Source organism: Rubrobacter tropicus, from assembly GCF_011492945.1.
Taxonomy (GTDB): Bacteria; Actinomycetota; Rubrobacteria; order Rubrobacterales; family Rubrobacteraceae; genus Rubrobacter_D; species Rubrobacter_D tropicus.
Genome location: NZ_CP045119.1, coordinates 1,138,409 through 1,367,103 on the forward strand (window position 1 = coordinate 1,138,409; position 228,695 = coordinate 1,367,103).

226 protein-coding genes, 2 tRNA genes, 1 other RNA gene, 1 pseudogene and 3 riboswitches are annotated in these 228,695 nt (G+C 67.5%); of the genes and pseudogenes, 174 read left to right on the plus strand and 56 right to left on the minus strand.

Annotated elements, in window-relative coordinates; translation table 11 throughout:
* Positions 1-32 precede the first annotated feature (32 nt).
* The 3 genes from GBA63_RS05495 (at position 33) to GBA63_RS05505 (ending at position 3,475) form a co-directional block, all read left to right on the plus strand.
* Positions 33-245: a hypothetical protein gene (locus GBA63_RS05495; protein ID WP_166174198.1), complete on the plus strand. Its 213-nt coding sequence runs from the start codon at positions 33-35 to the stop codon at positions 243-245.
* A gap of 239 nt (positions 246-484) precedes the next feature.
* Positions 485-2,593: a DNA topoisomerase III gene (locus GBA63_RS05500; protein WP_166174200.1), complete on the plus strand. Its 2,109-nt coding sequence runs from the start codon at positions 485-487 to the stop codon at positions 2,591-2,593.
* A 684-nt stretch (positions 2,594-3,277) separates the two neighbouring features.
* Complete coding sequence (locus tag GBA63_RS05505) at positions 3,278-3,475, plus strand: hypothetical protein (protein ID WP_166174202.1); 198 nt, start codon at positions 3,278-3,280, stop codon at positions 3,473-3,475.
* On the opposite strand, the gene GBA63_RS05510 is transcribed toward GBA63_RS05505, so the two are convergent.
* Complete coding sequence (locus tag GBA63_RS05510; protein WP_166174204.1) at positions 3,472-3,942, minus strand: hypothetical protein; 471 nt, start codon at positions 3,940-3,942, stop codon at positions 3,472-3,474. The two genes, GBA63_RS05505 and GBA63_RS05510, sit on opposite strands and share 4 nt — an antisense overlap.
* Before the next feature lie 118 nt (positions 3,943-4,060).
* Between GBA63_RS05510 and GBA63_RS05515 the strand changes: the two genes are divergently transcribed.
* From GBA63_RS05515 to GBA63_RS05525, 3 genes are read left to right on the plus strand one after another with little or no spacing between them, the layout of a single operon-like run.
* Positions 4,061-5,302: an NAD(P)/FAD-dependent oxidoreductase gene (locus GBA63_RS05515; RefSeq protein ID WP_228282324.1), complete on the plus strand. Its 1,242-nt coding sequence runs from the start codon at positions 4,061-4,063 to the stop codon at positions 5,300-5,302.
* The gene (locus GBA63_RS05520) at positions 5,299-6,054 is read left to right on the plus strand and encodes an ABC transporter ATP-binding protein (protein WP_166174208.1); all 756 of its coding nucleotides are present in this window, start codon (positions 5,299-5,301) and stop codon (positions 6,052-6,054) included. Before GBA63_RS05515 ends, GBA63_RS05520 begins: the two co-directional genes overlap by 4 nt.
* The gene (locus GBA63_RS05525) at positions 6,041-6,808 is read left to right on the plus strand and encodes an ABC transporter permease (protein WP_166174210.1); all 768 of its coding nucleotides are present in this window, start codon (positions 6,041-6,043) and stop codon (positions 6,806-6,808) included. The genes GBA63_RS05520 and GBA63_RS05525 overlap by 14 nt, the downstream gene beginning before the upstream one ends.
* A 3-nt stretch (positions 6,809-6,811) precedes the next feature.
* On the opposite strand, the gene GBA63_RS05530 is transcribed toward GBA63_RS05525, so the two are convergent.
* Both GBA63_RS05530 and GBA63_RS05535 read right to left on the minus strand, forming a co-directional pair.
* Entirely contained in the window at positions 6,812-7,087 is a 276-nt protein-coding gene (locus GBA63_RS05530; protein WP_166174212.1) for an anti-sigma factor, read from the minus strand.
* A 66-nt stretch (positions 7,088-7,153) separates the two neighbouring features.
* A complete protein-coding gene (locus GBA63_RS05535) occupies positions 7,154-7,759 on the minus strand; it encodes an RNA polymerase sigma factor (RefSeq protein ID WP_166174214.1) in 606 nt (201 codons plus the stop codon).
* Positions 7,760-7,982: 223 nt separating this feature from the next.
* On the opposite strand from GBA63_RS05535, the gene GBA63_RS05540 reads away from it, so the two are divergent.
* The 8 genes from GBA63_RS05540 (at position 7,983) to GBA63_RS05575 (ending at position 17,924) form a co-directional block, all read left to right on the plus strand.
* Positions 7,983-8,279 (plus strand): hypothetical protein, encoded by a 297-nt coding sequence (locus GBA63_RS05540; RefSeq protein WP_166174216.1) that lies wholly within the window; start codon positions 7,983-7,985, stop codon positions 8,277-8,279.
* Positions 8,280-8,350: 71 nt separating this feature from the next.
* Positions 8,351-9,385 carry a hypothetical protein gene (locus tag GBA63_RS05545; RefSeq protein ID WP_166174218.1) on the plus strand — a complete coding sequence of 345 codons (1,035 nt, stop codon included), beginning with the start codon at positions 8,351-8,353 and terminating at the stop codon, positions 9,383-9,385.
* A gap of 69 nt (positions 9,386-9,454) precedes the next feature.
* Entirely contained in the window at positions 9,455-11,344 is a 1,890-nt protein-coding gene (locus GBA63_RS05550; RefSeq protein WP_166174220.1) for a glycoside hydrolase family 15 protein, read from the plus strand.
* A gap of 188 nt (positions 11,345-11,532) precedes the next feature.
* Positions 11,533-12,492: a phosphogluconate dehydrogenase (NAD(+)-dependent, decarboxylating) gene (gene gnd, locus GBA63_RS05555; RefSeq protein ID WP_166174222.1), complete on the plus strand. Its 960-nt coding sequence runs from the start codon at positions 11,533-11,535 to the stop codon at positions 12,490-12,492.
* A 63-nt stretch (positions 12,493-12,555) separates the two neighbouring features.
* Positions 12,556-13,962, plus strand: coding sequence for a mercuric reductase (locus tag GBA63_RS05560; RefSeq protein WP_166174224.1), 1,407 nt, complete (start codon positions 12,556-12,558; stop codon positions 13,960-13,962).
* Positions 13,963-14,005: 43 nt separating this feature from the next.
* Positions 14,006-15,112 carry a glucose 1-dehydrogenase gene (locus GBA63_RS05565; protein ID WP_166174226.1) on the plus strand — a complete coding sequence of 369 codons (1,107 nt, stop codon included), beginning with the start codon at positions 14,006-14,008 and terminating at the stop codon, positions 15,110-15,112.
* A gap of 109 nt (positions 15,113-15,221) precedes the next feature.
* Positions 15,222-16,469: a cation:proton antiporter gene (locus GBA63_RS05570; protein ID WP_207957088.1), complete on the plus strand. Its 1,248-nt coding sequence runs from the start codon at positions 15,222-15,224 to the stop codon at positions 16,467-16,469.
* 261 nt (positions 16,470-16,730) lie between these two features.
* Positions 16,731-17,924, plus strand: coding sequence for a glycosyltransferase family 39 protein (locus GBA63_RS05575; RefSeq protein WP_166174228.1), 1,194 nt, complete (start codon positions 16,731-16,733; stop codon positions 17,922-17,924).
* A 35-nt stretch (positions 17,925-17,959) separates the two neighbouring features.
* Here the strand turns inward: GBA63_RS05575 and GBA63_RS05580 are convergent, their stop codons facing one another.
* From GBA63_RS05580 to folB, 4 genes are all read right to left on the minus strand, one after another.
* Entirely contained in the window at positions 17,960-18,304 is a 345-nt protein-coding gene (locus GBA63_RS05580; protein WP_166174230.1) for a hypothetical protein, read from the minus strand.
* Positions 18,305-18,323: 19 nt separating this feature from the next.
* Complete coding sequence (locus GBA63_RS05585) at positions 18,324-19,553, minus strand: MFS transporter (protein WP_166174232.1); 1,230 nt, start codon at positions 19,551-19,553, stop codon at positions 18,324-18,326.
* Positions 19,554-19,555: 2 nt separating this feature from the next.
* The gene (locus GBA63_RS05590; RefSeq protein ID WP_166174234.1) at positions 19,556-20,485 is read right to left on the minus strand and encodes a 1-acyl-sn-glycerol-3-phosphate acyltransferase; all 930 of its coding nucleotides are present in this window, start codon (positions 20,483-20,485) and stop codon (positions 19,556-19,558) included.
* A 141-nt stretch (positions 20,486-20,626) separates the two neighbouring features.
* Positions 20,627-21,007: a dihydroneopterin aldolase gene (gene folB, locus GBA63_RS05595; protein ID WP_166174236.1), complete on the minus strand. Its 381-nt coding sequence runs from the start codon at positions 21,005-21,007 to the stop codon at positions 20,627-20,629.
* Between the two features lie 109 nt (positions 21,008-21,116).
* On the opposite strand from folB, the gene GBA63_RS05600 reads away from it, so the two are divergent.
* From GBA63_RS05600 to GBA63_RS05620, 5 genes are read left to right on the plus strand one after another with little or no spacing between them, the layout of a single operon-like run.
* Positions 21,117-21,794 (plus strand): RibD family protein, encoded by a 678-nt coding sequence (locus GBA63_RS05600; RefSeq protein ID WP_228282484.1) that lies wholly within the window; start codon positions 21,117-21,119, stop codon positions 21,792-21,794.
* Entirely contained in the window at positions 21,772-22,812 is a 1,041-nt protein-coding gene (locus tag GBA63_RS05605; protein ID WP_166174238.1) for a zinc-binding dehydrogenase, read from the plus strand. The genes GBA63_RS05600 and GBA63_RS05605 overlap by 23 nt, the downstream gene beginning before the upstream one ends.
* The gene (locus tag GBA63_RS05610; RefSeq protein WP_166174240.1) at positions 22,812-23,192 is read left to right on the plus strand and encodes a 6-pyruvoyl trahydropterin synthase family protein; all 381 of its coding nucleotides are present in this window, start codon (positions 22,812-22,814) and stop codon (positions 23,190-23,192) included. The genes GBA63_RS05605 and GBA63_RS05610 overlap by 1 nt, the downstream gene beginning before the upstream one ends.
* A gap of 2 nt (positions 23,193-23,194) precedes the next feature.
* Positions 23,195-24,238 carry a glycosyltransferase family 4 protein gene (locus GBA63_RS05615; protein ID WP_207957089.1) on the plus strand — a complete coding sequence of 348 codons (1,044 nt, stop codon included), beginning with the start codon at positions 23,195-23,197 and terminating at the stop codon, positions 24,236-24,238.
* On the plus strand, positions 24,235-25,137 hold the full coding sequence (locus GBA63_RS05620; RefSeq protein WP_166174242.1) for a class I SAM-dependent methyltransferase: 903 nt from the start codon (positions 24,235-24,237) through the stop codon (positions 25,135-25,137). Before GBA63_RS05615 ends, GBA63_RS05620 begins: the two co-directional genes overlap by 4 nt.
* A 49-nt stretch (positions 25,138-25,186) precedes the next feature.
* Here GBA63_RS05620 and cax read toward each other — a convergent pair whose 3' ends face one another.
* Positions 25,187-26,221 (minus strand): calcium/proton exchanger, encoded by a 1,035-nt coding sequence (gene cax, locus GBA63_RS05625; RefSeq protein WP_207957090.1) that lies wholly within the window; start codon positions 26,219-26,221, stop codon positions 25,187-25,189.
* Positions 26,222-26,317: 96 nt separating this feature from the next.
* On the opposite strand from cax, the gene GBA63_RS05630 reads away from it, so the two are divergent.
* From GBA63_RS05630 to GBA63_RS05645, 4 genes are all read left to right on the plus strand, one after another.
* Positions 26,318-27,076, plus strand: coding sequence for a histidinol-phosphatase HisJ family protein (locus GBA63_RS05630; protein ID WP_166174244.1), 759 nt, complete (start codon positions 26,318-26,320; stop codon positions 27,074-27,076).
* A gap of 150 nt (positions 27,077-27,226) precedes the next feature.
* Entirely contained in the window at positions 27,227-27,937 is a 711-nt protein-coding gene (locus GBA63_RS05635; RefSeq protein WP_166174246.1) for an alanyl-tRNA editing protein, read from the plus strand.
* Positions 27,934-28,449 carry a DUF192 domain-containing protein gene (locus tag GBA63_RS05640; protein ID WP_166174248.1) on the plus strand — a complete coding sequence of 172 codons (516 nt, stop codon included), beginning with the start codon at positions 27,934-27,936 and terminating at the stop codon, positions 28,447-28,449. The genes GBA63_RS05635 and GBA63_RS05640 overlap by 4 nt, the downstream gene beginning before the upstream one ends.
* Before the next feature lie 174 nt (positions 28,450-28,623).
* The gene (locus tag GBA63_RS05645; protein WP_166174250.1) at positions 28,624-29,589 is read left to right on the plus strand and encodes a UDP-glucuronic acid decarboxylase family protein; all 966 of its coding nucleotides are present in this window, start codon (positions 28,624-28,626) and stop codon (positions 29,587-29,589) included.
* Positions 29,590-29,718: 129 nt separating this feature from the next.
* On the opposite strand, the gene GBA63_RS05650 is transcribed toward GBA63_RS05645, so the two are convergent.
* The 3 genes from GBA63_RS05650 to GBA63_RS05660 form a co-directional block, all read right to left on the minus strand.
* Positions 29,719-30,219 (minus strand): cupin domain-containing protein, encoded by a 501-nt coding sequence (locus GBA63_RS05650; protein WP_207957091.1) that lies wholly within the window; start codon positions 30,217-30,219, stop codon positions 29,719-29,721.
* Between the two features lie 34 nt (positions 30,220-30,253).
* Positions 30,254-30,733, minus strand: a complete 480-nt coding sequence (locus GBA63_RS05655) for a quercetin 2,3-dioxygenase (protein WP_166174252.1) — start codon at positions 30,731-30,733, stop codon at positions 30,254-30,256.
* Positions 30,734-30,814: 81 nt separating this feature from the next.
* Entirely contained in the window at positions 30,815-31,900 is a 1,086-nt protein-coding gene (locus tag GBA63_RS05660; RefSeq protein WP_166174254.1) for a hypothetical protein, read from the minus strand.
* A 407-nt stretch (positions 31,901-32,307) separates the two neighbouring features.
* Here GBA63_RS05660 and GBA63_RS05665 point away from each other — a divergent pair, with 407 nt between their 5' ends.
* Together GBA63_RS05665 and GBA63_RS05670 are read left to right on the plus strand one after the other, a co-directional pair.
* Entirely contained in the window at positions 32,308-32,673 is a 366-nt protein-coding gene (locus GBA63_RS05665) for a hypothetical protein (RefSeq protein WP_166174256.1), read from the plus strand.
* Between the two features lie 50 nt (positions 32,674-32,723).
* Positions 32,724-33,797 (plus strand): class I SAM-dependent methyltransferase, encoded by a 1,074-nt coding sequence (locus tag GBA63_RS05670; protein WP_166174258.1) that lies wholly within the window; start codon positions 32,724-32,726, stop codon positions 33,795-33,797.
* 395 nt (positions 33,798-34,192) lie between these two features.
* Here GBA63_RS05670 and GBA63_RS05675 read toward each other — a convergent pair whose 3' ends face one another.
* Both GBA63_RS05675 and GBA63_RS05680 read right to left on the minus strand, forming a co-directional pair.
* Positions 34,193-36,658 carry a PfkB family carbohydrate kinase gene (locus GBA63_RS05675; protein ID WP_166174260.1) on the minus strand — a complete coding sequence of 822 codons (2,466 nt, stop codon included), beginning with the start codon at positions 36,656-36,658 and terminating at the stop codon, positions 34,193-34,195.
* A gap of 24 nt (positions 36,659-36,682) precedes the next feature.
* Positions 36,683-37,654, minus strand: coding sequence for a carbohydrate kinase family protein (locus GBA63_RS05680; protein ID WP_166174262.1), 972 nt, complete (start codon positions 37,652-37,654; stop codon positions 36,683-36,685).
* Positions 37,655-37,804: 150 nt separating this feature from the next.
* On the opposite strand from GBA63_RS05680, the gene GBA63_RS05685 reads away from it, so the two are divergent.
* Positions 37,805-38,470 carry a glycoside hydrolase family 16 protein gene (locus GBA63_RS05685; RefSeq protein WP_166174264.1) on the plus strand — a complete coding sequence of 222 codons (666 nt, stop codon included), beginning with the start codon at positions 37,805-37,807 and terminating at the stop codon, positions 38,468-38,470.
* Positions 38,471-38,546: 76 nt separating this feature from the next.
* Positions 38,547-38,626: riboswitch (cyclic di-GMP riboswitch) on the plus strand.
* Positions 38,627-38,636: 10 nt separating this feature from the next.
* Positions 38,637-39,320 (plus strand): family 16 glycosylhydrolase, encoded by a 684-nt coding sequence (locus tag GBA63_RS05690; protein WP_166174266.1) that lies wholly within the window; start codon positions 38,637-38,639, stop codon positions 39,318-39,320.
* A gap of 225 nt (positions 39,321-39,545) precedes the next feature.
* Here the strand turns inward: GBA63_RS05690 and GBA63_RS05695 are convergent, their stop codons facing one another.
* Entirely contained in the window at positions 39,546-40,013 is a 468-nt protein-coding gene (locus tag GBA63_RS05695; protein ID WP_166174282.1) for a MarR family winged helix-turn-helix transcriptional regulator, read from the minus strand.
* A 143-nt stretch (positions 40,014-40,156) separates the two neighbouring features.
* Between GBA63_RS05695 and GBA63_RS05700 the strand changes: the two genes are divergently transcribed.
* From GBA63_RS05700 to GBA63_RS05740, 9 genes are all read left to right on the plus strand, one after another.
* Entirely contained in the window at positions 40,157-40,597 is a 441-nt protein-coding gene (locus tag GBA63_RS05700) for a DUF6069 family protein (RefSeq protein ID WP_166174284.1), read from the plus strand.
* A gap of 162 nt (positions 40,598-40,759) precedes the next feature.
* Positions 40,760-41,620, plus strand: a complete 861-nt coding sequence (locus GBA63_RS05705) for an SDR family oxidoreductase (RefSeq protein ID WP_207957092.1) — start codon at positions 40,760-40,762, stop codon at positions 41,618-41,620.
* Entirely contained in the window at positions 41,620-42,606 is a 987-nt protein-coding gene (locus GBA63_RS05710) for an ATP-binding cassette domain-containing protein (RefSeq protein WP_207957093.1), read from the plus strand. Before GBA63_RS05705 ends, GBA63_RS05710 begins: the two co-directional genes overlap by 1 nt.
* Entirely contained in the window at positions 42,603-43,379 is a 777-nt protein-coding gene (locus GBA63_RS05715) for an ABC transporter permease (protein ID WP_166174286.1), read from the plus strand. The genes GBA63_RS05710 and GBA63_RS05715 overlap by 4 nt, the downstream gene beginning before the upstream one ends.
* Before the next feature lies 1 nt (position 43,380).
* The gene (locus GBA63_RS05720) at positions 43,381-44,145 is read left to right on the plus strand and encodes an ABC transporter permease (RefSeq protein WP_166174288.1); all 765 of its coding nucleotides are present in this window, start codon (positions 43,381-43,383) and stop codon (positions 44,143-44,145) included.
* Position 44,146: 1 nt separating this feature from the next.
* Positions 44,147-44,629, plus strand: coding sequence for a nitroreductase family deazaflavin-dependent oxidoreductase (locus GBA63_RS05725; protein ID WP_166174290.1), 483 nt, complete (start codon positions 44,147-44,149; stop codon positions 44,627-44,629).
* Positions 44,626-44,826 carry a rhodanese-like domain-containing protein gene (locus tag GBA63_RS05730; protein ID WP_166174292.1) on the plus strand — a complete coding sequence of 67 codons (201 nt, stop codon included), beginning with the start codon at positions 44,626-44,628 and terminating at the stop codon, positions 44,824-44,826. The genes GBA63_RS05725 and GBA63_RS05730 overlap by 4 nt, the downstream gene beginning before the upstream one ends.
* 153 nt (positions 44,827-44,979) lie before the next feature.
* The gene (locus tag GBA63_RS05735) at positions 44,980-45,681 is read left to right on the plus strand and encodes an ABC transporter ATP-binding protein (protein ID WP_166174294.1); all 702 of its coding nucleotides are present in this window, start codon (positions 44,980-44,982) and stop codon (positions 45,679-45,681) included.
* The gene (locus tag GBA63_RS05740) at positions 45,678-47,021 is read left to right on the plus strand and encodes an ABC transporter permease (protein WP_166174296.1); all 1,344 of its coding nucleotides are present in this window, start codon (positions 45,678-45,680) and stop codon (positions 47,019-47,021) included. Before GBA63_RS05735 ends, GBA63_RS05740 begins: the two co-directional genes overlap by 4 nt.
* Before the next feature lie 129 nt (positions 47,022-47,150).
* On the opposite strand, the gene GBA63_RS05745 is transcribed toward GBA63_RS05740, so the two are convergent.
* Entirely contained in the window at positions 47,151-47,333 is a 183-nt protein-coding gene (locus GBA63_RS05745) for a hypothetical protein (protein WP_166174298.1), read from the minus strand.
* Between the two features lie 140 nt (positions 47,334-47,473).
* Between GBA63_RS05745 and GBA63_RS05750 the strand changes: the two genes are divergently transcribed.
* The 4 genes from GBA63_RS05750 (at position 47,474) to GBA63_RS05765 (ending at position 49,970) form a co-directional block, all read left to right on the plus strand.
* Entirely contained in the window at positions 47,474-48,034 is a 561-nt protein-coding gene (locus GBA63_RS05750; RefSeq protein ID WP_166174300.1) for a metal-dependent hydrolase, read from the plus strand.
* A gap of 47 nt (positions 48,035-48,081) precedes the next feature.
* Positions 48,082-48,172 (plus strand) — tRNA-Ser (locus GBA63_RS05755).
* A 246-nt stretch (positions 48,173-48,418) separates the two neighbouring features.
* Complete coding sequence (locus GBA63_RS05760; RefSeq protein WP_166174302.1) at positions 48,419-48,970, plus strand: hypothetical protein; 552 nt, start codon at positions 48,419-48,421, stop codon at positions 48,968-48,970.
* Between the two features lie 46 nt (positions 48,971-49,016).
* Positions 49,017-49,970, plus strand: a complete 954-nt coding sequence (locus GBA63_RS05765) for an NAD(P)H-binding protein (protein ID WP_166174304.1) — start codon at positions 49,017-49,019, stop codon at positions 49,968-49,970.
* Positions 49,971-50,220: 250 nt separating this feature from the next.
* Here GBA63_RS05765 and GBA63_RS05770 read toward each other — a convergent pair whose 3' ends face one another.
* Entirely contained in the window at positions 50,221-51,237 is a 1,017-nt protein-coding gene (locus tag GBA63_RS05770) for a 1-aminocyclopropane-1-carboxylate deaminase (RefSeq protein WP_166174306.1), read from the minus strand.
* A gap of 154 nt (positions 51,238-51,391) precedes the next feature.
* Between GBA63_RS05770 and GBA63_RS05775 the strand changes: the two genes are divergently transcribed.
* The 20 genes from GBA63_RS05775 (at position 51,392) to GBA63_RS05865 (ending at position 72,181) form a co-directional block, all read left to right on the plus strand.
* Positions 51,392-52,057: a FadR/GntR family transcriptional regulator gene (locus GBA63_RS05775; RefSeq protein WP_166174308.1), complete on the plus strand. Its 666-nt coding sequence runs from the start codon at positions 51,392-51,394 to the stop codon at positions 52,055-52,057.
* 543 nt (positions 52,058-52,600) lie between these two features.
* On the plus strand, positions 52,601-54,013 hold the full coding sequence (locus GBA63_RS05780; RefSeq protein WP_166174310.1) for a sugar porter family MFS transporter: 1,413 nt from the start codon (positions 52,601-52,603) through the stop codon (positions 54,011-54,013).
* Between the two features lie 16 nt (positions 54,014-54,029).
* Positions 54,030-54,812 (plus strand): HAD family hydrolase, encoded by a 783-nt coding sequence (locus GBA63_RS05785; protein WP_166174312.1) that lies wholly within the window; start codon positions 54,030-54,032, stop codon positions 54,810-54,812.
* A 19-nt stretch (positions 54,813-54,831) separates the two neighbouring features.
* The gene (locus tag GBA63_RS05790) at positions 54,832-55,800 is read left to right on the plus strand and encodes an ROK family protein (protein ID WP_166174314.1); all 969 of its coding nucleotides are present in this window, start codon (positions 54,832-54,834) and stop codon (positions 55,798-55,800) included.
* Between the two features lie 141 nt (positions 55,801-55,941).
* On the plus strand, positions 55,942-56,160 hold the full coding sequence (locus GBA63_RS05795) for a hypothetical protein (RefSeq protein WP_166174316.1): 219 nt from the start codon (positions 55,942-55,944) through the stop codon (positions 56,158-56,160).
* A 43-nt stretch (positions 56,161-56,203) separates the two neighbouring features.
* Positions 56,204-58,600 (plus strand): glycoside hydrolase family 65 protein, encoded by a 2,397-nt coding sequence (locus GBA63_RS05800; RefSeq protein ID WP_166174318.1) that lies wholly within the window; start codon positions 56,204-56,206, stop codon positions 58,598-58,600.
* 25 nt (positions 58,601-58,625) lie between these two features.
* Positions 58,626-60,026, plus strand: coding sequence for a glucose-6-phosphate dehydrogenase (locus tag GBA63_RS05805; RefSeq protein ID WP_166174320.1), 1,401 nt, complete (start codon positions 58,626-58,628; stop codon positions 60,024-60,026).
* Between the two features lie 8 nt (positions 60,027-60,034).
* Positions 60,035-60,427: an ROK family protein gene (locus tag GBA63_RS23515; protein ID WP_228282325.1), complete on the plus strand. Its 393-nt coding sequence runs from the start codon at positions 60,035-60,037 to the stop codon at positions 60,425-60,427.
* Positions 60,379-60,747 (plus strand): hypothetical protein, encoded by a 369-nt coding sequence (locus GBA63_RS23520; protein WP_228282327.1) that lies wholly within the window; start codon positions 60,379-60,381, stop codon positions 60,745-60,747. The genes GBA63_RS23515 and GBA63_RS23520 overlap by 49 nt, the downstream gene beginning before the upstream one ends.
* A 92-nt stretch (positions 60,748-60,839) precedes the next feature.
* Positions 60,840-61,799, plus strand: coding sequence for a sugar kinase (locus tag GBA63_RS05815; RefSeq protein WP_166174322.1), 960 nt, complete (start codon positions 60,840-60,842; stop codon positions 61,797-61,799).
* Between the two features lie 17 nt (positions 61,800-61,816).
* On the plus strand, positions 61,817-62,461 hold the full coding sequence (locus tag GBA63_RS05820; protein ID WP_166174324.1) for a bifunctional 4-hydroxy-2-oxoglutarate aldolase/2-dehydro-3-deoxy-phosphogluconate aldolase: 645 nt from the start codon (positions 61,817-61,819) through the stop codon (positions 62,459-62,461).
* A 572-nt stretch (positions 62,462-63,033) separates the two neighbouring features.
* On the plus strand, positions 63,034-64,185 hold the full coding sequence (locus tag GBA63_RS05825; protein WP_166174326.1) for an FUSC family protein: 1,152 nt from the start codon (positions 63,034-63,036) through the stop codon (positions 64,183-64,185).
* A gap of 176 nt (positions 64,186-64,361) precedes the next feature.
* Complete coding sequence (locus tag GBA63_RS05830; RefSeq protein ID WP_166174328.1) at positions 64,362-64,958, plus strand: glucosaminidase domain-containing protein; 597 nt, start codon at positions 64,362-64,364, stop codon at positions 64,956-64,958.
* Between the two features lie 275 nt (positions 64,959-65,233).
* An RNA gene (gene ffs / locus GBA63_RS05835) (signal recognition particle sRNA large type) lies at positions 65,234-65,500 on the plus strand.
* Positions 65,501-65,723: 223 nt separating this feature from the next.
* Positions 65,724-67,589: a DNA polymerase III subunit gamma/tau gene (gene dnaX / locus GBA63_RS05840; RefSeq protein ID WP_166174330.1), complete on the plus strand. Its 1,866-nt coding sequence runs from the start codon at positions 65,724-65,726 to the stop codon at positions 67,587-67,589.
* Positions 67,590-67,675: 86 nt separating this feature from the next.
* Positions 67,676-68,008: a YbaB/EbfC family nucleoid-associated protein gene (locus GBA63_RS05845; RefSeq protein WP_166174332.1), complete on the plus strand. Its 333-nt coding sequence runs from the start codon at positions 67,676-67,678 to the stop codon at positions 68,006-68,008.
* A gap of 7 nt (positions 68,009-68,015) precedes the next feature.
* Positions 68,016-68,615 carry a recombination mediator RecR gene (recR, locus tag GBA63_RS05850; RefSeq protein WP_166174334.1) on the plus strand — a complete coding sequence of 200 codons (600 nt, stop codon included), beginning with the start codon at positions 68,016-68,018 and terminating at the stop codon, positions 68,613-68,615.
* Between the two features lie 83 nt (positions 68,616-68,698).
* Entirely contained in the window at positions 68,699-70,981 is a 2,283-nt protein-coding gene (locus tag GBA63_RS05855) for a DEAD/DEAH box helicase (RefSeq protein ID WP_166174336.1), read from the plus strand.
* 33 nt (positions 70,982-71,014) lie between these two features.
* On the plus strand, positions 71,015-71,449 hold the full coding sequence (locus GBA63_RS05860) for a TIGR00725 family protein (RefSeq protein WP_228282329.1): 435 nt from the start codon (positions 71,015-71,017) through the stop codon (positions 71,447-71,449).
* Between the two features lie 33 nt (positions 71,450-71,482).
* Entirely contained in the window at positions 71,483-72,181 is a 699-nt protein-coding gene (locus tag GBA63_RS05865) for an SDR family oxidoreductase (protein ID WP_166174338.1), read from the plus strand.
* A gap of 203 nt (positions 72,182-72,384) precedes the next feature.
* Here GBA63_RS05865 and GBA63_RS05870 read toward each other — a convergent pair whose 3' ends face one another.
* The 3 genes from GBA63_RS05870 to GBA63_RS05880 all read right to left on the minus strand — a co-directional run bounded on the left by GBA63_RS05870 (position 72,385) and on the right by GBA63_RS05880 (position 74,518).
* Positions 72,385-73,656: a glycosyltransferase gene (locus tag GBA63_RS05870; RefSeq protein ID WP_166174340.1), complete on the minus strand. Its 1,272-nt coding sequence runs from the start codon at positions 73,654-73,656 to the stop codon at positions 72,385-72,387.
* Positions 73,653-73,913: a hypothetical protein gene (locus GBA63_RS05875; RefSeq protein ID WP_166174342.1), complete on the minus strand. Its 261-nt coding sequence runs from the start codon at positions 73,911-73,913 to the stop codon at positions 73,653-73,655. The genes GBA63_RS05870 and GBA63_RS05875 overlap by 4 nt, the downstream gene beginning before the upstream one ends.
* A gap of 173 nt (positions 73,914-74,086) precedes the next feature.
* Positions 74,087-74,518, minus strand: coding sequence for a hypothetical protein (locus GBA63_RS05880; RefSeq protein ID WP_166174344.1), 432 nt, complete (start codon positions 74,516-74,518; stop codon positions 74,087-74,089).
* 258 nt (positions 74,519-74,776) lie between these two features.
* Here GBA63_RS05880 and GBA63_RS05885 point away from each other — a divergent pair, with 258 nt between their 5' ends.
* The 4 genes from GBA63_RS05885 (at position 74,777) to GBA63_RS05900 (ending at position 78,305) form a co-directional block, all read left to right on the plus strand.
* Positions 74,777-75,682: a S1C family serine protease gene (locus GBA63_RS05885; RefSeq protein ID WP_166174346.1), complete on the plus strand. Its 906-nt coding sequence runs from the start codon at positions 74,777-74,779 to the stop codon at positions 75,680-75,682.
* Between the two features lie 10 nt (positions 75,683-75,692).
* A complete protein-coding gene (locus tag GBA63_RS05890) occupies positions 75,693-76,637 on the plus strand; it encodes a S1C family serine protease (RefSeq protein ID WP_166174348.1) in 945 nt (314 codons plus the stop codon).
* Positions 76,634-77,263 carry a response regulator transcription factor gene (locus GBA63_RS05895; protein WP_207957094.1) on the plus strand — a complete coding sequence of 210 codons (630 nt, stop codon included), beginning with the start codon at positions 76,634-76,636 and terminating at the stop codon, positions 77,261-77,263. The genes GBA63_RS05890 and GBA63_RS05895 overlap by 4 nt, the downstream gene beginning before the upstream one ends.
* A gap of 418 nt (positions 77,264-77,681) precedes the next feature.
* Positions 77,682-78,305, plus strand: coding sequence for a hypothetical protein (locus GBA63_RS05900; RefSeq protein WP_166174350.1), 624 nt, complete (start codon positions 77,682-77,684; stop codon positions 78,303-78,305).
* A 137-nt stretch (positions 78,306-78,442) separates the two neighbouring features.
* Here GBA63_RS05900 and GBA63_RS05905 read toward each other — a convergent pair whose 3' ends face one another.
* The 7 genes from GBA63_RS05905 to GBA63_RS05935 form a co-directional block, all read right to left on the minus strand.
* A complete protein-coding gene (locus GBA63_RS05905) occupies positions 78,443-79,522 on the minus strand; it encodes an S-adenosylmethionine:tRNA ribosyltransferase-isomerase (RefSeq protein WP_166174352.1) in 1,080 nt (359 codons plus the stop codon).
* Positions 79,523-79,649: 127 nt separating this feature from the next.
* Entirely contained in the window at positions 79,650-80,018 is a 369-nt protein-coding gene (locus GBA63_RS05910) for a VOC family protein (RefSeq protein WP_166174354.1), read from the minus strand.
* Between the two features lie 53 nt (positions 80,019-80,071).
* Positions 80,072-81,193: an SDR family NAD(P)-dependent oxidoreductase gene (locus GBA63_RS05915; RefSeq protein WP_166174356.1), complete on the minus strand. Its 1,122-nt coding sequence runs from the start codon at positions 81,191-81,193 to the stop codon at positions 80,072-80,074.
* A gap of 335 nt (positions 81,194-81,528) precedes the next feature.
* Complete coding sequence (locus tag GBA63_RS05920; protein WP_166174358.1) at positions 81,529-82,170, minus strand: response regulator; 642 nt, start codon at positions 82,168-82,170, stop codon at positions 81,529-81,531.
* Positions 82,163-83,353, minus strand: a complete 1,191-nt coding sequence (locus tag GBA63_RS05925) for a GAF domain-containing sensor histidine kinase (protein WP_166174360.1) — start codon at positions 83,351-83,353, stop codon at positions 82,163-82,165. The genes GBA63_RS05920 and GBA63_RS05925 overlap by 8 nt, the downstream gene beginning before the upstream one ends.
* Before the next feature lie 289 nt (positions 83,354-83,642).
* Positions 83,643-84,161 carry a hypothetical protein gene (locus GBA63_RS05930; RefSeq protein WP_166174362.1) on the minus strand — a complete coding sequence of 173 codons (519 nt, stop codon included), beginning with the start codon at positions 84,159-84,161 and terminating at the stop codon, positions 83,643-83,645.
* Between the two features lie 11 nt (positions 84,162-84,172).
* Positions 84,173-85,783 (minus strand): multicopper oxidase family protein, encoded by a 1,611-nt coding sequence (locus GBA63_RS05935; RefSeq protein ID WP_207957095.1) that lies wholly within the window; start codon positions 85,781-85,783, stop codon positions 84,173-84,175.
* Positions 85,784-86,266: 483 nt separating this feature from the next.
* On the opposite strand from GBA63_RS05935, the gene GBA63_RS05940 reads away from it, so the two are divergent.
* Positions 86,267-87,226 (plus strand): MBL fold metallo-hydrolase, encoded by a 960-nt coding sequence (locus GBA63_RS05940; RefSeq protein WP_166174366.1) that lies wholly within the window; start codon positions 86,267-86,269, stop codon positions 87,224-87,226.
* 289 nt (positions 87,227-87,515) lie between these two features.
* Here the strand turns inward: GBA63_RS05940 and GBA63_RS05945 are convergent, their stop codons facing one another.
* Positions 87,516-88,247: a hypothetical protein gene (locus tag GBA63_RS05945; RefSeq protein WP_166174368.1), complete on the minus strand. Its 732-nt coding sequence runs from the start codon at positions 88,245-88,247 to the stop codon at positions 87,516-87,518.
* Positions 88,248-88,484: 237 nt separating this feature from the next.
* Here GBA63_RS05945 and GBA63_RS05950 point away from each other — a divergent pair, with 237 nt between their 5' ends.
* Positions 88,485-89,291, plus strand: a complete 807-nt coding sequence (locus tag GBA63_RS05950; RefSeq protein WP_166174370.1) for a DUF817 domain-containing protein — start codon at positions 88,485-88,487, stop codon at positions 89,289-89,291.
* Between the two features lie 126 nt (positions 89,292-89,417).
* Here GBA63_RS05950 and GBA63_RS05955 read toward each other — a convergent pair whose 3' ends face one another.
* Entirely contained in the window at positions 89,418-90,077 is a 660-nt protein-coding gene (locus GBA63_RS05955; protein WP_166174372.1) for a DedA family protein, read from the minus strand.
* 72 nt (positions 90,078-90,149) lie between these two features.
* Positions 90,150-90,328, plus strand: a riboswitch (cobalamin riboswitch).
* Between the two features lie 34 nt (positions 90,329-90,362).
* Here GBA63_RS05955 and GBA63_RS05960 point away from each other — a divergent pair.
* From GBA63_RS05960 to GBA63_RS06045, 18 genes are read left to right on the plus strand one after another with little or no spacing between them, the layout of a single operon-like run.
* On the plus strand, positions 90,363-90,578 hold the full coding sequence (locus GBA63_RS05960) for a CbtB-domain containing protein (RefSeq protein WP_166174374.1): 216 nt from the start codon (positions 90,363-90,365) through the stop codon (positions 90,576-90,578).
* A 14-nt stretch (positions 90,579-90,592) separates the two neighbouring features.
* Positions 90,593-91,312: a CbtA family protein gene (locus tag GBA63_RS05965; RefSeq protein ID WP_166174376.1), complete on the plus strand. Its 720-nt coding sequence runs from the start codon at positions 90,593-90,595 to the stop codon at positions 91,310-91,312.
* On the plus strand, positions 91,309-92,955 hold the full coding sequence (locus GBA63_RS05970; RefSeq protein WP_166174378.1) for a cobyric acid synthase: 1,647 nt from the start codon (positions 91,309-91,311) through the stop codon (positions 92,953-92,955). Before GBA63_RS05965 ends, GBA63_RS05970 begins: the two co-directional genes overlap by 4 nt.
* Positions 92,955-96,725, plus strand: coding sequence for a cobaltochelatase subunit CobN (gene cobN / locus GBA63_RS05975; RefSeq protein WP_166174380.1), 3,771 nt, complete (start codon positions 92,955-92,957; stop codon positions 96,723-96,725). Before GBA63_RS05970 ends, cobN begins: the two co-directional genes overlap by 1 nt.
* Positions 96,722-96,901, plus strand: coding sequence for a hypothetical protein (locus GBA63_RS05980; RefSeq protein ID WP_166174382.1), 180 nt, complete (start codon positions 96,722-96,724; stop codon positions 96,899-96,901). Before cobN ends, GBA63_RS05980 begins: the two co-directional genes overlap by 4 nt.
* A complete protein-coding gene (locus GBA63_RS05985) occupies positions 96,898-98,835 on the plus strand; it encodes a putative cobaltochelatase (RefSeq protein WP_166174384.1) in 1,938 nt (645 codons plus the stop codon). Before GBA63_RS05980 ends, GBA63_RS05985 begins: the two co-directional genes overlap by 4 nt.
* Positions 98,832-99,413, plus strand: coding sequence for a cob(I)yrinic acid a,c-diamide adenosyltransferase (gene cobO, locus GBA63_RS05990; RefSeq protein WP_166174386.1), 582 nt, complete (start codon positions 98,832-98,834; stop codon positions 99,411-99,413). Before GBA63_RS05985 ends, cobO begins: the two co-directional genes overlap by 4 nt.
* Positions 99,407-100,765 carry a cobyrinate a,c-diamide synthase gene (locus GBA63_RS05995; RefSeq protein WP_166174388.1) on the plus strand — a complete coding sequence of 453 codons (1,359 nt, stop codon included), beginning with the start codon at positions 99,407-99,409 and terminating at the stop codon, positions 100,763-100,765. The genes cobO and GBA63_RS05995 overlap by 7 nt, the downstream gene beginning before the upstream one ends.
* On the plus strand, positions 100,762-101,475 hold the full coding sequence (cobI, locus tag GBA63_RS06000) for a precorrin-2 C(20)-methyltransferase (RefSeq protein ID WP_166174390.1): 714 nt from the start codon (positions 100,762-100,764) through the stop codon (positions 101,473-101,475). Before GBA63_RS05995 ends, cobI begins: the two co-directional genes overlap by 4 nt.
* Positions 101,468-102,235 (plus strand): precorrin-4 C(11)-methyltransferase, encoded by a 768-nt coding sequence (gene cobM / locus GBA63_RS06005; protein WP_166174392.1) that lies wholly within the window; start codon positions 101,468-101,470, stop codon positions 102,233-102,235. Before cobI ends, cobM begins: the two co-directional genes overlap by 8 nt.
* Before the next feature lie 8 nt (positions 102,236-102,243).
* On the plus strand, positions 102,244-103,416 hold the full coding sequence (locus tag GBA63_RS06010; protein WP_166174394.1) for a cobalt-precorrin-5B (C(1))-methyltransferase: 1,173 nt from the start codon (positions 102,244-102,246) through the stop codon (positions 103,414-103,416).
* Positions 103,413-104,615, plus strand: coding sequence for a precorrin-6y C5,15-methyltransferase (decarboxylating) subunit CbiE (cbiE, locus tag GBA63_RS06015; RefSeq protein ID WP_207957096.1), 1,203 nt, complete (start codon positions 103,413-103,415; stop codon positions 104,613-104,615). Before GBA63_RS06010 ends, cbiE begins: the two co-directional genes overlap by 4 nt.
* Positions 104,612-106,297: a precorrin-3B C(17)-methyltransferase gene (cobJ, locus tag GBA63_RS06020; protein WP_166174396.1), complete on the plus strand. Its 1,686-nt coding sequence runs from the start codon at positions 104,612-104,614 to the stop codon at positions 106,295-106,297. The genes cbiE and cobJ overlap by 4 nt, the downstream gene beginning before the upstream one ends.
* Positions 106,294-106,497, plus strand: coding sequence for a 4Fe-4S dicluster domain-containing protein (locus GBA63_RS06025; protein ID WP_166174398.1), 204 nt, complete (start codon positions 106,294-106,296; stop codon positions 106,495-106,497). The genes cobJ and GBA63_RS06025 overlap by 4 nt, the downstream gene beginning before the upstream one ends.
* Entirely contained in the window at positions 106,494-107,078 is a 585-nt protein-coding gene (locus tag GBA63_RS06030) for a precorrin-8X methylmutase (protein WP_166174400.1), read from the plus strand. Before GBA63_RS06025 ends, GBA63_RS06030 begins: the two co-directional genes overlap by 4 nt.
* Position 107,079: 1 nt before the next feature.
* Positions 107,080-108,021 carry a sirohydrochlorin chelatase gene (locus GBA63_RS06035; protein WP_166174402.1) on the plus strand — a complete coding sequence of 314 codons (942 nt, stop codon included), beginning with the start codon at positions 107,080-107,082 and terminating at the stop codon, positions 108,019-108,021.
* Between the two features lie 9 nt (positions 108,022-108,030).
* The gene (gene cobT, locus GBA63_RS06040; protein ID WP_166174404.1) at positions 108,031-109,092 is read left to right on the plus strand and encodes a nicotinate-nucleotide--dimethylbenzimidazole phosphoribosyltransferase; all 1,062 of its coding nucleotides are present in this window, start codon (positions 108,031-108,033) and stop codon (positions 109,090-109,092) included.
* Positions 109,089-109,904 (plus strand): biotin--[acetyl-CoA-carboxylase] ligase, encoded by an 816-nt coding sequence (locus tag GBA63_RS06045; protein WP_166174406.1) that lies wholly within the window; start codon positions 109,089-109,091, stop codon positions 109,902-109,904. The genes cobT and GBA63_RS06045 overlap by 4 nt, the downstream gene beginning before the upstream one ends.
* A gap of 36 nt (positions 109,905-109,940) precedes the next feature.
* On the opposite strand, the gene GBA63_RS06050 is transcribed toward GBA63_RS06045, so the two are convergent.
* Positions 109,941-110,579 (minus strand): TMEM175 family protein, encoded by a 639-nt coding sequence (locus GBA63_RS06050; RefSeq protein ID WP_166174408.1) that lies wholly within the window; start codon positions 110,577-110,579, stop codon positions 109,941-109,943.
* 312 nt (positions 110,580-110,891) lie between these two features.
* Between GBA63_RS06050 and GBA63_RS06055 the strand changes: the two genes are divergently transcribed.
* On the plus strand, positions 110,892-111,062 hold the full coding sequence (locus tag GBA63_RS06055; protein ID WP_166174410.1) for a hypothetical protein: 171 nt from the start codon (positions 110,892-110,894) through the stop codon (positions 111,060-111,062).
* Complete coding sequence (locus GBA63_RS06060) at positions 111,059-111,241, plus strand: hypothetical protein (protein ID WP_166174412.1); 183 nt, start codon at positions 111,059-111,061, stop codon at positions 111,239-111,241. Before GBA63_RS06055 ends, GBA63_RS06060 begins: the two co-directional genes overlap by 4 nt.
* A gap of 120 nt (positions 111,242-111,361) precedes the next feature.
* On the opposite strand, the gene GBA63_RS06065 is transcribed toward GBA63_RS06060, so the two are convergent.
* Positions 111,362-112,243: an LLM class F420-dependent oxidoreductase gene (locus GBA63_RS06065; protein ID WP_166174414.1), complete on the minus strand. Its 882-nt coding sequence runs from the start codon at positions 112,241-112,243 to the stop codon at positions 111,362-111,364.
* A gap of 396 nt (positions 112,244-112,639) precedes the next feature.
* Between GBA63_RS06065 and GBA63_RS06070 the strand changes: the two genes are divergently transcribed.
* A complete protein-coding gene (locus tag GBA63_RS06070; RefSeq protein WP_166172254.1) occupies positions 112,640-112,849 on the plus strand; it encodes a YegP family protein in 210 nt (69 codons plus the stop codon).
* Between the two features lie 491 nt (positions 112,850-113,340).
* Here GBA63_RS06070 and GBA63_RS06075 read toward each other — a convergent pair.
* Positions 113,341-113,413 (minus strand) — tRNA-Arg (locus tag GBA63_RS06075).
* 367 nt (positions 113,414-113,780) lie between these two features.
* Between GBA63_RS06075 and GBA63_RS06080 the strand changes: the two genes are divergently transcribed.
* The 7 genes from GBA63_RS06080 to GBA63_RS06110 all read left to right on the plus strand — a co-directional run bounded on the left by GBA63_RS06080 (position 113,781) and on the right by GBA63_RS06110 (position 120,625).
* Positions 113,781-114,698 carry a glycine betaine ABC transporter substrate-binding protein gene (locus GBA63_RS06080; protein ID WP_166174417.1) on the plus strand — a complete coding sequence of 306 codons (918 nt, stop codon included), beginning with the start codon at positions 113,781-113,783 and terminating at the stop codon, positions 114,696-114,698.
* A 7-nt stretch (positions 114,699-114,705) separates the two neighbouring features.
* Entirely contained in the window at positions 114,706-115,473 is a 768-nt protein-coding gene (locus GBA63_RS06085; RefSeq protein ID WP_166174419.1) for a hypothetical protein, read from the plus strand.
* Complete coding sequence (locus GBA63_RS06090; RefSeq protein WP_166174421.1) at positions 115,470-116,444, plus strand: metallophosphoesterase family protein; 975 nt, start codon at positions 115,470-115,472, stop codon at positions 116,442-116,444. The genes GBA63_RS06085 and GBA63_RS06090 overlap by 4 nt, the downstream gene beginning before the upstream one ends.
* Positions 116,445-116,456: 12 nt before the next feature.
* A complete protein-coding gene (locus tag GBA63_RS06095) occupies positions 116,457-118,067 on the plus strand; it encodes an APC family permease (protein ID WP_166174423.1) in 1,611 nt (536 codons plus the stop codon).
* A gap of 403 nt (positions 118,068-118,470) precedes the next feature.
* On the plus strand, positions 118,471-118,917 hold the full coding sequence (locus GBA63_RS23915; RefSeq protein WP_166179866.1) for a sulfatase-like hydrolase/transferase: 447 nt from the start codon (positions 118,471-118,473) through the stop codon (positions 118,915-118,917).
* The gene (locus GBA63_RS06105) at positions 118,902-119,906 is read left to right on the plus strand and encodes a sulfatase family protein (RefSeq protein WP_166172256.1); all 1,005 of its coding nucleotides are present in this window, start codon (positions 118,902-118,904) and stop codon (positions 119,904-119,906) included. The genes GBA63_RS23915 and GBA63_RS06105 overlap by 16 nt, the downstream gene beginning before the upstream one ends.
* A gap of 128 nt (positions 119,907-120,034) precedes the next feature.
* On the plus strand, positions 120,035-120,625 hold the full coding sequence (locus GBA63_RS06110; protein WP_166174425.1) for a hypothetical protein: 591 nt from the start codon (positions 120,035-120,037) through the stop codon (positions 120,623-120,625).
* Between the two features lie 82 nt (positions 120,626-120,707).
* Here the strand turns inward: GBA63_RS06110 and GBA63_RS06115 are convergent, their stop codons facing one another.
* Entirely contained in the window at positions 120,708-123,098 is a 2,391-nt protein-coding gene (locus GBA63_RS06115; RefSeq protein ID WP_166174427.1) for an ATP-binding protein, read from the minus strand.
* Between the two features lie 195 nt (positions 123,099-123,293).
* Between GBA63_RS06115 and GBA63_RS06120 the strand changes: the two genes are divergently transcribed.
* From GBA63_RS06120 to GBA63_RS06135, 4 genes are all read left to right on the plus strand, one after another.
* Positions 123,294-123,941, plus strand: coding sequence for a GNAT family N-acetyltransferase (locus tag GBA63_RS06120; protein ID WP_166174429.1), 648 nt, complete (start codon positions 123,294-123,296; stop codon positions 123,939-123,941).
* 53 nt (positions 123,942-123,994) lie between these two features.
* Positions 123,995-124,201, plus strand: a complete 207-nt coding sequence (locus GBA63_RS06125; protein WP_166174431.1) for a hypothetical protein — start codon at positions 123,995-123,997, stop codon at positions 124,199-124,201.
* A gap of 44 nt (positions 124,202-124,245) precedes the next feature.
* A complete protein-coding gene (locus GBA63_RS06130) occupies positions 124,246-124,668 on the plus strand; it encodes a nuclear transport factor 2-like protein (protein WP_166174433.1) in 423 nt (140 codons plus the stop codon).
* A 73-nt stretch (positions 124,669-124,741) separates the two neighbouring features.
* The gene (locus GBA63_RS06135; protein ID WP_166174435.1) at positions 124,742-125,227 is read left to right on the plus strand and encodes a hypothetical protein; all 486 of its coding nucleotides are present in this window, start codon (positions 124,742-124,744) and stop codon (positions 125,225-125,227) included.
* A 469-nt stretch (positions 125,228-125,696) separates the two neighbouring features.
* Here the strand turns inward: GBA63_RS06135 and GBA63_RS06140 are convergent, their stop codons facing one another.
* From GBA63_RS06140 to GBA63_RS06150, 3 genes are all read right to left on the minus strand, one after another.
* Positions 125,697-127,079: a glycine--tRNA ligase gene (locus GBA63_RS06140; protein ID WP_166174437.1), complete on the minus strand. Its 1,383-nt coding sequence runs from the start codon at positions 127,077-127,079 to the stop codon at positions 125,697-125,699.
* Positions 127,080-127,367: 288 nt separating this feature from the next.
* Positions 127,368-129,539 carry a heavy metal translocating P-type ATPase gene (locus GBA63_RS06145; RefSeq protein ID WP_166174439.1) on the minus strand — a complete coding sequence of 724 codons (2,172 nt, stop codon included), beginning with the start codon at positions 129,537-129,539 and terminating at the stop codon, positions 127,368-127,370.
* Positions 129,536-129,895: an ArsR/SmtB family transcription factor gene (locus GBA63_RS06150; RefSeq protein WP_166174441.1), complete on the minus strand. Its 360-nt coding sequence runs from the start codon at positions 129,893-129,895 to the stop codon at positions 129,536-129,538. The genes GBA63_RS06145 and GBA63_RS06150 overlap by 4 nt, the downstream gene beginning before the upstream one ends.
* A gap of 110 nt (positions 129,896-130,005) precedes the next feature.
* Here GBA63_RS06150 and GBA63_RS06155 point away from each other — a divergent pair, with 110 nt between their 5' ends.
* Genes GBA63_RS06155 through GBA63_RS06170 form a run of 4 tightly spaced genes read left to right on the plus strand, consistent with a single transcriptional unit; the run spans position 130,006 to position 132,690 of the window.
* Positions 130,006-130,608, plus strand: a complete 603-nt coding sequence (locus tag GBA63_RS06155) for a DUF4126 domain-containing protein (protein WP_166174443.1) — start codon at positions 130,006-130,008, stop codon at positions 130,606-130,608.
* 28 nt (positions 130,609-130,636) lie between these two features.
* A complete protein-coding gene (locus GBA63_RS06160) occupies positions 130,637-131,620 on the plus strand; it encodes a 2-phosphoglycerate kinase (RefSeq protein WP_166174445.1) in 984 nt (327 codons plus the stop codon).
* Positions 131,621-131,650: 30 nt separating this feature from the next.
* Positions 131,651-132,079 carry a YtxH domain-containing protein gene (locus GBA63_RS06165; protein WP_166174447.1) on the plus strand — a complete coding sequence of 143 codons (429 nt, stop codon included), beginning with the start codon at positions 131,651-131,653 and terminating at the stop codon, positions 132,077-132,079.
* Positions 132,076-132,690 carry a hypothetical protein gene (locus tag GBA63_RS06170; RefSeq protein ID WP_166174449.1) on the plus strand — a complete coding sequence of 205 codons (615 nt, stop codon included), beginning with the start codon at positions 132,076-132,078 and terminating at the stop codon, positions 132,688-132,690. The genes GBA63_RS06165 and GBA63_RS06170 overlap by 4 nt, the downstream gene beginning before the upstream one ends.
* A gap of 245 nt (positions 132,691-132,935) precedes the next feature.
* Here the strand turns inward: GBA63_RS06170 and GBA63_RS06175 are convergent, their stop codons facing one another.
* From GBA63_RS06175 to GBA63_RS06185, 3 genes are all read right to left on the minus strand, one after another.
* Positions 132,936-134,405 (minus strand): hypothetical protein, encoded by a 1,470-nt coding sequence (locus GBA63_RS06175; protein WP_166174451.1) that lies wholly within the window; start codon positions 134,403-134,405, stop codon positions 132,936-132,938.
* 232 nt (positions 134,406-134,637) lie between these two features.
* Positions 134,638-136,449 (minus strand): HAMP domain-containing sensor histidine kinase, encoded by a 1,812-nt coding sequence (locus tag GBA63_RS06180; RefSeq protein WP_166174453.1) that lies wholly within the window; start codon positions 136,447-136,449, stop codon positions 134,638-134,640.
* A gap of 73 nt (positions 136,450-136,522) precedes the next feature.
* A complete protein-coding gene (locus GBA63_RS06185) occupies positions 136,523-137,212 on the minus strand; it encodes a response regulator transcription factor (protein WP_166174455.1) in 690 nt (229 codons plus the stop codon).
* 165 nt (positions 137,213-137,377) lie between these two features.
* Between GBA63_RS06185 and dnaK the strand changes: the two genes are divergently transcribed.
* The 8 genes and pseudogenes from dnaK to GBA63_RS06220 all read left to right on the plus strand — a co-directional run bounded on the left by dnaK (position 137,378) and on the right by GBA63_RS06220 (position 143,438).
* Positions 137,378-139,288 carry a molecular chaperone DnaK gene (gene dnaK / locus GBA63_RS06190; RefSeq protein WP_166174457.1) on the plus strand — a complete coding sequence of 637 codons (1,911 nt, stop codon included), beginning with the start codon at positions 137,378-137,380 and terminating at the stop codon, positions 139,286-139,288.
* A gap of 1 nt (position 139,289) precedes the next feature.
* A complete protein-coding gene (locus tag GBA63_RS06195; RefSeq protein WP_166174459.1) occupies positions 139,290-139,925 on the plus strand; it encodes a nucleotide exchange factor GrpE in 636 nt (211 codons plus the stop codon).
* 3 nt (positions 139,926-139,928) lie between these two features.
* Positions 139,929-140,806, plus strand: a pseudogene (locus GBA63_RS06200) (DnaJ domain-containing protein).
* A gap of 25 nt (positions 140,807-140,831) precedes the next feature.
* On the plus strand, positions 140,832-141,062 hold the full coding sequence (locus tag GBA63_RS24280; RefSeq protein WP_407690826.1) for a DnaJ C-terminal domain-containing protein: 231 nt from the start codon (positions 140,832-140,834) through the stop codon (positions 141,060-141,062).
* Positions 141,059-141,466 carry a MerR family transcriptional regulator gene (locus tag GBA63_RS06205; RefSeq protein WP_166174461.1) on the plus strand — a complete coding sequence of 136 codons (408 nt, stop codon included), beginning with the start codon at positions 141,059-141,061 and terminating at the stop codon, positions 141,464-141,466. The genes GBA63_RS24280 and GBA63_RS06205 overlap by 4 nt, the downstream gene beginning before the upstream one ends.
* An 88-nt stretch (positions 141,467-141,554) precedes the next feature.
* Entirely contained in the window at positions 141,555-141,962 is a 408-nt protein-coding gene (locus tag GBA63_RS06210) for a hypothetical protein (protein ID WP_166174463.1), read from the plus strand.
* Positions 141,963-141,998: 36 nt separating this feature from the next.
* Complete coding sequence (locus tag GBA63_RS06215) at positions 141,999-142,472, plus strand: GNAT family N-acetyltransferase (protein ID WP_166174465.1); 474 nt, start codon at positions 141,999-142,001, stop codon at positions 142,470-142,472.
* Positions 142,473-142,910: 438 nt separating this feature from the next.
* On the plus strand, positions 142,911-143,438 hold the full coding sequence (locus tag GBA63_RS06220; protein ID WP_166174466.1) for a hypothetical protein: 528 nt from the start codon (positions 142,911-142,913) through the stop codon (positions 143,436-143,438).
* Positions 143,439-144,093: 655 nt separating this feature from the next.
* On the opposite strand, the gene GBA63_RS06225 is transcribed toward GBA63_RS06220, so the two are convergent.
* From GBA63_RS06225 to GBA63_RS06235, 3 genes are read right to left on the minus strand one after another with little or no spacing between them, the layout of a single operon-like run.
* Positions 144,094-144,831 carry a hypothetical protein gene (locus GBA63_RS06225; RefSeq protein ID WP_166174468.1) on the minus strand — a complete coding sequence of 246 codons (738 nt, stop codon included), beginning with the start codon at positions 144,829-144,831 and terminating at the stop codon, positions 144,094-144,096.
* The gene (locus tag GBA63_RS06230) at positions 144,824-145,642 is read right to left on the minus strand and encodes an SAM hydrolase/SAM-dependent halogenase family protein (RefSeq protein WP_166174469.1); all 819 of its coding nucleotides are present in this window, start codon (positions 145,640-145,642) and stop codon (positions 144,824-144,826) included. Before GBA63_RS06230 ends, GBA63_RS06225 begins: the two co-directional genes overlap by 8 nt.
* Before the next feature lie 60 nt (positions 145,643-145,702).
* Positions 145,703-145,855 (minus strand): HAD hydrolase-like protein, encoded by a 153-nt coding sequence (locus GBA63_RS06235; RefSeq protein WP_228282485.1) that lies wholly within the window; start codon positions 145,853-145,855, stop codon positions 145,703-145,705.
* Between the two features lie 82 nt (positions 145,856-145,937).
* On the opposite strand from GBA63_RS06235, the gene GBA63_RS06240 reads away from it, so the two are divergent.
* The gene (locus tag GBA63_RS06240; RefSeq protein ID WP_166174472.1) at positions 145,938-146,516 is read left to right on the plus strand and encodes a GNAT family N-acetyltransferase; all 579 of its coding nucleotides are present in this window, start codon (positions 145,938-145,940) and stop codon (positions 146,514-146,516) included.
* Between the two features lie 124 nt (positions 146,517-146,640).
* Positions 146,641-147,519, plus strand: coding sequence for a GNAT family N-acetyltransferase (locus GBA63_RS06245; protein WP_166174474.1), 879 nt, complete (start codon positions 146,641-146,643; stop codon positions 147,517-147,519).
* A 624-nt stretch (positions 147,520-148,143) separates the two neighbouring features.
* Here the strand turns inward: GBA63_RS06245 and GBA63_RS06250 are convergent.
* Positions 148,144-149,700: a glycosyltransferase gene (locus GBA63_RS06250; RefSeq protein ID WP_166174475.1), complete on the minus strand. Its 1,557-nt coding sequence runs from the start codon at positions 149,698-149,700 to the stop codon at positions 148,144-148,146.
* A gap of 89 nt (positions 149,701-149,789) precedes the next feature.
* Between GBA63_RS06250 and GBA63_RS06255 the strand changes: the two genes are divergently transcribed.
* The 4 genes from GBA63_RS06255 (at position 149,790) to GBA63_RS06270 (ending at position 152,480) form a co-directional block, all read left to right on the plus strand.
* Positions 149,790-150,071 carry an acylphosphatase gene (locus GBA63_RS06255; protein ID WP_166174477.1) on the plus strand — a complete coding sequence of 94 codons (282 nt, stop codon included), beginning with the start codon at positions 149,790-149,792 and terminating at the stop codon, positions 150,069-150,071.
* Positions 150,068-150,997, plus strand: coding sequence for a ribonuclease H family protein (locus tag GBA63_RS06260; protein ID WP_166174478.1), 930 nt, complete (start codon positions 150,068-150,070; stop codon positions 150,995-150,997). The genes GBA63_RS06255 and GBA63_RS06260 overlap by 4 nt, the downstream gene beginning before the upstream one ends.
* Positions 150,994-152,010: a low-specificity L-threonine aldolase gene (gene ltaE / locus GBA63_RS06265; protein WP_166174480.1), complete on the plus strand. Its 1,017-nt coding sequence runs from the start codon at positions 150,994-150,996 to the stop codon at positions 152,008-152,010. The genes GBA63_RS06260 and ltaE overlap by 4 nt, the downstream gene beginning before the upstream one ends.
* Positions 152,011-152,078: 68 nt before the next feature.
* Positions 152,079-152,480 carry a GNAT family N-acetyltransferase gene (locus tag GBA63_RS06270; protein WP_166174481.1) on the plus strand — a complete coding sequence of 134 codons (402 nt, stop codon included), beginning with the start codon at positions 152,079-152,081 and terminating at the stop codon, positions 152,478-152,480.
* A gap of 19 nt (positions 152,481-152,499) precedes the next feature.
* Here GBA63_RS06270 and GBA63_RS06275 read toward each other — a convergent pair whose 3' ends face one another.
* A complete protein-coding gene (locus GBA63_RS06275; protein WP_166174483.1) occupies positions 152,500-152,982 on the minus strand; it encodes a GNAT family N-acetyltransferase in 483 nt (160 codons plus the stop codon).
* A gap of 44 nt (positions 152,983-153,026) precedes the next feature.
* Here GBA63_RS06275 and GBA63_RS06280 point away from each other — a divergent pair, with 44 nt between their 5' ends.
* The 3 genes from GBA63_RS06280 to GBA63_RS06290 all read left to right on the plus strand — a co-directional run bounded on the left by GBA63_RS06280 (position 153,027) and on the right by GBA63_RS06290 (position 156,862).
* Positions 153,027-153,800, plus strand: a complete 774-nt coding sequence (locus GBA63_RS06280) for a heparan-alpha-glucosaminide N-acetyltransferase (RefSeq protein WP_207957099.1) — start codon at positions 153,027-153,029, stop codon at positions 153,798-153,800.
* Positions 153,801-154,184: 384 nt separating this feature from the next.
* The gene (gene glmS / locus GBA63_RS06285) at positions 154,185-156,026 is read left to right on the plus strand and encodes a glutamine--fructose-6-phosphate transaminase (isomerizing) (RefSeq protein WP_166174484.1); all 1,842 of its coding nucleotides are present in this window, start codon (positions 154,185-154,187) and stop codon (positions 156,024-156,026) included.
* Positions 156,027-156,103: 77 nt separating this feature from the next.
* Positions 156,104-156,862, plus strand: a complete 759-nt coding sequence (locus tag GBA63_RS06290; protein WP_166174486.1) for an SDR family NAD(P)-dependent oxidoreductase — start codon at positions 156,104-156,106, stop codon at positions 156,860-156,862.
* 240 nt (positions 156,863-157,102) lie between these two features.
* On the opposite strand, the gene GBA63_RS06295 is transcribed toward GBA63_RS06290, so the two are convergent.
* Positions 157,103-157,981 carry a diacylglycerol/lipid kinase family protein gene (locus GBA63_RS06295; protein ID WP_166174488.1) on the minus strand — a complete coding sequence of 293 codons (879 nt, stop codon included), beginning with the start codon at positions 157,979-157,981 and terminating at the stop codon, positions 157,103-157,105.
* 53 nt (positions 157,982-158,034) lie between these two features.
* Between GBA63_RS06295 and acpS the strand changes: the two genes are divergently transcribed.
* The 12 genes from acpS (at position 158,035) to rimI (ending at position 166,132) form a co-directional block, all read left to right on the plus strand.
* On the plus strand, positions 158,035-158,427 hold the full coding sequence (acpS, locus tag GBA63_RS06300; RefSeq protein ID WP_166174490.1) for a holo-ACP synthase: 393 nt from the start codon (positions 158,035-158,037) through the stop codon (positions 158,425-158,427).
* Positions 158,424-159,929: an NAD(P)H-hydrate dehydratase gene (locus GBA63_RS06305; protein WP_166174492.1), complete on the plus strand. Its 1,506-nt coding sequence runs from the start codon at positions 158,424-158,426 to the stop codon at positions 159,927-159,929. The genes acpS and GBA63_RS06305 overlap by 4 nt, the downstream gene beginning before the upstream one ends.
* Positions 159,926-160,735 carry a TIGR00282 family metallophosphoesterase gene (locus GBA63_RS06310; RefSeq protein WP_166174493.1) on the plus strand — a complete coding sequence of 270 codons (810 nt, stop codon included), beginning with the start codon at positions 159,926-159,928 and terminating at the stop codon, positions 160,733-160,735. Before GBA63_RS06305 ends, GBA63_RS06310 begins: the two co-directional genes overlap by 4 nt.
* A 44-nt stretch (positions 160,736-160,779) precedes the next feature.
* Entirely contained in the window at positions 160,780-161,262 is a 483-nt protein-coding gene (locus GBA63_RS06315) for a CBS domain-containing protein (protein WP_166174495.1), read from the plus strand.
* A 10-nt stretch (positions 161,263-161,272) separates the two neighbouring features.
* Positions 161,273-162,382 (plus strand): alanine racemase, encoded by a 1,110-nt coding sequence (gene alr, locus GBA63_RS06320; RefSeq protein WP_166174497.1) that lies wholly within the window; start codon positions 161,273-161,275, stop codon positions 162,380-162,382.
* A complete protein-coding gene (locus GBA63_RS06325) occupies positions 162,366-162,710 on the plus strand; it encodes a hypothetical protein (protein WP_166174499.1) in 345 nt (114 codons plus the stop codon). Before alr ends, GBA63_RS06325 begins: the two co-directional genes overlap by 17 nt.
* Positions 162,711-162,714: 4 nt before the next feature.
* Positions 162,715-163,479 carry an HD domain-containing protein gene (locus tag GBA63_RS06330; protein WP_166174500.1) on the plus strand — a complete coding sequence of 255 codons (765 nt, stop codon included), beginning with the start codon at positions 162,715-162,717 and terminating at the stop codon, positions 163,477-163,479.
* A gap of 205 nt (positions 163,480-163,684) precedes the next feature.
* Positions 163,685-163,885, plus strand: coding sequence for a PspC domain-containing protein (locus GBA63_RS06335; protein WP_228282333.1), 201 nt, complete (start codon positions 163,685-163,687; stop codon positions 163,883-163,885).
* A gap of 3 nt (positions 163,886-163,888) precedes the next feature.
* Positions 163,889-164,515, plus strand: coding sequence for a uracil-DNA glycosylase (locus tag GBA63_RS06340; RefSeq protein WP_166174504.1), 627 nt, complete (start codon positions 163,889-163,891; stop codon positions 164,513-164,515).
* Between the two features lie 17 nt (positions 164,516-164,532).
* Complete coding sequence (gene tsaE / locus GBA63_RS06345; RefSeq protein ID WP_228282486.1) at positions 164,533-164,976, plus strand: tRNA (adenosine(37)-N6)-threonylcarbamoyltransferase complex ATPase subunit type 1 TsaE; 444 nt, start codon at positions 164,533-164,535, stop codon at positions 164,974-164,976.
* Positions 164,970-165,671, plus strand: coding sequence for a tRNA (adenosine(37)-N6)-threonylcarbamoyltransferase complex dimerization subunit type 1 TsaB (gene tsaB, locus GBA63_RS06350; protein ID WP_166174506.1), 702 nt, complete (start codon positions 164,970-164,972; stop codon positions 165,669-165,671). The genes tsaE and tsaB overlap by 7 nt, the downstream gene beginning before the upstream one ends.
* Positions 165,668-166,132: a ribosomal protein S18-alanine N-acetyltransferase gene (gene rimI, locus GBA63_RS06355; protein ID WP_207957101.1), complete on the plus strand. Its 465-nt coding sequence runs from the start codon at positions 165,668-165,670 to the stop codon at positions 166,130-166,132. The genes tsaB and rimI overlap by 4 nt, the downstream gene beginning before the upstream one ends.
* Here rimI and GBA63_RS06360 read toward each other — a convergent pair.
* Positions 166,092-166,358 (minus strand): hypothetical protein, encoded by a 267-nt coding sequence (locus GBA63_RS06360; RefSeq protein ID WP_166174510.1) that lies wholly within the window; start codon positions 166,356-166,358, stop codon positions 166,092-166,094. The two genes, rimI and GBA63_RS06360, sit on opposite strands and share 41 nt — an antisense overlap.
* 254 nt (positions 166,359-166,612) lie before the next feature.
* On the opposite strand from GBA63_RS06360, the gene tsaD reads away from it, so the two are divergent.
* Together tsaD and GBA63_RS06370 are read left to right on the plus strand one after the other, a co-directional pair.
* Positions 166,613-167,599, plus strand: a complete 987-nt coding sequence (gene tsaD / locus GBA63_RS06365) for a tRNA (adenosine(37)-N6)-threonylcarbamoyltransferase complex transferase subunit TsaD (RefSeq protein WP_166174512.1) — start codon at positions 166,613-166,615, stop codon at positions 167,597-167,599.
* A 95-nt stretch (positions 167,600-167,694) separates the two neighbouring features.
* On the plus strand, positions 167,695-168,996 hold the full coding sequence (locus GBA63_RS06370) for a M23 family metallopeptidase (RefSeq protein WP_166174514.1): 1,302 nt from the start codon (positions 167,695-167,697) through the stop codon (positions 168,994-168,996).
* Positions 168,997-169,075: 79 nt separating this feature from the next.
* Here the strand turns inward: GBA63_RS06370 and GBA63_RS06375 are convergent, their stop codons facing one another.
* Positions 169,076-169,321: a hypothetical protein gene (locus GBA63_RS06375; RefSeq protein WP_166174515.1), complete on the minus strand. Its 246-nt coding sequence runs from the start codon at positions 169,319-169,321 to the stop codon at positions 169,076-169,078.
* Positions 169,322-169,435: 114 nt separating this feature from the next.
* On the opposite strand from GBA63_RS06375, the gene groL reads away from it, so the two are divergent.
* The 20 genes from groL to GBA63_RS06470 all read left to right on the plus strand — a co-directional run bounded on the left by groL (position 169,436) and on the right by GBA63_RS06470 (position 193,351).
* Positions 169,436-171,058 (plus strand): chaperonin GroEL, encoded by a 1,623-nt coding sequence (groL, locus tag GBA63_RS06380; protein ID WP_166174517.1) that lies wholly within the window; start codon positions 169,436-169,438, stop codon positions 171,056-171,058.
* A gap of 166 nt (positions 171,059-171,224) precedes the next feature.
* Positions 171,225-171,719 (plus strand): DUF2752 domain-containing protein, encoded by a 495-nt coding sequence (locus GBA63_RS24285; protein WP_166179872.1) that lies wholly within the window; start codon positions 171,225-171,227, stop codon positions 171,717-171,719.
* A 397-nt stretch (positions 171,720-172,116) separates the two neighbouring features.
* Complete coding sequence (locus GBA63_RS06390; protein WP_166174519.1) at positions 172,117-173,277, plus strand: GuaB3 family IMP dehydrogenase-related protein; 1,161 nt, start codon at positions 172,117-172,119, stop codon at positions 173,275-173,277.
* A gap of 3 nt (positions 173,278-173,280) precedes the next feature.
* Entirely contained in the window at positions 173,281-174,801 is a 1,521-nt protein-coding gene (gene guaA / locus GBA63_RS06395) for a glutamine-hydrolyzing GMP synthase (protein ID WP_166174521.1), read from the plus strand.
* Between the two features lie 332 nt (positions 174,802-175,133).
* Positions 175,134-176,183: a PstS family phosphate ABC transporter substrate-binding protein gene (locus GBA63_RS06400; protein ID WP_207957102.1), complete on the plus strand. Its 1,050-nt coding sequence runs from the start codon at positions 175,134-175,136 to the stop codon at positions 176,181-176,183.
* Between the two features lie 127 nt (positions 176,184-176,310).
* Positions 176,311-177,258 carry a phosphate ABC transporter permease subunit PstC gene (gene pstC / locus GBA63_RS06405; RefSeq protein WP_207957103.1) on the plus strand — a complete coding sequence of 316 codons (948 nt, stop codon included), beginning with the start codon at positions 176,311-176,313 and terminating at the stop codon, positions 177,256-177,258.
* Entirely contained in the window at positions 177,258-178,181 is a 924-nt protein-coding gene (gene pstA, locus GBA63_RS06410) for a phosphate ABC transporter permease PstA (RefSeq protein WP_166174522.1), read from the plus strand. The genes pstC and pstA overlap by 1 nt, the downstream gene beginning before the upstream one ends.
* Before the next feature lie 150 nt (positions 178,182-178,331).
* Positions 178,332-179,087, plus strand: a complete 756-nt coding sequence (gene pstB, locus GBA63_RS06415) for a phosphate ABC transporter ATP-binding protein PstB (protein WP_166179878.1) — start codon at positions 178,332-178,334, stop codon at positions 179,085-179,087.
* Between the two features lie 3 nt (positions 179,088-179,090).
* On the plus strand, positions 179,091-179,783 hold the full coding sequence (locus tag GBA63_RS06420) for a phosphate signaling complex PhoU family protein (protein WP_166174524.1): 693 nt from the start codon (positions 179,091-179,093) through the stop codon (positions 179,781-179,783).
* A 115-nt stretch (positions 179,784-179,898) separates the two neighbouring features.
* On the plus strand, positions 179,899-180,348 hold the full coding sequence (locus GBA63_RS06425) for an RrF2 family transcriptional regulator (RefSeq protein WP_166174526.1): 450 nt from the start codon (positions 179,899-179,901) through the stop codon (positions 180,346-180,348).
* Between the two features lie 154 nt (positions 180,349-180,502).
* Complete coding sequence (locus GBA63_RS06430; protein ID WP_228282487.1) at positions 180,503-181,009, plus strand: class I SAM-dependent methyltransferase; 507 nt, start codon at positions 180,503-180,505, stop codon at positions 181,007-181,009.
* 46 nt (positions 181,010-181,055) lie between these two features.
* Entirely contained in the window at positions 181,056-182,579 is a 1,524-nt protein-coding gene (locus GBA63_RS23525) for an ATP-dependent helicase (RefSeq protein WP_228282334.1), read from the plus strand.
* On the plus strand, positions 182,579-183,205 hold the full coding sequence (locus GBA63_RS23530; protein WP_266096306.1) for a 3'-5' exonuclease: 627 nt from the start codon (positions 182,579-182,581) through the stop codon (positions 183,203-183,205). Before GBA63_RS23525 ends, GBA63_RS23530 begins: the two co-directional genes overlap by 1 nt.
* A 39-nt stretch (positions 183,206-183,244) precedes the next feature.
* Positions 183,245-183,742: a CBS domain-containing protein gene (locus GBA63_RS06440; RefSeq protein WP_166174528.1), complete on the plus strand. Its 498-nt coding sequence runs from the start codon at positions 183,245-183,247 to the stop codon at positions 183,740-183,742.
* Positions 183,673-184,866: a putative manganese-dependent inorganic diphosphatase gene (locus tag GBA63_RS06445; RefSeq protein ID WP_166174530.1), complete on the plus strand. Its 1,194-nt coding sequence runs from the start codon at positions 183,673-183,675 to the stop codon at positions 184,864-184,866. The genes GBA63_RS06440 and GBA63_RS06445 overlap by 70 nt, the downstream gene beginning before the upstream one ends.
* A gap of 184 nt (positions 184,867-185,050) precedes the next feature.
* A complete protein-coding gene (gene gatC, locus GBA63_RS06450) occupies positions 185,051-185,332 on the plus strand; it encodes an Asp-tRNA(Asn)/Glu-tRNA(Gln) amidotransferase subunit GatC (RefSeq protein WP_207957104.1) in 282 nt (93 codons plus the stop codon).
* Positions 185,332-186,780, plus strand: a complete 1,449-nt coding sequence (gene gatA, locus GBA63_RS06455) for an Asp-tRNA(Asn)/Glu-tRNA(Gln) amidotransferase subunit GatA (RefSeq protein ID WP_166174534.1) — start codon at positions 185,332-185,334, stop codon at positions 186,778-186,780. The genes gatC and gatA overlap by 1 nt, the downstream gene beginning before the upstream one ends.
* 180 nt (positions 186,781-186,960) lie before the next feature.
* On the plus strand, positions 186,961-188,418 hold the full coding sequence (gene gatB, locus GBA63_RS06460) for an Asp-tRNA(Asn)/Glu-tRNA(Gln) amidotransferase subunit GatB (protein WP_166174535.1): 1,458 nt from the start codon (positions 186,961-186,963) through the stop codon (positions 188,416-188,418).
* Positions 188,419-188,425: 7 nt separating this feature from the next.
* Entirely contained in the window at positions 188,426-189,646 is a 1,221-nt protein-coding gene (locus tag GBA63_RS06465; protein ID WP_166174537.1) for an IlvD/Edd family dehydratase, read from the plus strand.
* 183 nt (positions 189,647-189,829) lie between these two features.
* Positions 189,830-193,351, plus strand: coding sequence for a PAS domain S-box protein (locus GBA63_RS06470; protein ID WP_166174539.1), 3,522 nt, complete (start codon positions 189,830-189,832; stop codon positions 193,349-193,351).
* Positions 193,352-193,373: 22 nt separating this feature from the next.
* On the opposite strand, the gene GBA63_RS06475 is transcribed toward GBA63_RS06470, so the two are convergent.
* On the minus strand, positions 193,374-194,162 hold the full coding sequence (locus GBA63_RS06475) for a class I SAM-dependent methyltransferase (RefSeq protein WP_166179882.1): 789 nt from the start codon (positions 194,160-194,162) through the stop codon (positions 193,374-193,376).
* Between the two features lie 106 nt (positions 194,163-194,268).
* The gene (locus GBA63_RS06480) at positions 194,269-195,495 is read right to left on the minus strand and encodes a cytochrome P450 (RefSeq protein ID WP_166174541.1); all 1,227 of its coding nucleotides are present in this window, start codon (positions 195,493-195,495) and stop codon (positions 194,269-194,271) included.
* A 131-nt stretch (positions 195,496-195,626) separates the two neighbouring features.
* On the opposite strand from GBA63_RS06480, the gene GBA63_RS06485 reads away from it, so the two are divergent.
* The 21 genes from GBA63_RS06485 to GBA63_RS06585 all read left to right on the plus strand — a co-directional run bounded on the left by GBA63_RS06485 (position 195,627) and on the right by GBA63_RS06585 (position 214,205).
* Positions 195,627-196,838 carry a pyridoxal-phosphate-dependent aminotransferase family protein gene (locus GBA63_RS06485; RefSeq protein WP_207957105.1) on the plus strand — a complete coding sequence of 404 codons (1,212 nt, stop codon included), beginning with the start codon at positions 195,627-195,629 and terminating at the stop codon, positions 196,836-196,838.
* Complete coding sequence (gene serA / locus GBA63_RS06490) at positions 196,835-198,415, plus strand: phosphoglycerate dehydrogenase (RefSeq protein ID WP_207957106.1); 1,581 nt, start codon at positions 196,835-196,837, stop codon at positions 198,413-198,415. The genes GBA63_RS06485 and serA overlap by 4 nt, the downstream gene beginning before the upstream one ends.
* The gene (locus tag GBA63_RS06495) at positions 198,415-198,627 is read left to right on the plus strand and encodes a YjzC family protein (RefSeq protein ID WP_166174543.1); all 213 of its coding nucleotides are present in this window, start codon (positions 198,415-198,417) and stop codon (positions 198,625-198,627) included. Before serA ends, GBA63_RS06495 begins: the two co-directional genes overlap by 1 nt.
* 162 nt (positions 198,628-198,789) lie before the next feature.
* Positions 198,790-199,740 carry an LLM class F420-dependent oxidoreductase gene (locus tag GBA63_RS06500; protein ID WP_166174545.1) on the plus strand — a complete coding sequence of 317 codons (951 nt, stop codon included), beginning with the start codon at positions 198,790-198,792 and terminating at the stop codon, positions 199,738-199,740.
* Positions 199,741-199,819: 79 nt separating this feature from the next.
* Positions 199,820-200,455, plus strand: coding sequence for a DUF4230 domain-containing protein (locus tag GBA63_RS06505; protein ID WP_166174547.1), 636 nt, complete (start codon positions 199,820-199,822; stop codon positions 200,453-200,455).
* A gap of 87 nt (positions 200,456-200,542) precedes the next feature.
* A complete protein-coding gene (locus GBA63_RS06510; protein WP_166174549.1) occupies positions 200,543-203,005 on the plus strand; it encodes a tetratricopeptide repeat protein in 2,463 nt (820 codons plus the stop codon).
* Between the two features lie 264 nt (positions 203,006-203,269).
* A complete protein-coding gene (locus GBA63_RS06515; RefSeq protein WP_166174551.1) occupies positions 203,270-203,722 on the plus strand; it encodes an ester cyclase in 453 nt (150 codons plus the stop codon).
* Positions 203,722-204,372 (plus strand): cysteine dioxygenase, encoded by a 651-nt coding sequence (locus GBA63_RS06520; RefSeq protein ID WP_166174553.1) that lies wholly within the window; start codon positions 203,722-203,724, stop codon positions 204,370-204,372. The genes GBA63_RS06515 and GBA63_RS06520 overlap by 1 nt, the downstream gene beginning before the upstream one ends.
* A 234-nt stretch (positions 204,373-204,606) precedes the next feature.
* Entirely contained in the window at positions 204,607-204,972 is a 366-nt protein-coding gene (locus GBA63_RS06525) for a DoxX family protein (protein WP_166174554.1), read from the plus strand.
* A 33-nt stretch (positions 204,973-205,005) separates the two neighbouring features.
* Positions 205,006-205,641 (plus strand): cupin domain-containing protein, encoded by a 636-nt coding sequence (locus tag GBA63_RS06530; RefSeq protein WP_166174556.1) that lies wholly within the window; start codon positions 205,006-205,008, stop codon positions 205,639-205,641.
* A gap of 451 nt (positions 205,642-206,092) precedes the next feature.
* Complete coding sequence (locus tag GBA63_RS06535; RefSeq protein ID WP_166174558.1) at positions 206,093-208,546, plus strand: tetratricopeptide repeat protein; 2,454 nt, start codon at positions 206,093-206,095, stop codon at positions 208,544-208,546.
* A gap of 219 nt (positions 208,547-208,765) precedes the next feature.
* Positions 208,766-208,969: a hypothetical protein gene (locus tag GBA63_RS06540; RefSeq protein WP_166174560.1), complete on the plus strand. Its 204-nt coding sequence runs from the start codon at positions 208,766-208,768 to the stop codon at positions 208,967-208,969.
* A gap of 73 nt (positions 208,970-209,042) precedes the next feature.
* Complete coding sequence (locus tag GBA63_RS06545; protein WP_166174562.1) at positions 209,043-209,531, plus strand: calcium-binding protein; 489 nt, start codon at positions 209,043-209,045, stop codon at positions 209,529-209,531.
* A gap of 23 nt (positions 209,532-209,554) precedes the next feature.
* Positions 209,555-209,830, plus strand: coding sequence for a hypothetical protein (locus GBA63_RS06550; protein ID WP_166174564.1), 276 nt, complete (start codon positions 209,555-209,557; stop codon positions 209,828-209,830).
* Between the two features lie 255 nt (positions 209,831-210,085).
* Positions 210,086-210,490, plus strand: coding sequence for a cupin domain-containing protein (locus GBA63_RS06555; RefSeq protein ID WP_166174566.1), 405 nt, complete (start codon positions 210,086-210,088; stop codon positions 210,488-210,490).
* 35 nt (positions 210,491-210,525) lie between these two features.
* Entirely contained in the window at positions 210,526-210,885 is a 360-nt protein-coding gene (locus GBA63_RS06560; protein WP_166174568.1) for a hypothetical protein, read from the plus strand.
* A complete protein-coding gene (locus GBA63_RS06565) occupies positions 210,882-211,781 on the plus strand; it encodes an SDR family NAD(P)-dependent oxidoreductase (protein ID WP_166174570.1) in 900 nt (299 codons plus the stop codon). The genes GBA63_RS06560 and GBA63_RS06565 overlap by 4 nt, the downstream gene beginning before the upstream one ends.
* Entirely contained in the window at positions 211,778-212,227 is a 450-nt protein-coding gene (locus GBA63_RS06570) for a nuclear transport factor 2-like protein (RefSeq protein WP_166174572.1), read from the plus strand. Before GBA63_RS06565 ends, GBA63_RS06570 begins: the two co-directional genes overlap by 4 nt.
* Before the next feature lie 242 nt (positions 212,228-212,469).
* Positions 212,470-212,922, plus strand: a complete 453-nt coding sequence (locus GBA63_RS06575) for a hypothetical protein (RefSeq protein ID WP_166174574.1) — start codon at positions 212,470-212,472, stop codon at positions 212,920-212,922.
* 74 nt (positions 212,923-212,996) lie between these two features.
* Positions 212,997-213,614 carry a hypothetical protein gene (locus GBA63_RS06580; protein WP_166174576.1) on the plus strand — a complete coding sequence of 206 codons (618 nt, stop codon included), beginning with the start codon at positions 212,997-212,999 and terminating at the stop codon, positions 213,612-213,614.
* Between the two features lie 36 nt (positions 213,615-213,650).
* On the plus strand, positions 213,651-214,205 hold the full coding sequence (locus tag GBA63_RS06585; RefSeq protein WP_166174578.1) for a GNAT family N-acetyltransferase: 555 nt from the start codon (positions 213,651-213,653) through the stop codon (positions 214,203-214,205).
* Positions 214,206-214,325: 120 nt separating this feature from the next.
* Here the strand turns inward: GBA63_RS06585 and metH are convergent, their stop codons facing one another.
* The 8 genes from metH to GBA63_RS06625 all read right to left on the minus strand — a co-directional run bounded on the left by metH (position 214,326) and on the right by GBA63_RS06625 (position 228,413).
* Positions 214,326-218,105, minus strand: coding sequence for a methionine synthase (metH, locus tag GBA63_RS06590; RefSeq protein WP_166174580.1), 3,780 nt, complete (start codon positions 218,103-218,105; stop codon positions 214,326-214,328).
* A 46-nt stretch (positions 218,106-218,151) separates the two neighbouring features.
* Positions 218,152-220,014: a bifunctional homocysteine S-methyltransferase/methylenetetrahydrofolate reductase gene (locus GBA63_RS06595; protein WP_166174582.1), complete on the minus strand. Its 1,863-nt coding sequence runs from the start codon at positions 220,012-220,014 to the stop codon at positions 218,152-218,154.
* A gap of 66 nt (positions 220,015-220,080) precedes the next feature.
* Positions 220,081-220,191: riboswitch (SAM riboswitch) on the minus strand.
* Positions 220,192-220,274: 83 nt separating this feature from the next.
* Positions 220,275-221,204, minus strand: a complete 930-nt coding sequence (locus tag GBA63_RS06600; protein WP_166174584.1) for a phytoene/squalene synthase family protein — start codon at positions 221,202-221,204, stop codon at positions 220,275-220,277.
* Entirely contained in the window at positions 221,201-222,676 is a 1,476-nt protein-coding gene (locus tag GBA63_RS06605) for a phytoene desaturase family protein (RefSeq protein WP_166174586.1), read from the minus strand. The genes GBA63_RS06600 and GBA63_RS06605 overlap by 4 nt, the downstream gene beginning before the upstream one ends.
* Before the next feature lie 157 nt (positions 222,677-222,833).
* Positions 222,834-224,282 (minus strand): sulfatase family protein, encoded by a 1,449-nt coding sequence (locus tag GBA63_RS06610; protein ID WP_166174588.1) that lies wholly within the window; start codon positions 224,280-224,282, stop codon positions 222,834-222,836.
* 69 nt (positions 224,283-224,351) lie between these two features.
* Positions 224,352-225,011 carry a response regulator gene (locus GBA63_RS06615; RefSeq protein ID WP_166174590.1) on the minus strand — a complete coding sequence of 220 codons (660 nt, stop codon included), beginning with the start codon at positions 225,009-225,011 and terminating at the stop codon, positions 224,352-224,354.
* Positions 225,012-225,020: 9 nt separating this feature from the next.
* Positions 225,021-227,867, minus strand: a complete 2,847-nt coding sequence (locus GBA63_RS06620; RefSeq protein WP_166174592.1) for a histidine kinase — start codon at positions 227,865-227,867, stop codon at positions 225,021-225,023.
* Between the two features lie 54 nt (positions 227,868-227,921).
* A complete protein-coding gene (locus tag GBA63_RS06625) occupies positions 227,922-228,413 on the minus strand; it encodes a calcium-binding protein (protein ID WP_207957107.1) in 492 nt (163 codons plus the stop codon).
* Between the last annotated feature and the right edge of the window lie 282 nt (positions 228,414-228,695).

The following is a 228,695-nucleotide window of genomic DNA, read 5'->3' on the forward strand; positions in this document are numbered from 1 at the left end:
TCTGAGGGTCGATTTGGAGGTAGACGGTCGTGGTGAAGGTTTCTTTCGAAGTGTGCAGCGAGGGCGGTGCCTTCGAGGTGCTGGTAAGGGCTAGCAGCATCAGGCGCGCGGAAGAACTGGCGGCCGCCCGGTTCCCCAACAGCGTGTTGTGCGTGAACTTCCCGATAGACGGCGGGGAGTTCTTCTCGGACGCCGGTAGCGCCGAAGGGATCGACGTAGTCTTGCCTGAGGCCGCGGCGGGTTGAGCGCGCGCCGGACGTCTGGCGGGAGGCCAGGTCCGGGCGCGACCCCGAGCCGGGGCGCAGGCCGGGAGACGATAGGTTGGAGGGGCGTCGTCTCCGGCTTCGCGGTCGCCGGGTGGCCCCCGCCTGGATGGTTCGGCGGGTCCGGGCGGCGTAAAGAGGAGGGGCGGGGTTCCTAGAGACGACCCCGCCCCTCTTGCTTCCCCCTGGCGACGCCCCGTCCGCCACGTATACTCCCATTTATGAGGCTCATAGTCGCGGAGAAGCCGTCCGTCGGGCGGGACATAGCCGGCGCTTTAGGCGGGGGACGCAAGGGCAAGGGCTCGGTTACGGGAAACGGGTGGACGGTCACGTGGGCGCTCGGGCACCTGGCCGAGCTCGCGCCGCCCGACGCCTACGGCGAGGTGTACAAGAGGTGGCGGCTCGAGACGTTGCCGATCCTGCCGGAGAAGTTCAAGGTAAGGGTCACGCCCAAGACGCGGGATCAGTTCGGCGTCGTCAAGGGGCTCATGCAGGACCCTGTCGTCACCGAGGTCGTCAACGCCTGCGACGCCGGGCGGGAGGGCGAGCTCATCTTCGCGTACCTGTACGGGCTCTCCGGGTGCAAAAAGCCCGTCCTCAGGCTCTGGATCTCCTCGCTCACCCACGAGGCGATCCGCTCTGGCTTCGACTCGCTTAGAGACGGGGCCCGCATGAAACCGTTGGAGGACGCGGCCCGCAGCCGCGGCGAGGCCGACTGGGTGGTCGGCATGAACGCCACCCGCGCCTACTCCGTCCGCTTCGGCCGCCCGGGCAACGTCCTCTCCGTAGGCCGCGTCCAGACCCCCACCCTGAAGCTCCTCGTCGACCGCGAGGGGGAGATAGAGGCCTTCAAGCCCGAGAAGTTCTGGACCGTACACGCCCGCTTCGGCCGCGAGGGCGACACCTACGACGGCGCCTGGTTCAAGGGCAAGCAGAACCGCCTCGACAACCGCGAGGCCGCCGAAAAGATCTCCGAGAAGGTCCGCGGCGGCACGGGCGTCGTAAAGAAGGCCGAGAAAAAGACCGCAACCGAGAAGCCGCCGCTCCTCTACGACCTGACCGAGCTCCAGCGCCACGCCAACTCCCGCTTCGGCTTCACCGCCGAGCGGACCTTGAAGGCCGCCCAGTCGCTCTACGAGGGGAAGAAGCTGATAACGTACCCGCGGACCTCCAGCCGCTACCTCTCGGGGGACATGATCGGGGGCCTCAAAAAACGCGTCGAGGCCGCCGGCGGCCTACCCGAGCTCTCGCCCTTCGCTGAGAGGCTGCTCGATAAGCCGAAACTCCCCATCACCCCGCGCATCGTGAACGACTCGAAGGTTACCGACCACCACGCCATCGTCCCTACCAACAAGAAGTCCTCTGGGAACCTCCCATCCGACGAGGCGAAGGTCTACGACCTCGTCGCGCGGCGCTTTCTCGCGGTCTTCCTACCGGCTGCCCGCTTCGAGAACACCACAGTAGTGACGGAGGTTCGGGAAGAGACGTTCCTGAGCAAGGGGCGGGTCGTGCTGGAGGCCGGTTGGCGGGCCCTCTACCCCGGCGGCGTCGGCGGGAAGAAGGAGCAGGAGCCGCCCGTCCTGCCCCCCATAGAGGCCGGGCAGGAGTGGGACGTCAAGAAGACCGGCGTCAAGGAGGGGGAGACGAAGCCCCCGCCCCGCTACTCCGAATCGGCCTTGCTCGGGGCCATGGAGACGGCGGGCAAGCTCGTCGAGGACGAAGAGCTCCGCCAGCAGATGAAGGACTCGGGGCTCGGGACGCCGGCCACGCGGGCCGCCACCATCGAGCGGCTCATAAGGGTGGGCTACGTCGAGCGGGAGAAGAAGTCCCTGGTGCCCACTCAGAAGGGAAGGTCCCTAATCTCCCTTCTCGGAGACAGCCCGCTCGGCTCGCCCGAGCTCACCGCCCGCTGGGAGGAGCGGCTGGCGAGGATGGAGAAGGGGGCCGAGGGGCGACCGGACTTCATGGCCGACATAACCCGTTTCGCAACCTCCCTCGTCGACGAGGTCCGCGGGATGCAGGGCGAGCGTGTGGCGGCGCCAACTCGTGCCACCCGGGAGCCGCTCGGGACCTGCCCGAAGTGCGGCTCGCCCGTGATCGAGACGAAAAAATCCTACGGTTGCTCGGCCTGGAAAAAGAACCGCTGCGATTTCGCCATCTGGAAGCAGGTCTCGGGCAAACGCCTCAGCCAATCCCAGGCAAAGCAACTCCTGACCAACCGCCGCACCCCGCAGCTAAAGGGCTTCAGGAGCAAGGCCGGAAAGCCCTACTCCGCGGCGCTCAAGCTCGACGAGGACAACAAGGTAAGGCTCGACTTCGAGAGGCGCTGATCGCATCAAGACCTCAACGGGACTCCGGGATCCGCGCGGTCGGCTATCGGCCCGCTCCGGCTTCGCCTCCGCTCTCAGCGGTCGGCTTTTTTGTTCTTGCTGAAAGCCGACCGCTGATGGCTGAAAGCTTTGCGGAGAGGTTCTACCTCTCTGCAAACCGCTTTAGTGCATACTCACCATTCCGTTAGCGGGGCGAGTCGGTCCGTCGTGGCCTGCGACTTCTCTGCCTTGCGCGGGCGAGTGGTCTGCAACTGTCGCACGTCTTCGGCCCATGCGGTCAACGCCTCGCTAGCGGTGGCGTGTTCTTCGAGATAAAGAACGCCGGCGATTCCGTGTCGATTGGTCAAGGGGTTCTTCCGACGCTTCAAGGCGTTCCGGCGCACGCCCTTAGATTTCCCGCACCCGACGTTGCCTCTTCCTTCCAACTCATAGTTCACATCGGCATCCAGCACGGGTACCCCGACGTGGCGCGGCGATGGAGGAACTTGGTGCCCGCCTTTAGGGGTGAAAAGTGGGGAAAGGGAAAGGAGGAGTGGACACCAAGTGACTTACATTCGTACCGCACATAGTCCGGATGTTCAATCTTAGAAGTCGCTGATCGGGCGAGATTGGCCCGAAGTATGCATCACAACGGCGCGGCTGGTTGCTACGATGGTTATATTGGCACTTGGGCTGGGAGAGCGCTTGACAGTGACGATAACTGCGGACGATCGTATTGCCACGCTGACGTGGTTGGCCGAGGCGTTGGAGGGCGCCCGCGCGCAGGGTGAGACGGGCGTCTTCAGGTATCTGGAAGCGGTCTTTGAGGATGTGGTGTTCGAGATGGAGTCTGCTTCACGCAGCGCTCGACGTATTGCCGCCAACGCGAGGCAAGCGGTCTAGCGATAACAGTAGCCGTTGCGCTTGACGGGGTACTCCGGCAAGCAACTACCGTCCGGCATGGCGAGTACCGGTCCGTGTGCCGGACCGCCCGACTGTAACAGATCGCTGTTGCGGCGCGGTGTGCGTTGCGCGTTGCCGTCTTCGGTGTCGTCCCTTCCGGTTCCGATGGCTGCGGCGACGGGTGTTTCGTCTCTTGCGCGGTTGTCGTAGTCCGTGCTTTCGCACGCCACGCCGTCGTCCGGCCCTTCGTCCTCGTCTAGTACGTCGGGGTCTGACGGGTTCTGCCTCAACGCGGCCTGTGCTTCTGCCTGTGAGCGGAAGTCGCCGCAGTCTCGACCGATGGTGGGGTCTTCGTCCTGCGCGTATGCGGGCGTGGCGGTGTTGAGCGTACGCTCGTAGGTGATGCGACCCACGACGCCGACCACGAGCACCAACACGGCGGCGACGATGAATAGCCTGCTTCCCATCCCGACGGCATTGTACGTCAGAAGTGCATCAGCGATGCTGGGGCATCCCGCCGACGGTCCGTCGGCGTGAGAAAGACTTAACGGTCGTTCCGGATCGGTGCGTTACACTCTTGCCTCTATGAAGGTTATCGTCGTCGGGGCCGGGCTTGCCGGCCTTACTTGCGCAAAGGTGTTGAGAGAGAGTGGCGCCGAGGTCGTCGTCTTCGAGGCTTCGGACGGCGTCGGCGGTCGCGTGCGCACGGACGAGAAGGACGGGTTCCTGCTCGACCGGGGCTTTCAGGTGTACTTCACGTCTTATCCGGTCTCGAAGAGGCACCTGGACTATGCGGCGCTCGACTTCCGCGTCTTCGACCCGGGGGCCATCGTTCACCGGGGCGAAGAGCGGAGCGTGCTCTCGGACCCCGTCCGCGACCCGAAGGCGTTCTTGCCGACGCTGCTCTCGGGTGACGCCACCTTCGGGGACAAGCTCCGCACCGTCGGGGTGGCGGCGAAGACGTTGCCCGGGACGGCCACGAGCGCGGGGCGCGAGAACGGGGGGGCCGACGTCTCGACGCTCGAGTATCTGAGATCGTCCGGGTTGTCCGAGCGGTACATAGACTCGTTTTTCAGGCCGTTTTATGGTGGGATCACGCTCAACCGGACCCTGACGACGAGCTCCCGCGTCCTGCGCTTCACCTTCAGGATGCTCGCCACCGGCCGGACCGTCGTTCCGGCGCTGGGGATGGGTGAGATCCCCAAACATCTGGCTTCCCACTTGCCGGAGGAGGACGTTCATCTGGGCAGCCCGGTCGGCTCGCTCCTGCGCGAGAACGGGCGGGTACGTGGTGTTGCGGTAAACGGTCGGGAGCACGAGGCCGACGCCGTCGTCGTCGCCACCGACGCGCCGACCGCCGGCGACCTCACCGGAGAGAGGACCCCCGAGGGTTCGGTCGGGGAGGTCTGCCTGTACTACGAGACGAGCGGGCTCGACGACGGGAGGAAGATCCTGCTGAACGCCGACGAGGTCCCCTTCGTCAACAACGCCTCCGAGATGAGCAACGTCTCCGAAAAGTACGCCCCGCCGGGGCGACACCTCCTCTACGCCGTCGCCCTGACCGGGCTCGACAGGCCCGACGACGAGCTCCTGCGGCGGGGTGTGGAGGACGTGAGCCGGTGGTACCCGGACGCCGAGTTCCGGCCGCTGGGCCTGAGGCGCATCCCCTACGGCCAGTTCGCCCAGCCGCCTGGCGTCCACGAGGGGTTGCCGGGCAACCGGACGCGGACGCCGGGGCTCTTCCTGGCGGGCGAGTACACGGAAGATTCCTCCATCAACGGGTCCATGTTGTCCGGGGAGAAGGCCGCTGCGGAGGCGCTGCGATGAGCGTCTCCAAGAAAGGCGTTCCCGCCCTCAAGGTCGAAAAGCTCAAGAAGACCTACAAGAACGGGTTCCGGGCGCTCGACGGTGTCTCTCTCGAGGTCGATGGCGGGAGGTTTTTCGGGCTGCTCGGGCCGAACGGGGCCGGGAAGACCACGCTCATAAACAGCATAGTGAGCCTTGCGCGGCCGGACTCGGGGACCGTCGAGGTCTACGGGAAGGACGCGTTCAAGGAGTTTCGGGAGGCGCGGCGCATGATCGGGGTCTCGCCGCAGGAGATCAACCTCGACAAGTTCCTCACCGTCCAGGAGGTCCTCACTTTCCACGCCGGCTATTACGGCGTTCCGAAGAAGAAGGCGAAGGACAAGGCCGAGGAGCTGCTCGAACGCTTCGGCCTCGTCGAGAAGCGCGACCAGAGGACGAACACGCTCTCTGGCGGGATGAAGCGGCGGGTGATGTTCGCCCGCGCCCTCATGCACGACCCGAAGGTGCTCTTCCTGGACGAGCCGACCGCGGGCGTCGACGTGGAGCTGCGTTACAGCCTCTGGGGCTACGTTCGCGAGCTCAACCGCGGCGGCATGACGATACTGCTTACGACGCACTACCTCGAGGAGGCGGAGGCGCTTTGCGAGGAGATAGCGCTCATAGACGGCGGCAGGATCTCCGCCCAGGGCACGAGCGCGGAGCTGAAGGAGCGCTACGACGCGGCGAACGTCGAAGAGGTCTACATGAAGGTGATAGGCGATGCTTCTAACTGACCGGACCTTCAGGACACTACTCTCGCGCGAGGTCCTGCGCTTCACGCGCGTCTGGATGCAGACGATACTGCCCCAGATCCTGACCTCCCTGCTCTACCTCGTCGTCTTCGGCATAGCCCTCGGCACCCGCATCAAAGAGATAGAGGGCGTCCCTTACCTGGAGTACATCCTCCCCGGCATAGCCCTGATGAGCCTCGTCACGAACTCGCAGATGAACTCGTCTTGGTCGGTCTTCGACGCCAAGCGCGAGCGCTACATAGACGAGGTGCTCATAAGCCCGATGAGCAATTTGCAGATAGCGCTCGCGTACTCTTTGGGCGGGACCCTGCGGGGCGTGGTGATGGGTGCCTGCACGTTTCTCGTCGGCATCCCGTTCGTGGGTGTCGGCGTCCAGCACCCGGTGCTGCTCGTCGTCATCGGGCTCTTCGCCGCCTTCGCCTTCTCCTCCTTGGGGACGATGGTGGGCGCCCTGGCTACGAAGATAGAGCACATCTCGTTCTTGACCAGCATCGTGATCCAGCCGCTCACTTTCCTCGGCGGGGTCTTCTACTCCGTCGGGATGTTGCCGGACACGCTCAGGGTGGCCACGTTCTTCAACCCCATCTTCTACACCGTCGACGCGGCCCGCTTCGCCACCCTTGGCATCTCCGATTTGAACCCGTACCCCACGCTCGGGATGGTCTTCCTGATCTCCGTTCTGGCCTTCTGCGGCGCCTGGTGGGCCATAAGCCGCGGCCCGAACCTTCGCTACTGAGGTTTACCGGGCGTAGCTGGGGGTGACGCGGCGCCAGAGCCTGTCCAGGACTTCCGGGACGGGGCTCGAGGGGTCTTCGACCGCCCGAAGGGCCTCCAGAAGTGCCCCGAACTCGTCGCGGCACTCGCCGCAGATGTAGAGGTGTTCGTGGACAAGCGGCATGGCCTCCGAGGCGTTGAGGCCGGAGAGTTCCGCCTCTATAAAGCCGTCCACCCGCTCGAAGCAGTCGTCGCAGCCGAGCTTCTCCACCTCGCGGGTGTCGTCTATCTCTCCGACCACTGCTTTGAATATCTCTCTGTCGAACATATCTCTCTTTGACATTAGATGCGCTTTGCCGGCATGGTCTTACCTACCGGCGAACGCCGCGAGCACGTCTTGCGGCGAGAGCATATCCTCCGCCATCCTCCGTTTCAGCCTCTTGCGGGCGTCGTGCAGCAGCTTGTAGACGGCGTTCCGGTTGCTGCCCATGCGGATGGCCACGATCTCCATCGGCATCCCGCCCATCGCGGCCAGCAGGGCCGTTCGTTGTCTCTCGGTCAACTCTTCGTCGATATACCGCCGCATCTGCGACATCAGCATCCCGCAGGTAGCCTCCCTCTCGGGGTCGGCCAGGGCGTCGGCGGGCTCGGCCTGAACGTGGCGCTCGACCGCGTCTTCGAGCGACACGTCGCGCCACCTCAGACGGCGCATCTCCGCGAAGGCGACCCTTACGGCGATCTTCTGCGACCAGACGGTGAAGCGCGAATCGCCCCTGAAAGAATCCAGGTTATCGAGGATCTTGATGAGCGCCTCCTGGGCGAAGTCTTCGACGGAAGGGTCCGCGTATCCCAACCTCCCGCGCAGGCCGGCCCTCAGGCCGCGTACCAGAACGCGACGGAGGTCAGCGATTGCCTCGTCTCTTCGGGAGCCTCGTAGCTCGGCGAGCCACTGATCGTTGCTGCGCTCGTTCACAGGAAACCGTCCCTGCCGCCCACGCCGGCCATCACCACGCCCATTGTACAAGAGCTGGCGCCCGGGCTCGCCCCCCGAACGGTCTTCCTCGCCGCGCCCCCCACCGGCCTTGCTTGGGGAGCAAGAAAAAAGCCAGGACCGGAAGGTAAGAGCCCGGTCTCCAACGCGCTCAATAAAAGTGATGGGTGTTACTTGATGGTGTAGGGCGAAGAAAGGATTGGAGATGGAACGGAGGGAGTCCGGAGCCCGGGTTTGCCCGTTCTGCGAGGCGCGCGGGTTGCGGCCACGCGGTTTGCTGGCGCGTTGCGATTCCTGCGGTCGCGTCGTGGAAGCGGACGTTCTCGAGACCATGGACGAGATAGCCGCGCTGCCGGACGCCATCGGCGGTCACGCCTGCGAGTGCGGCCACCCCGAGATGCGGCGCCTCCCGGATGGGGTGTATCACTGCCCGGCCTGCGGCTCGGAGGTCACGCCCGCCGCGACCGTATCCGGTCTCGAGAGAGGCGCAAGAAACGATTGATCGTGGCGTAAGGGTGGCGGTCCAACTTTTGCGTCACGCGGGTTGGCGGCCGAGAGAGAGGAGCAAGTCGTATGAAACGCGCAGCAACTATTTTGTCGGGGGCGATCTTCGCCCTGTTGCTGGTCGCCGGGGGTAGCGCCGCTACCGCGAAGGCCGCCGCCGGGGTGCTGCCTGGCGCCATCGAGATAGACCGGGCGGGGAAGACGGCGACGTTCCCGCTGTTCGAGGGGAAGACCGCGACCGGGCAGGCGACGTGGTACGTGGTCACGGAGTCTTCCAACCGCGCCGACGCGGCCAGGCGCGGGGTCAACCACGCGCCGAAGCTCGCCAACGCCCTCGGCACGAAGGCCGTCCAGCGGGTGACGGTGGCAGGTGGCCTCGTCAAGTTCCCAGGCACCGTGGACTTCCGGCCCGTTCACAGGGTGGTCGCCGGCCCCACCGGGTTCCCGCCGAGCGTGGCGACGCCTGGATCGGCCGGGGACGCGAGATACAGTCCCCTGATCTCGACGAACGGGCGCACCGTCCTCAACGCCGAGCAGATCGCCAACAACACGGGCCGCCACGACAAGGTCGTGCGCATAAACTTCAGGGCGAAGCAGGTCACCCTGGAGCTCACGGAGGGTCGACAGGGCGGGAAGAAGGTCCTCTACCTGAGCACCGATGCCTCCGACACGGGCGCGGCGGCGCTCGAAGCCTCGACCTTTGCCCCGAACCTAGACGCGGCCCCCGGCGTCGCCTCCGACGAGGCGGACACCTCGGCCCGAACCGGGCTCGTCGCCGTGGTCAACGGCGCCACGGGCGCCAACAACCCGCAGCGCCAGGGACTCTCCTCGGCGCTCCTCGACGGGCAAGACCCGCTGAACATCCTGCAATGGCCGGCCACGCATCCCCGCTACAGCCCGCTCTGGGACGTGCATCCCGCGGTGTGGACCGCCGCGGCCACAAGCGCCGGAGAGCGCGCGCGGTTGGCCAGTTTCTCCGAGGTCGCCGGCGCCGTCGGGGACGGGCAGGTGGTCAGCGGCGGGGACGGACCGGCCAACGAGAGGCTGAACGGCCTCAAGGCCGGCGGCTTCGTCGTCAACTGCCCCATCATCGCGGAGTTCTAACCGCGCGGTATGCCCGGGGAGGTGGTCACCTCCCCGGCCCGCAACACGCAAAGAAGCAAGGAGAGAGGCATGAAGATCGAAGAGACGCACCAGAGGCCGGAGCAGACCAGCCCCGAGGGCAGGACGGGAGACGGCGCCGCGGGCTACCAGCCGATAGAGGATTATGGGATCATCGGCGATTTGCACGCGACGGCGCTGGTCGGGATAGACGGCTCGATAGACTGGCTGTGCCTGCCGCGCCACGACTCCCCGAGCGTCTTCGCCGCCATCCTCGACAGTGAGAAGGGCGGGCGATTCAAGATCTCACCCGCCACGGGAGGCGCGAGCCACAAGCAGCTCTACTGGCCCGACACAAACGTGCTCGTCACGCGCTTCTTCACCCCGGACGGCGTGGGAGAGGTGACGGACTACATGCCGATAGGTCTCTCGGGCGAAGGCCAGGGGCGGCACCAGATCGTGCGCCGCGTCGAGGTGGTGCGCGGCACCATGGACTTCCGGATGGAATGCACCCCGGCCTTCGACTACGCCCGGGCGGAGCACCGGACGGAGATCGTGCCAGGCGGCGCCACCTTCCGCTCCCCCGACCTCGGCCTCGGCCTGGCGTCTTTGTTCCCCCTGAAGCAACGGGGAGACGGGGCCGTCGCCGAGTTCACGCTGCGGGAGGAGCAGTCCGCCGTCTTCGTGCTGCGCCAGATAGAGGCCTCCGATGACTGCGGGGTCTGCTTCTCAAAGGCGGAAGAAGAGGCGCTATTCGTGCAGACCGTCGAGTACTGGCGCCGCTGGCTCTCCAAGTGCACCTACAAAGGGCGCTGGCGCGAGATGGTCCGCCGGTCCGCGCTGACGCTCAAGCTGCTCACCTACGAGCCCACGGGCGCGATAGTGGCGGCCCCGACCAGCAGCCTGCCGGAGGGGATCGGGGGCGAGAGGAACTGGGACTACCGCTACACCTGGATCCGGGACGCCGCCTTCACCCTCTACGGCCTGCTCCGCATCGGCTTCACCGAGGAGGCCGCGGGGTTTATGGGCTGGCTCGGGTCGCGCTGCCAGCATTCGAACGCCGACGGCTCCCTGCAGCTCATGTACGGCATAGACGGCCGGAGCGACCTGACCGAGGAGACCCTAGATCACCTCGAAGGCTACAAGGGGTCCAGCCCGGTCAGGATCGGCAACGGCGCCTACGACCAGCTTCAGCTCGACATCTACGGCGAGCTGATGGACGCCGTCTACCTCTACAACAAGCACGGCGACCCCATCTCGCACGAGCTGTGGACCCACCTGCGGGGTCTGATCAACTGGGTCTGCGACAACTGGCAGAACGAGGACGAGGGGATCTGGGAGACCCGCGGCGGGCGCAGGAACTTCGTGTACTCGCGCCTGATGTGCTGGGTCGCCGTGGACCGGGGCCTCAGGCTCGCGGACAAGCGATCCTTCCCGGCCGACCGCGAGCGGTGGCTGAAGGTGCGCGACGAGATCTACGAGGAGATCATGGACAAGGGCTGGAACCCGAAGCGCAACGCTTTCGTTCAGTCCTACGGCGACGACACCCTCGACGCCTCCAACCTGATGATGCCCCTCGTCTTCTTCCTCTCCCCCAAAGACCCGAGGATGCTAAAAACCCTCGACGCCATCAACCGCCCACCCAAAGACGATGGCCTCGTCTCGAACAGCCTCGTCTACCGCTACGACGTCGAGAAGTCGTCCGACGGGCTAACCGGAGAAGAAGGAACCTTCAGCCTCTGTACTTTCTGGCTGGTCGAGGCGTTGACGCGGGCAGGCCGGCTCGAAGAGGCCAGGCTCATTTTCGAGCAGATGCTCGGATACTCCAACCACTTGGGTCTCTACGCCGAGGAGATCGGGGCCAGCGGCGAGGCCCTGGGCAACTTCCCCCAGGCCTTCACCCACCTGACCCTCATAAGCGCCGCCTACAACCTCGACCGGGCGCTCGGGACCGGGGGATAGCAGGATGCGTACGGAACGAAAACGGCTGACCGGGGGTTGGATCGACCATCGAGGGCCTGGATCTCTCGGAGATAGCGCCGGGAGAGTACGAGCTCGCGTGCCTGCCGATCGAGGTGGAGCATAGCGACGGCGCCCCGGCTCGGGCGATCCTGAAAAGGCTGTGGTAGAGAGACGAAAGGAGCGAGGCGATGACGGAAGCGAAGAGGGAGTACGGTGTAGTTGGTCTGGGCCGGATGGGCGGCAACCTCGCCAGGCAGGCCATGGACAAGGGGATGCGCGTGGTCGGTTTTACGCGCCACAGCGCGCCGGAGGACATGGTCGAGGCCGGGCTCGTCGAGATCCACACCCTGGCAGAGTTCAAGGAGCAGCTCGCCCCCCCGCGGGTGGTCTTTCTCTACATCCCGGCCGGCCCTGTGGTCGACACGCTACTCGACGACCTGGCCGCCGAGCTCGAAGGCGGGGATATCCTCGTGGATGGCGGCAACTCATACTGGGGGGACTCGATCCGGCGCCACCGGCGCCTGTCGGAGCGGGGCATTCAATTCGTCGACCTCGGGACGAGCGGTGGCGTGGACGGCGCCCGCAACGGCGCCTGCTTTATGGCGGGCGGCGAGCCCGAGGCCATGGCGCGGGTCGAGCCCATGCTGCTCGACCTCGCCATAGATGACGGCTACGTCCACGCCGGGCCTCCGGGAGCCGGGCACTTCACCAAGCTCGTCCACAACGGCATAGAGTTCGGGATGCTCCAGGCCATCGGCGAGGGGGTCGACCTGCTCACGCACTACCGCGACGACCTCGACATCGCCGAAGTCCTGCGTTGCTGGCGGCACGGTTCGGTCGTCAGGTCGTGGCTTATAGACCTTCTGGAAGAAGCCTACCGCTCGAACGGCGTCAAGGACATCCCCTCCTACGTCGACGACACGGGCGAGGTGAACTGGCTCGTCGACGACGCGCTCCACATGGAGGTGCCGGTTCCCGTCATCTCGCAGGCCGTGATGCAACTCTTCGCCTCGCGCGACGACGAGAAGAACTGGGCAAGGGCCATCGCCATGATGCGCCACGGCTTCGGCGGCCACGCCTACGGCCACAGCGACGCCGTGGTCCAGGAGCGCAGGACGGGACGCATCGGCGGCTTCCCGGCAAGCTAGGCCCATACAGGATGACCTCAGCCCGCGCTTTTCGGGCTGAGGTTCGAGAGGAAGGACCCCTTCATGGCAGCACAGCACTACGACGCCGTGGTGATCGGCTCGGGCCAGGGCGGGACCCCGCTGGCCCGGGAGCTCGCCGGGTCGGGGCGCAAGACGGCCCTGATCGAACGCGAGCACGTCGGCGGCACCTGCATAAACGAGGGCTGCACCCCCACCAAGACGATGGTAGCCAGCGCGAAGACCGCCTACGTGGACCGGCGCTCGGGCGAGTTCGGCGTCCGAAACGGCCTCGTGGGCGTGGACCTGGCCGCCGTGCGCCGGCGCAAGCAGAGCATCGTCGACAGCTTTCGCGACGGCAACCAGAACCGGCTCGAAGAGACGAGAAACCTGGATCTGATATTCGGCGAAGCCAGCTTCACCGGCCCGAAGACGCTGATGGTGCGGACAGACGGCGGATCGCTTGAGTTGGACGCCGATACCATCTTCATCAACGCCGGAGCCCGGCCCGCCAACCCGCCGATAGACGGGTTGGACGCCGTGCCAGCCCTGAACTCCACCTCGATCATGGAGCTCGACGAGCTCCCGGAGCACCTGCTGGTCCTCGGCGGCAGCTACGTCGGGATCGAGTTCGCCCAGATGTTCCGCCGCTTCGGAAGCGGGGTAACCGTCGTGCAGCGCAGCGGCCAGTTGATGGGCCGCGAGGATGCCGACGTGGCCGAGAAGGTAGCGGAGATCCTGCGCGAGGACGGAATCGAGGTCCTCCTCAACACCCAAACCCGGCTCGTAGAGCAGGATAGCGGGGGCAGGGTCCACCTGAGAGTAGACACGCCCGAGGGGGAGCGCGCGCTGGAAGGCACGCACCTCCTCGTAGCCGCCGGCCGCCCGCCGAACACCGAGAAGCTCAGCCTCGACGCCGCCGGCATCGAGACGGACCGGCGCGGGTTTATCAAGGTGAACGGGCGCCTGGAGACGAACGTGGAGGGCGTCTACGCCCTGGGGGACATAAAGGGAGGTCCGGCCTTTACCCACATCTCCTACGACGACTTCCGCGTCATTAGAGCGAACCTGCTCGATGGGGGAGATGCCACTATCGCGGATCGCCTGGTTCCCTACACCATGTTCATCGATCCGCAGCTCGGCCGGATCGGGTTGAGCGAGCGGGAGGCCAGGGACAGGGACCTCGAGTTCTACGTGGCGAAGATACCGATGACCTACGTGGCCCGCGCCATAGAGATGGGCGAGACGCGGGGCTTCATGAAGGCCATCGTAGATGCGGAGAATGGTCAGATACTCGGCTGCGCGGTCCTCGGGGTCGAGGGGGGCGAGATCATGGCGATGATCCAGATAGCCATGATGGGCAAAATCCCTTACACGACCCTGCGGGACGGCGTCTTCTCCCATCCGACCCTCGCCGAGTCGCTCAACACCCTTTTCTCCAACGTCGGGCAGCGGCAGGGAGCCGCGGTGTAGAGGCTATTCGAAGACGTTGGAACAGATCGCAAAGGAGCTACCCATGAAAGCAGTGGCGGTCTTCCCCGGAAAGAAGGACACCATCCACCTCGCCGACCTGCCGGAGCCGAACGTCGAGGACGTTCCCGGTGGTCGGGGCGTGCTCGTCGAGGTCTTGCGCGTCGGCGTGGACGGTACGGACAAGGAGATCAACGCCGCAGAGTACGGCGCGGCCCCCGAGGGCTACGACGTGCTGGTAACCGGACACGAGTCCTTCGGACGCGTGCTGGAGGTGGGTCCTAACGTGCGCGACATCGCGCCCGGCGACTACGTGGTGGCGACCGTCAGGCGGCCCGGCGGCAGCATCTACGACCGTATAGGCACCTACGACATGACGACAGACGACACGTACTACGAGCGCGGCATCAACCTGCGCCACGGCTACCTGACCGAACGCTACGTCGACGACCCGGAGTACATAGTCAAGGTCCCCGACGCCCTCGAGGACGTGGGCGTTTTGCTTGAGCCGACCAGCGTCGTCGAGAAGGGGATAGAGCAGGCCTACGAGATACAGCGCCGCCTCAAGGTCTGGAGGCCGGCCAGGGCGGCGGTCGTCGGCGCCGGAACCCTCGGGCTGCTCGCGACCCTGGCGTTGAGGTTGCGGGGCCTGGAGGTGACGACGCTCGCCCGGACCGCGCCGCCCACGCTCAACAGCGACCTGGTGGAGGCCGTCGGCGCGCGCTACCTCAGCACCCGCGAGACGCCGCTCCTAGAGGCCGCAGGGGAGCACGGGCCATTCGACATAATCTTCGAGGCGACGGGCGTGAGCGGCGTCGTGTTCGAGAGCATGGAGGCTCTCGGCAAGAACGGCGTGCTGGTGCTGACCGGCATCAGCGGCGGGGATCGCACCGTCGAGGTGCCGGGCGACAGGATCATGCTCGGCTTCGTGCTCGGCAACAAGGTCGCGGTGGGTTCCGTAAACGCCAACCGCGCGTACTTCGAGCGCGGCGTCTCGGACATGGCTCTTGCGGAGGCGCAGTACCCGGGCTGGCTGGGCCGACTGCTCACCCATCGCGTGCGGGGTCTCGGCAACTACGAGGAGATGATCCGCCTGCTCACCGAAGAGAAGAGCGCTATCAAGGTGTTTGTCGAAGTGAACGGCCAACACTGAACGCGGGGAGGGAGGCCGAGTCCCGGCCTTCCCGACGCTTCACGAACGGGAACTGCGGCGCCGTCGCCGGCACGGAGACCCGTGACACGTTCCAGACTGCGAGTTGATCATGATGCCAGAGATAACCCTTACAGGAGTTTTCATAGTCGCGGCCATCGCCTTCGCGGTGCCGCTCGGCCTCGGGCTCTTGCCCGCCGTGCGCGTTCCCTCGGTCGTGCTCGAGATCGGGGCCGGCATCCTGGTCGGCCCCGCGGTCTTCGGGCTGGTAGAGGTGGACCTGCCGCTGCGGGTTCTGGCCCTTCTCGGGCTCGCGTTCTTGCTGCTGTTGGCGGGGCTTGAGATCGATATAGACCATCTGCGGGGCCCGAGGCTTCGCAGCGCCGCCGCCGGCTTCGTGATCTCCCTGGCCGTCGCGCTCGGTATCGGTTTCGGGCTCTACGCCGCGGGCCTCGTTGAGGCTCCGCTGCTCGTGGCGATTATCCTGTCCGCGACCTCTCTGGGCATCGTGATCCCGGTGCTGACCGACGCCGGTCGGGCCGGGACCACGCTCGGCCAGCTCGTCATAGCCGCGTCGTCCATAGCCGATTTCGGCGCGATCATACTTCTCAGCCTTTTCTTCTCGGGCGATTCCAGCGGCGTCGGGTCCACCCTGTTCCTGATCGGGGCTTTCGTCGCGCTGGTCGTCGTCACGGGTGTCGCGCTTGGCGGGGTCGAACACTCGCGGCGTCTGAGCTCCGCCCTGCGGAGGCTACAGGATACGAGCGCCCAGATCCGGGTCCGGGGAGCCTTCTTGTTGCTCGTCGGCCTCGTCGTGGTCGCGCAGCTCTTCGGGCTGGAGGTGATCCTGGGCGCCTTCTTCGCCGGGGCGATGCTCAGGTTGCTCGACCGCGACGAGATGATGACCCACGCAGGCTTCCACACCAAGCTCCAGGCGGTCGGCTTCGGCATCTTTATCCCGTTCTTCTTCGTCACCAGTGGCATACAACTCGACGTGCGCGCCCTGTTTTCCGGCGGTTCGGCGCTCGCGCTGGTGCCCGTGTTCCTCATCGCCCTGTTGCTGGCCCGCGGGGTTCCGGCGATCCTCTACAGGCCGATGGTCGGCAACAGGGACTCCCTGGCGGCCGGGCTGCTGCAGGCGACCTCGCTACCGTTCATCGTGGCAGCCACGGGGATTGGGATGGGTCTCGGAATCATGAGCCCCGCGGTCGGGGCGGCCATGGTTGTGGCCGGGCTCCTGTCCGTGGTCCTGTTCCCGCTCGGCGCCCTCATGCTCCTGCGGGCCGGTCCGAAACCGGCGGCGACGCGGGACACGGACCAGGGACGGCCCGCCCCGATTATCCGCCAGGAGCGTCCGTGAGATCGTACCCTCAGGGGGCCTCGTCTGCGTGAGGTCTGACGGCCCTGCCCCGAATGGCCCTGTCAGGCGCATTCGGCAGGGCCGTGGTCTTACGTCCCCGCGGAAAGAGAAGATCCCGGTGAGAAGCTACAATCGGACGTATGCGGGCCGTCTTGCGTCAGGATTTGGTTCGGTGCGGTATCGGGCCACGCAACCACGCGCCTGGCTTCTGCGGCGCGCTCCCCGGGCGGGCGCTTTTCTCTGTCCCCGGATGCCGGTTTTATGGCCCGAACTTCCGACGCTAAACGCCCCCGGGGCCGGGACGCGTGGGTTTTCGTCTTCGCGGCGTTTGTCTTGTCGAGGCTTTTGTTCATGGGCGTCGGCGCCTTCGCCGCGGCAACTCTTCCCCAGGCCGACCCGGCCGGAGACCCCCTGGGACCATCCGGATTCTGGGACTACTGGGCGCTTTGGGACGGGGCCTGGTACTCGGAGATAGCCACGGAAGGCTACGGGGGGCGCGAACCGGCCTCCACGGCGTTCTTTCCGCTCTACCCGATGCTGGTCAAAGTCGGGACCGTTATCGGGGGTGGGCCCGCGTTGTGGGGGGTCCTGATCTCCCTCGTATCGGCCCTCCTCGCGCTGTTCTTCGTTTACCGGATCTCGGAGCACCTGTTCGACGCGCGGGCCGCCCGCGCCGCCACGCTCTGCCTGGCCTTCTTCCCGACCGCGTTCTTCCTGAACGCGGTCTATACGGAGTCGCTCTTTCTGGCGCTGACCACGGGCACCCTGTGGGCCGCCCTCGTGCGGCGGGACTTTCTTGTTGCCGGGCTTCTGGGGGCGCTCGCCGCGGCGACGCGCAACCTCGGCGTCTTGTTGCTGGTGCCGCTCTTTTTCGAGTGGGTGCGGCACCGGCGGGAGCTGGGCGCGCGCGGCGTGCTTGGCATGACCATCGTTCCGTCGGGCCTGGCGGCGTACGCGGCCTACCTGTGGGCGAGGTTCGGGGAGCCGTTCGTCTTCGTCCGGCAACAGGGCGATTACTGGAACAGGGAGGCCTCCGGGCCCCTCGCGACGCTCCGTGACGCCTGGACGGCGGCCGGGGTCGGGATGGAGTACGTGCTGGACCCGGCGGCGCTCTTTCTCGGCGCCGATGCCACGCCGGCGCTCGAAGCCTCTAACGTGCTCAACCTGGGGTTCCTGGTCTTCTTTCTGGTAGTGGCGCTCCTGGGGCTCTTCGTGCTGCCGCCGGGGCTCTCGGTGTACGCCGCCATTCTCGTGCTGTTGCCCGTGCTTACGCCCTCGGACCGGTTCCCGCTTATGAGCCTGCCGCGCTTCGTGCTAGGGGCTTTCCCCGTCTTTCTCGTGCTCGGATATTTTCTGTCGCGGTCCAGGTGGACGCTCACGGCCTGGCTGGTGTTCTCGGGCGGCCTGGGCGTGGCGTTGACGGCGCTCTTCGTCACCTGGCGGTGGGTGGCGTAAGGGCTCTGCGGGCTTCGGTCGCCCTGGATAGTGTCTTACCTGTCGGCCCGGGCTTCCGTTACGAGCAGGGCGATCAGGAGCAGTTCGACCACCTTGTCGATGTAGCCCGTGACGGTGCTGGCCCCGCCCGTTATGACGAGCCACAGGACGATCGTGAGGGCCGTGTAGCCGACGAGGACCCATCTTATGGTCTTCCGGTACGGTGCGAGGGGTGGGATGGGCAGGTAGAGAGCGGCCAGAAGCGCGAGGTAGCCTATGCCGTTCAGGACGAAGAGCGGGAGGCCCTGGAAGCCCAGGTACAGGTGGACTATCGCGGTCACCAGCGTCAGCACGATTATGCCGATCCTGAGCGTCAAGGTCGAAGAGGCCGCCGTGGTCATGGTGCAGCTCCTTTCTGGATCATGTTCTCCCGGAGACACGCCCGGTCTCGGGCACGCCTACGTCCGTATCGAGGGCGGGTGCCGTGCGCCCTTTCGGCAGGGACAACGCCACGGCCGGCAGGGCGAGGGCAGCCAGAACGGCGCCGATGAAGTACGGCGCCGGGACGCCGAGGTCGTCGAAGGCGGCCCCGGCCATTAGCGGGCCTGAGATGAGGGCGAGGCTCAGGACCGCCTGGACGCCCCCCATGAGCCGGCCCTGCTCTTCCGCCGGCGCCCGCCGCGAGAGGAGCGCCGTGAGGGCCGGTATGGCGAGCCCCGCGCCCACGGCCAGGGCGCCGACGACCGGGTAGAGCAACCACCCGGTTGGCGAGGCGCCGACGAGCGCGAGGGAGAGCGCCGTGAGAGCGAGCCCGCCGAAGGCGAGCCTCGTCTCGCCGAAAAGTTTCTGCAACCGCCCGACGAGCCCGCCCTGCGTCAGCACGGCGCACGCGCCGACGAAGGCGAAGAAGAACGCGTTCTCCGCAGCCCCCCACCCGAAGCGCGCGCCGGAGAAGAGCGGGAAGTTGGTGAGGAGGCCGGCGAAGGAGAGGTTCAGGAGGAAGACGGCGAGGAGGAGCGGGCCCGTGCCGCCCATCCTTACCGTCCTGACGAGCCCGGAGAACGGGTCGAGGCGGAGGAGCGCCGTGCGGGTGCGGCGGCCTTCGGGCAAGGACTCCGGCAGGACGAAGAGGCCGAAGGCCGCGTTCAGGAGCGCGAGGGCGGAGGCGGCGAAGGCCGGGGCCTGGAGGGACTGGAGGCTCAGGAGGCCGCCGAGCAGGGGGCCCGCCATCAGGCCGAGCCCGAAGGCCGCCCCGAGGAGGCCGAGGCCCTTTGCCCGATCCTCTGGTGCGGTGCTGTCCGCCATGAAAGCCTGGGCCGTCGCCTGCGTCCCGGCCGCGGCCCCGGCGAGCGCCACGGCGACCACGACCATGGCGAAGGTCCCGGCCAGCCCGAGCAGCGCGTACGCGAGGGAGGCGCCGAGGAGGCAGGTCACCAGGACGGGCCGGCGTCCGACGCGGTCGGAGAGGCCGGCGAGGAAGGGCCCGCCGAAGAACTGCATCGCCGCGTAGAGAGACCCGAGTATCCCGACCAGGAACGCGCCGTTCGCGAGCCCGCCCGCGTAGAAAGGCAGGAGCGGGACCACGAGGCCGTAGCCCAGCATGTCCACGAAGACCGTCACGAACAGGAAGGTCGTCGCGGGGCGGCGCATCGCTAGCTTGCCCCCAGCCGTTCTATGATGCGTCGGGCCTCCTCGATCGTCCTGCGGCTCACGGGGCCGCCTTCACCGGCGCGCAGCGGTGGGCCGAACTCGACGCGGGTGGTTACGTTCCTGAGGGCCGGCACGAGCATCTGGAGCGTGGCCGAAAGCCAAGCGCGGTCGCTCGGGGCGCGGCGGAGAAGGGCGATGGGGTTGCGGAGCGCGGAGGCCGAGATCACGCCGCTCACGACGGCCGGGACGACCGTGAGGCCCGGGACGAGCCGGGCGAACACGTCCACGCTCCCCGACCAGGCTTCGAGCGCCTCGGACGCCCCCGGCAACACCGCCGGGTCGGGCTCTATCCTGCCGCCGGGGAACGTGATGACGGAGCCGCCGCTTCGCAGGTGGCGGGCCGCCGTTCTGGCTGCGCCCGGACGGCCGTTCGGGGTGTCGGGGACCGGGATCAGGGCCCGCGTGGTGTTCGGGAGGGCTGAGAGGAAGGGCCGTTCGGCGGCGATCACCCTCAGGTCGTTCCTCGGCATCGCGGCGAAGAGGGCCACGGCGTCGGCGAGGCCCGGATGGTTCGACACGACGAGCAGCGGTCCTTCGCGCGGAATGCGGTCCGCGCCCTCGACCACGACGCCGCGGGACATCTGATCCAGGGCCCAGGCACCGCCCGCCGGAAGGCCCGATTCCCCGACGATGTCGTCGTAGGTCGAGATCTGGCCCGCCAGCCGCCGCGCCGGGACGGAAGAGAGGAACTCGAGAAACGACCGGACGGCGCCCGGTCCAAGATTCCCCAGCCCGAAAGCGGAGATCAGGTCCTCCACGCAGACCTCCGCCAGCGCCCGGATGCGCTCTTCGCGGGCCGGTGTCCGCGCCGGGGCCGCGATGGGCAGCGTGTGCGTGTTTTCCAGAGCGTTTCTCCCTGTTGTGTGATCCACCGGCAGCCCAAGTATGGAACCGAACGGGCGAAGGCTCATCCCGCAAATGGGCCATCTTTGCGCCGCGCGGGCCTCTTCTCCTCTCTCAGGGGTAGATACGCAACGGTGTCGCGGTCGGTTGTGAGGCCGGGGCCCGAGGGGTCAGGGCCTGCGGCGCAGGATCTCGACGGCCGAGCCGTCTAGCACGGTGTCGCCGAGCCTCACGTTCGGTTTTTTTACCTTTACCCGCACGGCTTCGACGAGCGGGTGCTCTTCCAGGGTCGCGTTCGCTATGCGCTCCGCGACGGTCTCGGTGAGGCCGACGGGCTCGCCTTCGACCACTTGCTTCGCGAGGCCGTGGACCTCGCCGTAATCCACGGTCTTGGTCAGGTCGTCCGAGAGGCCCGCGGGCCTGAGGTCCAGGCTGAGCTCGACGTCGACGACGAAGGGTTGTCCGAGCTCGCGCTCGGCCGCCAGGGTGCCGTGACGGCCGTGGAAGATCATGCCTTCCAGGAGAATGCGGTCGTGGGTCTCACCGTTCATCCGGCGCAGTATAGGGCCCGGTGGCACCCCCGCGCCAGCGGGTCTCAGGTCGCCCGTGCTAACCTTCCGTGTGGTGGAGTGAGAGGAGAAGCCCATCGAACGCCCGGCCATCACCGTTAGCTACGCCCAGACCCTCGACGGCCGCCTGGCGACCCTGGACGGGAGCTCGCAGTGGATCAGCGCCCCCGACTCGCTCTGCTTCTCCCACGAGCTGCGCGCCTCGCACGACGCCGTCATGGTCGGCGTGGGAACGGTGATACGGGACGACCCGCGCCTGACCGTCCGCCTGGCCCGGGGCGAGAACCCCCTCCGGATCGTCGTGGACAGCTCCCTGCGGACCCCGACGAGCGCGGCGGTTCTGGCCGGAGGCGCGGCCAAGGGAACCGTTCTGGCCGTAACCGGCCGCGCCGCAGTAGCACGCTGCGGGGAGGCGGAGTCGCTGGGAGCCACGGTCCTGCGGCTTCCCCCCGGCCCCGGTGGCGGGGTGGATCTCGGGGCGCTACTGCGCCGTCTGGACGGCCTCGGGGTACGCTCCGTGATGGTCGAGGGAGGCGCGACCCTGATAACAGCCCTCCTGCGCGAAGAGCTCGTGGATCGCCTGGCGGTCTGCGTGGCGCCGAAGATTCTCGGCGCCGGGATAGAGGCCGTCGGCGACCTCGGCATCAGGGACCTCGCGAGGTCCATCTCCCTGACGGACGTAACCTTCACGCCGCGCGGCGGGGACCTGCTCCTCGACGGGCGCGTCGAGTACCCGGCGGATCGGGATGAGGTCAGCCGCGCGGGATAGCCTGAAAGCGACGGCCCTCTGGTTCCCCGCCAGGCGCGTCGCACAGCTGCGCCCGGAGACCGTCCCGGTCCCCGGACAGGGCGAGGTGCGCGTCAGGGCGGTCCTCTCGGCGGTGAGCCACGGCACCGAGATGCTCGTCTACCGGGGCGAGGTTCCGGAAGACCTGTCGCTCGACCTGCCCACCTTCGCCGGGGGCTTTTCGTTCCCGATAAAGCACGGCTACGCCTCGGCCGGCCGCGTCCTGGACACGGGGCCGGGCGTCGAGAACCTCGCGCCCGGCGACCCCGTCTTCGTCCACCACCCGCACCAGGACGTCTTCACCGTTCCGGCGGACCTCCCGGTGCGCCTGCCCGGGGACCTGGATCTCTCGCGGGCCGTCTTCTTCGCGAACATGGAGACCGCCCTCAACGTGGTCCACGATTCCCCGGCGCGCCTCGGGGAGACTGCCCTGGTCTTCGGTCAGGGCGTGGTCGGGTTGCTCGTAACCCGGCTCCTCAAGATGTCCGGCACCTCTGTCCTAGCCGTCGAGCCCGTACCCGAACGCCGAGAGCTCGCCCTGAAGATGGGCGCGGACGCGGTTTTCGGGCCGGACGAGGACCCGAAGGGGCGCGTATTCGCGGCGACGGGCGGGCGCGGGGCCGACGTCGCGGTCGAGGCCAGCGGGTCGGGCGCCGCGCTGGCGGCGGCCGTGGAGTGCGTGGCGGTCGAGGGGACGGTTGTGGCGGCGTCCTGGTACGGGAAGAAGGAGGTCGGGCTCCCGTTGGGCGGACGGTTTCACCGGGGAAGGGTGAAGATAAAGTCGTCGCAGGTCGGACGGATGACCCCGGAGCTTGGGGCGCGTTGGGACCGCGGGCGGAGGGCCGAGGCCGTGATCTCGTTGCTCCAAGACCCGCTGCTCCCGCTCGATTCGTTCGTCTCCCACCGGGTACCGTTCGGGGAGGCGCCCGGCGTCTACGGGATGCTCGACCGGGGCGACGTCGGGGCCGTGCAGGTGGTCTTTGATTACGGGGAGGCTTGATGTACGAGGTATACGTCGCGGCGTCTTTCGAGGCGGCCCATCGCCTCAGAGGCGAGCATTTCGGGCCCGCGGCCCGCACCCACGGCCACACGTACAGGCTGGAAGCGGTGGTGCGCGGGGAAAATCTGGCTGAAGACGGCACCCTGTTCGACATAGGTGTGCTCCGCGAGACGGTCGACGGCGTCGCCGCCTCCCTGCACTACCGGGATCTCGACGAGGTTCCGGGGCTCGCCGGCAAGAACACCACGGCCGAGGTCGTGGCGGGTTTCTGTTGGGATGGGATTTCGCCCTCCCTCCGAGGCCGCGGCCTCGCCTCGCTTGCGGTCCGCGTCTGGGAGTCGCCGCAGGTCTACGCCGCCCGCGAAGGGGCCCTCGACTGACCGTGCGCCTCGCGTTCGTCACGGTCGGGGACGCGGCCCGTCTCACGGGGGGCTACCTGTACAACAGGCGCCTTCTCGAAGGGCTAAAGGAGAACGGTGCGAAGGTAGAGGTCTTCGTCCCCTGCGGTGCGGACCCGCGGGCCCAGGCCGCGGCAGCACCTGCTTTCGGAAACGTGTTCGACCCCGCCCCCTTCGACGCGGTCGTGGTCGACGCCCTGGCCCGCGTCGTCGTCGCCCCACACCTCGATCGCTGGCGGTCGGGCCGCCCGGTCGTCGCGCTGGTACACGAACTGCCAGGTGTCGCGGACCCTGCCGCGTCCGACCGGGAGCGCCCGTTCGAGGCGCCCATCCTCCGGTCCGACCGGATCGTCGCCGTGAGCGACCACGGAAAAGAGGTTCTGCTAAAGAGGGGCGCCCCCGCCGCCCGCGTCCGCGTGGTACCGCCCGGTTTCGACGGGTTGGGGCGCGGTCTCGAAAGGGGGCTTCTTCGTGAAGGGCCCCCGCGCGTCCTGTGCGTGGCGCAGTGGATCCCACGCAAAGGCGTCCTCGACCTGGTCCGGGCCTGGGGTACGAAAGATACGCCCGGGGCCATGCTCGACCTCGTGGGCGAGACGGACGCCGACGCCCCTTACGCGACAAAGGTGCGCGAGGCCGCGTCCTACGACCCTTCCATCCTCGTACACGGCCCCGTAGACGATGACACCCTGGCCGGTCTCTATGCCTCGGCCTACATCTTCGCGCTGCCATCCCGTTACGAGGGCTACGGCATCGTCTACGCAGAGGCGCTCTCCTTTGGGCTTCCCGTCGTCGCCTGCACCGTCGGGCCCGTCCCCGAGGTCGTCGGCGATGGGACAGGCCTGCTCGTCCCGGCCGGCGATCCGGAAGCCCTCTCCGACGCGCTGGACCGGCTCCTCTCCGACGCCGGCCTCAGGGAGAAGATGTCCGCCGCCGCGCTCCAGAGGGCCGCCGGCCTTCCGCGCTGGAGGGACACGGTGGACGGGTTCCTCGCCGCGTTGGGGGAAATCGTAGAGGAGCGGGGGAGGTGAGCGTCCCGCATCCGGACGGGAGGCTCGACCAGAACCGCCGTTCGTGGAACGCGGTAGTCGGGGCGCACGACAGCCACCGCGGGGACCTCGCGGGCTTCCTGAAGAACGGTGGTTCCACACTCTTTCCCGAAGAACTCGGGCTTCTGGGGGAACTGTCGGGACGGGCCGTGGCGCACCTGCAATGCAACTCAGGCGGCGACTCCTTGAGCCTCGCCCTACTCGGAGCAGACGTGACCGGCGTAGACCTCAGCGACGGGGCGGTACGCTCCGCCCGGCGCCTCTCCGAAGAGAGCGGCGTGCCGGCCCGGTTCGTCCGGGCCGACGTGTACGAGTGGCTGGCGGAGAACGCGAAGGGCGAAGAACGATTTGACGCCGTCTTCGCCTCCTACGGCGTCGTCTGCTGGCTTCCCGACCTGAAAACCTGGGCCTGCGGAATAGCCGGCGTCCTGGCGCCCGGCGGACGCCTGGTGCTCGTGGACTTCCACCCCGCCGCCGACGTTTTCGACGAGGACTGGAACCCGTCGCGCGGTTATCCCGGCGGAGGGGAAAAGACAATTCTCGAAGAAGGCGTGGGCGACTACGTGGCCGAATCCGGAGGCGGGCTCACGCCCGCCGGCTTCTCCGACGGTGTCGGCGGGTTCCGGAACCCGGAGCCGGCGCACCTGTTCCGGTGGGGGCTCGGCGAGGTCGTCAGCGCGCTCGCCGGGGCGGGGCTAAAGATCACGTCCTTCGAAGAGTACCCGTACTCAAACGGCGAGCGCCACTTCGCCCGAATGCGCGAGGGGTCCGGGCGCCGCATGTTCCCGCCCGAGGATGTTCCCGCCGTCCCCCTGATGTACGGGTTGAGGGCACACAAAAACAAAGCCCCGCCCGCGCGACGTCCCCCCACGAACCCGTAGGGGCGGGTTTCGAACCCGCCCGCTGCGCCAACCACCGAACCGTTAGACGCTACGGCGTAAAAAAGAACGCCAGGGCCGAGATCACGTACACGCCCAGGAGCATGGCGCCTTCGAGCCAGTTGGACCTGCCGTCCAGGGCCACGAAGCCCGTGATGATGACGGAGGCCGCCAGGGCGCCGAGCTCCAGGGGGGTGAAGACGAGCCGGAGGGGATGGCCGAGGAGGGGGCCCAGGAAGACCAGGATCGGGGTGACGAGCAGGGCCACCTGGATCGAGGAGCCGAGCGAGATGCCCATAGAAAAGTCCATCTGGTTCTTGTAGGCGATCTGGACGCCGACTATGTGCTCGGCGATGTTGCCGACCACGGGCACGATTATGATGCCGACGAACAGCTCCGAGAGCCCGACATCTTCCGTCAGAGGCCCGAGGGCTCCAACGAACGCCTCGGAGACGTAGGCGACCGCCGCGGTAGCGCCGAGCAGCACCACGAACGAGGCGATCCTGCCGAACTGGGGCTCGTGCTCGGGCCCGGCCGGCTGGCCTTCCGGGGAGCGGAAGATGAAGACCAGGTACAGCAGGTAGATGACGAACATCACAACGGCCACCTCGATGCTCAAGGAGGTCGGGGGGGTCCCGGGGGTCGTGGCGGCGAAGATCGTGGGCAGGGCGAGGGCGACGGCGACGATGGCCAGCATGGAGGCGTTGACGCCGGCGATGGTGGCCGAGAAGGTCTGGGTGCCGTTCTTCAGGCCGCCGAGTAGCAGGCTCGCGCCGAGCACGAAGAGGACGTTGCCTATGATGGAGCCGATGATCGAGGCCTTGACCACGGTCGTCAGGCCCGCCGAGAGGGCGAAGATGGTGATTATCAGCTCCGCGGCGTTGCCGAAGGTCGCGTTCAGGATGCCGCCGATTCGGGGTCCCGAGTGGGCGCCGAGGCTCTCCGTCGCCTGGCCGAGCACCCAGGCGAGCCCGATCAGGGCGAGCGCCGTGATCGCGAATATGACTAGCACCGGCGCGTGCAGCAACTCCGCGACGACGACCGCCGCCGCCAGCGCCGCCGTCACCCCGTAAGCGATCCTCCGCAAAGCAAGCTCCCCTCGTCCGCCGGTCAAAACGCCCGGCCCATCATATAAGATAGGGCCGAACGTTCTTGTACCCTTATATTCCTGGAGTGAGACCCCTTGATCGACTACCACCTCCACGTCATAGCCCACGACGACCGCCCGATGACGGTCGGGAACATCCTGAGCTACTGTGAGGTGGCCCACTCCAGGGGCATACGCCAGATGGGCATAACCGAACACGACCGCTACCTGGACAAGATAGACGTGGCGGCCTTCCAGGAGGCAAGGGAGAAGAGCAAAGACGTCGGGTTGCGGCTCGGCATAGAGATAGACTTCGTCCCGGGCCAGGAGGAGCGGATGGACGCCGACTCGACGGCGCTCCCCTACGACTACGTGATAGGCTCCGTCCACCGCGTAGACGGCGACGAGGTCGACCGGGCCACCGACCAGAGCATCTACGAGCGCTACGACACATACGACCTCTACGCGGCCTACTACCGCAACGTCCGCGAGGCCGCCCTATCGGGGCGCTTCGAGGTCATAGGCCACCCCGACCTCATCAAGATCTTCCGCCACTACCCCGAAAGAGACGTTACCCCGCTCCTCGAAGAGACCGCGGACGCCGTCGCCGAATCCGGCGTGGTCGTCGACGTGAACGCCGCGGGCCTCCGCAAGCCGGTGGGCGAGATCTACCCTTCCCAGAAGTTCCTGGAGATGTTCCACCGCCGCGGCGTCCCCATAATCCTCTCCTCCGACGCCCACGCCCCCGGCGAGGTGGCCGCCGGCTACGACAGGAGCCTCAAGCTCGTCCACGAAGTAGGCTACCGCGAAGTAGCGACCTTCGAAAACCACGAACGCGGCACGCTGGCGCTGTGAAAGCTGGTCAGCTAGTCAGCATTTCAGCCTGTCAGCCACGATGCGGACGGCGCGAGGTGGCGCCCCAGACGAACGGACGATGCGAACGTGGCAGGTTTGTGGACGTGAAGACGAGCCCAAACCAAAAAGCTGAAATGCTGACCAGCTGAAATGACCGAAGAGCTTTTCCTCAGAGATTCCTACCTCAAGGAGTTCCGAACCGGCGTGAAGAAGGTGGATGGCCGGGAGGTGGTCCTGTCAGAGACCGCCTTTTTCCCAGGCGGCGGGGGGCAGCCGGCGGACAAGGGGTCTCTGGGCATAGGCCCCGTGAACGCCGCCGTCGTGGACGCGCGGCGGGAGGGGGGACGTATCGTCCACGTCCTCGACCGGGCCATTCCGGACACGGTGAAAGAGCTGATAGGCGTGCTGGACTGGGAGAGGCGGTACGCGCACATGCGCTACCACACGGCGCTGCACGTCCTCTCGGGCGTGATCTGGAGAGCGTTCGACGCGAAGGTGACGGGGGGCCAGATGCGCGCCGACCGGGCGAGGATGGACTTCTCTTTTCCGGGTGAGTGGACGGCGGAGGTCGTCGGAGAGATAGAACGCCTGACCAACGAGGCGCTCGCCGGGAACCGCTCCGTAAAGGTCTACGAGTTGCCCCGCGAGGAGGCGCTCGGGAACCCGGATCTGATCCGGACCCAGGTAAACCTCGTACCCGAACGCGTAAAGACCATCAGGATAGTCGAGATCGAGGGCCTGGACACCCAGGCCGACGGCGGCACCCACGTCGCCGAGACGAGGGAGGTGGGGGAGATCGAGCTTACGGGCCACAAGAGCAAGGGCCGCCAGAACAAGCGCGTAGAGTTCGTGCTGCGATGAGAGCTTCGAAGATAGCCCTGGTGGCGCTCTCGCTGTTGCTGGCCGGCTGCGGCGGGGATTCCGGCGCGCAGTCCCCCGGCGCGGGGTCGGACGGCGAGGCTTCCGAGCCCGCCGGGCAGACTAGCGGTGTCACCTCCGGGCAAGAGACCGTGACGATCGAGGCGTCGGGCGGTGAGAGCGTCGAGGTGCGGGTCGAGATCGCGGACGACGAGGGGGAGATGGCGCGGGGGCTCATGGGTCGCACGGCGCTCGCCGAGGACGCCGGGATGCTCTTCGTCTACCCTGAGGAGCGGGAGCTGTCGTTCTGGATGAAGGACACCCTGATCCCGCTCTCCATAGCCTTCATGGACGCCGAGGGGCGCATCGTGGATATCCAGGAGATGAAGGCCCTGGACGACAGGCCGCCCCACTACACCTCCGCCGAACCCGCCCGCTACGCCCTTGAGGCGAACGAGGGCTTCTTCGACGAGCGGGGCGTAAATGTGGGGGACAGGGCCCGGTTGCCGGTCTAGAGCGGTTAGCGATCAGCCCGCTCCGCCTCCGCTCTCAGCGATCGGCTTTTTTGCTCTTGCTGAAAGCTGACGGCTGAAAGCTGATAGCTTTGCGGCCCGTTCCGAGCCTCATGTTCCGCCTTCCTAGGGTAACCTTTGGGTGTTGGCCCGGAGTTTGTTGGGAGGGTGGTGCGGTTGGCTGAGGTCGGGCGGAGGGCGCTCGTGACGGGAGGTGCCGGCTTTCTCGGCAGCCACCTCTGTGGGCGTCTGCTCGCGGAGGGATACCGCGTAGTCTGCGTGGACAACCTGAGGACGGGCTCGATCGAGAACGTCGCCCACCTTCTCGACGAACCGGGCTTCGAGTACCTGGACCACGACGTCACGTTGCCCATCGAGATTCGGGGAAAGCTCGACGAGATCTACCACCTCGCCTCCCCCGCGAGCCCCACGGACTTCGAGCGTATCCCCATCCCGATCTTGAAGGCCGGCGCCCTCGGCACCTACAACGCCCTCGGGCTCGCGAAGGCCCGCAACGCCCGCCTCCTGCTCGCTTCTTCCTCCGAGGTCTACGGCGACCCGCTCGTTCACCCGCAGCACGAGGAGTACAGGGGAAACGTGGACCAGGTCGGTATCCGCGGTGTCTACGACGAGGCCAAACGCTACGCGGAGGCGATCACGATGGCCTACCACCGACACCACAAGGTCGAGACCCGCATCGCCCGCATCTTCAATACCTATGGTCCCTTTATGCGTCCCGACGATGGTCGCGTCATCCCCAGCTTTGTCTGCCGGGCGCTGGCGGGCGAGCCCCTCGTCGTCCACGGCGACGGCTCCCAGACCAGGAGCGTCCAGTACGTGGACGATTTGATCGAAGGCTTCTTCAGGCTGATGAACAGCGCCGAAACCCGCCCCGTGAACCTCGGCAACCCCACCGAGATGGCCGTCCTCCAGATCGCCAAAACGGTTATAGACCTCTCCGGCAGCGGGAGCGACATCTCCTTCGGCCCACTGCCGCCGGGCGACCCCAAACGCCGCTGCCCCGACATAACCCGGGCGCGTGAGTCGTTGGGCTGGGAGCCCCGGATCCCGGCCCGCGAAGGTCTCCAGATGACCCTGGCCTGGTTCGCCGGCCGTCTCGAACGGTCCGCACCGAAGCAGTAGCCCCCCGGAACACGGAATCCGGGTGGGGACTTCGCTTCGCTCCGTCAGGGAGATGGGGAGTGGGGAGTAGTACTGCTTTTCCCTACTCCCGGCTAACGGAAATGGCGTACCATTCGTCCGGATTCGGTCTTACTCCTCGACCGGGAACGAGAGCCCGTGCTCCTCGCAGAGGCGCGGGATGCTTTCGGGGTCAACCTCCAGGCTGTAGCGGGCGTCGAGCGCGGCGCCGGCCTCACCCTCCATCGTCTCGGGGTCGTCGGCCATCTCGCGGAACAGGTGTTCGAAGCCCGCCGGGGAGATGATCTCGAGTATCCGGCACGGTCCGTCGCCGGCGTTCCAGAACGTGTGCCACTGGCCGCGGGGCTTGAAGACGAGCGTTCCGGCGTCCGCGTAGGCGACCTCCTCGCCGAGCCGCGCCCCCATACGGCCCTCTACGACGTAGCTGTACTCGTCCTCGTTCGCGTGCCGGTGCATCGGGGCGACGAGCGTTTTTGGGGGGATCGGGTGCTCGACGAGCGAGAACCCGCCCCCGGTCTCCTCGCCCCAGACCATGAACCTGACGCCGAAAGATCCGAAGTCCGCGAACCTCCCGTCCTCGGGCCCGACTATGCGCGGGGGTGCACTCTCCACGATCTTTCTCCTCTCTACGCGACCGCCGCGGTCATCAGGATGGCAGGATTTCGACGCCGTACCCCGGGGCGACGGTCAGGAGCTTCTCGACGTCTTCTTCTCCGAAAGGCGGCGGCGAAGCGGGGTTCGTCGCGGGCTTGCCGACCTCTTCGAAGAGGCCTTCCAAACCTGCCGGGACCATGAGCGTCAGGAACCGGGCGGGGGCGGACGCGGCGTTTATGTAGGAGTGCGGGACGTCCCTGGGGAGTCGCACGAAGGAGCCGGGGGACGCCGTCACCGTGTCGTCGCCCACCGTCACCTCGAGTTCCCCCTCCAGCATCCAGAAAGCCTCGTCCTCCCGGTGGTGAACGTGGGGCGGCGCTTCGCCCCCAGGGGGCACCGTCGAGTCGGTGAGCGCGTACGTCCCGCGTGTCTCTCCGCCCGAAACCACAAAGGTCATCAGCTCGTCTACGATCCACAGCTTCTTGCCCTCACCCGGCGCGACGTGGACGACGCCGTGATCCCTCCTCCCCACTGCCGCTCTCCTTTCCTAGAACGCTTGCTCACCCCAATATTGGCCTCCGGTGGAACCCCGCGTATCCTTCAAATGAGCGATTTATGAACCGTTTCGCAAGGCCTCGGCCACCCGGAACGGGTCGGACGCAACCACCGATGCCGCGTATAGCTCCATCGCCCCGATGTCCGAGGTGCGGTTGGCCGGGTCGCCCCGGTCAACGATGTAGACCACGGTCGGAAAGCCGGACCAGTCCTCGTCTGTGGGTGCGAGCGGGGGCATGTAGAAGGCTACGTTGAAGGCCCGGGCGCCGAGGTCGTGTACGTAAGCCCGGAGCAGGGCGCCAACGGTGCGGTGGAGCGCCGGGTCTTCCGGACTGCCCCCGATCACGACGAGTTCCTTCTCTTTGACCGGCGTGAGGCTCGCGAACGCCCTTACGCCGTCTTCCGCCGGAACGCCGAGACCCAGAGAATCGTGGACCCGGTGGAGGTCCCCAAAGTAGTCCGAGCCGTGTTCGGCGCGGTAGGCGGCGGCGTCCCTGCGGAGGCGCTCGACCTTCGGGTAGTGGGCGTCGCGGGTGGCCGTAACCTGGGCGTGGCCGTGGATGATGGAGCCGCCAGCCCGCCACAGGCAGTTCCACATCAGGAACGGGTGCCTGGCCGCAGGGTCGGCTTCGAGCGCCTTGCGGCCCCATTCGAGGCCGACGGAGACGTAGTCGGAGACCTTCTCGGGGGTGAGGTGCAGGGGGTTGTGGTCGTCGAAGACGACCACGCCGTGGAAGCCGTCGTACTTGGCGATGTTGGAGGCCGTCGTCGCGTGCTCGCCCTTTACCCGGCCGAAGACGTCGGCGGGGGTCCCCTCCCCGGGTCGGCAGAAAGGGTCGCCCTCGGTGGCGGCTATCTCGCGGTCGAGGTCGAGGCTTACGCCCGTGTCGAGGGGGCGGGAGGCGCGGAGCTCGTTGAAGAGGGTGCCCATCTGTGTGACCCTGTCGGTCACCTTGACTATGCGCTGCTCCGTCACCGCGCCGACGGAGCCGAAGGACTTCTCGATCCAGGCCCTCATGCCGTCGGGTGGGTCCAGGCGGCCCGTCGTGGCAGAGACGTGGAGGATACGGTCGGCGAGGGCGCGGTCTTTGGGGGAGAGGCCGTCGATCAGGGCCGGAAGCTCGGTTATCTTGCGCTCTGGCATCTCGCTCCTTGCAAATGTTGTCTCAGGACGCAGCATATTATGCAGGCTCGATGGCGCGGCCGTGCGCCCGGGGCAAACCGTCCCCATCCTCGCCAACGCAGCTGACGAAGATGGCGCTCCAGGCCCGGTGTGAGATCGCCCATATACGATCGGCCCCGCGGTCACCCTAATAGAGTCTTCTGCACGATTCCTGCTTGCCGTACGGGCAAGACCATCCGCGGAACGGCGAAAACAATGTCCCGAGAGTCGCCCCCGGCTATCGGGCCCAACGAACCCATGTTCTCGTGGTCCGTCGAACGAAATCGGGGACTAGTACATCCGGGGGATGCGCCCGTGCCGCAAGCCTGATACCTTGGTATCTAACCCTGCCGGGGTGACGTGAGGAATTTGCGAGGAGGCGAACGAGTATGGCGGGCCCGGCTGTCGTCACGCTGACGGGTTCGGACGCCGAGATCGAGGATACGTTCGTCGAGTGGTTCGGGACCGGGTTGTGGGGTGGGACGATCCAACCCCGCGACGCCGGATACGAGGGAACGCGGCGGGTCTGGGTCGGCTTGATAGACAAAAGGCCCGCGCTCGTAGCCTGTCGTACCGGTGTGGCCGAGGCCGTCGATTCTGTCGACTTCGCTCGTGGCAATGACATTCTTCTGGCGGCTCTCGGCGGTCATAGCTTCGACGGCAATGCCGGCGCGTACATCCTGCTTGGCATCGAGGCGAACTGGGAAGGGCCGAGCGAACGCCGCTTCTACCAGAACAGCAAACCGGCTGCGTGAACGCGGAACGGCGTCCGCAACTGGGAGGAAAGTCCAGGAAAGGAAAGACCATGATCGATCACGAGTTCGACCAGGCGAGGGCCGAGAGGTTCGCCGAACGTCTGGTGGACGACCTTAACCGCGGCGGAGTGGCGCTCATGACAAGCATCGGCCACAGGACCGGCCTCTTCGATGCGATGGCGGGGATACGGCCATCGACCACGGAGCAGATAGCCGACGCGGCCAGCCTCAACGAGCGTTACGTGCGCGAGTGGCTCGGCGCCATGGTGACGGGTGGGATCGTAGAGCACGACCCGCAGGAAGGGACGTACCACCTGCCCAGAGAGCACGCCGCCTTCTTGACCAGGGCCGCCTCGCCCGACAACATCGCCGTCACCGCCCAGTTGATACCCTTGCTCGGGTCCGTGGAGGACGGGGTCGTCGACAGCTTCAGGCACGGCGGTGGGGTACCCTATTCGGCCTTCCCCCGCTTCCACGAGGTGATGGCCGAGGACAGCGGCCAGACGGTGGTAGCGGCCCTTGAGGATCACATCCTGCCGCTCGTTCCCGGTTTGACCGGGCGTCTCAAGACCGGTATCGACGTCTTGGACGTCGGCTGCGGTAGCGGGCGGGCATTGAACCTCATGGCGCGTGCGTTCCCCAACAGCCGCTTCGTCGGCTACGACTTCTCCGAGGAGGCGATCACCCGCGCCCGCGACGAGGCCGAAGAGAACGGCACGACCAACGCACGCTTCGAGGTCAAGGACGTGGCGGAGCTCGAGGATGAGTCTCGCTACGACCTGATCACGACCTTCGATGCGATCCACGACCAGGCAAAGCCCGCGCAGGTGCTCGAAGGGATAGCCCGCGCCCTGAAATACGATGGCGTCTACCTGATGCAGGACATAGCGGGCTCCAGCTACCTCCACAACAATATGGATCACCCCCTCGGGCCGCTTCTGTATACGATCTCCACCATGCACTGCATGACCGTCTCGCTGGCGCAGGATGGCGAGGGCTTGGGCACGATGTGGGGCGAGGAGAAGGCGAAGGCGATGCTACGGGAGGCCGGCTTCAGTAGGGTAGAGGTCAAGCAACTCCCGCACGACATCTTCAACAACTACTTCGTAGTCACGAAGGGTTAGTGATTGGGTAGCGCAGCGGAAGGAACGCCGATGGCGCTGGTCCGACCGGCCACACGCCGCGCCGGGCGATTCGTTCGAGATCTAAAGCGGTTTGCGAAAGGATCGCGCTACGGTGGGAGGAGGCTTTTGGGCGTCGAGGTTTCGGGGGGTGCTGATACGGGAGCCCGCGCCGCACGCCACCCCTCCAGGCCCGAGAACCCGTCGACCCCATCCCAAAGACCTTTCGCCGGCCCATCCTCCCCGCAAACCGCCTTAGAAACCTTCATAAGAGATCAACACCCTGTATGGCACCCTGCACGTTCCGGGCAGGGTGCCATACAGGGTGTTCCCTGAGAACGAAGAACCTGCCACCCGTCTCTCCGCTTTTCGAGGAAGTCTTTCTCCTCCACTACGGGTTAGGCCCTCTGGCCGGCGCCCTCTTCGAGCCTCTCGTAGATGGCCTCGCGGTCGATCATGCGCCCGACGTGGCCCTCAACTCCGAGCTTGAGCGCCGCTACCTCGTGGGCGAAGCGCACGCCCGTCGTCCAGTCCTTGCCATCGAGGTGCGAGACGAGCAGCGCCGACCAGAAGGCGTCGCGGGCGCCCGTTACGCTCTGCACGTGTACCTTGGGCAGGGGGCCGACCCGCTCGACCGACGAGCCTTCCGAGACCGTAACGGCGCCGCCGCTGCGGGTCATCACGACGACATTTGCCCCGAGGTCGTGGAAGGCGTCGAGGCAGGCCTCTTCGAGCGCGTCGTCGTCCATGTTCGGGTCGAAGAGGCGCCTCGCGTCTTCCAGGGAGGGCTTGACGACGGTGACGTACGGGAGCACCTCGGCGAGCACCTCCCAGGCCTCCTCGCGGTCGGGCCAGACGCGCGGGTCGTAGTTCGGGTCGAGCGAGACGACCTTGCCGAGCCTGGCCCCGAGGCGCATGGCCCGTCTCACCGCGAGCCGTTGCGGGTCGCTGGAGAGGGCGAAGGCGGAGGTGTGGATAGCCCGCGCCCGCTCGATCAACTCGTCCGGGACCTCCCTTATGCTCAGCAGGGCGTCCGCGCCCCGATTGACCTGGAAGTCGGGGACGTTGACGGTCCTGGTGACGAAGGCGTTGGTGGTGGCTGCCCGCGGCGTGCGGTGTAGGCCCTCCGTCGAGACGCCGTGGCGGCCCAACTGATCCTCCACGAACTCGCCGAAGTAGTCGGTGCCCACCTTCGTGATGACGGCCGAGCGGCCGCCGAGCTTGGCGACGTAGACGGCGACGTTCGCGGGCTGGCCGCCGAGGTAGCGCGAGAACCTTTCGGCGGTCCTCAAAGAGATCCTGAACTCGTGCGAGATAAAGTCGACGAGCGACTCCCCGACCGCGAGCACGTCGAGCCCGAAGTACAAGGCGTCGAGCGTCTCGAGCGAGGCCCCGTCGTCCGAGCCGGGGTCCGTGAAGTACGCCGGGACCTCCAACCGCCCCGAGGGAGTGGGAAAGCCGTCGGGTAGGACCTCCTCGTCCCGCTCCCTCCCCGCTATGGCTCGCAGGTAACCTTCGGCCGTGCGCTCCCAGGTGTACTTGGCGAGCACCCGCCCGTAGCCTGCCTCCGCGTAGCGGCGCCAGCGGTCGGCGTTGCCGACGACCGCGTAGAGGCCCGCCGCGACCTCCTCGGGGTCCCCCGGGTCGACGAGGACGCCGTATTCTTCGTCGCCCTCGCGCAGAGATTCGCTGGGCCCGCCGTTCTTGGTCACGACCGCGGGCAGGCCGGCCGCCATAGCCTCCAGCGGCGCGAGGCCGAAAGGCTCGTAGTTGGCCGTCAGGGCGAAGACCGAGCGCCGCGCCGAGAGGGAGCGGTAGGCGGCCGCCAGGCGCCGCTGCCCCCTGATGGCGAACATCGAGACCATGCCGCGCATCCTGGCCCGTTCTATCGTCGCCAGGATGCCGTCGAGCACGGTCCGCTCGCCTTCGTCGGCGTCCCTGTAGTCCTCAAGCGGGTTCTCCATGTTGCCCGTGAGGATCACCAGGTTCGCGCTCTCCCGCAGGGTCGGGCTGCTGGCGAAGGCCTCGACGAGGGAGAGGTGGTTCTTCTTCGGGTCGAGCCTGCTGGAGGCGACCACGCACGGCAGGTCCAGCCTCTCCGGGGCGAGGTCGCGCGCCAGGCAGGACCGGACGTGCTCCCGCACGGCCTCCTCGTCTTCCGTGCGGGAGTTCCTGTCGAAGATGTGCATGGCCACGCCGGGGGGCACGGCCGCGAAGCGGGCGCCGTCCGTCGGGTCGACGGCGCCGCGGTAGGCGTTGTGGGTGTACTGGACGAAGCGCTCCTGGCCCGTGCTCGTTACGTTTACCCGCGAGCGGTTCATCGCGAGCCGTTCGGCCACTATGCGCCTGGAGAAGTGGTACTTCTCGTCTATCTGGGCGACGTCGCGGCGCCGCACGCCCATCTTGTCCATCTTCTGGGCGCCCAAAGAGTGGGCCGTGAAGCTGAACGGGACGCCCGTCCTCTCTTCGATGAGCGCCGCGCACAGGCCGCCGTCCCCGTAGTGGGAGGTGATGGCGTCCGGCATGGAGCCTTCGTCCTCGTAGAAGGAGAGCAGGTTCGGGACGAACTCGGTGCCGAGGTAGGGCCACAGCTCTTCCTTGGGCAAGAAACGGTCGGGGCCGCAGGGGATGCGGAGTATCCTGACGTTCGGGGCTTCGGGGTAGGCGTCGGTGGGGGATTCGAACTCGGGCCAGTTTGGGTCTACGACGCGGCGGGTGACGATGTCCACCCTGTGGCCGAGGTTGCCCATGGCGAGCGCCAGCTCCTTGACGTAGACGAGCTGGCCGCCGAAGTCCGGGTGGGCCGTCCAGTAGGAGTCCTCCGGGTCGAAGTTGCCCTGTGGGTTGATAAACGCTACGTGCATCCGGTTCTCCTCGACTCTGCGCTGTTACTTTCCGTCTTCTGCGTTCGCCCCTTCGTCCAGGCGGGCGTAGATCTCCCCGCGGTCGATGTCCGCGGGGAGGGGGCCCTTGGTGGTCAGCTTGCGCTCGACGATCTCGCGGGCGAAGAGGACCGAGCGTTCGACGGGGTTGTCGTCAAGGAGCGCCGTCAGGAATCCCGCCCAGAACGAGTCGCCCGCGCCGGTCGCGTCGACGACGTCCACCGGGCGGGTCGGGACGTGGGCCGTGATCTTGCCGTTCTCCGAGATCAGGTTCCCCTCGCCGCCCATCGTGAATACGACGGTCTCGGGGCCGAGGTCGTGGAACATTTCTATGTACTGCTCGGGCTCGTAGTCGGGGCCGAAGACCCGGCGGGCGTCGTCGGCGGAGGGCTTGGTCAGGTTGACGTGCCTGTAGGCCTCCCGGATAACGCCCTGCGCCTCCTTGTAGTCGGGCCAGACCCTGCGGCTGTAGTTCGGGTCGAGCGAGACGATCTTGCCCATCTCCTGCGCCCGGCGGAAAGCCCCTATCACGGCCGAGCGGCAGGGCTCGCGCGAGAGGGCGAAGGTCGAGGAATGTACGACCTTCGCCCGGTCTATCGCCTCGTCCGGTATCTCATTCGGTTCGAGCAGGTAGTCGCCGATGCGGAACTCCTCGAAGTCGGGGGTGGTGGCCGTTGAGGAGACGAAGATGACGGTGGTGTTGGTCCTGTGGTCCATCTGGAGGTAATCGGTGACGACGCCGTGACGCTGCAGCTCGCTCTTGAGGAACTTCCCGAAAGCCCCTATGCCCGTCTTGGCGATCACGGCCGACCGGCCCCCGAGCTTCGAGACGTACACGGCGATGTTGGCCGGCGACCCACCGAGATACCGCTTGAAGGTGGTGGCGTTGCTCAAGGTGTCCGTCTTCTCGGCCGAGATGAAGTCGACCACCATCTCCCCGATGGTGAGGACGTCGAGTTGCTGTCTGGAGGAAACCATGACGCGTAGGTTACTCTACATGCCCCATCCGTACATAGAGCGCCAGGAAGAGCGAAACCTCTTACCCCGCGCACGCCTCGAACGCGGTAACGTATACGGAGTTGCGGGTATCTGATTCCGGAGTCGGGTCTTACGAGGCGGGGGCTTTTTGTGAAGCGAGTTTGGGTTTTGTTCGCGGTTGGGGCTTTGCAGGTGTTCTTGATCTCCGGCGTCGCCCAGGCGCAGGGCGCGGGCTTTTTCGACGGCTTCGGCACTTTCGAGGCCGCCCGCTGGACTAAAGAGAACCACGCCCTGGGCCGCGGCTACCTGGACGCCGACAACGTGAGCGTCGCCAACGGCCATCTGCGCCTCAAGATGCCGGCAAACACCGTGCAGGGGGCGGAGATCCGATCCAACAACCTCTACTACCACGGTTCCTACGCAGCGCGCCTGAAGCTGCCGAACACCCCGGGCTCCGTCACAGGCTTCTTCGTCTACCGCCCGCCGGACTTCGCCCGCGAGATAGACATAGAGATCCCGAACGACTCTTCGCGCAGGATCTGGTTCACCACCCACGCCGGCGGCCGGACGACGAACCACGTCACCATGCGCCTGCCCTTCGATCCCACGGCCAGTTTCCACGACTACGCCTTTACTTACGGGCCTGGGGCCGTGCGCTTCTACGTGGACGGCAAGCTCATGAAGACCTTCAACACGGGCCTGCCGCAGAACACGATGTACCTCTACACGAACACCTGGTTCCCGACCTGGCTCGACGGCAAGAAACCACGCCGAGACTCCTACGTTCTGGTCGACTGGATCCGGCACACCCGGTAGAATACGTTGCTGGGGAGTCCTCTTCCGGGGGCCATCGCGGACCAGAGTACGACCGTCGGGCCGGAGCGCCGGACGTTCACGATAAGGGCAAACCCGCCGCGAGGCGGGGACGCAAAACCACGGGCCTCCAGCGCGGGAGGCGGCCGGGTTACCGAAAGGAGCGCGCTTGCGACGGGTACTCTCACTCCTGTTTGCCGGGTTGGCCTTCACGATCGTCTTCGCCGGGACCGCCGGGGCGCAGGAAGCCACGAGCTTCTACGACCCCTTCGACTCGTTCGATACCGCCCGCTGGTCGACCGGCGACCACAACCTCGGGCGCAGCTACCTCGACCCGACCAACGTGGACGCGAGCGGGGGCAACCTGAGGATCAAACACCCCGCCCGCTCCTACGAGGGGGGCGAGGCCCTCACGAACGCCCTCCACGGCTACGGTTCCTACTCCGCCCGCGTGAAACCCGCGTACGCCCCGGGCTCCATCACGGGCTTCTTCCTCTACAAGAGCCCGGACTTCGAGAGCGAGATCGACATAGAGATCTACAACGATCGCTCGGGCCGCGTCATGTTCACGACTTACGCCGGCGGCCAGCAGACCCACACCGAGACCGCGCAACTCGGCTTCGACCCGACCGCCGCCTACCACGAATACGCCTTCGACTACGCCTCGGACTCCATGACCTTCTACGTGGACGGCCGCCCGATGCGCACCTGGGACACCGGCATCCCCCAGACGTCCATGCACCTGATGGTCAACTCCTGGTTCCCGGCCTGGCTGAACGGCAACAGGCCCAAGAAGACCGTCTACACCCAGATCGACTGGATCCGCCACACGGCAACCGCCGCGACCCCCTGACGGACGGCGAGGGGCTCGCGAGTGGGCCAGACTGGTGGGTTCTGAAGCTTCAGGTTTCGGGTCGCCTGCTTCGCAGGCTCTCAGGATTCAGGGGTTGTTTTCGGCACCCCGCCTCGCTTACCGCCCCTGATGCCTGTGGTCTGTGCCCCTTTTGGGTCGTTACTTCCGCAAGGCGCCGTAAAACTTCAATGCTCTCGTACTTCTCAAAGATGCTGAAAGCCGCTTTCAGGCCTGGCAGCCGCCCTCTTCCCGCAACCTCTCTCGCAAGAGGCCCAGGAGCCTGACGAGCTCACGCCGGTCTTCCTCGGAGAGCCCTACGAAGAGCTCCGCCACGTCCTTGCGGTGCTCTTCGTACTGGGTTTCCATGGTCCTTCCGCCCTCGTCGGTCAGCTCTATGACGATCGCGCGCCGGTCGGTGGGGTGGGGCAGACGCCTGACCAGGCCCTCCTGCTCCAGCCCGTCGACCAGCGCCGTCACGTTGCGGCGCGTCACCCCGAGCTCGTCGCTGATGCCGCTCATGATCTTGGGCCCCCCGCAATGCAAGGCCCCGAGCAACCGCATCCGCGCGTAACTGACGCCCGGCTCCCGCATCCGCGAACGTACCCACTTCATGTACGCCGGCCCAAACGCGGCGAACTCGTCGACCAAACGCAGGGAGAGATCCCCGACAGCCCCCGAACTTACCGTGTCCATGCCGCTCCCCACACGAAACCCATACTACCAACTCCTTTGATCGCATCTTAACCGTTGACGTTCATTGTTGTCAATGTTATTGTGAATAACTACATTATAGTCGGAGGCGCAGGGTGTCCGGCGGGATGGGAGAGGAGGCGGGCGTGGCTGCTGTATCGGGTGGGGCCGAGGGTCGGGGTGTTCCGTTGGGGCGGCTGGCGATGGTCGGGGCGCTCACGGTGGTGGTTGCGGTGGTGGTGAACGTCGTGATCCGGACGGTCGCGGTCTCCGTGTTTGGGATCGGGGAGGGGTTTCAGCCGCTCGGCGTGGGGCCGACGGTGTTCTTCACCGTGGTTGGGGTAACGGGCGCCGTGGTGGTGTTCGGCCTGATCCTGCGCTTCGCGCGGCGTCCGGTGCGTTTGTTCCGGAGGGTCGCTCTGGTGGTGCTGGTGGTCTCGCTGGTGCCCGACGTCTTGCTCCTGTTCGCGGGTTCCATGCCCGGCGTGACCGCCGCCGGGGTCGGCACGTTGATGATCGAGCACGTCGCCACGTGGGCGGTGGCCGTCGGGATGCTCACCACGCTTGCCGGGGGGAGAAGGTCGTAGGGCCTACCACGCGGGTGAGGAGGCCGACCCGCGATCCGATGGGCGGAAGGTGGCCCCGGTTACGGACGGCCGGGGCGAAGGGGACGAGACTGCGGGTTGGCCTGGATCTTCAAGGTATAGACTCAGGGCGCTCGCGAAGTTCAGAGACCAAGAGGAGCAGGTTTGAGTAACACTGGCATGGGTGGGAAGGTGGCGCTCGTCACGGGCGGGACCTCCGGCATAGGCAAGGCGGCGGCGACGGCGCTGGCCGCGATGGGGGCCGACGTCGTCCTGGTAGGGCGCAACCCCGAGCGCGGGGAGGAGGCGGCGGCCGAGATCCGGGCCCGGACCGGCGGACGCGTGGACCTGGCGCTCGCCGACCTCTCCTCGCAGGCCGAGGTGCGCGCGCTGGCCGACGAGTTCAAGAAGCGCTACGACAGGCTCGACGTGCTCGTCAACAACGCGGGGCTCGTTCAGAGCACGAGGAGCGAGACCGTGGACGGCCTGGAGACCACGTTCGCCATAAACCACCTGGCGCCGTTCCTGCTCACGAACCTGCTTATGGATCTGCTCAAAGAGAGCGCCCCTAGCAGGGTCGTCACCGTCTCCTCGGAGGCCGAACGGTGGGGGAACATCGACTTCGACGACTTGCAGTCCAGGAAGAAGTACAGGGGTTTCCCCGTCTACGGGATGACCAAGCTCGCCAACATCATGTTCACCTACGAGCTAGCGGGGCGGCTGAAAGGGACTGGCGTAACGGCCACCTGCATGCACCCGGGGGCCGTCAATACCAGGTTCGGGAGCGACAACTCGGGGCTGTTCACGATCTTTTTCCGGCTCTTCAAGCCGTTCATGAGGACGCCGGAGCAGGGGGCCGACACCCTGATCTGGCTGGCCTCCTCGCCCGAGGTGGAGGGCGTCAGCGGCCGGTACTACTCGGACCGCAAGGTCATCGAGCCGAAGAAGGTCGCCGATGATCCGCAGGCCCGGCGCAGGCTGTGGGAGGAGAGCGAGAGGCTCACGGGCCTGAAGGTGACCGCGTAGTGGGACGCGACAGCGGGATAATCGTCGAGGGCCTCGTCCGGGAGTTCAGGAAGGGACCGCGGGCCGTGGACGGCATCGACCTGCGCGTCGAGCCCGGCGAGGCCTACGGCTTTCTCGGCCCGAACGGCGCGGGGAAATCTACGACCGTCCTGATGCTGACGACGCTGCTGCCGCCGACGGGCGGGACCGCGAGGGTCGCCGGCTACGACATCGTCAGGGAGGGGCCGCAGGTCAGGGCCTCCATCGGGGCGGCGCTGCAGGAGGCCGCGCTCGACCCGTTCCTGACCGGGAGGGAGCACCTCAACTTGCAGGCCGCGTTGCACGGCATCTCGCGCGCGGACCGGAAGAAGCGGGGGAACGCGCTGCTGGAGCGGGTCGGGTTGCAGGAGGCGGCCGACCGGCGGGTGCGCGGGTATTCGGGCGGGATGAAGCGGAGGCTCGACCTCGCGCTCGCGCTCGTGCACGGGCCGAGCATCCTGTTTCTCGACGAGCCGACGACGGGGCTCGACCCGCAGAGCCGGAGCGCCCTGTGGAGCGAGGTCAGCAGGCTCGCCAGGGACGAGGGTGTCACGGTGTTCCTGACGACGCAGTACCTCGAAGAGGCCGACGTGTTGGCCGACCGGGTCGGGATCATCGACCGGGGCACCATCGTGGCCGAGGACACGCCCGAGGCGCTGAAGGCCGAGATCGGGCGCCCCAGCGTCGAGGCGACGCCGGCCAGCCCGGCAGAGCGGGACGCCGTCGTTGGCGTTCTGGGCCGGTTCGGGGAGGAGATCCCATCCCAGCCCGGCACCGTCGCCGTCCGCCTCTCCGGCGGCGCCGCGGGCCTCGCCGACGTCGTGCGAGCCCTCGACCGGGAGAACCTGAAGGTCTCGAACCTGAGACTAGAAGAGCCGAGCCTCGACGACGTCTTTCTCGCCAAGACCGGCCGCTCGCTCGAAGGGGCCGGGGACAGTGGAGAGGGCGCGGAGGAGGCGCAAGGGTGACGGGCTCCTCTTTTCTCGTGCAGGTCGTGGCGCTCGCGCGCCGCTCGACCGTAAGGACGCTGCGCCAGCCGGCCGTTATCGTCTCGGCCCTGCTGTTTCCGATGATGTTCTTCTCCATAAACGCGAGCGGCCTCGACGCGGCCTCGCGCTTGCCGGGATTTCCGGACGCCCCGTACCTGGACTTCGCCTTCGCGTTTCCGCTCATTCAAGCGTCGCTGTTCGGGGCGATCACGGCCGGCAGCGACCTCGCCCGCGACATCGAGAACGGCTTCTTCGACCGGCTCTCCCTGACCCCGATGCGGCCTTCGGCGCTGCTCAGCGGGATGCTCGCCGGCGTCGTCGCCCTCGGCCTTATCCAGGGCGTCGTCTTTCTCGCGTTCGGTTTCCTGATGGGCGTGAACATCAGCAGCGGCGTCCTGGGGATGCTCGTGATCGTGGCGCTCACGGTGCTCGTGGCTCTGGGCTTCGGGGGGCTCGGGGCGATGCTCGCCATACGGACCGGCTCCGTGGAGGCGGTCGAGAGCGCCTTTCCGCTCTTCTTCGTCGCGATCTTCATGTCCTCCATAAACCTGCCGAGAAACCTTATAGAGCAGGACTGGTTCAGGTTCATAGCGACCGTCAACCCTATCTCCTACCTCGTCGAAGGCATCCGGAGTTTGGTGATAACCGGCTGGGACGCGCAGGCGCTCCTGCTCGGCTTCGGGTGCGCGGCTGTGATCGTGGTGCTCGCCATCGGCGGGGCCGCGGCCTCCATGCGGACGAGGGTGGCCTAGCGTGGGCGGCTTCTTCGCGGTCGCCTGGGCCGTCGCGGGCAGGCAGACCTACAAGTACTTCACCAACCCGGCGTTCCTGGCGCCGGCCCTCTTCCCGCTCTTCTTCTTCGTGGCGTTCGCGGGGGGGCTCACGAGGGTGGGTGACATACCCGGCTTCGACTACGCCGCCGGTTACATCGCCTTCCAGTACGTCTGGGCCTTGCTCCAGGCCGTCACGATGGGCGGGGCGTTCACGGGGTTCTCGATAGCCAGCGACTTCGAGAACGGGTTCGCCAGGAGGCTCATGCTCGCGGCCTCCAACAGGTACGGGATCATCCTCGGCTACACCATGGCCTCGCTCGTACGCGCCTTCATGACCGGGACGCTCGTGACCGTTCTGGCGCTTATAACCGGCATGCCCATAACGGGCGGCTTCGACTTCTTCGGGTTGATCGCGCTCGCCATTCTCGCCAACATCGCGGCGACGCTCTTCGGGGCCGGTATCGCGATGATGCTCCGCACCCAGCAGGCCGGGCCCGTTATAAGGACCCCGATCTTCATGGTCCTCTTTTTGGCCCCGGTCTTCGTCCCGCTGAACCTCTTGAGCGGCTGGATCGAGACGGTGGCCCGCCTGAACCCGTTCACCGCCATCCTCGGCGCCGCGCGCGGCTTTCTGGCCGGCGACCCGCAGAACGTGCTCCCGGCCTTCGCCATAAGCGCCGCCCTGATACTCGTCCTCTCCGTGTGGGCCATCTTCGGCCTCCGGCGGGCCGAGAACGCCGGATAGAATGACCCGGGGACGGCCTTACGGCCCCGCCATCGCCACGGCCCAGAAGTGGGCCACGAAGCTGCATTCTTCCCTCTACCGGACCACGAACGGCAGGGTCGGCGGCCGGATGGTCGGCAGCCCCGTGCTTCTGCTCGTCACGACCGGCCGCCGGAGCGGGCTGCGGCGGACGACGCCGCTTCTCTACCTCGAAGACGGCGGCCGGTACGCTATCGTCGCCTCCAACGGCGGCGCCCCGAAGCACCCCGACTGGTGGCTCAACCTCGGGGCGAACCCGGAGGCGGCCGTCGAGGTCGGTGGGCGCGAGATCCGCGTCCGCGCCACGGAGGCCGTGGGCGAAGAGAAGCGGCGGCTGTGGAAGCGGCTCGTCGAGATGTACCCGAGCTACGCGAGCTACCAGGCGAAGACGGACCGGGAGATCCCGGTGATCCTCCTCGAACCCATCGAACAAGGCACCCGAAACCCACGAAAGGAGCCGGCATGAAAACCATAGACCGCGAGGAACTGAAGGCGAAGCTGGACCGCGGGGACGATCTCTTGCTCCTGGAGGTGCTCGGCGAGGCCTCGTACGGGCAGGGGCACCTGCCCGGCGCGGTCCGTTACGAGGGGCGGGGTCAGGTTGAGGGTCTGGTTCAGGACCGGAGCGCCGAGGTCGTGGCCTACTGCTCGAACTTCAACTGACACTCCTCGACGCGGGTCGTCCGTGAGCTGACGGCCATGGGTTACGACAACGTCTCCGACTACGAGGGCGGCAAGCAGGACTGGATCGAGGCCGGCCTCCCGGTCGAAACGGGGAGTTGATACGGGGTTGACGGGGTTGCGAAGGAGGGCCCGGTGAGGGTCATCAAGGCCAGGGAACTCACCAAGACCTACGGCCGGGGCGAGGGCCGGGTCGAGGCCCTGGCCGGCGTGAGCCTCGACGTCGAGCCGGGCGAGTGGGTTTCGGTGGTCGGACCTTCCGGGAGCGGCAAGAGCACGCTGATGAACCTGCTGGGGCTGCTGGACCGGCCCACGGCAGGGAGCTACGTCCTCGACGGGCGCGAGGTGTCGGGGCTCAAGGGCGGCGAGCTCGCGCGGGCGAGGCGGGATCTGATCGGCTTCGTCTTCCAGAGCTACAACCTCCTGCCCCGCCAGAGCGCCCGCAAGAACGTGGAGCTTCCCCTCGTCTACGCCGGGACGCGGGGGGCCGAGCGTCGCAAGCGGGCGCTTGGGGCCCTCGAACAGGTGGGGCTCTCGGACCGGGCCGGGCACAGGCCGCCGGAGCTCTCGGGTGGGCAAAAGCAAAGGGTGGCCATAGCGCGGGCGCTCGTGAGCCGGCCGGCGATGCTGCTCGCCGACGAGCCTACGGGGAACCTGGATACGAGATCCGGGGAGGGAATCCTGAACCTCTTCGGGCAGCTCAACGCCTCGGGGGTGACGCTAATCGTCGTTACGCACGACCCGGAGGTCGCCCAGAGGGGGGACAGGATCGTGGACATCCGGGACGGGCGCGTCTTTGCCGACGAGAAGTCGCGGGGGCTGGGGGTCGCAGAATGAGGAAGGTCTTCCAGATCGCCGGCATGGGCCTCTCCGGGTTGCTCGTCAACTGGGCCCGCACGTTCCTCACCATGCTCGGCATAATCATCGGGGTGGCGGCCGTCGTGCTGCTCACCTCTTTGGGGAACGGCATACAGAAGAGCATCTCGGGCCAGATCAACGACCTCGGCCCCAACCTCATAACCATAAGCCCCGGCACCAGCGGCGAGCAGGCCGGCGGCGACGACGGCCCGTTCGGCGCCGCCGCGGCCAGCACCCTGACCCCGGAGGACACGCGGCTGGTCGGCGATCTTCCCGGCGTGGCGAGGGCCTCGTCGAACGTCTCGACCGTCGCGCCCGTCGAACGACAGAGTGTCTCTTTCTCCGGGGTCGACCCGTCCTACGACGAGATCCGGTCCGTCGGCCTCGCCGCGGGCCGCTTCGTGGAGGGCCGCGGCGAGGTCGTGCTCTCCCAGGCCGATGCGAGGAGGCTCCTCGACTCGAAACCCGGGGAGGCCGTCGGAAAAACCTTGTCCGTCGGGGGATCATCCCAAAACGCGCCAGAACGGGACTCCGAACGGCGCTCCGCCCAGGTGCCGAAACGGCTCCCCGAACAGATCTCCGAACGTCTCCCCGAAGGCGTCGCGCGCGAGCAGGCGCAGGATGCGCCGCAAGAGCCCGCGCCCGAGCCTGCCAGGAAGTACGAGGTCGTCGGGGTAGCCGAGGCGTCGGACGTGGAGTTCGGTCCCCCCGTACCCGAGGCTTCGTTCATGGCGACGGCGGACGCTTTGGAGGTCTCCGGCGTGAAGACCGTGGGACAGATCGTGGTCCAGGCCGAGGGTGCGGGGACCGTAGACCGGGCCGTGGACGGGATCGGCAAGGAGCTGAGGGAAGCCCATGATGGGGCGAAGGACTTTTCTGTTATTACGCAGAGGGAGTTGCTTTCGACCTTCACCGAGATCACGGACCAGCTCAAGATCTTCCTGACGGGCATCGCCGGCATCTCACTTCTCGTCGGCGGCATCGGGGTCATGAACATCATGCTCGTCTCGGTGGCGGAGAGGACGCGTGAGATCGGCGTTCGCAAAGCCCTCGGCGCGACCAACGCCAACGTGCTGCTGCAGTTCTTGTTGGAGGCCGTGCTGCTGGCCCTGATCGGGGGCGTCCTCGGCGTCCTGGTCGGCATCGCAGGATCGGCCATCCTGCCGAACGTCCTCGAAGACCTCCCGCCCGCCGTCGTTACGGCAAACGAGGTGGCGCTGGCGTTCGGCGTCTCGGCCCTGATCGGGGTCCTCTTCGGCGTCCTCCCCGCCTACCGCTCCGCCCGCCTCCAACCCGTCGAAGCGTTGCGCAGGGAGTAAGATCAAAGGGTCGCCGGACGAAAGAGGCCTTCCCAACGAACGACATCCAAACCCCGAGAGGCAACCGCGTGCCCCCAACCCGACGACGAACCCCCAACCCCCAACCCGCCCCCCACGTAGGGGCGGGTTTCAAACCCGCCCGGCGGAACCGGCGCTCACCGCGACGCTCGCGGCCGCCCTGGAGGCCGACGCCGCCGGCGACGAGGACCGCACCCTCGCCCGCTTCCTGCGCTCCGTCGAGACCTCGGCCCCACCCAACCCGGAAGAGGCGGCCGCGCTCCGGGCCGTCGCGGACCGCATCGAGACCGGCAACGGGGACTACCCGGCCCTCGTCCGGGCCGCCGCGGAGCCCTCGGGCGGCAACGTCGGCGACGAGCGCGAGCGGGCCTCCCACGCCTCGAGGACCGTCATCCGCCCGCTCGCGGCGCGCGGGACGGACGGCGCCCGGTAGCTTGGAGACCTACTCCCACGCCTTCTTCACCTGGGCGCTCGCCAAGCACGGCATAAAGGCCGGACGGGCCGCGGGTATTGCCGGCGCCTTGGGGGCCTCCTTCCCCGACCTGCCTTCCTTCGCCGGCACCGCCTACTACATAGGGCCGGCCTACCTGCGGGACGGCTGGTCCTCGATGGACACGGAGGAGGTGCTGCAGGCCATCTACTTCACCGGCCCGTTTGGCGGGACGGGCAGCATCCTCCACTCGGCCGTGCCGGTCGTGGCCCTGCTCGTCCTGTACCGCATCTCCGGTCTGGTACGGCTGGACCAGCACAGAATACTTCTCTGGTTCCTCCTTGGCTGGCTCGGACATACCCTCGCCGATTTTCTGACCCACGTGGACGACGTGCGACCGCTCTTCTGGCCTTTATCTAGCTGGACCTGGGCGAGCCCGATCTCCTACTACAACAGCGCGTACTACGGGCGGGAGTTCTTCCTCGCCAATCACGGCCTGATGCTGCTTACGATGCTGGCGTTGCTGGTTTCGCGCCTCAGACGTAGGGCCGGGAAGGCTTCTTAGCTTCGATCCGGGCCGGGTCATTTGGTACACTCCATGCCGTCGCTCCCGGAGAGGTGTCCGAGTTGGCCGAAGGAGCGCGATTGGAAATCGCGTAGGCGGTGTTAAGCCGTCTCGAGGGTTCGAATCCCTCCCTCTCCGCTCTTGTCCTATGTTTGCAGGTACGCCGTGATGCCTGGTTGGCACGCCGAACGGATGCCGGACGGCTCCTGGTCCCGGTTTACCGCAACCGTACTGCAACCCCCGGCCCGGGAATCGCCGAAGAGCGGGCGGTATTTCTTCTGGAAGATGGTCGCCCTGGCCCGCCTTGACTGGTGTATTACTGTTGCTTACGAGGTCGATGGGACCCCGATCGCACCGGAACAGCCCGGTGGGAGAGGAATGATCGTGAGCGCTGGCGGCGGGTCGGTGGGGTGGAGGTTCTTCCTGTGGTGGATGCTCGCCTTCCTGGGCTTTCCGATAGGCGGGCTGTTGGCTTTCATCGTGGTAGGCTCGATCGGTGGCACGGCGTCCGGCGCGCTCGCCGGAGCCCTGGCGGGAGCGGTGATCGGGGCGGCCCAGTGGCTGGTGCTTCGCGGATACCTGAGGATAGGCCCCGGCTGGATAGGAGCCACCGCGCTGGGTGTTGCCTCCGGCGACGCCGTAGGGGCCCTGCTCACGAGCGCGGAAACGGGGTTAGGAGACCTGCTCGTAACCGGCCTGGCCACCGGTGTCGCCGTCGGGTTCTTGCAGTGGGCGCTCTTGAGGAGGCACCTCCGGTCCGCGGGGCTGTGGGTGCCGGTCGCCATCCTCGCCTGGCCTGTCGGCTGGACGGTTACGTGGGCGTTCGGCATAGACGTCGAGCGGGGCTACGCCGTGTTCGGCTCGACAGGGGCACTCGTCTTCGCCGCGCTCACGGGAACGGCGTTGTTGCTCTTGCTCCGCAGCCGAACCCGCTGACCGAGAGGGACGCCGGGACACACAACCAGGCAGGGGAGGAACCCAGATGACCGACGACGGAGGGCTTCACGTAATCTTCGGCACCGGGCCGGTCGGGATGTCCGTGATGGATGAGCTGACCGAGAGGGGCAGGCGAGTCCGAATGGTCAACCGCAGCGGCAGGGCGGACGTTCCCGAGCGCGTAGAGGTCGTGGGAGGCGACGCTTCCGACCCCGCGTTCAGCCGGGAGGCGAGCGCGGGAGCATCCGCCGTCTACTTTGCCCTCAACCCGCCCTACGACAAGTGGCCCGAGCTGTTCCCGCCGCTGCAGGCGGCGGTGATAGAGGGCGCCGTGGCCGCCGGCGCAAAGCTCGTGGCCGTGGAGAACCTCTACATGTACGGTCCAACAGACGGCCTTCCGCTCACCGAAGACCTGCCCCACGCCGCCGAGACGCGCAAAGGCGGTGTCCGTGCCAGGATGTCCCAAGAGCTCATGCGGGCCCACGAGTCCGGCAGGGCGCGGGTCGCCATCGGGAGGGCGTCCGACTTTTTCGGACCTCGCGTGCTCGCGTCGGCCGCGGGAGAGCAGGTCTTCGGCCGGGCCGTGGAGGGCAAGAGCGCCCGGGTGGCCGGCGACCCCGACCAGCCCCACACCTACACCTACGTGCCGGACATCGGCAAGGGGCTCGTAATCCTGGGCGAGCGCGAGGAGGCGCTGGGGCGGGCGTGGCACCTACCAAGCCCCGAGACGGTTACGACACGCGAGTTCGTTGAGATCGCCTTCGAGGAGGCCGGAAAGCCGGCGCGCATCCAGGCGGCGCCGAAGATCGTGCTTCGGGCCATCGGCCTATTCAACCCGCCCCTGCGCGAGACCATCGAGATGCTCTACGAGTTCGAGGAGCCTTTCGTCGTCGACCATTCGGACTTCGCACGTACCTTCGGCGACCACGCGACACCACTAAGGACGGCCATAGGCGAGACCGTGCGCTGGTACCGTGATCGTCTCTCGGGCATGGGGTGAGAGCATAGAACTTCGCCGTGACCGTTCGGCCGCGTTGCCGGAAGCGGTTGCCCAGGTGCCGGGCCACCCCGAAGCGCCACGGAGGCGGTGAGCGAGGCGCGACTCGGAAGCGAACCCGACGAGACGAGCTCGCCCCTCGCCGTACCTTTGCGAGCTGATCCAGGAGACCCCGGCGCGGGCGTTCTCCAACCTGAACGCCCGCGCCCGAGCATCCTGGCCAACGCCGCCCTTCTATCCGGGGAGCGGGAGGTCAGGAGAACAGCGCGCTGTAGCCGTTGAGGGCTGGCTGGCCGCCCAGGTGGGCGTACAGGACGGTGGAGGTCGGGGGGATCTCACCCCGCTTTACGAGGTCGATCATGCCCGCCATCGACTTCCCCTCGTAGACGGGGTCGGTGATCATCCCCTCCGTGCGGGCCGCGGTCCGCATTGCCTCCAGCGTCGCCCCGTCCGGGATGCCGTAGACGCCGGCGTGGTACCTGTCGTCGAGGATTACGTCGTCGCCGACCTCCCGTGTCAACCCGATGAGTCCGGCCGTGTTGCGGGCTATGCGCGTTATCTGTTCTCTGGTCTCTTGCGGTTTCGCCGACCCGTCGATGCCTACCACCCGGCGGGGACGGCCCCCGGCCTCCTCCAGGGCGGCGAAACCGGCGACCATGCCGGCCTGCGTGCTGCCGGTTACTGAGCAGACGATTACGGTGTCGAAGAAGACGCCGAGATCCTCCTCCTGGGCTGCGACCTCGTTGGCCCAGTTCGCGAAGCCAAGGCCGCCGAGTTCGTGGTCGGAGGCGCCGGCCGGTATGGCGTAGGGTTTGCCGCCGGAGGCTTCTATCTCGGCCACGGCCGCGTCCCAACTCTCCTTGAACCCGATGCCGAAACCGGCCTTGACCAGGCGCACGTCAGCGCCGGCCAGCCGGCTGATGAGGATGTTGCCGACCTTATCGTAGACGCTGTCGGGCCAGTCCACCCAGCTCTCCTGGACCAGGACGCACCGGAGCCCGACGCGGGCCGCAACGGCCGCCACCTGGCGGGTGTGGTTGGACTGCACGCCGCCGATGGAGACGAGCGTGTCGCACCCCTTGGCGAGCGCGTCGGCGACGAGGTACTCGAGCTTTCGGGTCTTGTTCCCCCCGTATGCGATGCCAGAGTTGCAGTCCTCGCGCTTCGCCCACAACCCGGCGCCGCCCAGGTGCTCCGTGAGCCTGTCTAGCCGATGCACGGGCGATGGCCCGAACAAGAGCGGGTAACGGTCGAAATCCGCGATGGTCAATGGGCCTCCTCCGTGCGGCCTGGGCTGTCCCGCGGGAGGTTAACATCTCCTGGTCACCACGGTTCCAACCGCCCGTTGCCGGAAGAGCGCGCGGTTTCGGGCGTGGCCCTTATGCTAGGATTGCGCGGCGTGGGGGTCGTCTAAAGAGGAGTGGGTGGGGTTGGACAAGGTCCGCAAAACCTCCCTGTCCGATGCTGTTACGGACAGCGTTATCGCCTGGATCCGGGAAGGCCGGTACCGCGCCGGCGACCGCCTCCCGACCGAGAGGGAGCTCGCGGAGCGACTGGGCGTCGGCAGGACCTCCGTTCGCGAGGGGCTGCGGTTCCTGGAGAAGCTGGGCATCCTGGAGATCCGCCAGGGAACGGGGACGATGGTGCGCTCCCTCTCCTTGGGCGAGGTCTTCGACCACCTGGTCCCCGTCCAGACGATCATAGATCTCCCCGACCGCGACGTCCGCCACATCATGCACGTGAGGCGCGTCCTCGAGGCCGAGTCGGCCCAACTCGCGGCCCAACACGCCACCGAACGGCAACTGGGACGACTAGACGAGTTGCTCGACGGCATGGCCGCCTCCCTGGAGAGGCCGAGGGATTACCTGGAGATGGACCTGGAGTTTCACGTGGTGGTGGCCGAGGCCGCGGCCAACCCCGTGCTGGCGCATCTGATCGACCTGATCCGGACCATCTACACCAGGTACTTCGAGATCGTGCTCCGCGACCCCGATATGAACAGAACCTCCCTCGACTTCCACCGTAAACTCTACGCAGCCCTCCGCGACCACGACCCGAAGCCGCCCGCCAGCACATCCTCGCCCACCTGAACCAGGCCGAGAGGGACGTCCTGAAACTACTCGACCCCTCTAACGACAACGGCCAGCCCCCTCGCCCCCACGGGATAACGGAACGCCATTGCGAGCAAGAAACGCATGTGATAAAGTGCGCGAACTTTGGTCTGGTAAGCTGATGAACAGTTAACCAGTACAACGGGGAAGCGGGAAGCAAGGCCGGGTCGGCGTGGGGGCCGGCACCTGGCCTACGTGATAGGAGGCTGATGCTGTTGGGGAAGCTGGCATTCGTGGTTGGTGCGGGACGCCGCTGAAGGCTGGGCCCAGTCTCTTACGTGGGCCGGGGACGATCATGCCAATAGTCTTGCGAGCAGCCGTGGGCCGGTGCCTTTCGGAGCGGGGGTAGGGGCGTGGGGTTGCCCGGGGCGCACGCGGCGCGGATACTTCCATCAAGGGAAAAGACAATAGCAACAGGGAACCGGCCTTTCGGCATGCAAGAAAGCTTCATTAGTGCAGGGTGGTCGTTGGGGCCGGTGGGTGGAACCCCGTTTTTCGGGGGCTCAAGAGGAAGGGAGTGGCATGTCTGCGGGAAGTTCTAGCGCGGGAGCCGCTGAGAGGCGGAGGTTCGTAAACCTGGCGGCCGCGATCACGGCGACGGGTGGATTGCTCTTCGGGTACGACACGGGCGTCATCTCCGGTGCCCTGCTGTTCATCAGGCAAGACTTCGAGCTGACGTCCTTTTTGGAGGGCATAATCGTCAGCTTCCTGCTGGTCGGCGCGATGGTCGGGGCGCTCTCGGGCGGGCCGCTCTCCGACCGTATCGGACGCCGTCCCACCACTCTCATAGCCGCCATCATCTTCGGGGTGGGTGCGATGGCGGTGGCATTCGCGCCGAGCGTGGCGTTCATAGTCCTCGGCCGGTTCTTGCTTGGCCTGGGCGTCGGGCTGGCGTCGATGATCGTGCCGCTCTACATCGCCGAGATAGCCCCGGCCGACAGGCGGGGGGCGCTCGTCTCGCTCAACCAGCTCATGATCACCATAGGTATCTTGCTCTCCTACATCGTGGGCGTCCTCTTCACGCCCATCGAGGGCTGGCGCTGGATGTTCGGCGTCGCGCTCATACCGGCCCTCATCCTCGGCATCGGCATGTTCTCGCTGCCGGAGAGCCCGCGCTGGCTCTTCGAGCACGGCCGGATGGACAAGGCCCGCCAGGTGCTCGGCCGCTCCCGGAGCCCGGAGGAGGTAGATCAAGAGCTCCAGGAGATGCAGGACATAAAGAACCAGGAAGGCAACCAGGAGCGGGTCTCCTACGCGGAGCTTCTGGCTCCCTTCGTCAGGCCGGCCCTCATCATCGGCATAGGTCTCGCCATCTTCCAGCAGATAACCGGCATCAACACGGTGATCTACTACGCGCCCACGATCCTGCAGGGCGTCGGCTTCTCGGAGGGGGGCGCCATCGCGGCCACCGCCCTCGGTGTCGGGGTCGTGAACGTAGGGTTCACGATCCTTGCCGTCCGCATCATCGACCGGGCGGGGCGCAGGCCGCTGCTCCTCATCGGGCTCGTCGGCATGACCATAAGCCTCGCGCTGCTTGGCACGGTCTTCGCGTCCGGCGCCACCGGGGACAATTCGACCGTTCTGTCTGGCGTGCTCGCGACCGTGTGCCTGGCGGTTTACATAGCTTCGTTCGCGATCAGCCTCGGGCCGGTGTTCTGGTTGATGATCTCGGAGATCTACCCGCTGAGAATTCGTGGCACGGCCATGAGCGTGGCCTCAATCGCCAACTGGGGCTCGAACTTCCTCGTCGCCCTGACGTTCCCGGTCCTGCTGGCGGCGCTCGGCGGCGCCACCTTGTTCTGGATATTCGCGTTCCTCGGCATCGTCGCGTGGGTCTTCATCTACTTCCGGGTGCCGGAGACGAAGAACCGCTCGCTGGAGGAGATAGAGGCAAGCTTCCGCGGCACGACGGTCAGCACCGGCCGCGTTCGCTAGGTAGAAAGGAGAGCCCGTGAGCTTTCGAGGCGCGATCTTCGACGTCGACGGCGTGCTTGTCGACTCGCCCCACGAGCAGGCCTGGCGCGACGGCCTGCGGCAACTGATGGAGAACGACTGGAAGGGCATCAGGGACCAGACTTCCTACGCCCCGGAAAAGTTTACCCCCGAGGTTTACCAGAGGGAGATGTCAGGAAAGCCCCGCTACAAGGGCGCCCAGGCGGCGCTCGAGTACTTCGGGGTGCCAGACGCAGAGGAGCGGGCGCAGGAGTACGGCGACCGCAAGCAGGTGATGATCGTGGAGCTGATCGAAGCCAGCCAGTTCCACGCCTACCCGGATGCCCTGCGCTTCGTCCTGGCCGTCAAGGACGCGGGCCTGCGGATATCCGCCGCCTCCTCGTCCAAGAACGCGAACGCTTTTCTGGAGCGGATTCGTCTGGACGAGTTCGTCGAGGAGGAGGGCCTCGAATACGACTTCGTGAGCCCCGGCTACACCCTGCTCGACATCCTCGACGCGAACGTCAGCGGGAGGGACTTCGCGCAGGGCAAGCCGCACCCCGAGATCTTCCTTACCGCCGCCGAAGAAGCGGGCGTATCGCCGGGCGAGGCGTTCGTGGTGGAGGACGCCGCGAACGGCGTGCAGGCGGCGAAGGCCGGCAACATGCAGGCCCTGGGCCTGGCGCGGGCCGACGACGAGGAGCTTCTAAAAGGCGCGAACGCCGACCTCGTCGTAACAAGCCTCGACGACGTCTCGCTCGAGGCGCTCGCCGAAGGCCGCCTGGAGAGGTCGGGGCGCTGACGGTGGGAGGATTCCAGAGATGAACGCCATAGGGGTCGACGTGGGGGGGACCAAGATCGCCGCGGCGGTCGTCTCTCCCGAGGGTGAGATCCTGAACGAGGTCAGATACCCGACCCAGGCCGTCCCGCCCAACCGCCTGGTAGGGACCATCGCCGGGGCGATAACGGAAGTAAAGGACGGCTTCGAGGTCGGCGGCGTCTGCCTGGCCGTCCCCGGCCTGATCATGGCCTCGATCAACACCGTGATCTTCTCGCCGAATTTGCACGAGATAGAGAACATCCGCCTGGACGAGGAGATCGGCGGAAGGACCGGGGTGCGGGTCACGGTCGAGAACGACGCCAACGCGGCGGCCTGGGGCGAGTTCCGCTACGGCGCGGGCAAGGACGTCGACCACCAGATCTTCATAACTTTGGGCACCGGGGTCGGCGGCGGGGTCATAACCCACGGGGTCCTGCTCAGGGGCGCCCAGGGCGCGGGGGGCGAGCTCGGGCACGTTACGCTCGACCCCGACGGCCCGGTCTGCGGCTGCGGAAACCACGGGTGCCTGGAGGCGCTGGCGTCCGGCACCGCCATCCGGCGTAGGGCGCGGGAGGTCGCAAACGACTACCCGGGCTCGGCCCTGGGCCGGCTGGCCGTCGAGCGGCAGGTGCTCGGGGAGGACGTCACGGAACTCGCCAGGGAGGGGGACGAGGCCTCGATCCGGGTCCTCAAAGAGACCGGACGGTGGCTCGGCATCGGCGTCGCGGGGTTCGTGAACGTGTTCAACCCCGAGGTCGTGGCCGTCGGCGGCGGCGCCTCGCGGGCCGGGGATCTCATCCTGGAGCCCGTCCGCGAAGAGGTGCGTCTGAGGGCCCGCTCGCCGTCGCGGGACCTCGTCGAGATCAAGGAGGCTACCCTCGGGCCGGCCTCGGGCGTGCTCGGCGCCGCGGCCCTGGCCCGCGGCGAGGACGGCGAGTACGTGCTCGGCCCGTCCAGGCGCGTGACGTGAGTGAAGATCGGACCGTAACCCGACGCGGGGACACGGCGGCGTCTTCGTGGGCCGGGACGCCGGTCCGGGGGTGAGACCATCTCCGGACGCGTTCGCACGCTGAGTACCGCCCGGCGGCGGGGGCCGCGGGACAAGATGGGCGTGACGGGCACAGCCTGGGCGAGCGCCGTGGGGTGCGAGGAACTCGGGAGGCTCGGGCTCCTCGACACGTCGGACTGCTGCGCGCTTTGCCACTCCGCCGCCAGGTACGCGCCCGGCCGCTTCTTTTTGGGTCCCTGCCACGCCGCGCTTCCGGACGGCAGGACGGCCTCCGTTTGCTGCGCCGGCAAGAGGCGCCTGCTCGGGAGGAAGGGTACGTGAAGAAAACGCTCGGAACACTAACAGGGAAACGGGGAGGATCTCTATGACCGACTGGACGCTCGCCTTCGACACTTTCGAGCCGGAGCAGGAGGGGCTGCGCGAGGCGCTGACCTCGACCGGCAACGGCTTCTTCTGCACGCGGGGCGGCCTCGCCTGGGCCCAGGCCGACGGGGTGAGTTATCCCGGCACGTACACCCACGGCGGCTTCAACCGGGAGACGACCATCATGGCCGGGGTGCCCGTCCTTAACGAGGACCTGGTCAACCTTCCGAACTGGCTGCTCCTGGAGATGCGCATAGAGGGAGAGGAGGCCCTCGACAGGGAGAACGTCGAGATCCTCTCCTACCGGCACGAGTACGACATCCGTACGGCTACGACGATACGTGTCCTCCGGGTCCGCGACAGGGCGGGCAGAGAGACCACGCTGGAGACCCGCCGCTTCGTGAGCATGGCCGACATGCACCAGGCCGCCATGAAGTGGACCATCACGCCCGAGAACTGGTCGGGCAGGGTCGAGGTCATATCCGCCCTGGACGGCCGCGTTACGAACAAGGGCGTGGCCCGCTACCAGCAGCTCGAAGGGCGCCACCTGGACCCCGTCTCCCCCAGGACGTTCGGGCCGGAGACCATCGCGCTCGTGGTCAGGACCCGTCAGTCGCGTATTTACGTGGCCGAGGCGGCCCGTACCAGGATCTTCGGCGTGGCAGGCCAGCTCGACGTCGGCAGGGACCTCTACCAGATGCAGGACTACGCCCACCAGGTGCTCTCCTTCGAGGCCACGCGGGGGGAGCCCGTGCGGGTCGAGAAGATGGTGGCCTTCTACACCTCGCGCGACCACGCCATAAACGAGCCGCTGGTCAACGCCGGCAAGGCCGTCGGCCGCTACGGGACGTATGCTGAGGCCTTCGAGCACCACAGGCGGGCTTGGGAAGAGCTGTGGGAGATCTGCGACGTCCGCGTCCCGAACGACGAGCGGGTCCAGCTCCTGCTCAGGCTGCACATCTCGCACATCCTCCAGGTCTGCTCGCCCCACACCTCCGACCTCGACGCCGGCGTCCCCGCGCGCGGCCTGAACGGCGAGGCCTACCGCGGGCACATCTTCTGGGACGAGCTCTTTATCTACCCGTTCTTGAACTTCAGGCTGCCCGAGATCACCCGCGGCCTCCTGATGTACCGCTACCGCCGCATGGGGGAGGCCCGGGCGGCGGCCAAAGAGGCCGGCTACCAGGGGGCCATGTTCCCCTGGCAGAGCGGGTCAGACGGCCAGGAGGAGACCCAGAAAGTCCACATCAACCCGAAGTCCGGGAAATGGGAGCCGGACCTGAGCCACAACCAGCGCCACGTCAGCGCCGACATCTTCTACAACGTCTGGCGCTACTACGAGACGACCGGGGACACGGAGTTTTTGCTCGACTACGGGGCCGAGATGATGCTCGACATCGCCCGGTTCTGGGCCTCCATCGCGCACCACAACCCCGTGCGGGACCGGTACGAGATCCACGGCGTCATGGGGCCCGACGAGTTCCACGAGAAGTACGCGGGATCCGACGAAGAGGGACTCAGAAACAACGCCTACACGAACGTCATGGTCGCCTGGCTCTCGGAGATCGCCCTCGAAGTGCTCGACCTCGTCCCCGAACGCCGCCGGCAGGCCCTGCGGGCCTCCATCGGCCTGACGGACGAGGAGGTGGAGAAGTGGGGCGAGATGTCCCGCAAGATGTTCGTCCCGTTTCACGGCGACGGGCTCATCAGCCAGTTCGAGGGCTACGACAACCTGGAGGAGCTGGACTGGGACCACTACCGCCGGGAGTACGGCAACATCCAGCGCCTCGACCGCATCCTGCGCGCCGAGGGCGACGACCCTGACAAGTACAAGCTGACCAAGCAGGCAGACGCCGTGCTGCTCTTCTTCCTCTTCCCCGAGGACGAGCTGAAACCCCTGTTCGAGCGTCTCGGGTACGAATACTCGACCGAGATGGTGCGCCGCAACACCGAGTACTACGACCAGAGGACCTCCCACGGCTCGACTTTGAGCTTTATAGCGCACGCGGGTATCCTGGCCGATCTGGACCCCGAGAGCTCGTGGGAGCGGTACATGGTGGCGCTCGAGAGCGACGTCGGGGACGTGCAGGGGGGCACCACGCAAGAGGGCATCCACATGGGGGTGATGGCGGGTACCCTTGATCTGATCCAACGCGGCTACCTCGGCACCGACATCCGGGACGGGGCGCTCCACTTCGACCCCAAGCCCGTCGGCAACCTCGACGGCCTCTCGTTCCCCATGCAGTTCCACGGGACGCGCCTCCAGATCGAGCTGAAAGGCAAGCAGCTGACGGTCGCCGCCCCCGCCGACGGCCAGCCGGTCGACGTGAGGGTCGGAGATACGGCGGCGAGGATCGAGTCCGGCGGAAGCCACACTTTCGACTTCGGGGGCGAGTAGGGGTATCGAGGGGAGAAGATCACCCATGAAACGCGTAGTCATATTCGGGGCGACGGGGGACCTCACGGCCCGGTACCTGATCCCGGCCCTGGCGAAGCTCTACGAGGCCGGGCGGCTGCCCGACGGGATCAAGATAATAGGCGTGGACCGTAGGGGGTGGAAGAACGACAAGAACGGCTTCCGCCGCCTGGTGCTCGACAGCCTGGAGCGCCACGCCGGCAGCGTCTCGGCCGCCGCCCGCGCGAGGCTGGTCACCGAGGTCATCGAGTACCGCAGGGCCGACGTCACCGATGCCGAAAGCGTTATCTCGGCCCTGGAGCCCCTCGCGGAGCCGATCCTGGCCTACCTTGCCCTCCCGCCCGCCGTCTTCGCCCCCACCCTCGAAGCCCTGAAAAAGGCCGGCCTGCCCGAGGGGAGCCGCATCGCCATAGAGAAGCCGTTCGGGGTGAACCTCGAATCGGCCCAGAGCCTCAACCGGCTGCTGCACGAGTTCCTGCCCGAAAAGAACATCTACCGCATAGATCACTTCCTGGCCTGGCAGCCGTTCCCGACGATCATGGGCCTGCGCTTCGCGAACGGCATCCTGGAGCCCCTTTGGGACCGCAACTACATAGAGCGCGTCGAGATCCTCTGGGAAGAGACGCTGGCGCTGGAGGGCAGGGCCGGATACTTCGACCACGCCGGCGCCTTCAAAGACCTGATCCAGAACCACCTGCTCCAGCTCATGTGCCTCACGGCGATGGAGGCACCGACGGCCCTCCACCGCCGCAACCTGCGCGACCGGAAGGTGGACCTCATGCGGGCCATCAGGCGCCTCTCCCCCGAGGAGGCCCGGGGCCAGACCGTGCGCGCCCGCTACGGGACCGGAAAGATAGGGGAAAAGGAGATCCCGGCCTACGCCGACGAGGAGGGCGTGGACCCATCCCGCGGGACCGAGACCTTCGCCGAGGTCACCCTCGCCGTCGACAACCTGCGCTGGGCCGGGGTGCCCTTCGTCCTTCGCGGCGGCAAGGCCCTGAGCGGCTTTAAAGGCGAGATCGCGGTCCACTTCAAGCCCGTGCCGCACCTCGCCTTCCAGAGGGCCGACGACCCGCGCCCAAACGTGCTCCGCGTCAGGCTCGGGCCGGACAGGGTAACCCTGAGCTTGAACGTCAATGGGCCGCACGACCCCTTCGACCTGGAGCAGATCGAGCTGGGCGCCGACTTCGCCCCGCAGGAGTTCTTTGCCGCCTACCAGCGCGTCTTTCTCGACCTTTTGGAGGGAAACACCACCCTGTTCATCCGGGCTGATGAGGCCGAGGAGGCCTGGCGGGTCTCCGAACCGATCCTGCAAGCCTGGGAGGAGGGGCTCGTGCCGCTCCTCGAGTACCCCGCCGGCGCCGACGGCCACAGCGTGGCGCGGTCGGGGCGGGCCGTCGGCGTCTAGGAGGATTTATGGGAGTATTCGGCCTCGACATCGGCGGCTCCGGCATGAAGGGGGCCCCGGTCGACCTCGATACGGGCGAGTTGTTGGAGGAACGAATCCGCATCCCGACGTCCCAGGCCCCCACCTCGAAGGCCGTGGTCGAGACGTCGCTGGGGGTGATCGAGCACTTCGGCCGGGACGGCCCCGTCGGCGTCGGTTTCCCTTGCGTCATAAAGGACGGCGTCGTTCGTACCGCCGCGAACGTCGCCAAGGATTTGACAGGCTTCGACCTGCAGGGGAGGTTGAAGCGGGAGGCCGGGAACGTCGTGCGCGTGGTCAACGACGCCGACGCCGTCGGGCTGGCCGAGATGAGGTGGGGCGCGGTGTCGACGGCACGGCGCTCTTCACGCGGGGCAAGCTGATGCCCAACACCGAGTTCGGGCATATCATGATCCGGGATCGCGAGGCCGAGCCGCGCGCCTCCGACCGCATCCGCAAGCAGGAGGACCTGAGCTGGAAGAAGTGGGCCAGACGCCTCAACGAGTACCCGGCGACCATGGAGGCCCTGTTCTGGCCGGGCCTGATCATCGTCGGCGGCGGCGTGAGCAAGAAGGCCGACAAGTTCATCCCCAGGCTGGAGACCCGCGCGAGGATAGTGCCGGCCCGGATGCTGAACATCGCCGGAATAGCCGGCGCCGCGCTCGCCCCCGAAGCCGTACCGCGGACGGCCACGCCCGGGTAGCAAACGTTCTTGCCCACGAGCCGAAGAAGAGGAGGACATCCCGTGCGCTTTAACGGGTCCCAGATATCAGTGCCGGAAGCGGAGCGCGGAGTATGAGAGATCCCTTGCGGGTGACGACGCTGGGCGAGGCCCTGGTCGTGATGGACCCGCTCTCGAAGGGCCCGCTCAGGCACGTCGGTACTTTCGAGAAGCACCTGGGCGGGGCCGAATTCAACGTGGCCGTCGGCCTCTCGCGCCTCGGGCACGCGGTCGGGTGGGCCGGCGGCCTCGGGGACGACGAGTTCGGGGAGGAGATCCTGGCCTTCGCGAGGGGCGAGAGGGTGGACGTCTCCAGGGCGATCCTCGACCCCGACGCCCCGACGGGCCTGTACTTCAAGGAGTGGAGGGCCCTGGGCCAACTGCGCGTCCACTACTACCGGGCGGGGTCCGCGGCGAGCCGGATGCGGTTCGACGGGCTGGACGTGGAGTACCTGCTATCGGGCGAGATATTGCACCTGACCGGCATCACGGCCGCCCTCTCCGATAGTTGCCACGGCCTGATCTCCGACCTCATCTCCGCCGCCAACGAGCGCGGCGTAACCGTCTCCTTCGACCTCAACGTCAGACATCAGCTCCTGAAGGGCCGGGACCCGCGCGAAGTCCTCGGTCCCCTGGCAGCGCGCGCCGACCTCCTGTTCCTCTCCGAGGACGAGTCGGGGCTGCTTTTCGGCGGCGGCGAGCCAGAGCACGTCCGGAAGGCGCGGCGGGACATACGGGCCGCCACGGTCGTGGTCCATGGGGCGGAAGGAGCCTTCGCGGTCGAGGAGGAGGGAATCTTCGAGATGCCCGCGTACTCCGTGAGCGTGGTCGATACCGTCGGGGCCGGCGACGCTTTCGTCGCAGGTTTTCTGTCAGGCAGGTTGCGGGGATGGAGCACGGGGGAGTGCCTGGACCTGGCGAACGCCTGCGGGGCGTGCGCTGTTACCGTGCCCGGGGACCTGAAGGGGCTTCCAACGGAAGAGGAGGCCTTCGCGCTGCGGCGCGGCCTCGGGGCCCAGGACGCCGGACGATAGAGAAGGGAGAGAGTGGGATGGGGTCGGATCAGGTACTAAAGAAAACCGGGGAGTTGGGCCTGCTTGCCGTCGTGCGCGGGGAGTCGCGCCAGGCGGCGATGGAGGTCGTCGGCGCGCTGGTCGAGGGCGGTGTGCTGGGCATCGAGGTCACCTTCACGACCCCCGAAGCTCCGCAGGTCATCCGGGACCTGGGCTCGGAGTACGGGGACGACATCCTGCTCGGCGCCGGGACCGTGATCACGCCCGAGCAGGTAGCCCAGGCCGCCGAGGCCGGGTCGGCTTTCCTGGTCAGCCCCGGCTGCGACCCCGACCTTTTGCCAACGATGCTCGAAACCGGCCTCCTCGTGCTCCCCGGCGTCCTTACCCCCTCCGAAGTCATGCTGGCCCGTCGCCTCGGCGCCCCGGCCCTGAAGTTCTTCCCCGGCTCTTCCGGGGGACCCTCCCACCTCAAAGCGCTCCTCGGCCCCTTCCCCGACGTCTCCTTCATACCGACGGGCGGGGTCTCCGCGGACAACGTCTCGGACTGGTTCGCGGCCGGGGCCCTCGCGGTCGGGGCCGGAAGCGCCCTGGCCCCGCCCTCGCTCGCAGGCCGCGACCGCGCCGAGGTGGTCGAGAACGCCAGGCGGTTCGCGGAAGCCGTCCGCACCGCCAGGAAGCGGTAGGCAGCGACACCCCCGACGGGGGATCAGTCCCGGCCCCACGCAACCGTTCGCAAACAAGAGATCCCCGTAGAGACACCCGCCGGGCGTCACGCCCCCGCAGTGACGAACGGACCAACCACGAAACCGTTCTAATCCTCCGTCCTCGCCCCGCCTCGCCGGCGGGATTCAGAGCGCCGGCCAGGGACAGCCTGAGACATTCTTCTTGATGCCTGACAGCGGTTTGCGGAAGGACCGACCCTCGTCGCCCACGGGACACAGAGGCTTCGAGGCACCGAGGCTTTGAGGGGTGCGCCCCGAACCGCGGGCGGGCCCCGATCCTCCACCCCTAAAAACCTAAAAACCCGAGAACCCGTATGCCTGCTCGCGCTAGGCCCGATACCTCCGCAAACCGCTCTGAGACCTGAAACCCGAAGCCCAATCTGGTAACAGATGGCAACTGCTTCGCAACAGTTTGATAACACCCCCGAAAAGCCTGCCCAAACCCCTTGTACACGAACTTTCGGGTGTTAGATTGGTTTCTATTGAGTGCCGCAGGCACATAGTCGAGACAAGAGATCCCGAAGGGGGGTGTGATGGCAATTTCAGATGTCACGGAAGCGGTCAGGCGGGGTGGTCCGACGGCGCTTCGTCGCGGGTTGGATCGCGCGCTCGGACGTTTGCGGGCCGGCATATGGCCCGTGGCGCAGACGGCGGTGGCTGCTGCGCTGGCGTGGTCGATGGCCGTGGTGGTGTTGGGGAACGACCGTCCCTTCGTGGCGGCGATAGCGGCCGTGATCTCGATCGGCGCGGTGGCCGGTCAGACGTTGAAGAGGGCCATCGAGTGGACCCTCGGGGTGGCCGTGGGGCTCACGGTCGCGGACCTCATCATGCTCGCCATCGGCACGGGTCCCGTTCAGATCGGGGTCATAGTGGGGCTGGCGATGGCCGTCGCGCTCCTGATTCGGGGTGGGATCATGTTCTGGACCGAGGCCGGTGTCTCGGCCCTGCTCGTCGCCGGGCTCGATCCCATGACCTCGGGGGTATCTCCCGACAGGCTCCTGGAGGCGCTCATGGGCGGTGGCGTTGCCCTGGCCGTGAGCGCCGCCTTCCCGAGCAACCCGAGCCTGCGCGCCAAGCTGGCGACGCAGCCCGTCCTCGACGACCTCGCCACGGCTTTGAGGGACTCGTCGGCCGCCCTGATCGGGGGCGACATCGACCTTGCCGAGCAGGCGCTTTCTGAGGCCCGCTGCGTGGACGCATCCGTGGCGCGGCTGCGGGAGGAGTTGGACGGGGGATACCAGATCGCCCGCTTCGCCCCGCCCCGCAGGCGGCACCTCGGCCCCCTGGCCCACTACGCGACGGCCGCCGACCAGCTCGACTTCGCCGTGCGGGACACCCGCGTGCTGGCCCGGGCCGCCGTTACGATGGTGCGCGAACGCGGCGCGTCGGACGGGCAGCTTCCCGAGGCGATCCTGGGCCTGGCCCTCGCCGTAGAAGCCCTCGCCGGGTACCTGGAGAGGCCCGATTTCCCCGTGGACGTCCGCCACTTCGCCCTCGGGGCCGCCGAGGAGGCAACCGCCACCCTCCGGACGAACAACGACCTCGAGTCGAGCGCCCTCGTCGCCCAGATACGCTCGACGGCCCTCGACCTCCTGCAGGCGGCCGGCATGGGCCCCGCCGAAGCCCTCGAAGCCCTCCGCAACCCGCACGAGCCCGCCTCCGAGCCGAGCGTGGCCGTCCGCTAGAAAGCTCGTCAGCCGGTCAGCACGATCAAAAAGCTGACAGGCTGAAATGCTGACCGGCCGAGAGCGGAGGCCGAAGCGCGCTGATCCCGGTTAAAGGTGTTGCTTTGCGGTGTCGAAAGATGCAGTATGATTGGACCGGTCACGCGGGGGATGATTCTGGTTTCTGGAGGGGGAAGATGAAGCGTATAGGGTTGGTTTTGTTGGCGGCGTTTCTGGCTCTTGGACTGGCTTCTCACGTTCAGGCCGAGACGGTCCAGAAAGCGGCGATGCGGGACCCGGGTGAGATCCTGGGCGGCGCCCGCCATTCGCAGGCGAAGGTGGAGCGGTACGCCCGCCGGATGGGCAGCACGCGGTACATCATGCGGACCATCCCGATCTACTACAAGCTCGCCCCCCAGAGGAACATCGCCCCCGACGTGCTCGTCGCCCAGGCCATGGTCGAGACCGGCTACGGCCGCTACGGCGGCGATTCGAAGCCGTGGAACATGGCCGGCATAAAGAAGGGCGGCAACGTCGGCGACGCGCCGCGCGACTTCGAGCGCCCCGCGACCCCCTACGCCGGCGTCAGGATGCACGTCAACCACATGGCCGCCTACACGGGCAAGAGCCCCATCGGCAAACCCCACGACCGCTTCTACGACGCCCGCGCCGCCCAGAAGGCCCGCGGGTACTGGATCCGGAACATAGGCCAGCTAGGCGGCGGCATCTGGGCCACCGATTCGACCTACGACGACAAGATCCGGCGCATCCTCTACGGTATGAGCAGGGCTTAAAGCCCTGCTCGCACGCTTCGCCCTCCGGGCTCCGCTTGTCAGCCCGGCGCTTCGCGCCTCGTCAGCACGCTCCTTTCGGTCGCTCTCAGTCAAGTCGTCTGTTCACCTTACGCTTGCGCGACTTCTGTACCGTCTCGCCTGGCGCGGCCCGGTTTGTCGTTGCGCGGCCGAAAGCTGACAAGCTGAAAGCGAGGGGCTGCGGAGGCGAAGCCGGAGCAGGCCCGATGCGCGCTGAAAGCGGAGCCCATAGGGCGGAGCGTGCTACAATCGGCGAGCCGCGCTAAGCGGGGAGATGGCGATGCCCTGTACCTGCGATCGCCTAGCAGGGCCTAATTCCCCGCCCGAGGCGCGAACCGGGTTCGGTTGAAACCGGTGCGGCCGGCGTTGATGGCCTGGTCCCGGGCAATGGGGCCCCGTGAACCGTGTCAGGACCGGAAGGTAGCAGCACTAAGCGGGTAACCTCATGTGCTACGGGGCAGCCAGGCCGGAGTCGGCGGCCGGAAGTTCGCCGAACGCGGTCGTGTCGACGGCGGGGTGCGCGGTATTTTTGTAGCTGTCAGCCATCAGCTTTCAGCTAGTCGTTTCGGGGCAATTGTTTGCCCCTTTTTCGTATCTTCTTGGCGGGGCCATGTCGGGTGACGGTTTACGCACCTGCGTTGGTCTGACCACGGAGAAGCTGACGGCTGACAGCTAAGAGATGGCTGTCAAGCCGTCAGGCTTGACCTATACTAACCGCGTGACTTTTTCGACGGGACGAACCTTCTAGTGCAGCACGCTTCGCTCTACCGCAAGTGGCGTCCGCGGAAGATGGACCAGGTGGTCGGGCAGGAGCCCGTCGTGCGCACTTTGCGGCGGGCCATCGAGACGGGTCGGGTGGCGCACGCCTACCTCTTTAGCGGGCCGCGGGGGACGGGGAAGACCTCGACGGCGAAGGTGCTGGCCATGGGGTTGAACTGCGCTGAGGGGCCGACGGCCGAGCCCGACGGGACCTGCGAGAACTGCCGGGCCATCGTCAACAACTCTTCCCTGGACGTCGTGGAGATGGACGCGGCTTCGAACCGGGGGATCGATGAGATCCGGGACCTCAGGGACCGCGTGAACCTCGCACCCGTCGCAGGACGGACGAAGGTCTACATCATCGACGAGGTCCACATGCTGACCGCCGAGGCCTTCAACGCCCTGCTGAAGATGCTGGAGGAGCCGCCCGAGCACGTCGTTTTCGTGCTCGCCACCACCGAGAAACACAAGGTCCTGCCGACGATCATCAGCCGCTGCCAGAGCTTCGACTTCCGCAGGCCGAGCATCGAGACGCTGGCGACGAAGCTCGGGGAGATCTCCAAGGCCGAAGGCATAGCGGTCGAGCCAGAAGCACTGACGGTCATAGCGCGGGAGGGGCGAGGCTCCTTCAGGGACGCCGAGGGGCTCTTGGACCAGCTCTCGTCTTTCGTGGAGGGGGAGATCACGACCGTGGTGGTCCGCGAGTTGCTCGGCAGCGTCGGGCCCGAGGCGCTCCTCGAGACCACCCACGCCCTGCACGAACGCCGGGCCGCCGACGCTTTGCGCATCGTGGACCGGCTCTCGAACGAGGGCCGCGACCTCGGGCAGTTCGTCGGCGAGCTTCTCTCGCACCTGCGGAACCTGATGCTCCTGCCCCACGCGCCCGAGGTGGCCCTGGCCGGCGTCGGCGCCGAGGAGCGGGCGCCGCTGGAGGAGCAGGCAAACGCCGTCCCGACCGCCGAGGTCGTGCGCCTCGTCGAGGCGCTCGGCGACGCTTTGGGCCGCATCCGGCGCGGCGGCGACCCGAAGCTGGAGCTCGAACTCACCTTCCTCAAGCTCGCCCGCGACTACACCGAGCCGTCCGTCGAGAACCTCATGGCCCGCCTGGAACGGCTCGAGAACGCCGCCGCGAACGGGGGCCTCACACCGCCCGCGCAAGCGCCGCGCTCCCAAGCTCCGGTGACCTCTCCGGAGCCGGCCACGACCGTCGAGCGGCCGGACACCGGGGAGTCCCGGGAGGCGCCGGCGGAGCCGCGACCGGTAGAGACGGAGCCGGCCGGGGCGACGGAGTCTGCTGCAGAAGAGGCTGGTGGGCGGCGTAGCGACGTCGACCTTGCGGGGCAGTGGGTTTCGATCATGGGCGAGCTCAAGCGGCGCAAGCAGGCCTTGACGGCCGCCGTCTACGGCGAGGCAAGGGTCGAGGGCTTCGACGGCTCGGTGCTGAAGCTGGCTTTCCCGGGGGACCAGAGCTTCTACGTGGGGATGGCGAGGGACCGCAAGCACGCCGACGTGCTCGCCGAGGTTCTCGAAGAACGCGTCGGTTCGCGGCCGCGCCTGGAGGTCAGCACGGGGGATGATCTCCCCGAGACCGTCTCCACCGCAGGAGAAGCGCCGCCTGGGCCTGAAGCCCTGCAGGAGCCCGCGCCGCGGGCCGTCGTGCCGGAGCCGCCCGCGCGCGAGGAAGAGCCGCCGGGGGCCTGGGATGGTGAAGGACCGGGCGGGACGATGGCCGGGACTAACGGCTCGGGGCCCGGATCTCCGGGGGGTGGGGGCGACGGGACGATCCGGAGCGAATCGGAGGTTTTCGAGATCATGCGCGGCTTTGGCCCGTTCGGCCAGAACGGGGGAGGCTAGAACCGGGAGGCCGCCGGGAGAGGTGGTTGGGTGGTGCGGGTCGTTTACAATAGGGAGACTCTTAGACCTCGACTTAGGAGCTGTGCGTGGCTAAAAGACAGAACGTAAACAAGATGATGGCCCAGGTCCAGCAGATGCAGGAGCAGATGCGGCTCGCCCAGGAGGAGCTCGCCAAGGAGACCGTCTCCGCGAGCGCCGGCGGCGGGGCCGTCAAGGCGACGATGACCGGCGGGATGGAGCTCGTCTCCGTCGAGATCGACCCCGAGGTCGTAGACCCCGAGGACGTCGAGATGCTCCAGGACATGGTGATGGCGGCCGTCAACGAGGCCATGAACTCCTCCCAGGAACTCGCCAACAAGAAGCTCGGCGGCGTTACCGGCGGGCTCGGGGACCTCGGTTTGAACCTGCCGGGGATGTAGGGGCTCTTTGGCGACCTACGCCCGGCCCGTAGAACGGCTCATAACGGAGCTCTCGAAACTCCCGTCTATCGGACCCAGGAGCGCGCAGCGCATAGCGTTCCACGTAATCCGGGGCAAGAAGGACGACGCCATCGGCCTCGCCGAGGCGCTCAAGGAGGTGAAGGAGCGGATCAAGCCGTGCGTCCGCTGCTTCAACCTGACCGAGGCCGAGGAGTGCGAGATCTGCCGCGACGCCCGCCGCGACCGGACCGCTATCTGCGTCGTCGAAGACCCCTACGACATCGGCCCGATCGAACGCACGGCCGAGTACCGCGGCCTCTACCACGTCCTCGGCGGCTCCCTCTCGCCCCTGGACGGCGTCGAGCCAGAAGACCTCCGCATCGCCGAGCTCGTCGAGCGGGTGCGGAAAGAGGAGACGAAGGAGCTAGTCGTCGCCACCAACCCGAACACCACCGGCGAGGCAACGGCCCTGTTCATAGCCGCCGAGGTGAAGGACCTGCCGGTGCGGGTAACGGCGCTCGCCAGCGGCCTCCCCGTCGGCGGGGACCTGGAGTACGCGGACGAAGTGACGCTCGGCCGCGCCTTCGCCGGCCGTCGCGAACTGTAGGGGTTCCCGTCAGGGGACCCAGCCTGTCAGCCGGTCAGCTTTTGGGGCTTGATTGTTTTGGCTGATGTTCCGAAGAAGGGGTTATGACGGCGATTCGTGAAACCAATCCCCTTGCGGAGATGAGCGGCAAGGCCCTGCGGTCGTTGGGGGACACGGTGGCGAGTTTGCCGCCGCGAGGGGCGACGCTGGTGAAGATGCCGGGGTTGCACTCGGAGTTGGTCGAGGCTCTGGGGAAGATGGGGGCGTCCAGGCTCTATTCGCACCAGTTGGAGGCTTACGAGCGGGTGCGGGCTGGGGAGAACGTGGTGGTGGCTACGGCGACGGCCAGCGGAAAGTCGCTATGTTACAAGATCCCGGCTTTCCAGAACGCGCTCGGGCGGACGAAGAGCCGGTCCATTTTCTTGTACCCGACGAAGGCGTTGGCGCAGGACCAGCTAGGCAAGATCAAGGGCTTCGGGCTGCGCGGCGTCCACCCGGCCACCTACGACGGCGACACGCCGCAGGCCTTGCGGGCTGATATCCGGCGCCGCTCGAACGTCGTGCTCACGAACCCCGACATGCTTAACGTCGGGCTCCTGCCCAACCACGAGGCCTGGGGCGACTTCTTGCGGAACCTCGAGATAGTGGCCGTGGACGAGGCCCACGTCCTGCGCGGCGTCTTCGGCTCGCACGTCGCGGCGGTCTTGAGGAGGCTCAGGAGGGTCGCGGAGTTGCACGGCGGTAACCCCCAGTTCGTGCTCACGAGCGCGACCATTGCGAACCCGCAGGAGCTCGCCGAGAGCCTTACCGGGCTGCCTTTCTCGCTCGTGGACGACGACGGGGCCTCTTCGGGGCCGCGGCGGGTGGTCTTCCGCAATCCTCCGCTTCTGGACAAGGAGAAGGGGGAGCGGCGGAGCTTGCTCACGGAGGGGGCGCTCGTCTTCGCGGACCTGGTCTCGCGTGGAATTCGGACCATCGCTTTCGCGAAGTCCAGGAAGGCGGCGGAGCTTATCTACCGCTACGCGGCCGAGCGGCTCGGGGTCGAGGGGGCGCGCAGGATCTCGCCCTACCGCGCCGGCTACACCATCCGCGAGCGGCGGAAGATAGAGGAGCGCCTCTTCAGCGGCGACCTGCTAGGCGTCGTCTCGACGAACGCGCTGGAGTTGGGCGTGGACGTGGGAGCCTTGGACGCCGTCGTGTGCTGCGGCTACCCCGGGAGCGTCGCCTCGATCTGGCAGCAGTGGGGCCGCGCCGGTCGCGGCAAGGACCCTTCCCTCGCCGTCTACATAGCGGGACGCGACTCACTTGACCAGTTCCTCTTCGAGAACCCGCCCCGCGTCCTCGGCCGCCGCGTCGAGGCCGCCCGCGTGACGATGGAGAACCCGTACATCCTCGGCCCGCATCTGCTCGCCGCCGCCCACGAGGCCCCGCTGGACGCCGAGGACGAGCAATACTTCGGACCGGCCTACAGGGGGGTGGCAAAGAGGATGATGGAGGAGCGGGCGCTGGCGTCGAGCGGGGACCGGCTGATCTACGCGCGCTCGGACAGCCCGGCCAGGAACGTATCTTTGCGCTCCGCCTCCTCGGAGACCATCCTTATAGCCGACGTTGACGGTGAGCTGATCGGCACGGCCGAGGCGACGCGCGCCCCGAGCGAACTCCATCCCGGCGCTACTTATTTGCACCGCGGCAACGCATACGAGATAGAGGAGTTGGATCTACGTCTGCACCGCGCCGTCGCCCGCCGCGTGCCCAACAACTTCTACACCAAGCCAAAGGTCGAGACGGACGTGGAGATCGTGGAGACGTTGGAGGAGAGGGACCTGCCGAACGGGGCGACGCTCCGCTGGGGGAGGGTAAGGACGACGGACTCCGTAACCTTCTACAAGAAGGTGAGGGTTGCCGACGAGAAGGAGATCGGGGTCTACCCCCTGGATTTGCCTGACGTCACTCTGGAGACGCAGGCTTTGTGGGTTACGCTGCCGCCGCTGCCCAGGGGGGCGCGGCCGAGCTTCGAGAGCTTCGGGGGTGCGTTGCACGCCGGGGAGCACGGCATGATCGGGCTGTTGCCCCTGTTCGCGATGTGCGACCGGGCGGACATCGGCGGGCTCTCCACCCCGGCCCACCGCCAGAACGGCCTGCCGACTATCTTCGTCTACGACGGCTACCCCGGCGGGGTCGGCATCTCCAGGCGCGGCTTCGACGCCTTCGCCTCGCTGGCCCGCGACACCGTCGGCGTCATCACCCGCTGCCCGTGCGAGCGGGGTTGTCCGGCCTGCATCCAGTCCCCCAAGTGCGGCAACTGGAACGAACCCTTGAGCAAGGCCGGGGCCGTGGACCTACTCCGCTACCTGCTCGGCCAGACGAGCAAGTACCCCGCGGAGTAGGAGATCCCGCCCTCCCACCCCCACGTCGCCGTCGTGGGCTCCGGAACCGCCGCCGGAGATCTCTACGAGCAGGCCCGCGAGGTCGGACGCCTCGTTGCGGAGCGGGGCGGCATCGTCGTCTGCGGAGGCCTGGGCGGCGTGATGGAAGCGGCCGCCCGCGGGGCCACCGAGGCCGGCGGTACGGCCATCGGCATCCTGCCCGACGAGGACCGTGGGCGGGCGAACGCGTACCTGAGCTTCTCCGTCGCGACGGGAACGGGACAGGCGAGGAACCTGGCTGTGGTCTGTTCGGGGGACGTGGTCGTCGCCGTCGGGGGTGAGTACGGGACGTTATCCGAGATGGGGCTTGCCCTGAAGGTCGGGAGGCCCGTCGTCTCGCTCGGGAGTTGGGACCTCGGGGAGCACGTCGCCGTCGCCCCGTCCCCGGAGGAGGCCGTGGGGGCGGCGTTCGGGTTGCTCGGTGTGTAATATTTCCGAGGTTGAAAGAGATCCGGAGGTCATATGGCTGAGAACGGGCGCGTCGCGCTGGTGAGCGGTGGAAACAGGGGGATAGGGCTGGAGGTCTGCCGCCGGCTCGCCGGGGAGGGGCTGACCGTGATACTGGGCTCCCGCGACGAGGAGGCGGGAAAACGGGCCGCCGAGGGGCTGCCCGGAAACGTTACCGCCCGCCAGCTAGACGTCGCCGACGCCGGCAGCGTCGAGAACCTCGCGGCTTCCATAGAGGGCGAATTCGGACGCCTGGACGTCCTGGTCAACAACGCCGGCATCTCCAACGACGAGGGCCAGAGCGGGGCCGAGGCCGACCTGGACCGGGTGAGGGAGGCCCTCGAGGCCAACCTTTTCGGGGCCTGGCGGCTGTGCGAGGCGGCGATACCCCACATGAGGCGCGAAGGATACGGCAGGATCGTCAACGTCTCGACGGGCCTCGCGGCCCTCGAAGACATGGGCGGCGGTTCCCCGGGCTACCGGATCTCGAAGACCGGCCTGAACGCCCTGACCCGCATCCTGGCCTCCGAGTTGCGCGGCACCGGCGTCCTCGTAAATGCCGTCAACCCGGGCTGGGTCCAGACCGACATGGGCGGCGCCAACGCCAACCGATCCGTCGAAGAAGGCGCTGACGGCGTGGTCTGGGCGGCCTTGCTCCCCAATAACGGCCCCACCGGCGGATTCTTCAGGGACAGGCGGCAAGTGGCGTGGTGAGGAAGCTGCCGGTTATCAGCCTTCAGCTATCAGCTGTCAGCCCGCTTCGGCCTTTCGGCCTGCGCTCTCAGCGGTCAGCTTTCTTTGTCTTTGGCTGACAGCTGACAGCTGATAGCTCTCGGGTCGGTTTGGGCCGCGTTTGTTGATGGGTGCGCGCAGACGCCGGTCTGTTTACGGAACGGGCAGTTCCACCGTCGTGGTAATCAGGGCCTTCTCTGTACGTATCGCTCGAACGTTCTGACTGCCTGGGCCACGCCGTTCTCGGCCTTTATCTTCGAGCCGAGGTTTTCGCAGCGCTGGCGTATTTCGGGGTCGGTTGCCGCCTGCAGGATGGCGCTTGATAGGTTCTCGGCTGTCAATTTTTTGTGAGAGATCGGGGCGGGGCTGACGCCGAGGGCGTGGACGCGCCAGCCCCAGAACTGCTGGTCGGGTACGACGGGGACGACGACGGAAGGGGTTCCTGCTCTCAGGGCCTCGGCCGTCGTCCCGGCGCCGCCGTGGTGCACGGCGACGGAGACTTTCGGGAAGAGCCAGTCGTAGGGTACGCCGCCCGGGACCCTGATGACGTCCTCGTGCAGATCCGCGTCCGCGTCGCCGTAGTCCGAGACCAGGACGCCCCGGAGCCCCGCGAGCCGGAGCGCCTCCGCCGTTAGCGAGACGATGCGCCCGGCCTCCGAAGCGCGGGTATGGCCCATGCTCCCGAGGCCGAGCGCGACCGGCGGCTCTCCGGCTTCGAGGAAACGTCTTAGCTTCTCCGGGGGGCGCCAGCCCTCTTCGCGGCCGAGAAACCAGTAGCCGGTCGTGTGCATCCAGGCGTCGCGCCTGCCGTCCGTGGGCAGGACGTGCGGGCTCCAGCCGAGCAGGAAAGGACGCTTCTGCCGGTGCATCTCCCCGAGTGGACCCCTCAGGCGGGGCATGGCCGGAAGACCCACCTCTCTGCGTGCCTCCGCCACCAGGGGCTCGACGGTGCGCCAGTAGAGTTGCTCCGTCGCCGGGTGGCTCAGGCGGTTGTAGAGGTGGCCCGGGAGGGGGAGGGGCTTCCCGAACATCGCGCTCGGAAACCCGCCGTCCCGGATAAAGAGCGGCGTGACGACGCTCCCTACCGAGGGTAGCCCCAGGTGCTCCGCCGCCATGAAGCCGGCGAACCCGAGCGGGGTGTAGATGACGGCGTCGGCGCCCTCGCAAGCCGCGAGGCAGTCGCGAAGCCCCTGCCCGACGTGCGGCCTCAGCAGCGGCCGGAACCGCCTGGCGTACCCGAAAGGATTGCGGCCCGCGGCCACCAGCGCCTCCACCAGCCGGTCCGGGTCGGGGCCCGCCACGGGCCAGAATGCCAGGCCGCGGCTTTCGGCCATGGTCCTGTAAGGTTCCCAGCCCGCCAGAATGACCTCGTGGCCCGCCTCTTTCAGTCCGAGCCCGAGGGCGGCGCAGGGCTGGACGTCGCCCCTGGAGCCGGCCGCCGTGACGACGATCCTCACCCGGCCTGCCCTGTGTCGTTCTCGCGCAGGCGCAGGGAGAGGATGAAGACGGCGAACCCCGCGAGGACCACCAGCCCGAGTGCCACGCGAAGGCCGGTGAGCTCGGCTACGCTGCCCACCAGCGGCGTCGAGAACAGTAGCGCAGAGCAGCCCGCCCACAGCCCGAAGGCCCCGAACGCCGTCAGGGAGAGCGCCAGCAACCGCGCGACACCCGTGACCCGCGCACCTTCCAGTTGGTCCCCACCTCCATCCCGCAAGAGCCGACCGGGCGATGCTACAGGAGTCGGCACCGCCCGGTCCACCCGCGCCGGCCATGGCCGACGCAGGCTCTGTACCTCATCAACCACACGAGTCGTGTGCTTCGGACGACCATCAGCGCGACGAGCGCGACGTAATCGGTGGCGGATCGGGCTCCTCTGGCCGGAGCGCGCTACGTCCTGAGCCTGCCTGCCATCTCTAGCAAAGCGGTCGAGATGGTCCTCAGGTCGGCTTCGTTCTGCGGCGAGGCGTAATAGGCATTGAGCGGCCAGCTACGGATTCCGCGCTCGGCGAGCTGCTCGCGCAACTCCGAGATCCCCTCCAGGTAGTCTTCGGCGTAGATCCTCTGGGTCTCGATGTCGTGGAGGGTGACGCGCCGGTGCGGGTACTCGTGGTCCTTGATGACTACGTCGTCGAGGGGCCTGCTCGCTTCGCGTTCCTGGAGTAGCCCGATCAGGGCCTCCGATCTGGCCCGCGCCAGGTTCCTCAGGCCCGCCCGGGTCATCTTGTGGCGCCGACGGCCGAACGGCCGGACGGAGAGCAGGCGCGAGGTCTTCCAGGCGGGTAGTCTGCCTGTCCTTTGGGTGGGGGCTGTTTCTATCATCGACCGTTAGCCTACCAACCCGGTGTACCCGGCGGGTTAACCGTCCTGAGGCTTCGTGCTAAGCGTTGTTAAGGACTCTTGCCTGGACTCGCGGGCGAATTGCCCGCCGGTAACAGTCCCGTGAAGAATCGTTAATGTCTCGACGGTTCACGCGGAACTAGACGTTCTCGCGGGGCAGAACTAGCCGGACGGGTGATGTGCCGTTTGGGGCGTGGGGATAGAGTATCCGCATAGACTAGACCGGATCAGGAGAAGAGCATGGAGAGTACGCAAAACACTTTGGCCGCCTTGTCCGAGGGCATGGCGGACGCGGTCGCGAACGCCGGCAGGTCGATCGTGCGGGTACACGGCAGGAGGCGGCACCCGGGGAGCGGCGTGGTCTACGCGCCCGACCTGGTGCTTACGGCGGGACACGTGCTGGAGCGCGAGGAGGACCTGTCGGTCGAGACCGCCGACGGGCGGACGCTGCCGGCCAGGCTCCTCGGCAGGGACCACTCGACGGACCTTGCCGTGCTGCGGGTCGATAACCTGGGGGTGGAGGCCGCGACGCCCGCCGAGGGGGAGGCGAGGGTCGGCCAGATCTCTCTGGCAGTGGCGAGCCCTGGCCGCGGCGACGGCCCCAGGGCCACCTTCGGCATCGTAAGCTCGGTCGGCGGCCCCATCAGGACGCGGCGGGGACCGAGGCTGGAGCGTTACATACAGACCGATGCTTCGCCATACCCCGGTCTCTCGGGCGGCCCGCTGGTGGACGTCGGCGGCAAGGTCGTCGGCATCATGGTGGCCGGATGGGGGCGCGGGGCCGCCTTCGCCGTCCCGGTCGACCTGGCCTGGCGTGTCGCCGGGGCGCTGCAGGAGCGGGGCACGGTGAGGCGGGGATACCTCGGCATCCTCAGCCAGCCGGTACGCCTCCCCGGGGGCGAGAAAATCGACCTGACCCAGAAGGGCGGCCTCCTGGTCGTCGGGGTCGAGGACGGTAGCCCCGCCGGCCGCGGCGGCCTGATGGTCGGTGACATAGTCGCGACCCTGGATGGGCAGCCGGTCGAGGACACGGACGATCTGCTCGTGCTGCTCTCCGGCGACAGGGTCGGACGGGCCGTGCCCGTGAAGGTGGTCCGGGGTGGGGAACCTCAGGAGCTGGAGATCACAGTCGGCGAGCGCGGTTAGGGGGCCGGGGATGGTCCTGGGAAACGCGGAGTCTTTCGCCCAGGCCGCTTCGTCGGAGGGGGCGCGGATGGTCGAGGGTGCGCGCGAGAGCGTCGTGCAGGTGGTCAGCGGCGGGCGCGGGTCGGGGGCCGGTGTGATCTGGTCAGAAAGCGGCCTCGTGCTGACGAACGACCACGTGCTCCCGGAAGGTCGCGGGGGCCGTCGTCGGGGCGGGGTAACCCGCGTCGCCCTGCGAGACGGCCGGACGTTCGACGCGGAGGTCGTGAAACGCTCCCGCGAGCTTGACCTGGCGCTGCTCCGGCTGCGGGACGCCGCGGAACTTCCGGCGGCATCCGTCGGGGACTCGGACGCTATGCGCGTCGGGGAGATCGTCTACGCCATCGGCCACCCCTGGGGCAATCCCGGGGCGGTGACGGCCGGCATCGTCGGCGGGTTGGGCGTTTCGGGCGGGCGGGGTAAGGGGCGTCGCCGGGGCTCGGGGGGGAGCTACATCTTTTCGGACGTCGCCCTGGCGCCGGGGAACTCGGGCGGGCCGTTGCTCAACGCCAGGGGGGAGGTGGTCGGGATCAACGCCATGATCTTCGGCCGCACCGCCTTCTCCATCCCATCCAACGCCGCGACCGCCTGGGTCGCGGCCCCCCGGGAGCGACGCGTGGACCGGCGCCCGCGCCTGGGCGTCGGGTTGGTGCCCGTGGAGTTTCCGGCTTCCGGTCGGCCTGAGGAGGGCGACGCCTGGGGGCTCGCGGTCTCTTCGGTCGAAGAGGGCGGCCCCGCCGAAGCCGCGGGCCTCCTGGTGGGCGACGTGCTACTCGGGATCGCAGGAAGCCCGCCGCATGACGTCGAGACGTTTTACGAAGCCCTCTCGCGGGACGACACCGTATCCCTGCGGGTGCTGCGCGGGGGACACGCCATCGTCGTGGAGGTGCCGCCGAGAACGTCGGGACGCGCCGCGTGACGCCGACGCGGGTCTTCGTCGTGGCGTCGACCCCGATGGCCCGGGCCGGGCTGCGCTCGATGCTCGAAGCCGTCGAAGGGGCCGACGTCCGGGTCTCCGGCGATTCGGGTGCTCCGGCCGGCTCGTTGCCGGGGACCCCGCTCGCCGCCGCCGAGGTCGTGCTCCTGGCCGACGAGGAACTGCTGGACGAGACGGCCCTCGCCCTCGCCGAAGACGGTGCCCAGGGATTGGTACTCCTCTCCGAGGATGAGCGGGCGGCGGCGCGGTTGCGAGCGTTGCCGCTCAGGGGCTGGGGCATCCTACCGCCGGATGCCCCGCCGGAGGAACTCGGGGCCGCGGTCGCCGCCGCGGCCCACGGCCTCGTCGTGATGCCAAAGGCCGCCGCCGAGCAGGCGCTGGGCGAGGTCACCGTCGTCGAAGAGCTCTCCGAACCGCCAACGGCGCGGGAAGGCGAGGTATTGAACCTCCTCGCCAGGGGCCTATCCAACAAAATGATCGCCCGCGAGCTCCGCATCAGCGAGCACACCGTCAAGTTCCACATCTCCTCCCTCTACGCCAAGCTCGCCGTGAGCAACCGCGCCGAGGCCGTAAGCCAGGGCGCCAGGCACGGACTGATTTCGTTGTAGCTGTCAGCACGCTTCGGCCTGGGGCCTCCGCTCTCGGCGCGCTTCGGCCCGCTCCGCGGGCCTCGCTTTCAGCAGTCAGCTTCTTGCCGCCCATAGCCCTACCGGGCAGCGTAATACGGATCGATTTCGTTGTCGCAGGGCGCAACGCGGGCAGACGACTGGCTGACGGGCTGAGAGTCCCCGAAGGGGACGTGCTGAAAGCGGAGGCGGAGCCGGAGCGGGCTGATAGCTGCCCGTAGGGCCGCGTGCTGCGACGACCGTAGGGAGGAGCTAGAATGTGGTTGGTATCGCTGAACGGCGGCATGGGATGCGGGAGCTCCGGAACAGGTTCGTGGTCGTCTGGGGACCGCTTTTTCTCGTGTTTTTTGTGTGGGGGTGCGGTGGGGGTTCCGGGCCTTCCGAGCCCGACGGGGGTGTGGTGACTGAGCCGGTTCCCGCCCATACGGGGGAGGTGATCGTCACCAGCGACGACGAGACGCTACCGGAGGGCTGCCGTCCGCGGCCGGTGGCCGGGCTTTTGATCCGTTTTCTCGATGCCTTTAACCGGGGTAGCCAGGAGGAACTCTCCCGCTCCTTTTTCCTCTCCGAAGGTCCGACCCCGCCTGACTTCTCGCCCGTGGCCTACCGGCCGTGGTCCTGGTACTCCTCCACACATACCGGGAGCGGTGGGAGGGTGACGCACGACTTCACCACCTCGGACCAGGGCGAGCTGCTCCGCTACTTCGCGAAGCGCCACGAGAAGGGGGAGACTATGCGCCTGATCAAGGTCAGCCTCACCCAGGCCGGGCTTCTGGATATGGAGAGCAACGTAGGCTTCGTCTACGTCGTCACCCGCGAGGCCCCGGACCTCGACCCCGGCCTCGGCGGTCCGTCGCGCGTGGCCTACGGCAAGGGTTCCCTCAACTGCGAGAACCTGCGCATCTTTACCTGGAACATGACCATGAAAACGCACGAAGACAGGACCAAGCGCGAGGCCGCCGCCTGGCTCTGCAAGGACCCGCCGGGATGGAGACCCGGCAAGGCCGTCGTGGCGTGTACGTAGAAGGCTACAGGCTTCAGGTTGCAGCCGTCAGGCAGCGCGCGGGTGGTCGATGCTTCAACGCGGAAGAGAATGTGTCGAAGGACTTCGTGGTCCCCTCGAAGTCCCGCCCACCACCCCTGAAACCTGAAGCCCGAAACCTACAAAACCAGATGCAGGTCGCCGAACTCGTGCCAGAGGTAGCCTTCCTCGAGCGCTTCGGTGTAGGCGATCTCGAGGTGATCCCGGCCCGATGAGAGCAGGGGGCACGCGGAACCGCTCTCGACGAGCGCCTGCAGCATCGCCAGGTGCGTCGAGCGGGGCTCGTGCAAACCGGTCAGCAACGCGCCGACGGACCGTACGCCGCGCTCCGGGGTAATGAAGAGGTCTGTCCAGCCTTCTCCGGGGTGGGATCTCCCCTCCACGTCGGTTACGGTCTCTAGCGCCCGCACGACGGTCGTCCCGACGGCCACGACCCTGTGGCCCGCCGCCCGCGCTTCGTTGACCGTACGGGCCGTGGCGGGCGGAACCCGGTAGTACTCCTCGTAGGGCGGCTCGTCGTCCTCGAGGCTCGCGACGCCGGTGTGCAGTACGAGCGGCGCGACCTGCACACCGCCCGCCACGAGGCGCGTGATGAACTCGGGCGTGAACGCCCGGCCGGCCGAGGGCATCTCGGCGCTGCCCTTCTCGGTGGCATAAACGGTCTGGTAGTAACCGGAAGGCCAGTTTTCCCTGACGTAACCGTAACGGATGGGTGCACCGTGCCGGTCTAGGTAGTCGTTCAGGTTTGTTGGGAGGTTCAGGGTGGAGATCCAGAGCCGGTTGGCCCCTTCCTTCGAACGGTTTTGCGATAGGTATGGAGTGTGAAGGACGGCTACGCCGCCTCCGGGGAGCCGCAACGTCTCGCCTGGCTTACCGTCGAGCAGAGGTTTAGTGCCCTCATGGGAGCGTAGCTCGACGGTCCACAGGTCCCCGGGGAGGTGGGTTGAGAGGTGGAGCGTGAGTTCGGCGCCGGTCTCGCGGGTGGCAGGGACGGCGGCGTTCATGGTGCCGCTGGTGTTGACGACGAGCACGTCGCCGGCTTCTAGAAAGTCCGGCAGGTCCCTGAAGCCGGCGTGCAGGACGCGGTCGTCTTGCCGGTAGGAGACCATGAGGCGTACCTCGTCGCGGGCGAGGCCGCGGGCTTCAGGCGGCCCGGTGGCTTCGAGCTCCGGTGGAAGATCGAAATCGAGGCTCCTCAACCTCCCGGGGCTTGCGCCTGCGTTGTGTGGTTTCGCGCCGCGTCTTGGGTCGTCTCGTAGGGTGGTCTGAGATTCCGTGGGTACTGTTCGTGCGTCTAGCAAGATGAGTTTCCTTTGTCTGGGGCGGCTATCTTTGTGGGTCGTCGCGGGTTATTTCGTAGACGTTGTCGTCGGGGCCGACGAAGTGGGACCAGGCGCTGTGCTCGCCGTAATGGTGGACCGGGCCTATAAAGGAGATGCCGGCCCGCTCGAGCTCGGCGCGCGCCTCTTCGACGTCGTCGACCAGGAACCCGGCTACCGGGCCCGTCGTGAAATGCTCGTGGTCGCGGTCCCCGGGCCCGAAGACCTCGACCCTGGAACCGTCCGGCAGCCTGAAGACCGCGAAGTCCGGCTCTTCGCGCTCGGCGTTGAGCCCGAGCGTCTCACCGAAGAACCTGGCCGTCGCCTCGAACTGTGGGGTGCGGGTCCCGAGCCACGCGAGTCCTTTAGCTTTCATGGATTGTCCTCCTTCGAACCTCGACGACCGGGACGATCTCGGCAAGTCCCGGGTTAAACAACCGACCTGCCCCCCTCCCCGGGAGATTGGAACAGGGTGAGCTGGAGGCCGTCCGGCGCCCGCAGGCGCTGGTTGAGGTCACCCCAGGGAGTCTGGACCGGGCTGTTAAGGACCTTGGCCCCCTTCTCTTTGAGAGAGTCGGCCGACGCCCCGACGTTCGACACTTCGAAGGCCAGCCGCACGGGGCCGGAGACGCGCTCTCCGACCTCTACCTCGTCAATATGTTCAGCTTGCGGGTGGTCTACGAGCTCTATGGTCGCCCGGCCGGCGTCGAGCACGATACCCCGCCCTTGCGTCTCGTCCCACCCCATCACGACGGGCAGGTTCAGCGCGTCCCTGTAGAGCGCCGCGGCACCATCGAAGTCGGCCACCGTGAGGGCGACGCGCGTCTCGTGGACGCTACCGTCCGAGTCGTTCGTTCCCGCAACGTCTCTGGCCGAGTACCGGCCGCTCGGCAGATCTCCAGTCAGGAGCTCGACGAGGCCCGGCACGCTCTCGTCCGGGAGTGGCCTGTCGCTAATGTCCTCGTCCGGGAAGGCCTCCTGGTGCATCCGGGTCCGCATGTCGCCGGGGTCCACGGCGTAGACGCGCCAATCGGGGTTCTCGGCCGCCAGGATGTTGGAGATCTGCTCCAGGGCGGCTTTGCTCGAGCCGTACCCGCCCCACCCTTCGTAGGGCTCGACGGCCGCGTCGCTCGTCACGTTGACTATGCGCGCCTCGGGCTTCAGTTCGTCCCCGACGGCCTGTATCAGCGCGAGCGGCGCGACGACGTTCGTCCTGTAGACCTCTTCCAGCGTGTCGAGAGGGTAGTTCAGGAGCGGTGGCTGGGGGCTCGGGCCGAGGATACTCGCGTTGTTCACGAGCGCGTCGAGGCCGCCCGCTTCGCGGGCTGCTTCCGTCAGTTCCCGGCGGTGATTCGGGTCCGTGACGCTGCCCGCGATGGCGGTTGTCCGCGTGAGACTTGCGAGCTCGGCGCGGGCGGTTTCCAGGTCTTCCCCGCCGCGGGCGTCGATAATCAGCGTCCAGCCGGCCTGGGCCAGACCGCGGGCCAGGGCCAGGCCGAGGCCGCGGGAGGCGCCCGTGATCAGGGCCGTCTTGTCAGGTGAATGGTTCATAAAGGTTTCCTCTCCTGTTCTGTAAAATTCGGACCGGGAGGCGCCGCAGAAGGGTGTCCGAGGCCCCGGACGAGCCGGCGCGTAATGGAGGAGGCGGGGGGGACTCGCCGCGTGCGGGCGTCTCCGAGTCCGTCCGCCTTTCGGGCCCTTTCGGCTTCTTGCAAGAGCTCCCGGCGGCGCAGACGGGAGGCTTCCACGTCCGTCCAGTCGTACATCCGGCCCTCCTTTAGATCCCTACTGGTATGCGGAGATCATGCCTCCCCGGCGGGCGGGCGGCATCGCGCGGAAGGACGGATTTCGGGCCTGTACGGAAGTACAGGTGGGAGGCGCGGGCGCTAGGAGGGCTTATCCACGAGGCCCCGCTCGGCGGCTATCATGGCCGCTTCGGTTCGGTTGCCCGCGCCGAGCTTGGCGAGGATGGAGCCGACGTGGAACTTTACGGTCCTCTCGGAGATGAAGAGGCGCTCGGCGATGTCGGCGTTCTTGAGGCCGCGGGCCAGGAGGGCGAGCACCTCGACCTCGCGCGGGGTAAGCGGGTTCGCCCCCGCGGGGTCCTCGCCGAGCCGCCCGAGCAGGCGGTTGGTGACGACGGGGCCGAGCAGGGAGCCGCCGGCGTTGACCGTGCGGACGGCGGAGAAGATGTCGGCGCGGGAGGCGCCCTTCAAGAGGTAGCCGCGGGCCCCGGCGCGCAGGGCGCCGAGGATGCGCTCGTCCGTGTCGTAGGCCGTGAAGACGACCGTCCGGGCCGACGAGCCCGCTCTTTGGAGTCTCTGGAGCGCCTCCACGCCGTCCACGTCAGGCATCTCGAGATCCAGCAGGATCACGTCGGGCCCGAGCTCGGCGGCCAACCGGACGACCTGCTCCCCGTCCGACGCCTCGCCCACCACCTCGAAGTCCGGCTGGGTGCCGAGGACGGCGACGAGGCCCTCCCGCAGCATCGGGTGGTCGTCCGCGACGAGCAGCCTGATCCTATCCACTCTGGAGTCCTTCCAGGGGTACGGCCGCCTCCACCCGCGTCCCCCCGGCCGGGCGCCCCTCGACTCGCAGGACGCCCCCAAGGATCTCGACCCGTTCCCTCATGCCGACGATCCCGTGCCGGTCCTCCGGCACCCGGGAAGGATCGAGCCCGATACCGTCGTCTTCTACGAGCAGGCTGACGGAGCCTGGTGTGGCGACGAGCCGGACCGTCGCGCGGCGCGCGTTCGCGTGGCGGGCGACGTTGGCGAGGGCCTCCCCGCCCACGCGGTACAGGGCGGCTTCGACGCGCGGGGGGACCGGGCGGCTCCCGTTCACGGCCTTGAACCTCGTCGCGATGCCCGTCTCCGCTTCCCAGCGGTCCACGAGAGTTTTCAGGGCCTCCGCCAGGGAGCGGCCTTCGAGGGGCGCCGCGCGGAGGTCGAGGACGGAGCGGCGGGCCTCGTCGAGGTTGGAGCGGGTGAGGGAGAGGGCGCGGGCGAGGGCGGCCCGGACCTCGTCCGGGGCCGCGTCCGCTTCGAGGAGGGCTTCGGCCGATTCGATCTGGAGCCCCGTGGCGGTGAGGTTCTGGGCGAGGGTGTCGTGGATCTCACGCGCCAGCCGGTTCCGTTCCTCCACGGCCCCGAGCCTGGCGCTCCGCTCGAAGAGCCGCGCCCGCTCGACGGCGATCGAGAGCAGGTCGCCCACAGTGTTCAACAGTTGCAGGTCGTCGGGGCCGAGGCCGCGCCAGCCCGGGCTCGCCACATTCATCACGCCGAGCTTCTTCTCGCCGGAGTAGAGGGGGATGCTCGCGTGGTAGCGGAGGCCGTCGGTGCCGTCTACGAGGCCCTCCAGGCGGCTGCAGGTCAGGACGTTGACGTTGGCTGCGCCTTCGAGGTCGCCCTTCTTGTACGAGTCGAGGCAGTAGCAGTAGCCCGAGCCGTCCATCCGGCGCGGCTCGTCGGCCAGGACGGGGGGGAGGTTCTGGGCCGCGGCGAGGTAGGGTTCCGGGGAGGAGTCTTGTATCAGCCAGATCCAACCCGTCCTGAGCCCCAGAAGCTCCGCCACCTGCGAGAGGGTGAACCGGAGCGCCTGGTCCAGGTTGACGGAGCGGTTGAGCTCGCGCGCGATCCCGTTGAGCACCGACAACTCGTGGTTGAGCCGTCGCAGCTCTCCGGTCCCCTGCGTGCTCGAAGAATCGGACAAAACGCTTCTACCTCCTGCTCCCGTACGCAGTCTAGCAGGGACGAAAGCACGCGAGGAGTTCCGAATCTCATGGAAGGTCGGGACGGAGTCCGAGGGTTCTACAGCGGATCGTAGTGGCTCAATGCCACCGCGATCCGCGCGGTCAGCAGTCAGCCCGCTGCGGCTTCGCCTCCGCTCTCGGCTATCAGCCTTTTTTGCCCTTGCTGAAAGCCGACCGCTGAAAGCCGATAGCCCCGCGAAGAGGCCGGGCCTCTTCGCAAACCGCTTGAGAGGGGCATTGCGGGGTTGGTCACGAGATCATCCCGGCGAGCACCGCGGCCCAGATGGCGGCCCCGATCAGGCACAGCGTGTTTACGGCCGCCCTGCGTGGGGCGCCCCGGAGCAGCGTCACCAGCGCGACGACGATCCCGACCTCCGCCAGCGCGCCCGCGACGTCCACCCTCTGCGGGTACATCAGCATTCCCGCGTGCGGCCCGAAAGGGATTCCCCGCGTGTACCACACGAGGTACAGCAAAAAAAGCGCCAGGTTGGGCCAGATCCCGAGCAAGCACAACGGCTGGGTGGGCCAGCGCAGGAGCGCGACCGCGTAGATCCCCTGGAAGAGGGCGAACGCGAGGAAGAAGAGGCTGTAACCCCACCACAGCACGAACTGCATCGGTGCGGCCCACAGGTAGACGAGGGCCGAGACCAGGGAGAGCGCCGCCGCCCCGTAGACCGCCGGCCCGGGGCTCGTGTCGGCGTCCCGGGCACCGCCGGGCGGATCTGCGCTGGCGGCAGATGGGGCACCCGGCCACGTCCTTGTTTCCACCTACGGCCTCCCTAGAGCGGCGGCGCGGGGAGCGGCCTTGCGGGGGCTATCTCGGCCGGGTCCCGTCCGGTCGCGCCCACGTCGAAGTGGGTCATCATGTCGTGGTCCTCGTGGACGAGGTTGTGGCAGTGCATCATGTACTTGCCCCTCGTCGGGCCGAAGCGCGCTATCACGCGCACCGTCTCGCCCTCGCCGACGTAGGCCACGTCCTTGGGGCCTCGCTCGTAGGCGAAAGGCGGCCCGCCGTTGCGGTCCAGGATCTTGAAGTCTACGAGGTGGAGGTGGATGGGGTGGAACCACCCGCCCGACCTGTTCTCGAGCTCCCAGATCTCGACGTCGTCGTGCGGCACGTCGGCGTCCGAGCGCTGCGAATCCCAGGTCCTGCCGTTTATGGTCCAAAGGCCGTTCTTGCGCTCAAAGACCCACTTTCTCGTCCGCGCCGCGTCGGATTCGCGGAGCCTCATCGGGTTGTGGCGGCCCGTGCTGGGGTTGAGGCGATCGGGGACGGAGTTGCCGGCCGTGCTCGTGGCGTTGCTGACGACGTCGAAGCGCATGATTACGTCGGTGTTGGCGAAGTCCTGGTTGTTCGGAAGGCCCAGATTGCGAAGGACTATCTGGTCCCCGATCTTGTGCCTGGCGAAGTCCACGATGACCCCGTAGCGCTCGGCCATCCCGAGGCGGAAGCTGGTCACCTCGGTTGGCTCGGGCGCAAACCCCCCGTCGTGCCCGACGACCGTGAACGGCTCCCCCGAGTCGAGCGCCAGGTGGAACCCGCGCGAGACCGAGGCGTTAAGGAAGCGCAAACGGTACTTCCTACGCTCGACCTTCATCGTTGGCCACGGGCGGCCGTTCACGAGGATCACGTCCCCGTACAGGCTGTTTTCTCCATCGTCGTCGTAGATAAAATTGCCGTTCTGGGCGAAGATCTTGTCCTGGATGACCAGCGGGATCTCGTAGCGGCCGTAGCCCTTTGGCACGGGCAGGCTCGCTTCCAGCTCGTCGTGGGTGGTGTACAGGGCCGCGCAGCCCATGTAGGCGTTCTGGGCGGTGTGGTGGATCGCGTGGTCGTGGTACCAGAGCGGGCGCGCGTCCTGGTCGTCCGGGTAGCGGTAGTCCTTGTATTGCCCCGGCCTGATGACGTCTTCGGCCCAACCGTCGTACTGGGGCAGCGAGTCCGAGCCGTGCAGGTGCACCGAGGTCGTGCATTCATAGCCGAGGTAGGGGTGCGTCTTCGGGAGGCGGTTGATCTGGCGCACGACGCACCTCCTGCCACGCTTCTCCCTGATGGTTGGGCCGGGTGTGATGCCGTCGTAGCCGAAGATGTACGTCTTCGGCCCGTCGGGCAGGATCTGGACCCTGGCCGCCTTCATCGTCATCGAGTAGAAGTCGATCTTCCTCTTGTTGTCCCTCCTGAGCGGCCTCGCCAGCGGCGGTATCGACAGCGGCACCCGGAAGGGTACGGGTAGCCGGCTCTCTGGCAGCCGGTCCTTTATGGTCAGCTGCGTCCTTGCCGCGCGCTGCACGGGCAACAGCAGCGCCGCGCTGCCTAAAGCGCCCAGCTTGAGCGCCTCCTTGCGGGTGAGTTTCAGGGGAAACCGGGTTCGATGCTCTTCGTGTGCCAAGGGAGCTCCTTCCCGTCTCCAGACCGGGAAGCCGTGCTCGTCCCCACACCAAGCAGCGCCACCCGGCTTCTCTTTACACGGAACATTTTGGTTTGGACGAAGGTGTTTCCACATCGCTCCAATGGGCGATTTATGCTTAGCTACTATCTGTTACCGCAAATCAGGTAGCCGACCCGAGGGGACCAGAAGAATACGCCGACGGGCGGGTCGTTACGTGGGCGTTTCGGAGGGACGCACCCCCAGGAGACCCACGCGCGGCCGCCGTGCTGATGAACCCGGACGAGACGCCCACCCAACCCGTGAATGGATCTCATGCCAGCGCCGGAGGCGGCGTAGTCGACGACGCCTTGCAGGTGGGATGCCCTCCAAATTTCGCAGAGAAAGTTGCGTAATTAGTCCCTTCAGGGGAAGCGCTCACGGTTCCGCAAGGGTAAGCTCGACCTATCACACGCCGGAGAAGGGCGGAGCAGACGGATAGAGGTTATGAGCGACCAGGTTTCACTAGAACCAGTTGACGCGGCCAACGTAACTGTCCTGGTGGACAACTTCATCGACGCCCTCCTGCCCGGCGGCGAGGTGGCGCAACGGCCGCAGGTGGCGTACGACATGTGGGAGCGTGAGCGAGAGCAGTTGGTCGCCGAGCACGGCCTCTCGCTGTTGCTGACCGTCGAGCGAGACGGCCGCAGCGCATCGCTCGTTTACGACGCGGGGCTTGGCCGCGAATCCGCGGTCCACAACATGGACGTACTCCAGGTTCGGTTGCCGGATCTGAGGGCGATCGTGATGTCCCACGGGCACAGCGACCACCACGGCGGGCTGGAGGGCATGATCCGGCGCGTCGGTGCCCGGGGGATGCCGCTCGTTATCCATCCCGAAGCCTGGCGAGACCGCAAGGTCGTCTTCCCGACCGGCACCGAGCTGCACCTCCCGCCACCGAGCCGGCGGGACCTCGACCGGGAAGGGGTCGAGGTAACCGAGGAGCGCCAGCCGAGCCTCTTGATCGACGGCACGGTGCTCGTGACCGGACAAATCGAGCGTGTTACCGATTTCGAGAAGGGCTTCCCGCTCAATTACGCACGCTCCAACGGCGGCTGGGAGCCCGACCCCTGGATCTGGGACGACCAGGCGGTGGTCGTGAACCTCAAGGGAAAGGGCCTCGTGGTGCTTTCGGGCTGCAGCCACTCCGGGGCGATCAACGTGCTGCGCCAGGCCCAGCGGCTTACCGGCGAGGACCGCGTGCACGCTTTTGTGGGCGGCATGCACCTTACCGGGGGGATCTTCGAGCGCCTGATCCCCCGCACGTTGGATGAACTGGTTGCGATAGCCCCCAAATGGCTGGTGCCGGGGCACTGCACGGGCTGGAAGGCGACCCACGAGATCGCGCGCCGACAACCGGAGGCGTACGTGCAGACGAGCGTCGGCACCCGGCTGCAATTTACGTGATCGCTGGAGATGTTTGTGCGAGTCGCGGGGCGGTTTTACGAGGGCGAGTCAAGATCCAGGCCCAGAGTAGCGTCGATGTCGTCCGGATGGACCAACCTGGGGCGTGGCTTACGAAAACGAGGGGGACGGCAGCCGCCCCCCTCGTGCGATCCGCACGGTCGGCTTGTCAGGCCGCTCCGGCTTCGCCTCCGCTTTCAGCGGTCAGCTCTTTGCTCTTGCTGAAAGCGAAGAGCCGAAAGCCCTGCGAAGAGGCTGGGCCTCTTCGCAAACCGCTTGAGTGGTCGAAGCGTCAGGCGGTGCAGCCGTTCTCCACGGCGTCTTCGCCGACGACCATACCCATGCGTCCGCCGGATTCCACGCGCCAGGTGCTGGTAGTGCCCTGGCCGTTTAGCGGCGTGAGGCGGGTGGCGACTTCGGGGCTGTCGTATCCCGGGAAGACGTCGTTGGTGAAGCAGAGGCTGCCCTCTCCCGGAGGCCCGTTGTACCGGAAGCCCGCCCCGAGGACGTGCGTGTAGACGAGGCCCGGTTCGGGCTCGTGCTGGAAGATGCCGCCCTGCTGGCAGTCTTTGGCCTGGATCTTGAGGCTCTGCCCCGTCCCGCGCTCCAGGCGCACGTGCTCGCGCACCACCCTGATGGTCAGCGGGCCCGCGAGGACGCCGGCGAACTGGGGCGTCTTGCGGGCGAAGATCTCCGCGCGCCGCCCACCCGTGAGCGGGCTCGTGAGCGTGTAGTTGAGCACCTCGAACTTGGAGAGCCTGACGTCGAAGTCCGCGTACCGGCCCCTGACGAGCATGAAGGCCCGGGGCTGTACCGTCCGCTCGGTCTCGGGCCTGAACGCCTGGTCGTCGGCGCTGACCACCCTGTCCGCGGAGTTGTACGCGACGAACGAGGCGCACGTCCCGCCCTTGGCCGCCTCTGCCGGCTTTGTCGAAGACGCGATCAACACCAACAGGCAAGCGACGATCAACGCCCCCCCAAGCCACCACAGACCGGGCAACAGCCCCCTCGTGGTACGGACCATACAGCTCCCTCCCATCCCCCGACGCCCGAGACGCCCGGTAGCGTGCTTACAAGGCTCTATACGTGGGGCCGGGCGACTTCGGTTTGAAAAAAGTGAATAAATTTACAAAAGATTAACGCCCGTGCGGGGGCGTCCGGGTGTCCTGCTATAGTTGCGCGAGGAGTTTCGAGGAGAGGGTGGGCTTGATGGAACCACAGCCGGCGCGTCCGTCGAGGCACGTTCGGACGACGCCTTAGGATGGGAAAGGTCGCCGAGGCAGGCTTCGAGAAGTCTTCTTCGAGGGCTCTTCTCGCGGAGCTGCTCGTCTTCGGGATCAAGCAGGCGAGGGCTTGCCTGTTTCCGGGAATCTTTATCTCGATCCTGCTGCTTTCGAACTACGTGCCGCTCTTCGGGCTGGCCCGCTACGACTTCATCTTCGTCGGGGCGGTGCTCGCCCAGGTGGCCCTGGTTGCGCTGAAGATAGAGACCAGGGACGAGGTACTCACGCTCTTCGCGTTTCACCTGCTCGGGATCTTGCTGGAGGTCTTCAAGACAAACCCGGCCATAGGCTCGTGGAGCTACCCGGAGGAGGGTTTCTTCGAGGTCTGGGACGTCCCCCTCTACAGCGGCTTCATGTACGCCTCGGTGGCGAGCTACATGTGCCAGGCCTGGAGGCTTCTCGACATCGGGCTCGACAGGTACCCCTCCTACGCGCTAAGCGTGCCTTTGAGCGCCGGGATCTACCTGAACTTCTTCACCCACCACTTCGTCCCGGACTTCCGGTGGGTGCTCGCCGCGGGCGTCTTCGTAGTGTTCTTCCGGACGAGGGTGCTCTTCACCGTGACCAGCAGGCGGCGGAGCATGCCGCTCGTGCTCTCGTTCGTCCTGATCGGCTCCTTCGTGTGGGTGGCCGAGAACGTCTCCACGTACCTCGGGGCGTGGTCCTATCCGGGCCAACTCGGGGGGTGGGAGGTGGTCTCGCTCCAGAAGATTAGCTCCTGGTGCCTGCTGGTCATAGTTTCCTTCGTTATAGTCGCGGACCTGAAACACGTGAAGAAGAGCTAGTCAGCACGCCGCTTCGCGGCTCTCAGCATTTCAGCTCGTCAGCGGGCCGTCTCCACCCGTTGCCCAGCGCGCAGGCGGCAAGAAGCTGACAAGCTGATAGCGAGCCCGAAGGGCGAGGCGTGCTGACTAGCTCTTCTGGCGGCGGTACCTTCTGCGGAGCAGGTAGGCGAGGAGGATGAGCGCCACGACGGCGACGACGCCGAAGCCGAAGGATTTTGCGACGGCGAGCAGTTCGTTCCAGTACTGGCCGAAGACGTAGCCTATCAGGGAGTAGGCGATGGCCCAGACGAAGCCGGCGGCGACGTTGTATGGGATGAACCTGTAGTACTTCATCCTGGTGACGCCGGCGAAGAGGGGGGTCATGCTGCGCAGGCCCGGGCCGAAGCGGCCCACGAAGACCGTCTTGCCGCCGTGGGCCTCGAAGTAGTGTTCTACCTTCTCCAGGCTCTTCTCGTTGATGAGGAAGTGCAGGAGCCGGATCTTGAGGATGCGGCCGATCAGGGGCCGCCCGCCTATCCTGCCGATCCAGTAAACGGAGTTGTCCGAGACGAGCGCGCCGGCGAACCCGCTGAGCATGACGAGCGGCAGCGCCGCCTGCCCGTTGTTGGCGAAGAATCCTCCCGCGAAGAGGACTATGTCCCCGGAGGATGGGAGCCCGAAGTTGTCCAGCGCGGCCCCGAGGAAGATGACCAGGTAACCGTGCGCGAGAAGCAAACCGGTCACGAAATCCAGGACCCCGCCGGGGGAGTCTGGGATGGACTGGAGGAAATTGAGGATGCTCTCCATGCGACTCGCGCTTTATACCACGCCCCGCGCCGGGCCGGACGGTTGACGCGTGCGGGGCACGCGTCTATGCTGCCCACGTAGTAGACAGGCGGCGGAGGGACGCAGGAAGCCGGTTCGAGTCCGGCGCGGTCCCGCCACTGTAACCGGGGAGCGAGCCCGAAGAGGGGCCACTGGCGGCCGAAAGATCGCCGGGAAGGCCGGGGGAGCGAAGATCCGGGAGCCAGGAGACTGGCCTTCCGCCCGCGAAGTTCCGACCGGGGCGAGGACCCCGAGATGGAGGTTTTGATGGAGAGGACTTCTCTCGACCGGCGCATCTCCCTTGGGGACGTGCCACTCTGGAGCTGGCTGCTCGGGCTGCTCCTCCTGGCGATGCTCTTCGCCCTGCTCTCGGCCAGCGGCCCGTTGCTCGCGCCACTGCTCGGGCAGGCGGCGGGAGCCTTCGACTACCTGCACGAGTTCGCCCACGACGGGCGCCACCTGCTCGCCGTTCCCTGCCACTAGCCGGGGGCTGACATATGATCTCGCCCTACCTGCGCCGCGGCCTGGCCGCCGGCCTGCTGGCGGGCCTCCTCGCCGGCCTCTTCGCCTTCTTCGTGGGAGAGCCGCTGCTCGACCGCGCGATAGCCCTGGAAGAGTCCCACGCCCACGGTAGCGCCGGACACGGTGCCGAAGACGAGGTCTTCGGCAGGACCACACAGAAGGCTGGCCTGTTCTTCGCCACGGGACTCTCGGGGACGTTCCTCGGCGGGCTTTTCGGGATGGCCTTCGCGTTCTTGCGCGGCCGGATGGGGCAGAGCAGCGACTGGGGGCGCAGCCTCTCGTTGTCGGCGGCGATCTTCGCTGGCTTCGCCCTGATCCCGTTCATCAAATACCCCGCGAACCCACCTACGGTCGGCGACCCCGAGACCATCGGTGCCCGCACCACCGCGTACTTCGCCCTGGTCGGGCTCTCCCTGCTCGCCGTTCTCGCCGCCTGGTACGCGGCGAAGCTGCTCCGGGACCGCGGCGTGAGCCAGCCCGCGCGCCAGATCGCCGTGGGGATTGGGCTCGTGATCCTCTTCTCCGTGCTCTTCGTGACTTTGCCCGCCTCCGCCGACCCGGGCGATTTTCCGGCGGGCCTGCTGTGGGATTTCCGGATCTCGTCGCTCGGCACGCAGGTCGTCCTCTGGACTGGGCTCGGGGTCGTGTTCGGCGCCCTCTGCGAGCGGGCGAACCGCAAACAGGCGCCGCTTTGAACGGCGCCCTGCTGGTCGCCGGCACCCACTCGGACGCGGGCAAGAGCGTGGTCGTCGCCGGCATTTGCCGGTGGCTCGCGCGGGAGGGGATAAGCGTCGCGCCGTTCAAGGCGCAGAACATGGCGCTCAACTCGTTCGTCACGCGGGAGGGGGCCGAGATCGGGCGCGCCCAGGCCGCCCAGGCCGCCGCGGCCCGAATAGAACCCGAGGCCGCCATGAACCCCGTGCTGCTGAAACCCTCAGCCGAACGCACCACCCAGGTCGTCGTGCGCGGCAAGCCGTGGGCCACGGCAAGCGCGAAGAGCTACGGCTCCATGAAGAAGGACCTGCTGCCGATAGTCCTGGAATCCCTGGAGGATTTGCGTTCGCGGTTCGAGGTGGTGGTCTGCGAGGGGGCCGGGAGCCCGGCGGAGATCAACCTGAGGCAGAACGACCTCGCGAACATGGGCCTCGCGAGGGCCGCGAACCTGCCCGTCCTCCTGGTCGGGGACATCGACCGCGGCGGCCTCTTCGCGAGCCTCTACGGGACCCTCGCCTTGCTTTCTGCAGGAGATCAGTCCTTGCTCTCCGGGTTTCTGGTCAACAAGTTCCGCGGCGACCCCGCGGTCCTGGCCCCGGGCCTGGACCGGATGACCGCCCTCACCGGACGCCCCTTCCTCGGCACCCTCCCCTTCGCGCGGGGCCTCGGCATCGACGGCGAGGACTCGCTCGCGCTGGACGCGCCGCGCTCCGTGAGATCCCCGCTCGGACGGGACGTGTTGCGCGTGGCCGTGGCGAGGCTCGGGCGCATCAGCAACTTCACGGACTTCGACGCCCTGGCCCACGAGCCCGGCGTGTCGGTCCGCTTCACCGGGTCTTACGAGGAGTTGTTGGACGCCGACCTTGCCGTAATCCCCGGTACCAAGGCGACCGTGGATGACCTCCGGCTTCTGCGTTCGGGGGGCCTGGATCTGGCCTTCACCGAGCGGGCGCGGCGCGGGCTGCCGACGCTCGGCATCTGCGGCGGGTACCAGATGCTGGGGACCCGCATCGCGGACGGCGTGGAGAGCGCGACGCCCGAGACCCCGGGCCTCGGCCTTTTGCCCGTCGAGACCGTCTTCGAAAGCGACAAGGTACTTGCCCGGCCAGAAGGACGGGCCCCCGGATTCGGAGACGCGCCGGTCTCGGGGTACGAGATCCACCACGGCAGGACGAGCGTCCACGGCGACCCGCTCTTCTCCACGGAGACCGGCCCCGAGGGCTGCCGGGCCGGCGCGACTTTGGGCACCTCCTGGCACGGCGTCCTCGAATCCGACGCCTTCCGCCGCGCCCTGCTCTCGTGGGCCGCCGCCGAACGCAACCTCGACTGGAGGCCGGGAGAAGAACCCTTCGCCGCCGCCCGCGAAGCCCAGCTCGAAACGCTAGGCGACCTCGTAGCAGAGAACGTGAACAGGGAGGCGTTGATGCGTATCGTGGAGAACGGCGCGCCGGCAGGAATGCCCGTGGTGAGCGCTCAACTATCAGCTTTCAGCGATCGGCAAACCACCGACGCGGGTCTTCCAGACCCGGACACGGATATCCCACCAAGAAAGGGCGGGGTTCCGGCACCAGAACCGGCCGTGTTTGCGGCAACGAGCAACGACAACCCACGGAGCAAAAGCTGATGGCTGACGGGCTGAAAGCTGAAAGCGCAAGAGCAGCGAAGCTGCTCTTCCTGACCACCGCCGATACCGAGATCCTGGCCGCCGCGAAGGCCGCCGAACGCCTCCCCGAAGGCTTCCCCTCCGTCCGGTGCGCCAACCCGGTCACCCTGGACGACCCGGCGGCGTTCTTTGGAGGGGAGCTTCCGGGCGCGCGGGCCGTGCTGGTGCGCCTGCTCGGCGGGCGGCGGGCGTGGCCCGAGGGGTTGGAAGCCCTGCGCCGGCGCTGCGACGAGGCGGGGATACCCTTGCTCCTCTTCGGCGGGGAGGCCGAACCCGACGCGGAGCTGACGGCCCTCTCGACGGTTCCGTCGGGGACGGTGCTGGAGGCTTTCGAGTACCTGCGCCTCGGGGGCGTGACGAACACCGGGAACCTCTTGCGGTTTGTCGCCGACACGGTGCTCATGGAGGGCTTCGGCTTCGAGCCCGCGGCGGCCCTGCCGGACGTGGGCGTCTACCACCCGCGCCTCGCCGAAGGGTCTTCGATCGAAGACCTTTTGGCGCTGCACGACCCGGGGCTTCCGACCGTCGGGGTAGTCTTCTATAGGGCGCACTGGATGGGGGGCAACACGGCCTTCGTGGACGCGCTGGTCGAGGCCCTGGAAGAGGCGGGCGCGAACGCGCTCCCGGTCTTCGGCTACTCGCTGCGGGCTGGCGCCGACGGGTCGGTGCCGGCGCTGGATCTGATCAAGGGTAAGGTAGATTCCCTGGTGACGACCGTGCTCGCAGGGGGCGGTTCGAACGCCGCCGACGCCCACAGGGCCGGTTCGCCGGAGGAGTGGCTTGAGTGGGAGGTGCCCGCGCTCGCCGAGCTCGGCGTCCCCGTCGTGCAGGGGATCTGCACGACGGGATCCCGCGAGGCGTGGCTCGCCTCGGATGCGGGCCTCTCACCTTTAGACACCGCCTGGCAGGTCGCCATCCCGGAGTTTGACGGCCGCGTCATCGGCGTCCCCTTCTCCTTCAAGGAACGCCAGGCCCAGGAATCGCCCGTCGGCGCCCCGCTCACCCTCTACCGCGCCGATCCTGAAAGGACCGCCCGCCTCGCCGGCCTCGCCACCCGCTTCGCCCGGCTCCGCCGCGTCCCGAACGAGAGCAAGAAGGTTGCAGTCCTACTCTCCAACTACCCGACCAAGCACTCCCGCGTCGGAAACGCCGTCGGGCTGGATACCCCCGTGAGCGCCATAAAATTGCTCGCCGCGCTGCGCGAGGCGGGCTACGACGTGGACGGCGCGCCGGACGACGGGGACGAGTTGATCCACGCCCTCATAGCCGCCGGCGGCCACGACCTCGAGTTTTTGACCGGCGAACAACTCTCCGGCGCCGCGGGACGCCTGGACGCGAAACGCTACGCTGAATGGTTCGCCCGGCTACCTGAAGGGTTGCAAAGCGGGGTCGAGAGGCACTGGGGGGATCCACCCGGGGACCTCTACGTTGACGGCGGCGAGTTCGTCGTCGCCGGGCTCTCTTTCGGGAACGTCTTCGTGGGTATTCAGCCGCCCAGGGGGTTCGGGGAGAACCCCATCGCGATCTACCACGACCCGGACCTGCCCCCGACCCACCACTACCTCGCCGCCTACTGGTGGCTGATCGAAGAGTTCGGCGCCGACGCGGTGGTCCACCTCGGCAAGCACGGGACCCTGGAGTGGCTGCCGGGCAAGTCGCTCGGCCTCTCGCCGGACTGCGCCCCGGACGCCGCCCTGCGCGACGTCCCGCTCTTCTACCCGTTCGTCGTCAACGACCCCGGAGAAGGTACGCAGGCCAAGCGGCGGGCGCACGCGACGGTGGTGGACCACCTGATCCCCCCGATGACCCGCTCGGACACCTATGACGACCTCGCGAAGCTCGAACAGCTACTCGACGAGTACTACCAGGTGGAGACCCTCGACCCATCCAAGCTCCCCGCCATCCGCGTCCGGATCTGGGAGACCCTCCGCGACGCCGAACTCCACCGCGACCTCGGCGTCGAAGAACAACCCGAAGAGTTCGGCGACTTCCTCAACCACGTCGACGGCTACCTCTGCGAGATAAAGGACCTCCCCATAAGGGGCGGGCTACACATCCTCGGCGAAACCCCCGAAGGAGAGCCCTTCCGATACCTCCTCGCGGCCATCCTCCGTATAGGAAGCGGACAAATGTCCGGACTGCGCCGCGCCATCGGAGACGCGTACGGCCTGGACGAGAGAGAGCTCGCGGAGGGCGGGGGCGCCAGGGCGGAGGCGCCCGCCGCGCTCGCCGGACGGTTCCCGGGCGTGGTGGCGACGGCTTCGGACCTGATCGACCGGCTGGAGGAGGCGCAGCAGGCTCTTCTGCTTGCGATGGAGAGGCGCGGCTGGGACGTCGAAGCCGCCGGGTCCGTGTGCGAGGAAGTCCTGGGCCGCGCAGACGCGGGTGTGGAGCGGTCGTTGCGGTTCGCGGCGGGGGAGGTCGTGCCGCGGCTGGTACGGACGCCGGAGGAGATGGGGAATTTGCTCGGCGGGCTCGGGGGCGGGTACGTGCCCGCCGGGCCGTCCGGGTCGCCGACGCGGGGGCTGGTCAACGTGTTGCCGACGGGGAGGAATTTCTACTCCGTCGACCCGAAGGCTTTGCCGAGCGCGCTCTCGTGGGAGGTCGGGCGGGGGCTCGCGGATGGTCTGTTGCGGCGGTATCTCGAAGAAGAGGGGCGGTACCCCGAGACCGTCGGGATCGTGGTGTGGGGGACGGCGGCGATGCGGACGCAGGGGGACGACATCGCGGAGATTTTAGCGCTTCTCGGCGTCAGGCCGGTATGGAACGAGGAGTCGCGGCGGGTTACGGGACTCGAAGTGGTCTCGCCAGAAGAACTCGGTCGGCCCCGGATCGACGTGACCGTCAGGATCAGCGGCTTCTTCAGGGACGCTTTTCCGAACCTCATCTCCCTGATGGACGAGGCCTTCACCACCGTCGCCAACCTCGACGAGCCGGAGAACGCGAACTTCGTCAAGAAGCACGCCGATGAAGAGAGAAAGAACGGCGCCGACGAGCGCCGTTCGACCACCCGCATCTTCGGCTCCAAACCCGGCGCCTACGGGGCGGGCCTCCTTCCCCTCATGGACGCCCGCAACTGGCGCGACGACGCGGATCTCGCCGAGGTCTACGCCGTCTGGGGGGGCTACGCCTACGGCAAGGGCCTTGACGGGGTGGAGGCGCGGGGGGCGATGGAGGACAACCTCAGGCGCACCGAGGTCGCCGTAAAGAACGTGGACAACCGCGAGCACGACCTGTTCGATTCGGACGACTACTTCCAGTACCACGGGGGCATGATCGCCGCCGTCCGCGCCCTGACCGGCCGCGACCCGAAGGCGTTCATAGGCGACTCGGCAGATCCCTCCAGGGTAAAGACGAGGACCCTGTCTGAGGAGGCCAGGCGCGTATTCCGCAGCCGGGTCGCGAACCCGAAGTGGATCGAGGCCATGCAACGCCACGGCTACAAGGGCGCCTTCGAGCTCTCCGCAACCGTCGACTACCTCTTCGGCTACGACGCCACCGCGGGCGTCGTCGAAGACTGGATGTACCGCGACGTGACCCGCAAGTACGTCCTCGATGAGGGCGTGCGGGACTTCATGCAGCAGTCGAACCCCTGGGCCCTGCGCGCCATAAGCGAGCGCCTACTGGAGGCAGCAGAGCGCGGCCTCTGGTCGGAGCCCGACCCCGAAGACCTGCAGGCGCTCAAGGCGGCGTACCTGGAGAACGAGGGAATGCTTGAGGAGAGATCTTGAGAAGGAGTCCGATCGGGTACGCCCTCCTGGGAGGGTTGGCCGGTATCTTTGTGTTCAACTTGCTCTTCCCGAAGGTCCTGGATTCCGGGTTCCTGTTTGGGGCTTTGGTCGCCCTACTGTTCGTAGGCGGGCTGGTGGGGATCGTGGTTTCCGCGGCAAGGATGTTCCGCCGATGATCGCACCATACCCCCTCTCGGCAATCGTGGGCCAGGACGACCTGAAGCTTGCCCTGCTGTTGAACGCGGTCTCGCCCGAGGTCGGCGGCGTTCTCGTGCGCGGCGAGAAGGGGACCGCCAAGTCCACGGCGGTGCGGGCGTTGGCGAAGCTTCTGCCCCCGATAGAGGTGATCTCGACCTGCCCGTACTCCTGCGACCCGGAGAATCCGAACCCGGAGTGCCCGGCGGGGCCCCACCCGGCCGACGCGCCGACCGAGACCCGGCCCGTGCGGCTAGTGGAGTTGCCCGTTGGGGCGAGCACGGACCGGCTGGCGGGGACGCTGGATATCGAGAAGGCGCTGGCTGAGGGGCGCAAGACGTTCGAGCCCGGGCTGCTGGCCCTGGCCCACAGGGGCATCTTGTACGTGGATGAGGTGAACCTGCTCTCGGACCATCTGGTCGACCTGCTGCTCGACGTGGCCGCTATGGGGACCAACCACGTCGAGCGGGAGGGGGTTAGCGTGCGGCACCCGTCGCGGTTCATACTGGTCGGGACCATGAACCCGGAGGAGGGGGAGCTAAGGCCGCAGCTTCTTGACCGGTTTGGGATCACGGTCGAGGTCTCCGGCAGCCCCGAACCCGACGAAAGGGTCGAGGTCGTCCGTCGCCGCCTGCACTACGAGGCCGACCCGAGGGAGTTCGCGGAAAAGTGGTCCGGCGCCGAGGAAGATCTCGCCTCCTCCGTAGCAGCGGCGCGGGGGCGGCTTCCCGGCGTGCATCTCGGCGAGGAGACGCTCGTCGCGATCTCGACTCTTTGCGCCGACCTTGAGGTGGACGGCCTGCGCGGCGACATAGTTACCGCGAAGACGGCCCGTACTTTAGCCGCCTGGGACGCCCGCGACGAGGTGATCCTCGACGACGTGAAACGGGCCGCCCTGCTCGCCCTCTCCCACCGCCGCCGGCGCGGCCCCTTCGAACAACCCGGCATAGACCCCCAGGAGATAGAAGACGCCCTCTCCGACCCGGACCCTCCGGACGACCCGGACGGTGGCGGTGGCCCACCGGAGAAAGGCAGCGGGTCGGAAGGCCCGCAGGAACCCCGGCGGGGCTCCGAGCCTTCCGAATCGCGGACTGGCGCCGGGGAGCGGGGCCACGCCTCCGAGGAGCCCTTCAGGCCGGTGCGGCTGGAGCGGGAAGACAAGGGACGCGGCGGTCCGCTCGGGCGCCGGAGCCGCTCGGTGGGGCAGACGGGGCATCCGGTCGGAGATAAGGAGAACGCTGGAAGGCCCGCGGATGTCGCCCTGGCGGCGACGGTGAGGACCGCGGCCCCGTATCAGAAGGGACGTGGGCGGAGTGGTGCGGGGCTCGTGGTGAGACCCGTGGACTTGAGGGAGAACGTGCGGGAAGGCCGGGAGGGGAACCTGATCCTCTTTCTTGTTGACGCGAGCGGCTCGATGGCGGCCAGGAAGCGTATGTCCGCCGTGAAGGGGGCCGTACTTTCCTTGCTGGGCGACGCTTACCAGCGGCGGGACAAGATCTCCCTGATCTCCTTCCGGGGAGGGACCGCCCAGATGCTCCTTCCCCCGACATCAAGCGTCGAACTCGCGGCCTCGCGCCTCGAAGACCTCCCCACCGGGGGACGCACGCCGCTGGCGGCCGGCCTCGTCAGGGCGGCCGAGGTGCTACAACGGGAGGGCCTGCGCGACGGGGAGCGGAGACCGCTCCTCGTCCTGCTCACGGACGGGCGGGCGACGGCGGGCCCAGACCCGCGCGTGGCGGCTGCGGGGTTGAGATCTCTCGGAGCTGCGTCGTTCGTGGTGGACACGGAGGAGGGTAACGTGCGACTCGGGATGGCCGCGGGGGTGGCGGAGGCGATGGGTGCGCGGTGCCTGCGCCTGGAGGACCTGCGGGCCGAGTCGCTCGTGGAGTTGGTCGAGAGGAAGAGGGTGGCGTGAGCGAGACGGAGCAGCAGCGGGAACCGCGGGAGCAGAGGCTACGGCGAAGGTCCAACAGGGAGAGGCCGCTGTTGGTCGTCAACACCGGGCACGGGAAGGGCAAGAGCACGGCTTCGTTTGGGATCATGCTCCGCGGGTGGGCCCGCGGCTACCGCGTCGGCGTCTACCAGTTCGTAAAGTCCGGCAAGTGGAACGTCGGCGAACAGCAGGCCGCCGAGGCTTTGGGCAACATAGACTGGTTCAAGCAGGGCGACGGCTGGACCTGGACGGTAAAGGACCTCGAACACTCAGCCGACCTGGCCCGGGAGGGCTGGGAAGAGGTCAAGCGCCGCCTCGCCGACGAGACCTACGACATGCTCCTCCTCGACGAGTTCACCTACCCCATGAAGTTCGGCTGGGTCGACACGAACGAGGTCGTCGAGGTCCTCAAGAACCGCCCCGGCTTCCAGCACGTAATCGTCACGGGCCGCGACGCGCCGCCGGAGCTCATCGAGGCCGCCGACCTCGTTAGCGAGGTCCGGAAGGTCAAGCACCCGATGGACGAGGGCTACCGGGGCCAGAAAGGTATCGAGTGGTAGGCACCCCGCGCATAGTAGTCGCGGGCACCCACTCGGGCGTCGGCAAGACGACCATCGCCTCCGGCCTGATGGCCGCCCTCTCTAGCCGCGGCCTCCGCGTAGCCCCCTTCAAAGTGGGCCCGGACTTCATAGACCCCTCTTACCACTCCCTCGCCGCCGGAAGGCCGGGCCGCAACCTCGACGCCTTCCTCTCCGGGCCGGATCTGGTCGGGCCGCTCTTCGCCCACGGAGCACGGGACGCGAACGTCGCCGTGATCGAGGGCGTCATGGGGCTCTTCGACGGCAAGGGCGGCGGGGGAGAGCTGGCGTCCACCGCCCACGTCGCGAAGCTCCTGGACGCGCCGGTCGTCCTCGTCGTGGACGGATCGGCGATGGCCCGCTCCGCCGCCGCGATGGTCCACGGCTACGCGACCTTCGACCCTGACCTGCGCCTCGCCGGCGTCGTCCTGAACCGCGTCGGCTCCGACAGGCACGAACAGATGCTCCGCGAGGCTCTCGCCCCGCTCGGTATCCCGGTCCTCGGCGTGCTGCGCCGCGACGACGCCGTACGCACGCCCGACCGGCACCTCGGCCTCGTCCCCGCCGCCGAGCGCCGCGCGGAGGCCGGAAGGTCCCTGGATGCGCTCGGCGACGTCGTCGCCCGTTCCCTGGACCTCGACGCCGTCCTGAAGGTAGCCTCCTCGGCCGGGAGGCTCCACGCGAAAGCCTGGAGCCCCGAGGCACCGGGAGGGGAGAGGACGGAAGGTGTCCGGGTCGCGGTCGCCGCCGGCCCGTCCTTCAGCTTCCTGTACAGGGAGAACGTGGAGTTGCTGGAAGGAGCGGGGGCCGAAGTGGCCTACTTCGACCCCACCTCCGACGATGCCCTGCCTGCCGGAACGGACGCCCTGTACCTCGGCGGCGGCTTCCCGGAGACCTACGCCGAAGCCCTCTCGGCCAACGAACCGATGAAGGAGAGCGTCAGGCGCTTCGCCGCCGAAGGCCGGCCCGTGGTCGCCGAGTGCGGCGGCCTGTTGTACCTGGCCCGCGAGCTGGACGGGAAACCCATGTGCGGCGTTCTCGACGCCACGGCCCATATGACGGGCCGCCTCAAGCTCGGATACCGGGAGGCGCGGGCTGTCGCGGACTCGCCGCTTGCGGAAACGGACACGCTCGTCCGCGGCCACGAGTTCCACTACTCGGCCACCGAACCGACCGCCGGGGAGACCCCCGCGTGGGACCTGGCCGGCCGCGGCACGGAAGGCTTCGTGGCCGGCGGCGTCCACGCAAGCTACCTTCACACCCACTGGGCCTCGACGCCCGGGTTGCCGAGGCGCTTCCTGCGGGCCGCGGAACGGGCAGAGGTTGGGGTATGAGCGGGCGGCTCGTCGGGGTTGGCGTGGGGCCCGGTGACCCCGAGCTTTTGACCATCAAGGGGCTCAGGGCGCTGCGGGAGGCCGACGAGGTCTTCGTGCCCGTCGCGGATACGGGCGAAATCGGGCGGGCGGAGGCGACGGTGCGCGAGTACCTGGACGAGGGGCGCATACGCCGGTTGCTCTTCGCGCTCTCAGACGACGTCGAGGCCCGGGAACGGAACTGGACGGAGGCCGCCCGCGAGGTCTCGGGGCACCTGCGAGAAGGCAAGACTTGCTCGTTCGCGACCATCGGCGACCCCAACGTGTACTCGACGTTCACGTACCTCGCGCGGAGGGTGAGGGGGACGCTACCAGAGGTAGAGGTGGAGACGGTGCCGGGCATCACCGCGATGCAAGACCTGGCCTCGCGGAGCGGAACTGTGTTATTGGAGGGCGACGAGCGGCTGGCGTTGCTGCCCTTCACGGCCGGGGAAGAGCATCTGCGGGGATCTTTGGCCTCGTTCGAGACGGTCGTCTGCTACAAGGGTGGGAGTCGTATCCGGGAGGTGCTCGGGGTGGCAGGGGAGGCGGGGCGGCTGGAGGAGGCGGTGTACGGGGCGAGGCTCGGGATCGAGGGCGAGGAGGTGGTCCCGGCGTCGGAGATGGAGGGCCGGGAGGGGACGTACCTGTCTACTGTGATCTTCACGAGGAAGGGCGGAGAGCTTGGGTAAGGTCTGGTTTATAGGGGCGGGTCCGGGCTCTCCGGACCTCTTGACGATCCGGGGCGCCGGTCTAATCGGCGAAGCGGACGTGATCATCTGGGCCAGGAGCCTCGTCCACGAGGGCGTTCTCGAACACGCCGGCCCCGACGCGGAGATAGTGGAATCCACCACCATCCCGCTCGAAGGGGTCAGGGCCCTCTACGAGCGCGCGGTCGACGAGGACTTGAAGGTCGCGCGGGTCCACTCCGGGGACCCCAGCCTCTACGGGGCCGTACTGGAGCAGATCGAGCTGTGCGAAGAGATGGGCCTCGAATGGGAGATAGTCCCGGGCGTCTCCTCCCTCGGCGCCGCCGCCGCGGCCATCGGGCGGGAGCTGACCGTGCCCGAGGTCTCCCAGTCCGTCATCCTGACGCGCCGGGCGAGCCGCACCCCGATGCCCGACGGCGAGGACATAAGGGGCTTCGCGGCGCACGGGACGACGATGGCGATCTTCCTCTCCGCAGCCAAACCGCGCGCCCTGCAGGAGGACCTGCTCGAAGGCGGCTACGCCCCCGAGACGCCCTGCGCCGTCGTCTACCGGGCGAGTTGGCCCGACGAGGAGGTCATCGAGTGCCGGCTGGAAGAGTTGGCCGACCGAATAAGGGCCGCCGGGTTCACGCGCCAGGCCCTGATCCTGGTAGGCCCCGGCCTCGGCGCGGGCGGCACCCGCTCCCACCTCTACAGCCCCGAGTTCTCCCACATGTTCCGCCGGGCGAGCCAGGAGGCCTAGAACACCCGATGCCCCCGCGCAAGCTCAGGGAGCCCTCCATGCCGCCGAGCATGGCGAAGGTCAAGGGCGAAAAGCTCAGGACCGGCTGGACGACCGGCGCCTGCTCCGCCGCGGCGGCCAAAGCCGCCGCCCTCGCCCTCGCCAGCGGCGAACCCCAGGCCCGCGTGGACATAAAGCTCCCCAAAAAAGGCGAGGAGCGGCGCGTCGAGTTCCCCGTCGAGCGGTGCGACCTGGACAATGAAGGGGCCTGGGCCGAGGCCGTCGTCGTCAAGGACGCGGGTGACGACCCGGACGTCACGGACGGTGCCCACCTCACGGCCCGCGTCTCGTGGAGAGCGGAGGCGGGAGTGGAGTTGGACCGGGGCGAGGGCGTCGGGCTCGTGACGAAGCCGGGGCTCGGTCTCGCTGTCGGGGGGCCTGCGATAAACGACACGCCGCGGCGCATGATCTCCTACTCGGTCCGGGAGGCGCTCGACCCCGAGAAGCGCGGCGTCCGCGTAGTCATCAGCGTCCCCGGCGGCGAAGGGATGGCAGAGAAGACGACGAACGCCCGCCTCGGCATCGTCGGCGGCATCTCCATCCTCGGCACCACCGGCATCGTGCGTCCCTTCTCCACCGCGGCGTGGGCCGCGAGCGTCGTGCAGGCCGTCAACGTCATGGGCGCCCAGGGACAGGGCACCTTCGTCCTCTCGACCGGGGGCCTCACGGAGAAGGCCGCCATGCGCCTCTTGCCGGAGCTCGAAGAGGTCTGCTTTATAGAGGTTGGGGACTTTACCGGGCAGGCGATCAAGCGCGCCGTCGAGAACGGGCTCGGTACTTGCTTCTTCGTCGGGATGGCGGGCAAGATCTCCAAGCTCGCCGCGGGCGTGATGATGACCCACTGGACCCGCTCGAAGGTGGACAATACGCTGCTGGCCGAGGTAACGGAGAAGGCAGGGGGAGACCCGGCCCTCCTCTCGCAGGTCAAAGAGGCGAACACCGCCCGCCACGCCTACGAAATCTGGCGCTCCGCGCACCTGGACGAGGCCCCCCACCTTCTCTGCGAGGAGGCCGCGAACAACCTGATGGAGTACGCGGAGCACAAGCTCGAAGTCCACGTCATCCTGGTCGACTTCGACACCCTGGACCCGACCGGCGCGAGCCCCGGCGCCCTCGAAAAGACCGCCTGGGGCGCCGCGTGAGCCGCATAGCCGTGATCGGCCTCGACGGAAGCCCCCGGTCCCCGGAGGCCATCGAACTGCTCGAAGGGGCGGCGCTCGTGGCCGGAGGGAAGCGCCATCTGGAAGACCTGGCCATAGAACCCGAACGCGCGGTTTCTTTCGAGGGAGACCTCTCCGGTGCGCTCTCCCGGATAGAAACGGAGAGTGGTCCGGTAGTCGTGCTCGCCTCGGGAGACCCCGGGTTTTTCGGTATCGTGCGCCTGCTCGCGGAAAAGTTCGGGTCGGGGGCTTTGCGGGTCATGCCTGCTTCCTCATCGGTCGCCCTCGCTTTCGCCCGGGCCGGGATCTCCTGGGACGACGCGGTCACCGTGAGCGCCCACGGCCGCGAACCCCGCCGGGCCGTGAACGTCTGCCGCGCCCACCCCAAGGTCGCCGTGCTCACCTCCCCCGACTTCGGGCCGGCCGAGTTGGCGAAAGAGTTGGGCGGTCTCGGCCGCACCTTCGTCGTCGCCGAGAGGCTAGGAAGGACGGAAGAGAGCGTTTTTCGGGGCGATGCCGCAGAAGTCGCGGGTATGAAGTGGGAAGACCCAAACGTGGTGCTCGTGCTCGACGAGGGGAGAACCGCCCGTAAGAAGGGTTGGATCTCCTCGGGCATCGGGAGCCCGGAACGGTGGGCCTTGCCGGAGGACCAGTTCGAGCACCGGTCTGGCATGATCACGAAGGGCCCTACCCGCGCCTTCGTACTCTCCCGCCTCGGCCCGGGCCCCGGCGACCTCGTCTGGGACGTCGGTTCCGGCTCCGGCTCCGTCGCCATAGAGTGCGCCCGCCTCGGCGCCGCCGCCATAGCCGTCGAACGCGACCCCGAGAGCTGCGCCCGCCTCCGCCGCAACGCCGAACGCCACGGGGTGGACGTGCCAGTGGTCGAGGGCGAGGCCCCGGACGCCTTGCGGGACCTGCCCGAGCCGGATGCCGTGTTTATCGGGGGAACGGGCGGCGCCTTCGAGGAGATCGTCAAACTTTGCGCCGCGCGGGCGAGGCGGTCGGTCGTGTTGGCCCTCGTTGGTCTGGAGAGGGTCGTGCCGGCTGGCAGGATCCTCGAAGGCTGCGGGCTTACGGTCGAAAGCACGTTCCTGCAGGCCTCCCCGGTGGAGGGCGTCGGCGCGATGCGCAGGGTCGTGCCCGGGAGCGCCGTCTTCGTCGTTTGCGGGAGCCGGACGTGATCGGGCTGATAGCCGCCACCGCGAACGGACGCCGCAAAGCGGCCCACCTCGCCGAAGCCTGGAACGAAGCCCGCCTCTACGAAGGCAAACCGAGAGAGGCGCTACACCGGGCATGGCACGAATGCGACGCTTTAGTGCTTTTCCTGGCCACCGGCGCGGCCGTCCGTCTCATCGCCCCGCTCGTTCGGGACAAGCGGGAAGATCCCGGCGTCGTGACGGTGGACGACGCCGGGAGGTTCGCCGTCGCCCTCGCCGGGGGACACGACGGCGGCGCGAACCGGCTCGCCGAGCGGGTCGCCGACTCCTTGGGGGCCACGCCCGTCATCACCACCGCGAGCGACGGCCTCGGCGTGCCCGCGCTCGACTCCTTCGGCGCACATCTTGGCTTTGTGCGCGAAGACGGCCCGGACCTCGCCGCCGTCGGCGCGGCGCTCGTCTCCGGCGAGCCGGTCTATCTTGTCTCGGATCAACGCCGGCCGCTCGGGCCGCTGCCGGAGAACGTGATCGTTTCGGACGAGCCCGGATCACCGCTCATCTTCGTCTCCGACCGGGTGGTGGACCTTTCGGGGCCGGCGGTCGTCTACAGGCCGCCTTCGCTCGTTGCGGGGATCGGCTGCAGCCGGGGGGCCGCAGCCGGGGAGATCCTGGCCCTTCTACGCGCCTCTCTCGAGGAAGCCGGGCTCTCCGAGAAGAGCCTATCCGCCCTCGCGAGCATCGACGTGAAGCGCGACGAGGCGGGGCTTCTGGAGGCCGCGGAGAGGCTTGGCGTGCCGCTGCGTTTCTATCCGGCCGAGGCGTTGGCCGCGGTGGAGACACCGAACCCCTCTTCCGTCGTGCGGGATGCGGTCGGGACGCCAAGCGTCGCTGAGGCCTCGGTGGTCGTCTCCGGGGCGGATCTGGTCTCGGAGAAGCGGAAGTCCGGGATGGCAACGGTCGCCGTCGGGCGGCTGCCGGTTCGGGGGAGGCTCGCGCTCGTGAGCCTGGGGCCCGGTGAGGAGGCCCTGATCCCGCCCCTGGCGCGCGACGCGCTCACCGCCTCGGAGCTCGTCGTCGGCCTCGGCCAGTACGTCGACCGCGTTCGCCATCTGCTTAGACCCGGCACGCGAATCCTTACGATGCCCCTCGGCGACGAGATCGCCCGCGCCGAGGCGGCCCTGGACGAGGCCCGCGCCGGCGGCGCCGTGGCCCTCGTCTCGAGCGGCGACGTCGGCGTGTACGCGATGGCCTCGCCCACCCTGGAGCTCGCGGGCGACGACGTGGACGTCGTGGTAGTCCCCGGCATAACGGCGTCCCAGGCGGCCGCATCCCTGCTCGGCTCCCCGCTCGGCCACGACCACTGCTCCATAAGCCTCTCCGACCTCCTGACGCCGTGGCCCGTCATAGAGCGTCGCGTGGAGGCGGCGGCCTTCGGAGACTTCGTGGTCTCCCTCTACAACCCCCGCTCGAAAGGCCGCGACTGGCAACTCGGCAAGGTGAAAGAGATGCTCCTCGACCACCGCCCGCCGGACACCCCCGTCGGCATCGTCAGGGACGCCTACCGCCCGACGCAGGCCGTAACCCTGACGGACCTCGCCTCCCTGCGCCCCGAAGACGTGGACATGCTGACGGTCGTCGTCGTCGGCAGCTCGCAGACGACTCTGGTCTCAGGCCGCATGGTGACGCCGCGGGGGTACCTGTCTTGAAGTCAGTCTTCGCCGTCACGGACGCCTGCGCCGGTTGCGGGGCGTGCATAAAGACGTGCCCCGAGAAAGCGATACGGCCGGCCCCACGGGGGTACGGGTCGCCCCTGATCGTGCTGGAGGACCGCTGCTCGGGCTGCGCCGAGTGCGCAGAGGTCTGCCCGGTCTCCGCCTGCATCGAAGTCCTGTTGGAGGAGCGTTGAGGCGCGTACACCCGATCGAAGCCGAGAGCTACCGCATCCTGCGCGAGATGGTCGACCTCTCCCACCTCGGGCCACTGGGCCGGGCCGTCGCCGAGCGCGTGATCCACGCCTCCGCCGACCCCGAGTACGCCGAGAGCCTCGTCCTCCACGAGCCGGCACTCGAACGCGGCCTCGGCGCTTTACGCCGGGACGCGCCCGTCGTGACGGACGTCGGGATGGTGGCGGCCGGCATCACGGCGCGCGAGACCCTCTGTCTCGTCTCCGACCCTCGCGCGAGGGAACTCTCGGAGCAGAGCGGCCTGACACGCTCGGCGGCGGGGTTCCGGCTCGCGGCCGGGAAGGTGGGCGACGGGGCCGTCTGGGTCGTCGGGAACGCGCCGACGGCGCTCTTCTGGCTACTGGAAGCGGACATCCGTCCGGCGCTCGTGATCGGGCTTCCCGTCGGCTTCGTCGGGGCTGCCGAGTCGAAGGAGCTACTGTTGAAAAGCGAACTGCCGGGCGTGGCGAACCGGGGGCCGAAGGGTGGCTCCGCGGTCGCGGCGGCGGCGTTGAACGCGCTCATCTACTACGAGGAGGAATGATATGCGGGAGACGGTAAGCATCGGCAAGAAGAACGGGAAGATGGGGGAGCGGAACCCCGCGCTCCTTATAGTGGGCCACGGCAGCCGCGACCCGAGGGGGGCCACGGAGTTCCACGAGCTCGTGGAACTGGTGAGGGGGCGCAACCCGTCCCTGCCCGTCGAGGGCGGGTTTATCGAGCTTTCCAGACCCCCGATAGGCGAGTGCGTAGACAGCATCGCCGCCGGCGGGACCCGGGAGGTCGCCGCCGTCCCCCTGATGCTCCTCGCCGCCGGGCACGCCAAAGACGACATCCCGGCCACGCTCGTGCGCGAGAAGATGGACCATCCCGAGATGAGCTTTCGGTACGGCCGCGCCCTCGGCGTTCGCCCGGAGCTTCTGGAGCTGATGGAGGAGAGGATCTCCGCCGTCGTCTCCGAAGACGAGAAATCCGAAACGGCGGTGCTGGTCGTGGGCCGCGGCTCCTCCGATCCCGACGCCAACTCGGACCTCGCGAAGATAACCCGTCTCTTTTACGAGGGGCGCGCTTACCCCCTCGTGGAGAGCGCCTTCGTAAGCATGACCCCGCCGACCGTCCACGAGGGCCTCGACCGCTGCCGCAGGCTCGGCGCGCGGCGCGTCGTCGTCTTCTCGTACTTCCTCTTCACCGGCGTCCTCGAGGAGCGCATCCGGGAACAGACCGAAGCCTTCGCCGCCGGGAACGAGGATGTCGAGGTTCGCTACGCCGGCTACTTCGGCCCCGACGAACGGGTGGCCGATCTACTCATGGAGCGCTACGACGAGGCCGTTCAGGGAGATATCCGCATGAACTGCGACGTCTGCGTCCACCGCGTGGCGCTCCCCGGTTTCGAGGAGAAGGTGGGCGCCCCCGCCACGCCCCACTACCACCCCGATGAGCCGGGCCACGACCACGGGTATGACCACCCGCACGGCCATCACCACTAGGCGGCGAAGTTGAGCCTGGAGGACAGGGTAAGGGAACTTGCGGTCGAGGTTCAGCCGTCCGGCGAGGGCGCCGTCGCGGAGGCCGGGGAGCGGCACCTCGCGCTCGCCAAGCCGCCGGGGAGCCTGGGACGGCTGGAGGGGTTGGGCGCGCGGCTGGCGGGCATGGCGGGGGAGAGCCCGCCTCCCGTGCCGGGGAGCCCGGCCGTCGTCGTCTGCGCCGGGGACCACGGGGTGCTGGACCGGGGCGTCTCGCCGTGGCCTCGGGAGGTGACGGCGGCGATGGTAGGGAACTTCTGCGGCGGCGGGGCCGCCGTCAACGCAATCGCGAGGACCGTTGGGGCGCGGGTCAGCGTGCTCGACGTCGGGGTCGCGGGGGAGTTGGAGCGGCATCCGTCTTTGCGGGGGGCCAGGGTCAGGCCCGGCACGGACGACCTGAGCCGCGGGCCCGCGATGGGGAGGGAGGAGGCGGCGAGGGCGGTGCTCGCGGGGGCCGGGGTCGCGGAGGAGCTCGTCGAGAGCGGGGGGGTGGATCTGCTCGTCGTCGGGGACATGGGCATCGCCAACACCACGCCCGCCTCGGCCCTGATCTCGGCCCTCACGGACCACCCCCCGGAGGAGACGACGGGACGCGGCACGGGCATAGACGACGAGACCCTGAACCTGAAGGTCCGGGTGGTGCGCGAGGCCCTGGAGCTGCACGGGCCGGACCCGGCGGACCCGCTCGGCGTTCTCGCGGCGGTCGGGGGGCTCGAGCACGCGGCCATCGCTGGTGTGATCCTGATGGGCGCGGCCTGCGGGGTGCCCGTCATCCTGGACGGCGTCGTCTCGAATTCCGCGGCCCTCGTCGCGGGCGCCCTGGCCCCCGATTCTCTGGGGTACGTGATCGCCGGCCACCTCTCCGTGGAGCCGGGCGCGAAGATAGCCCTCGACCACCTCGGCCTCGAACCCCTACTCGACCTGGACATGCGCCTCGGAGAGGGGACCGGCGGCCTGCTCGCCGTCCCGCTAGTCCAGGCCGCGGCCCGCCTGCTCGTGGAGATGGCGACGCTCGAAGACCTCGGCTTCGGTTGAAAGGGCTGACCCGGGATTCCATCCTCTCCCTCGAAAGCCCCCTCGCGCGCGTCGTCGAGGTACACGGGGCGCTTGGCTCGACCCAGGAGCGCGCCCGCGAGCTTGCCCGGGACGGGGCGCCCCACGGCGCGCTCGTCGTGGCGGGCGTCCAGACCGGGGGGCGCGGCAGGCTCAGGCGGGCGTGGGGCTCTCCCGAGGGTGGGCTCTGGATGTCCCTGGTGCTCCGCCCCGACCTCGAAGCCGCCGCCGCGCCTCGGATCACCCAGACGGCCGCCGTCGCGGTGACGAAGGCGCTGCGCGAGATCGGGGCAAACGTCGGCATCAAGTGGCCCAACGATTTGCTCGTAGAGCCGGGGGGGCGCAAGATCTGCGGCATCCTCGCCGAGTCGAGCATCCGGGGGGCGCGACCCGGCGAAGCGCCCCGCCTGGACCACGCCGTCCTCGGCGTCGGGCTCAACGCCAACCTCGACCCCGAAGACCTCGGCGTCACGGACCGCGAGGTCGCCACCCTGCGCTCCGAACTCGGCCGCGACGCGGACCCCATAGACCTCCTCCGGCGCCTGCTTTGGAACCTCGACGCGGAGCTGCGCCGCGTGCACGATTTCGCCGCCGTCCTCGACGACTGGCGCGCCCTGAGCCTCACCCTCGGGCAGCGCGTGCGCGTCAGGAGATCCGGCGAAATATTAGAAGGGCTGGCCGCGGATATCAGCCCGGAAGGGGCCCTAATCCTCGAAACGAGGGACGGTGTGGTCGAGCTCTACGAGGGGGAGGTGGAACGTCTTGTGAGGAGGGGAGATGGGCACGCTCCATGATCGTGCGCCCGGCAAACGTCGCGGTTCCGTTCCAAGTCAGGCGGATCTTGCTTCGAAGGCGTGGAGCAGCGCGTGGTCCACGACGAAGAGGGTTATCCAGACGATAACCGCGGCCCACACGCTGACGTAGGCGACGCCTATGGAGAGCGCGAAGACGAGGGACACCGCGAGGCCGTTGAGGCGGTGGAAACGTATCTCCCTCGGGCTAACGCCTTCGTGGATCAGGGCCGGGTCCGCCGAGGCGTACCACCAGACCGCGGTCAGCATCAGCCTTGCCAGGGCGAGGCTTCCCGCGTAGACGACGATGGCGAACGAATCGTCCGAGTAGCGGTCGAAGAGGCCGGTCGAGAACGGGATGAAGGCGATGACCATGAGAAACAGGCCGTTGAGCCAACTCAGGCGCCTGTTCGCGTGCGTGATGTAGCGCAACGACCCGCGGTGGGCCATCCAGAAGGACAGGATCACCAGGAAGCTCAACGCGTAGCTGAGCAGATCCGGCGCCAGGCCAACGACGGCCCGGGGCAACTCCCGGGCGGCCTCGGTCTGCGGTACGCTCGGGACCTCCAGATTGAGCACGAGCAGGGTCGCCGCTATCGAGAACACCCCGTCGCTGAAAGCCTCCGTGCGCGCCGTTTCGACGCTCCTGTCTCTTCCGGGACCCTCCGTACGCCGCATGTTCCGCTCCTCGTATGGTCCGCGCGTGAAGTATATGCGATTCAAGAGGGAGGCCCGACGCGGCCGGCGCCTGCCAGCAGCCGGGAACTTCGGCATAATAAGAGAACGCTATCGCAGGAGCGGGGCCATACGCGGAGAACAGATAGACCGGAGAGAGTTTCTTGCAAGGGTACCGGGGCTGGGGGGCACAACGGCGGCTTCCTGATTGCGGCAGGTTGCGGGGGCGAAGACGATGATGAAAGTGAAGACGATTAACGGCTAGCTGGCGAGGAGATCTCTCCGGGAGGGGATTTTCCTTAGAAAGGAGCCGCCGTGACAGACCGCCGGGACGAAGAACGCGACAGACGCGAAGGAGAGGCCGCCGAGCGCCGGCGGGAGGAGGACGAGCGCAGGTCGAACGAGCTCAGGGAGGCGTGGCGGCGTAACCACCCGAGCAGGCCCGAAGAGGGCGGTGAGGGACGGCCCGCCAAAGGAAGGGCGTGAGCGACGGTACGTGGGGCATCTTCCTCTGCGCGGCGGCCCTCCTCTGCGCGGTGGCCTTCGCGTGGTACTACGTCAGGGGGGTTCTCGACGGGGACAGGATGCTGGCCAGGATGGCGGCGGTCGGTTTTTTCGTCCTTAGCGTGGCGGCGATAGCAACCCTTCTGAAGGTTCTTGGGTGATAGCTTTTAGCGGTCAGCTTTCAGCCAGAGCAAGAGCTGACCGCTGAGAGCGGAGGCGAAGCCGAAGCGGGCTGATAGCTGACGGCGCGGGTCGAAGAGGCATCGCCTCTTCGACCCGCTCTAGAGGTCCGTGACGGCGGGTATGATCTCCTGTCCGAACGTCTCCAGGGGTTCGATGTCGTGGACGTTCGGCATGTTGAAGATCGCGTGCTGGATGCCGGCCCCGGCCAGGTCGCGGCACGTGCCGATCACGTCGTCCGCGCCCATCTGTCCCGGGGCGAGGTGGACCGTGCCGAGCGCGGTGCGTTCGATCTCCCCGTAGTCGCGCCCGGCTTCTTCGCAGTGGCGTTCCAGGACGCCGAGCTTGTGGCGGATCAGGTCGGGCCCCCCGTAGGCGAAGAGGTTGCAGGCGTCGGCGTAGCGGGCCACCAGCCGCAAGGTCTTCTGCTCTCCCATGCCGCCTACCATGATCGGTGGATGCGGACGGCTGATGGAAGGCGGGTTGTTCATCGGTTCCTCCAGCCGGTAGTGCTCCCCCTCGAAGGGCTCGCCGTCCCCGGACCACATCCGGTTGGCAATCTCCAGCGTCTCCTCCAGCCGCTCGAAGCGCTCCGCCGTTGGTGGGAACGGGACGCCCAGGCCCCGGGACTCGCGTTCGTACCAGCCGGCGCCAATGCCGAGGTAGGCGCGCCCCCCGGAGAGGACGTCGAGCGTGGTAACCGTCTTCAGCAGGATGCCGGGATGACGGTACTGCACCCCGGTCACCAGCGTCCCGAGCTTCGCCCGCTCGGTGACGCCGGCCACGTAGCTCAGGGCCGAGTAGCCTTCCAGCATCGGCTCCTCGGCGGCCCCGACGACCTCGATCTGGAAGAAGTGGTCCATGACCCAGATGCTCGCGAAGCCGGCCTCGTCGGCGGTCCGTGCGATCCGGGCCAACTGCGGGCCGATGGATCCGGGCGCCCCCGGCCAGGTGAAGCTCGGTACCTGCAACCCTACGCGCACGCCGGTGCCTCCATCTCTTCGAGATCATTCCCCCGTTCCCCGACCATGATAACCCGCGGGTAGAAAGCCGGTACTCACGGAATGGCTCTATTACCTTTACAGCGTTTTTGCCCGCACGCTTCCGGCAACGCTCCCCTGAACGACGCGCTTCGGTGAGGATCGAGCGGTCGGCGAGGACGTGCTCATCCTGCAGACCTGCACTCCGATCCCCGGCTTTGAGAGGCGTCAGCGACCCTTTCGTGGGCCGAACGGACCAGGAAAAAATGGTCCCGCTGGGTGATGCCCCGAGCCGTTCCGGGGCGTAAGGTTGTTCGCATCATCCGGCGGCCCGGCCCGAGTTCCCCCCTCCAACTTCGGGCCGCCGGTGAGGGGCAACGTAAAGAAAGGAGAAGGCCCGTGACGGGTAAAGGGAGGAAGTTCGTACTCTACCGGGACTTCAAGACCGGCTACAGGTGGAGGTTGCGCTCTCCCACGGGCGAGACGCTTGCGGCCTCCGCCTCGGGGCACCGGGAGAAATCCGCCTGCGAGGCCGAGTTGCGGATCTTTGCGGCCGACCATCCGGGCGCCGGGATTCTCGACGCGACAGCCAGGGGGACCGTCGGGTAGCGGGCTCGGACGAAACTAGACCGAGGAGGAGCGCGGTGGAAATTCCGGAGAGGCCGATGGGCTGGCGATGCGGACACTTTTACCCGGCCTTGGTGGAGGCCACCGGAGGCGGTAACAGGCGTGCCCGGTGCCTGGGTTGCGGGAAGGCCGGTCCGACACGGGCGGGAGCGGCGGAAGCGATGCGGGCCTTGAGGGATGAGGGGAAGCTCCGGAACAAGATCGGTGCACAACATTCTCCGCTCGCCGCGCCACCCATCCGACACCGCGAGCCGGGTATTCGGAAGTATGGCTCCCCCTAACGGAACCGTGGGCGGCTTGGCCCTCTGAGTGGCCCCACCGGGCGGCACTTGATAGAGAAGATCATGGCCACGCCGGATATCCGACCTGAACCAACCATTGCCCTGCACCTATTGGCGGTCTGATCCGTGGAGACACAACCGCGTCGGTAGACGCCGAAGAAAAGGCATGGCGTTCGCAGGAACAGCGGGGGGTGCGCCTGGAAGGATTCGAACCTCCGACACATGGTTTAGGAAACCAATGCTCTATCCCCTGAGCTACAGGCGCAAGGCTTCGCTAGTTTATCGTGGAGGGGACCGGGTTGCCACCGACCCCGCGGTTACATTTTTTGTGCAGGTTCAGTTGAATAGGGTGGGGGGACGACGTATCATGCTGCCGTCCGCACCGGAATAGGGTTGACTGGGCGGGCGGGTTGCATGCATCTGGGGACCGGCCGGCAGGTGCTACGCGGTCGGTGGGACGCGCAACCCTGCGTAGCAGGCTGACAGAGGAGAGGCCGCGTAAAAAGGAGAACGGGGGAAGGCCCCGATCGTCCGGTTCGATCTTTGCCCGGTTGCTTTCGGGGGGCGATTTCGACACAGGGACGCAGGACCTCGCGGGTTTGGGCGACCGTATTACCGGGCGGGCTCGGGGCGTGAGGTGCGGGCGAGGGCTTGGGGCCCTGTTCGTAGGCGTGGTGTTCGGGACGTTGGCCGTCTTACCGGCAGGCTGCGGCTTCGGGGGGCAGGGGCAGATCACGCTCGGTTACCTGCTCTGGGACGAGAACGTGGCGAACTCTTACCTGATCCGGGTCCTACTCGAGGACGAGTTCGGCTACGAGAACGTGGAGCTCCAGCGGTCCGAGAAGGTGCCCGACGTCTTCGACGCCGTGGCCGAGGGAGAGACGGACGTCTTTATGGACGCCTGGATGCCCAACCACCGGCAGTTCGTGGACGAGGCCGGGGACAAGGTCGAGGTCTACCGGGAGCCCTGGTACGAGGGGAAGACCGTCTTCGGGGTCGCCGTCCCGAACTACATGGAGGGGATAGAGACCATAGGGGATCTCAAGTCCTCCGAACCGGGCATGATCACCGGCATAGAGCCGGGCGCAACGCTTATGGAGAAGATCGGCCAGAACGCCGTCCCGCAGTACGACCTCGACTACAGCCTCGTGGAGGCGAGCACCCCCGCGATGCTCCTCGAACTCCAGAAGGCTTACTCCATGCGCGAACCTTTCGTGTTCGTCGCCTGGTCCCCGCACTGGATGAACCTCGAGTACGACTTCCGCTACCTGAAGGACCCCAAGAACGCCCTCGGCACCGCGGACGACCCCCAGACCCTCCACACCGTGGCCCGCAAGGGTTTCGCCGAGGACGACCCCGTGGCCCACGCCCTCATCAGCGAGATGAGGTTGGATTCCACCCAGGTGGGTTCCCTGGAGGTGGCGATCAACCAGGCCGTGGACGAGGAGAGGGAGATCGACGCCGGCGTGCGCGACTGGCTCGAGGAGTCTGAGAACCGATCCGCGGTGCAGCCCTGGATCGACGCGGCCCGCCAGGCAGAGAGAGGATAGGAGAAGGATGCAAGACACGAACAGACGCCTGCCCGACGTGGTCGAGGAGGCAAGGCGCGTGTCCTCGACCGCGGACGAGCGGGGCGTTGCCCTGCGCCTCCTCGGCGGCGTGGCCGTCAACGTCCGCGCGCGGGACGGCCTCGAACCCGCCTTCAGGCGAGAGTACGCGGACATGGACTTCATAACCCCGAAAGGGCGCTCCGCCGAGGCACAGAAGTTCTTCGAGTCCGAGGGATACACGCCCCAGACGCGCTTCAACACGCTCTACGGCAGCGAGCGGTTGCTGTTCTTCGACGAGAACCACGACAGGCAGGTGGATATCCTGGTCGGTACCTTCAGGATGTGCCACGAGATCCCCATCGGCAGGCGCCTGGACCTCGAACCCATGACGATCCCGCTCGCCGAGCTGCTCCTTACGAAGCTCCAGATAATAGAGCTCAACGAGAAAGATGTCCGGGACGCCCTGGCGATCCTGCACAACCACCCGGTAGAGGAGTCGGACGGCGACGCCGTGAACGCCGCCCGCGTGGCCGAGCTTTGCGCCTCCGACTGGGGCCTGTGGCGCACCTTCACGGCCAACCTGGAAGACCTGAGAAGCCACCTCGACCGCTACGACCTCGACGACGAGGGCAAGGAGCGCATCGACCGGGGCGTCGAGAAGCTGCGGGGGCGCGTAGAAGAGGAGCCCAAACCGTTCGCGTGGAGAGTGCGGGCGAAGATCGGGGACAGAAAACGTTGGTACGACCTGCCGGAAGAAGTAGAGGGGGGACCATGATCTCAAGGCTGTTTTCGAGGGGACCGGACACCAGGATCTTCTTCGCCACGGACATCCACGGCTCGGAGACTTGCTGGAAGAAGTTTCTGAACTCGGGCAAACACTACGAGGCTAAGGTCATAGTCCTCGGCGGCGACATGACGGGAAAAGCGCTCGTCCCGATAGTCGAGGCGGGGAAGGGCAACTGGCACGCCACGCTGCTTGAGAACCGCCGGGACTTCACGACCGAGGACGAGGTGAAGGAGTTCGAGGATTCCGTGAGGCGGCGCGGCTACTACCCGTTCCGCACGACGCCGGACGAGATGGCCGAGCTCGAATCCGACGAGAAGCTGCGCGACAAGTACTTCCACGAGGAGATGCTCGGCACCGTCGAGCGCTGGATGCGGATGGCCGAGGAGAAGCTCGCGGGCACCGGCATAGAGTGCTACGTCAGCCCCGGCAACGACGACCAGTTCGAGGTCGACGAGATAATCGCGAACGCCAGGGGCGTCCACCTCGCCGAGGGCCGGGTCGTCGAGTTCGGGAACTTCCAGATGGTCTCGACCGGCTGGGCCAACCGGACCCCGTGGGACACCTACAGGGAGGAGGACGAGCCTGACCTGAAAAAGAGGCTCGACGAGATGACCTCGCAGGTGACGGCGCCGCCCGAGCAGACCGTCTACAACTTCCACTGCCCGCCGCACCAGTCGGGCCTCGACGACGCGCCGGAGATCACGGCCGACATGCGCCCCAAGGACGCGGGTCGCTCGACCATGCCCGTCGGCTCGACCGCGGTCAGGGAGGCGATAGAGGAGGGGCAGCCGGCGCTCGCTTTGCACGGGCACATCCACGAGGCGCGGGGGAATACCAGGATCGGAAGAACTTTGTGCATCAACCCGGGGAGCTCCTACGAGCAGGGGCAGCTTCTCGGGGCCGTCGTCGACCTGGACGGCGGCAAGAAGGTCAAGCGGTTCGTACTCACCAGCGGATAGAGGAGTAGATAAATGGCCAGCAACGCGACGGCGGGTTCCAGTACGGGGGACCTGTTCCAGAGAAAGGCGACGGGGCTCTTGCGCGGGTGGTCCGTGTGGGACGCGTTCATCTACGCGACGTTCTCGATCAACCTGATCACGCTGGGGCTCTTCATCCTCTCCTACGCGCCCTTCGTCCCCGAGGGGGCGCTGATTCCGGCCATAATACTTGCCGGGCTGTACCTGATCTTCCAGGCCGTCACCTACGCCGCCCTTATCGCCGTGATGCCGAGGGCCGGCGGCGACTACGTCTGGATGAGCCGGATACTGGGGGGCGGGATAGGCTTCGTGCTGGCGGTCACGGGGTGGTGGTTTATCCTGTGGCACTGGGTGCCGATCTACGCGGACATCCTGGTAAAAGAGGTCTTCGTGCCCCTCGCCGCGATTTTGGGTTTCGACGGGCTCGTTGCCTTCTTCGGCGAGTCGGCCGGCGTCTTTACCGCCTCGGTGATCGTGGCCTTCATGGCCTCGGCCCTGATCTCGCTCGGGATGCGCTCCTACGCCCGCGTGCAGAAGTTCTGCTTCTACGGCGGCCTGGTCGGCCTCGCCATCATGCTGGTAATCCTTCTCGTCAGCTCGCGTGCCGACTTCGTCTCGGCCTTTAACGCCGAGGCCAGCAGCATGCTCGGCGCCGGCTCCAACGCCTACCAGCAGACGGTCCAGGCCGGTCAGCAGGCGGGAGGCCTCCCGACGGACTCGGCGGTCTTCCCGACGCTGCTCCTGATCCCCTTCCTCGCCTTCTTCAACCTTTTCTCGAACTGGGGCGCGACGCTCTACGGTGAGGTCCGCGGCGCATCCGACTTCCGCAAGAACATCTACGCCATGGCCGGGGCGCTGGTGGTCACCTCCGTGACCGCCGTCCTGATGCTCCTCCTGTTCGCCAAAACCTTCGGCTGGGACTTCTACTACGGCGCCAACGCCGCCTTCTGGGCCGGCGAGGGCCCGATCTCCGCGTGGCCCTACCCGGCCCTTCTCGTCTCCTTCCTTCTCGGCAACCCGGTGCTCCAGGTCATCCTGATAGCCCTGATGTCCCTGTGGTTCTTCGGCTGGGTCGGGACGGTCTTCATGTCCTCGACGCGCGTCGTCTTCGCGACGGCCTTCGACCGGGTGCTCCCGGAGGCGGTCGCCAAAACGACCCGCAGCGGCGTGCCCTGGGTGGCGCTCCTGCTCATGCTCATACCTTCGATCCCGATCAGCTACTTCTACGCCTACGGGGAGAACTTCGCCACCTGGACGTTGAACGCCACCCTCGTCATCGCCCTTACGTTCTTCGGCTCGACGGTGGCGGCGGCCATACTCCCGTGGCGCAAGCCCGAGATCTACAACGCCTCGCCCATAGCCCGCTACAACGTCCTCGGCATACCCCTGATCACGGTGGCCGCCACCGCCTTTGGCCTCTTCCTGGCCTTCTGCCTCTACCAATGGGTTACGAACGACGTCTACGGCATCAACAACCCGTCCTCGTTCCTCTACCTGAGCACCATGTACGTCCTCGCCCTCGTGATCTACGTCGTCTCCCGCTTCGTCCGCCGCGCCCAGGGTATGGACCTGAAGATGGTCTACGACGAGATACCGGAGGATTAGCTCTCAGCTGTCAGCTCTCAGCTCTCAGCTACCGGGCCCGGCGCTTGAGGCGCCGGGCCCCAAATTTCGCCGCTAAGTGCCCGTCGGGTTTCTCCCGGCGGCGCGACAACCATGCGACGCGCACTTCCCGAGCAGGTTCGATCTGGAAGCGACGCGCCGTCTGCGCGTCGCTTCCAGGGTCGCCCGACGCTTTCCGGATTCGCCATCCCTGCCGGGTCGGCTGCACGGATGCGCCGGGGGATTTATGGCGAGGGACGCGGCGCCGGAACGCTGCCAAATAGTGCAGGCGTAGTCCCTTCGGCTCATTTTCTTGTGGATTTCATAAGTTTGTCTAGCAATTGAGTGAAGTATGTTGTAGGGTGTCGCCCCGTTGGACTAGGAGACGAGAAAGTTGGAGGAAGAGATGGATCGACCGAACGTCGTGGTGATCGTGGCGGACACGTTCCGGCGGGACCACATCGGGGCCTACGGGAACCCGTACATCAAGACCCCTTACCTGGACACTTTTGCCCGCCAGTCGGCGGTCTTCGACCACCACGTGGTGTCGTCTTTCCCGACCATGCCGGCGCGGGCCGACATCCTTACCGGGACTTTTTCGTACACCCACATGGGCTGGGAGCCCTTGCCCGGGCGCCTGACGACCCTGCCCGAGGTCATGTCGAGGGCCGGCTACGCGACGATGGGGGTCGTCGACACGCCCTTCTACATAAGGAACGGCTTCGGCTACGACAGGGGCTTCGACGACTTCATCTGGGTCAGGGGCCAGGGCGACGACACCAGGCCCAGGAGCGCTCCGACGCCCGCTCGACGTGGACCAGGGAAGAGGACAGGCTCGTGGCCCGCACCATGACCGAGGCCGAGAGGTGGCTGGAGCGCCACCGCGACGACGGGCCCTTCTTTCTGTACGTCGACACCTGGGACCCGCACGAGCCCTGGGACGCCCCCGACTACTACACCGAGCAGTATAGGAAGGGTTACGACGGGCGGCAGGTCTACCCGGCCTACGGCGACTGGCGGGAGGCCGGCCTCACCGAGGACGACGTGGGGCTGGCGCACGCGACGTACTGCGGGGAGGTGACGATGGTGGACTTCTGGATCGGGAGGTTCCTGGGCAAGCTCGACGCCCTGAACCTCACGGACGACACCATAGTCGTCTTCACCTCAGACCACGGCTTCTACTTCGGCGAGCACGGCTACTTCGGCAAGGCAGAGTGGGTCCACGAGCCCGAAGCGGTTGTTTCGGAGAACTCCAACCTTCCGGCGTGGCTCTCGGAGTCGTGGCTCTTGACCGTGCAGTGGTCGCCCCTGTACAACGAGATCAGCCGCATCCCACTCATAGCCCGCGGCCCGGGCCTCACCCCGGGCCGCCGCCAGGCGATGACGACGGCCCCGGACATAGCGCCGACCATTCTGGACCTGACGGGCCTCGGCAGCCCCATGACCATGAAAGGCGAGTCCTTCGGCGGCGTGCTCACCGGGCAGAAAGACGAGCACAGGCCTTTCGTCGTGAGCTCGTGGCCGCTTTACATGGCGGAGGGTGAGATCACGACCGCCGTGGACTCCACGCCCCGCAAGGTCGCGAGCTACATGCCCTTCACCGTAACCACGCGCGACCGCTCCGCCATCCTCGGAGGCCCCAACGACCAGCCCGAGCTCTACGACCTCCGTACGGACCCCAAGGAGACCAACAACGTCTGGCGCAGCCGCCCCGGCGAGGGTGAATCGCTCTGCGAAGACGCCATTGGCTTTCTAGAAGGCCAGGGGACCCCCGAGGAGCACCTGACCCCCCGCCGCGAGGCGCTCGACGGCTGGCGCAACCCGGTCGAGATGACCGGCTGAGCGGCCAGAACCGGAGACGCTTCCGCCGCGGCCCCCGCAGACGCGGGGGCCGCGCTTCGTCGTGAGAAGGTGGTTGGCCGGTGGGGGTTGCGGATACAATACCTTCGAACAGCGACCTCGGAGGACCCTTGAACTTACTCACCATCGCGCAGATCGCCGCGCCCGTGTTGCAGACCATCTTTATAGTGGTGATCGGGTTCGGGTACTATTTCTCGATCCGGGCGACCCAGGAGATGGTCCACGAGATGCGTACCGAGCACACGGCGGGCGGCGGGAGGCCCCTGATCACGGTCTCTGAGGACTACGCCAACCTGCCGAACATGAACATCATCGTCCAGAACGTCGGCCAGGGCCCCGCGAAGGACATAACCTTCGATTTCTCCCACCCCGTGCAGAGCTCCGACGGCCAGGTCTTGAGCGACCTGCCCTTCTTCGAGGAGGGCCTGACCTCGCTCGCCCCGGGCGCCAAGATCGCCTGCTACTGGGACACCCTGGACAACCTCCTGCCGGCCATCAAGAAAGGCGAGATCGCCTCGGACATCACGGTCACGGTGCGCTACAAGGACCTCAACCTCAAGCCCCTGGAGCACGAGTGGGATATCAACCCCAGGCTCTACGAAGGCATCCGAAACGTCGACTACAACGGCATGACCGACCTCGTCGACACCCTCGAGAGGAAGATAGACGACGGCGCGATCAGGGGCGCCAGGGAGAGATGAGGGACGTAGGGCATATCGTTCGGCTTTCGGCAAGAGCAAAAGGCTGGTGGGAAGCGGCGGCCCAACGTCTCTGGAAACCGCTCTAGTCGCCGCGGTCGTCCAGGGCGTACTCGACGGCTTCTTCGGTGGTCATCGCCCTTCCCTCGGACCACGCTTTCTCCCACGCCCGTTCGTCGAGGCTCGCACGCGCGGCCGCGAGGCGTTCTTCGTAGAAGGTGCGGTCGGCGGCGTGGGGGTAGGCTATTACCTCTATCGTCTCCAGGAGCGTGCGGGCTGCGCCCCAGAGCCTCGCCGCCTGCTCCAGCCCGTTTTCCGAGGCGGATAGCTCCGCCAGACCTTCGAGGTAGTAGGCGATGTTGGTCCTGTCGCCGACTTCCGCGGAGAGCGTGAGGCCCTCCGCGAAGAGCGCCGCCGCCCGTTCCAGGTCCCCATCGTCCCTGGCCGTCACCGCCAGCGTTGGGAGTGCGACGGCGATCGCCTCCCTGGCGCCTATCTCCCGCGCCAGCGAGAGCGCCCGCCCGGCCAGGCGGCGGGCCCTGGCGCGGTCACCCATCCCGAGCGCCACCGTCGCCGAGAAACCGAACATGGCGCTGGCGGACCACCTGTCTCCCATCCCTTCGAGCCTGCGCTCCCCGGATTCCTCCATCATGGAGAGCGCCTCGTTGGGTTGGCCCTGGCCGAGGGCTATGAGGCCGGCCGTGCCCATCGCGAAGTAGAGCCCGTCTTCGTCGCCCAGCCGCCGGAACAGCTCCATGCTCTCGTCGTTCGTCCGCCGGGAGGCTTCGAAGTCGCCGAGGGCCTGGCCCAGCGTGGCGGCGAGGGTCAGGAGCGTCGCCCGGACGGGGGCGGGGGCGTCAGGGTCGCTCGCGAGCGCCTCCTCCATCCAGCGGCGTCCCTCGCTCAGGTGCCCGCTCAGCCACCAGTACGTCCACGACGCCCAACTCATGAGCGAGACCTCCCGGGCCCACCCGTGCTCGACGGCCCACGAAAGGGCGGCGCGCAAGTTGCCGATCTCGGCCTCGAACCGCGGGAGCCAGATCGCCTGATCCCGGTTCTTCAGGCTTGGTCCACCTTCTTCCGCCAGCGCCAGGTAGTAGCCGGCGTGCCGCCGGCGCGTCTCCTCAGACCCCCCGCCGTTTTCGAGCTTTTCGAGGGCGTATTGCCGGACCGGCTCCAGCATCCCGTAACGTACCCCGTCGGCCCCGTCGTCGGGCCGCGCGAGGACCAGGGACTGCTCCACCAGGTTCCCTAAAAGCACGAGCACGTCCCCCGCGTACTCGTCCGCGCCGACCACCTCCGCCGCCTCCAGCGTGAAGCCGCCGGCGAAGACGGAGAGCCGGGCGAAAAGCTCCTTCTCCGGCCCGTGCAGGAGGTCGTAACTCCAGTCGAGGGTCGCCCGCATCGTGCGCTGGCGTTCCGGAAGGTCGCGCGCCCCGCCGGCCTCGAGCGCCCGGTCGAGCCTGGAGAGCAGCGCCGCGGGGCCGAGGAACCTCGCCCGCGCAGCCGCCAGCTCCAGGGCGAGTGGCAGCCCGTCGAGGCGCCAGCAGATCGCCGCTACCGACGCCGCGTTGTGCCGGGTGAGCTCGAAGGCCGGAGAGGCCGTCCTCGCGCGCTCGACGAAGAGCCTCGCCGCCGGCGACCCGCCGACGTCTTCGAGGTCCGGCACGTGGCTCGGGTCGGGCACCCCCAGCGGGGAGACCGGGTATTCCTGCTCGCCCCTCACCCGCAAGGGCGCCCGGCTGGTGGCGAGCACCGTAAGGTCCGGGCAGGCTTCGATCAGCCCCGCAACCTCTGGCGCGGCCTCCAGCACGTGCTCGAAATTATCGAGCACGAGGAGCATCCGCTTCTCCCTGAGGTGGGCTTTCAGGGCCTCTCGCGAGGGCAGTCCTTCCACGTCCCGCAGGGTGAGGGCTTTCGCCATGGTCGGCAGGACGAGCGAGGCGTCCTTTAGCGGAGCGAGGCCGACGAATACCACCCCGTCCTGAAACGAACCCACCGCTTCCCTGGCGACTTCCAGCGCGAGACGGGTCTTGCCGACGCCGCCTGTCCCCGTGAGCGTGAGGAGCCTCGCGGCACCCTGGCCCATCAGCCGCGACATCTCCTCCACCTCCCGGCCTCTTCCAACCAGCGAGGTCGGCGGCACCATGAGAGCGGGGGATGGGGCCTCGTCCGGGATGGAGCCCGTGGTCCCCCTTCCGGGGACCGAGGCCAGGAAAGCCGCTCGTGCGGCATCCGGGAGACCCAGGGCGTCCGCCAGGCACCTGACGGTGTGCGGGTAGGGACGTCGCCTCTCGCCGCGCTCCAGGGCGCTTACGGCCTTGGCGGTCAGCCCGGCCCTCGAGGCAAGCTCCTCCTGCGTAAACCCCGCGGCCTCGCGCAGGCCCTTGAGCTTCGCGCCGAACGACACCCTGGGCCCACCGTCCTCGCCCCCAACGGCCCGGCCCGGCCCGTCTTCGACCCGCTGCCTCTCCATCTCCCAAGCCTACCAGCGCCGGTAACCCCGAGACATCCCCCAGGTGGGCTATTTTGGACGGAATCGATGCCCGGCGGCCCCTCCCACACTAAGAATGGGGGAGAGGTGTGGGGGCGCTGTGGGTGGCCCGCCCGGACGCCTGGCGGCAGACTTCGGAGGCAGAGAGATCCGATCCCGAAGAGAGAGGGTAAAGTCGTGGAGAGGCAATTCACCAACGGGCGGGCGTGGCTGGACTGGATGGAGATCGGGGCGCTCGACCTCTCCGAGATCGGGGCGGTCCTCGACGTCACGGCGCGCGGGATGCGCGACAACCCCCTCCACGTCGCCGCCTTCGGGGATGACCCCGAGGGAAGACGGCGCAGCTTCCGCGCCCTCATGGCCGCCGTCTTCTCCGTCAGGGACTTCTCGCACACGCTCGTCGCCAGGCGCGAGGACGGCGTCATCGTCGGCGTCTGCGGCATGATGCCCCCCGGCGGCTGCCGGCCCGGGATCGGCCAGCAGCTTCGCCTCCTGCCCGCGCTGATCCCCCTGGGCCCGCGGACCATCTGGCGGATGGCGCGCTGGATGGGCGCCTGGCGGAAGCACGATCCCGAAGAGCGCCACTGGCACCTCGGTCCGCTCGCGGTGGACGCGCACCTGCAGGGCGAGGGCGTCGGGAGCCGCATGATGGGCGTCTTCTGCGCCCAGATGGACGCCGCCCGCGAAGACGCCTACCTGGAGACAGACAAGGAAGTGAACGTCCGCTTCTACAGGCGCTTCGGCTTCGAGGTGGTCGCGGAGCAAAAGGTCCTTGGCGTACCCAACTGGTTCATGCTCAGGCACGCCGAGAGGAGGGACGGATAGGCAAACACCCAGCAGCTACGGAAGCCAACCATCGAAGAGAAGGAGACGACGGCATGATCGGCAAACAGTTCGGCAAGGAAGAGGTGAACGCGGCCCTGGTGCTCGCCCTGGCGGGCGCGGTCGCGGCGCTGGCGGCCGGGGGAGGCAGGCGCCCCTCGATAGGGCGGCTCGTCTCAGGGGTCCTGTCCAACCCGGTTCCGGGACGGCGGGCGACGGGCGCGGGCGGGGCCGCCCCAACCCCGCACCAGCAGGCCGCATAAGGCGCGACCCAGCCAGGGGCGCGGGTTCAGGGAGGATGATGATCGTGGCGAAGATCGCGAAGAGCGGGGGAGTACCGTCCGCGGAGGCAACAAAAGACGCCGTCGTGGTGCGCGCCATGTACCGGGCGCTCGAAGAGGGGCAGGTTTCGGACCTCGCACTCTACGCGGACCCCGAGATCTCATGGGTACACCCGATGGTCGCCCGCCTGCCCTTCGACGGCACCGGGCGCGGCCTGAAGACCGTCTTACGGAGCGCCTTCCTGCGCGACGCGAGTGGTGCCGGCCCGCGCGTCTCCGCCGAGACCTTCGTCGAGTTCGGTGACGGCGTGCTCGTCGCCGGCCGCTTTATAGAGGACCGGGGGGCGGGAAACGCGCCGGGCGAGAAACCTTTCCTGCACGAATGCGCGGTGCGCGGCGGGAGGGTCGTCCTGGTGAGGGGGTATCCGGCCGAGATCGGAGGGAGGTAGCCGGGGGGCGACATAGAAAGGCGACGCCCGAGCAGGCCGTGGGCAGACACAACGAGACCATAGGAGAAGATAGATGAGCACAAAGACGAAAGTAGCGGTAATCACCGCCGTTATCGCGGTCGTGGCGTTCTTCTTGAGCCCGATCCTCTTTCCGCCGGCCGACGTCGGCGTGGCGCCCACCTCGACGCAACTCCCCTTCTTGATGTTCCTGGGCGTCTCAGACGCCGTGCTGCTCGGCCTCGGCGTCTCGTTTTTGGTCTTCGGCTACCCCGTCCTAAGAAAGGTCTCCCCCGACTCTAAGGCCAGGGCGTGGGCGATGTACCTGTCGATCGGCTACCTGATGGTCTCGTGGTGGCCGCACCTCGGGATGCACGCTTCGAACGGCATGGACATCGGGGGGCTGCTAGTCATCGACTTCCTCTTCCACCTGCCGCTCGAGATCGCCGGCGTGGTGCTCGCCTACTGCGCGTACTCGCTGTTTGCGAGCTGGCGGAGCGGGAAGCTGGCCGGGGCGGCCCACGCCGGGGATGAGGCGCTGGCGGGCGAAGCGACCCGGTAGTACGGGGCAACGCGCGGGGTGAGGCTTGCCTCTGAGGCAAGCCTCACCCCGCGCTCTTCGTGAAAAACGAAGGGAGGGATCGCCGAACCAGACGACGCTAGAGCGGTTCGCGGAAGTGCCAAGCCCATCGCGAAAAGGCTTTCGGGTCCTCAGGTTCTGACAGCGGCTAGCGCAAGGATCGACCCTTCCGCTAGCCTGGCTACGGGTATCGGGTTTCGGGCATCAGCAAGGACTTTTCGGGCGTACCGTGGTCGTCACCCGGGATCGCGGGGTGGGGTGGATCGATCCTTGTGAACTTCGCTCTGTCAGGGGTGGAGGATCGGGGCTTGCATGGGGTTTCGTGGCGCGCCCCTGGAGACCTCGGTGCCTCGCGGCCGGCGAGGGCCGGTCCTTACGCAAACCGCTGTAGAGGTGGCGCGGAAGGGGGTTGGCCTGCCGACCGGGGTGGAGCAGGTTCCTCTCGCCCGGGCTACCCGGAGATGAGGTCCTTCAACCGGTCCCGGACGGCCTTGATCGGGATGCGCTCCTGCTTTAGCGTGTCGCGGTCCCGGATGGTTACCTGCTTGTCCTCGATGGTGTCGAAGTCGACGGTAACGCAGAAGGGGGTGCCCGCCTCGTCCTGGCGGCGGTAGCGGCGTCCGATGGAGCCCGAGTCGTCGTAGAACAGGCGGTAGTCGCCCTTGAGGTCGTCGTAGAGCTCGCGGGCTATGGTCGAGACGGGCTGCTTCTTGGAGAGCGGGAAGACGGCGGCCTTGGTCGGGGCGATGCGGGGGTGGAGCTTCAGGACCGTGCGCTCCTCGCCGTTTACCTCCTCCTCCGTGTAGGCGTCCATGAGGAAGGCGAGCATGATGCGGTCCGGGCCGACGGCCGGCTCTATGACGTAGGGGTAGTAGCGGTTGTTCGTGGTCTGGTCTATGTACTCCAGGTTCTCGCCGGAGTGCTCGGCGTGCTGTTTGAGGTCGTAGTCCGTGCGGTTGGCCACACCTTCCAGCTCCGACCATCCGGCGAACGGGTAGTTGTACTCGATGTCGACGGTGCGCTTGGAGTAGTGGGAGAGCTTCTCCTTCGGGTGCTCGTAGCGGCGGAGGTTCTCCTCCCTGATGCCGAGGTTCAGGTACCAGTTCCAGCGCTCCTCGATCCAGTACTCGTGCCACTCCTCGTCCGTGCCGGGCTCGACGAAGAACTCCATCTCCATCTGCTCGAACTCGCGGGTGCGGAAGATAAAGTTGCCTGGCGTGATCTCGTTCCGAAAAGACTTGCCCTGCTGCGCGATCCCGAACGGTACCTTTACCCGGCTCGTCTGGGTGACGTTCTTGAAGTTGACGAAGATCCCCTGCGCCGTCTCGGGCCTGAGATAAGCCAGGTTCTCATCGCTCTTGACCGGCCCCATGTAAGTCTCGAACATGAGGTTGAAGGGCCGCACCGGCGCGAAGTCCCGTCCGCCGTCGACGGGATCCTTGACCCTGTCGTCTTCCTGGATGATCTTGGTGAGCTCCTCCGGGCTCAGCCCTTCGGCGTCGATGCCGGTCGCGTCCTCTATTAGGTGGTCCGCCCTGTAGCGGCGCTTGCTGGTGCGGCTCTCGACGAGCATGTCGTTGAAGGTCGCCGTGTGCCCCGAGGCCTCCCACACCTTCGGGTGCATGATGATCGCCGCGTCCAGCCCAACCACGTCGTCCCGCATGTGGACCGTGCTTCGCCACCACTCTTCCTTGATGTTCCGCTTCATCTCGACACCGAGCGGCCCGTAGTCGTAGGAAGACCTCAGACCGCCGTAGATCTCCGAGCTCTGATACACAAAGCCCCTGCGCTTGCAGAAGGCGACCATCTTCTCCATCGTCACGGCCTGCGACATGTCTTATCCTCCGGATCTTTCTGTGGCATACACGCCACAAATTTGAGCAAGTATATCTCCTCCCTTCGGTCGTCGCGCACGCTTCGGCCCGCTTCGCGGGCCTCGCTTTCAGCTTGTCGGCTTTCTACCGCCCAAGGCGCGACCGGGCAGCGCAACACGTGGCGGTTCGAGTACCGAGAGGCGTAACGCATACAGACGACTGGCTGACAGGCTGAAAGCCCCCGAAGACGGCGTGCTGACGAGGCGCGAAGCGCCGGGCCGACAAGCGGAGGCGTAAGCCGGAGCGTGCTACTTCCTGAAGAGCCGGAGGCCGTTCAGCGTGACGGCTACGGAGGTGCCCATGTCGGCGAGGACCGCCGCCCACAGGGCCACGAGGCCGAAGGGGGCCAGCAGTACGAAGACGCCCTTGATGAGCAGCGAGACTAGGACGTTCTGCTTGATGATGCTTTCGGCGGCCCGCGAGATCTTCACGGCCTCCGCCAGCCTGGACAGGTCGTCTTGCATGAGGGCCACGTCGGCGGTCTCCAGCGCCACGTCCGTCCCGGCGGCGCCCATCGCGAACCCGACCGAGGAGGCGGCGAGCGCCGGCGCGTCGTTCACCCCGTCGCCCACCATCCCCGCCGAGCCGTGCTTCTGGACGAGGCTCCGCACCGCCTCGACCTTCTGCTCCGGGAGAAGCCGCGCCCTGTAGCCGACGCCGAGGGCTTCCGCCGCCCTGCGCGCCGGGGCCTCCGCGTCGCCGCTGAGCATGACGATCTCCCCGATTCCGGCCCCCCTCAACGCGTCCACGGTCGACCGGGCATCCGGCCGCACGGCGTCCGCCAGCCCGAAGACGGCGATCGGCCCGGACCCGTCACCGAGCACGACGGGCGTCTCGCCCGCCCGCTCCACCTCTCCGAGCGCGGCCTCGGCCGCGGCCAGCGAGATGCCCCGCTCGCCGAAGAGCCTCGGGCTTCCGACCAGGTAAAGTTTGCCTCCGACCTTGCCTTCCGCGCCTTTGCCCTGGAAAGACTCGAAGTCCGCGACCGGAAGACCGGCCGCGTCCCTCGCCTGCGCCGCCGAGAGGATCGCGTACGCCAGGGGGTGCTCCGAGCGTCGTTCCAGCGCCGCGGCCAACGCCAGCGCCCCGTCTCTGTCCCACCCGTTCAGCGCCACCACCCGCGACAGGACCGGACGACCTTCCGTCAGGGTCCCGGTCTTGTCGAAGGCGAGCGCCTTGAGTCGTCCCGCCGCCTCCAGCGCCGCCCCGCCTTTTATGAGGATGCCGCGCCGTGATGCGGCGCCTATCCCGGAGACGACCGTGACCGGTGTCGAGATGACGAGCGCGCACGGGCAGGCGATGATGAGCAGCGCGAGCGCCCGGTAGAACCAGTCCCCGAAACCGCCGCCCAACAGCGGCGGCACCAGGGCGAGAACGACGGCGGCGGCCACCACGATCGGCGTGTAGACGCGCGAGAAGCGGTCCACGAACTGCTCCGCCGGGGCCTTCTTCGCCTGCGCCTCCTCCACGAGGCGGGCTATCTTCTGCAGCGTGGAGTCCCCGGCCCGCTTCGTCGCCCTGACGACCAGCCCGCCCGAACCGTTCAGCGCCCCGGAGTAGACGGCGTCCCCCGGCGACTTCCCGACGGGGACGCTCTCGCCCGTCACGGGCGACTCGTCCATGGTGGAGGCCCCCTCGGCCACCACGCCGTCAACCGCGAGGCGCTCCCCGGGGCGCAGGATCACGACCTCCCCGATCCCAACCTCCCCGGTCGGCACGACGACCTCCCCATCACCCCGCCTGACGAGCACCTCGTCCGGGGCGAGCCGCACGAGCGAGCGCACCGCCCCGCGCGTCCTGTCCACGGCGTAGGCCTGCAAGGCGTTGCCCGCCGAAAATAGAACGACCACCGAGGCGGCCTCGGCCCACTCGCCGATACCAGCGGCCCCTATGGTGGCCGCGCTCATCAGAACGTTCATGTCCAGTTGCCTGGCCCGCAGCCCTGAGAGCGCCGCCCGGAAGATCTGAACCCCCCCGACCACTATCGCGGTTGCGTAGATCCCGGTCACCACAACCCCCGAGGTCCCGGCGATCGAGAGCGCGAGCCCGGCCAGGAACAGCAGCGCCGACGCTCCCGTGAGCGCCGCCCGCGGCGTTCGCCAGAAAGGCACGGTCTCCGCATCTTCGTTCCTGACGACGTGGTAGCCCGCGCTTTCGACCGCCTTTTCGATCTCCCCGACAGGGAGATCCGGATCGTGCTCGGCGTCCAGCCTGCCGGCCGCGAAATTGACCGCCGCCCGATGCACCCCTGGCAACTTCACCACCGTCTTCTCCACGGTGGCCGCGCAACTGGCGCAGTCCATCCCCCCGACCCGCACCACCGTGCGCCCGAGCCCGCCGTCGGGATCGGCCACCGTCGGCCAGGCTTCGACCGCCGGCTCCTGCCCGATAACGGGGAGCATTTTTCTGGGGCGGCTCACGCCTCTACCAGCCTCCCCGCGCCGAGAACCGCGGAGAGCAGGGCCCTCCCGCCCTCCGTGAGCCCGTACATGACGAGCTTGCCGTCGCGCCTGGAGCGGACGAGGCCGGAGGAGCGGAGGGTGCGAAGATGGTGGGAGACGAGACCCTGGGAGCGGCCCGAGATCCAGGCCAGGTCACAGACGCATAACTCCCCGCCTTCCCCGAGCGCCGCCGCCAACATCAACCGCGTCGGGTCAGATAAAGCCTTCGCCCGTCCCGCCGCGCCGTCGGCCTCGTCGTCGTGGAGCATCCTCTCCCGGATCGCCTCCGCCCGCGGAGCATCGAGACAGAGTAGATCGCAGCGGTCATCGCTCATACTAACGTCCTAATAGTCGTTTATATGTATTTGAAGGATAGCAGGTTGCGAGCGTGGGGAACAGGGCGGGGGCACCGGGCGGTGCGCGTCTTCGGGAGGGTCTTCTGGCATTGAAGTGGGCCCGCCTTCGGTATAATGCCCGCGTGGAAACCGCGTTGACTTTAGGGCTGGGTATAGGAATCGCTTCCATCGCGGGGGTGCGGGCTTTTCTGCCGCTCGTTTTGGTCTACTACCTATCGCTACCGGAAGGTCCGTTCCTGTTCGGAACCTTTCCGGTTTGGGCTGTGATCTCGGCGCTAGCGATACTGGTGGTTCTGGAGTCCGTCCTCGACAAAGTGGGGGCCGCAGAACGTGTCTTCAACTACGTCATGGTCCCCATCAGGGTCGCCGCCGGAGCCCTGGTGTTCGGGATTATGTCGGGCGTGGCCACGATCTCCGAAGCAGTACCCTGGCTCATCGCCGGCGCGGTAATCGCGGGCGTCGTGGCCGTGCTCAAGGTCCTGCTCAGGCCCTCGGCAAGGGATGCTTCATCCGGCGTTTCTACCGCTTTTCTGAGCTTTATTGAGGACGTAATCGGGTTGGTGGGTGGGGTATTGGCGCTCTTCGTGCCTTATCTGCCGGCATTGCTCGTGGCGTTTCTGTTATTCTTTTTCTCTCGCATCAGGAAGCGGCGGGGAAGGAAGTTCGGGGGCCTCCGCATCCTCGGCGACTAGGGTTCGTCGGCTCTCTCAGGAGGGTGCCATGGAGGAACGTGAGATCACCATCGTCAAGGGCGGGCGACAGACCCCGTTCTCCAGGGGCATCCTGGCCCAGACGCTCGCCCAGGCGGGCGCGGGGCCGGAGATGGCCCACCAGATAGCGAGCGAAGTCCGCGCCGAGCTCGCGGCCGAGCAGCGCTTCACCGTCGAGGAGGAGGAGGTGCTGGCCCGCGTCAGGGACAAGCTCGTCAAGAAGGACGCCATCGCGGTCGGGCGGCTCGACAAGTGGCGGATATTGCGCGAGTCGAGCGAGCCCGTGGTCGTCTTGATCGGCGGCGCCACGGGGGTCGGGACGAGCACGCTGGCGGCGGACATCGCGCGGCGGCTGAACATCCAGAGCGTGGTCGGGACCGACTCCATCAGGGAGGTGTTGCGGCACGCCATAAGCCCCGACCTGTTGCCGATCCTGCACAAGAGCTCGTACGAGATCAAGCGCCAGGACGTGCGGGTGCCGGTCGGCGAGGAGGAGGCCGTGCTCTTCGGCTTTCGGGAGCAGGCGGCGAGGGTCTGCGTCGGGGTCGAGGCGATCGTGGATCGGGGGCTCAAGGAGGGGACTAACCTCGTCATCGAGGGGGTCCACCTGGTGCCCGAGATCATACCCGAGCGGTACCGGGACCACCCGAACGTCTGCACGATCGTGGTTCACCTCTCCGACGAGAACGTCCACCGCTCCAGGTTCTACATAAGGGCGATGGGCACGGCGATGCGCCGGCCGGCAGAGGAGTACATAGCTCACTTCCAGCAGATACGCCAGATCCACGACTACATAGTCGAGAGCGCCGACCGGGCCGGCGTGAACGCGGTCGAGAACCTCTCCATAGAGAACACCTCCGACGAGGTGGTCGAGATCGTGGCCAACCGCGTCTCCGGCATCGCCGAGAGGGCCGAAAGGCGGACCTCCCCGCTCCTGATGGGCGTGGACACCCCGCGCCACGGCATCCCGATCTCCCAGACCAAAAGCGGTTAGAATACGCGAAAGGCCCACGAGGAGGCAGAGGTGCTGGATAAAGGACGGCTGAGAACGTTCCTGCTCGGCGGGGCCGCGGGACTCCTTGCGGGCGTGCTCCTCGCCCCGCGAAGCGGCAAGGAACTGCGGGGTTCTTTGGCGGACCGCGCCGGTGAAGCCAGGGAGCGCGGACGCGAATCGTACTTCGAGGCCCAGGAGGGAATGCGCGAACGCGTGGCCGCCACCCGCGAGGCCCGCCGCCCCCAACCCGGCCCGGAAGCGACCCCCGCAGACGCGCCCGACGCGGCCCCGGTCGCGCCCCGCCCCCGCCTGCGGGACGTATCGAGCGGCGTCGCAGGGACGCAAGAAGGGGACCTGGCCGGTGAGGCCGAGAGGTCCGAGGAGCTACGAAGGAAAGTGCGGGAGACGCGCGAGCGGCTGCGGGGCAAGCGCGACCTCGGGCGGGGTCCCGAAGAATGAAAGCCGCCCCCTTCGTGCCGACGATCGTGGCGATCTCGCCGGAGATGGTGGAAGAAGCCCCGGGCCTCGAAGCCGCGATCTCCTTCTGGACGGAGGGCCGCCCCGCTGACGAGTGGCTTCGCGAACTGGAGGGTTGCTGGGGCGGCGCTGGCTTCGTCCTGCGAAGGGCGGACGAGGTTCAGGGCTTCGTGCTCTGCGGCCCGCGGGAGAGCCTGCCGCGGGCGGGACGTTACCCCGTCGGCCCCCTCGACGACGACGCCGTATTGCTCGCCTTCGTGGGGGGCGACCCGCGCACCCGCCGCCGGTTGCTGGTACGGATGCTCAGGGACCTCCGCCTCCGGGGCGTCGGCTCTGTCGAGGCGATCGCCAGCGACCGGGAGACCCCCCACCACGCCCACACCGCCTTCCTCCTGGAGAGCGGCTGGCGCCCCATCCGCCACGCGCCCTACCGACTCGGCCACTACACCCTGGTCCGCACCGAACTCGCCAGCGCCGTCGAGGTGGGCGAGCTGGCCCGCTCCCTGGTCGGCAAAGTCCGCCTGCCGAGCCTGAAAGGAAAAGTGCCGTCCCCGGGCGTCCTGGCCCAGGCGGACGGCGAACGCCGGGAATAAGCGCGCTCCGGCTTCGCCTGCGCTTTCGGCCCGGCGCTTCGCGCCTCGTCAGCCCGCTTGGGGCCTTGCGGCCCTCGCTTTCAGCTGTCAGCCGGTCGTCCGTACACGCTGCGCCTCCGGGGACTCGGACCTCTTGGCCATGCGCTGCCCGGTCGGGCTATGGGCGGCAAGAGAGCTGACAGGCTGAGAGCGAGGCCTGCTCGTAGCAGGCCGGAGCGTGCTGACAAGCTCGCGAAGCGAGCGGGCTACAACGGGACTATTGCTGTTCTGACGGCCGAGCGGCCCTCGGGGGTGGTGGCCCGCACCTCAAGTATTTTTTGTGGTTCGGTTGGGGCTGCGCCGTTGGTGCTTTCGGACTGGGAGAGGTTCAGGACGAAATCGACGTTGCGGGTCTGTCCGGCCTGCAGCCCGCGTACCGTGTGCCGGTAGTAGCGGGTCTCCGGGACGGCGGTGTTGCCGGAGGAGACTTCGAGCGTGAGGTTGACGCTTGAGAAGCCCCGGTCACCCGCGTTTTGCACGGCGACGCGCAGCCTCTGGCCCGGCCCGGCTTCGAGGGAGGCGAGCCGGCCTTCGTCGAGTTCGAGGTCGAGGGCTTGCCCTGACTTGCCCGGACCCTGCTCGGGGGAGAGGTCCTTTTCGGAGGAGCCGGTAGCCAGGTTCGCGAGCAGCAGGAAGGCGCCCGCGGTCACGAAAAAGGCGAGCGCCGCGCCGGAGGCCCAGAGCGCGGTCTCCCTCACCGCGCCGCCCCTGGGGGCCGGGTTCAGGACCGGGATCTCGTAGAGGTTGTAGAAGTCGTCCAGCAGGTCGTCGGCGGGGGCGGCGCGTACCTCGGGTTCCCCCGTGGAGGCGCCGCGGGCCACGATCGCGACGCTCGCGCCGGCGGGCGACCAGGCGAGGTCGTCCGGGCCGGTCTTTATCTCCATGTCCTCGTTGGTCGTCACGGCCGCGAAGTCCCCGCTGGCGAGGTCCAGGACGTAGAGGTTCACGGGCGACTTGGGGTTGAGACGCCCGACGACGGCGAGGCTCCCGCCGTCGGGGGAGACGCTGGCGCTGCCGGCCACGAAGTCCGCGCCGACCCCCGGCGCCGGCTCCGGAGCACCGGGCTCGGGATCCGTTCTGTACAGGTCGTAGGCCGGGGGACCGCCCCCTTCGGCGGGCTGGTCGGATCCCGCCACGAAGTAGATGCCGCGGTCCGTCCACTGGGGCGACCCCAAAATGCCCCGGCCGTCGAGGCTCGATACCTCACGGTCTTCTCCTTCGCGAAGGTCGAAGACGTGTAGCTCGTTCGAAAGGCCGCTCCCCGCCGGCCGCACGGCGAGCGCGACCCTCTCCCCATCCGGCGAAGGGAAGAGGCCCGTGATCCTGCCCTCCACGCTGCCCGCGTAGATTCGATCCACCCGGCCGTCTCGAAGCAGGGCGATCCCGCTCTCCCCCGGCCCGACTTTTTGCGCGAGCAGGACCTGCTCCCGCTTCGGGCCGGCGCCCACGGCCAGAATGCCCGACGCGATCTTCTCGACCCCGAGCGACCCTTCGCCGGACGCCCGGTAAAGGGTTTTCGGCCTCCCGTCCGACATACCCACGACCTCGTCCGTGCCGCCGAGGACCGTCATGGCCTCGTCGCCCGCCCACTCGGCCTCGTCCGCGACGAAATCCCTGGTCGTCCAGCGCGTCACCTCGTCCCCGCCCACGACTTTGTCGACGACGTAACCGTCCATCAGAAACGCAACCCGCTCCCCACCCGGCGCCCAACTCGGCGAGCCCTTGTACCCCGGGCCGGAGCTCAGGGGCCTGGCCTCGGGCCCAAGCCCCGGGTTCGCCCGCCCCTCCGCCGCGGGAAGCGGAGAGATGGACAGGTCTCCTTCATGCGCGCACCCGGCCATTCCGAGTACGGAAAAGGCGAGCAAAGCGGCGCACAGATGTTTTGGGACACGTGTACGACGTTTACGTTTAGAGGGCATAGCTGGAAGAGCGGGAGAGGGGGGCTTTGGGGAGGTGGATCAGGAAGGTGGACCCCCGGCCGACCTCGCTCTCGACGAAGATATCGCCGCCGTGCATCTCGACTATCTGCTTGCTTATGGCGAGGCCGAGGCCGCTTCCGCCCGTGGCGCGCGAGCGGTCCTTGTTCACCCTGTAGAAGCGTTCGAAGAGTTGGTCGATGTCCTCCTCCGGGATGCCGACGCCCGTGTCCTTGATACGGACGGTCAACCAGGGGTTGTCTTCCTCCACCGAGACGTCCACGCGGTCGCCCGGGTCCGAGTACTTTATGGCGTTGTCCAGGAGGTTTAAGAAGACCTGGTAGAGCTTCTGGACGTCGCAGACGCAACGGTGTTCGACCTCGTCGTCGAAGTAGATCTCTATCCCGAAGCGTTGGGCCTTCGTCTCGACGGAGCGCATGGCGGTTCGGATCACGTCCCCGAGGTTGGCCGGGCCGACTTCGAGTTGGTACTGCCAGGAGTCCATCTGGGCCAGCGTCAGGAGCTCTTCTACCATGGTCCTGATGCGGGAGAGCTCGCCCTCCGCGAGCTCCAGGGCCCTGAGCTCCAGCGGGTCCAGCCTCTCGCGGGCGCGCTCCAGCAACCCGACGGCGCTCTGGATGGTCGTCAGCGGCGTCCTCAGCTCGTGGGAGAAGTCCGAGACGAAGGCCGTCTTCGCCTTCTCCAGAGAGCGGTGCTCCGTTATGTCCCTCACCGCGAGGATGATGCCGGCGTCTTTGCCCGAACCGTTGCTCTCGCTCCGGTCCATCCTGGCCGCGTAGGCCCAGAACATCTTCTCTCCCTGCTCGACCTCCCTGACGGCGACCCCGTTTGCCTCCGCCTCCCTGACGCACCGGACGATGCCGTCGGGCGTGCCGAGGTCGTCGAGGGCGCGGCCCCGGTCCGAGTGCCTGACGCCGAGCATCCTGGCGGCGGCCGGGTTGACCATCGTTACGCGTCCTGAGCCGTCCGTGGCGACCACGGCCTCGGGGGAGGCTTCGAGGACCGCCTCCAGGCGGCTCTTTTGCTCCTGGATCTCCCCGACGTAGTGCTCTATCTCTTCTGCCATGTAGTTGAAGGCCCTCGCGAGCTCACCCAGCTCGTCGCGGCCCTTGACGGGCACGGCCGCCGCGTAGTCGCCCGAGGCCACCCGTATCGCCGCGTCTCGGGTCTCCGCCAGGGGCCGGGTCAACTGGCGGGCGAGGACGAGGCTCGCGGCGGCGGCGAGGAGCACGCTCGTCAGGATCGCGCCCACGATGCCGAAGCGCAGGTAGGAGAGGGTCTCCCCGATCTCGTCCTTCGGAACGTCGTAGACGAGCGCGCCCTTGGAGGTACCGTCCCTGTCCACGAGCGGCACGACGGCTACGTAGCCGGACCTACTCTCGCTCCACACCAGCAGGCCGTCCTGTTGGGAAGACCTGGCTATCTTCTGCAGGGAGTCGCCCTCCAACCGGAGCCCGTCGAGCGCCCGGCCCGGGTTCTCGGGGTCCCCGAGCCCGTCCCTGGCGGCCAGGGGCTCCCCGTTCGGGCCGACGTAGAGGACCTCGAGGCCCGTCGGGTCGCCGACCGTCGCGACCAGTTCCTCGGCGTAGTCCTCGGCGGGGGGGAGGGTCTGGTCTTCCGGGTCGCGTTGGCCTTCGAGAAACTCGAGCGCGCCGGCGTTCGCCGTCCGGGAACGCTGCTTGAGGAGCTCGTTCTCCGCGCCCATGAGCTGGCCCTGCGCGAAGGTGTAGAGCACGAGGCCGATGATAAGGCTCGTCACCGAGGAGATGCCGACCAGGGCCACGAAGATGCGGACCCGGAAGCTAGCCGGGGGCAGCAGGCCCCTTCTCTTGCCCTTCTTCGCTATGGCGCCGCTCCTATCCGGGCCGGGCGGCCCGGTAACCCACGCTCGGCACGGTCTGTATGATCTGCGGCCTCGACGGGTCACCCTCGACCTTGGCCCTGAGCCTGCTTATGTGCACGTCTATGTAGCGGCTGGCGAGGTAGTGCGAGCCCGTCGAGACGGCCTCGGAGATCTGGGCCCGCGTGAAGGCCTGCCCCGGCCGCCGCATCAACAGCGCGAGTATCTTGAACTCCGTCGGCGTCAGCTCCAGCGGCCTCCCGTCCCGGCTTACCGTGTACGCGCCGGGGTCCAACTCCAGGTTCCCGAGCCGCAAGGTCCCCTCCCGGCCCCTGCCCCCGCGCCCGAACCGCCTGAGGATCGCCTTGATCCTCGCCAACAGCTCCTTCGTGTCGAAGGGCTTGGTTATGTAATCGTCGGCGCCAAGCTCCAGCCCGACCACCTTGTCCACCGACTGGCTCTTGGCCGTAAGCAGCACCACCGGGACGTCGCTCGTCTCCCGCATCTTCTTCAATACCTCGAACCCGCTCATCCTCGGCAGCATGATGTCCAGGACGACGAGGTCCAGGTCTTCGCCCTCCAGCGCCCTCAGCGCCTCCGTGCCGTCCATCGCCGTAACGACCCGGTAACCCTCCGACGCCAGCACTATCGACGTTACCTCCAGGAGCGCCGCGTCGTCGTCGACCAGCAGTATAGTCTCGTCCAAGCTTCCAGAAACCTCCAGATCATGCCCCTCGCCCGCCCGCGAGGGGCCACGCTATCCTACCCCATATGGCCTACTCATCCCATAAGCGCAAGACTTGAAGCCAAGACACTCACATTTTATACTCACGAGGACTCAAATAACTCGGCATTCGTTGGAGGTAATCGCGTGGGCAAGAGCATTGGCATAGACCTTGGGACTACGAACAGTTGCGTGGCGGTGTTGGAGGGTGGTGACCCGACGGTGATCACCAACGCCGAGGGGGAGCGGACGACGCCGTCCGTGGTCGCTTTCGACAAGAGGAGCGGGGACCGGCTGGTGGGTCAGCTTGCCAGGAGGCAGGCCGTAACGAACCCGGACCGGACCGTTTACTCGATCAAGCGCTTCATGGGCCGGCGGTTCAGCGACATCAAGACCGAGGCCGGCCGCGTCGGTTACGAGGTCGAGTCCGGAAACGGCGGGGACATCCAGGTCAAGGTGGGCGAGAAGAGCTACTCTGCGCCCGAGATCTCCGCGATGATCCTCCAGAAGCTCAAGAAGGACGCGGAAGACTACCTGGGCGAAGAGGTGACCGACGCGGTCATCACGGTGCCGGCGTACTTCGAAGACGCCCAGCGCCAGGCGACCAAGGACGCGGGGCGCATCGCGGGCCTCAACGTCAAGCGGATCATCAACGAGCCGACCGCCGCGGCCCTCGCCTACGGCATGGACAAGGAAGAGGACCAGACGATCCTCGTGTTCGACCTTGGCGGCGGTACCTTCGACGTCTCCATCCTCGAGCTCGGCGAGGGCGTCTTCGAGGTCAAGGCCACGAGCGGCAACAACCACCTCGGCGGCGACGACTTCGACGCCAAGGTCGTCGAGTGGATGGTCGCAGAGTTCAAGAAGGCGGAGGGCATCGACCTCTCCAAGGACAAGATGGCCGCCCAGCGCCTCGTCGAAGCCGCAGAGAAGGCAAAGAGGGAGCTCTCCTCGACGACGAGCACCTCGATCAACCTCCCCTTCATCACGGCCGACCAGAACGGCCCGAAGCACATGGACCTGACGCTCAGCCGCGCCCAGTTCAACAACCTGACCGCCGACCTGGTCGAGGGAACGGCCGGTCCCGTCCGCCAGGCGATGAGCGACGCGGGGCTGCAGCAGGGTCAGGTCGACCAGGTGATTCTCGTCGGTGGATCTACCCGCATCCCGGCGGTTCAGGAGAAGGTCAAGGAGATCACGGGCAAGGAGCCCCACAGGGGCATCAACCCGGACGAGGTCGTCGCCATCGGCGCCGCCATCCAGGCCGGCGTGCTCGCTGGCGAGGTCAAGGACGTCCTGCTCCTCGACGTTACGCCCCTCTCCCTCGGTATCGAGACCAAGGGCGGCGTGTTCACGAAGCTTATCGAGCGCAACACCACTATACCCACACGCAAGGCCGAGACTTTCACGACGGCCGACGACAACCAGGGTTCGGTCGAGATCAAGGTGTATCAGGGCGAGCGCGAGATAGCGGCCTACAACAAGCTAATAGGGAACTTCCAGCTCGTCGGTATCCCGCCGGCGCCGAGGGGTGTACCCCAGATCGAGGTGGCCTTCGACATCGACGCGAACGGCATAGTCAACGTCGGGGCCAAGGACCTCGGGACGGGCAAGGAGCAGAGGATCACGATCACCGCCTCGAGCGGCCTCTCTGACTCGGAGATCCAGCAGATGATGCAGGACGCCGAGTCGCACGCCGAGGAGGACCGTCGCCGCAAGGAGGAGGCGGACGTCCGGAACAACGCGGACAACCTCGTCTACTCGGTGGAGCGTTCGATGAAGGACGTCGACGGCAAGGTCGACCCGAACACGAAGCTGGAGATCGAGCAGGCCATCAAGGAGGCCAAGGAGGCGCTCGCCGGCGGGGACATCGAGGAGATCAAGTCCAAGCAGGAGGCCCTCGTCACCGCCTCCCACAAGCTCTCCGAGGCCCTCTACAGCCAGGCGCAGGAGCAGCAGTCCGCCACTAGCTCCGAGGCGACCGACACCGACGACCTGGTGGAGGACGCCGAGGTCGTCGAGGACGAGGACGAGCAGCAGGACGGGGAGCGCCGCTAAGTTGGCCGCCGAAGAAGAGAAGCGCGACCCGAACCTCCCCGGGGACGCGGCGCCGAAAGGGGAGCCCATAGAGGAGGCGCAGGGCTCCCCGGGCGACCCGGACATCGTCGACGAAACCGGGACGGTGGAAGAAGGGATGGACGCGCCCGAGGCCAACGTTCCGGAAGACGGCGGGCAGGAAGAAGTGCCCGTCGTGCCGCTCTCCGAGTTCGATGCCGTAAGTGCTGAGCGGGACCAGTACCTGGACGCCCTGAGGCGCCTGAAGGCCGAGTTCGACAACTCCCGCAAGCGGCAGGAGCGGGAGCGGGCCAGGATCCTCGAAGCCGCCTCCGAAAAGCTGGTGCAGGAGCTACTGCCGGTCCTGGATAACCTGGACCGCGCCCTCGAATCCGAAGGCGACATCCGCGCCGGCGTGCGGGCCACCCGCGATCAGCTCGCCGAGGTGCTCGCCAACGAAGGACTCCTGCCCGTCGCCTCCGACGGCCAGCCCTTCGACCCGAACGTGCACGAGGCCGTCATGGGCCAACCCTCCGAGGAACACGAAGAAGGCACAGTACTCCAGACCTTCCAGAGGGGGTACCTGCTGAACGGCAGGGCCATACGCCCCGCGAAGGTTGTGGTTGCGAAACAGGTTTAGGCTGTGGACACGAAGGATCTGTACAAAGTCCTGGAGGTATCTAAAGGAGCTTCGCAGGATGAGATCCGGCGCTCCTACCGCCGCCTCGCCCGCAAGTACCACCCCGACGCCAACCCCGGCGACGACAAGGCCGAAGAACGCTTCAAGGGCATCCAGCAGGCCTACGAGGTCCTCTCCAACCCGGAGAAACGCCGGGAATACGACGAGGGCCCGAAACAGTTCTTCGGGGCCGGAACCGCCGGGCGGGGCGCCGGCGGGTCCACAGGCGGTTCCACCGGCGCGGACTTTCAGAACTTCTCCGACCTCTCGGACCTTTTCGGCGGCTTCGGCAACCTCGGCGACGTCTTCGGCCAGGCGACCTCGGCCCGCCGCCAGACCTCGCCCAAGGGCGAAGACGCCACTGTAACCGTTAAGCTGAAGTTCAAGGATGCTCTCGAAGGGGTTACGACGCGGGTCGGGGTGCCGGTCGAGGAGGCTTGCGGGGATTGTGGGGGAGCGGGCTGCACCGGGAACCTCGCCGCGGACCTGCCCGCAGTGCGGGGGCGGGGGACGCAGAGCCGGGACCAGGGTTGTTCGCGCTCTCGACCTCTTGCACGCGTTGCGGGGGAACGGCAGCATCGTGGAGACGCCCTGCCCCAGGTGTCGGGGGTTGGAAAGACGCGGGGTGTCAAGCAGGTGAAGGTCAGGATACCGGCCGGGGCCAGGGACGGGATGAAGGTCAGGATACCGGGGAGGGCGGCGCCGGGAGGAACGGCGGGCCCGCTGGGGACCTGTTCGTGGTCACAAGGGTCGAGGAGCACCCGGTATTCAAGAGGAAGGGGGACGACTTCGTCGTCTCGGTTCCGGTCAGTTTCGTTGAGGCGGCGCTCGGGCGGAGATAGAGGCTCCCCGGCCCGGGGCGGGACGGTGAGGCTCAGGATCCCGCCTGGAACACAGAACGGCAAGCAGTTCAAGGTCAGGGGGGCGGGGGCTCCCAGGACCAGAAAGAGCGGGCCGGAGCGGGGGGATCTCATCGTGCGGGTGGGCGTCGTCGTGCCGAAGAAGCTCAAGCGGCGGGAGCGTGAGATCCTGGAGGCGCTGGCCGAGGAGCGGGACGAGAACGTGCGGGCCGAGTTGTTCAGGAGGGTGGGATCTTGAGCCTCCGCAAACGTCCCCTGTACATGATCGGCATAGCCTCCGAGTTGATCGGGGTCCACCCCCAGACGTTGAGGATGTACGAGCAGAAGGGCCTGCTCAGGCCCCGCAAGAGCATCAAGAACACGCGCCTGTACTCCCAGGAGGACGTCGAGCTCGGGCGTCACATACAGCGTCTCACCCAGGAGATGGGCATGAACCTCGCCGGGGTCAGGACGGTGCTAGACCTCGAAGGCCAGGTCGCCGGGCTCGCGGCCGAAAACCGGCTGCTGCGGGAGGAGCTAGAGCGGCGGGAGTCGGAGCACGAGCGGGTCGTCGCCGAGATCCACCAGAGTTACAAGAGGGAGATAGTTCTCATGCCCCGCGGCGAGCTCGCGCGCGCCCGCCAGAACAGAGAGGGACGCTGATGTCCGAGCCCATGCACTGCTACCGGCACCCAAGAGAGAGACGCGCGTCTCGTGCGCCACCTGTGGGCGACCCATCTGCACCGAGTGCATGCGACAGACGGAGGTCGGCATCAAATGCCCCGAGGATGCGAAGCTCCCCCGGGGCGCCAGGGCAGGCGTCATGAAGCCGAACCAGATCCTCCGTAGCGTCCTCGCCGGTGTGGTTGTCGCCGCGGTCGGCCTCGTGTTCGTGGCGGTGGTCTACCGGCTGCCTTTCTCCTGGCTACTCTCCATCGCCGCCGGGTACGGAGCGGGCACCCTCATAAACCGCGCCGGAGGCCGCAACGGCGGCCCGGTTGCCATGATCATCTCGGTCGTCGCGGTGGCGGCACCCTTCCTCATCGTGAGGGTGGTACCGTCGATCCTCGCAGGGGTCCCCGCCGGAAACCTGATATTCGCGATCATCCCGATGATACTGGCCGCCGTCACCGCAGCCGTGGTAAACCGCCAGGTCTGAGAAAATCTCTCTATCCGCCGCCTGTCGGAGGAGGACGTGGACACCGTCTCCCTGGCCGCGCGCGAACTGGGCGGTCACAAGCCCCGATCACAATACGAGCGATACCTGTCCGAGCAGGGTCAAGGCGTACGCGGCGTCCTCGTTGCTTACCTGGATGGCGTATTCGCTGGTTACGTGACCCTGAACAGGCGTTCGGACTACACTCCTTTCCGCGATGGCGGGATACCGGAGATCCAGGACCTCAACGTCCTGCCCCGTTTGCGCAGGCGCGGTGTCGCAACTCGCCTGATGGAGAGGGTCGAGCGGGTGGCGTTTGGCGAGTCGAACGTCATAGGTATAGGGGTCGGCCTGACCCCCGACTACGGCCCGGCTCAACGTCTGTACGTCCTGCACGGCTTCGTCCCCGACGGCGAGGGACTCATGCTCAATGGCCGTCCCGTCCTGCGCGGGGAGGAGGTCCTGCTAGACGACGCCGTTCTCTATATGACCAAAGTGTCGCGCCCCGTTTGAGGCAGCGAACCTCCAAGCATCGAAGAACGTCCCGGGAAACCTTCTGGAACACTGTGTTGGGGCGAGATCCGGCACCACCGCAACCTTCTTAGCGACCCATGACCCAGGCTTCCCACCCGTCAGCTTATAAAGTCGTCCCAAACGAAGGCACTTGCCCCAAAACGACGCCCTCTACTCCTGGTCTATGGCTCTCTGGCGGCGTGGTTGAACCTTGCCGTCTCGCCCGTCTGCCTGTGGATAACCGCGCGAGCCGCCATTCTAAAGCACAAAAGCCCGGAGTCCACGCCCCAGTCCGGAAGGCCGAAGGACCTTGGAAGACTTGCACTTAACCTTAAGATAAAATTAGACCTCAGGTTGAAGTAGAGCATCAAAAAATACTTTCAGAAAGGCTGGCGTAGCCCAAAGGGGCGTGCTAGGGTTGCCTGCATGAGAGAAGACATGCAGTACATCAGTGGGGTTTTGGACGAACTAGAGGCGATCGTTCAAGACGCATCCGGCGTACCGATGCGTAAGGGACGGGCCGTCGTGGACAGGTCGGATCTGCTCGTTATGCTCGACGAGCTGAGGGCTTCTTTGCCCCGCGAGTTGGCCGAGGCCGAGGCTCTCCGTCGGGAGTGCGGGGTCATGGTCGCCTCGGCCGAGGAGGAGGGCCGACGCATAGTAGAGGAGGCCCACCACCGGGCCAACGCCATGGTTCCCGAGACCGAGCTCTGCCGCAGGGCGGAGCGCCGGGCGGGTGAGATCACGGACGGCGCCGAGCGTTACGCGGAAGAGGTCTCCAGCGGCTCCGAGGTGTACAGGGACAGGGTCATGGGGCAGCTAGAAGACTGGTTCCAGGATTCGCTCGTCTCGGTGGAGGAGTCCAGGCAGGAGCTAAGCGGCGTCCCCGTTCATCGTCCCGCGCCCCCGCCGGAACCCGTCGAAGAGGACAACGACGGCCGCGGTTGGCGGGCGAGCTCGGCCTAGCGGGAGTCCTTCGGCGGCTTCATACCGTTTCACGCGTGGGGGCCGAAACCCGCGCAACCCGGCACCTTCTCTCGTGTCGGCGGGGCAATACTCTCCCCAGTGGGTAGATGTTAAGCCCCGCCCACCTCTTTGCGCGTGAACAACGCCCAAGGCGGGCTCCCACGTCAGTCCTTACTCGGGGCGGTCTCCGTTCTGGATGTCGTCCTCGGCGGCGGCACTGCTCGGCGTCCTCGTCTTTATAGCCCTCGTGACCGAGATCGTTGCGTTGGGACTACAGCGGTTTGCGGGATCATCGAGCCCGTTGGGGGTAGGTTTACGGGTTCTTAGGCTTTGAGGTTCCGAGGGGTGGAGGGTCGGGGCCTGCCCGCGGCCTCGTGGCGCACCCCTGAAAACCTGAGTGCCTCAAAACCTCAAGGCCTCACCAACGATGAGGGTCGGTCTCTCCGCAAACCTTTGTAGGGATGGTTTGGACTCCTACAGCGGCGTTACAGGAGGCCGTTCGCGCTCCCCGGCGTAGCCTGTAGCGTCCCGGTGTTGGCGTCGGCCGTAGCCGTGGTTGGGACAGACGCGATAACCGCCTTTTTCGCCTCTTTTTCGGAACCGGCACCGAAGGTGCGCGTCGTTCCATTCGGGGTCGAGCAGGTTTCTTTCGCGCTTAAGGGGAGTTTATGTCGCCGAGGGCTTCCAGGCGGGCGTTCAATTCGTCCAACGAGGCGTTGAGGGCGGCCGCTCTGCGGGAGTCGTCCGTCTCTATGGAGATCCTGACGACCTTCGCGCGGAGGTCGGTCAGCTCTTCGTGGGTGGCGGAGATCTCCGCGTCCGCCTCGTCTACCCGCGCCTGGAGCCGCTGAAGGTCTTCGGCCCTCGGCCCGGTCCCGGATGAGGGTTTCCGGCGCAGGTCGCGGACGTTCCCCGCCGCCTTCTCCCTCTGGAGGGCGACGTCCACCAGCCGGTCCGCCGCGGCGTGTAGCCTGGGAATCGTGTCTTCGAGAACGGCCCGGGTAACGTCGTCGGACGTCTCTATGGCGGCCACCACCTTGCGGTACTCGGCTAGCGCGTCGTCCACCTGCTGCCGGGTCTCGCCCCTGGCAAGCCACCTGGCGCGGCGCTCCGGCGGAATTTCCTGCTCCTGACGTATCATCGCCGGCGCTTCGAGGCCGAGGGTTCGCTGTTGGAGGATCGGGTCCCGGGCACCCAGGAAGACGAGGGTACCGTAGGTGGCGAGGGTCAGAAGCGGCACCCACCAGGCGAGGGTCGCGACGAAGAAGACCGCGCCGACCACCAGGACCAGGACGTTCAGCGGGCGAAGCGCCGCGGCCCGCGCGACCTTGCGCCGGTCCTGAGGCGTGAGGGACGGGGGGCCAGAAGGTCCCGCGCTTGGGAGATCAGGCACCGGCCGGACCTTTGGGGGGCAGCAACCGTACCCGGTCACCCACCCGGAGGGCGAGCGCCTGGGACGCGTTGCCCTTGTTGATCGAGAGGCTCAGACGCCAGTGGGAGTCGGGTACGAGCACCAATTCCCCGGCTTTGGACGAACCGAAGGTCTCGACGTAGCGGACGGACATCGGCCCGTCTCCGGTATCTACTCGCAGGAGGTCGCCGTACCGGAGGCCCGACTGCTCCTGCATGAGGGAGAGCCTGGCGTTGCCGAAGCGGTCGATGGAGATGATGCCGGCCTCCATCGTTTTGCCGAGTTCCTGGTGCGCCTCGACGAGATCGAGGCGCATGAGGGAGGAGGGGTCCACGTTCTCCCCAAGCTCCCGGAGATGCGTTCCCGAGGCGAGGTGGGCGGCGGCCGGGGCGAAGACGTCGCGGCCGTGGAAGGTATTAGAGACGGGGTGGACGTGGTAGTCGGGGTTGGTGAGGGCCACCGCCTCCCGGATGTCCCCGAGGGATTCGGCGGCGGGGAGGAGCAGGCCGTTGTCCGGTCCGACCAGCAGCGCGTCCTGCGAGGTCTCGATGGCGAGGGCGCGGCGGCTGGTGCCGACCCCGGGGTCTACCACGGCGAGGTAGACCGTTTCAGCGGGCATGTAGCGGGTGGCGTGCTGCAGGATCTCGGCCCCCGCCGCGACCTCGAAGCCCGGCACCTCGTGCGTAAGGTCGACCACCATCAGCCCCGGCGCGACGCCGAGCATCACGCCCTTGCAGGTGCCGACGAAGTCGTCGGCGAGCCCAAAGTCGGTCAGAAAGCAGACTGGCCTCATGGCCCCAGTATAAAGCGCGGCCCGTTTCGGGTCAGATCCGGCCTTCCCCGGCCGTGCCCACTATCTGCGCGACGCCAAGAAGGTCCCCGCAGCGACGCTTCGCCCCTCGTGGCGTCCGCGGACGAGTATGGCGGGTATGCCGGCGGCCTCCGCCCCCCGGACGTCGGCGTCGGCGTCGTCTCCTACCATCCAGACCCTTTTCGGGTTGACCATATTCTGATCGGGCGTGAAGTCCGGGTCCAACGCGAAAGGACCGTTTCCCGTTGTATGCTGGGAGAAACGGAGAGGGGGAGGCGTGCGGCCACCGATACTCAAGGATTTTCCGGACGAGTTCGAGACGGAGCGGCTCCTGATCCGATCCCCCCTGCCAGGCGACGGCCCGGAACTCCACGCGGCCGTGAGGGAGTCTTTGGACGAGCTTTTGCCGTGGATGCCGTGGCCGAAGGAGCACGGGACCGTGGACGATTCGGAGGCCAGCGCGCGCCGGGCGCGGGTCCGCTTTCTGGAGAGAACCGAGCTCAGGATGCACCTCTTCCTGAAGGGCACGGGGGACCTGGTGGGGAGCAGCGGGTTGCAGGGGATCGACTGGTCGGTGCCGAAGTTCGAGATCGGCTACTGGTCCCGTACGCCTTTGGCCGGACGGGGCTACGCGACCGAGGCCGTGCGCGGCATCGCCGCCTTCGCCTTCGACACCCTCGACGCTAAACGTGTGGAGATCCTGTGCGACCCCCTGAACCGCCCCAGCGCGAGGGTCGCCGAACGCGCGGGCTTCCGCCTGGAAGGGGAACTGCGCAACGAGTCGGTCGGCACCGACGGCTCTATCCGCAACACCCTCGTCTTCTCGCTGACCCCCAATGACCGCCACGGAGGCTGACGAACGCGTGCTCCCAACTCGCCGGTCCGCGCCGTTGTTTTGCTCCTGCTGAAAGCCGACCGCTAACGGCTGAAAGCTCTACATAGAGGTGGAACCTCCCTGCGAACCGTTCTAGGCTAACCGCGTGGACGAGAAGAAAAGATGGACGAACGAAGCCGTTTTAAGGGAGTCGGGCCGCTGGGTGCACGTCCCTGCCGGCTGCGCCCTGGTGGAGGACGCGGAGCGTTTGATGGTCCACCCGCCGGAGTTCCGGGGGACCAGCCGCGTGTGGCGCTCGTGGCCGGCGCGGCACGCCGCGGAGGATTTGATCCTGAAGACCGTACAAGAAGTCTGTGCATCTGGCGGGGAGCGGCTCGTGTGGCACACGGGCGACGCCGTCTCCCCACCCTTCATGGACGGCCTACTCTCACGTCACGGCTTCGAGAAGACCGAAGACCTCGAGGTCCTCGCCTTCGAGTTGGGCGACGGCCCCCGGCCGATGCTCCCCCGGCTCGACGTCCCCGCCGAAATCCGCGCAACCCCGGCCCGCAACGGGGCGGAACTCGAGGAAGCCCACGCCATCGCCTCCCGAGTCTTTCCCAACTCCCCTCCGCTCTCCGAACCCGAGGTACGCGCGTACCTCCGTGGCATCGAGCGCGTGACGCGCCAACCAGACGCCGGCGGTGGCGCGTGCGAGTTCAGGTTCCTGGCCCTGTTACGAGACCCGGCGCGCGAAGAGGAAGCCATCGCGACCGCCGGGGCGCAGGTCGTCGGCGAGACGGTACGGCTCTGGGGAGCAGGAACGCTCGCGGAGTACCGAAGGCGCGGCGCCTACGGCGCCCTGGTCGTAGAAAGGTGCCGCCTCGCCCACGCCCTCGGCGCCACCCTCGCCCTTACAAAGGCGAACGAAGCGACCTCAGCCCCCCTCCTCCGCAACGCCGGGTTCCGAACCATAGCCTCCGAACGCCGCCACGCCCTGCAAACCTCGCACCAAGCCCCCATCCCGCAGCCTCCCGCACAATAGCGGGCCACGGCACTTTCAACCAGCATAGACCTCGACCAAAAGTTTAGACATTGTAGTGGTGAATCTGTAGTTTTAGTGCAGTCTCAAGATGTTGTGTCGAAGTTTGGAGGGCTAGGAACATATCGTGCGTTCCCGGCGGTAAGGCGAGAATGTCAGCTTAGGTAAAAGGATTCGATGGCGTTGCGTGGCATCCGAGGGGGTGCTAATAATCTGGTGGGCGGACTTCGCGATCCAGGGGCTCGGTTTAACGCTTGGGTCGAGGCGAGGTTCGTCAAGGACTCTACCGGCAGGGAGGGGAGGTGGAGTCCGGTCTGCGATTCTTCGGGAGGAGGAATCGTCTAAAGCGTCCCTGCGATCCGCAGGGACGCTTTTTTAGCACGCTCCGCCCTACGGGCTCCGCTTGTCAGCCCGGCGCTTCGCGCCTCGTCAGCACGCCCCCTTCGGGGGCTTTCAGCCTGTCAGCCAGTCGTCTGTTTGCGCTACGCCTCCCAACCCACGAATCGCCACGCCACGCGCTGCCCGGTCGGGCTTCGCGCGACAAGAAGCTGACAGGCTGAAAGCGAGGGCCGCGAAGCGGGCCGAAGCGTGCTGACAAGCGGAGGCGAAGCCGGAGCGGGCTGACAGCTACTCGAAGAGTGGCGAGGCGGTGCTGGTGTACGCGGTGAGCCAGTGGAGGTCTTCTTCGGTGAAGGGCTCAGTGGAGCGGCGGGTGGCGTAGACGACGCCGACGGTTGTGTTGTTTTGGAGGACGGGAACGGCGAGGGAGTTGGTCCAGCGGGCGTTGGTGCGGGCCTGGGGGAGGCGGCGCGGGCCGGTTACCGTGAGGGTGGGCTGGGATGTGTCCGTGACGAGGCGGATCACGCCGCGGTCGGCGGCTGTGAGGGCGTGGGAGTCTCCGTCGAGGGGGGAGTGGTCCTGCATCGAAACGAGGACCACCCGGTCTGCCTTGAGCTCGCGGCGCATCTCTTCTATCACTTGCTTGGGGGGCGCGTTGGGGTCGAGGTTGCGGGGCAACGACGGTTTGAAGACCAGGCGGGAGGAGAGGACGAAGTTGACGGCCGTCGCGGCCAGGATGCCGAGGAAGTTGAAGACCACGTAAAAAGGAAACTCGGCCGAGACGTATTTGAGCAGCGGGTAGAAGACGGCGAAGTTCGCGCCGATGCCCATGACGGCGACGGGGTAGGCCAGGGCGCCGCGCAGCAGGAAGTGGATGCGGCTGGAGTGGCGGACGTCGCGCCAGGTAAAGGCGTTGTTCAGGAGGAAGTTGCTCAAGATCGAGAGCCCGACCGCGAACATCCAGGCGATCACCTTGTGCGCGTCGAAGACCTCCGCGAGCGTGATGAGCACCGCGCTGTTGACGACCACGCCCGAAGCCCCGACGAGCGCGAACTTCCAGAAGCGTCCCGCGGACGGCACGTACCAGAAGAGGCTCAGGATGTGCGTCAGATACTCGACGCCCTGGCGCAGGCTCGCCTTCGAGACCCCGGCGTTGCGGGCCTGGAAGCCGAAAGGCACCTCCGCGACCCGGAGCTCGGGGGCGCACACGAGTATCTCCAGCAGGACCTTGAAACCCGTCGGCCTGAACTGGATGCCCGAGATGGCCTCGTTGCGCACCAGGAAGAACCCGGTCATCGGGTCGCTGGTCTTGCGGGCCTCCTTGAAGACCAGTTGGGCGAGGTACTTGCTCCCCACCGAGACGGCGCGGCGCGTGCGGCCCGAGAGGCCCTCGTAGCTGCCGCCGCGGGCGTACCGGCTTGCGACCACGACGTCGGCCTCGCCCGAGCGGGCGACCTCGAGCATCTCCCTCACCTTATCCGGCGGGTGCTGCATGTCCGCGTCCATCACGCAGGTGAACTCGCTGTTGCCGGAGAAAAGGTCCATCCCGGTCGTCACCGCCGTGGAGAGGCCGCCCTCCCTCTCCGCGCCCTCGCGGTGTACGAGGACCACCCGCCCGTCTTGCTCCGCGAGATCCCGGATCACACCGGGCGTACCGTCCGTGGAGTCGTCGACGAAGACCACCCGGTACTCGATACCCGTGAGACTTTCGCGCAGCCCGTCCACGAGCCCCGTTACGTTCTCGGCCTCGTTGCGCGTCGGCACGACGAGCGTTAGGAGCACCCTCCCGGTGCGCTCCCCCAGTACCCCGCCCGCGCGGTCCGCCGCCCGACCTTCTGTCTCCATAGCCGCTCTAGGCTAGCATATCGGGTTGGGCCCCCCAAACAGGGGAACGGCCCACCGCAGAGGATATGAACTTTACGGAGGTGCGTGTCATGCAAGATGAACGGGAACGGGCCCACGTACGGGTAACGGGCCGGGTGCAGGGCGTGTTCTTCAGGGACACCGCCCGCCGGCAGGCGGAGCGGCTGGGCCTCTCGGGCTGGGTGAGCAACTCACCGGACGGCGCCGTCGAGGCCGTATTCGAAGGCCCCTCGGAACGAGTCAGGGAGATGATCAGGTGGTGCGAGCAGGGCCCGCCGGACGCCGCGGTCGAGAACGTGGAGGCGGACTTCGAGACGCCCCGGGACGACCTGACGGGCTTCGAGGTCCGTTGAGCCCCGCAAACGACATCCCGACCGGCCTGCGCCGCCTGCTCGACAGGGAAGGGGCCCGGGTCACCGGCAGCCGACCCATAGATCACGGCACCCAATTCGACCTCGTCCGAAACGGCGAGACCGCGAAGCTCAACGTCTACCGTACGGGAAAAGTATCTACCGGAGGTAAAGCCTCAAGGTTGAAAGAGCTACTCGAAGGCTGGCGAACGGGCGGGGGCAGGGCCGGCGTAGAACGCCGCGGGTCCAACGCGGGTTCGAGACCGGCCCTGTCCGGCACGCCTCGGCTCGGGATCGACGAGGCCGGCAAAGGCGACTACTTCGGTCCCCTCGTCGTGGCCGGGGTGCGCGTGATGGGCGCAGAAGCCGCGGAAAAGCTGCGTGAGCTAGGGGTTCGCGACTCCAAGACCGTCGGTGTGCTCGGGGTGAGGACGATGGCCGGGCACGTACTCGAAGCCGTCGGCGCGGAGAACGCGAGCGTCGTCGTGCTCGGGCCGAAAGAGTACGAAGCCAGGCGGAGCGCGGCCGGCAACGTCAACGAGCTGCTCGGCGAGGTCGACGCCGGGATCATACGTGAACTTGCGAACGAGGTAGAGCTCGTGGTCGTCGACCAGTACGCGAAGTCCGCCCGCTCGCGTCTGGAGCCCGTGGTCCCGGAAGGCGTGAAACTGGAGGTGCGACCGAGGGCCGAGGACGACGCGGCGGTGGCGGCAGCCTCCGTGGTGGCGCGGGCGAGGCAGCTGGAGGAGGTAGACCGCCTCTCCGGTGAGGTAGGGTTCAAGCTGCCACTCGGGGCCACGCACGTGCTCGACGCCGCCAGGCGGGTGGTCGAGGAGTTGGGGGAGGAGGGGTTGGCCGAGGTGGCCAAGACCCACTTCGCCACGACCGAGAAGGTGCTTGGAAAGAAAAGGGACGGAGGAAACGAGTGATAGATCTTCGCAGCGACACGGTCACGCGGCCGACGGAGGGGATGCGCCGGGCCATGACGGAGGCGCCTCTAGGCGACGACGTCTTCGGGGAGGACCCGACCGTCAACCGGCTCGAGGAGTACGTGGCCGACTTGCTCGGCAAAGAGGCCGCGATATACGCGCCTTCGGGGACCATGACCAACCAGATCGGGGTCCACGTCAACACCAACCGGGCCGAGGAGGTCCTGATCCACGAAGGCGCCCACGTTTTCGTCTACGAGGGCGGCGCCCCGGCCCTCCTCTCCTCCGTCCAACTCCGCACCCTCCCCGGCGAGGGCGGCGTCCTCGACCCGGAGACCGTCAGGGCCGCGATCCGGCCGGAGAACGTCCACTTCCCGCGCACCCGCCTCCTCTGCCTGGAGAACACCCACAACACCGCCGGCGGCACGGTCTACCCGCTCGAAGACTTTGCCGAGGTCGCCGCCGTGGCGCGCGAGAGCGGCCTCAAGGTCCACCTCGACGGCGCCCGGCTCTTCAACGCCCAGGCCGCGACCGGCACCCCGGCCCGCGAGTGGTGCGACCACGTGGACACCGTCTCCGTCTGCTCCTCCAAGGGCCTCGGCGCCCCCGTCGGCTCCCTGCTCGCCGGAACCGAAGAGGTCATCCACGAGGCCCGCCGAGCCCGCAAGGCGTTCGGCGGCGGGATGCGCCAGGCCGGCGTCATCGCCGCGGCATCCCTCTACGCCTTCGAGCACAACCAAGAGCGGCTCGCCGAAGACCACGAACGGGCCCGAGACCTCGCAAACAGGTTGAGGGAAGTCGGCTACGAGGTGGACCCACCCCAGACCAACCTCGTCCTCGTCGGGGTGGACGACCCCGAACGGTTCCTGCAGGCTCTCGCCCGCGAAGGCGTCCTCGCCACCCCCGGCAAGCCCGGCTACGTCCGCCTCTGCACCCACCTCGACGTGGGCGACGAAGACATAGAAGCGGCCGTCGAGGCCGCGGCCAGGGTAACCGCTTCCCTGGAACGGTGAACCATATCGAAGTGACGCCGGTCTCCGCGACGGAGGTTCGAGAACCCCTCCGGCTCCTGGAAGGATGGTTGAGGGAGGGTGCGCCTGTATCTGACGATTTTGTCGAGCAGATCCAGCACCACGTCGAAGCCGGAGACCTCGAAGTGCTGGCCGCGCGCCTGGGCGGGGAGACGGCCGGCGTCCTCGTACTCGCCTTCCGGCCCAACGTCTCCCTCGGCGGCCGATTCGCCAGCATCGAAGACCTCTACGTCCGCCCGGAGGCCCGTCGCAGGGGCGTGGGAACCGCCCTCCTGAAAGCTGCGGACGAACGTTGCAGAAGACGTGGCGCGCATTACCTTGAAGCTCAGATACAAGAAAGCGAAGCGAGCGCCTTCTACGCCGCTTTCGGGTACGAGCCGGAGCCCGACTTGCAGGTCTTTTCCAGGTCTCTAGTCATCCGTGACAGGTCGAACGAAAACCCTGAAACCTGAAACCCGTAGCCTGAAGCCTCTACCCAAACTCCAACAGCTCGTAGACCGAGACCTCGCGGAACCCCAGGTCCTCGTAGAACTTGCGGCCCCTGGCGTTTGCCGCGGCCACCTGCAGGGAGACGCCGTTGGCGCCTTTCTGCCTGGCCCATCCCTCCACGCTGGCGATGAGGGCGCGGCCGATGCCCCCGTTGCGGTGGCCGGGATCTACGAAGACGTCGTCCACGGAGGCCCAGGTCTTTGGCATGAAGGTCGGGGAGCCCTCGCGCAGCTCGCCCGAGACGAAGCCGACGGTTTGGTCTTCCACGGTCGCGACGAAGACGAAAGCGTAGGAGTTGCGGGCGAGGTCCGCGAGAAAGCGGCGCATGGCCTTCTCGGCGTCGGGGGCGGTGGCGTAGACGGGGTCGTGGGCCGTGTGCTCCTCGGCGCTTTGCATCCACAGCCGCGCGGCCTCGGCGGCGTCCTCCTTGCGGCCCGGACGGATGGTGAAACCTTCTGTTTCCATCGCACAATCCTAACCCAAACGGTGCGGCGCGCGGCGGGTGGGGTATGATGCCGCGACAGGCCGAAGGGGAAAGCGCGAAAAGGGCAACGACGAAGAGCGGCAGCCGGTACTGGGAGGTGGACGCCGCCCGTGGTGTGGCCATCCTGATGATGGTCGTCTACCATTTCACCTACGACCTCTACGCCTTCGGCGGGTACGACGTGGACGCCGTCTCCGGCTTCTGGGCGCGCTTCGCCGACTCTACGGCGAGCCTCTTCCTGCTGCTCGTCGGCGTCTCGCTCGCGATCACCGCGGCGAGGGGAGACGGCGGCTTTCGACCGTACCTGCTGAGGGGGCTCAGGATCTTGGTCTACGGGATGTTGCTCACCGCGGTCTTTCTGGTCTTCGGAATGGGGATCGTCGCGTTCGGGATACTGCACCTGATCGGGGTCTCCATAATCCTCGCCTACCCTTTTCTCAAGCTGAAGCTGACGAACCTGGTACTCGGCGTCGCCGTCTTCGCCGTCGGCCTGTACGTGCAGGCCGGGGACCCAACGGGGAGCCCGTGGTTGCTGCCCTTGGGGGTCGTGCCAGAAGGTTGGGCCATGCCGGATTACAGACCCCTATTGCCCTGGTTCGGGGTGGTCCTGATCGGGCTGTTCATCGGCAACGTGGTCTACGGCAAAGGACGGCCCGCCCGTTTCCCGGCCCGATCCCCAGTCGTCGCGAGACCCCTGCTTCCGTTGGGCAGGAACTCCCTCGCGATCTACCTCGTCCACCAGCCCTTGCTGGTCGCCCTGCTCACCGCGCTAGGCGTGGTGGACCTGAACCTTTTCTGACGGCCCCGGGTTTCTTTTTCGGCGCGCGGAGGGTACAGTTAACGGCGCTGCGCTCACGAAAGAGAGGAGAGTCGAGCAGAGAGACTTATTCAGGGAAGCAACGGCCGGTAGGCACGACGGAGTGGTCGGGGCTTGCGGGACGGAGAGAACAAAAACAAGCGCCAGGGCTCCCGTATCTAGTAACGCGGCGGGAGTCGACGAGGGAGACGTTTATCGAGATTTTCGGCGGGTGCGTCTCGGCTTCGGGCGGTCGATAGGGCGGCGACAAAACCCGGCGGCGACGCCGGGAACAAAACGCCGTTCGGCCCGGGCAGGACACTTTTCGTCCTGCTCCTTTCTCTTCGCCTCAACAGGTTTCGTTCGTTAAAAGTGGGAGGTATGCCCGTGTGCGGCATAGTGGGTTACGTTGGCAGGGAGCGGTGCGTGGAGGTGCTCATGCAAGGTCTCTCGCATCTCGAGTATCGGGGTTACGACTCGGCCGGGCTCGCGCTTCAGGGCGAGGGTGGGATAGAGCCGATCCGGGAGGTCGGCAGGCTGGAGAACCTGGGCAGGGCCGTCGCAGCCCGGAATGGGCACCTCTCCAGGATGCGGGCCGGCATCGGGCACACCCGCTGGGCCACGCACGGCCGCCCGAGCGAGCAGAACGCCCACCCCCAGATGGGGGGGCGCGGCACCGTCGCCGTGGTCCACAACGGCATCATCGAGAACTTCGCCGAGCTGAAGGCCGAGCTTCTGGAGAAAGGCGTGCGCTTCGAGTCCGAGACGGACACCGAGGTGATGGCGCACCTGCTCGCGGAGAGGGTCGAGGCGAACCCTAAGGAGACGCTTCGCGCGTCGCTCTCGGCGGTGCTGGGCCGGTTGGAGGGTTCTTTCGCGGTCGCGGCCGTAAGCGTCGCGGAGCCGGGGGTCATCGTGGCGGCCAGGCACCAGAGCCCGCTCGTCGTCGGGCTCGGGGAGGGCGAGAACTTTTTGGCGAGCGCCGTGCAGGCGCTTCTTGGCGAGACGCGGCGGTTCCTCGTGGTCGAGAACGGGGAGGTCGTCGAGATCACGGGCGATTCGGTCGGGATCTTTACGCGGGACGGCGGGCCGGTGGAGCGCGAATCCTTCGAGGTCGACTGGGACGCGGAGGCCGTCGAGCTCGGCGTCTACGAGGACTTCATGATGAAGGAGATCCACGAGCAGCCCGAAGCCCTGCGCGCCACGCTTGCGGGCCGCCTGGACGCAGAGGGCCGCGTGGACCTCTCCGAGACGGGCCTGGATCTCCGGCACGTAAACCGGGTGGTCGTCGTCGCCTGCGGCACGGCGCTTCACGCGGGCCTGCTCGGAAAGGGCCTCATCGAGCGCCTGGCCCGGCTGCCCGTCGAGGTCGCCGTCGCCAGCGAGTACCGCTACGCCGACCCGGTCGGGGACGAGAACACCCTCGTCGTGGCCATAAGCCAGAGCGGGGAGACGACCGACACCCTGGCGGCGGTCGAGGCGGCGCGTTACTTCGGCGGGAAGGTGCTGGCCGTCACCAACACGCGGGGCTCGCTCATCACGCGCGAGGCAGACGCCGTGCTGCTGACGGAGGCGGGGCCGGAGATCTGCGTCGCCTCGACCAAGGCCTTCGCCGCCCAGGTCGCCGCGCTTGATCTGCTCGCCCTGGAGTTGGCCCGCGTCAGGGGGACCGTCTCGGACGACGAGTTGCTCTCCTTGGGCAGGGACCTCAGGCGGGCGCCGGAGAAGGTGGCGGCCGCCCTCGCGTTGCTCGAAGGAAAGACGGAGGCGGCCGTCGAGCTCTTCGAGGACGCGCGGTGCTCGCTGTTCCTCGGGCGCGGGCCCGCGTTCCCGGTCGCGCTCGAAGGCGCCTTGAAGCTGAAGGAGATCTCCTACATCCCCTCCGAAGGCTACGCAGCGGGCGAGATGAAGCACGGCCCCATAGCCCTCGTCGACGAGCAATGCCCGGTCGTCGCGATCCTGGGCGAGGGCGTGCTGCGCGAGAAGACCCTCTCCAACGTCGAGGAGACCGCCGCCCGCGGCGCGAACGTCGTCGCCATCGCCCGCGAAGACGACGCGGCCGCGGACCGGGTGGGCCGGGTGGTGCTCTGTGTCCCCGACGCGCCGGAGATACTGCGGCCCCTCGTCTGGTCCGTGCCGCTGCAACTGCTCGCCCACGACATCGCGACCGACCGCGGCCTCGACGTGGACAAGCCGCGCAACCTGGCCAAGAGCGTCACCGTGGAGTAGTCACCGCACCAGCGGAGAACGGCTAAACTGGCCCGCCCGGCTGGCGGTGGCCGGTGACGGATTGCGAGGGAGGACGGGTGGAGCTCACCGGTAAGGTGGCGTTGGTGACAGGGTCTTCGCGTGGGATCGGGCGCGAGATCTCGCGCGGGCTCGCGGCGAAGGGCACGCGGGTCGCCGTCCACTACCGCGCCGACCGCGAGGCCGCGCGGGAGACGCTCGATTCCCTGGACGGGGGCCCTCACGCGGCCTTCGGGGCCGACCTGGCAGACGCGGGGGCGGCGCGGGGCCTCGTCGAGGGCGTCGAGCGCGAGATGGGCGGGATCGACGTGCTCGTCAACAACGCGGGCATCTTCGAGGCCCACCCCATCCCGGAGGTGGACTACGAAGGTTGGCAGGACGCCTGGGCCCGGACCATCGCAACTAACCTCATCGGCCCGGCGAACCTGTCCTACCTTGCGGCTCGGACCATGATGAGACGCGGCGGCGGGCGCGTGGTGAACGTCTCGTCGCGCGGGGCGTTTCGCGGGGAGCCCGAGACCCCGGCCTACGGGGCTAGCAAGGCCGGCCTGAACGCCATGAGCCAGTCCATGGCTCAGGCGCTGGCGCCCCATGGCGTCTTCTTCTACGTCGTCGCCCCCGGTTTCGTCGAGACCGACATGGCTAACGCCCTGCTGCGCGGCCCCGCGGGCGAGGGGATCCGGTCCCAAAGCCCTTTAGGGCGCGTCGCCACCCCCGGGGAGGTCGCGAAGACGGTCGTGTTTCTGGCCTCCGAAGCCCCGGATTTCATGACCGGCGCCATCGTGGACGTCAACGGGGCATCCTACCTGAGGTCTTGAGAACGCCCGGCGCGGGTGGCCGGGTCTGGATAGACTATTCTCAGCGCGCTTGCGCTCTTCTCGGGGACCACACGGGCTCGTGGCTGAAGACCCGACCGACGTTCGCGGGCTAGCTGGGATGGCTAACCGGGGCGTCATGATCTCCCCCGGCCTCCGCCTGGCCCTCCAGGACCGCCGGTAGTCTCCCCCACAGAAGCCCCGACCACAAACACCTGAAACCTGAAGCCCGAAACCTCTAATTCAGCAAACCACTCTAAGCGCGGCCGGATCGACGCGGAAGGACATCGGCAGTTCCCCCCAGAGCTCGCCGTCGATCTGGACCGGCACGTGGGCGCCGGCCGATCTCGCGCTGACTTCCCCGGCGGTGAAGGACTCCATCTTGTTGTTGAGGGGTCGGCGGAAGATGATGCCCCAGAAGACGTCGGGCCGGAGGAGGGAGCCCACGCGTTCGACGAGCACGGTCTCGAGCCTGCCGCTGGTGAGGAGGCCCGGGCCCGTCACCTTGTAGTCGCCGCCGTAGTAGTGGCCGTTTGCGATTATGGCGAACCGCGCCACGTGGGATCGGTCCCCGGCCGTGATCTCCACGGGCGGGAACCTGTTCATGAAGAGCACCCTGAAGGCCGCCACCTGGAAGGCAAGGCCCCGCAGGTAGCGCTTCTGGCGCGGGGAGACCTCGCCGACGACCTTCGCGTCGAAGCCGATGCCGGCCATGCAGGCGAAGCGCCGCTCCGCCCCGTCCGCGTCGGTGGCCACGCCCAGATCTACCCGCGTCTCCCCGCCGTCCAAAATGCGCCGGCAGGCCCCCTCGACGTCGAGCGGCAGCCCCAACTCCCTGGCCAGCACGTTCGCCGTGCCCAGCGGCAGGATGCCCAGGGTGGCCTGCGGCGAGAGGCCGTTCACCACCTCGTTGACCGTGCCGTCGCCGCCCGCGGCCACCACCAGGCGGTCGCCGGCGGCCGCCGCGAGCTCCGTGGCGTGGTCCGGGCGTTCTGTGTTCAGCACCTCCACGGTGAGGCCCTCGGCGCGCAAAACGTCCGCGTGGCGCTCCAGGAAATCCTGGTCGCCCGCGCGCCCGGAGTTCGGGTTGCCGATGATCACGGTGTCGGGGTTGCTTTTCATCCCGACTACTATAGTCCTTTTACCTTGGGACGATCTGCCGTACCATAGGGCCTATGGATGGATTCGTGGTGCCAGGAGTAGGGGTCGACGTTGTGGACGTCGAGCGGATGCGGTTCGCCCTCGAACGCACGCCCCGGATACGCCAGAGGCTTTTCACGCCCGCCGAGATCGAGTACTGCGAGAAGTTTCGCTTCTTCGACCGCCACTACGCTGGGCGCTGGGCCGCCAAGGAGGCCGTAACCAAAGCTTTGGGCTGCGGCCTGATCCAGTGGAACGGCGTCGAGGTGGTCCGCAAGCCCCGCCAGGCCCCGACCGTCCGCATAACAGGGCGCAAGATCCAACGCTTCGCCGACATGGTCGGTATCCGCGAAGAGGACCTCCACCTCTCCATAACCCACTCCGAGCTCTCCGCCGTCGCCGTCTGCGTCGTGCGCAAGGAGCAGTGAAGCTCTACACCGCCGAGGAGATGTCCCGCGCGGACGGCAGGGCCCAGGACCTCGGCATCCCCGGCGGCGTCCTGATGGAACGCGCGGGCGCCGCCATGGCACAAGTCGCCCTCGAACGCTTCTCCCCGAACCGCGCCCTGATCGTCTGCGGCGGCGGCAACAACGGCGGCGACGGCTTCGTAATCGCCCGCGAGCTGCACCGCGCGGGCGTCGAAGTGGCCGTGCTGGCGACCAAAGACGAATACGGGGGAGATCCCGCGATCAACCTGGAAGCCCTGCGGAACCTTGAAGTCCGTCTCGTCCGGGTGGAAGAGGTCGAGGCGGAGCTGGACCGGGCCGACCTCGTGGTGGACGCCCTGCTCGGGACGGGGTTCTCGGGGGAGGTGCGCGAGAAGGAGGCCGGCATCATCGAGAAGATAAACGGTGCCGGGGTCTCCGTGCTGGCCGTGGACGTGCCTTCCGGGGTGGACGGGGGGACGGGGGAGGTCGCCGGGGCCGCTGTCTTCGCCGACGTCACCGTCTGCGCGCACGCGGCGAAGGTCGGGTGTGTGATCTCCCCCGGCGCCGAGCACGCGGGCGAGACGCTTGTCGTCGAGATCGGCATCCCGCCCGAAGCCGACTCTGAACCTTCTCTGCTGTGGACGGACGGGGCCTCGCTGCGGGGCAGCATCCCACGCACCTCAGCGCCCGCCCACAAGTACTCGGCGGGCGCGTTGATGGTCGTCGCGGGCTCAAGGGCGATGACCGGGGCCGCCGTGATGAGCGTGCGCGGGGCCGAGAGGGCCGGTTGCGGCATAACGTTCCTCGCGACCTCCGCCGGCGCGGCCCCGGCCGTGGACATCGCGCTTACCGAGACCATCGTCTACGGCGTCGAAGAGGGTGAGTTCGGCGGCATGAGCCCCGGGGCGGCGGACGAGATCCTGGGCCGCTCCGAGAGGGCCACGGCGCTCGTGATCGGGCCCGGCATCGGAACCGGAGAGGAAGGACGGCGCCTCGTCGAGGCGATCCTCGCCGGGACGGATCTCCCCGTACTCCTCGACGCGGACGCCGTCACGAGCCTCGCCGGCACGGACGCGCTCGCCCGGCGGGAGGGCCCGACCGTCATAACGCCCCACGCCGGGGAACTCGGACGCCTTCTCGGCTCGGGCGCGAAGGAGGTATCGGCCCGCAGGCTCCACTCGTCGAGGCAGGCCGCCCACGACTACGGCTGCTGCGTCCTGCTCAAGGGCTCTGACACCATCGTCGTAGAGGGCGGGAAGACCTCGGTCAACTCCACGGGGAGCGTCGCGCTCGCGACGGCGGGGACGGGGGACGTCCTCTCCGGCGTGATCGGCGCGCTGCTTTCGCGCGGGATGCAACCCTACGAAGCGGCCCGCGCCGGCGCCTGGATCCACGGGCGGGCCGCGGAGCTCTGGCTGCGAGAGACCGGCTGGCCCGCGGAGAGCATGGTGGCCACGGACCTCTTCGACCACGTGCCGCGGGCTATGGGCGAGCTTCTTTGACCTTCCGGCTGCTCTTCGTCGGGGACGTGGTCGGGCCGTCCGGGTGCGCGGCGGCCCTTGACCTCATCCCCAGGCTGCGCGAGGATCTCGCGCTCGACGCCGTCGTCGCCAACGCCGAGAACTCGGCCTCGACCGGGCGTGGAATCTCCGCCGAGAGCGGCGCCGCCCTGCTCGAAGTCGCGAATTTTCTGACTCTTGGCAACCACGCCTTCGACGCGAAGGGGCACGAAGCGTTCCTGGAGAACGAAGAGAGGGTGATACGGCCGGCCAACTTCGACGGCCATTACCCCGGGCGCGGCTGGGACGCGTTCGAGGCCGGAGGAGTAAGGGTCGGCGTCGTCAACGTGCTCGGGAAGGTCTTTATAGACAGGACGAAGATGTCCGCCTTCGAGGCGGCGGACAGGGCTTTGGAGGACCTGGAGGACCGGGCCGAAGTGATCCTCGTAGATTCGCACGCGGAGGCGACCGGGGAGAAGCAGGCGCTCGGGTATCACCTGGCGGGCAGGGCGCAGGCGGTCCTCGGGACGCACACCCACGTCGCGACGGCCGATGCGCAGGTCCTGCCAGGCGGCACCGCCTACGCCTCAGACGTGGGCATGACCGGCTGCTCGGAGAGCGTCATCGGGTTCGACAGGATCGACTTTCTGGGCCTGTTCGTGCCGAACGGCCGGGAGAGAGGACGGGGCATCCACGTCGAGACCCGCGGGCCCGTGGTCCTCAACGCCGCGCTCGTCGAGTTCGACCCTGGGGCGCGTAGAGCTGTCTGCATCGAGCCCGTGCGGCGGGAGTGGGGTCCGGCCGTCTAGAATAGTGGGCGCAGGCTCGGTTCAGCAGAAGACAGGGGAATGGGATGGATCAGCAGGACATACGCCAGCTAAAGGTATCGGACATCGCGCACGAGGAGTGGCCCACGCTCGGGCCGGAGGAGACGGTGGAGGGGGCCATCAAGGTCTTCGCCGAGTCGGGCATCTCGGGCGTGCCGGTCGTCGAGGGGGACAGGCTCGTCGGCATCGTCACCGAGGGGGATCTCATCTTCCGTGACGCCGACATCAAGTCCCCCGGTTTCCTGGACATCCTGGGCGGCATGATCCCGCTCGGCAACTGGGACGAGTACCGGCGCGAGGCCATGAAGAGCGCCGGCGTGACGGTCGACCAGGTCATGACCAGGAACGTCAAGACGATCTCCCCGAACGCCACCCTCGCCGAGGCGGCGACCATCATGGCCGAGAACAGGGTCAAGATCCTGCCCGTCGCCGAGGAGGACGGCGTCCTCCGCGGCGTCGTCACCCGCATGGACATCCTCACCCTCCACGTCCTGAACCCCCGCCGCTAGCGAAAGCCCTTTGGAGGCCGTCCCCCCAGCAACCCGGAGCCGAACCCGGGCGGAGATAGACCTCGGCGCCGTCCGCCACAACGTCCGCGCCCTGAAAAGCCGCGCGAACGACGCCAGGCTCATGGCCGTCGTCAAAGCGGACGCCTACGGACACGGCGCCGCTCCCGTCGCCCGCGCCGCCGTAGAGGCCGGCGCCGACTCCCTGGCCGTCGTCACCGCCGAAGAGGGCGCGGAGCTGCGCCGGGCAGGCTTGAAGGCCCCGATCCTGGTCTTCACGGACCTCCTGCCGGATAAGCTCCTCCTCGCCCGCCAACACCGCCTCGCCGTGACGGCCCACTCCGTCGAGAGCGCGAAACGCGTCTCCTCCGTGCCCGACCTGAGAGCCCACCTCAAGGTAAACACGGGCATGAACCGCTGGGGCGTCGAGCCCGCGGAGGTGGGGGAGGCCCGCGGCATCCTCGGCGGCCAACTCGCCGGCATCTACACGCACTTCGCCTCCGCCGACTCCGACGCGGAGACGACCAGGCTGCAGACGGAACGCTTCGGCGCCGTCCTCGCCGACCAACCTTTAGGCGGCCTGCTCGTCCACGCGGCGAACTCCGCGGCGCTGCTTTGGCACCCGGCATCTCACTACGGCTGCGTCAGGCCAGGCATCGCCGTCTACGGGCTGCACCCGGCGGGCGACAAAGGAGACCCTGCCGAAGAGGACCTGCGCCCGGCCATGTCCTTGAAGAGCTACGTCGCCGGCGTGCGGCGGCTCTCGCCGGGGGAAGGCGTGTCCTACGGGCTGACTTTTCGGGCCGGGGAGGCGACGTTTGCCGCGATCGTGCCGGTCGGGTACGCGGAGGGGTATCGGCGGTCGCTCTCGGGTGCCGCTTACGCCCTGATCCGGGGCGCGCGGAGGCCGCTTCTCGGGCGGGTTACCATGGACGCCTGCATCTTCGGGGTGGATGGTGGGGTGGAGGTTGGGGACGAGGTCGCGCTCGTCGGGGAGCAGGGCGCAGAAAAAGTGTCGGCCGAGGAGCTCGGGCGGCTCGGTGGCACGATAAACTACGAGATCACGACCGGGATCAACCCCCGGCGCGTCGAGAGGAGCTACACGGATGTTCGAGGGTCTTAACTGGAAGGCCGCCGCCCGCCGGTCGGCCATAGTAATCGGTATCTACATCGCCCTGTTCTACTTCTTGAGCGTCGCCTTCCCGAAGACCTTCGGCCTGGGCGACAGCGGTCAGGTGACGAGCCTCCTCATAAACGCCGTCATCTTCTTCTTCGTCTTCACGTTCGTCTACGCCTTCGTCGAGCGCAACAAGCAGCGCCGCATGGAACAACTCAAAAAGAAGCAGTCGGACAAGCCCGGCCGCCCGGAAGGTGAGTCGGAAGCCCCGAGCGCGCTGAGGGGCCGGCCGAACCCCAACACGAGCCGCCGCAAGACGCGCCGCAAGCGCTAGGGCTTTGCGCACGCGAGAGGCCCTCTTCGACGCGCTCGAACCGCCGGTGGACCCGGACGAGCTCCTGGACCGGGTCCCCGAGCTCTCCCTGGCCCGCGGCCTGGAGGGTAGCCCTTACCACCACCTCGACACGCTCGACCACGTCCTCGAGGTGATCCGGCGCGTGGAGCAGGAACTCGAAGAGAACCGCCTCGGCGCCCTCGTCCCCGAAGACGGCCTGGACGGACTTCGCCTCGCCGCCCTCCTGCACGACGTCGCCAAGCCCGTGACCCGGGGCGAGCTCGAAGGCCGCGTCCTCTTCGTCGCCCACGACTCTCTGGGCGCGGCCCTCGTACGGCGGATCTGCCGGCGCCTGGACCTCCCCGCCCGCGAGACCGATCTCGCGGCGACCCTTACGGCCTTGCACCTCAAGATCGGCTTCATGCAAAACGGCCGGACCGACACGCCCCCCGACCGCCTCGCCCGCGCCGCAGGCATCTTCGGCGAAGAACTCGCCGTCCTGAGCCTCGCCGACCGCCTCGCGGCCCAGGGCCCGCGCCTCAAACCCGAACACATAGACCGCCACGTAACCCTCTGCGCCGACTTTCTCGAAGCCAGCCGCGACCTCGGCCCGTACCCCGAACCGGACTACCAGGCCCTCGCGACGAACATCCCCACGGGCGCCGACGCCGGCTACGCCGCGAGCCAGGCCCGTCTCTTCGCGGCCCGCGGCCTCGACCCGGCGTCCGCGATCAGGGCCGCACTCTCGCACGTCGCGTCGCTGTTGTGAAAAGCTGGTCAGCACTTCAGCCAGTCAGCACTCCAGCTAATGCTTTTGGCTGACAGGCTGAGAGCGAGGCCTGCTCGTAGCAGGCCGATGCGTGCTGAAAGCGGAGGCGCAAGCCGGAGCGTGCTGACAAGCTGGTAAAGCCAGCGTGCTGTAAAATCCCGTTACTAGAATGAGGGTTTCGTTTGGGATCGAGGGAGGTAATTTCTTGCGTTTCAAGAGGGCGAAGAGGGACCGTTGGTTGCTCGGCGTGTGTGGCGGGCTGGCCCGGTCTCAGGGGTGGAACCCGAACGTGGTGCGGCTGGTGACGGCCGTGCTCGCGATCGCGATCCCGGGTTTCAGCCTCATCCCGGTGCTCATCATCTACATCATCCTCGGCGCCGTTTTGCCGGAGAGCGACGAGTTCTAGGGCTTGGAGTTCGCCGAGGCCCAGAAGGAGGCTTTGGGCTGCACGAAGTGCGGCCTTTGCCAGTCGAGGACGCAGGTCGTTTTCGGGGAGGGGCCGCTGAACGCGGGCCTCTTCGTCGTCGGCGAGGCGCCCGGCTTCAACGAGGACGCGCAGGGGAAGCCTTTCGTCGGCGCCTCGGGGATGCTTCTGGACCGGCTGCTCGACTCGGTCGGCGTCGGCCGCGACAGGGCCTACCTGACCACGCTCGTCAAGTGCCGGCCGCCGGGGGCTTTCCCCAGGCCTCCGAAGCCGTCCGAGGTGAGCTCCTGCCGGCCCTACCTCCTCTCCCAGCTCGCCGCCGTCGACCCGCTCGTGGTGGTGGCGATGGGGGATTTGGCGAGCCGGGTTCTCACCGGGAGAAAGGAGTCCGCCGCCCGCATCCGGGGCCGGGCAATACCGCTCGACGGCCGCTACGTCTTCCCGACCCTCTCGCTCGCGCGGGCGCTCTACACACCGGCCGACCGGGCGCTCCTGCTGTCGGACTTCTCCCGCCTGCCGGAGCTCCTCGCGGCCGAGCGCCCCTCCACCTACGAAACCCTCAACGTCACCCGCTCCGAGGAACCCGAACCCCTACAGCCGGGGCTCTGGTAGGAACGAAAGATCCCGCCCTGAAGTTCGCCGGCCTCGACGAGGCCGCGCTCGCGGACCTCGCAGCCCGCGTAGCCGCCGTGCTCGCCCCCGGCGACGTCGTGGTCCTCTCCGGGGAGGTGGGGGCGGGCAAGACCACCTTCGTCAGGGCCGCCGCCCGCACTTTAGGCGTCGGGGAGCGGGTAACGAGCCCGACCTACCAGTTCGCCCGCGGTTACGAGGCAGAAGTTCGCGGACGCCCGCTCACCGTCAACCACCTGGACCTCTACAGGCTAGAAGGCATCGAGGCGCCGGACGTCCTGGAGATAGACGACTACCTCGGGGAGGACGCCGTCACGTTCATAGAGTGGGCAGAGCCCGCGCTCGGCGTGCTGAAGCGGCCGACCGTCGTCGAGCTCGACCACGAGACCCCTGGGACCCGCCGCGTAACCGTTACGGGTCCGGTCGCGGGGCGCCTGTGCTGATCCTGGCGCTCGACGCCTCGACCCCCGTTACGACGGTCGCCCTCGCCAGGGCAGAAGCCGGGGCTGACGCCGAGACGGACGACCGGGAGGTTCTGGTCGAGATCTCCGTCTCGGCCGGCGGGCCCTCGGGCGGCGCCTCAGAAGCCCTGCTAACGGCCGTCCACGCCGCGCTCGGTTTCGCCGGCGAGGACCTCTCCTCGGTCGGGCGCGTGCTCTGCGGGGTCGGCCCGGGCACCTTCACCGGCATCCGCATAGCGGCCGCCACCGCCCGCGCCCTCTCTTTCGGCACGGGCGCGGCCCTCGCCGGGAACTCGACCCTGGACGCCCTCGCGGCGCCCGCGCTCTCGTGCAGCGGTGACGTCCTGGCGGTCATAGATGCGAAGAGGGGCGAGATCTTCGTCAGGCGGTTCTCGGCGGACGGTCCGACTACCGGCATCGGTTGCGTGAGGCCCGAAGAGCTTTCCGTAGAAGGGTCTCCGCTCATCGTTGGGGATGGGGCTGTCCGTTACAGGGGGGCACTCGAAGGGCTCGGTTCCATTCCCCCGGATGGGTCGCCGCTGCACAGGGTCTCGGCGATCGGGCACGTGATCTCGGCCGACCTCACCCCGGTCGCAGCCCCAGACCTCGTGCCCATCTACGTCCGCGAGCCCGACGCCGAGGTCCGCCGGGACCTGAACCCGTGGGGCCGTTCGTGAGGGAGCCCGAGAAGGAGCCGTTCCTGCGCCGGATGAGGCTTTCGGATCTCGGGGCCGCCATGGAGGTGGACAGGCGCTCGTTGCCGAAGCCGTGGAGCGAGAGGATCTGGCGCGACGAGCTCGACAGCCCCTTCGGCCTCTACCTCGTCCTGGAGCAAGACGGACGCGTGATCGGGCAGATAGGCGTCCGGAGCGTGCTCGACGAGTTGCACATCACCACCATCGCCGTCCTGCCCGAGCACCGCCGCCGCGGCCACGCCCGGGCCCTGATCGGGGCGGCCCTCGCGGCCTACCCCGACGCCCGCTTCGTCCACCTGGAGGTCAGGCCGACAAACCGGACGGCCCGCGCCCTCTACGCCTCGCTCGGCTTCAGGGAGACCGGGCGCAGGCCCCGCTACTACGGGGACGAGGACGCCTTGCTCATGACCCTCGACCTTTCGGAGGGTCCTTTCGGGGGGTGAACCCGCGCTGCCGCGCCCGCTCGCGGCGGGCCTCCTTGCGCCGGCGCAACTCATCCGGCGGGTCGAAGGGTTTGAGCAGGAGCAGCGCGGGGGCAGCGCAGGCCAGGAACGAGACGAAGAGGCCGCCCGCGATCAGGGGGTCGACGGGCCCCCGGAACACGTAGATCGAGAACATCACCAGCATTACCAGCGAGATCAGGGCAAAAAGGAGCGCGTAGGTCCGCATGGAACGAGTATAGCGCCCAGGCCCGCCCGTCCGGGCAAGGGCCTTCACACCGCGGCGCTACAGAAATAAAGAAGCCTCCCGGCGTGTTGTGCAAGCGGAGGGGGAATCCCTGCTTCGCCGGGGGGCTTCTTCCGCATTATGGCGCCGAGGCGTTAAGGCAGGGTGACGGTCGTGTATCGATTTTGTTGCGGCGCTGAATTTCTCGGGAACCTGAGCCCAAGAAGACCGAAGTACCGGGTGCTATAACCCCTCCCATGATCCTCGCCATAGAGACCTCCTGCGACGACACCTGCGCCGCTGTAATACGGCCCGACGGCCGCAAAGCCCTCTCGAACGTGGTCCACACCCAGACCGAGCACGCCCGCTACGGCGGCGTCGTCCCCGAGGTCGCATCGCGTGCCCACCTCGAACGGCTGGACGGGGTGATCGAAAAAGCGCTCGCTGACGCCGGCACGGACCTCGAAGGAATTACCGGCGTCGCCGTGACGGTGAGGCCCGGTCTCATAGGGGCGCTCCTGGTCGGCGTCGCGGCCGCGAAGGGGATCGCCTACGCCCGCCGGCTGCCGCTCGTCCCCGTCAACCACCTGGAGGGCCACGTCGCGGCGGCCTACCTCGCGCAGCCCGACCTGGAACCCCCGTTCGTGGCCCTGATCGCCTCCGGCGGGCACACCGCCCTCTACTCCGTGAACGGCGAGGGCATGAGCCTCCTGGGTGAAACGCTGGACGACGCGGCGGGGGAAGCGCTGGACAAGGGGGCCAGGATGCTCGGCCTCGGCTTCCCCGGTGGGCCTGAGATCTCACGCGCCGCCGCAAACGGCGACCCGGCCCGCCACGAGTTTCCCGTGGGACTCAGGGACAAGAACAACCTCGACTTCAGCTTCTCGGGTCTCAAGACGAGCCTCCTCTACAAGCTCAAAGCCCTGGACGAGGATGGGGCGCGCGAGGAGCTGCCGCACCTGGCCGCCGGCTACGAGCACGCCGTGGTCGAAGCCCTCTCCCGCAAGCTCCTGCGCGCCGCCGAAGCCGGAGACGCGCAGACGGTCGTGGTCGCGGGGGGCGTCGCGGCAAACGGGCTCTTGCGCCGCACCCTGGAAGAAGAGTGCGGACGGCGCGGCCTCAGGCTCGTGATCCCGCCCCCCGGGTTGTGTACGGATAACGCCGCCATGATCGGGGCCGCGGCCCCGCTCTCGCGCGCCGTCCCCTTCCCCGAATACCTGACGCTAAATGCCCGGAGCGTGTAGGGGCGGGCTTCAAACCCGCCCCTACGTCCTTGACGGGTGGGGGACTATCTGTGAGAGTGGTCGCGTCTGTTGGAGCGCCGGGAAAGGGGTGATGGGTGCCGCGGTTCGGCTGGATGAGGCTCGCGTACTTGTTCCTGATCCTGACGATCCTCGTGGCCCTGGCCCGGTTCGGAGACCCCGACGCCGAGGCCCGCTCCCTGTCCGCGCGTACGCCCGACGCCCCGAAAGCCCCAACGGTACAGGAGAATCCCGAGGCCCCGCGGTTGACGGAGGAAGTAGTCTCGTCCCTGGAAGACATACGCGGGAGCACGGGGCGGCCGAACGTGGGCCCGGATATCACCGAGCCTCGCCTGCCAGCGGCCCGGATCCCGCACGGGTCAGAACCGTCGGCTAGAGACGAGCAGAAGCCGGAGGTCGAAGAAACGCAGGCCTCCGCGACCGAACCGCCCGTCTTCTACCGTCCTTCGGTCCCGGACGCCGGACCCGATTCCGGACCCGTCTGCGGGAACGTCGGTGGGGCCCCGAAGGACGGCAGGATCGTGTTCCCCCTGGAGAAGCGTTTCTACTACTCCTACGACGACACCTGGGGGGCGCCGCGCGCGCAGGGCGGACACGAGGGGACGGACCTGATGACCCCGCCGGGCGTGCCCGAGTACGCCATCACCGACGGCACCGTGGTCCCGGTCGCCGGGTCCGACGCGGACGGATGGAACACCCTCGGCGGCCACACGGTGATGGTCCGGGCCGACTACTCGATAGGCCCGATCCGTCAGGGCGACCTCTTCTATTACGCCCACCTGGAGCGGGAGAGCGCGCTACCCATCGGCGCCAGGGTCCAGGCCGGCCAGGTCGTCGGCTACGCGGGCGACACGGGACAGGGCCCGCCCGTGACCCGTGGCCTCTTCCCGCCCCACCTGCACCTCGGCTGGTACGACGGGACCGGCGACCGGCAAGAAGCCGACTCCGGCGCCATGAACCCGTACCCGCTCCTCGAATGGATCAAGTCCAACGGCGGCGCCGTCACCGGCGACTCCGACGCCCGCTTCTGCGAGGCCCCGAGCCCCACCCCGCCCCCCCCCTCGAACCCGGGCATCAGCCCCGACCTGGACACCGGCTCGAACGACCCGAAGCCGAGCCCGGCCCAAAAAGATGCCCGCCAAGAGAACCCGAAACCCGCCGCCAAGCCCGACCGCCAGAACCGTCCCGAAAAACAGCCCCGCAAAGATCCCACAACCGCCCCCGCAAAACCCCAGCACACAAACCGACCGGACGACACCAAGCCCACCAAGCCCGATCAACCCAAGCCGAACCCCGTAAAACCCGAACCCCCCACCCAGCCAGGGCCGTCGCACGAACAATACGCCGCCGCGGGAGCAACCCTCAAACCGCACCCGTAGGGGCGGGTTTCAAACCCGCCCGCGAACCCAAGACCCGCCCCAACACAACCCCCCGCCACCAGGAACCGTCCGCCGGAGCCTACCGTGAACCGAAAACCCTCTCGCGCTCTTCGCCGGTAAGCACCGTGCTCCGGGCGCATTCCATGCAGGTCGCTTGCAGGTTTTTGGGGTGGTCCTTGAGGTAGACGAAGACAAGCTTCTTCGGGACCCGGTAGAGGATGTGCCGGGTTTCGGTGCCGCAGCGGTCGCAGGGGCGTTGCTCGCGGCCTAGCTCTGTCGGGATCCTGCTGAGGCCCGGTATCCTGTCTGTTCGGAAGACGCCCACGGTTTGAATTGTACCCCGGCCAAGACTATACTTTCGCCGCTGGCACTCGTAGGACGAGAGTGCCAAACGCGGGAAAGCGATCGCGTGTTGCGTAGTCTAGCAGAGGAGGCAGCAGTGGCGCATAAGGAGCTAAGGTTCAATACCGAGGCGCGTCGGGCGCTGGAGGCGGGCGTCAACAAGCTCGCCGAGGCGGTCAAGATCACGCTCGGGCCGAAGGGTCAGTACGTGGTGCTCGACAAGAAGTTCGGCTCGCCGACCATCACCAACGACGGCGTAACGATCGCCAGGGAGATCGAGCTCGAGGACATCTTCGAGAACCAGGGCGCCCAGCTCGTCAAGGAAGTCGCCACCAAGACCAACGACGTCGCGGGCGACGGGACGACCACGGCCACCGTGCTCGCCCAGACCATCGTGCGCGAGGGCCTCAAGAACGTCGCCGCCGGCGCCAACCCGGTCATCCTCCGGGCGGGCATCGACAAGGCCGTAGCCGTCGCCGTCGAGGCCGTCAAGAACCAGTCGCAGGAGATCTCGGGTCGCGATGAGATCTCGCGGGTCGGCGCGATTTCCGCCCGCTCGGACGAGATCGGCAACGTCATAGCCGACGCCATAGACAAGGTCGGCAAGGACGGCGTCGTGAACGTCGAGGAGGGCCAGACCTTCGGGATGGACCTCGAGTTCACCGAGGGTATGCAGTTCGACAAGGGCTACCTCTCCCCGTACTTCGTCACCGACCAGGAGCGCATGGAGGCCGTCCTCGACGACCCCTACGTCCTGATCGCCAACCAGAAGATCGGCAACGTCCAGGACGTGCTGCCGGTCCTCAACCAGGTGATGCAGTCCAACCGCCCGCTCCTCATAGTCTCCGAGGACGTCGAGGGCGAGGCTTTGGCCACCCTCATCGTCAACAAGCTGCGCGGCACCTTCAACGCGGCCGCGGTCAAGGCCCCCGGCTTCGGTGATCGGCGCAAGAGGATGCTCGAGGACATCGCCATCCTTACCGGTGGCGAGGTCATCACCGAGGAGCTCGGCCTCAAGCTCGAGAACACCCAGCTCAACCAGCTCGGCAGCGCGAGGCGCGTCGTCATCACCAAGGACAACACGGTCATCGTGGACGGCGCCGGTGACGTGGAGGCCATCAAGGGCCGCATCAACCAGATCCGCTCGGAGATAGAGTCCACCGACTCTGACTTCGACCGCGAGAAGCTGCAGGAGCGTCTGGCGAAGCTGGCCGGCGGTGTCGCCGTCATCAAGGTCGGCGCGGCCACCGAGACGGAGCTCAAGGAGCGCAAGCACCGCGTCGAGGACGCCCTGTCCGCGACCCGGGCCGCCCTGGAAGAGGGCATCGTTCCCGGCGGTGGCGTGGCGCTGCTCAAGGCGCAGTCCCCGGTCGGCGACCTCGTGGAGCAGCTCGACGGCGACGAGAGGACCGGTGCCCGCATCGTGCATCGCGCCCTCGAGGAGCCGATCCGTCAGATCGCCTTCAACGCCGGCGCCGACGGCTCTATCGTCGTCGACAAGGTCCGCAACCAGGCCGACTCCCAGGGCTTCAACGCCCTGACCGGCGAGTACGAGGACCTGGTCCAGGCCGGCGTCATCGATCCTGCCATGGTCACCAGGAGCGCGTTGCAGAACGCCGCCTCCATCGGTTCGCTCATCGTCACCACCAACGTGGTCGTCGCCGAGCCCGAGGAGGACGCGCCCGCCATGCCCGCAGGCGGCATGGGCGGCATGATGTAAGGTTCCCAAACGGGAACACTTTCAGCGGCGCCCCTCCGGGGGCGCCGCTTTTTCGTTGCTCTTCTCCGCCGACCGGATCGCGTTTGGTTCCGGACTCGTCGTTGTCTTGGGCCGGTTCTTATTCGCCGTGCTGGGCTTCGTGCCCTAGAACGATTGTTGTCCGTTTCTGGCATTCACTGGTTGTTACTGTCCAGGATGCGCAAGCCTTCGGGCCTTGCACCAGATCACACGCGGCCACCTTGCGACAGCTTCGGGCTCGATCCCTTGCCGGCCTTATCGTTGCCGTTTGTGGGGTAATACTTCGCTTCCCACGCTGCACTTACCTTTCGGGGACGGTCTCTTAGGACTCTCCACTTCCCGCCGGCGTTCATCTGGGCTCTGCCGGGAATCGTTGTCCTCTACTGGGCCCCGAGGAATGTGCCCCTCTACCCGTTCTTGTTGCTCGCCCCCTGATCCTACGGAACTCTCAGAGGTCTCAGGCGGGTTACGCGGCGTAACCATCCGAGTTTCGCCGGGGTCTCAAAGGGTATATATTGGCGCTAGGCCGGTTACCGGGCGAGGGAGAAAGGGGAGAGAGATAGGCAGGGGACTTGGCATCATGGTGGTTGTTCTGGTCGTAGTTCTGCTGATCGTGCTCGGTTTGCCGTTCATCGTAGGGTAGGATTTTTCCGAACAGGGAGGTGAGGACATGCGGGGCGGGCTTATACCGATACTTGTGGTGATTATTCTGGTGATCGTGGCCATACTGCTACTGTCGCGCCTTCTCTAATACCGGCTCACTGATCCGAGTAGGTATTTAGGGGAGGTATCTTGGGCGGCAACAACCTGGTAACCATTATCGTGGTCGTCATAATCGTGGTGGTGATACTGGGCCTTCTGGGGTTCATACCGCTGTTCTGAGTGCCCGGCCCGCTGCTTGACCGCCGCGCCGGTCGCGGTGTAGCATAAGCTGGATTTGCAGCGGTTGACGGAAAAGTTTATCGAGGCCCACGGGGAACCTGCCCCGTGGGCCTCGTCTTGCTTGCCTTCGAAGAGCGGAAAGGAGCCCTGTTTTCCTTATGGATATTGAGATAGGACGCGGAAAGACGGCCCGCCGGGCGTACGGACTCGATGAGATCGCCATAGTGCCGAGCCGGAGGACCCGCGACCCCGAAGACATAGACATCTCCTGGTCTTTGGGGGACCTGCGCCTGGACCTGCCGTGCCTGGCCTCGGCGCTCGACGCGGCCGTGGACCCTGCGACGGCAGGCATGATCGGGGACCTCGGCGGCCTCGCCGTCCTCAACCTCGAAGGCCTCCAGACGCGCTACGAGGACCCGGGCCCGGTCTTCGAGGAGATAGCGAGCCTGCCGGAGCACAAGGCCACCCGCGTCATGCAGGAGCTCTACACCGAGCCCATCAAGGAAGAGCTGATCTTCCGCCGCGTCCAGGAGATAAAGGACCGCGGCGTCATAGCCGCCGCATCCCTGACCCCCCAGCGGGTCGAGCGCTACCACCGGGCGGCCATAGAAGCCGGGCTGGACGTGCTGGTCATTCAGGGCACCGTCGTCTCCGCCGAGCACGTCTCCCGCACGGTCGAGCCCCTGAATCTCATGGAGTTCGTGCCGGCCTTGAACGTGCCCGTGATAGTGGGCGGGTGCGCGAGCTACTCGACGGCGCTGCACCTCATGCGGACCGGGGCCGTGGGCGTGCTCGTCGGGGTCGGCCCCGGCAGGATCTGCACGACCCGGGGCGTCATAGGGGTCGGGGTGCCGCAGGCGACCGCCGTCTCGGACGCCGCCGCAGCACGGATGCGCCACTACCTGGAGACCGGCGAGTACGTCAACGTCATAGCCGACGGCGGGATGCGGACCGGGGGAGAGATCGCCAAGGCCATAACCTGCGGCGCCGACGCCGTCATGCTCGGCAGCGCTTTTGCGAAAGCGGAAGAGGCGCCGGGCCGGGGTTACTCCTGGGGGATGGCGACGTTCCATCCCACGCTGCCGCGCGGGACGCGCATCCAGACCAAGATCACGGGCACCATAGAGGAGATCCTGGTGGGACCCGCCCGCGAGAACGACGGGACCCTCAACCTCATGGGCGCCCTCAAGATGAGCATGGCGACCACCGGCTACCAGAACATAAAGGAGTTCCAGAAGGCCGAGGTGATGTTCGCGCCCTCGCTCGCGACGGAGGGAAAGGCCGAGCAGTCCGCCCAGCGCGTCGGGATGGGCAAGTAAGCGGTGATCCTGGTCCTCGACTTCGGCGGTCAGTACTCCCAACTCATAGCCAGGCGGGTCCGCGAGTGCCGCGTCTTCTCCGAGATGATCCCGTACGACACGCCGGTAGAGGAGATCAGACGCCGCAACCCCGAGGGCATCATCCTCTCCGGCGGCCCGAACTCCGTCTACGGCGAGGGCGCCCCGCGCGTGGAAGATGACCTCTTCGACCTCGACGTTCCCATGCTCGGCATCTGCTACGGGATGCAGCACATGGCGCTCTCTTTGGGCGGGGAGGTTGGCGCCGTCCAGATCCGGGAGTACGGCCGCTCCGACCTCTTGGTCAAGGACCACGAGGGTCTCTTCGCCGGCACCCCGGACGGCCAGAAGGCCTGGACGAGCCACGGTGACGCGGTCCTCGCCGCGCCGGAAGGTTTCACCGTAACGGCGGAGACGCCCTCCGTGCCGATCATCGCCTTTGAAGAGCCGGAACGGGGACGCTTCGGCGTCCAGTTCCATCCCGAGGTCCGCCACACGGAATACGGGATGGAGATCCTCAAGAACTTCCTCTTCGAGGCGTGCGGCTGCAAGCCCGACTGGACGCCGGTCAACATCATCACCGACGCCGTCGAGAGGATCAGGGCCCAGGTCGGCGAGCGGAAGGTCATCTGCGGCCTCTCCGGCGGGGTAGATTCTTCCACCGCCGCGATGCTCGTCCACAGGGCTATCGGGGACAACCTGACGTGCGTCTTCGTCGACCACGGGTTACTGCGCCAGAACGAGGCCGAGCAGGTGATCGAGGCGTTCGGGGAGAACTCGGAGGTTCCGCTCATCCACGTGGACTCCAAGGGGCGTTTCCTGGACAAGCTCGCCGGGGTCACGGACCCCGAGGCGAAGCGCAAGATCATCGGCGAGGAGTTTATCCGCACCTTCGAAGAGGAGGCCAGGGGGATAGAGGACGCCACCTTCCTCGTCCAGGGCACCCTATATAGCGACGTCATAGAGAGCGGTACCCGGGACGCGGCGAAGATAAAGAGCCACCACAACGTCGGAGGTCTGCCCGAGGTCATGGACCTCGACCTCGTCGAACCCTTACGGAACCTGTTCAAAGACGAGGTCCGCGTGGTCGCGGCGGAGCTCGGGATGCCCGAGCGGCTCGTGTGGCGCCAGCCGTTCCCCGGGCCCGGGCTCGCGATCCGGGTAATAGGCGACGTCACGGCGGAGAGGTTGGAGATACTGCGCCGGGCCGACGCCGTGCTGCAGGAGGAGATCCGGGCCGCGGGCCTCTACCGCGACCTCTGGCAGAGCTTCGCCGTCCTCCCCGCCATCCACTCCGTGGGCGTCATGGGCGACGCCCGAACCTACGCCTACCCCGTGGTCATAAGGGCCGTGACCTCGGACGACGCCATGACCGCCGACTGGGCCCGCCTCCCCTACGACCTGCTCGAAAAGATAAGCAACCGCATCATCAACGAGGTCCCGGGCGTGAACCGCGTCGCCCTGGACATCACGAGCAAGCCGCCAGGCACCATCGAGTGGGAGTGAAGCGTGCCAGCATCTCAGCAGGTCAGCATCTCAGCAGGTCAGCATCTCAGCAGGTCAGCATCTCAGCAGGTCAGCCTTTTGACGGGGTTTCGTAGCCGAGCTCGATGAGGCTACCGGGGTAGTCCTATCGGACGTTTCTTGGGCCAAAAAGAGGGGTGGGGCGTGGCCTGTTTGCTGACCGGCTGACCGGCTGAAATGCCGACGAGCCATTTAACTTCGATTTAGCGTGGAGTTTACATAACTGCAACTAAATGCCTGTCCCGATCCCATATCATCCTGCCTTGAACGTCGAAGGACAGTCTTCAGTAGTCGGAGTCCAAGGAGGATACGGGTTGAGTAGGATCTTGCGCGCGAGGTTCGTTGTAGTGGCGGCTCTGGTGCTGGCCTTGTCGCTCGTCGTGGCCGCTTGCGGTGGCGGTGGCGGCGGAGGTCAGGGTGGAGGCGGCGGTGGCGGTGAGGAGGTCTCCGGCGAGATCTCCATCCAGGGATCGAGCACGGTGCAACCGATAACCCAGGCTGCGGCGGAGTTGTTCCGGGAGCAGAACCCGGAAGCGCGCATCCAGGTCGGCGGCGCGGGCACCAGCGACGGCTTCGAGGCCTTCTGCCAGGGCGACACCGAGATCTCCGACGCATCCAGGCCCATAGACGTGGCCGAGGAGGTCCCGGTGTGCGAGGAGAACGGGGTGGAGTTCATCGAGATCCCGGTCGCCTTCGACGGCATCTCCGTGGTGGTCAACTCCGAGAACGATTTCGCGACGGACGTCACTGCCGAGCAGCTCAAGACGCTGTGGGAGCCCGCCGCCGAGGGGCAGGTCACGCGGTGGAGTCAGGTCAACCCCGAGTGGCCCGACCAGGAGATCAGCCTCTACGGCCCCGGCACGGAGTCCGGCACCTACGAGTTCTTCAACGAGGCCATCATCCAGAACGAGGAGGAGACGAGCCGGCTCTCCGACGTCGAGACCAGCGAGGATGACAACGTGCTCGTCCAGGGCGTCTCTGGCGACCAGAACGCGCTCGGCTACTTCGGCTACTCCTACTACGAGAACAACAGGGACAGCCTCAAGGCGCTGTCCATCGACGGGGTTTCGCCCAGCGCGGATACCATCCGCTCCGGCGAGTACCTGCTCTCCCGTCCCCTGTTCATCTACGTAAGCACGCAGGCGCTGGAGAACAACGACGCGGTCCAGCCGTTCGTGGACTTCTATCTCGCGGAAGGGAACCTGAACAGGCTCGTGGAGGCCGCGAAGTACGTGACCCTCCCCGACAGCCTGGCGCAGGAGTCGCGGGCCCAGTACGAGGACCGTACCACCGGCACCGTGTTCACCGAGGAGGGCGAGCCCAAGGGCGGCGACCTGCAGGCGGCGCTCGAGCAGGCGCAGTAACGTTTTGCCGGTGGGCCGGAGGTTGCTAAAATAGGGACTATCGACGGGGGCCGGTGGCAAGCCGGCCCCTCGTCCTACGTATTTTGTTCGGGCTCTACCGGCACTTGCCGGGCAGATAAAGGAAACGTTGGAGGGATCGAGATTGGCCGTCGAGGCGCGAGGAGCGAGGTCCAGGGAGGGCGACTGGCGGCGTAACAGCCGCGCCCGGGAGGTCAGAGAGCGGGTGGTAAAGGTGCTGCTCACGGCCTGCGCCTACCTGTCGATCTTCACCACGGTCGGGATCGTCATCGTCCTCTTCGAAGAGACCGTCCGGTTCTTTCTCGACGTCTCCGTCTGGGAGTTCTTGACCTCCACGCGGTGGGTGCCCTCCAGGGGCGAGTTCGGCGTCTTGCCGCTCGTGTACGGCACGCTGATGGCCACCTTTATCGCCATAGCCGTCGCGCTACCGATCGGGCTGCTCACGGCAATCTACCTGAGCGAGTACGCCCCGAACTCCCTGCGGCGGTGGCTCAAGCCGGCGCTCGAGATCCTCGCCGGCGTTCCCACCGTGGTCTACGGTTACTTTGCCCTAACTTTCATCACGCCGTTTTTCAAGGACAGCCTGTTCCCCGGCATGGACACGTTCAACGCGCTCGCCCCCGGCCTCATCATGGGCGTCATGATCATCCCGACGGTGGCCTCGGTCAGCGAGGACGCCATCTACGCCGTGCCGCGCAGCTTGCGGGAGGGCGCCTACGCGCTCGGCGCCACCAGGCGCGAGACGGCCACCAAGATCGTCATACCCGCGGCGCTCTCGGGGATAGTGGCGGCGGTGATCCTCGGGGTCTCGCGGGCCATCGGGGAGACCATGATCGTGACCATCGCGATGGGCGCCCAGGCGAACTGGCTCGGGAGCCCCCTGGAGGGCATGCAGGCGATGACGGCGTACATCGTGCAGGTGGTGGGCGGCGAGACGCCGCGCGGGTCGGTGGCCTTCAAGTCCATCTTCGCGGTAGGGTCGGCGTTGTTCCTCATGACCCTGGCCCTCAACCTCATCAGCTACTGGTTTGTCCGGCGATTCAGGGAGATCTACTAATGGCCCAGGGAAGCAGACGGGCGGAAGGATCGAAAGAGGGGACCGGAGGGCCGCACTTCAAGGCCAACATGGCCGCCCGATACGGCTTTGACCGGGTCTTCACCGTGGTGGTGACCGTGGCGGCGCTGTTGGGCATCGCCGTGCTGGCGGTGCTGCTGGTGGACGTGGTCAGGGACGGCTCCGGCATGCTGAGCCCGGGCTTCCTGACGAGCTTCCCGTCCCAGATCTTCCCGGAGAACGGCGGGATCTACCCGGCGCTCGTCGGCTCGCTGTGGCTCCTCGGCCTGACGTTTTTGATAAGCGTGCCGCTCGGGCTCGGGGCGGCGGTGTACCTCGAGGAGTACGCCGAGGATACGCGCATCAACCGCATGATCGAGATCAATATATCGAACCTGGCCGGGGTGCCGTCTGTGATCTACGGGCTGCTGGGGCTGGGCATCTTCGTGCAGTTGCTGGCGCCGGTAACCGGTGGGGCGAGCGTCCTCTCGGGCGCGCTCACGTTGAGCTTGTTGATCCTGCCGGTGATCATCGTCGCCACCAGGGAGGCCCTGCGGGCCATCCCGCGCGCCATACGGGAGGGCGGCTACGCGCTCGGGGCCACCAGGTGGGAGGTGATCCGGAGCCACCTGCTGCCGATGGCGTTGCCCGGAGCGCTGACGGGCATCATCCTGGCGCTCTCGCGGGCCATAGGGGAGGCCGCCCCGATCCTGGTCGTCGGCGTGGCCCTCTACCAGACCTACGCCACCGCCGGCCCACTCGACGGCTACATGGCGCTTCCCACGCAGATTTACGACTGGATCAGCCGCCCGCAGCAGGTCTTTCAGGATTCGGCCGCGGCCGGGATAGTGGTGATCATGGTGGTGCTACTCGTCGCGAACTCCGCGGCTATAGTGCTGCGTAACAGGTACCAGAGGCGTAGTTGATGGGATGCCCACGCGCGAAGGAAAGGTGTTAGCCTAGTGGAGTTTCAGAAGACCAGGGAGGGGCGCAGGGTGTCCGAAGTTTCCGAGGAGCGCAGAGAAGTGAAGCCGGGAGGCGACGGCGCGGCCCAGGGAGACGGCTCCACGTTGGGCATGAAGATAGGAGACCTCGCCGCGTTCTACGGCGGGTTTCGGGCCGTAACCGACGTGAGCATGGACATCCAGGCGAACAAGGTGACCGCCCTCATCGGGCCTTCGGGCTGTGGGAAGAGCACGTTTATCCGCTGCCTGAACCGGATGCACGAGGTCATCCCCGGGGCCCGGGCCGAAGGGACGGTGACGCTGGGGGACCAGGACATCTACGCCAAGGACGCCGACCCCGTGGTGATCCGGCGGAGGGTGGGCATGGTCTTCCAGAAACCGAACCCGTTCTCGAAATCCATCTACGACAACGTCGCCTGGGGGGCCAAGATCAACGGCTTCAGGGGCGACCTGGACGAGCTCGTAGAACGTTCCTTGCGCCAGGCGGCCCTCTGGGACGAGGTCAAGGACCGCCTGAAGGAGAGCGGCTACGGCCTCTCCGGCGGTCAGCAGCAGCGTCTGTGCATCGCCAGGACGCTCGCGGTGGAGCCCGAGGTGATTCTCATGGACGAGCCCGCCTCCGCGCTCGACCCGGTCTCGACGCAGAAGATCGAGGACACCATGGCCGAGCTGAAGAAGAGCTACACGGTCGTGATCGTGACGCACAACATGCAGCAGGCCGCCCGCATCTCGGACTACACGGGCTTTTTCTACATAGTGAATATGGGTGATCCGGGCCGCCTGTGGGAGTTCGACGAGACGGAGAAGATCTTCTCGAACCCCGACCGGAAGGAGACGGAGGATTACGTCACGGGACGGTTCGGCTAGCCCATGCCTCGAGAGAGTTTTCAACACGAGCTCGACCAGCTCATAACCGACATCCTGAACCTCGGCGGGGAGGTGAGCGCCTCGCTGGAGAACATGGTCAGGGCGATGGAGACCCGCGACGCGGACCTGGCCGCCAAGGAGCTCGGGGTGGACCTCGGCTTCAAGGCCCGCGGGGCCGAGCTCGAGCGCGATTCGATGATCCTGCAGGCCCGTCAGGCCCCGGTCGCCCGCGACCTCAGGCTCCTCTACACCGCCCAATCCCTGACCAACCACCTCGTCCGCTCGGGCGCCCTCACGGAGCACATCTGCCAGGCGCTGGTGGAGACGGCCGAATCCGAGCGGGACGAGGACCTGGAGGCCGCCCTCCTGGAGATGGCCCGCACGGCCCGGAACATCTTCAACGAGGGCCTCGACATCTTCAGGGACAGGGACATAGAGCGCGCCCGGAACCTGCAGGCCAAAGACGACAAGGTCGACCTCCTCTACTCCGAGGCGATGAACCTCATAGCAAACCCCTCCGACGCGGGCGCGGGCTCCCCCGAGTGGCGGATGCGGGCCGCCCTCATCGTCCACTACCTCGAACGCATAGCCGACCACGGCGTCGACGTCGGGGGCAGCACCGTCTTTCTCGTCACCGGCGAACGCATAGAAGACGCCATGCGCCAGTACCTCGAAAGGGACATAGGCCCGGAATAGCACGCTGCCCTACGGACAGCTTGTCAGCCCGCTTCGCCCCAAGACGACCGTAGGGAGGAGCCTGCGTCTGTTACAATCGTCGGTAATACGTTTCGCAAGTGGATGGTGTTGTGGCATGAGGCTTACGCAGAAGAGCAAGTACGCGGTTAGGGCGCTGGTCGAGCTCGCCGTTAGCGGTCACGAAGGGACCCTGGGCGTGGCGGAGATCGCGCGCCTGCAGCGCATTCCCGAGAGGTTTTTGGAGCAGATACTCTGCGAGCTGCGGAGGGAAGGGCTGCTCGAAAGCCGGCGCGGGGCGCATGGTGGGTACCGGTTCGCGATGCCGCCCGAGGAGATCTCGGTTTTGGACGTCGTGGAGATCCTGGACGGCGCCGTCCGTCCGGCCCGTTGCTCCGCAGGCGGCGTCTGTTACATGTCCGACGCCCCTTTGTGCGTGACGAGCAAGGTCTGGGACGAGGCCAGGGAGGCGTTGGAGTCCGTCTTCGGCCGCTACAGCATAGCCCAGCTCGCCGAGACCGAGCGCGAGAGCCGCGCCGGGCACGAGGCCGCCCACGCGAGTCGATAGCCTGAAGGCCCACCTCAAGGGCCGTACGGACCTTGCCGAATCGACCGTAGAGGTAGGGGAGAGGCGCTACCGCATTACCCACCCTTCGGTCGCCGACGCCCTGATCGACGAGCGGGAGTTCGACGAGGACGACAGGCTCCCGTACTGGGCCGAGATCTGGCCGAGCGCCATAGCCCTGGCCCGCCGCCTCTCGGGCGACGATCTGGCCGGCAGACGAACCATCGAGCTGGGGTGCGGTGTCGGGCTCGCGACCGTCGCCGCGATGGAAGGCGGCGCCAGCGTCCTCGCCACCGATTATTACGAAGCGGCCCTCGACTTTACCCGCCACAACGCCCGGACGAACGTCGGGAGTTCGCCCGCAACCTCCCTGCTCGACTGGCGCGCCCCGGACGTGGGAGACCACGGGCCTTTCGACCTGGTATTCGCGGCCGACGTGCTCTATGAAGAGGGCAGCGCGCGGGCGCTGGCGGGCCTCGTGCCCGGGCTGTTGAAACCCGGTGGCGAGGCGCTCTTCGCCGACCCCGGTCGCAGGTGGGAGCCGCTCTTCAGGGAGCTTATGGGGGAGGCCGGTTTTTCCTTCGAGACGGAGGAGGCGACGGTCGACGTCGAAGGGCAGGAGAGGGACGTCACGGTGCTGCTGCACCGGGTCCGCGGGGGGTGAGCCCCCGGCGGGAACGGGTGGGCCGTGCTGCTATACTTTTTCCCCAATGCTTCTGGAATCCTTAAACCCGACGCAACTAGACGCCGTAGAGAGCACAGAGGGTCCGCTACTGATCCTGGCCGGCGCCGGCAGCGGGAAGACCCGCGTGCTCACCCACCGCGTCGCCTACCTCATCGACCAGGGGCTGGCCGCGCCCGAGGAGATCCTCGCCATAACCTTCACCAACAAGGCGGCCCGCGAGATGAAGGAGCGCGTGGCCCTCCTCGTGGGACCGGATTCGAGGAAGATGTGGGTCTCGACTTTCCACGCCTTCTGCGCCCGCATCCTCAGGGTCCACGCCGAGAAACTCGGCTACAAGCGCGAGTTCACCATCTACGACGGCGCGGACCAGGTCCGCCTCGTAAAACGGTGCATCGTCGAACTCGGCAAGGACCCCAAAAGGTTCAACCCGCGCTCCTTCCAGGCCCAGATAAGCTCCGCCAAGAACGTCCTGATGTCGCCCGACGACTTTCTCCGCAACACCGAAGGCTACATCGCCGAGAACGTCGCCGAGGTCTACGACCTCTACCAGCGCCGCCTCTACGAGAACAACGCGATGGACTTCGACGACCTCATCATGCAGACCGTCGCCCTGCTCGAACTCTTCCCCGAGGTCCGCGACCGCTACCAGACCCGCTTCAAGTACGTCCACGTAGACGAGTATCAGGACACAAACCACGCCCAGTACCGCCTCGTCAACACCCTCGCAGCAAAACATCGTAACTTATGTGTCGTTGGCGATGACGATCAGTCAGTGTACAGCTGGCGCGGAGCGGATATTCGGAACATCCTCGACTTCGAGCGGGACTATCCCGAGGCGAAGGTGGTGAAGCTGGAGCAGAACTACCGTTCCACGCAGACCATTTTGGACGCGGCGAACGCGGTTGTGGCGAACAACGCCTCGCGCAAGGCCAAAGAGCTCTGGACGGCAGGGGGCGAGGGGGAGCGCATTCGGGTGTTCGCGGCCACGGACGAGTACGCGGAGGCGCGGTTCGTCGTGGCGGAGATCGAGAAGCTGACGGGGCGGGGGGCTTCGCCGCGGGACATCGCGGCGTTCTACAGGACCAACGCCCAGAGCCGGGCCTTGGAGGACGTGCTCGTGCGGGAGGGGGTTCCGTACCAGATCGTCGGCGGGGTCCGCTTCTACGAGCGGGCCGAGATCAAGGACGCCATGGCCTACCTCGCCGTCGTCTCCAACCCCGCGGACTCGGTAGGGCTGGAACGGATAATAAACGTCCCGAAACGGGGCCTCGGCAACACTTCCGTGGCGAAGCTCCAGGACCACGCCCGCCGCAACGAGATCTCCCTGTACGAGACGTTGGCCGAAGCCTCTGCTGCGGGTCTGGCCGGAAAGGCGGCGAAGGCGTGCGCGTCCTTACGGGGGCTGTTCGAGGGCTGGCGGGTCGCGGCGCGGGAGGTGCCGCCGGCCGAGCTTATCGGGGCGGTCCTGGACGAGTCCGGGTACCGGGGGAGCTCAAGGCCGAGAACACTATCGAGTCCGAGTCCAGGCTGGAGAACCTCGAAGAGCTAATAAACGCGGCCCGCGAGTACGAGCGGGTCGAGCCCGAGCCCACGCTCGACGGCTTTTTGCAGGAGCAGGCGCTCTACACCCAGCAGGACGCCCTCACCTCTGAGGGGGGGAGCGTTACGCTGATGACGCTGCACAACGCGAAGGGGCTGGAGTACGACCACGTGTTCGTGGTCGGGATGGAGGAGGGGACGTTCCCGCACGCGCGTTCCCTGGACGAGCAGAACCTGGAGGAGGAGCGCAGGCTCGCTTACGTCGGCATCACGCGGGCCAAGAAGACGCTCACGCTCACGCACGCCAAGCTCAGGAGCAACTGGGGCGAGCGGGAGTACAGGATGCCTTCCCGTTTCCTGTCGGAGATCCCGGACGAGTACAAGTCCGGCGCGGTGCCGACCGGGTCGGCCGCGGGACGCGGCGGCTGGGGGGTGGCCTCGTTCGGGCGGAGCGGCGGGGGAGGGTTCCAGAAGGCCGCGTCCGCCGGGGTCGACTACAGCGCCGGGGAGACCGTCAGGCACGCCAAGTTCGGGGTCGGGCAGGTGGTCGAGGCTGGCGGTGGGAAGGTCGTCGTCAGGTTCGGGGCGGAGGAGAAGACCTTTATCCCCGAGATGGCCCCGTTGAGCAAGGTGTGATCCCGGCCCCATAACAGATAGCTTGACAGGAGAGTCGCGATGCCTCACGTCTACGTTACAGGACACAAGAACCCGGACACCGACACCATAGCGTCGGCCATCGGGTACGCGGAGTTCAAGAACCTCGTCGACCCCGAAAACGAGTACGCGCCGGCCCGGCTGGGCGACGTCAACCCGCAGACCGAGTGGGCTTTAGAGAAGAGCGGGGCGAGATCCCCGAAGAAGATCCGGCACATCATGCTCCGCGTGAAGGACGTTATGGCCCGCGACGTGGCCATCGCCCACAAGTACGATCCGCTTCGCAACGTGGGACTTACGATGGCCCAGCGCAACATAAGCCAGCTTCCCGTGGTGGACGATGACGGCTCGCTCGTCGGCATCATCACCGAGCGGAACCTGGCGCGCATGTACGTCAGGGAGTCGAGGGGGGCCTCCTCCTTCAAGGACAGCCCGGTGAGCGTGGGGCGATGGTCGAGGTGCTCGAAGGGGAGTTGCTCGCCGGGGAGGACCGCGAGAGCTCGGGGCAGCTGTGGGTGATCTCGATGGGCGTGGACTCGATGGGCAAATCGATGAAACAGGGCGACATAGTGGTCGTCGGGGACCGGCCCGAGGCCCAGAGGCGGGCGATAGAGCTCGGGGCGGGCGTCGTCGTGATCTCCAACGGGGTAAGGCCCGAGGACGAGGTACTCGAGATGGCCGGGGAGCAGGGGACCACGGTGGTCCTCTCGCCGCTGGACTCCTACGTCACGAGCCGCCTCATACAGCTCTCCGTGCCGTGCTGGGAGGTGATGAGCGAGAACCCCCTGACGGTCCACCCGGACGACCTCCTGACCGAGATAACCGAGCAGGTGATGGAGGTCCACTACCGCGCGGCGGTCGTCGTCGACGAGAACAAGGTGCCGATCGGCGTCGTCACCAGGACCGACCTCTTGAACCCGAAGCCCAGGCGCGTGTTGCTGGTCGACCACGCGGAGATCGGCCAGAGCGTCAAGGGCGTCGAGAAGGCCGACGTCGTGGAGATCCTGGACCACCACCACGTCGGCGACATAGAGACGACCTCCCCCATACTGGCCACCTTCGACCCCGTGGGCTCCACGGCGACCCTCATAGTCGAGCGCTTCAAGGCCGCCGGCCTGCGCCCCGAGGAATCAACCGCGAAGATGCTGCTGGCGGCCATCCTCTCCGACACCGTGATCCTCAACTCCCCGACAACCACCGACCGCGACCGCGAGGTCGTCAAGGTCCTGGAAGAGCTGCTGGACCTCGACGCGGAAGACTTCGGCCGGGAGATGTTCGAGGCTTCCTCGGACGTGTCGGACCTCGCGGCCGAGGAGATCGTCAACCGCGACGCCAAGGAGTACGGGACGAGCTCCGGCGACAAGGTGAGCGTCTCCCAGATAGAGACCGTCGGCACGGGCCTCCTCGAACGCAAGGACGATCTCCTCGAAGCCCTCGAAGGGCTCCGCGCCCAGAACAACTACGTGTTCTCCGCGCTGATGGTCACGGACATAACCGAGGGCGGTACGCAACTGCTCTGCGTCGGGAACTGCACCCCCGTCGAGAAGGCCTTCGACGCCCGGGCAAGAGAGGGCGCCATAGACCTGCCCGGCGTAATGAGCCGCAAAAAGCAGGTGGCGCCAGCGTTGCTGGCGATTTTGTAGGTAGGCTTCGGGCTACAGGTGTCAGGCATCAGCGGTTGGGGAGCGACCCCGCCCGAAAGCCGGCCCCAGGGATTCAAAGGACGCCCGGGTTGCCGTTACGGGCATCGAACCTTGCCCCTGAAACCTGTAACCTGAAGCCTGATACCTTACAAGACAGCGTTACGACTACAGCGAAAGGTTGCGGATGATATCCGAGGAACAGGTGCGACACGTGGCGAGCCTGGCGCGGCTTGGTTTGACGGAGGAGGAGGTGAGGGAGATGGGGGGGCAGCTCGACGCTATCCTCGACAGCATCGAGAAGATTCGGGAGCTCGACCTCGCGGACACCCCGCCGACGGCGAACCCCCTGAACCTCTCGAACGTCCTGCGCCCGGACGAGCCCCGGCCCGAGCTTCCCAAAGAAGAGGCCCTCGCCCCCGCGCCCGACCCGGTCGACGACCTCTTCGCCGTTCCAAGGATCGACTGATGGCGGATCTTCTGAGCCTCACCGCCCACGAACTCTCCGGGAAGCTGGACGCCGGCGAGGTATCCGTCCGGGAGGCCGCCGAGGCGGCCAACAGGCGCGTCGAGGAGGTGGACGGCGACCTCAACTCCTTCGTCACGACGACGCCCGAGCTGGCGCTGGAGCGGGCCGGCAGGGTGGACGGGCTGCTTCGGAACGGCGGCGTGAGGCCGTGGGAGGGCGTGCCGATCGCCGTAAAGGACGTCCTCTCCACGCGCGGGGTCAGGACGACGTGCGGGTCGAAGATCCTGGAAGAGTTCACGCCACTCTACGACGCCTCGGCGCTCAAAAACTTCGGCGATGCCCCGGTGATGGTCGGAAAGGCGAACATGGACGAGTTCGCCATGGGCTCCTCGACGGAGAACTCCGCCTACGGCCCGACGAAGAACCCGTGGGACCTGAACCGGGTCCCTGGCGGTTCTTCCGGCGGCTCGGCGGCGGCCGTGGCCGCGGGCGAGGGATGGTGGGCTCTCGGGACGGATACCGGCGGGTCCGTGCGGCAGCCGGCGGCGCTGTGCGGCATCGTGGGATTGAAACCAACCTACGGGCGGGTCTCCCGCTATGGCCTGATCTCCTTCGGCTCATCCCTCGATTGCATAGGCCCGATGACCCGCGACGTCAGGGACTCCGCGCTGCTCCTGCAGGCCATAGCAGGCCACGATCCCCGCGACTCCACGAGCGCCAACGTCGAGGTCCCCGACTACCTGGCGGGGCTTGACGCCGGCGTCGAAGGCCTGCGGGTCGGCGTCGTAACGGAGCTCATGGACGAGCGCATCGACGCCGGCGTGCGCGAGGTGGTGAGCAAGGTCGCCGCGGGGCTCGAGGCCGCCGGGGCCGAGGTTGGGGAGGTGAGCCTGCCACACGCCTACTACGCGCTTGAGGCCTACTACATCATCGCGCCCGCCGAGGTCTCGTCCAACCTGGCCCGCTTCGACGGGGTCAGGTACGGCCTCAGGGTGCAGGCGGACGGCGTCCACGAGATGTACCGCAAGACGAGGGAGGCCGGTTTCGGGGCGGAGGCGAAGCGGCGAATAATGCTGGGCACCTACGCCCTCTCCTCCGGCTACTACGACGCCTACTACGCCCAGGCCCAGAAGGTGAGGACGAAGATAGTCGAGGACTTCCGCGACGCGTACGCCCGCTACGACGTCCTCGTCTCCCCGACCTCGCCGTCTGTGGCGTTCGAGATCGGGGCCAAGACCGACGACCCGCTCGCGATGTACCTCCAGGACATCTGCGCCGTCCCGGCGAGCCTCGCCGGCGTACCCGCCATAAGCATCCCCGGCGGCCTCGCCGACGGCCTCCCCGTCGGCGTGCAGCTCATGGGCGACCACTTCACCGAGCCGATGCTCCTCCGCGCCGCCCGCGCCGCCGAACAGGCGGCCGGCTTCGAGTTCGCGCCGAGGCCGTAGCCGGTGTCCCTGGGCGCGGAAGACCACCTGGAGGTGGAGAAGGCGGCGGCCGCCGGCAACGAGCACGTCGCCGGTGGGGTCTACGGGGGGCGGTAGGAGCGGGTTCGCGGAGGCATCTGGTGCCCGGTACCCGGTGCTAGAATTGTGCGATCAGGCAACGCGCGGTGGAGGGTTAACGTTTTGCAGACACAGCAGAGACGGACTTACCAGGCGGTCATAGGGCTCGAGTTCCACGTCCACCTGGCGACGAGGACGAAGATGTTCTGCGGTTGCCGGGTGACGTACGGCGAGCCGCCCAACACACACACCTGTCCCGTCTGCCTCGGGCACCCTGGCGCCCTGCCGGTCGCGAACGAGAGGGCCATAGAGCTCGGGGTGATGGCCGGGCTCGCGCTGAATTGCGACGTTTCGGAGCGGGCCGTCTTCGCGCGCAAGAACTACTTCTACCCCGACTTGCCGAAGGGGTACCAGATCAGCCAGTTCGACGAGCCGATCTGCCTGGGCGGGCATCTGGACGTGCCGTTCGGCGACGAGACGATCAGGGTCGGCATCACGCGCCTGCACCTCGAAGAGGACGCGGCGAAGAACGTCCACGTCGGCACCTCGGGCCGGATGCACGGCTCGGTCGGCTCGCTGGTCGACTTCAACCGCGGCGGCACGCCGCTCATGGAGATCGTCACCGAGCCGGACATCCCTTCCCCCGAAGCGGCCCGCGCCACGGCCAACCACCTCAAGGATATCCTGCGGGCGATAGGCGTCTCGGAGGCGGACATGGAGAAGGGCCAACTCCGGTGCGACGCCAACGTCTCGATCCGCAACCCGGACGGCTCCTTCGGCACCAAGACCGAGCTCAAGAACATGAACTCCTTCCGGTTCGTCGAGAAGGGCATAGCCGCGGAGCTCCAGCGGCAGGAGGAGATCCTGGCCGGCGGGGGCCGCGTGGAGCAGACGACCCTCCACTACGACCCCGAGACCGACGAGGTCCACGAGCTGCGCAGCAAGGAGTTCGCCCACGACTACCGCTACTTCCCCGAGCCGGACCTGTTGCCGCTGGAGCTCTCGGCTTCCTACGTCGGGGAGATAGGGGAGAGGATGCCCGAGTTGCCCGACGCGATGCGCGCCCGGTTCGTCGAGCGGTACGGCCTCTCTCCGTACGAAGCGGGCGTCATGGTCTCGGACAGGGAACTCGCCGCGTTCTACGAAGAGGTCGCCTCCGAGGCCGACCCCAAGCAGGCCTCCAATTGGATCTCGGGAGATTTCAGGGCTCTTCTCAACGAGTCGGGGACGGGCGTCTCCGACTCGAAGGTGACGCCTGGGCACATGGTAGAGCTGATCGGGCTGGTGGGCAGCGGCAAGGTCTCCCGCTCCGCCGCGAGGACCGTGCTCGACGTGGTCTTCAAGACGGGTGAACGCCCCTCCGAGGTCGTGGAGCGCGAGGGGCTCGGTTCCGTGGAGGCGGACGAGCTCGACGGGGTGGTGGATGGCGTGATCTCCTCCAACCCAGACGAGGCCGAGCGCGTCCGAAACGGGGACAAGAAGGTGGTCGGCTTCCTTATGGGCCAGGTCATGAAAGCAACCCGGGGCAACGCCGACGGGGGACGCGCCCGCGAGCTCCTCCTCCGGAAACTGGGCTCCTGATCACCCCTTGACGCCCCCGGCGCCCGCCGTCGGTATACCGTTCTTCGAACCCTCCGGCCACCCCGACGCCGTCCTCGCCGCAGGGGCCGAGCCCGTCCCCCTTCGCCTGCCGAAGGCCAGGCCGGCCGGAGGCGTCGCCCTCGCGCGGGAGTGGGTGGCCGACGCCGCGGAGATCTCCTGCGCCGACACCGACCTCCAGGCCCTGCTCCTCGCCCCGGCCGACCCGGAGGAGATCTTCGGTATGCTCCTCGCCGCCGCCAGGCTCGGCCTGCCGACGGTCTGCGCCGCCCCGCCCGGCGCCCCTCTCTCGGCCACCCTGACGGCGCTCGGGTTCGTGCCTTTGTCGGGGGACGCTGCGGACGCGGTGGCGGGGATCTCGCGCGGCGGAGGGCCGCGTCCCGGCGAACTGCTGGACAATTTCTCGCTCGCGAACGCGCTGCGGGCGGGCGTGGCGGCCGGCGGCGGGCCGGGACTCCTCGTCCACCTCTCCGCCCTAGCCCGGGAGGCCGGCGTCGCGGGGTTCTCGCAGATGGCCCGCGTGCTCGCGCCGGAGACCCCTTCCACGGACCCAGGATGGGTCGCTGAGCACGGGGTCCCCACCCTCCTCACCTCGCTCGGCGATGCGCTGCACGACGTTCCGACGGTCTCGGGAAGGCTGAAAGAAGGCCTGCCGCCGGCCGCGCCGGTCCCGGGCGGTAAACACCGCTTCGCCTTCGTTCGGGCGAGGGCTTCCGGGGCCGAGGCCGTCTGCCGGGCCCCCGACGGGGTCTCGGAGGTGGCCGGCGGGTGTCGCGTCTTCGTCGGTGAGGGGGCCGCCGTTCGCGCGGTGCGTGGGGGAGGGGTGGGTGCCGACGACTTGCTCGTCGTGCTCGGGTGCGGGCCGCGCGGGGGGCCGGGGCTTCTCGGGTTGGACGATCTGGGGGCGGCGCTCGGGGAGGCGGGCTTGGGTACGCCGGTGGTCACCGACGGCCTCGCACCGGAGGGCGTCGCGGGGGTTTGGGCCTCGCTCTTCTCGCCCGAGGCGGCGGCGGGGGGCGTGATCGGGAGGTTGCGCGACGGGGACCGGCTGCGGCTGGACCTCGACGGCGGGAGCATCCGCACCGACGTCGGGGCGGACGAGTTCCGGTCGAGGGAGCCGTTGGAGATACCCCTTTGCGCCGGCGGCGGCTACGCGGCCCGCTACGTCCGCCAGGCGCTGCCCGCCCTGGAGGGGGCCGGTTTCGGGTAGTCTCGGTAAGGGCGGTGCGTAAGGGTTTCTCGCGCGCTTCGCGAAACGCCTGGGCTGATCCGGGCCTGTGTGTACCTACGTACAAAGCCGAGAACGAGGATGTGTTGTATTCGTCGGGGTTGCGGAATACGGGCCGGCGCGCCTTTCGGAAGCCGGCCAGGGACATTGAGATGAGGATCATAGATGAACAACCATGAGATGCTGGCGCACGTCGGGTGGGACCCCTGGCTGGTGGCGCTCTCCTACGTGGTCGCGGTCTTCGCGTCCTACGCGGCGTTGGACCTTGCGGGCCGCGTCGCGACCTCGGGCGGAAGGACGAGGAAGTTGTGGCTGGCCGGCGGCGCCCTGGCCATGGGCGCGGGCATCTGGTCCATGCACTTCACGGGGATGCTCGCCTTCAAGATGGGGATGTCCGTCACCTACCACGTCCCGACGACCCTGCTCTCCGTCGTAGTGGCCGTGGCCGCCTCCGGGCTCGCGCTCCTGGTGGTGGCGCGCGGCCTGTCGGGGTGGCTCCCTTTGCTCGTGGCGGGCCCGGTCATGGGCGTCGGCATCGCGGGGATGCACTACACGGGCATGGCCGCGATGCGGATGGCGGCGACGGTCGGGTACGATCTCGCCCTCGTCGCGCTCTCGGTCGCCATAGCCGTGGTCGCCTCGGTGGCGGCGCTGTACCTCTCTTTCCGCCTCAACAGGGAGGGCGGGCGCGGGGCGCTCGCGCTCAAGGGGGTGGGCGCGCTGGTCATGGGGGCCGCCATCGTCGGGATGCACTACGTCGGCATGTGGGCTGTGGACTTCACGCCGACCCGCGCCGCCGGGGTCTCTTCCGACCTCGACCGTTTCGCGCTCGGCGTCGGCATCGGGCTCGCGACCCTGATCGTGCTCGGCCTCGTCCTCCTCGCCTCCTTCGTGGACCGGAGGTTCTCGGCCCAGGCCGACGACCTGCGCGAGAGCGAGGAGGCGCTGCGCGAGAGCGAGGAGCGCGCCAGCGCCCTCTCCGACGCGGCCTTCGAGGGGATCGTGATCGTCGAGGACGGGCGGGTGCTGGTGGCGAACCGGGCCTTCGTGGAGATGTTCGGGTACGAACCCGGGGAGGTCGTCGGAATGGCCGCGACGGACTTCGTCGCCCCGGAATCTCGCGGGCTCGTGGCGGCCAGGATCCGGGAGGAGTCCGAGGAGCCTTACGAGGTCACCGTCTCGAGGAAGGACGGCACTCCCTTCGAGGCGCAGGTGCGGGCCCGTCCCTCGGTCTACAAGAACAGGCCCGTCAGGATAACGGCCATCACGGACGTCACCGAGCGCAAGCGGGCCGAGGAGGCCCTGCTCAAGAGCGAGGCGCGCAACCGGGCCGTCGTCGAGACGGCCCAGGACGCGATCATCACGATGACCTCGGACGGCCGGGTCCGGTCCTTCAACCCCGCCGCGCAGCGGACCTTCGGCTACGACGCCAACGAGGTGGTCGGCCAGCCCTTGAGCGTTCTGATGCCGGCGCGCTTCCGGGGCTCGCACGAGGCCGGGTTCCGCCGCTATCTCGGGGGCGGGGAGGCCCACGTCGTCGGCATGGGTCCGGTCGCCCTGGCCGGCCTGAGGAAAAACGGCGAGGAGTTTCCCCTGGAGCTCTCGATCGGGGAGATGCGCGAGGATGGAGACATCCTCTTCACCGGCATCATCCGCGACACCACCGAGCGAAAAAGGTACGAGGAAGAGTTGGAGGTCGCCAGGGACGCCGCAGAGGAGGCTAGCCGGGCCAAGAGCGACTTTTTGGCGAACATGTCCCACGAGATACGCACCCCCATGAACGGCATCATCGGCATGACCGAGTTGCTCCTCGACACTGGGCTCGACGAGGAGCAGCGGGAGTACGCGAAGACGGTCGCGACGTCGGCCGAGAACCTGCTGGTGATCATCAACGACATCCTGGACTTCTCCAAGATCGAGGCGGGCAAGGTCTCGCTCGAGGAGTTGGACTTCGACCTGCGGGCGACCGTCGAGGACGTCGTCGGCATGCTCGCCGGACGGGCGCAGGAGAAGGGGCTGGAGATGATCAACTTCGTCGAGTACGACGTGCCCACCAACCTGACCGGGGACCCGTTCCGCCTGCGCCAGGTCCTGACGAACCTCCTCGGCAACGCCATCAAGTTCACCGAAGAGGGGGAGGTGGTGGTCCGCACGAGCCTCGTGGAGGAGACGCCAAAGGGCGCGACCGTGCGCATCTCGGTCCAGGATACCGGCATCGGCATGACCGAGGAGCAGAGGGGTCGCCTGTTTCAATCCTTCTCCCAGGCTGACGCCTCGACGACGCGGCGCTACGGCGGCACGGGCCTGGGCCTCGCCATAAGCAAGCGCCTGGTCGAGCTCATGGGGGGCGAGATAGGCGTACAGAGCGAGCCCGGCGCCGGCAGCACCTTCCACTTCTCGCTGCCCCTCGGGAAGCAGGACGACTCGTCCGCGCCGGCGCCGGGGGTGGGTTTCGAACCGAGGGAGCTGCGCGGGCTGCGCGTCCTGATCGTGGACGACAACGCCACCAACCGCAGGATCCTCGAGAAGCAGACGGCCTCTTGGGGGATGGAGTCCTGCAGCGTCGACGGCGGCCCCGCCGCCCTCGAAGAGCTTCGGGTGGCGGCTTCGCGCGGCAGGCATTACGACCTCGCGCTGCTGGACATGCAGATGCCCGGCATGGACGGCGTGCAGCTCGCGCGCCGGGTCCGGGCCACCCCGGACCTCCCGGCGCCGAGGCTCGTCATGCTGACCTCCATCGGGCAGCGGGGCGACGGCGAGGAGGCCAGGCGCGCGGGCATAGAGGCCTACCTGACCAAACCCGTAAAGCAGAGCGAGCTTAGGGGCGCGATCCTGGCGGTCATGGACCTCGCCCGCGATGCCGACGGGGCCGCCGAGCGCCCCCTGGTAACGCGCCACACCCTGCGCGAGAACGCGGCCTTCTCCCGGTCCCGCGTGCTGCTCGCCGAGGACAATCCCATCAACCGGAAGGTCGCGACGCTCATGCTGGAGAACCTCGGCTACCGCGTCGACGTCGTCCCCGACGGCTGCCGGGCCGTGGAGGCGGTCTCGAAGGGCGAGTACGCGGCCGTCCTGATGGACGTGCAGATGCCGGAGCTTGACGGCTACGAGGCGACCGCGGCCATTCGAAACCTGCAGGGCGAGAAGAGGCGCACCCCCATCATAGCCATGACGGCGAACGCCATGGCCGGCGACCGGGAGAAGGCGCTCTCGGCCGGCATGGACGACTACGTCTCCAAACCCGTCAAGACCGAGGACCTGGACGCCGTCCTCGAACGCTGGACCCGCCCCCCCGCCGAGAGGGGCGAATCTCCACCACCGGAGCCCGACGGCCGATCCGTGCTCGACGACGCCGTCCTCGAAAATCTCCGTAGCCTGCAAGAGGAAGGCGACCCGGACCTCCTGACCGAGCTGGTCGAGGTCTTCGAGGAGGATACCCCGCCGCGGCTGGCAACCCTGCGGGAGGCCCTCGAAAGGGAAGACGCCGGGACGGTGGAACGCGCGGCCCACACCCTCAAGGGAAGCTCGGGCAACCTCGGCGCGACGAGGATGTCCGAGACGGCCAGGCTCCTCGAAGAGGCGGGCCGCGACAGCGACCTCTCGACCGCCCCGGCGCTCCTGGACAGGCTCGAAACCGACTTCGAAGAAGCCCGCGCCGAGTTCTCGACGCTCCTGCTCAAAGGCTGAACCGGGCCTGCAGGCCCGCCCCTCAGGCGGGCTTGCTCGCCCGGACGTGCAGGAACAACGCGAAGACCTGGGCGTTCTGCAGCCGCGGGCGTTCCCTGACGGCCGCGTCGGTCGGATAAGGCTCTCCGAATCGGTCCAGCACGAAACCGGCCTCGACGAGGAGGTTCAACCATTCGCCCAGGGTCCGCGTGAAGCGGGGGACGCGGAAGGGACGTGTTCTCTCGCGGACCTCCGGCGGGGCGGCGCTGAAGGTCCACTCTTGCGCCTCTCCGTTCGACCTCTGAAAGTATCGTCCCACTTCTCTGGCGTAGGCGCGTCCCCGTTCGTCCCGAAGGGTCCTGCTGTGCGGGGTAGCAAAGCACGGATGCTCTATCGAGAACTGGAAAAACCCGCCGGGCTTCAGCACGCGGAAGACCTCGGCGAGCACGAGATCCGTCTCGGGTATGTCCATGAGGCTCATGAAAGCCGTGGCGAAGTCGAACGTTTCATCTTTGAAGGGGAGTTTCACGGCGCTCGCCCGCTCGTAACGGATGCCGAGCGGTTCGTCTTCTTCCGCCTCCGCGGCGTGTCGGATAAAGGTTTCGGAGATGTCGATGCCGGTCATTTGAGCCCCACGGCCGGCCAGAAGCCTGGTGTTGTGTCCCTCGCCGCACCCGACGTCGAGGCCGGAGAGGCCGGCGACGTCCGGCAGCATCTGCAGGAAAGCCGGCGTGTTCAGGCCGTCGCGGTAGTGGTCGTAGCCGGCGCGGACCAGCTCCGTCCACGCCTCGGCGTTCTCGTCCCAGTAACGGCCTACTTCCTCGTGGTTCATAGGCATCAGGTTACAGGCATCAGATGTCGTGGTCGTGGCCAAGTCCCGACTTCCTACCCCTGAAGCCTGAGAGCCCCCGAAAGGGGCGACCCGAAGCCCGAAGCCTCTAAAACACCACCGGCAGCGAGTCGGGGCCGCGGTTGGCTGCGTTGCGGTACCACTTTATCTCTCGGTCGTCGTCCAGGCGCAGGTCCGGCATGCGGCGGAAGAGGGTCGCCAGCGAGATCCTGGCCTCCTCCATCGCGAGCAGCGCCCCCAGGCAGCCGTGCGGGCCGTGGCCGAAGCTGAGGGTGGGACCGCGTTTCTTCGTGATGTCGAAGCGGTCCGGGTCGGGGAAGCGGGCGGCGTCGCGGTTGGCCGAGGCGATGCTCAGCTGCACGATCTGGCCGGCGTGGATGGTCTCGCCGCCCATCTCGACGTCTTCCAGGGCTATGCGGGGGATCAGGGTAACGGGCGGCTCGTAGCGGAGGGTCTCCTCTATCGCGCCGTCGAGCAGGGATGGGTCTTCTTTCAGCTTTGCGAACTGGTCGGGGTGGGTGAGGAGCAAGTAGACGGCGTTGCCGATCAGGTTCCTCGGGGCGACGTGGCCCGCGAGCAGCAAGAGCATCGCGTTCGCGACCACCTCTTCCTCGGAGATCTCGGCCGGGTCCGCGCCGGCAAGCAGCCCGAGAAAGTCCTCCCGCGGGTGCTCCCGCCTCTCGGCGAGGAGTTCTTTGGTGTACCCGATCATCTCCGTGGCGCTTCGCACCATGTCGCGGGTCGTCTCGACCGTTATCGGCACGACGTTGAAGAACCCTATGAAGTCGACGGACCACTGCACCACCCTGTCCCTGTCCTTCTCGGGGAAACCGAGAAAGTCAGAGAGCACGTACGCCGGCAACAGGAAGGCGAAATCAGCCGAGTCGTCCAGCCTTCCAGTCTCCCGCACCCGGTCCAGAAGCTCGTCGGCGATCTGCTGGATCTGACCCCGGAGGCCCCGTATGGCCTCCGCATTGAAGCCGCGGTGCAGGAACTTCCGAAGCCTGGCGTGGTCGGGCTCGTCGTTCATGAGCACGAACATCTCCAGGTACGGCGCGACTTTTCTCAGATCCTCCCTGACCTCCTCGGGCGCCGCGTCTACGAACCCCTTCATCCGGTCTGCGCTCATCCTCGGGTCCGAGAAGAGCTTCGAGACGTCCTCGTGCCCGAAGGCGAACCACTGGTCCAGCGTCTCGTGGTAGAAGATGGGCCTGTTCTCCCTGAAGTACGCGAGGTCGGGGAACGGGTCGTCGAGCTTCTCCGGGACGTTCAGAAAGAACTCGTCGGTCTCCCTGGCGTCGATCCTCTCGGTCACCTGGCCTCCTCGCTCCCGCGAACGAAACGGTCGTCCTTTCGACGCCGGGCAGTATACAGAAGGGGCGGTTCCCGGGCGAAAGCAACAGTTTGTTAGAGGTCTGCGCCATCATGTAGCCATTGGAAAGGATCATGGCTACAATGGGGCATCGAGTAGTCCGCAGCAAGAGAGGAACCTCCGAAACCATGATGAACAAGTACCGTCTCATGTCGCCCGGACCGACGCCGATACCGCCGGAGGTCTCGGCGGCGGGGGCGTTGCCGATCATCCACCACAGGACGCCCGAGTTCGGCGAGGTCTTTACCAGGGTCAACGAGGCCCTGAAAAGGGTCTTTTTGACGGAGAACGACGTGTTCACGTACGCGGCGAGCGGGACGGGGGCCTTCGAGGGCGCCGTCCAGAACCTGTTCTCGCCCGGGGACAAGATCCTGGTCGTCAATAACGGCAACTTCGGCGGTCGCTGGGTGAAGGTCGGCAAGGCCTTCGGCCTCGAGGTGACGGAACTGAAGTACGACTGGGGCCAGAAGGCGGACAACGACGAGGTCGCGGAGGCCCTGGCGAACGACCCGGAGATAAAGGCCGCCGTCTGCGTGCTCTCGGAGACCTCGACCGGCACCGTCAACGACATCGAGGGCTTCGCGAAGGCCGCGTCGAACGTCGTGACCATCGTGGACGCGGTCTCTGGCCTCGGGGCGTGCGAGCTGCGCACCGACGACTGGGGCATCGACGTGGTGGTCGCGGGCTCGCAGAAGGCCCTGATGACGCCGCCCGGCCTCGGGTTCGTGAGCGTCAGCGAACGGGCGATGCGGATGCACGAAGAGGCAAAGATGCCCCGCTTCTACTTCGACTGGACGGCGGCCAAGAAGGCCTACGCCAAGGACCCGGCCCAGACCGCCTGGACGCCCGCCGTAAGCCTCATCATCCAGCTCGACGTCGCCCTGCGGCAGCTTCTTGACGAGGGGGTGGAGAACGTTTTCGGGCGCCACGTACTGCTCGGGCGCGCCTCGCGCGAGGGCATAAAGGGGATGGGGCTCTCGCTCTTCGGGCCGGACGAGGATCTGAATAGCGCCGTTACGGCGGCGTGGGTGCCAGAGGGGGTTGATGGGAAGCAATTGGTCCGCATGATCTTCCGGGAGCACGGGATCCAGATCGCCGGCGGCCAGGCGGACATGGCCGGCAGGATCTTCCGCATCGGCCACTGCGGCTACTTCGACGCCTTCGACATTATCGCCACGATAGCCGCCACGGAGCTTGCGCTCGAATCGCTGGACTTCCCCGTCGAGCTTGGGAAGGGCGTCGGCGCGGCCCAGCGGGTCTTCTCCAAGAGCGGGGTGACCGCTTGAAGGTCCTGATCCCCGAGAAGCTCGCCGAACCGGGCATCGAGCTTCTGAAGAAGGACTTCGACGTGGACGTCCTCCTCGACCTGAGCGCGGACGAGCTGTTGGAGAAGATCGGCGAGTACGACGGCCTCATCATCCGCAGCGCCACCCGGGTGACGGCCGAGGTGATAGACCGGGCGGACAACCTGAAGGCCATAGGCCGCGCCGGCATCGGCGTGGACAACATAGACATAGAGGCGGCCACCAAGCGCGGCGTCATCGTCGCCAACGCCCCGGAGAGCAACACCGTTGCCGCGGCCGAGCACACTTTAGGCCTCATGCTCGCCGCCGCCAGGCGCATCCCCGCGGCCGACGCCTCGCTCAAAAACGGGGAGTGGAAGCGGAGCGCGTTCAAGGGTGTCGAGGTCAGGGAGAAGACGCTGGGGCTCGTGGGCCTCGGCCACGTCGGGGCCATCGTCGCCCGCGGCGCCATAGGCATGGGGATGAAGGTCCTGGCCTACGACCCTTACGTCTCGGAGGATAGGATGCGCTCGATGAACGTCGAGCGGGCCGAGACCACCGACGAGGTCTTCGAGAACGCCGACTTTATCTCCCTGCACGTCCCGCGCACGCCGCAGACGATGGGGCTCGTGAACGAGCAGTCCCTCGCGAAGATGAAGCCAACCGCCTACCTGATAAACGTGGCGCGCGGGGGCATCGTGGACGAGACGGCGCTCTACAACGCTCTGAAAGAGGGCGTTGTAGGCGGGGCCGCGCTCGACGTCTTCGCCGAGGAGCCCACGACGGAGTCCCCGATCTTCTCCCTCCCCAACGTCGTGGTCACCCCGCACCTCGGCGCCAGCACGGCGGAAGCCCAGGACCGGGCCGGCATCACGGCCGCCGAACAGGTGGCCACCGCGCTCAGGGGACAGGTCCCGATGCACGCCATAAACGCCCCCGTGCCGGTCGGGGAAGGCGCGGAGTTCGTGGCCCAGTTCTCCGGGCTGTGCGAGGAACTGGGCAGCCTGCTCTACCAGCTAACCGACCGCCCCGGGGACACGCTCAAGGTCGAGTACAGGGGCGAGGTGGCGAACTTCGACACCCGCCTGCTCGACGTCTCGGCCCAGAAGGGCCTGCTTGCGCCGATGGTCTTCGAGCCGCTCAACTTCGTGAACACCCCCATCCTCGCGAAGGAGAGGGGCCTGCGCCTGGAGACCGCCAGGATCTCCGAGAGCCACGACTACACGAGCCTCGTCGTGCTCAGGCTCGACGGCGAGGGCGGGGAGAACGTGGTGAGCGGGACTTTGAGCGGCCCGAAGATGCAGCCTCGGCTGGTCGAGGCGATGGGCTTCGACTTCGACGTGGTGCCCGAGAAGCACATGCTCTTCATCCGGAACGAGGACGTGCCCGGTATGATCGGCAGGGTCGGCACCATCCTCGGCGAGCACGGCATAAACATCGGCAACATGGCGGTGGGCCGTGGCGAGCCGGGCTCCCGCGCCGCGATGGCCGTCACCGTCGACGAGCCCGTCCCCGACGACGTCCTCAAGACCTTCCTCCAGACGCCGGGCTTCAACGAGGCCCGCGCGGTAACGCTGTGATGGCGAGCCTGGACGAGATCCTTGCCCGCTACCGCTCGTACGGCCCGACCTTCAGGCCGGGTGAGAAGGCCCCGTTCTCCGGCACCTTCGTCTGCGATCGGGGGACGATGCTGCCCCCTATCCGGGTCCAGCTGGCCAAGGGCGAGGAGTTCCCGGAGGCCGAGAACCTCGGAGAGCACACCCGCTGGAGGCAGACGAACATCCAGGCGTAGGGTAGGCATCAGGCCGCAGGTATCAGCAGTCAGGTGAAGTCATCCCGGTTGCGATTGTGGTCCGGGCAACGTCGCATAAGCACCCTCTGAAGCCTGATGCCTGAAACCTGTACGTTCGGGGTACTCTAGCGGGGTCGAGTAACGTCTTTACCGGGAGGCTCTATGAAGGTCGGATATTTCCTTTCTTGCGAAGAGTTCGGGCCGGGGGAGTTGGTAGAGCAGGCGCGGATGGCCGAGGAGGCGGGGTTCGAGGCGCTGTGGATCAGCGACCATTACCATCCCTGGGTCGAGGCGCAGGGCAACAGCCCGTTCGTGTGGAGCGTGATAGGGGGCCTCTCCCAGACGACGGCGCTGCCCGTTACTACCGCCGTCACCTGCCCGACGATGCGTATCCACCCGGCCGTTATCGCGCAGGCCGCCGCGACCTCCGCCGTGATGCTCGGGGGGCGCTTCAACCTGGGCATCGGCACCGGAGAGGCGCTGAACGAGCACATCTTCGGCGACGCGTGGCCCTCGGCCGACGTGAGGCTCGAGATGCTTGAGGAGTCGGTGGAGGTCATGCGCCTCTTGTGGGAGGGCGGCACGAAGGACTACGAGGGCCGGCACTACGTCGTGGAGAACGCCAGAATCTACACGCTGCCCGACGAGCCGCCGCCCGTTCTCATCTCCGGGTTCGGCCCGAAGGCCGTGCGGCTTGCGGCGGAGATCGGGGACGGTTACGTGAACGTCGGCCCCGACGCGGAGCTTCTGGAACTCTACCGTTCTTCGGGCGGCGGGAACAAGCCCGCGCACAGCGCCTTCAAGGCCTGCTACGGGGACGACGAGGCGGAGTGCGTGAGGACGGCGCACCGCACTTGGCCGAACGAGGGGCTGCCCGGGGAGCTGGCGCAGGTCCTGCCGACGCCTCGGCACTTCGAGCAGGCCAGCCAACTCGTTACGGAGGAGATGATGGCCGAGGCGGTGCCCTGCGGGCCGGACCCCGAGAAGTATCGTGGGATGCTGCGGCAGTTCGCCGAGGCCGGCTACGACGAGGTCTACGTGCAGCAGATCGGCCCCAACCAGAAAGCCTTCTTCGACTTCTTCGGCAAGGAGATCCTGCCGGAGTTCGGCTAGAGAAAACCCTTCAAGACCTTCCTCCCCGCGCCCGGATATAATCCGCAGGAATTCTTCTTTTCTCGCGGGGAGGTCGGTTGTGGGCAAAAAAGGCGGGAGTTTCGCTACCACGTTCGTTCTGGCGCTGGTCATCGTCGTCTTGAGCGTGGGGCTCGGCGTCGGGATCAGCCGCTTCGACTTCGCCGAGAGGGTGCCTTTGTTGGGTCCGCTCCTGCAGGAGAGGCCGGCCCGGACGACCACGAGCCCGGTCGTCGTCGAGGGGGTCAGGGAGCTCGATCAACTCGCCACCGTGCGCACTACCGAGTCGATCATAGTGACGCGTGAGAGCGGAGGAGACTTTCTGGAGCGTCTGTTCTCCGGCGAGGAAGTCCTCCTTGTGGCGTCCGGGAACGTCGAGGCGGGGGTGGATCTCTCGGAGATAGGCGACGGTGACGTGGAGGTCAGGGACGACACCGTCACGATTCGCCTGCCCGAGCCGGAGGTCCTCTCCGCCAGCCTGGACGAAGACAGGACCCGCGTCTACGACCGCGACTACAGCCTCCTGAACGTGCGGCCCGACGACGACCTGGTGGAAGAGGCCCGCGCCACGGCGGAGGAGAGGATCGAGGCAGCCGCCCGCGAGAACGGCGTCCTCGGCACCGCGGAGACGAACGCCGAGAACTCGATCCGTGCTTTCGTAGAGGTTCTGGGCTTCAAAGAGGTGCGTTTCGAGTAAGGTGCTCCGGTTCGGGGGTGCGTTCGGCGTCTTTGGGCTGTAACCTGTAGGCGGCACGGACCCCGACGGGAGTCGGAGCGCCAGGCGATGACGGCACCGCGCAGCACCGGAGGAAACCCCACGCGGACTTTTGCCCGGCCGGGCCGGACGGGCGGTTCGCCGCTGCAGCTGTCGAGCTTTGTGGGGCGGGAGAGGGAGATCGGGGAGGTCGAGCACCTCCTCGAACAGACCCGCCTGCTCACGTTGACGGGCTCGGGCGGCGCTGGCAAGACCCGCCTCGCGCTCGCGGCCGTGGACCGGGTCGCCTACAGGTTCGCAGACGGTGTGGCGTGGGTGTGGCTCTCCGGGATCTCTGAGGGGGACCTCGTACCCGGCGCCGTCGCGTCGGCCGTTGGCGCGCGGGAGGCGCCGGGGCTCTCGCCCGTCGAGTCAGCCGTCGAGTGCCTGGAGGACGGGGAGTTTCTCCTCGTCCTGGACAACTGCGAGCATCTGGTGGAGGAGTGCGCGGCCCTGGCCGACCTGCTGCTGCGGTCCTGCCCTGGGTTGAAGCTCCTGACCACCAGCCGGGAGCTCCTGAACGTGGCGGGTGAGGTCGCCTGGCGGGTGCCTTCGCTCTCACTTCCGGACCCGAAAAGCGCGCAGGACCCCGCGGACCTCTTGCGCTTCGGGGCCGTCAGGCTCTTCGTCGAGCGGGCCGCGGCGGCGGCGCCCGGCTTCGCGCTGGACAAAGACAACGCGGCGGCGGTCGTGGACGTCTGCGAGAGGCTCGACGGTATACCCCTCGCCATAGAGTTGGCGGCGGCCCGGGTGAAGGTGCTTTCGGTGGAGCAGGTCGACCGCCGCCTCGACGACGCCCTCGGGCTTCTCACGGAAGGAAGGAGGTCCGCCGTTCCCCGTCACAGGACCTTGCGCGGCGCGCTCGACTGGAGCCACGAGTTGCTCCCGGAGCAGGAGCGGGTCCTTTTTCGCCGGCTCGCGGTGTTCGTGGACGGGTTCGGGATAGGGATGGCCGAGAAGGTCTGCGCGGGCGACGGCCTGGAAGAGGACGCCGTGTTGCTCTTGCTCTCGCGCCTGGTGGATAAATCCCTGGTCTACGTGGTCGACAGGGACGGGGAAGCCCGCTACAGGCTGCTGGCGATGGTCCGCCAGTACGCGCAGGAGAAGCTCGGATACTCTTCGGAAGGGCCGGGGATCCGGCGCCGGCACGCCGCCTCTTTCGTGGAGTTCGCCGAACGCGCGGAGCCGGAACTCCTCGGCGCCGGCCAGGAGGCCTGGCTCGACCGCCTGGAGTCGGACCTCGGCAACCTCCGGGCGGCGATGGGCTGGGCCCTCGGCCCGGCCGGGCGCGACGCCGAGACGGGGCTGAGGCTGGCCGGCGCCCTGTGGCGCTTCTGTTACCTGCGCGGCCACTACGGGCAGGGCCGCGGCTGGCTCGAGGGGGCGCTCGCGCTAGAAGGGCCGGCCCCCGCGGCGGCGCGCGCGAAGGCCCTCACCGGGGCCGGCGTCCTCGCCCTGCTCCGGTGCGACTACGAACGGGCCGAAGAGCGGCTTGGGGAGGGGCTCACGCTCCACCGGGAGCTCGGCGACCGGCCCGGCGAGGCCTCGGCCCTGCAGATGCTCGGTAGCGTGGCGCGGGAGCGCGGCCGGTACGCCCGGGCCGAGGCGTACCACGAGGAGAGCCTGGCGTTGTGGCGCGGGCTCGGCGACGGATACGAGGCCGCCCGCTCGCTCAACTACCTCGGGTTCGTGGCCTGGTTGCAAGAAAAATACGCTCGGACCGTGGAGCTGTGCGAGTCGTCCCTGGAGACTTTTCGGGATCTCGGGGATGCGGAGGGGGTTACGTGGGCCCTGATCAACCTCGGCTCCGCCGCGCTTTACGGCGGAGAGCCCGACAGGGCCAGGACGCTCCTCGAAGAAGCCCTCTCCGCCGCCCGCCGCGTGGGCTACAGGGAGGGTGTGGCCTGGTCCCTGAACCAGCTCGGCGCCGCCGCGCACCGTAGTGGGGATGGCCCCGGTGCCGGGAAGATGCTGCGGGAGAGCCTGAAGGTGCATCGGGAACTGGGCGACCGGTGGCGGATCGCCAGCGTGATCGAAGGCCTCGCAACAGCGGCGCGGGTCCTCCCGGAGCGGTCCGCGAGGCTCTTCGGGGCGGCGGAGGCCCTGCGCGAGAGCCTCTCCGCCCCGATACCCCCCGTGGAGCGGGCCGACCGCGACGACGGGCTCGCCGCCGCGCGCGCCGCCCTTGGCGAAGAGCGGTTCGAGAAGGCGCTGGCCGCGGGACGGGCGGTGGGCCTCGAAGAGGCCACGGCCCTCGCCATGCAAGAAGCGCCGGCCCCCCGCTCGGCCGCCCCGATGCCGCACGGCTTGAGCGCGCGCGAGGTCGAGGTCCTGGGATTGGTCGCAGAGGGGCTCACGAACGCCGAGGTAGCCGAGAAGCTGTTCCTGAGCCCCCGCACCGTGGGCCACCATCTCCGAACCATCTACAGAAAACTCGGCGTCCCCTCGCGGGCCGCCGCCGCCAAAGCCGCGCTCGAACGAGGGCTGATCTAGGCCGATAGCCGTCGGCTTTCAGCCATCAGCTTTCAGCAAGACCGGAAATCGAGGGCAGGCGCCGCTTCTTTCTACGACGTTTGCGTTACGCATTCCTGCCTGGCCAACCGATTTCGCCTTCGGAATGAAGTTGCGTAGGTCTACCGATGGACGGGCACCCCCTCGCTCCTAACATCTTTCTGCAAGCTCCCGAAAAGTTTTCAAGCCTGAGTCGGACGGAGGAGACGAGGTCGGTCGGCGAGGGCCACAGAGAAAGGAAAGCGCGTGTCGAAAGAAGAGAACAAGAGGACTATCCGGCGCATCTACGACGAGCTTTGGAACGAACGGAAGCTGGAGGTAGCCGACGAGCTGATCGCCAGAGGTGCCGTCAACTACGATACCGGGTTCGTCGCGCAGCCGTTCGGCCCCGAAGAGATGAAAAGGACCGTCAGGGTGGTCACCGTCGGCTTCCCGGACAACCGCCACGAGGTGGAAGAGGTGGTGGCCGAGGGCGACGCGGTCGTCTTGCGCTGCACCCTGACCGGCACCCACGAGGGGGAGTTCATGGGCATGCCGCCGACCGGCAGGAGGATAGAGGTGGGCGAGATCCACATCTACCGCTTGAGGGAAGGCAAGGCTGTCGAGCACCGCGTCGGCCGCGACGACCTGGGCGCCATGCGCCAGCTTGGCGTCATCCACGCCCCCGAACCGTCCATCGACGCGGCAAGGAGCGCGTAATGGGCATCTTTTCGAAGTGCCGCAACGGCGGCCTCAAGCTGTTGTGTCCGGTGGCGCGTCGGACTACCCCGTTCGCGCCCGACGTCGACGGGTTGCAAGAGATCTCCGCGCTTTCCACGGAAACGGCCCTGCGAAAGGCCGTCCCGTTCCTGGAAGATCTCGCAGAGGACCCCTCCTTTCTGGAGGTCGAGGTCCCCTCGATCCTGAATGAGGCGGAGGGGGCCGAGAACTGGTACGTGGCCCGTCGCCACGAGGGCGACGCCTACTCCCTGCAGGTCTTCGTCTGGCCCTCGGGTACGGGGACCAGGGTCCACGACCACTCCTCCTGGGGCGTCTACCGCTGCGTCGCGGGCTCCTTGCTGGAGAAACGCTACACGCGCCTCGACGACGGCTCCCGCCCCGACCACGCCCGTCTGGAGAAGGCGTGGCAGATCCGGTGGAGCCCGGATGACGGTGCCTCGACCGTGCTGCCGGGCGATGGAGGCATCCACAGCATGACGAACCTGGGAGACGAGACCGCCGTCTCGGTCCACCTCTACGGTCCGAGAACGGCGGGGATCGACGGCCGGGACTACGACCCCTCCCGCGACCACGTCTGCGACCGGGCAGAAGATCCGGGAGAAGCCGGCGGGCAGTCCAGGGCCGCGTAGGGCGACCCCGCAGAATCAGAATCTTTGCCGGGGGAGAACCTTTGAAAAACCAGGAGAAGATCGAAAAAACGACGAGCGCCGCGAAGCGACGAACCTACAACCCGGTTCAGAAAGATTACGCGACATTCCTCGAGACGGGCGGCGAGCGCTCCCTGGGATGCGCAGGATGATGGGGATCATAGGCAGGCACATGGAAGTCTTGCCGCCGGACGAGGTTCGGGAAAGGGTTGAATGATGAACACACTCTTGTGGACGATGCAGGCGATGCTGGCCTTCGTGTTTCTGGCGCACGGGCTGCTATTCCTGTTCCCCTCGAAAGCGATGCGCAAGATCAAGGAGCAGTCGCCGTTCCCGGCCGGGTTGATGCAGCTTATCTACGTGGCTGAGGTCCTCGCGCCGTTCGGCCTCATCTTGCCCGGCCTGACCGGGCTTCTTCCCTGGCTTACCCCGCTGGCGGCGGCCGGCCTCGTGCCCATCATGTGCGGCGCGGTGCCTTTCCACCTGTCGCGCGGGGAGGTTCCGCCGACCGTTATCACCGCCGTTTTGCTCGCGCTCGCGGCTTTCGTGGCGTACGCGAGATGGTTCGCGCTCCCGCTCTAACAAGTACACCAGACTCGAAAAAAAGGAGAAGTTATGAGCCGTGCAGGAGACGTACACGAAAATCCGGTGACCGGCGAGTACGTGGTCGTCCGCGTCGGTTCCGAGGAGTCCGGCGGGAGGCTGGCAATCGCCGACCTCTACGTCAGCCCGGGCGGGGCGGTGGCCGGGGAGCACGTCCACCCGGCCATCGAGGAGGTCTTCACGGTGGTCGCGGGTAGCGTCGGCTTTCGGGTCGACGGGCGCGAGGACGTGGCCGGACCGGGTCGCAGGCTCGTCGTCCCGCCCGGGGTCGCCCATTACTGGTGGAATGCCGGGGACGAGGAGGCGCACGTCGTCGTCGAGCTGCGGGGCGAGGCGCGTCTGCTCGATGGTTTCGTAACCATGCTCTCCAACCTCTTCGGGATGGCCCGCGAGGGCAAGACGGACGCGAAGGGCAGGCCGAACCTCTTGCGGGCCGCGCTCCTCGCCAGGGAGTTCGACGACGTGATCCGCTTCGTCCAGCCCCCGCGGGCGCTGCAGAAGGTCCTGTTCGGGGTCCTCGCGCCCGTCGCGAGGCTCCTCGGTTACCGGGCCGTCTACCCCGGGTACGGACCTTCGGGGTTCGTCGAGGTCGAGCCCTGGCCCGGGTACGGGCGGTCCGGATCTTCTCGGCAACCGCAAACGGGCTGATTCGACCGCGTAGCCCGTAACGTCGACGGAACCGTCCACGGGCGTCGTGATGCCCGACGGACCACGGCGGTCCTTGCGCGTCGCATCCGGGACCCGTGAGGGAAGCACTCACCCGCGGGCCTCCCGCCGCACCCGGGTTTACAGCGGTTTGCGGAAGGATGGGGCCCATCGCGAACGGGCCACGAGTTGCGGAGGTTTTGGGACTTTCAGGTTCTTAGGCTTTTAGGGGTGGAGGGTCGGGGTCCCCTTCCGGTTTCGAGACGCGCCCCTCAAAACCTTGATGCCTCAAAACCCCAAAACCTTTATAACCTCCGGGTTCGGTCCTCGTGCAACCCGGTATATCTGGAAGATCACGCGTTTGGGTGATGCGCGGCGGCATCCGGGGCTTCAAGATACTTGGGTGCGGTCGCCGACCGACGTCGTTCCGGTGCCCGCGGAAGGATGGTTAGCAGTGTCGGGCAACGCGGTGATGGATACGAAACGGGCGCGGGGACGCCCGCCCGGCACCCCGCCGTTCGAGGTAAGCAGCCTGGTAGGACGCGGGCGGGAGCTGGCCGAGGTAAGCTCCCTGCTCGTCTCGGGCCGGCTCCTGACGCTCGTCGGACCGGGGGGATGCGGCAAGACGCGGCTCGCGCTCGCCGCCGCCAACGCGGTCGCGAACGCGGCCGGGGGTTTCCGGGACGGGGTCTTCTGGGTCGAGCTCGACGCCCTCTCGGACCCGGCGCTCCTGCCCGAGGCCGCAGCACGGGTCCTCGGTGTGCGATGGGGGACGGGCGAGTCGCCGACGGCGGCGATGCTGGACCACCTGAAGACCAGGGAGTCGCTGGTGGTGCTGGACAACTGCGAGCACCTGATCGAGGCTTGCGCCGATCTCGTAGACGCCCTGCTCCGCTCCTGTCCGGGGTTGACGGTCCTGACCACCAGCCGCGAAGCGCTCCGCCTGGCGGGTGAGGTCGCCTGGCCCGTCCCCTCGCTCTCACTTCCGGACCCGAAAAGCGCCCAGGACCCCGCGGACCTCTTGCGCTTCGGGGCCGTCAGGCTCTTCGTCGAGCGGGCCGCGGCGGCGGCGCCCGGCTTCGCGCTGGACAAAGACAACGCGGCGGACGTCGTCAGGATCTGCGGCAGGCTCGACGGCATACCCCTTGCCATCGAGCTCGCCGCCGCGAGGGTCAGGGTGCTCTCGCCGGCCCAGATCTCCGCCCGCCTCGACGACCGGTTCCTCCTGCTCACCGGCGGCGGCCGGACCGTGATGCCCCGCCACAGGACCCTGAAAGCCACCATGGACTGGAGCTACGGGCTGCTGGCCCCGGAAGAAAAGTTGCTCTTCCGCAGGCTCTCTGTGTTCGCGGGCGGTTTCTCGCTCGGGGCCGCCGAGGCGGTGGGCGCGGGCGGCGCCGTCGAGGGGAACGAGGTCCTCGGGTTGCTGTCCTGCCTGGTGGACAAGTCGCTGGTCGTCGCGGTTCCCGGCGGGGACGAGGTCCGCTACCGGATGCTCGAGACCGTGCTCCGTTACGCCGCGGAGAAGCTGGAGGAGTCGGGGGAGGCCTGTGCCGTCAGGACCAGGCACGCGGGCTTCTTCCTGGAGTTGTCCGGGGAGGCCGGCACGGGGCTTCTCGGGGAGCATCAGGTCGCGTGGCTCGGGAGGCTCGATGTCGACCAGGGCAACCTCCGCGCTGCTTTGGGATGGTACGCGAACGGGGAGGACCCCGCCCCGGCCCTGCGGATGTCGGGCGCGCTGTGGTGGTTCTGGTTTTTACGCGGGCGCTACGACGAGGGGCGCGGTTGGCTCGACGCGGCGCTCACCGCGGGCGATGACGCTCCGGCCCCGCTGCGCGCGAAGGCGCTCGTGGCGGCGGGGTATTTCGCTTTCCTGCGCTCCGAGTACGCGCCGGCGAGGTGGCGCATCGAGGAAGGCCTTGCCCTCTACCGGAGCCTCGACGACGCCCCGGGCGTCGCCGGCGCCGTACGGGTGCTCGGGAGCATCGCGCGCGAGCAGGGCCGCTACGCGGAGGCCGAGACTCTCCACTCCGAGAGCCTGGCGCTGTGCCGCGAGCACGGCGACGCCCGGGGCGTCGCCCAGTCCCTCAACCACCTCGGCTTCGTGGCCTGGCTCCGGGGGGATCTCGGCCGGGCGGAAGACCTTTGCTCGGAGGCCCTGGATGCCTTCAGGAACCTCGGCGACGGCGAAGGCGTTGCCTGGTCCTTGATGAACCTCGGGTTCGCGGCGCTCTATGGTGGAGATCACACCAGGGCGGCCGCCCTGCTGGATGAGGGCCTGGCGCTCTCCAGGAGGGCCGGTTACCGGGAGGCCGCCGCCTGGTCGCTGAACGGGCTTGGCGTCCTGGCGCGGCGCGAGGATCGGCCCGGCCGGGCGGCGGAGCTGCTTGGCGAGAGCCTGGCCCTGCACCGGGACCTCGGCGACCGGTGGCGCACGGCCAGCCTGTTCGAGGAACTGGCGGGGACCTCCGCCGACCCCGAGCGGGCGGCGATCCTGCTGGGCGCGGCCGGAGGGCTGCGCGAGGTTCTCTCGGACCCCGTGCCGCCCTGCGAGCGGCCAGACCGCGAACGCGACGCCGCGGTCGCGAGGGCCGCGCTCGGCGAGGATTCCTTCGCCGGGGCAAGGGCGAAAGGCGCGGCGATGGACCTGCACCACGTCTACGAGTACGCCCTCGAGGCGGAGGTCCGCGCGGCCCCGAACGGCGCCGACCCGGCGATGGGTCTCAGCGCCCGCGAGGTCGAGGTGCTCGGCTTCGTGGCCGAGGGTTTCACCGACCATCAGGTGGCGGGCAAGCTCTACCTCAGCCCCCGCACCGTCGGCCAGCACCTCAGGAACGTCTACCGCAAGCTCGGCGTCAACTCCCGCACCGCCGCCACGCGCGCGGCGATCGAGCACGGCCTCATCTAGAGCTGTCAGCCATCGGCTTTCGGAAGCTGGTTGCTTCTGAGGGGTGCTCTAGAACAGCCCCTTTGGAGGCCTTAGTAATGCATCGGTACTAGGCGCACCTACCACGCGCGGACTTCGCGCGATTACGTAGTTCGCGCGATGCGCAGGTGTGTCGCCGGGGGCATGCTGAGATCCGACGTTAAGGAAACAGGCCAGACAAGGTCGAAGGAGGTGAACGGCATGCGGGAGAGTTGCTACTGCGGCCGGGCGGGCGAGATCGAGGACAGAGAGCCCGTTACGGACGGCGACGGAAGGCGGGCGCTCAAGTGTCCCGATTGCGGCCATCTGGACCACCTGTCGTGGCTGTCCGCGGACGCCAGGGTCCGCGTGTTCGAAGAGGCGAAGCGCCGCGAAGCCGACCGGAGGATGCCGCTCACGGCGTGAAGAGGCGGTATTGGCCGGGGCCGGAACGCCCCGGCCCTTCTCGAACGATATGGGGTGACACAAGATGAAAAAGATGGCGGTCCTTGCGCTCGTGACGATGCTCGTACTGGTTCCGGCCGGGGCGGCGATGGCGGCAAACCTCGTCGGTACCAGCGCGCCCGAGACAATATCGGGCACCGGTTCAAAAGACGTGATCAAGGGCCTTGGGGGCGGCGACGCGCTCCACGGCCTGGGCGGCGCGGACGGCGTCTACGGCGGCTTCGGTGACGACCTGATCCGGGGCGGCCCCGGCGGGGACAACCCCGGCTTCGACATCGGCCCCAACGTTCCCGGCCTCTACGGCAGCTTCGGCGACGACCGGGTCGAGGGCAACGGCGGTGACGACCTGATAGTGGGCGGGTCGGGCGCCGACCTCTTGCTCGGCGGTGCCGGCGACGACCGGATCGGCGACCCGGGTCCGGATTCTGTCGACGTGATCCGCTGCGGAACCGGCGAGGATTTCGTGGAAGCCGGCCACAACGACGTCGTGGACCCCGACTGCGAGAGGGTGAACCGCTCGTAGGGGAGATCGGAAGGAGAACGGACATGAAAGAGTCGGTAAAGCACGCCGGGATCATCGGCAGCGTCCCCGGTGCGGCCGGGCGCGAGGTCCCGTCGAAGTCGGGCTGGATCTCCCTGATAGACGATACCGCGCGTCGGCTGACGCGCCGCGAACCACGCACCACCGCGGTCGATACGGACACGCGGACCGGGGAGCGAAACGCGCGCGACCCCGGTACGTCCCGTTCCGCGCTAGACGCGGGCCTTACAGGGGGCATGACGTTCCTGTTCGACGGGTCCGGGAAGGGCCGGAGGCGCTGACGCCGGGGGTTCCGGGAGTCACCACCGCCAGGACCGGATCTGTAATCGGCGCGGTCCAAGACCACGGCGCGGCTATCTCCGCCCGCCTCCGCGATCCCGACGCAAACGGCGTCGCGTCGTACCGATGCACGCGAAGACGAGGAGAACCTCACGAATACCAAAGACGAGAAGCTGATCGGCCCGGGCGAGGGTGCGTATCTTCCGGTCCTGGACATAGTCCACAAGGTCACGGCGGGGGCCACCGGCGGTTCGCTCGTGATCGACGAGTGGGGCCTGCCCCCGGGGCGGATGATCCCCCCGCACACCCACGCCCGCGAGGACGAATGCTCGTTCGTGCTGGAGGGCGAGCTCACGTGCTACGTCGGCGGCGAGGTCGTGGTGGCCCCGGCCGGCTCCTACGTCGTCAAGCCGCGGGCGGTACCCCACGCCTTCTACAACGCGGGCACGAAGACGGTCAGGATCATGGAGATCCTCACACCCGGCGGAAGGTTCGAGGGTTACTTCGACGAATACGAGGAGATCGTCTCGGGCGCGTTGGACGAAGACGAGCGTCGGAAAGCTCGGGCCGGGCTTGGCGAGCGCCACGGGATAACCTGGCACGACGCTCTCATCCCCGAGGTCGGCGCGCGTTTCGGCATCGAGGGCCGGGGCGACGGTTGATCCGGGTGGGGGATGTCGTTTCGAAAGGAGTAGAGATGTACCAGGAGACGGACGGCGTCGCGGCGGCGGGGGATGGTCCCGCGCGGTCACTCGTGGAAGGCGAACGACTCAAGGTCGTCCGGCTGGGCTCTGGAGCCCGCGAGGTCCCGCAGGGCGTACTGGGCCTGGACGCGATCTCGCACGCTGCCGTGGGCTCGGGGGGCATGATGAGGAGAGACGAGCAACGGCTGCGTGGCGCCCGCGCGGTGGATGAGCGTGGGGTGGCCCGTTTCTCGTCCGGGTCCATGCCTGACCGCCGTGTCCCTGACCCTGGGCCAGCAAAGCAAACGGGCATCCGCCAGGGGCCGGCGTCCGCGTGGTTTCGTTTCCTCGTGCCAGATCGGGGGGCGCGGTGACAGCCGGGGCGGGGGAGCGGGTCTCGCTCGTGACCGGCGGGACGGGCGGGATCGGCCGGACCGTGGCGCTCGGGCTCGCCCGCGGCGGCGACCGAGTCCTGTTCGTCGGCCGCAGCGAGGAGCGCGGATCTCGGGTGCTGGACGAACTGCGTCAGGCACTCCCCGGGGTGGACCACGTCTTCCTGCCGGCGGACCTCTCGCTTCTCTCGGAGACGGCCCGCGTGGCCGATAGGGTGGCACGTCTCTCCGACCGGCTTGACGCGGCGGTGTTCTGCGCCGGCATTCTGTCCACCATACCGGAGTGGACGTCCGAGGGCCTCGAGCGCAACTTCGTTCTCAACTACCTCACCCGCTACCTGCTGGCGCGGCGGCTGTTGCCCGTCTTGACCGAAGCGCCCTCGGGACGTCTGGTCCTCGTCTCGAACGCGGGGATGTACGGGGACAGCCTGGACTTCGACGACCTGCAGCACCGTCGGGGTAGGCCCGGGACGCGGGTGGCAGGCCGCACCCAGTTCGCAAACGACCTGCTGTGCGTGGAGCTGGCTGACCGGCTGCGCGGCACACGGGTGGAGGTGACGTGCGTATTCCCCGGCGTGACGGACACCGGCGTCTTCCGCAACGCCCGCGGCCTGCCACGGGTTATGCGCGCCCTGGCGCCTGTGGTCCTGCGCCTGCTGGCGTCGTCGCCCGAAACGGCGGCCCGCACACCGGTCTACCTTGCGCAGGATGCTCGGGCCACGGGCACCGGGGGCCGCTTCTACGGCCCGAAGCTGGAAGAGCGCAAGGTCCCGAAGCGCGCGCAAAGACAGGAAAGGCGGAGCGGGTTGTGGGCCGCCAGCGAGAAACTCGTGCGGCCGTACCTGGAACAGGTCGGATCTAAAGGAGAGACGAAATGACGAAGCAACGGACGACCGATCTCGAAAAGATGAACGAACAGGAAGCGGCCCGCTTCCTGACCGGGCTGCTGTCCAGGCTCGACCCCGAAGAGGAATACGACGCGCGGCACCCGGAAGACTACGTGATGGAGATGCCCCAGTCCGGGGAGCGTTTTCGGGGCAGGGAGAACCTGCGAATGATGCAGGAGGCCTACCCCACCACCCAACCTCCATCCGTCCGGTTGCGCCGGGTGCTGGTCAGGGAGGGGCTGTGGGTCGTCGAGGGGGTCAGCTACTACGGGGACAGGCGAGCATCCGACGTGGTGATGATCTCCGAGCTGCGCGACGGGAGGATGTGGCGGGACAGGTGGTACTTCGCCGAGCCGTTCGAGGCCCCGGAGTGGCGGGCGCGGTGGGTCGAGAGGATGGGGCGTGACGCGTTTGAGACCCGGCCTAGCGGCTACTGAACACACCCATGGCTCTAAGCAGCGATCAAAGGAGGCCGGTTTTGTACGGCATGAGTGAGTACCTGCTGATCATGCACGAGGTCCAGAAGGCCCGCATGGCGCGCCACCGGAATGAGAGGGCGTGTCCGAAGAGGAGCGTGCCCGAAGGGGGAAAGCTGCGACGCGCAGGCCCGAGGGTGGTTCCACCCTGTCCAGCATACGTCGCGCATCGTCCATGAGAGACAAAATCGAAAGGAAGCGTCGTGGACTTCTCTCACTTGTTTTTGATCGCCTGGACGGGCTTGATTTTCGCCGTTCTCGGTGAGATCTGGCTGGTCCAGATCGTCGTCTACCCCTTGTTCGGGAAGGTTGGGGAGGCCGAGTACACCGCCTACCACAAGTTCTACAGCAGCCGCATCCCGCTGCCCGTGATCGTCCCCGGTTTTGCCAGCTTTCTCTTGACGATACCGCTTGTCTTCCTCGCGCCGGAATCCGTGCCGCTCTGGATGTTGCTCGCGAACCTCGCGTGCGGGGTGGTCGGCCTGCTGGTCACCGTTGCGCTCGAAATACCGCGCCACGCCAGGCTGGAGAACGGCGGCAAGCAGGTGAAGGTGATCCGGGAGCTCGTCCGCTACAACTGGCCCCGAACCTTCTCCATCACGGGCTCGGCCTTACTGACTTTGCTGATGCTCCTCTCGGCCTTCCGGCCGGCGTGATGGCGGCGCGGGCGGGCTCGGGGGGTTCTCCCGCCCCTGGAGGGCCCCCGCCCCGGAATGCGGGCGTTACGCTGTTGCGGGTGGCCTGGCTCGCCGTCGCGCTCGGCCTTGCGATGGAGGGGCTGTTGCTGCTGCTCGCCGCCGGGTTTGGGGAGGCTCTTGGTCTCAAGGCGCTCGTGGCTGACGTGATCCGGAACGTCACCTGGTCCGTCTTTGTGTGCGTGGGCCTCGCCGTCGGGACGACGATCTCGAGGATCCAGGTTCCCGCGATGGGTCTCTTCGGGCTCCTCGCGGCACCCCTGGCCTTCGAGGTCTCCCGGACCGTCCACAAGGGAACCCTCCAGGCGCTCGCCGTCTCAGGCGCCGAGGGTGCCGCGGCCTCGCCGGTGCTGCTCGCCTTCGTCAAGGGCGTCGAGTACGGGTGCCTCGGGCTCCTGGTCGGCTGGCTCGGGAACCGCTCCTGGGGAGGGGCGCTGGCGCACGTCGGGGTAGGCCTCGCCGTCGGGCTCGTTTTCGGCGGCACGATCCTGGCCCTCACCCTCGGCGCTTCGCCGGGCCCCGTGCCGACGGCCGATCTTTTATCCCAGGGCCTCAACGAGCTCCTCTTTCCCGTAGGCTGCTCCCTCGTGCTCTTCTCCGCCGGCGCGCTGGGGAGGAGGATGCCGCCCCAGGGTTCTCGAGCAGCTTCTTGAGGATCGCGAGCCTACGCCCGAAGAGAGGAACCAGAGATGGACGTATCGGGACCCGCGCCCACCCTAAAGACGGAGCGGCTTACGCTGCGACCGCTCGGCGCGGCCGACCTCGAAGACCTGCACCGCATCTCGAACGAGCCGGCGGTGCGCCGCCACCTGTGGGACGACGAGCCCGTGTCCAGGGCCGCTCTCCGGGCTCTCATCGCCCGGAGCCGGCGTACTTTCTCTTCGCGGAACGTCGGCCTCTTCGGCGTGAGGTTTCGCAGTGGGGCTGACCTGCTCGGTTTCTGCGGCCTGGTCCGTCTGGACGGCATGGAAGAGATGGAACTCGCGTACGAGTTGACACGGGAGGTCTGGGGCAGGGGGCTCGCGACGGAGGCGGCGCTTGCCTGCCTGCGGCACGCCTTCGAAGAGGCGGGGCTGGAGCGCGTGATCGCCGGCGCCGACCCGCCCAACACGGCCTCGCTCCGCGTCATCGAGAAGCTCGGCATGAAGCCCGCCGGCAACCTCAACCCCCTGGCCCCGGACGAGCCCTACTACGCCCTCCACCGGACGGAGCTCCCGCACAAGACGAACGATCAGAACAAATAAAGCTATCAGCGGTCTGCTATCAGCTTTCGGCCATGGACAAGAAAGCTGAGGGCTGAGAGCGCAGGCCGCCAGGCCGAAGCGGGCTGATCGCTGACGGCGCGGTTTTCGTGAACGCTGCTGTTACCTCGCCGCCTTGCTCCTCGCCTGCGGGACCTTCGTGGCACCCTCGCCGTCCGGGCTCTCGGGCTCGTAGGCGAGGTTGGGTGAGAGCCACCTCTCAGCCTCCCCGAGCGTCCAGCCCTTGCGGTCTGCGTAGTCCTGGACCTGGTCGCGTCCGATCTCGGAGACCCCGAAATACGTGGACTCCGGGTGAGAGAAGTAGTAGCCGCTGACCGCGGCCCCAGGCGTCATCGCGCAGCTCTCGGTGAGCGAGATGCCGGCGTTCTCCTCGGCGCCGAGGAGGTTCCAGATGGTGCGCTTCTCGGTGTGCTCGGGGCAGGCCGGATACCCGGGCGCCGGCCTGATGCCCCTGTACTCCTCCCGGATGATGGCATCGGTCTCCAGATCCTCGTCCGCCGCGTAGCCCCAGAACTCCGTGCGGACGCGACGGTGGAGCAACTCCGCGAAGGCCTCGGCGAGACGGTCGGCCAGGGCCTTTACCATGATGGCGTTGTAGACGTCGTTCTCCTCCTCGAAGCGCCGCGCCGCCTCGTCGGCCCCGATGCCGGCCGTCACCGCGAAGAGCCCCACGTGGTCTGCTAGGCCCGTCTCCTTGGGTGCCACGAAGTCGGCGAGCGAGCGGTTCGGGCGGCCCGGCGGCTTCTGCTTCTGCTGGCGGAGCTGGTGCAGGTTCGTCAGCACCTCCTCGCGCGATTCGTCCGCGTAGACCTCCAGCGAGTCGTTTGGCAGGGCGTTGGCGGGAAAGAGGCCGAAGACGGCGCGGGCCGTCAGCCACTTCTCCGCGATGATGCGGTCGAGGAGTTCCTGGGCGTCGGCGAAGAGCTTGCGCGCCTCCTCGCCCTTCTCCGGGTCGTCGAGGATGCGGGGGTAGCTCGCCTTGAGTTGCCAGGAGTGGAAGAAGGGCGTCCAGTCGATGTAGGCCCGGATCTCCTCCAGCGGGTAATCCTCGAACGTCCGCACGCCGAGCACTTTCGGCTCCGGCGGCTCGTAGCCTTCCCAGTCGATCCTCGCCCGGTTCGCCCGCGCCCTCTCCAGCGTGGCCAGCCTCGTCCTGGACCGGCGTCCCGCGTGCTTGCGGCGGACCTCCTCGTACTCTGCGGCGACACCGGCCGCGTAGTCGTCCTTCTTGTTCTCGCTCACGAGGTTCTGGGCGACGCCGACGGCGCGGGAGGCGTCCTTGACGTGTATGACGGGCTGCCCGTAGCCGGGCGCTATCTTTACCGCCGTGTGCGTCTGGGACGTCGTTGCCCCACCTATGAGCAGCGGCAACTCGAAGCCCTCGCGCTGCATCTCGCCAGCCACGTGAACCATCTCGTCCAACGAAGGCGTGATGAGCCCCGAGAGGCCTATGATGTCCGCGCCCTTCTCCTTCGCGGTTTGAAGGATCTTGGCCGCCGGCACCATCACCCCGAGGTCTATAACCTCGAAGTTGTTGCACTGCAAGACCACGCCGACGATGTTCTTGCCGATGTCGTGGACGTCGCCCTTGACCGTGGCCATGACGACCGTGCCGTTGGGCTTGCGGGCCTCGCCCTTCTCTTCCTCTATAAACGGTATGAGGTACGCCACGGCCTTCTTCATGACCCTGGCGCTCTTGACCACTTGCGGCAGGAACATCTTTCCCGCCCCGAACAGGTCCCCGACCACGTTCATCCCGTCCATCAGGGGACCCTCGATCACGTCCAGCGGACGCTCCGCCCTCTGGCGCGCCTGCTCGGTGTCGTCCTCCGCGAACTCCGCTATCCCCTTGACGAGCGCGTGCTCCAACCGCTTCTCGACGGGCCAAGAGCGCCACTCCTGCGCCTCTTCCTCGGCCTCCTCGCCCCTGTCCCTGTACTTCTCGGCGAGGTCCAGGAGACGCTCGGTGGCGTCGTCGCGGCGGTTCATGACTACGTCCTCGACGGCCTCGCGCAGCTCCTCGTCTATGTCGTCGTAGACCGCGAGCTGGCCCGCGTTCACGATGCCCATGGTCAGGCCTGCTCTTATCGCGTGGTAAAGGAAGACGGCGTGGATCGCCTCGCGCACCGGGTTGTTGCCCCTGAAGGAGAACGAGACGTTCGAGATGCCGCCGGAAGTCCTGGCGTGGGGGAGGGTCTCGGTTATCTCCCGAACCGCCTCTATAAAGTCGACGCCGTAGTTGTTGTGCTCGTCTATGCCGGTCGCGATGGCGAAGACGTTGGGGTCGAAGATGATGTCCTCGGCCGGGAAGCCGACTTCTTCGGTAAGGAGTTTGTAGGCGCGGGTGCAGATCTCGACCTTCCGGTCCTTCGTGTCGGCCTGCCCCTGCTCGTCGAAGGCCATCACGATCACGGCCGCCCCGTACCGCTTTAGCAGCCTCGCCTGCCGGACGAACTCCTCCTCGCCCTCCTTCATGCTGATGGAGTTGACGACGGCCTTGCCCTGCACCCGCTTCAGGCCCGCCTCGATGATCGACCACTTGGAGGAGTCGATCATGACCGGGATCCTTGAGATATCCGGCTCGGCCGCGACGAGGTTCAAGAACTCGACCATCGCCTCCTCGCCGTCGAGCATACCCTCGTCCATGTTGACGTCTATTACCTGCGCGCCGTTCTCCACCTGCTGGCGGGCGACGTCCAGCGCCGTCTCGTAGTCGCCGGCAAGGATCAGGTCCTTGAACCGCGCGGACCCCGTCACGTTCGTCCGCTCCCCGACGTTCACGAACAGCGAGTCGGGCCCGATGTTGAGCGCTTCGAGCCCCGAGAGGCGCAACCTGGGCTCGAGCTCGGGCAACTCGCGCGGGGGATGGCCCGCGACGGCCTCGGCTATCGCCCTGATGTGCTCGGGCGTCGTGCCGCAGCAGCCGCCGACGATGTTCAGCCAGCCGTTCGCCGCCCAGTCCCCGATCTCCTGCGCCATGAACTCCGGCGTCTCGTCGTACTCGCCGAACTCGTTGGGCAGCCCCGCGTTCGGGTAGGCGCTAATGTGCGTCTCCGAGATCCTGGCAAGCTCCTCGATGTACTGCCTGAGCTCTTTGGAACCCAGGGCGCAGTTCAGCCCGATGCTGATCGGCTCCGCGTGCCTGACGGAGTTGTAGAAGGCCTCCGTCACCTGCCCCGAGAGCGTCCGCCCGCTCGCGTCGGTGATGGTGCCCGAGATCATGACTGGCACCTCCAGCCCCTCTTCGTCCAGGTACTCCTGAATCCCGAAGATCGCGGCCTTCGCGTTGAGCGTGTCGAAGATGGTCTCGACGAGAAGCAGGTCCACCCCGCCCTCCACGAGCCCCCGCGTCTCCTCCTTGTAAGCTTCTTTCAGCTCGTCGAACGCGACGTTCCTGAAGCCGGGGTTGTTCACGTCCGGCGAGAGCGAAGCCGTCCGGTTCGTCGGCCCGAGCGCCCCCGCCACGAACCGCGGCTTTTCCGGAGTGTTGTCCGAATAAGAATCGGCCGCTTCGCGGGCGACGCGGGCCGCCTCGAAGTTCAGCTCGTAGGCGAGGTCCCCCATCCCGTAGTCCCTCTGGGCGATAGAGGTAGAGGAGAAGGTATTCGTCTCGATGATGTCCGCGCCCACGTCCAGGACCGCCTCGTGGATGTCGCGGATGATCCCCGGCTGGGTGATCGAGAGCAGGTCATTGTTCCCCTTGATCTCCCCCGGGCGGTCTGCGAAGCGCTCCCCGCGGTAGTCCTCCTCCGAGAGGTCGTAGGACTGGATCATGGTCCCCATGGCGCAATCCAATACCAGGATGCGCTCCTTCAAGGCGGCCTGGAATCTCTCCAACCTGGCCGCCCGCTCTTCACGAATCGTGTCGTCTCTAAGAACCATATGCCTCTATTCTAGCTGTCAGCTTTCAGCCATCAGCCAAAAACGACTAGCCGACAGCTGACCGCTGAGTGCTGATAGCTTCGATCACTTCCCCCGCCAAGTCCGGGGCGCTCGCCGGCGGCATTATGTACGCGCCGTTTACTAGCGGTTGGGCTTTGGCGAGTATGTTCTGGGCCACTTCTACCCCGTATTTCGGGGCGTCTTCGGGGGAGAGGGTGGCTAGCTTTTCGCGGACGGGTTTCGGGATGTCCACCCCTGGGACTTCGTGGTGGAGGAACTCGGCCTGGCGGGCGCTTCGCAGGGGCATCAGGCCGAGGAGGAGACAGGGGTCGAGGTCGCCGAGGCGTTCGAGGGCTACTTCGAGGGCTCCTATCTCGAAGACCGGCTGGGTCCAGAAGGCGTGGGCCCCGGCCCCGATCTTGCGCCTGAGCTTCTCGATCTCGCCGTCGAGGTCCTCGGCCGTCGGGTTGAAGGCGGAGCCTATGAGGAAGCCGGCGGGCCCGCCGATGGAGTTGCCCGCCAAATCTTCGCCCCGGTTCATCCTGGAGAGGATGTGAACCAGGCCCGCGGAGTCCGTGTCGAAGACGCCCGTGGCCTCGGGGTAGTCCCCGATCTGGGTAGGGTCGCCCGTTACCGCGAGGATGTTCTTTACCCCGAGGGCCGCGGCCCCTAGGAAGTCCGCCTGCAACCCTATGATGTTCCGGTCTCTACAGGAGATGTGCGCGACGACCTCGATGCCGACCTCTTCCTGCACGATCCTGGCCGCCGCGACGGGGTGCATCCTGAGGCGCGCCCGCGCCCCGTCTGAGATGTCTATGGCGTCCACGCCGCGCTCCTTGAGCCGCCGCGACGCCTCGACCACCCTGGTGATGTCGTTGCCCCGCGGCAGGTCCACCTCGACGGCCACCGCGAAGCCGGTCCGAAGCTTCTCCGCGAGGTCCGTGGAGGGCCCGTCGAGGACCTCTTGCGGCTTCTCTTCTTCCACCGTTCTCACGGACACGCCGCGGTTCGGGGTGGTCCCGGGGCGGAAGTCGCGGAGGGCGTCCGCCAGGGCCTTTACGTGCTCCGGCGTCGTGCCGCAGCAGCCGCCGACGAGGCGGGCGCCGGCCTCCGCCAGCTTGCGGCCGTAGAGGGCGAAATGGTCCACGTCGCGGCGGAAGCGGACCTTGCCGTCCACGAGCTGGGGGAGGCCGGGGTTCGGGAAAGCGGCGACGGGGCCGACCTCCGCAGACATGCCTTCTATGATGCCGACCATCCGTTGCGGGCCGACCGTGCAGTTCGAGCCCGAGAGGTCCACGCCGAGGGCGGAGATCTCGCGCGCCGCCCGTCCCGGCAGGCCCTCGGACAAGGTCTCGCCGTCCTCGACGAAGGTCTTGTACGCGACTATCGGGACCCCGAGGCCCCTGACGGCCTCGTGGGCGAGGCGGAGCTCGACGAGGTCGGTGAAGGTCTCCAGGACGAGGGCGTCGGCGCCGCCTTCCAGCAGCGCCTCGGCCTGTTCCAAAAAGACTGCGCGGGCCTCGGCCTCCGTGACCGGGCCGACGGGGCAGAGGGGGCGGCCGAGGGGGCCGATGGCGCCGAGAACCAGCGCCTTGCTCCCGTTGGTCCCTGCAATATCCGCGGCCTTGCGGGCCAGGCGGGCGCCCGCCTCGTTTACCTCGCGCACGCGGTCTTCCAGCTCGTGGACCTCGAGTTTGAAGCGGTTGGCGGAGAAGGTGTTGGTCTCGATCACGCCGGCGCCGGCCCGGATGTACTCCTCGTGGATGCCGGCCACCATCTCGGGGTGGGTGACGTTGGCGCGGGCGTAGGGGTGGCCGAAGCCGACGCCGCGTTCGGCGAGGAGGGTGCCCATCGCGCCGTCCCCGATCAGGACGCCGGAGCCTGTCATCTCCCTGAGATCGAAACTCAAAAGAAAACCTCTCTCCTCTTCGGTTGTGCGTCGGCGCGGGGGAGAGAGGCCAGTCGATGCGGTTCCGACTCATCTCTCGGAGTATCCTCCGCGGGAGTTGGCACCTGCCACGGGGCTTTTACCCCGCCGGTCGCCGCGGCTTCAAAGGGCCCATCCCTCCACCGCTCTCGATGAGCGTCCGGGCCGGCAGTGCCAACCCCAGACCCACGAATTACAGCACGGCAGGGGCGCCATTTCAATTCGGAAGGGCGGAAGGCCCGTCAGCGGCGGGAGATCGAACGGGTCAGCATCTCGCGCGGGTCCCGCGCCGCCACCCGCGCGGCCACCAGGAGTTTCTTCGGCCGCGAGGTCTCGGCCCGGCCGGTGTACACGTCGTAGCCGCGCGCCTCTATGCGGTCGAGTATCCCCGCGTACAGCTCCCGCGCGACCATCACGGGCCACCGCCGGCCGCGGGGTATGTACTTCATCCCCTCGTCGGCGTACGCGTAAAGCCGCCGCGCCCGCCCTATCTGGAAGCGCATCAACGCCACGAACCGCCCGTCGACGACACCGGCCGCAAGGTCCTCTTCCCCGTACCCGAAGCGCTTCAAATCTTCGAGCGGCAGGTAGACCCTTCCGCGGCGCCAGTCCTCGGCGACGTCGCGCAAAAAGTTGGAGAGCTGCATGGCGACGCCCAGAGCTTCGGCGTGGGGATCGGCCATCCTGTCGGCGGCGCCGAGCACCCGGCACATCATCAGTCCGACGACGGCCGCGCTCCCGTAGGTGTAGACCTCCAGGTCCTCGAACGTCTCGTAGCGGAAGACGCGGGTGTCCATCTTCATGCTCTCCATGAAGGCCGTAATGTGGGCCGGCTCTATGCCGCTCCTTCTCACGGTGTCCGCGTAGGCCCGGAGCACGGGGTTCGAGACGGGCTCGCCGGCCACGGCGGCCATCGTCTCCCGTTCGAAGGCTTCGAGGCCCCCCAGTTGCTCCTCCAGGTTCGTGGCGCCGGGGTTGTCCACGATCTCGTCGGCGTAGCGCATGAAGGCGTAGAGCGCGTGCACCCTGGGCCGGACGCGCCGCGGGAAGAACCGGGTCGAGAAGTAGTAGGTCCTGCTGTGCGCCTTCTGGACCCGCCGGCACAACTCGTAGCTCTCGGCGAGCGAGAGCCCGCCGTCGAGCTTCACGCCGCTCGCGGGGTCGAGCCTCAAACCCCGACCTCGCGCCCGATCCGCTCGGCCGCGAGCCGCGCGCCGATGGTGACCAGGGGCACGCCCGTGCCCGGCCGCGTGCTCGCCCCGACAAAGTACATGCCCTCCACGCTGCGGGAGACCATCGGCGGGCGGAAGTACCCGACCTGGAGGATGCCGTGCCCGATCCCGAACGCCGCGCCTTCTTCGAGGTTGTAGTCGTCCCGCCAGTCGAGAGGCGTCTTTACCTCTTCGTAGACGACCCTGCTCCGGTCGAGCCCGCAACGCCGCTCCAGCATCCCGTAGACCTTCTCCTTGAACGCGGGACCTTCCCGCTCCCAGTCCACGCCCGGCCCCAGGTGGGGCACCGGCACGAGCACGAACAGGGCGTCTTTCCCTTCCGGTGCCATGCCCGGCTCTGTCTTTGACGGGACGACCGCGTAGAAAGATGGGTCGTCGGGGAGCCTGCCGTCGCGGAAGATGGCCTCGAAGTTCTCCCCGTAATCCGGGGAGAGGTAGAAGTTGTGGTGGAGCATCTCGTCGAGCTTGCCGTCTACGCCGAGGTAGAGCATGAACGCCGAGGCCGTGTACCGAAGCTTCTCGCGCCGGCGGAGCCTGAAGTCCGAGTCGGCTTGGCCGCCGAGCAGCTCGCGGTAGGCGTAGGGGAGGTCCGCGTTGGCGAGGACGGCGTCCGCCCCTATCTCCTCGCCGCCGGCTTCGCCCCCCACCCGCACGCCGCGGGCCTTGCCCTTCGTCACGACGACGTTCTCGACGGGGCTGTTCAAACGGAACTTCACGCCGAGCTCGACCGCCAGCCTCTCCATGGCCTCGACGAGGGCGTACATGCCGCCCCGGGGGAACCAGAGGCCGTCCTCGGCCAACTCGGTGTAGGGGAGCAGCGCGTAGACGGCGGGCGCCGAGAAGGGGGAGAGGCCGAGGTACATAGTCTGGAGGCTGAACGCCTGGCGGAGTTTCTCGGTCTTGAAAAACTTCGAGACCTGCCGGTAGTAGTTGTTTACGGCCTTTGTCTTTAGCAAAAGCCGCAAGTTTCTGAGGCCGAAGAAGTCTTTGGCCTTGTCGAAATCGCGTTCGACGAACTCGCTGCGGCCGAGGCGGTACTTGTGGCAGGCGTCTTCCAGGAAGCGGTAAAAGCGCGGGGTGACGCCCGGTTCTATCCGCTCCAGTTCCCGGATCATCTCGGGCAGCGCCCGCCGCGTGGTCAGCGTGTCCCCGTCCCCGAAGGTCACGCGGTAGTCCCCATCGAGCGGGATGAGCTTCACGTAATCGTCGAGGTCCCGGCCCGCGAAGGCGAAGAGCTCGCGGTAGGTGTCGGTCATGAGCAGCAGGGAGGGCCCGGTGTCGAAAGAGAAGCCTTCGGCCTCCAGGCGGCCCATCCGGCCGCCGACCTGGCCGTTCTTCTCGAAGACCTCGACCTCGAAGCCCATGGTGGCCAGCCGGATCGCCGCCGCCAGGCCGCCCATGCCGGCCCCCACAACCGCAACCCGCCTCTTCGCCGCAGACGCCAGGGCGCCACCGTCCTTCTCTAGGGGTATCTCGTGAAGTATACGCCGCCGATGCTAGCAGCGTTCGACCGGGAGCCGGGTAAAGGGGCTTACAGGCGGGGGCCCCAACCGCCCGAAACGGGCCCCGTCACGGCGCGGCCGGGGGCGGGAAGGTCGGGGCGTTCTCGGCGGCCTGGCACTCCTGCCCGGAGCAGGCGCGGATCTCGTCAATCCGTCGCTCCCAGTGGTCGCGCGTCTCTGCCGAGACGGCCCCCGGATCGCTGTCGACCTCGTGGGGGTCGGTGGCAAGATCGTAGTATTCCCTGGCGCCGTTCTGGAAGCGGATGTACTTCTGGTTCTGCATCCTGAGAACTCCCCACTGTGGCGGCGGGTTCAGGTCGGGTTCGCGGATGCTCAGGACCGCGGTCCTTGGCCACGCGGTCGCCGCGCCCGTCGCCAGCGGCATCACCGAGCGTCCGTCGACGAAGGCGGGGGCCTGGGCGTTCGCCATGTCCGCGATCGTGGGGGCTATGTCGTGGTTGCCGACCAGGCCGGGCTCGACCACGTTGCTGCGAATGCCCGGGCCGCGCAGGATCAGGGGGAAGTTTATGTCCTCTTCGTAGGGCTGAAGCTTGCCGTGGGTGAGCCGGTGCTGGCCGAAGTGGGCCCCGTTGTCCGTGTAGAAGACGAAGTAGGTGTCGTCCATCTCCCCGTGCCTGCGAAGGATGTCGGAGGCGTTCCCGATAAAGCGGTCGACCCTTTGTAGGGAACGCAGGCTCTGGCGGTACTGGGAGTCGAGGTCGGAGATCTCACCCCGCGAGAGCCTGTTCAGGTTCCGTATCGAGGGGTTCTTGTCCGAGACGTCGTCCTCGTTGAACGCCGGGGTGCGCGGGACGTTCAGCCCCTTGAACTTGTCGGCGTCTATGTCCGAGGAAGGGTACGGCTCGTGCATCGCCCCGAAGTTGACGAACGCGAAGACGGGGGCCGCGCCGTCCAGCCGGCTCTTGAGAAACGCGGTGGCTTTGTCCGCCACGAGCACGTCGGCCTGCTGGCGGTCGAGGTTCTTGACGTTTCCCTGGTCGTTGACCGAAGTCCAGCCCTGATCCACGCCGTTCCAGGCGTACCAGCGGTCCCAGCCGGGCGGGATGAGCCTGTCGCGGTAGTTGTTCATGTACTTGCCGAAGAGGCCCGTCTGGTAGCCTGCGCCGTCGAGCCAGGTGGCGACCGTGTTCTGGTGCAGGCGCAGCCTCTGGAACTTCTCCCAGCCGCCCTGGGGCTCGGAGTTGCCGTAGATCTTGGTGTTGTGCGGGTACTGCCCGCGCTGGATGACCGCCCGCCCCGGGCAGCACAAAGGGTAGGTGCTCACCGTGTTGGAGAACTTCACGCCCCCGCGGACCAGGTTGTTCTGGAGCGCCGGCATCCGGTTCTCCGTGCCCGGCATCTGGTCGTCGGTGAGGACGAAGACGATGTTGGGCTTCACCTGCGCCCGGCCGGCCGGATTGCCGAGGCCCGCGTCGGCCCAGAGCGCGAACACGAGCGCGAGGCCGGCAAGCAAGGACAGTACGAAAGTCGCGGCGCTCTTGTGGGCTCTGTTCATAATGGGGGCATTCTACGAGACCCCGGCGGTCGCCGTATGGGACCAGGGTCCCATTTTCGGCCGGCTCTTCTAGCCGTCCCTGCCGAGGCCCGCCTCGCGGGCGCGGACGATGGCCTGGGCGCGGTTCGAGAACCCGAGCTTGGCGAAGATTCGGGAGATGTGGTTGCGCACGGTGTTGGGGCTCACGAAGAGGCGGGCCGCGATGGAGGCGTTGTCCCTGCCGGCGGCGATGAGGTCCAGGATCTCGCGCTCGCGGCCGGTGAGCTCGGGGAAGGCGGATGCGGGGTCCGGGCCGGGGTCGGCGAGAAAGCCGGTGAGCCTGCGCGCGATCTCCGGCCCGAACCGCGCCTCGCCGCGGGCGACGGAGCCTAGAGTGTTCAGAACCTCCGTGGGCCGCGCGCTCTTGAGCACGTAGCCCCTCGCCCCCGCCTTCATCGCCGAGACCACCGATTCGTCGTCCTCGAACATGGTCAGGACCAGAACACCGACGCGCGGCTCCTTCCGGAGGATCAGGCGCGTCGCCTCGATGCCGTTAATGCCGGGCATCTGGAGGTCCATCAAGACGACGTCTGGCGAGAGCGTCAGCGCCTTTTCCACGACCTCCCGCCCGTCCACCGCCTCGCCCACGACCTCGACGCCCGGCTCCGACGCAAGCAAGGCCGTCAGGCCGCGGCGGAAGCCCGGGTGGTCGTCCGCCACCAGCACGCGTATCTTGGGTGTTTCAGGCATCGGCCTCCCTCACGGCGCTCCCCCGTCTCTACCTGGCGCCTGATACCCGGCGCCGGAAACTTCCAACGGCAGCCGGGCGAGGACGCGGGTTCCCCCGTGGGGGGCATCCTCGATCGCGCAGGTTCCGCCCAACTCCTCCGCCCTCTCCCGCATCGAGGCCAGCCCCACGCCGGCGCCGCGGTTCTCCCCGAGCCCCACGCCGTCGTCGGTTACCTCCAGCTCCAGAACGTCTCTTCGCGGGGAGAGCCGCACCCGGCAGGAACGCGCCCCCGCGTGTCGGACGACGTTCGTGAGGGCCTCCTGGGCGATCCGGTAGCAGGCGACCTCGACGGCCGCCGGCAGGGGCGGCAGTTCTTCTGGAGTCGCCACGGAGAACGCCACGACGTTCTCCCCCAGGGCCGCCTCTTCGGTAAGCGAGCCGAAGGCCTCGGCCTGCTGACGGATGGCGGGTACGAGGCCGAGGTCGTCGAGGGCGGGGGGCCTGAGGCCGTAGACCAGGCGCCTGATGTTCACCACGGTCTCCTGCGTCTGTTCTTCGAGCTGGGCGAGCAGCTTCGTGGCGTCCTCCGGCCTCTCGTCCACCAGGCGCCGCGCCGCCTCCAGCCCGAAGGAGAGGCCGGCGAGGGAGGGGCCGAGGCCGTCGTGCAGGTCGCGCCTGAGGCGGCGGCGCTCCTCCTCCCGCGTGGTGACCAGGCGTTCGCGGGAGCGCCTCAGGTCGGCCGTGAGCCGGACGGCGTAGACGGCCACCTCCGCCTGCCGGGCCAGGTCCCGGAGCAGGCGGTGATCCGCCTCCGAGAACGGCTCGTCCGGGGAAGGGGGGGAGAGGATGAGGCGCCCGATCTGGTCTTTCCCGTGCCTGAGGGTCAAGATCGTCGGGACGCCAGCCGGTGAGCCGTAGACCGATGCGGTCTCGAAACCGCCGTCTTTTTTTAGCGAGATCTCGGCGTGTGGAATCCCCATCGCCCGGGCAACGGTCTCCACGATGGTCGGCAGGACCGCTTCGGGGACGAAAGCGGCCTCCAGACGTTCTCCGAGGCGCGAGAGCGCCGCGTACGGGTCGCGGCGCTGGCCGTACATCAGGCGGTCCACGCCGTCCTGTAGCCGGGCGCGCAGCGGTTGGAAGAGGACGGCGACCAGGCCGGTCGCGACGAGGGAGACAACCAGGTTGCCACCGGCCCCGACCCGAAAGAGCGCGCCGAAAACCGCCACCAGCAGGACGTAGAGCGCGGCCACCACGGCGGTCAACGACCCGTAGACCAGGGCGCGGTTGATGACGGCGTCGACGTCGTAGAGCCGGTGGCGCAGGACGGCCACGCCCGTAAAGACGGGCACGAAGAAGAGCGCGACCACGATCAGAAGTTCCAGGGTCGTCTCCAGCCTGAGCTCGGCCAGAGGGCCGAGCGTGCGGTCTTGCCTGACGAAGACCCCGAAGCTGCCGGCGACCTGCAGAAGGGGCCTCACCGCCTGTCCGAAGAAGAGCAGCGAAAGTTTCTCCACGGCGCGGTCGAGCAGAAGCAGCATCCCACCGGCCAGCGCCGGGATGGCGGCGCAGGCGAACCACCCGAGCTGTTGGCGCCCGTCACCCCCGGCCCGGCGCAGGCGAACGAGTAGCAAGACTATAGAGGCCGCGGAGGCAAGGGAGAGCAGCGCGCCGCCCGCGAGGTAGGAGGCGTCCAGAAGGCGCCTCACCGGAAGGCCGCCCGGGGCGTCGGCCAGCCCAAGCGGGTTGGAGACGAAGTAGTAGGCCGGAAGGGGGCCGAACCGGAGCGCCTCTGACAGGCAGATAAGGGCTGTCCCGCACACCGCTCCCCACGCCGCCCACTTCCAGGACCGCGACGGTGGCCGTCCTTCAGGGAAGAGGAGCGTAAGAAACACCCCGAAAGCCACCAGGAGCGGCAGGCCCAGGATCGTCGATGCCCAGGCGGAGAGATCCCCGCCAGGCAGAGACGGCCGGACGAGGAGGGCGTGGTCCGTGTACGCCGCGGCCAGGCGCCGGGCGCCGTAGATCAGGCCCACGCCGCAGAAGATCCAGCCCACGAGGTTCCTGGGAAGCCGCGAGACCACGAGGACCCCGATGGTCGGGCAGGCGAGCGAGAGCAGCGCCGTGAAGACCGCCAGCCCGAGCCCCGGCCGCTCGGGGGGCGCCAGGAGGTTTGGCGTGAGGGCGTCCAGCGCCAGGCTGGAAAAGATCATGACCGCGCACAAAGACCACAAGAACCACGCCGCCGTCAGGGGCCAATCTCGGGCCACGGACACGGTAGCTTTTTCGCGCGCGACGGTCACGGGATCTCGCACCCGGACGTATCGTCTTCCGGGTCGACCGAGGCTATGTCGTTGTCCCCGGGGCCGCAGTCGACGGTCTCGTCGGGGACGCCGTCCGCCGCGTAGAGGAAATCGTCCCCGCCCCGCCGGAGAGGTCGTCGCGTCCCCCTCTCCGAAGATGGAGTCCCCGCCTTCGCCGCCGGCAAGCTCGTCGTTGCCCCGGCCGCCCTCCAGCCGGTCCGCGCCCGGACCCCCCTCCAGCCTGTCTACTTCCGTCGCGCCGTCCAGGCGGTCCCGGCCACGGCCCCCGGCCAACTCGTCCTCGTCCGGGCCGCCCTGGGCGGAGCCGCCCGAGGCGCCCAGCCTGAGGTCGTCCGCGCCCCTGTTGCCGAAGAGGCCGTCGGGGCCCTCGCCCCCGTAAAGCTCGTCGTCGCCCGCGAGGCCGAGCAGGCGGTCGGTGCCGGGGCCGCCGGAGAGGTTGTCGTCCCCGTTGCCGCCCTTGACCGTGTTCGGTTTCGTGCCGCCGATCAGGAAGACCGCGGCCCCGATCAGGACGACCCCGGCAAGCACGACCAGGATGGTCCGCCGCGTCATACTTCCCCGGCCGTCCGTCCGGTCATGACCGGGTGGCCGTCGATCGCCGGGGCTTTACTGGGGGTTGCCTTGAAGATCTCGCCGGACCTCGCAATCGCGCACCGTATCGCCAGGATCGTAGTAGACCGTATCGTTGCCGGCGCCGCAATCCACGGTGTCGCCGCCGGCGTTGTCCGCGACGATGATCCAGTCGTCCTCGTCCATGCCGTAGATGGTGTCGTCCCCGCGGTTGCTCCCGACGCCGTTGCCCCTCTCGTTGCCGCGAATAGTGTCGTCGCCCTGGCCGGGATGCAGGCGGTCCTCGCCGTCGCCCACGAACAAGTCGTCGTCGCCGTTCTCGCCGTACACGGTATCGCCGCCCGCGAGGCTCTTTATGGTGTCGGGGCCGCCGCGGCCGTAGACCGACTCGAACTTGTCGGTCCCCAGAAGCGTGTCCGCCTGCTGCGTGCCGTAGCAGGCGCGGCTATCGTGCGCCTTGCACTGCTTGTTGGCGGCGAGCGCCACCCCGCAGACAAGCACCAGCATCGAAATCGTCGCCGCTGTCAACAGGCCCGGTCTTCGCATCGACTCAGCCCCTCCAGTCGAGCACGGGGGGCGAGGGTGCTCGTCCTGGTGTAGTGCCGCCGGTCTTCAGGTCCCTCTCCTCCCGTGCTTACGCTCCGGCCTACGAAGGGGCCGCAGCCTGCATCCGCGAACCCCTGGGGCGCATGTTAGGTCGAAGGGCCGTCGTCTCGCATGGGAGCCAGGTCCCATATTTGCGGAGAACTCTCGCCTCTCTGCGGTACTGCCATGTAAGCTGGGATTTGGAAGGTAGGTGCCGGCCAACCG

Excerpts from the sequence above, each read along its gene's own strand:
- GBA63_RS06150 (WP_166174441.1), bottom strand. The coding sequence starts at position 129,895 with ATGAGCGATGACCGCTGCGATCTACTCTGTCTCGATGCTCCGCGGGCG.
- GBA63_RS05945 (WP_166174368.1), bottom strand. The coding sequence starts at position 88,247 with ATGGTCCGTACCACGAGGGGGCTGTTGCCCGGTCTGTGGTGGCTTGGG.
- GBA63_RS05550 (WP_166174220.1), top strand. The coding sequence starts at position 9,455 with ATGAAGATCGAAGAGACGCACCAGAGGCCGGAGCAGACCAGCCCCGAG.
- GBA63_RS06315 (WP_166174495.1), top strand. The coding sequence starts at position 160,780 with ATGGATCAGCAGGACATACGCCAGCTAAAGGTATCGGACATCGCGCAC.
- GBA63_RS05575 (WP_166174228.1), top strand. The coding sequence starts at position 16,731 with ATGGCCCGAACTTCCGACGCTAAACGCCCCCGGGGCCGGGACGCGTGG.
- metH (WP_166174580.1), bottom strand. The coding sequence starts at position 218,105 with ATGGTTCTTAGAGACGACACGATTCGTGAAGAGCGGGCGGCCAGGTTG.
- GBA63_RS05640 (WP_166174248.1), top strand. The coding sequence starts at position 27,934 with ATGAGAGCTTCGAAGATAGCCCTGGTGGCGCTCTCGCTGTTGCTGGCC.
- GBA63_RS05740 (WP_166174296.1), top strand. The coding sequence starts at position 45,678 with ATGAGGAAGGTCTTCCAGATCGCCGGCATGGGCCTCTCCGGGTTGCTC.
- GBA63_RS06250 (WP_166174475.1), bottom strand. The coding sequence starts at position 149,700 with ATGGAGACAGAAGGTCGGGCGGCGGACCGCGCGGGCGGGGTACTGGGG.
- GBA63_RS06210 (WP_166174463.1), top strand. The coding sequence starts at position 141,555 with ATGCGACAGACGGAGGTCGGCATCAAATGCCCCGAGGATGCGAAGCTC.
- GBA63_RS06440 (WP_166174528.1), top strand. The coding sequence starts at position 183,245 with ATGCCTCACGTCTACGTTACAGGACACAAGAACCCGGACACCGACACC.
- gatC (WP_207957104.1), top strand. The coding sequence starts at position 185,051 with ATGATATCCGAGGAACAGGTGCGACACGTGGCGAGCCTGGCGCGGCTT.
- GBA63_RS06160 (WP_166174445.1), top strand. The coding sequence starts at position 130,637 with ATGGAGGAACGTGAGATCACCATCGTCAAGGGCGGGCGACAGACCCCG.
- GBA63_RS05670 (WP_166174258.1), top strand. The coding sequence starts at position 32,724 with ATGATCGATCACGAGTTCGACCAGGCGAGGGCCGAGAGGTTCGCCGAA.
- GBA63_RS05665 (WP_166174256.1), top strand. The coding sequence starts at position 32,308 with ATGGCGGGCCCGGCTGTCGTCACGCTGACGGGTTCGGACGCCGAGATC.
- GBA63_RS06550 (WP_166174564.1), top strand. The coding sequence starts at position 209,555 with ATGAAAGAGTCGGTAAAGCACGCCGGGATCATCGGCAGCGTCCCCGGT.
- GBA63_RS05800 (WP_166174318.1), top strand. The coding sequence starts at position 56,204 with ATGACCGACTGGACGCTCGCCTTCGACACTTTCGAGCCGGAGCAGGAG.
- GBA63_RS06610 (WP_166174588.1), bottom strand. The coding sequence starts at position 224,282 with ATGAACAGAGCCCACAAGAGCGCCGCGACTTTCGTACTGTCCTTGCTT.
- GBA63_RS06255 (WP_166174477.1), top strand. The coding sequence starts at position 149,790 with ATGCAAGATGAACGGGAACGGGCCCACGTACGGGTAACGGGCCGGGTG.
- GBA63_RS23515 (WP_228282325.1), top strand. The coding sequence starts at position 60,035 with ATGGGAGTATTCGGCCTCGACATCGGCGGCTCCGGCATGAAGGGGGCC.
- GBA63_RS06010 (WP_166174394.1), top strand. The coding sequence starts at position 102,244 with ATGCCCCCGCGCAAGCTCAGGGAGCCCTCCATGCCGCCGAGCATGGCG.
- GBA63_RS06140 (WP_166174437.1), bottom strand. The coding sequence starts at position 127,079 with ATGTCGCAGGCCGTGACGATGGAGAAGATGGTCGCCTTCTGCAAGCGC.
- GBA63_RS05730 (WP_166174292.1), top strand. The coding sequence starts at position 44,626 with ATGAAAACCATAGACCGCGAGGAACTGAAGGCGAAGCTGGACCGCGGG.
- gatA (WP_166174534.1), top strand. The coding sequence starts at position 185,332 with ATGGCGGATCTTCTGAGCCTCACCGCCCACGAACTCTCCGGGAAGCTG.
- GBA63_RS06360 (WP_166174510.1), bottom strand. The coding sequence starts at position 166,358 with ATGCGGACCTACGCGCTCCTTTTTGCCCTGATCTCGCTGGTAATGCTG.
- GBA63_RS06525 (WP_166174554.1), top strand. The coding sequence starts at position 204,607 with ATGAACACACTCTTGTGGACGATGCAGGCGATGCTGGCCTTCGTGTTT.
- GBA63_RS05765 (WP_166174304.1), top strand. The coding sequence starts at position 49,017 with ATGACCGACGACGGAGGGCTTCACGTAATCTTCGGCACCGGGCCGGTC.
- GBA63_RS05610 (WP_166174240.1), top strand. The coding sequence starts at position 22,812 with ATGTACGAGGTATACGTCGCGGCGTCTTTCGAGGCGGCCCATCGCCTC.
- GBA63_RS05560 (WP_166174224.1), top strand. The coding sequence starts at position 12,556 with ATGGCAGCACAGCACTACGACGCCGTGGTGATCGGCTCGGGCCAGGGC.
- GBA63_RS06175 (WP_166174451.1), bottom strand. The coding sequence starts at position 134,405 with ATGGACGGTTACGTCGTCGACAAAGTCGTGGGCGGGGACGAGGTGACG.
- GBA63_RS05570 (WP_207957088.1), top strand. The coding sequence starts at position 15,222 with ATGATGCCAGAGATAACCCTTACAGGAGTTTTCATAGTCGCGGCCATC.
- GBA63_RS05915 (WP_166174356.1), bottom strand. The coding sequence starts at position 81,193 with ATGAACCATTCACCTGACAAGACGGCCCTGATCACGGGCGCCTCCCGC.
- GBA63_RS05540 (WP_166174216.1), top strand. The coding sequence starts at position 7,983 with ATGGAACGGAGGGAGTCCGGAGCCCGGGTTTGCCCGTTCTGCGAGGCG.
- GBA63_RS05635 (WP_166174246.1), top strand. The coding sequence starts at position 27,227 with ATGACCGAAGAGCTTTTCCTCAGAGATTCCTACCTCAAGGAGTTCCGA.
- GBA63_RS05880 (WP_166174344.1), bottom strand. The coding sequence starts at position 74,518 with ATGATAGAAACAGCCCCCACCCAAAGGACAGGCAGACTACCCGCCTGG.
- GBA63_RS05940 (WP_166174366.1), top strand. The coding sequence starts at position 86,267 with ATGAGCGACCAGGTTTCACTAGAACCAGTTGACGCGGCCAACGTAACT.
- GBA63_RS06135 (WP_166174435.1), top strand. The coding sequence starts at position 124,742 with ATGAGCACAAAGACGAAAGTAGCGGTAATCACCGCCGTTATCGCGGTC.
- GBA63_RS06510 (WP_166174549.1), top strand. The coding sequence starts at position 200,543 with ATGACGGCACCGCGCAGCACCGGAGGAAACCCCACGCGGACTTTTGCC.
- GBA63_RS05680 (WP_166174262.1), bottom strand. The coding sequence starts at position 37,654 with ATGGTTTCCTCCAGACAGCAACTCGACGTCCTCACCATCGGGGAGATG.
- GBA63_RS05500 (WP_166174200.1), top strand. The coding sequence starts at position 485 with ATGAGGCTCATAGTCGCGGAGAAGCCGTCCGTCGGGCGGGACATAGCC.
- GBA63_RS05960 (WP_166174374.1), top strand. The coding sequence starts at position 90,363 with ATGGAGAGGACTTCTCTCGACCGGCGCATCTCCCTTGGGGACGTGCCA.
- pstA (WP_166174522.1), top strand. The coding sequence starts at position 177,258 with ATGGCCCAGGGAAGCAGACGGGCGGAAGGATCGAAAGAGGGGACCGGA.
- GBA63_RS06170 (WP_166174449.1), top strand. The coding sequence starts at position 132,076 with ATGAAAGCCGCCCCCTTCGTGCCGACGATCGTGGCGATCTCGCCGGAG.
- GBA63_RS05695 (WP_166174282.1), bottom strand. The coding sequence starts at position 40,013 with ATGGACACGGTAAGTTCGGGGGCTGTCGGGGATCTCTCCCTGCGTTTG.
- GBA63_RS05520 (WP_166174208.1), top strand. The coding sequence starts at position 5,299 with ATGAGCGTCTCCAAGAAAGGCGTTCCCGCCCTCAAGGTCGAAAAGCTC.
- GBA63_RS06495 (WP_166174543.1), top strand. The coding sequence starts at position 198,415 with ATGGCGAGCCTGGACGAGATCCTTGCCCGCTACCGCTCGTACGGCCCG.
- GBA63_RS05985 (WP_166174384.1), top strand. The coding sequence starts at position 96,898 with ATGATCGCACCATACCCCCTCTCGGCAATCGTGGGCCAGGACGACCTG.
- GBA63_RS06325 (WP_166174499.1), top strand. The coding sequence starts at position 162,366 with ATGTTCGAGGGTCTTAACTGGAAGGCCGCCGCCCGCCGGTCGGCCATA.
- GBA63_RS23525 (WP_228282334.1), top strand. The coding sequence starts at position 181,056 with ATGCTTCTGGAATCCTTAAACCCGACGCAACTAGACGCCGTAGAGAGC.
- GBA63_RS06275 (WP_166174483.1), bottom strand. The coding sequence starts at position 152,982 with ATGGAAACAGAAGGTTTCACCATCCGTCCGGGCCGCAAGGAGGACGCC.
- GBA63_RS06620 (WP_166174592.1), bottom strand. The coding sequence starts at position 227,867 with ATGACGCGGCGGACCATCCTGGTCGTGCTTGCCGGGGTCGTCCTGATC.
- GBA63_RS05725 (WP_166174290.1), top strand. The coding sequence starts at position 44,147 with ATGACCCGGGGACGGCCTTACGGCCCCGCCATCGCCACGGCCCAGAAG.
- GBA63_RS06500 (WP_166174545.1), top strand. The coding sequence starts at position 198,790 with ATGAAGGTCGGATATTTCCTTTCTTGCGAAGAGTTCGGGCCGGGGGAG.
- GBA63_RS06425 (WP_166174526.1), top strand. The coding sequence starts at position 179,899 with ATGAGGCTTACGCAGAAGAGCAAGTACGCGGTTAGGGCGCTGGTCGAG.
- GBA63_RS05510 (WP_166174204.1), bottom strand. The coding sequence starts at position 3,942 with ATGGGAAGCAGGCTATTCATCGTCGCCGCCGTGTTGGTGCTCGTGGTC.
- GBA63_RS05790 (WP_166174314.1), top strand. The coding sequence starts at position 54,832 with ATGAACGCCATAGGGGTCGACGTGGGGGGGACCAAGATCGCCGCGGCG.
- GBA63_RS06230 (WP_166174469.1), bottom strand. The coding sequence starts at position 145,642 with ATGAGGCCAGTCTGCTTTCTGACCGACTTTGGGCTCGCCGACGACTTC.
- GBA63_RS06090 (WP_166174421.1), top strand. The coding sequence starts at position 115,470 with ATGATCTCAAGGCTGTTTTCGAGGGGACCGGACACCAGGATCTTCTTC.
- GBA63_RS06475 (WP_166179882.1), bottom strand. The coding sequence starts at position 194,162 with ATGAACCACGAGGAAGTAGGCCGTTACTGGGACGAGAACGCCGAGGCG.
- GBA63_RS06235 (WP_228282485.1), bottom strand. The coding sequence starts at position 145,855 with ATGGTCAACCCGAAAAGGGTCTGGATGGTAGGAGACGACGCCGACGCC.
- GBA63_RS05780 (WP_166174310.1), top strand. The coding sequence starts at position 52,601 with ATGTCTGCGGGAAGTTCTAGCGCGGGAGCCGCTGAGAGGCGGAGGTTC.
- GBA63_RS06220 (WP_166174466.1), top strand. The coding sequence starts at position 142,911 with ATGCAGTACATCAGTGGGGTTTTGGACGAACTAGAGGCGATCGTTCAA.
- GBA63_RS06280 (WP_207957099.1), top strand. The coding sequence starts at position 153,027 with ATGATGCCGCGACAGGCCGAAGGGGAAAGCGCGAAAAGGGCAACGACG.
- GBA63_RS05515 (WP_228282324.1), top strand. The coding sequence starts at position 4,061 with ATGAAGGTTATCGTCGTCGGGGCCGGGCTTGCCGGCCTTACTTGCGCA.
- GBA63_RS05815 (WP_166174322.1), top strand. The coding sequence starts at position 60,840 with ATGAGAGATCCCTTGCGGGTGACGACGCTGGGCGAGGCCCTGGTCGTG.
- GBA63_RS05955 (WP_166174372.1), bottom strand. The coding sequence starts at position 90,077 with ATGGAGAGCATCCTCAATTTCCTCCAGTCCATCCCAGACTCCCCCGGC.
- acpS (WP_166174490.1), top strand. The coding sequence starts at position 158,035 with ATGGATGGATTCGTGGTGCCAGGAGTAGGGGTCGACGTTGTGGACGTC.
- GBA63_RS06560 (WP_166174568.1), top strand. The coding sequence starts at position 210,526 with ATGTACCAGGAGACGGACGGCGTCGCGGCGGCGGGGGATGGTCCCGCG.
- GBA63_RS06085 (WP_166174419.1), top strand. The coding sequence starts at position 114,706 with ATGCAAGACACGAACAGACGCCTGCCCGACGTGGTCGAGGAGGCAAGG.
- GBA63_RS05545 (WP_166174218.1), top strand. The coding sequence starts at position 8,351 with ATGAAACGCGCAGCAACTATTTTGTCGGGGGCGATCTTCGCCCTGTTG.
- GBA63_RS06445 (WP_166174530.1), top strand. The coding sequence starts at position 183,673 with ATGGTCGAGGTGCTCGAAGGGGAGTTGCTCGCCGGGGAGGACCGCGAG.
- GBA63_RS05580 (WP_166174230.1), bottom strand. The coding sequence starts at position 18,304 with ATGACCACGGCGGCCTCTTCGACCTTGACGCTCAGGATCGGCATAATC.
- GBA63_RS06095 (WP_166174423.1), top strand. The coding sequence starts at position 116,457 with ATGGCCAGCAACGCGACGGCGGGTTCCAGTACGGGGGACCTGTTCCAG.
- GBA63_RS06570 (WP_166174572.1), top strand. The coding sequence starts at position 211,778 with ATGACGAAGCAACGGACGACCGATCTCGAAAAGATGAACGAACAGGAA.
- GBA63_RS06125 (WP_166174431.1), top strand. The coding sequence starts at position 123,995 with ATGATCGGCAAACAGTTCGGCAAGGAAGAGGTGAACGCGGCCCTGGTG.
- GBA63_RS05910 (WP_166174354.1), bottom strand. The coding sequence starts at position 80,018 with ATGAAAGCTAAAGGACTCGCGTGGCTCGGGACCCGCACCCCACAGTTC.
- GBA63_RS05675 (WP_166174260.1), bottom strand. The coding sequence starts at position 36,658 with ATGCACGTAGCGTTTATCAACCCACAGGGCAACTTCGACCCGGAGGAC.
- GBA63_RS05585 (WP_166174232.1), bottom strand. The coding sequence starts at position 19,553 with ATGCGCCGCCCCGCGACGACCTTCCTGTTCGTGACGGTCTTCGTGGAC.
- GBA63_RS05820 (WP_166174324.1), top strand. The coding sequence starts at position 61,817 with ATGGGGTCGGATCAGGTACTAAAGAAAACCGGGGAGTTGGGCCTGCTT.
- GBA63_RS06035 (WP_166174402.1), top strand. The coding sequence starts at position 107,080 with ATGCGGGAGACGGTAAGCATCGGCAAGAAGAACGGGAAGATGGGGGAG.
- GBA63_RS05565 (WP_166174226.1), top strand. The coding sequence starts at position 14,006 with ATGAAAGCAGTGGCGGTCTTCCCCGGAAAGAAGGACACCATCCACCTC.
- GBA63_RS23915 (WP_166179866.1), top strand. The coding sequence starts at position 118,471 with ATGGATCGACCGAACGTCGTGGTGATCGTGGCGGACACGTTCCGGCGG.
- gnd (WP_166174222.1), top strand. The coding sequence starts at position 11,533 with ATGACGGAAGCGAAGAGGGAGTACGGTGTAGTTGGTCTGGGCCGGATG.
- GBA63_RS05950 (WP_166174370.1), top strand. The coding sequence starts at position 88,485 with ATGGGAAAGGTCGCCGAGGCAGGCTTCGAGAAGTCTTCTTCGAGGGCT.
- cobN (WP_166174380.1), top strand. The coding sequence starts at position 92,955 with ATGGCTGACGGGCTGAAAGCTGAAAGCGCAAGAGCAGCGAAGCTGCTC.
- tsaD (WP_166174512.1), top strand. The coding sequence starts at position 166,613 with ATGATCCTCGCCATAGAGACCTCCTGCGACGACACCTGCGCCGCTGTA.
- GBA63_RS05805 (WP_166174320.1), top strand. The coding sequence starts at position 58,626 with ATGAAACGCGTAGTCATATTCGGGGCGACGGGGGACCTCACGGCCCGG.
- GBA63_RS06585 (WP_166174578.1), top strand. The coding sequence starts at position 213,651 with ATGGACGTATCGGGACCCGCGCCCACCCTAAAGACGGAGCGGCTTACG.
- GBA63_RS06470 (WP_166174539.1), top strand. The coding sequence starts at position 189,830 with ATGAACAACCATGAGATGCTGGCGCACGTCGGGTGGGACCCCTGGCTG.
- GBA63_RS05525 (WP_166174210.1), top strand. The coding sequence starts at position 6,041 with ATGCTTCTAACTGACCGGACCTTCAGGACACTACTCTCGCGCGAGGTC.
- GBA63_RS06540 (WP_166174560.1), top strand. The coding sequence starts at position 208,766 with ATGCGGGAGAGTTGCTACTGCGGCCGGGCGGGCGAGATCGAGGACAGA.
- folB (WP_166174236.1), bottom strand. The coding sequence starts at position 21,007 with ATGAACGGTGAGACCCACGACCGCATTCTCCTGGAAGGCATGATCTTC.
- pstB (WP_166179878.1), top strand. The coding sequence starts at position 178,332 with ATGAAGATAGGAGACCTCGCCGCGTTCTACGGCGGGTTTCGGGCCGTA.
- GBA63_RS05890 (WP_166174348.1), top strand. The coding sequence starts at position 75,693 with ATGGTCCTGGGAAACGCGGAGTCTTTCGCCCAGGCCGCTTCGTCGGAG.
- GBA63_RS06420 (WP_166174524.1), top strand. The coding sequence starts at position 179,091 with ATGCCTCGAGAGAGTTTTCAACACGAGCTCGACCAGCTCATAACCGAC.
- cobI (WP_166174390.1), top strand. The coding sequence starts at position 100,762 with ATGAGCGGGCGGCTCGTCGGGGTTGGCGTGGGGCCCGGTGACCCCGAG.
- GBA63_RS05660 (WP_166174254.1), bottom strand. The coding sequence starts at position 31,900 with ATGCCAGAGCGCAAGATAACCGAGCTTCCGGCCCTGATCGACGGCCTC.
- GBA63_RS05605 (WP_166174238.1), top strand. The coding sequence starts at position 21,772 with ATGAGGTCAGCCGCGCGGGATAGCCTGAAAGCGACGGCCCTCTGGTTC.
- GBA63_RS05965 (WP_166174376.1), top strand. The coding sequence starts at position 90,593 with ATGATCTCGCCCTACCTGCGCCGCGGCCTGGCCGCCGGCCTGCTGGCG.
- GBA63_RS06615 (WP_166174590.1), bottom strand. The coding sequence starts at position 225,011 with ATGCCTGAAACACCCAAGATACGCGTGCTGGTGGCGGACGACCACCCG.
- GBA63_RS05830 (WP_166174328.1), top strand. The coding sequence starts at position 64,362 with ATGAAGCGTATAGGGTTGGTTTTGTTGGCGGCGTTTCTGGCTCTTGGA.
- GBA63_RS05855 (WP_166174336.1), top strand. The coding sequence starts at position 68,699 with ATGACGGCGATTCGTGAAACCAATCCCCTTGCGGAGATGAGCGGCAAG.
- GBA63_RS05825 (WP_166174326.1), top strand. The coding sequence starts at position 63,034 with ATGGCAATTTCAGATGTCACGGAAGCGGTCAGGCGGGGTGGTCCGACG.
- GBA63_RS06390 (WP_166174519.1), top strand. The coding sequence starts at position 172,117 with ATGGATATTGAGATAGGACGCGGAAAGACGGCCCGCCGGGCGTACGGA.
- GBA63_RS06520 (WP_166174553.1), top strand. The coding sequence starts at position 203,722 with ATGGGCATCTTTTCGAAGTGCCGCAACGGCGGCCTCAAGCTGTTGTGT.
- GBA63_RS06050 (WP_166174408.1), bottom strand. The coding sequence starts at position 110,579 with ATGCGGCGTACGGAGGGTCCCGGAAGAGACAGGAGCGTCGAAACGGCG.
- GBA63_RS06530 (WP_166174556.1), top strand. The coding sequence starts at position 205,006 with ATGAGCCGTGCAGGAGACGTACACGAAAATCCGGTGACCGGCGAGTAC.
- GBA63_RS06485 (WP_207957105.1), top strand. The coding sequence starts at position 195,627 with ATGGCTACAATGGGGCATCGAGTAGTCCGCAGCAAGAGAGGAACCTCC.
- GBA63_RS05885 (WP_166174346.1), top strand. The coding sequence starts at position 74,777 with ATGGAGAGTACGCAAAACACTTTGGCCGCCTTGTCCGAGGGCATGGCG.
- GBA63_RS06295 (WP_166174488.1), bottom strand. The coding sequence starts at position 157,981 with ATGAAAAGCAACCCCGACACCGTGATCATCGGCAACCCGAACTCCGGG.
- GBA63_RS05865 (WP_166174338.1), top strand. The coding sequence starts at position 71,483 with ATGGCTGAGAACGGGCGCGTCGCGCTGGTGAGCGGTGGAAACAGGGGG.
- GBA63_RS06115 (WP_166174427.1), bottom strand. The coding sequence starts at position 123,098 with ATGGAGAGGCAGCGGGTCGAAGACGGGCCGGGCCGGGCCGTTGGGGGC.
- GBA63_RS06545 (WP_166174562.1), top strand. The coding sequence starts at position 209,043 with ATGGCGGTCCTTGCGCTCGTGACGATGCTCGTACTGGTTCCGGCCGGG.